The organism is Winogradskyella pacifica, from assembly GCF_003386275.1.
In the GTDB taxonomy this organism is placed as follows: domain Bacteria; phylum Bacteroidota; class Bacteroidia; order Flavobacteriales; family Flavobacteriaceae; genus Winogradskyella; species Winogradskyella pacifica.
This window is the reverse complement of sequence record NZ_QREI01000002.1, coordinates 173,014-403,699: the sequence shown is the minus strand read 5'-3', so window position 1 is coordinate 403,699 and position 230,686 is coordinate 173,014. Positions and strand designations below refer to the sequence as shown.

General features: G+C 32.9%; 196 protein-coding genes, 1 other RNA gene and 3 pseudogenes (2 of these 200 running past the window's edge). 102 read left to right on the top strand and 98 right to left on the bottom strand.

Annotation, left to right across the window (positions count from 1 at the left end; translation table 11 throughout):
- The 3 genes from DFQ09_RS05990 to DFQ09_RS05980 form a co-directional block, all read right to left on the bottom strand.
- On the bottom strand, positions 1–307 hold the 5' portion of the coding sequence (locus tag DFQ09_RS05990; RefSeq protein ID WP_115808742.1) for a hypothetical protein. Its footprint begins 23 nt before the window's first position; only the first 307 of its 330 coding nucleotides appear in the window; it begins with the start codon at positions 305–307; its stop codon lies off the left edge, out of view.
- Between the two features lie 77 nt (positions 308–384).
- Positions 385–3,972 carry a PAS domain S-box protein gene (locus tag DFQ09_RS05985; RefSeq protein WP_115808741.1) on the bottom strand — a complete coding sequence of 1,196 codons (3,588 nt, stop codon included), beginning with the start codon at positions 3,970–3,972 and terminating at the stop codon, positions 385–387.
- Positions 3,973–3,979: 7 nt separating this feature from the next.
- Positions 3,980–4,414 carry a response regulator gene (locus DFQ09_RS05980; protein ID WP_115808740.1) on the bottom strand — a complete coding sequence of 145 codons (435 nt, stop codon included), beginning with the start codon at positions 4,412–4,414 and terminating at the stop codon, positions 3,980–3,982.
- Between the two features lie 242 nt (positions 4,415–4,656).
- Between DFQ09_RS05980 and DFQ09_RS05975 the strand changes: the two genes are divergently transcribed.
- Complete coding sequence (locus tag DFQ09_RS05975; protein ID WP_115808739.1) at positions 4,657–6,018, top strand: acyl-CoA dehydrogenase family protein; 1,362 nt, start codon at positions 4,657–4,659, stop codon at positions 6,016–6,018.
- Positions 6,019–6,128: 110 nt separating this feature from the next.
- Here DFQ09_RS05975 and DFQ09_RS05970 read toward each other — a convergent pair whose 3' ends face one another.
- Positions 6,129–6,482, bottom strand: coding sequence for a 4Fe-4S dicluster domain-containing protein (locus tag DFQ09_RS05970; RefSeq protein WP_020896288.1), 354 nt, complete (start codon positions 6,480–6,482; stop codon positions 6,129–6,131).
- A 155-nt stretch (positions 6,483–6,637) separates the two neighbouring features.
- Between DFQ09_RS05970 and DFQ09_RS05965 the strand changes: the two genes are divergently transcribed.
- The 9 genes from DFQ09_RS05965 to DFQ09_RS05925 all read left to right on the top strand — a co-directional run bounded on the left by DFQ09_RS05965 (position 6,638) and on the right by DFQ09_RS05925 (position 15,264).
- A complete protein-coding gene (locus DFQ09_RS05965) occupies positions 6,638–7,696 on the top strand; it encodes an acyl-CoA reductase (protein WP_115808738.1) in 1,059 nt (352 codons plus the stop codon).
- A gap of 118 nt (positions 7,697–7,814) precedes the next feature.
- Positions 7,815–8,876 (top strand): 3-phosphoserine/phosphohydroxythreonine transaminase, encoded by a 1,062-nt coding sequence (gene serC, locus DFQ09_RS05960; protein ID WP_115808737.1) that lies wholly within the window; start codon positions 7,815–7,817, stop codon positions 8,874–8,876.
- 146 nt (positions 8,877–9,022) lie between these two features.
- Positions 9,023–9,973 carry a D-2-hydroxyacid dehydrogenase gene (locus DFQ09_RS05955; RefSeq protein ID WP_115808736.1) on the top strand — a complete coding sequence of 317 codons (951 nt, stop codon included), beginning with the start codon at positions 9,023–9,025 and terminating at the stop codon, positions 9,971–9,973.
- Positions 9,974–10,076: 103 nt separating this feature from the next.
- Positions 10,077–10,712 carry a DUF937 domain-containing protein gene (locus DFQ09_RS05950; RefSeq protein ID WP_115808735.1) on the top strand — a complete coding sequence of 212 codons (636 nt, stop codon included), beginning with the start codon at positions 10,077–10,079 and terminating at the stop codon, positions 10,710–10,712.
- A gap of 212 nt (positions 10,713–10,924) precedes the next feature.
- The gene (locus DFQ09_RS05945) at positions 10,925–11,362 is read left to right on the top strand and encodes a DUF6146 family protein (protein ID WP_115808734.1); all 438 of its coding nucleotides are present in this window, start codon (positions 10,925–10,927) and stop codon (positions 11,360–11,362) included.
- A 49-nt stretch (positions 11,363–11,411) separates the two neighbouring features.
- Entirely contained in the window at positions 11,412–11,906 is a 495-nt protein-coding gene (locus DFQ09_RS05940) for a DUF6787 family protein (protein ID WP_115808733.1), read from the top strand.
- Positions 11,903–12,244: a hypothetical protein gene (locus DFQ09_RS05935; RefSeq protein ID WP_115808732.1), complete on the top strand. Its 342-nt coding sequence runs from the start codon at positions 11,903–11,905 to the stop codon at positions 12,242–12,244. Before DFQ09_RS05940 ends, DFQ09_RS05935 begins: the two co-directional genes overlap by 4 nt.
- A gap of 38 nt (positions 12,245–12,282) precedes the next feature.
- Positions 12,283–14,682: a TonB-dependent receptor gene (locus DFQ09_RS05930; protein ID WP_115808731.1), complete on the top strand. Its 2,400-nt coding sequence runs from the start codon at positions 12,283–12,285 to the stop codon at positions 14,680–14,682.
- Positions 14,683–14,694: 12 nt separating this feature from the next.
- Positions 14,695–15,264, top strand: coding sequence for a type 1 periplasmic binding fold superfamily protein (locus tag DFQ09_RS05925; protein WP_115808730.1), 570 nt, complete (start codon positions 14,695–14,697; stop codon positions 15,262–15,264).
- 49 nt (positions 15,265–15,313) lie between these two features.
- On the opposite strand, the gene DFQ09_RS05920 is transcribed toward DFQ09_RS05925, so the two are convergent.
- Positions 15,314–15,592 carry a hypothetical protein gene (locus DFQ09_RS05920; protein ID WP_115808729.1) on the bottom strand — a complete coding sequence of 93 codons (279 nt, stop codon included), beginning with the start codon at positions 15,590–15,592 and terminating at the stop codon, positions 15,314–15,316.
- Positions 15,593–15,810: 218 nt separating this feature from the next.
- Between DFQ09_RS05920 and DFQ09_RS05915 the strand changes: the two genes are divergently transcribed.
- From DFQ09_RS05915 to DFQ09_RS05905, 3 genes are all read left to right on the top strand, one after another.
- Complete coding sequence (locus DFQ09_RS05915) at positions 15,811–18,252, top strand: DUF5916 domain-containing protein (protein ID WP_115808728.1); 2,442 nt, start codon at positions 15,811–15,813, stop codon at positions 18,250–18,252.
- Between the two features lie 39 nt (positions 18,253–18,291).
- Positions 18,292–18,966 (top strand): ABC transporter ATP-binding protein, encoded by a 675-nt coding sequence (locus DFQ09_RS05910; RefSeq protein ID WP_115808727.1) that lies wholly within the window; start codon positions 18,292–18,294, stop codon positions 18,964–18,966.
- A 158-nt stretch (positions 18,967–19,124) separates the two neighbouring features.
- Positions 19,125–19,412 carry a hypothetical protein gene (locus DFQ09_RS05905; protein ID WP_115808726.1) on the top strand — a complete coding sequence of 96 codons (288 nt, stop codon included), beginning with the start codon at positions 19,125–19,127 and terminating at the stop codon, positions 19,410–19,412.
- A 4-nt stretch (positions 19,413–19,416) separates the two neighbouring features.
- Here the strand turns inward: DFQ09_RS05905 and DFQ09_RS05900 are convergent, their stop codons facing one another.
- Together DFQ09_RS05900 and DFQ09_RS05895 are read right to left on the bottom strand one after the other, a co-directional pair.
- Positions 19,417–20,646, bottom strand: coding sequence for a DUF3999 family protein (locus tag DFQ09_RS05900; RefSeq protein WP_115808725.1), 1,230 nt, complete (start codon positions 20,644–20,646; stop codon positions 19,417–19,419).
- A complete protein-coding gene (locus DFQ09_RS05895; RefSeq protein WP_115808980.1) occupies positions 20,630–23,026 on the bottom strand; it encodes a DUF2339 domain-containing protein in 2,397 nt (798 codons plus the stop codon). The genes DFQ09_RS05900 and DFQ09_RS05895 overlap by 17 nt, the downstream gene beginning before the upstream one ends.
- Positions 23,027–23,464: 438 nt before the next feature.
- Between DFQ09_RS05895 and fumC the strand changes: the two genes are divergently transcribed.
- The 3 genes from fumC (at position 23,465) to hutI (ending at position 27,670) form a co-directional block, all read left to right on the top strand.
- Positions 23,465–24,862 (top strand): class II fumarate hydratase, encoded by a 1,398-nt coding sequence (gene fumC / locus DFQ09_RS05890; protein WP_115808724.1) that lies wholly within the window; start codon positions 23,465–23,467, stop codon positions 24,860–24,862.
- 80 nt (positions 24,863–24,942) lie between these two features.
- On the top strand, positions 24,943–26,337 hold the full coding sequence (locus DFQ09_RS05885) for a T9SS type A sorting domain-containing protein (protein WP_115808723.1): 1,395 nt from the start codon (positions 24,943–24,945) through the stop codon (positions 26,335–26,337).
- A gap of 97 nt (positions 26,338–26,434) precedes the next feature.
- On the top strand, positions 26,435–27,670 hold the full coding sequence (hutI, locus tag DFQ09_RS05880; RefSeq protein ID WP_115808722.1) for an imidazolonepropionase: 1,236 nt from the start codon (positions 26,435–26,437) through the stop codon (positions 27,668–27,670).
- A gap of 59 nt (positions 27,671–27,729) precedes the next feature.
- Here the strand turns inward: hutI and DFQ09_RS05875 are convergent, their stop codons facing one another.
- Positions 27,730–28,617, bottom strand: coding sequence for a chromosome partitioning protein ParA (locus tag DFQ09_RS05875; RefSeq protein WP_115808721.1), 888 nt, complete (start codon positions 28,615–28,617; stop codon positions 27,730–27,732).
- A gap of 114 nt (positions 28,618–28,731) precedes the next feature.
- Here DFQ09_RS05875 and DFQ09_RS05870 point away from each other — a divergent pair, with 114 nt between their 5' ends.
- A complete protein-coding gene (locus tag DFQ09_RS05870; RefSeq protein ID WP_115808720.1) occupies positions 28,732–29,751 on the top strand; it encodes a formimidoylglutamase in 1,020 nt (339 codons plus the stop codon).
- Between the two features lie 272 nt (positions 29,752–30,023).
- Here the strand turns inward: DFQ09_RS05870 and DFQ09_RS05865 are convergent, their stop codons facing one another.
- From DFQ09_RS05865 to DFQ09_RS05845, 5 genes are all read right to left on the bottom strand, one after another.
- The gene (locus tag DFQ09_RS05865; RefSeq protein WP_115808719.1) at positions 30,024–30,851 is read right to left on the bottom strand and encodes a mechanosensitive ion channel family protein; all 828 of its coding nucleotides are present in this window, start codon (positions 30,849–30,851) and stop codon (positions 30,024–30,026) included.
- Between the two features lie 23 nt (positions 30,852–30,874).
- Positions 30,875–31,057 carry a hypothetical protein gene (locus tag DFQ09_RS05860; protein WP_115808718.1) on the bottom strand — a complete coding sequence of 61 codons (183 nt, stop codon included), beginning with the start codon at positions 31,055–31,057 and terminating at the stop codon, positions 30,875–30,877.
- On the bottom strand, positions 31,041–31,634 hold the full coding sequence (locus tag DFQ09_RS05855) for an RNA polymerase sigma factor (protein ID WP_115808717.1): 594 nt from the start codon (positions 31,632–31,634) through the stop codon (positions 31,041–31,043). The genes DFQ09_RS05860 and DFQ09_RS05855 overlap by 17 nt, the downstream gene beginning before the upstream one ends.
- A gap of 82 nt (positions 31,635–31,716) precedes the next feature.
- A complete protein-coding gene (locus DFQ09_RS05850; RefSeq protein ID WP_115808716.1) occupies positions 31,717–32,121 on the bottom strand; it encodes a DUF2721 domain-containing protein in 405 nt (134 codons plus the stop codon).
- 92 nt (positions 32,122–32,213) lie between these two features.
- On the bottom strand, positions 32,214–32,630 hold the full coding sequence (locus DFQ09_RS05845) for a MotA/TolQ/ExbB proton channel family protein (RefSeq protein ID WP_115808715.1): 417 nt from the start codon (positions 32,628–32,630) through the stop codon (positions 32,214–32,216).
- A 190-nt stretch (positions 32,631–32,820) separates the two neighbouring features.
- Here DFQ09_RS05845 and DFQ09_RS05840 point away from each other — a divergent pair, with 190 nt between their 5' ends.
- The 3 genes from DFQ09_RS05840 (at position 32,821) to DFQ09_RS05830 (ending at position 35,240) form a co-directional block, all read left to right on the top strand.
- Positions 32,821–33,879, top strand: a complete 1,059-nt coding sequence (locus tag DFQ09_RS05840; RefSeq protein WP_115808714.1) for a sensor histidine kinase — start codon at positions 32,821–32,823, stop codon at positions 33,877–33,879.
- Positions 33,872–34,582, top strand: a complete 711-nt coding sequence (locus tag DFQ09_RS05835) for a LytR/AlgR family response regulator transcription factor (RefSeq protein ID WP_115808713.1) — start codon at positions 33,872–33,874, stop codon at positions 34,580–34,582. Before DFQ09_RS05840 ends, DFQ09_RS05835 begins: the two co-directional genes overlap by 8 nt.
- Before the next feature lie 67 nt (positions 34,583–34,649).
- Positions 34,650–35,240 (top strand): hypothetical protein, encoded by a 591-nt coding sequence (locus DFQ09_RS05830; RefSeq protein WP_115808712.1) that lies wholly within the window; start codon positions 34,650–34,652, stop codon positions 35,238–35,240.
- Between the two features lie 1,112 nt (positions 35,241–36,352).
- On the opposite strand, the gene fabV is transcribed toward DFQ09_RS05830, so the two are convergent.
- From fabV to DFQ09_RS05800, 6 genes are all read right to left on the bottom strand, one after another.
- Positions 36,353–37,543, bottom strand: a complete 1,191-nt coding sequence (fabV, locus tag DFQ09_RS05825; protein WP_115808711.1) for an enoyl-ACP reductase FabV — start codon at positions 37,541–37,543, stop codon at positions 36,353–36,355.
- 10 nt (positions 37,544–37,553) lie between these two features.
- Entirely contained in the window at positions 37,554–38,954 is a 1,401-nt protein-coding gene (gene lpdA / locus DFQ09_RS05820) for a dihydrolipoyl dehydrogenase (RefSeq protein ID WP_115808710.1), read from the bottom strand.
- 8 nt (positions 38,955–38,962) lie between these two features.
- On the bottom strand, positions 38,963–39,520 hold the full coding sequence (locus DFQ09_RS05815) for a porin family protein (RefSeq protein ID WP_115808709.1): 558 nt from the start codon (positions 39,518–39,520) through the stop codon (positions 38,963–38,965).
- A gap of 81 nt (positions 39,521–39,601) precedes the next feature.
- Positions 39,602–41,209 (bottom strand): S41 family peptidase, encoded by a 1,608-nt coding sequence (locus DFQ09_RS05810; protein ID WP_115808708.1) that lies wholly within the window; start codon positions 41,207–41,209, stop codon positions 39,602–39,604.
- Between the two features lie 286 nt (positions 41,210–41,495).
- Positions 41,496–42,266, bottom strand: a complete 771-nt coding sequence (locus tag DFQ09_RS05805) for a LuxR C-terminal-related transcriptional regulator (protein WP_115808707.1) — start codon at positions 42,264–42,266, stop codon at positions 41,496–41,498.
- Positions 42,267–42,439: 173 nt separating this feature from the next.
- Positions 42,440–42,898, bottom strand: a complete 459-nt coding sequence (locus tag DFQ09_RS05800) for an Lrp/AsnC family transcriptional regulator (protein WP_115808706.1) — start codon at positions 42,896–42,898, stop codon at positions 42,440–42,442.
- Between the two features lie 256 nt (positions 42,899–43,154).
- Between DFQ09_RS05800 and DFQ09_RS05795 the strand changes: the two genes are divergently transcribed.
- From DFQ09_RS05795 to DFQ09_RS05775, 5 genes are all read left to right on the top strand, one after another.
- Complete coding sequence (locus DFQ09_RS05795; RefSeq protein WP_115808705.1) at positions 43,155–44,354, top strand: aminotransferase class I/II-fold pyridoxal phosphate-dependent enzyme; 1,200 nt, start codon at positions 43,155–43,157, stop codon at positions 44,352–44,354.
- A gap of 148 nt (positions 44,355–44,502) precedes the next feature.
- Complete coding sequence (nhaC, locus tag DFQ09_RS05790) at positions 44,503–45,972, top strand: Na+/H+ antiporter NhaC (protein WP_115808704.1); 1,470 nt, start codon at positions 44,503–44,505, stop codon at positions 45,970–45,972.
- A 301-nt stretch (positions 45,973–46,273) separates the two neighbouring features.
- A complete protein-coding gene (locus DFQ09_RS05785; RefSeq protein ID WP_020897039.1) occupies positions 46,274–46,912 on the top strand; it encodes a peroxiredoxin in 639 nt (212 codons plus the stop codon).
- 91 nt (positions 46,913–47,003) lie between these two features.
- Positions 47,004–47,312 (top strand): thioredoxin family protein, encoded by a 309-nt coding sequence (locus tag DFQ09_RS05780; RefSeq protein WP_020897038.1) that lies wholly within the window; start codon positions 47,004–47,006, stop codon positions 47,310–47,312.
- Between the two features lie 312 nt (positions 47,313–47,624).
- On the top strand, positions 47,625–47,882 hold the full coding sequence (locus DFQ09_RS05775; protein ID WP_020897037.1) for a DUF6952 family protein: 258 nt from the start codon (positions 47,625–47,627) through the stop codon (positions 47,880–47,882).
- A gap of 52 nt (positions 47,883–47,934) precedes the next feature.
- Here DFQ09_RS05775 and DFQ09_RS05770 read toward each other — a convergent pair whose 3' ends face one another.
- A complete protein-coding gene (locus DFQ09_RS05770) occupies positions 47,935–48,993 on the bottom strand; it encodes a flavin monoamine oxidase family protein (protein ID WP_115808703.1) in 1,059 nt (352 codons plus the stop codon).
- 334 nt (positions 48,994–49,327) lie between these two features.
- On the opposite strand from DFQ09_RS05770, the gene DFQ09_RS05765 reads away from it, so the two are divergent.
- The 12 genes from DFQ09_RS05765 (at position 49,328) to DFQ09_RS05705 (ending at position 61,968) form a co-directional block, all read left to right on the top strand.
- Complete coding sequence (locus tag DFQ09_RS05765) at positions 49,328–49,978, top strand: hypothetical protein (RefSeq protein ID WP_115808702.1); 651 nt, start codon at positions 49,328–49,330, stop codon at positions 49,976–49,978.
- A 368-nt stretch (positions 49,979–50,346) separates the two neighbouring features.
- Positions 50,347–50,838 (top strand): hypothetical protein, encoded by a 492-nt coding sequence (locus DFQ09_RS05760; protein ID WP_147298331.1) that lies wholly within the window; start codon positions 50,347–50,349, stop codon positions 50,836–50,838.
- A 196-nt stretch (positions 50,839–51,034) separates the two neighbouring features.
- Positions 51,035–53,032: an argonaute/piwi family protein gene (locus DFQ09_RS05755; protein WP_115808700.1), complete on the top strand. Its 1,998-nt coding sequence runs from the start codon at positions 51,035–51,037 to the stop codon at positions 53,030–53,032.
- A complete protein-coding gene (locus DFQ09_RS05750; protein WP_115808699.1) occupies positions 53,020–54,066 on the top strand; it encodes a PD-(D/E)XK nuclease domain-containing protein in 1,047 nt (348 codons plus the stop codon). Before DFQ09_RS05755 ends, DFQ09_RS05750 begins: the two co-directional genes overlap by 13 nt.
- Before the next feature lie 184 nt (positions 54,067–54,250).
- Complete coding sequence (locus tag DFQ09_RS05745; RefSeq protein ID WP_115808698.1) at positions 54,251–54,751, top strand: hypothetical protein; 501 nt, start codon at positions 54,251–54,253, stop codon at positions 54,749–54,751.
- Positions 54,752–55,009: 258 nt separating this feature from the next.
- Positions 55,010–57,682, top strand: a complete 2,673-nt coding sequence (locus DFQ09_RS05740) for a UvrD-helicase domain-containing protein (RefSeq protein WP_115808697.1) — start codon at positions 55,010–55,012, stop codon at positions 57,680–57,682.
- 121 nt (positions 57,683–57,803) lie between these two features.
- Positions 57,804–58,394, top strand: a complete 591-nt coding sequence (locus DFQ09_RS05735; protein WP_115808696.1) for a hypothetical protein — start codon at positions 57,804–57,806, stop codon at positions 58,392–58,394.
- Positions 58,395–58,450: 56 nt separating this feature from the next.
- On the top strand, positions 58,451–59,233 hold the full coding sequence (locus DFQ09_RS05730; RefSeq protein ID WP_115808695.1) for a hypothetical protein: 783 nt from the start codon (positions 58,451–58,453) through the stop codon (positions 59,231–59,233).
- Between the two features lie 76 nt (positions 59,234–59,309).
- Positions 59,310–60,518, top strand: coding sequence for an aspartyl protease family protein (locus DFQ09_RS05725; protein ID WP_115808694.1), 1,209 nt, complete (start codon positions 59,310–59,312; stop codon positions 60,516–60,518).
- Between the two features lie 214 nt (positions 60,519–60,732).
- Positions 60,733–60,978 (top strand): DUF6364 family protein, encoded by a 246-nt coding sequence (locus DFQ09_RS05715; RefSeq protein ID WP_115808692.1) that lies wholly within the window; start codon positions 60,733–60,735, stop codon positions 60,976–60,978.
- The gene (locus tag DFQ09_RS05710; RefSeq protein WP_115808691.1) at positions 60,975–61,388 is read left to right on the top strand and encodes a type II toxin-antitoxin system VapC family toxin; all 414 of its coding nucleotides are present in this window, start codon (positions 60,975–60,977) and stop codon (positions 61,386–61,388) included. Before DFQ09_RS05715 ends, DFQ09_RS05710 begins: the two co-directional genes overlap by 4 nt.
- A 169-nt stretch (positions 61,389–61,557) precedes the next feature.
- Positions 61,558–61,968 carry a hypothetical protein gene (locus tag DFQ09_RS05705; protein WP_115808690.1) on the top strand — a complete coding sequence of 137 codons (411 nt, stop codon included), beginning with the start codon at positions 61,558–61,560 and terminating at the stop codon, positions 61,966–61,968.
- Between the two features lie 170 nt (positions 61,969–62,138).
- On the opposite strand, the gene DFQ09_RS05700 is transcribed toward DFQ09_RS05705, so the two are convergent.
- The gene (locus DFQ09_RS05700; protein WP_115808689.1) at positions 62,139–62,735 is read right to left on the bottom strand and encodes an NAD(P)H-dependent oxidoreductase; all 597 of its coding nucleotides are present in this window, start codon (positions 62,733–62,735) and stop codon (positions 62,139–62,141) included.
- 93 nt (positions 62,736–62,828) lie between these two features.
- Here DFQ09_RS05700 and DFQ09_RS05695 point away from each other — a divergent pair, with 93 nt between their 5' ends.
- Positions 62,829–63,731 (top strand): LysR family transcriptional regulator, encoded by a 903-nt coding sequence (locus tag DFQ09_RS05695; RefSeq protein ID WP_115808688.1) that lies wholly within the window; start codon positions 62,829–62,831, stop codon positions 63,729–63,731.
- Between the two features lie 56 nt (positions 63,732–63,787).
- Here the strand turns inward: DFQ09_RS05695 and DFQ09_RS19075 are convergent.
- A pseudogene (locus DFQ09_RS19075) lies at positions 63,788–63,939 on the bottom strand (IS110 family transposase); the annotation flags it as partial.
- A gap of 117 nt (positions 63,940–64,056) precedes the next feature.
- Positions 64,057–64,806 (bottom strand): hypothetical protein, encoded by a 750-nt coding sequence (locus tag DFQ09_RS05685; RefSeq protein WP_147298328.1) that lies wholly within the window; start codon positions 64,804–64,806, stop codon positions 64,057–64,059.
- A gap of 343 nt (positions 64,807–65,149) precedes the next feature.
- Here DFQ09_RS05685 and DFQ09_RS05680 point away from each other — a divergent pair, with 343 nt between their 5' ends.
- Positions 65,150–66,385 (top strand): ATP-binding cassette domain-containing protein, encoded by a 1,236-nt coding sequence (locus DFQ09_RS05680; RefSeq protein WP_115808686.1) that lies wholly within the window; start codon positions 65,150–65,152, stop codon positions 66,383–66,385.
- 153 nt (positions 66,386–66,538) lie between these two features.
- On the opposite strand, the gene DFQ09_RS05675 is transcribed toward DFQ09_RS05680, so the two are convergent.
- The gene (locus tag DFQ09_RS05675) at positions 66,539–67,723 is read right to left on the bottom strand and encodes a carboxypeptidase-like regulatory domain-containing protein (RefSeq protein WP_115808685.1); all 1,185 of its coding nucleotides are present in this window, start codon (positions 67,721–67,723) and stop codon (positions 66,539–66,541) included.
- Positions 67,724–68,113: 390 nt separating this feature from the next.
- Here DFQ09_RS05675 and DFQ09_RS05670 point away from each other — a divergent pair, with 390 nt between their 5' ends.
- Together DFQ09_RS05670 and DFQ09_RS05665 are read left to right on the top strand one after the other, a co-directional pair.
- Positions 68,114–69,112 carry a lipoate--protein ligase gene (locus DFQ09_RS05670; protein WP_115808684.1) on the top strand — a complete coding sequence of 333 codons (999 nt, stop codon included), beginning with the start codon at positions 68,114–68,116 and terminating at the stop codon, positions 69,110–69,112.
- Between the two features lie 92 nt (positions 69,113–69,204).
- Positions 69,205–69,987 (top strand): hypothetical protein, encoded by a 783-nt coding sequence (locus tag DFQ09_RS05665; RefSeq protein ID WP_115808683.1) that lies wholly within the window; start codon positions 69,205–69,207, stop codon positions 69,985–69,987.
- Positions 69,988–70,001: 14 nt separating this feature from the next.
- On the opposite strand, the gene trhA is transcribed toward DFQ09_RS05665, so the two are convergent.
- From trhA to DFQ09_RS05645, 4 genes are all read right to left on the bottom strand, one after another.
- The gene (gene trhA, locus DFQ09_RS05660) at positions 70,002–70,628 is read right to left on the bottom strand and encodes a PAQR family membrane homeostasis protein TrhA (protein ID WP_115808682.1); all 627 of its coding nucleotides are present in this window, start codon (positions 70,626–70,628) and stop codon (positions 70,002–70,004) included.
- A gap of 3 nt (positions 70,629–70,631) precedes the next feature.
- Positions 70,632–71,321: a DUF4294 domain-containing protein gene (locus DFQ09_RS05655; RefSeq protein ID WP_115808681.1), complete on the bottom strand. Its 690-nt coding sequence runs from the start codon at positions 71,319–71,321 to the stop codon at positions 70,632–70,634.
- 187 nt (positions 71,322–71,508) lie between these two features.
- Positions 71,509–75,165, bottom strand: coding sequence for an ABC transporter permease/M1 family aminopeptidase (locus DFQ09_RS05650; RefSeq protein WP_115808680.1), 3,657 nt, complete (start codon positions 75,163–75,165; stop codon positions 71,509–71,511).
- 37 nt (positions 75,166–75,202) lie between these two features.
- Positions 75,203–76,093, bottom strand: coding sequence for an ABC transporter ATP-binding protein (locus tag DFQ09_RS05645; protein WP_115808679.1), 891 nt, complete (start codon positions 76,091–76,093; stop codon positions 75,203–75,205).
- 221 nt (positions 76,094–76,314) lie between these two features.
- Between DFQ09_RS05645 and DFQ09_RS05640 the strand changes: the two genes are divergently transcribed.
- Together DFQ09_RS05640 and DFQ09_RS05635 are read left to right on the top strand one after the other, a co-directional pair.
- Positions 76,315–77,403, top strand: coding sequence for a M42 family metallopeptidase (locus DFQ09_RS05640; protein ID WP_020896198.1), 1,089 nt, complete (start codon positions 76,315–76,317; stop codon positions 77,401–77,403).
- Positions 77,404–77,607: 204 nt separating this feature from the next.
- Positions 77,608–78,168 carry an NUDIX hydrolase gene (locus DFQ09_RS05635; RefSeq protein WP_115808678.1) on the top strand — a complete coding sequence of 187 codons (561 nt, stop codon included), beginning with the start codon at positions 77,608–77,610 and terminating at the stop codon, positions 78,166–78,168.
- 231 nt (positions 78,169–78,399) lie between these two features.
- On the opposite strand, the gene DFQ09_RS05630 is transcribed toward DFQ09_RS05635, so the two are convergent.
- Complete coding sequence (locus DFQ09_RS05630; RefSeq protein WP_115808677.1) at positions 78,400–79,377, bottom strand: helix-turn-helix transcriptional regulator; 978 nt, start codon at positions 79,375–79,377, stop codon at positions 78,400–78,402.
- Positions 79,378–79,466: 89 nt separating this feature from the next.
- Here DFQ09_RS05630 and DFQ09_RS05625 point away from each other — a divergent pair, with 89 nt between their 5' ends.
- From DFQ09_RS05625 to DFQ09_RS05605, 5 genes are all read left to right on the top strand, one after another.
- Positions 79,467–80,723, top strand: a complete 1,257-nt coding sequence (locus tag DFQ09_RS05625) for a flippase (protein ID WP_115808676.1) — start codon at positions 79,467–79,469, stop codon at positions 80,721–80,723.
- Positions 80,724–80,736: 13 nt separating this feature from the next.
- Complete coding sequence (locus DFQ09_RS05620; protein WP_115808675.1) at positions 80,737–81,414, top strand: PrsW family intramembrane metalloprotease; 678 nt, start codon at positions 80,737–80,739, stop codon at positions 81,412–81,414.
- Between the two features lie 83 nt (positions 81,415–81,497).
- Positions 81,498–81,977, top strand: a complete 480-nt coding sequence (locus tag DFQ09_RS05615) for an acetyl-CoA carboxylase biotin carboxyl carrier protein subunit (protein ID WP_115808674.1) — start codon at positions 81,498–81,500, stop codon at positions 81,975–81,977.
- A 122-nt stretch (positions 81,978–82,099) separates the two neighbouring features.
- The gene (accC, locus tag DFQ09_RS05610; protein ID WP_115808673.1) at positions 82,100–83,539 is read left to right on the top strand and encodes an acetyl-CoA carboxylase biotin carboxylase subunit; all 1,440 of its coding nucleotides are present in this window, start codon (positions 82,100–82,102) and stop codon (positions 83,537–83,539) included.
- A 107-nt stretch (positions 83,540–83,646) separates the two neighbouring features.
- Positions 83,647–85,188: an acyl-CoA carboxylase subunit beta gene (locus DFQ09_RS05605; RefSeq protein WP_115808672.1), complete on the top strand. Its 1,542-nt coding sequence runs from the start codon at positions 83,647–83,649 to the stop codon at positions 85,186–85,188.
- Positions 85,189–85,347: 159 nt separating this feature from the next.
- Here DFQ09_RS05605 and DFQ09_RS05600 read toward each other — a convergent pair whose 3' ends face one another.
- The 3 genes from DFQ09_RS05600 to DFQ09_RS05590 all read right to left on the bottom strand — a co-directional run bounded on the left by DFQ09_RS05600 (position 85,348) and on the right by DFQ09_RS05590 (position 88,795).
- Positions 85,348–86,436, bottom strand: a complete 1,089-nt coding sequence (locus tag DFQ09_RS05600) for an amidohydrolase family protein (protein WP_115808671.1) — start codon at positions 86,434–86,436, stop codon at positions 85,348–85,350.
- Positions 86,437–86,510: 74 nt separating this feature from the next.
- Entirely contained in the window at positions 86,511–88,283 is a 1,773-nt protein-coding gene (locus tag DFQ09_RS05595; protein WP_115808670.1) for an ABC transporter ATP-binding protein, read from the bottom strand.
- Positions 88,284–88,351: 68 nt separating this feature from the next.
- Positions 88,352–88,795 carry a DinB family protein gene (locus DFQ09_RS05590; protein WP_115808669.1) on the bottom strand — a complete coding sequence of 148 codons (444 nt, stop codon included), beginning with the start codon at positions 88,793–88,795 and terminating at the stop codon, positions 88,352–88,354.
- Between the two features lie 83 nt (positions 88,796–88,878).
- On the opposite strand from DFQ09_RS05590, the gene DFQ09_RS05585 reads away from it, so the two are divergent.
- Positions 88,879–90,081, top strand: coding sequence for a multidrug effflux MFS transporter (locus DFQ09_RS05585; RefSeq protein ID WP_115808668.1), 1,203 nt, complete (start codon positions 88,879–88,881; stop codon positions 90,079–90,081).
- A gap of 57 nt (positions 90,082–90,138) precedes the next feature.
- Here DFQ09_RS05585 and DFQ09_RS05580 read toward each other — a convergent pair whose 3' ends face one another.
- Positions 90,139–93,039 carry a T9SS type A sorting domain-containing protein gene (locus tag DFQ09_RS05580; RefSeq protein WP_115808667.1) on the bottom strand — a complete coding sequence of 967 codons (2,901 nt, stop codon included), beginning with the start codon at positions 93,037–93,039 and terminating at the stop codon, positions 90,139–90,141.
- A gap of 296 nt (positions 93,040–93,335) precedes the next feature.
- Positions 93,336–93,956: an L-threonylcarbamoyladenylate synthase gene (locus DFQ09_RS05575; RefSeq protein WP_115808666.1), complete on the bottom strand. Its 621-nt coding sequence runs from the start codon at positions 93,954–93,956 to the stop codon at positions 93,336–93,338.
- Between the two features lie 50 nt (positions 93,957–94,006).
- On the opposite strand from DFQ09_RS05575, the gene DFQ09_RS05570 reads away from it, so the two are divergent.
- Positions 94,007–94,870: an alpha/beta hydrolase gene (locus DFQ09_RS05570; protein WP_115808665.1), complete on the top strand. Its 864-nt coding sequence runs from the start codon at positions 94,007–94,009 to the stop codon at positions 94,868–94,870.
- Here the strand turns inward: DFQ09_RS05570 and DFQ09_RS05565 are convergent.
- Complete coding sequence (locus DFQ09_RS05565) at positions 94,867–97,206, bottom strand: ATP-dependent helicase (protein ID WP_115808664.1); 2,340 nt, start codon at positions 97,204–97,206, stop codon at positions 94,867–94,869. The two genes, DFQ09_RS05570 and DFQ09_RS05565, sit on opposite strands and share 4 nt — an antisense overlap.
- Positions 97,207–97,339: 133 nt before the next feature.
- On the opposite strand from DFQ09_RS05565, the gene DFQ09_RS05560 reads away from it, so the two are divergent.
- The gene (locus DFQ09_RS05560; protein ID WP_115808663.1) at positions 97,340–98,617 is read left to right on the top strand and encodes an amidohydrolase; all 1,278 of its coding nucleotides are present in this window, start codon (positions 97,340–97,342) and stop codon (positions 98,615–98,617) included.
- On the opposite strand, the gene DFQ09_RS05555 is transcribed toward DFQ09_RS05560, so the two are convergent.
- The 10 genes from DFQ09_RS05555 to DFQ09_RS05510 all read right to left on the bottom strand — a co-directional run bounded on the left by DFQ09_RS05555 (position 98,614) and on the right by DFQ09_RS05510 (position 111,286).
- Complete coding sequence (locus DFQ09_RS05555; protein ID WP_115808662.1) at positions 98,614–100,188, bottom strand: AsmA family protein; 1,575 nt, start codon at positions 100,186–100,188, stop codon at positions 98,614–98,616. The genes DFQ09_RS05560 and DFQ09_RS05555 overlap by 4 nt on opposite strands.
- 139 nt (positions 100,189–100,327) lie before the next feature.
- A complete protein-coding gene (locus DFQ09_RS05550; RefSeq protein WP_115808661.1) occupies positions 100,328–102,079 on the bottom strand; it encodes a hypothetical protein in 1,752 nt (583 codons plus the stop codon).
- A gap of 154 nt (positions 102,080–102,233) precedes the next feature.
- Complete coding sequence (locus DFQ09_RS05545; protein ID WP_245940312.1) at positions 102,234–102,977, bottom strand: LytR/AlgR family response regulator transcription factor; 744 nt, start codon at positions 102,975–102,977, stop codon at positions 102,234–102,236.
- Complete coding sequence (locus DFQ09_RS05540; protein ID WP_115808660.1) at positions 102,974–105,835, bottom strand: sensor histidine kinase; 2,862 nt, start codon at positions 105,833–105,835, stop codon at positions 102,974–102,976. The genes DFQ09_RS05545 and DFQ09_RS05540 overlap by 4 nt, the downstream gene beginning before the upstream one ends.
- 55 nt (positions 105,836–105,890) lie before the next feature.
- A complete protein-coding gene (locus DFQ09_RS05535; RefSeq protein WP_115808659.1) occupies positions 105,891–107,597 on the bottom strand; it encodes a T9SS type A sorting domain-containing protein in 1,707 nt (568 codons plus the stop codon).
- A 244-nt stretch (positions 107,598–107,841) separates the two neighbouring features.
- A complete protein-coding gene (locus tag DFQ09_RS05530; RefSeq protein ID WP_147298327.1) occupies positions 107,842–108,438 on the bottom strand; it encodes a hypothetical protein in 597 nt (198 codons plus the stop codon).
- A gap of 27 nt (positions 108,439–108,465) precedes the next feature.
- Complete coding sequence (locus DFQ09_RS05525) at positions 108,466–109,506, bottom strand: LVIVD repeat-containing protein (RefSeq protein WP_115808657.1); 1,041 nt, start codon at positions 109,504–109,506, stop codon at positions 108,466–108,468.
- Positions 109,507–109,613: 107 nt separating this feature from the next.
- Positions 109,614–110,159: a hypothetical protein gene (locus DFQ09_RS05520; protein ID WP_147298326.1), complete on the bottom strand. Its 546-nt coding sequence runs from the start codon at positions 110,157–110,159 to the stop codon at positions 109,614–109,616.
- A 9-nt stretch (positions 110,160–110,168) separates the two neighbouring features.
- Positions 110,169–110,834, bottom strand: coding sequence for a hypothetical protein (locus DFQ09_RS05515; RefSeq protein WP_115808655.1), 666 nt, complete (start codon positions 110,832–110,834; stop codon positions 110,169–110,171).
- Positions 110,835–110,845: 11 nt separating this feature from the next.
- Complete coding sequence (locus DFQ09_RS05510) at positions 110,846–111,286, bottom strand: hypothetical protein (protein WP_115808654.1); 441 nt, start codon at positions 111,284–111,286, stop codon at positions 110,846–110,848.
- A 336-nt stretch (positions 111,287–111,622) separates the two neighbouring features.
- Here DFQ09_RS05510 and DFQ09_RS05505 point away from each other — a divergent pair, with 336 nt between their 5' ends.
- Entirely contained in the window at positions 111,623–112,144 is a 522-nt protein-coding gene (locus DFQ09_RS05505) for a DUF7935 family protein (protein ID WP_115808653.1), read from the top strand.
- 80 nt (positions 112,145–112,224) lie between these two features.
- Here DFQ09_RS05505 and bshA read toward each other — a convergent pair whose 3' ends face one another.
- The 11 genes from bshA to DFQ09_RS05450 all read right to left on the bottom strand — a co-directional run bounded on the left by bshA (position 112,225) and on the right by DFQ09_RS05450 (position 125,024).
- Positions 112,225–113,364, bottom strand: a complete 1,140-nt coding sequence (gene bshA, locus DFQ09_RS05500; protein ID WP_115808652.1) for an N-acetyl-alpha-D-glucosaminyl L-malate synthase BshA — start codon at positions 113,362–113,364, stop codon at positions 112,225–112,227.
- 180 nt (positions 113,365–113,544) lie between these two features.
- A complete protein-coding gene (locus tag DFQ09_RS05495) occupies positions 113,545–116,502 on the bottom strand; it encodes a glycoside hydrolase family 3 N-terminal domain-containing protein (RefSeq protein WP_115808978.1) in 2,958 nt (985 codons plus the stop codon).
- A 135-nt stretch (positions 116,503–116,637) separates the two neighbouring features.
- Positions 116,638–117,861 (bottom strand): phosphoserine phosphatase SerB, encoded by a 1,224-nt coding sequence (gene serB, locus DFQ09_RS05490; protein WP_115808977.1) that lies wholly within the window; start codon positions 117,859–117,861, stop codon positions 116,638–116,640.
- Between the two features lie 55 nt (positions 117,862–117,916).
- Complete coding sequence (locus tag DFQ09_RS05485) at positions 117,917–118,402, bottom strand: hypothetical protein (RefSeq protein WP_040756670.1); 486 nt, start codon at positions 118,400–118,402, stop codon at positions 117,917–117,919.
- Positions 118,403–118,437: 35 nt separating this feature from the next.
- Positions 118,438–119,799 (bottom strand): PH domain-containing protein, encoded by a 1,362-nt coding sequence (locus DFQ09_RS05480; protein ID WP_181897148.1) that lies wholly within the window; start codon positions 119,797–119,799, stop codon positions 118,438–118,440.
- Positions 119,800–119,929: 130 nt separating this feature from the next.
- Entirely contained in the window at positions 119,930–120,448 is a 519-nt protein-coding gene (locus DFQ09_RS05475) for a PH domain-containing protein (RefSeq protein WP_115808650.1), read from the bottom strand.
- Positions 120,449–120,463: 15 nt separating this feature from the next.
- The gene (locus DFQ09_RS05470; RefSeq protein ID WP_245940311.1) at positions 120,464–120,670 is read right to left on the bottom strand and encodes a hypothetical protein; all 207 of its coding nucleotides are present in this window, start codon (positions 120,668–120,670) and stop codon (positions 120,464–120,466) included.
- A 12-nt stretch (positions 120,671–120,682) separates the two neighbouring features.
- Positions 120,683–121,465 (bottom strand): (Fe-S)-binding protein, encoded by a 783-nt coding sequence (locus DFQ09_RS05465; protein ID WP_115808649.1) that lies wholly within the window; start codon positions 121,463–121,465, stop codon positions 120,683–120,685.
- 114 nt (positions 121,466–121,579) lie between these two features.
- Positions 121,580–122,893 (bottom strand): (Fe-S)-binding protein, encoded by a 1,314-nt coding sequence (locus tag DFQ09_RS05460; protein ID WP_115808648.1) that lies wholly within the window; start codon positions 122,891–122,893, stop codon positions 121,580–121,582.
- Positions 122,894–122,904: 11 nt separating this feature from the next.
- Positions 122,905–123,852 (bottom strand): MlaD family protein, encoded by a 948-nt coding sequence (locus DFQ09_RS05455; RefSeq protein ID WP_115808647.1) that lies wholly within the window; start codon positions 123,850–123,852, stop codon positions 122,905–122,907.
- A gap of 56 nt (positions 123,853–123,908) precedes the next feature.
- Positions 123,909–125,024, bottom strand: coding sequence for an N-acetylmuramoyl-L-alanine amidase (locus DFQ09_RS05450; RefSeq protein WP_115808646.1), 1,116 nt, complete (start codon positions 125,022–125,024; stop codon positions 123,909–123,911).
- A gap of 110 nt (positions 125,025–125,134) precedes the next feature.
- Here DFQ09_RS05450 and DFQ09_RS05445 point away from each other — a divergent pair, with 110 nt between their 5' ends.
- The 5 genes and pseudogenes from DFQ09_RS05445 (at position 125,135) to DFQ09_RS05420 (ending at position 131,686) form a co-directional block, all read left to right on the top strand.
- Positions 125,135–127,897, top strand: coding sequence for a putative LPS assembly protein LptD (locus DFQ09_RS05445; protein ID WP_115808645.1), 2,763 nt, complete (start codon positions 125,135–125,137; stop codon positions 127,895–127,897).
- Positions 127,898–128,082: 185 nt separating this feature from the next.
- Positions 128,083–128,463 (top strand): RidA family protein, encoded by a 381-nt coding sequence (locus DFQ09_RS05440; RefSeq protein ID WP_115808975.1) that lies wholly within the window; start codon positions 128,083–128,085, stop codon positions 128,461–128,463.
- Between the two features lie 156 nt (positions 128,464–128,619).
- Positions 128,620–129,708 (top strand): peptidoglycan bridge formation glycyltransferase FemA/FemB family protein, encoded by a 1,089-nt coding sequence (locus DFQ09_RS05435; protein ID WP_115808644.1) that lies wholly within the window; start codon positions 128,620–128,622, stop codon positions 129,706–129,708.
- A 660-nt stretch (positions 129,709–130,368) separates the two neighbouring features.
- Positions 130,369–130,839: pseudogene (locus DFQ09_RS05425) on the top strand (DUF2400 domain-containing protein); the annotation flags it as partial.
- An 82-nt stretch (positions 130,840–130,921) separates the two neighbouring features.
- Positions 130,922–131,686 carry a TIGR02757 family protein gene (locus DFQ09_RS05420; RefSeq protein WP_115808642.1) on the top strand — a complete coding sequence of 255 codons (765 nt, stop codon included), beginning with the start codon at positions 130,922–130,924 and terminating at the stop codon, positions 131,684–131,686.
- Positions 131,687–131,688: 2 nt separating this feature from the next.
- Here the strand turns inward: DFQ09_RS05420 and DFQ09_RS05415 are convergent, their stop codons facing one another.
- A complete protein-coding gene (locus DFQ09_RS05415; protein WP_115808641.1) occupies positions 131,689–133,464 on the bottom strand; it encodes a recombinase family protein in 1,776 nt (591 codons plus the stop codon).
- A 170-nt stretch (positions 133,465–133,634) separates the two neighbouring features.
- Between DFQ09_RS05415 and DFQ09_RS05410 the strand changes: the two genes are divergently transcribed.
- Positions 133,635–134,501: a hypothetical protein gene (locus DFQ09_RS05410; protein WP_115808640.1), complete on the top strand. Its 867-nt coding sequence runs from the start codon at positions 133,635–133,637 to the stop codon at positions 134,499–134,501.
- 193 nt (positions 134,502–134,694) lie between these two features.
- Here the strand turns inward: DFQ09_RS05410 and DFQ09_RS05405 are convergent, their stop codons facing one another.
- The 5 genes from DFQ09_RS05405 to DFQ09_RS05385 all read right to left on the bottom strand — a co-directional run bounded on the left by DFQ09_RS05405 (position 134,695) and on the right by DFQ09_RS05385 (position 142,075).
- Positions 134,695–135,258 (bottom strand): tyrosine-type recombinase/integrase, encoded by a 564-nt coding sequence (locus DFQ09_RS05405; protein ID WP_115808639.1) that lies wholly within the window; start codon positions 135,256–135,258, stop codon positions 134,695–134,697.
- A 222-nt stretch (positions 135,259–135,480) separates the two neighbouring features.
- Positions 135,481–135,960, bottom strand: a complete 480-nt coding sequence (locus DFQ09_RS05400; RefSeq protein ID WP_115808638.1) for a hypothetical protein — start codon at positions 135,958–135,960, stop codon at positions 135,481–135,483.
- A 3-nt stretch (positions 135,961–135,963) separates the two neighbouring features.
- A complete protein-coding gene (locus DFQ09_RS05395) occupies positions 135,964–138,975 on the bottom strand; it encodes a type I restriction endonuclease subunit R (RefSeq protein WP_115808637.1) in 3,012 nt (1,003 codons plus the stop codon).
- 11 nt (positions 138,976–138,986) lie between these two features.
- On the bottom strand, positions 138,987–140,324 hold the full coding sequence (locus DFQ09_RS05390; RefSeq protein ID WP_115808636.1) for a restriction endonuclease subunit S: 1,338 nt from the start codon (positions 140,322–140,324) through the stop codon (positions 138,987–138,989).
- 2 nt (positions 140,325–140,326) lie between these two features.
- Complete coding sequence (locus DFQ09_RS05385; protein ID WP_115808635.1) at positions 140,327–142,075, bottom strand: type I restriction-modification system subunit M; 1,749 nt, start codon at positions 142,073–142,075, stop codon at positions 140,327–140,329.
- Positions 142,076–142,229: 154 nt separating this feature from the next.
- Between DFQ09_RS05385 and DFQ09_RS05380 the strand changes: the two genes are divergently transcribed.
- From DFQ09_RS05380 to DFQ09_RS05355, 7 genes and pseudogenes are all read left to right on the top strand, one after another.
- Positions 142,230–142,430 carry a hypothetical protein gene (locus DFQ09_RS05380; RefSeq protein WP_115808634.1) on the top strand — a complete coding sequence of 67 codons (201 nt, stop codon included), beginning with the start codon at positions 142,230–142,232 and terminating at the stop codon, positions 142,428–142,430.
- 3 nt (positions 142,431–142,433) lie between these two features.
- Positions 142,434–142,643 (top strand): hypothetical protein, encoded by a 210-nt coding sequence (locus DFQ09_RS18755; RefSeq protein ID WP_147298325.1) that lies wholly within the window; start codon positions 142,434–142,436, stop codon positions 142,641–142,643.
- Positions 142,644–143,014: 371 nt separating this feature from the next.
- On the top strand, positions 143,015–144,415 hold the full coding sequence (locus tag DFQ09_RS05375; RefSeq protein ID WP_115808633.1) for a hypothetical protein: 1,401 nt from the start codon (positions 143,015–143,017) through the stop codon (positions 144,413–144,415).
- Between the two features lie 25 nt (positions 144,416–144,440).
- A pseudogene (locus DFQ09_RS05370) lies at positions 144,441–144,704 on the top strand (DUF2400 family protein); the annotation flags it as partial.
- 190 nt (positions 144,705–144,894) lie between these two features.
- A complete protein-coding gene (locus DFQ09_RS05365; protein WP_115808632.1) occupies positions 144,895–145,935 on the top strand; it encodes a GMP reductase in 1,041 nt (346 codons plus the stop codon).
- Between the two features lie 119 nt (positions 145,936–146,054).
- Positions 146,055–147,542 carry a S10 family peptidase gene (locus DFQ09_RS05360; RefSeq protein WP_115808631.1) on the top strand — a complete coding sequence of 496 codons (1,488 nt, stop codon included), beginning with the start codon at positions 146,055–146,057 and terminating at the stop codon, positions 147,540–147,542.
- Between the two features lie 82 nt (positions 147,543–147,624).
- Entirely contained in the window at positions 147,625–148,806 is a 1,182-nt protein-coding gene (locus DFQ09_RS05355; RefSeq protein ID WP_115808630.1) for a sensor histidine kinase, read from the top strand.
- 68 nt (positions 148,807–148,874) lie between these two features.
- Here the strand turns inward: DFQ09_RS05355 and DFQ09_RS05350 are convergent, their stop codons facing one another.
- Positions 148,875–150,770 (bottom strand): M61 family metallopeptidase, encoded by a 1,896-nt coding sequence (locus DFQ09_RS05350; RefSeq protein WP_115808629.1) that lies wholly within the window; start codon positions 150,768–150,770, stop codon positions 148,875–148,877.
- Between the two features lie 85 nt (positions 150,771–150,855).
- On the opposite strand from DFQ09_RS05350, the gene DFQ09_RS05345 reads away from it, so the two are divergent.
- The 5 genes from DFQ09_RS05345 (at position 150,856) to DFQ09_RS05325 (ending at position 156,209) form a co-directional block, all read left to right on the top strand.
- Complete coding sequence (locus DFQ09_RS05345; protein ID WP_115808628.1) at positions 150,856–151,863, top strand: glycosyltransferase; 1,008 nt, start codon at positions 150,856–150,858, stop codon at positions 151,861–151,863.
- 191 nt (positions 151,864–152,054) lie between these two features.
- Positions 152,055–153,980, top strand: coding sequence for a BatA domain-containing protein (locus DFQ09_RS05340; RefSeq protein ID WP_115808627.1), 1,926 nt, complete (start codon positions 152,055–152,057; stop codon positions 153,978–153,980).
- On the top strand, positions 153,977–155,230 hold the full coding sequence (locus tag DFQ09_RS05335; RefSeq protein ID WP_115808626.1) for a dihydroorotase: 1,254 nt from the start codon (positions 153,977–153,979) through the stop codon (positions 155,228–155,230). Before DFQ09_RS05340 ends, DFQ09_RS05335 begins: the two co-directional genes overlap by 4 nt.
- Positions 155,230–155,559 carry a hypothetical protein gene (locus DFQ09_RS05330; protein WP_115808625.1) on the top strand — a complete coding sequence of 110 codons (330 nt, stop codon included), beginning with the start codon at positions 155,230–155,232 and terminating at the stop codon, positions 155,557–155,559. The genes DFQ09_RS05335 and DFQ09_RS05330 overlap by 1 nt, the downstream gene beginning before the upstream one ends.
- Before the next feature lie 5 nt (positions 155,560–155,564).
- A complete protein-coding gene (locus DFQ09_RS05325) occupies positions 155,565–156,209 on the top strand; it encodes an alpha/beta hydrolase (RefSeq protein WP_115808624.1) in 645 nt (214 codons plus the stop codon).
- On the opposite strand, the gene DFQ09_RS05320 is transcribed toward DFQ09_RS05325, so the two are convergent.
- Entirely contained in the window at positions 156,206–156,712 is a 507-nt protein-coding gene (locus tag DFQ09_RS05320; RefSeq protein ID WP_245940310.1) for a DUF4315 family protein, read from the bottom strand. The genes DFQ09_RS05325 and DFQ09_RS05320 overlap by 4 nt on opposite strands.
- A gap of 2 nt (positions 156,713–156,714) precedes the next feature.
- A complete protein-coding gene (locus DFQ09_RS05315) occupies positions 156,715–157,476 on the bottom strand; it encodes an MBL fold metallo-hydrolase (RefSeq protein WP_115808623.1) in 762 nt (253 codons plus the stop codon).
- Positions 157,477–157,682: 206 nt separating this feature from the next.
- On the opposite strand from DFQ09_RS05315, the gene DFQ09_RS05310 reads away from it, so the two are divergent.
- Positions 157,683–159,137, top strand: a complete 1,455-nt coding sequence (locus tag DFQ09_RS05310; protein WP_115808622.1) for a TonB-dependent receptor — start codon at positions 157,683–157,685, stop codon at positions 159,135–159,137.
- An 85-nt stretch (positions 159,138–159,222) separates the two neighbouring features.
- On the opposite strand, the gene bcp is transcribed toward DFQ09_RS05310, so the two are convergent.
- Positions 159,223–159,678, bottom strand: a complete 456-nt coding sequence (bcp, locus tag DFQ09_RS05305) for a thioredoxin-dependent thiol peroxidase (protein WP_115808972.1) — start codon at positions 159,676–159,678, stop codon at positions 159,223–159,225.
- 46 nt (positions 159,679–159,724) lie between these two features.
- Here bcp and DFQ09_RS05300 point away from each other — a divergent pair, with 46 nt between their 5' ends.
- Both DFQ09_RS05300 and DFQ09_RS05295 read left to right on the top strand, forming a co-directional pair.
- Positions 159,725–160,384, top strand: a complete 660-nt coding sequence (locus tag DFQ09_RS05300; protein WP_115808621.1) for an endonuclease III domain-containing protein — start codon at positions 159,725–159,727, stop codon at positions 160,382–160,384.
- A 127-nt stretch (positions 160,385–160,511) separates the two neighbouring features.
- Entirely contained in the window at positions 160,512–161,063 is a 552-nt protein-coding gene (locus tag DFQ09_RS05295; protein ID WP_115808620.1) for a hypothetical protein, read from the top strand.
- Between the two features lie 22 nt (positions 161,064–161,085).
- Here the strand turns inward: DFQ09_RS05295 and DFQ09_RS18860 are convergent, their stop codons facing one another.
- Positions 161,086–161,229 (bottom strand): hypothetical protein, encoded by a 144-nt coding sequence (locus DFQ09_RS18860; protein WP_179347876.1) that lies wholly within the window; start codon positions 161,227–161,229, stop codon positions 161,086–161,088.
- 57 nt (positions 161,230–161,286) lie between these two features.
- Entirely contained in the window at positions 161,287–161,871 is a 585-nt protein-coding gene (locus DFQ09_RS05290; RefSeq protein WP_020897844.1) for an RNA polymerase sigma factor, read from the bottom strand.
- Between the two features lie 316 nt (positions 161,872–162,187).
- Here DFQ09_RS05290 and uvrA point away from each other — a divergent pair, with 316 nt between their 5' ends.
- The 3 genes from uvrA (at position 162,188) to DFQ09_RS05275 (ending at position 166,676) form a co-directional block, all read left to right on the top strand.
- Positions 162,188–164,977, top strand: coding sequence for an excinuclease ABC subunit UvrA (uvrA, locus tag DFQ09_RS05285; protein WP_115808619.1), 2,790 nt, complete (start codon positions 162,188–162,190; stop codon positions 164,975–164,977).
- A gap of 1 nt (position 164,978) precedes the next feature.
- Positions 164,979–165,638, top strand: coding sequence for a hypothetical protein (locus tag DFQ09_RS05280; protein WP_115808618.1), 660 nt, complete (start codon positions 164,979–164,981; stop codon positions 165,636–165,638).
- Between the two features lie 234 nt (positions 165,639–165,872).
- The gene (locus DFQ09_RS05275; RefSeq protein WP_115808617.1) at positions 165,873–166,676 is read left to right on the top strand and encodes a hypothetical protein; all 804 of its coding nucleotides are present in this window, start codon (positions 165,873–165,875) and stop codon (positions 166,674–166,676) included.
- Positions 166,677–166,915: 239 nt separating this feature from the next.
- On the opposite strand, the gene DFQ09_RS05270 is transcribed toward DFQ09_RS05275, so the two are convergent.
- Positions 166,916–167,986 (bottom strand): DUF3667 domain-containing protein, encoded by a 1,071-nt coding sequence (locus DFQ09_RS05270; RefSeq protein ID WP_115808616.1) that lies wholly within the window; start codon positions 167,984–167,986, stop codon positions 166,916–166,918.
- A 190-nt stretch (positions 167,987–168,176) separates the two neighbouring features.
- Here DFQ09_RS05270 and DFQ09_RS05265 point away from each other — a divergent pair, with 190 nt between their 5' ends.
- On the top strand, positions 168,177–169,415 hold the full coding sequence (locus DFQ09_RS05265; RefSeq protein WP_115808615.1) for a hypothetical protein: 1,239 nt from the start codon (positions 168,177–168,179) through the stop codon (positions 169,413–169,415).
- An 82-nt stretch (positions 169,416–169,497) separates the two neighbouring features.
- Here DFQ09_RS05265 and DFQ09_RS05260 read toward each other — a convergent pair whose 3' ends face one another.
- From DFQ09_RS05260 to DFQ09_RS05240, 5 genes are all read right to left on the bottom strand, one after another.
- Entirely contained in the window at positions 169,498–170,955 is a 1,458-nt protein-coding gene (locus tag DFQ09_RS05260; protein WP_115808614.1) for an oligosaccharide flippase family protein, read from the bottom strand.
- Between the two features lie 125 nt (positions 170,956–171,080).
- Positions 171,081–172,367 (bottom strand): glycosyltransferase, encoded by a 1,287-nt coding sequence (locus DFQ09_RS05255; protein WP_115808613.1) that lies wholly within the window; start codon positions 172,365–172,367, stop codon positions 171,081–171,083.
- A gap of 33 nt (positions 172,368–172,400) precedes the next feature.
- Positions 172,401–172,718, bottom strand: a complete 318-nt coding sequence (locus DFQ09_RS05250) for a hypothetical protein (protein ID WP_147298324.1) — start codon at positions 172,716–172,718, stop codon at positions 172,401–172,403.
- A 17-nt stretch (positions 172,719–172,735) separates the two neighbouring features.
- Entirely contained in the window at positions 172,736–175,201 is a 2,466-nt protein-coding gene (locus DFQ09_RS05245; protein WP_115808611.1) for a YfhO family protein, read from the bottom strand.
- A gap of 82 nt (positions 175,202–175,283) precedes the next feature.
- Positions 175,284–175,559 (bottom strand): DUF4834 family protein, encoded by a 276-nt coding sequence (locus DFQ09_RS05240; RefSeq protein ID WP_115808610.1) that lies wholly within the window; start codon positions 175,557–175,559, stop codon positions 175,284–175,286.
- Positions 175,560–175,710: 151 nt separating this feature from the next.
- Here DFQ09_RS05240 and DFQ09_RS05235 point away from each other — a divergent pair, with 151 nt between their 5' ends.
- Both DFQ09_RS05235 and DFQ09_RS05230 read left to right on the top strand, forming a co-directional pair.
- The gene (locus tag DFQ09_RS05235) at positions 175,711–176,667 is read left to right on the top strand and encodes a transporter (protein WP_115808609.1); all 957 of its coding nucleotides are present in this window, start codon (positions 175,711–175,713) and stop codon (positions 176,665–176,667) included.
- Between the two features lie 20 nt (positions 176,668–176,687).
- A complete protein-coding gene (locus tag DFQ09_RS05230; protein WP_115808608.1) occupies positions 176,688–177,806 on the top strand; it encodes a GNAT family N-acetyltransferase in 1,119 nt (372 codons plus the stop codon).
- Positions 177,807–177,899: 93 nt separating this feature from the next.
- On the opposite strand, the gene DFQ09_RS05225 is transcribed toward DFQ09_RS05230, so the two are convergent.
- The 3 genes from DFQ09_RS05225 to DFQ09_RS05215 all read right to left on the bottom strand — a co-directional run bounded on the left by DFQ09_RS05225 (position 177,900) and on the right by DFQ09_RS05215 (position 182,579).
- Entirely contained in the window at positions 177,900–179,159 is a 1,260-nt protein-coding gene (locus DFQ09_RS05225) for an aminotransferase class I/II-fold pyridoxal phosphate-dependent enzyme (RefSeq protein WP_115808607.1), read from the bottom strand.
- Positions 179,160–179,404: 245 nt separating this feature from the next.
- On the bottom strand, positions 179,405–180,442 hold the full coding sequence (locus tag DFQ09_RS05220; protein ID WP_115808606.1) for a PLP-dependent cysteine synthase family protein: 1,038 nt from the start codon (positions 180,440–180,442) through the stop codon (positions 179,405–179,407).
- Between the two features lie 73 nt (positions 180,443–180,515).
- Entirely contained in the window at positions 180,516–182,579 is a 2,064-nt protein-coding gene (locus DFQ09_RS05215) for a S9 family peptidase (RefSeq protein WP_115808605.1), read from the bottom strand.
- A gap of 74 nt (positions 182,580–182,653) precedes the next feature.
- Between DFQ09_RS05215 and DFQ09_RS05210 the strand changes: the two genes are divergently transcribed.
- Entirely contained in the window at positions 182,654–182,977 is a 324-nt protein-coding gene (locus tag DFQ09_RS05210) for a YbaB/EbfC family nucleoid-associated protein (protein WP_115808604.1), read from the top strand.
- Here DFQ09_RS05210 and DFQ09_RS05205 read toward each other — a convergent pair.
- Entirely contained in the window at positions 182,970–183,986 is a 1,017-nt protein-coding gene (locus tag DFQ09_RS05205; protein WP_115808603.1) for a threonine aldolase family protein, read from the bottom strand. The genes DFQ09_RS05210 and DFQ09_RS05205 overlap by 8 nt on opposite strands.
- Positions 183,987–184,196: 210 nt before the next feature.
- Here DFQ09_RS05205 and prfB point away from each other — a divergent pair.
- The 4 genes from prfB (at position 184,197) to DFQ09_RS05185 (ending at position 188,881) form a co-directional block, all read left to right on the top strand.
- Positions 184,197–185,307, top strand: a protein-coding gene (gene prfB, locus DFQ09_RS05200) for a peptide chain release factor 2 (protein ID WP_115808602.1) whose coding sequence is annotated in 2 segments (ribosomal slippage) — positions 184,197–184,259 and positions 184,261–185,307 — 1,110 coding nt in all. Because the reading frame shifts where the segments join, the coding sequence is not laid out codon by codon here.
- A gap of 32 nt (positions 185,308–185,339) precedes the next feature.
- The gene (gene arsC / locus DFQ09_RS05195; protein ID WP_115808601.1) at positions 185,340–185,681 is read left to right on the top strand and encodes an arsenate reductase (glutaredoxin); all 342 of its coding nucleotides are present in this window, start codon (positions 185,340–185,342) and stop codon (positions 185,679–185,681) included.
- 97 nt (positions 185,682–185,778) lie between these two features.
- A complete protein-coding gene (locus DFQ09_RS05190; RefSeq protein WP_115808600.1) occupies positions 185,779–186,228 on the top strand; it encodes a hypothetical protein in 450 nt (149 codons plus the stop codon).
- Positions 186,229–186,349: 121 nt separating this feature from the next.
- Positions 186,350–188,881 carry a TonB-dependent receptor domain-containing protein gene (locus DFQ09_RS05185; RefSeq protein ID WP_115808599.1) on the top strand — a complete coding sequence of 844 codons (2,532 nt, stop codon included), beginning with the start codon at positions 186,350–186,352 and terminating at the stop codon, positions 188,879–188,881.
- 74 nt (positions 188,882–188,955) lie between these two features.
- Here DFQ09_RS05185 and DFQ09_RS05180 read toward each other — a convergent pair whose 3' ends face one another.
- From DFQ09_RS05180 to DFQ09_RS05170, 3 genes are all read right to left on the bottom strand, one after another.
- Positions 188,956–191,544, bottom strand: coding sequence for a zinc-dependent metalloprotease (locus tag DFQ09_RS05180; protein WP_115808598.1), 2,589 nt, complete (start codon positions 191,542–191,544; stop codon positions 188,956–188,958).
- Between the two features lie 117 nt (positions 191,545–191,661).
- Positions 191,662–193,029: a serine hydrolase gene (locus DFQ09_RS05175; RefSeq protein ID WP_115808597.1), complete on the bottom strand. Its 1,368-nt coding sequence runs from the start codon at positions 193,027–193,029 to the stop codon at positions 191,662–191,664.
- Positions 193,030–193,083: 54 nt separating this feature from the next.
- Complete coding sequence (locus DFQ09_RS05170) at positions 193,084–193,752, bottom strand: HAD family hydrolase (RefSeq protein ID WP_115808596.1); 669 nt, start codon at positions 193,750–193,752, stop codon at positions 193,084–193,086.
- Between the two features lie 127 nt (positions 193,753–193,879).
- Here DFQ09_RS05170 and DFQ09_RS18855 point away from each other — a divergent pair, with 127 nt between their 5' ends.
- Entirely contained in the window at positions 193,880–194,035 is a 156-nt protein-coding gene (locus DFQ09_RS18855; protein ID WP_020897871.1) for a hypothetical protein, read from the top strand.
- A 78-nt stretch (positions 194,036–194,113) separates the two neighbouring features.
- Here the strand turns inward: DFQ09_RS18855 and acs are convergent, their stop codons facing one another.
- From acs to DFQ09_RS05155, 3 genes are all read right to left on the bottom strand, one after another.
- Positions 194,114–196,021, bottom strand: coding sequence for an acetate--CoA ligase (gene acs / locus DFQ09_RS05165; RefSeq protein WP_115808595.1), 1,908 nt, complete (start codon positions 196,019–196,021; stop codon positions 194,114–194,116).
- Positions 196,022–196,055: 34 nt separating this feature from the next.
- Entirely contained in the window at positions 196,056–196,412 is a 357-nt protein-coding gene (locus DFQ09_RS05160) for a DUF779 domain-containing protein (protein ID WP_115808594.1), read from the bottom strand.
- Between the two features lie 412 nt (positions 196,413–196,824).
- Positions 196,825–198,324 (bottom strand): aldehyde dehydrogenase family protein, encoded by a 1,500-nt coding sequence (locus DFQ09_RS05155; protein WP_115808593.1) that lies wholly within the window; start codon positions 198,322–198,324, stop codon positions 196,825–196,827.
- Between the two features lie 172 nt (positions 198,325–198,496).
- Here DFQ09_RS05155 and DFQ09_RS05150 point away from each other — a divergent pair, with 172 nt between their 5' ends.
- Positions 198,497–199,411, top strand: coding sequence for an AraC family transcriptional regulator (locus DFQ09_RS05150; protein WP_115808592.1), 915 nt, complete (start codon positions 198,497–198,499; stop codon positions 199,409–199,411).
- Here the strand turns inward: DFQ09_RS05150 and DFQ09_RS05145 are convergent, their stop codons facing one another.
- On the bottom strand, positions 199,412–200,788 hold the full coding sequence (locus tag DFQ09_RS05145; RefSeq protein WP_115808591.1) for an alanine/glycine:cation symporter family protein: 1,377 nt from the start codon (positions 200,786–200,788) through the stop codon (positions 199,412–199,414).
- Between the two features lie 176 nt (positions 200,789–200,964).
- Here DFQ09_RS05145 and DFQ09_RS05140 point away from each other — a divergent pair, with 176 nt between their 5' ends.
- From DFQ09_RS05140 to DFQ09_RS05105, 8 genes are all read left to right on the top strand, one after another.
- Positions 200,965–201,804 carry a helix-turn-helix domain-containing protein gene (locus DFQ09_RS05140; protein ID WP_115808590.1) on the top strand — a complete coding sequence of 280 codons (840 nt, stop codon included), beginning with the start codon at positions 200,965–200,967 and terminating at the stop codon, positions 201,802–201,804.
- A 210-nt stretch (positions 201,805–202,014) separates the two neighbouring features.
- Complete coding sequence (locus DFQ09_RS05135; protein ID WP_115808589.1) at positions 202,015–203,517, top strand: aldehyde dehydrogenase family protein; 1,503 nt, start codon at positions 202,015–202,017, stop codon at positions 203,515–203,517.
- A gap of 101 nt (positions 203,518–203,618) precedes the next feature.
- Complete coding sequence (locus DFQ09_RS05130; RefSeq protein WP_115808588.1) at positions 203,619–204,137, top strand: YqhA family protein; 519 nt, start codon at positions 203,619–203,621, stop codon at positions 204,135–204,137.
- Positions 204,134–204,634, top strand: coding sequence for a GreA/GreB family elongation factor (locus DFQ09_RS05125; protein WP_115808587.1), 501 nt, complete (start codon positions 204,134–204,136; stop codon positions 204,632–204,634). The genes DFQ09_RS05130 and DFQ09_RS05125 overlap by 4 nt, the downstream gene beginning before the upstream one ends.
- A 229-nt stretch (positions 204,635–204,863) precedes the next feature.
- Positions 204,864–205,400 (top strand): hypothetical protein, encoded by a 537-nt coding sequence (locus DFQ09_RS05120; RefSeq protein ID WP_115808586.1) that lies wholly within the window; start codon positions 204,864–204,866, stop codon positions 205,398–205,400.
- A gap of 109 nt (positions 205,401–205,509) precedes the next feature.
- Complete coding sequence (locus DFQ09_RS05115) at positions 205,510–206,607, top strand: heparan-alpha-glucosaminide N-acetyltransferase domain-containing protein (RefSeq protein WP_115808585.1); 1,098 nt, start codon at positions 205,510–205,512, stop codon at positions 206,605–206,607.
- Between the two features lie 35 nt (positions 206,608–206,642).
- The gene (locus tag DFQ09_RS05110; protein ID WP_115808584.1) at positions 206,643–207,095 is read left to right on the top strand and encodes a hypothetical protein; all 453 of its coding nucleotides are present in this window, start codon (positions 206,643–206,645) and stop codon (positions 207,093–207,095) included.
- Between the two features lie 143 nt (positions 207,096–207,238).
- A complete protein-coding gene (locus DFQ09_RS05105) occupies positions 207,239–207,712 on the top strand; it encodes a nuclear transport factor 2 family protein (protein WP_115808583.1) in 474 nt (157 codons plus the stop codon).
- A 35-nt stretch (positions 207,713–207,747) separates the two neighbouring features.
- On the opposite strand, the gene DFQ09_RS05100 is transcribed toward DFQ09_RS05105, so the two are convergent.
- The 8 genes from DFQ09_RS05100 to DFQ09_RS05065 form a co-directional block, all read right to left on the bottom strand.
- Positions 207,748–208,788, bottom strand: coding sequence for a hypothetical protein (locus DFQ09_RS05100; protein ID WP_115808582.1), 1,041 nt, complete (start codon positions 208,786–208,788; stop codon positions 207,748–207,750).
- 323 nt (positions 208,789–209,111) lie between these two features.
- Complete coding sequence (locus DFQ09_RS05095; protein WP_115808581.1) at positions 209,112–209,660, bottom strand: 1-acyl-sn-glycerol-3-phosphate acyltransferase; 549 nt, start codon at positions 209,658–209,660, stop codon at positions 209,112–209,114.
- Positions 209,661–209,768: 108 nt separating this feature from the next.
- Positions 209,769–210,851, bottom strand: a complete 1,083-nt coding sequence (locus tag DFQ09_RS05090) for an iron-containing alcohol dehydrogenase family protein (RefSeq protein ID WP_245940309.1) — start codon at positions 210,849–210,851, stop codon at positions 209,769–209,771.
- 41 nt (positions 210,852–210,892) lie between these two features.
- Positions 210,893–211,516 (bottom strand): CatA-like O-acetyltransferase, encoded by a 624-nt coding sequence (locus DFQ09_RS05085; protein WP_115808580.1) that lies wholly within the window; start codon positions 211,514–211,516, stop codon positions 210,893–210,895.
- A 4-nt stretch (positions 211,517–211,520) separates the two neighbouring features.
- Positions 211,521–212,225, bottom strand: a complete 705-nt coding sequence (locus tag DFQ09_RS05080; protein ID WP_115808579.1) for an HAD family hydrolase — start codon at positions 212,223–212,225, stop codon at positions 211,521–211,523.
- A complete protein-coding gene (kdsB, locus tag DFQ09_RS05075; protein WP_115808578.1) occupies positions 212,216–212,944 on the bottom strand; it encodes a 3-deoxy-manno-octulosonate cytidylyltransferase in 729 nt (242 codons plus the stop codon). Before kdsB ends, DFQ09_RS05080 begins: the two co-directional genes overlap by 10 nt.
- Before the next feature lie 46 nt (positions 212,945–212,990).
- The gene (locus tag DFQ09_RS05070) at positions 212,991–213,566 is read right to left on the bottom strand and encodes a DUF4126 domain-containing protein (RefSeq protein ID WP_115808577.1); all 576 of its coding nucleotides are present in this window, start codon (positions 213,564–213,566) and stop codon (positions 212,991–212,993) included.
- 72 nt (positions 213,567–213,638) lie between these two features.
- Positions 213,639–215,072 carry an ATP-dependent DNA helicase gene (locus tag DFQ09_RS05065; RefSeq protein ID WP_115808576.1) on the bottom strand — a complete coding sequence of 478 codons (1,434 nt, stop codon included), beginning with the start codon at positions 215,070–215,072 and terminating at the stop codon, positions 213,639–213,641.
- 155 nt (positions 215,073–215,227) lie between these two features.
- Between DFQ09_RS05065 and DFQ09_RS05055 the strand changes: the two genes are divergently transcribed.
- The 3 genes from DFQ09_RS05055 to rsmD are packed head-to-tail and all read left to right on the top strand — an operon-like array spanning position 215,228 to position 217,309.
- On the top strand, positions 215,228–215,953 hold the full coding sequence (locus DFQ09_RS05055; RefSeq protein ID WP_115808574.1) for a hypothetical protein: 726 nt from the start codon (positions 215,228–215,230) through the stop codon (positions 215,951–215,953).
- A gap of 1 nt (position 215,954) precedes the next feature.
- The gene (locus DFQ09_RS05050) at positions 215,955–216,761 is read left to right on the top strand and encodes a DUF3822 family protein (RefSeq protein WP_115808573.1); all 807 of its coding nucleotides are present in this window, start codon (positions 215,955–215,957) and stop codon (positions 216,759–216,761) included.
- Positions 216,761–217,309 carry a 16S rRNA (guanine(966)-N(2))-methyltransferase RsmD gene (gene rsmD / locus DFQ09_RS05045; protein WP_115808572.1) on the top strand — a complete coding sequence of 183 codons (549 nt, stop codon included), beginning with the start codon at positions 216,761–216,763 and terminating at the stop codon, positions 217,307–217,309. Before DFQ09_RS05050 ends, rsmD begins: the two co-directional genes overlap by 1 nt.
- Positions 217,310–217,366: 57 nt before the next feature.
- Here rsmD and rnpB read toward each other — a convergent pair.
- Positions 217,367–217,703, bottom strand: an RNA gene (gene rnpB / locus DFQ09_RS05040) — RNase P RNA component class A.
- Between the two features lie 134 nt (positions 217,704–217,837).
- Between rnpB and dnaX the strand changes: the two genes are divergently transcribed.
- The 3 genes from dnaX (at position 217,838) to miaE (ending at position 220,920) form a co-directional block, all read left to right on the top strand.
- Entirely contained in the window at positions 217,838–219,562 is a 1,725-nt protein-coding gene (gene dnaX / locus DFQ09_RS05035) for a DNA polymerase III subunit gamma/tau (protein ID WP_115808571.1), read from the top strand.
- 189 nt (positions 219,563–219,751) lie between these two features.
- A complete protein-coding gene (locus DFQ09_RS05030; protein ID WP_115808570.1) occupies positions 219,752–220,336 on the top strand; it encodes a hypothetical protein in 585 nt (194 codons plus the stop codon).
- 2 nt (positions 220,337–220,338) lie between these two features.
- Positions 220,339–220,920, top strand: coding sequence for a tRNA-(ms[2]io[6]A)-hydroxylase (gene miaE, locus DFQ09_RS05025; RefSeq protein WP_115808569.1), 582 nt, complete (start codon positions 220,339–220,341; stop codon positions 220,918–220,920).
- Positions 220,921–220,994: 74 nt separating this feature from the next.
- Here the strand turns inward: miaE and DFQ09_RS05020 are convergent, their stop codons facing one another.
- The 4 genes from DFQ09_RS05020 to DFQ09_RS05005 form a co-directional block, all read right to left on the bottom strand.
- Positions 220,995–221,525, bottom strand: a complete 531-nt coding sequence (locus tag DFQ09_RS05020) for a porin family protein (RefSeq protein ID WP_115808568.1) — start codon at positions 221,523–221,525, stop codon at positions 220,995–220,997.
- A gap of 104 nt (positions 221,526–221,629) precedes the next feature.
- Positions 221,630–222,535, bottom strand: coding sequence for a Ppx/GppA phosphatase family protein (locus tag DFQ09_RS05015; protein ID WP_115808567.1), 906 nt, complete (start codon positions 222,533–222,535; stop codon positions 221,630–221,632).
- A gap of 2 nt (positions 222,536–222,537) precedes the next feature.
- Positions 222,538–224,592, bottom strand: a complete 2,055-nt coding sequence (gene ppk1, locus DFQ09_RS05010) for a polyphosphate kinase 1 (protein WP_115808566.1) — start codon at positions 224,590–224,592, stop codon at positions 222,538–222,540.
- A complete protein-coding gene (locus DFQ09_RS05005) occupies positions 224,589–225,077 on the bottom strand; it encodes a SixA phosphatase family protein (RefSeq protein WP_115808565.1) in 489 nt (162 codons plus the stop codon). The genes ppk1 and DFQ09_RS05005 overlap by 4 nt, the downstream gene beginning before the upstream one ends.
- 326 nt (positions 225,078–225,403) lie before the next feature.
- On the opposite strand from DFQ09_RS05005, the gene DFQ09_RS18750 reads away from it, so the two are divergent.
- Positions 225,404–225,664, top strand: a complete 261-nt coding sequence (locus DFQ09_RS18750; RefSeq protein WP_147298323.1) for a hypothetical protein — start codon at positions 225,404–225,406, stop codon at positions 225,662–225,664.
- A 25-nt stretch (positions 225,665–225,689) separates the two neighbouring features.
- A protein-coding gene (locus tag DFQ09_RS05000) for a DUF6923 family protein (RefSeq protein ID WP_115808564.1) crosses the window boundary here: on the top strand, positions 225,690–230,686 show its 5' portion. Its footprint extends 460 nt past the window's final position; the window shows 4,997 of its 5,457 coding nt (coding positions 1–4,997); its start codon is at positions 225,690–225,692; the stop codon falls past the right edge of the window.

Below are 230,686 nucleotides of genomic sequence, written 5' to 3'. Positions count from 1 at the left end.
TAGACACTTTATAAGTCGCAGAATACACTAATCCTTCTTGACGCTTTTTTAAATCTGAAAACGCTTTTTCGTACCACTTTGGATCTGTAGCCTTCTTTTTAAAAGCATCATGATCAGCAACATCAAACGCCTCTCCATCTAGAAAAGATTCTATCTTATAAACACTAAGACCAAAGTGCTCTGCTCTTTTAAGAACGGTTGCAAAATCTGATTCAGAAAAATAATGAATTGAAGCATCTTCAAAGCCATCATTTACATTTTCTAAATCGATAAATATATTTTTCTCTAAAAATTCAGTTTGTTTCATAGGATTTAATCATTTTATAACTCGGCTTAAATAGTAACACCAAGTAAAGTGCGAAGTTAATTTTTCCTTTTTAAAATTTAGTCTTCCGGAAGATAAATATCAAAAATAGCTCCATTATTAAATTCACTTCTAGCAGCAATATGGCCGTCATGGTTTTCTATAATCCGTTTTACAATAGCCAACCCAATACCTGTACCAGAATAATCTTCTTTACTATGCAGACGTTGAAATACTTCAAATATTTTTTCGTGGTATTGTTGATCAAAACCAATACCGTTATCAGAAAAACGAATATGGCAGTATGTACGATCATTATTTAAAGCCGGAATACCGGTTTTCTTTCCTTTCAATATTTCGCAACTAATTTTGATGAGAATTCCCGTTCCTTCTTTTGAAAATTTAATAGAATTACTAACTAAATTTAAGATCACTTGCTGAAATTGCACAGGAATAATACGAACATCACATATGTTTTCTAACTCAAAAACCACGTTTTTTTCTTCCAACTCCTCACTTAAGGTCTCTTTAGTGTCTTCAATAATATCTTGAAGATTATAAATTTCGAATGTACTTTCTTGAGCATTGGTTCTAGAATACGCAATTAAATCTTGAATTAAATTTTGCATTCGATACGCAGACGTCTGCATTCTTGAAAAATAGTTCTTAGCACTATCCGATAACCTCTCTAATTCCTTTTCCTTAATTCGCGAAGCAAAAGTTTGTATTTTTCGTAATGGTTCTTGCAAATCGTGACTAGATATATACACAAACGATTGCAACTCTTTGTTCATTTTTTCTAGATCCAAATTTTTCTTTTCCAACTCATTGGTTCTATTTCTAACCATGTTTTCAAGCTTAGCTGTAAATACTTTTTGCTCTTGAATATCAGTACTACTACCAACCCACATTTTAATAACACCATCTGCATCTTTTTGTGGAATGGCACGGCTTAACTGCCAACGGTAATCACCATTATGTTTACGAAATCGATGTTCTAACAAGAAATCTTTACCAGACGCAATAGCTTCTGTCCAAACTTTAATATTTTCTTCTTTATCATCTGGATGCACTATTTGTAGCCAACCATCTCTTAAAATATCGTCTAATGTTAGCCCAGAAAAATCATAAACCGATTGGTTAAAATAATTAAGATTACCCTCAGGATCTGAGGTCCAAATAAATTGCGGCATAGAATCAGCTAATAGTCTAAATTTTTCTTCTCGATCCAATAATTGCTGATGAAAATTCCGCTCTTCTGTAATATCTCTTACGGTGCCCAGCATACGTTCTGGCTGATTATGCTCGTCGTAAAACACTTTCCCTTTTACATCTTTCCAATGCAAGGTTTGATCTTCCCATATAATTCTTATCTGATAATGTAAGACACCAGTTTTATATGCTTTTTCAAAGGCATCAACTCTAAGGTGAACATCTTCAGGATGTATCTGAGAAATCAATTTTTCTTGTGTTAAATCATTATTGCTAGAAAAGCCTAAAATATTATAGCAACGCTCTGAGGCCAACATGTATTCGGTTTTTAGATCTAAATCCCATATACCAAGTTCGCTTGCTTCTATAATAAGCTTTAACTTCTCTTCATTCTCCTCTATAATATGTTTTGCCTCTACTGTTGCTGTAACTTCCGAAGCGACAACCATAATACCTGTAATAGTATTGTTTTCCTTTAATGGATGATAAACAAAATTGAAGTAGCGAACCTCCGTTTTGCCTTTACGGTTTAAATAAACTGGGAATTCGTAACCATAAAAGGCATTTCCTGTTTTATAAATATCTTCAACTACTGGAGCTATAATTTCTTTAACTTCGGGTAAGCTTTCAAAAAGTGGTTTTCCAACAAATTGCTTTTCTGTTCTATCTACAATGTTCAAATAATTTTTATTTGCCATTTCAATAATGTTCTCTGCACCTCTAAAAATAACGATACCAAGTGGTGCTTGCATTACAGAATCTCTAAAACGCTTTTCACTCTCTTCAACTTTCTGTTTAGCTTCATGCAGTTCGGTAACTTCGGCTGCGGTATTCATTACTGCATATACATTACCCTCAACATCTAACAATGGAGTAAAGCTATAATTATAGTAAAAGGGTTTTAATTCTTCATTTTGTATAATTTCAACCTTTTGATTTCTCGCATGAAAAGCAATTCCCGTACGTAAGACATTGCGTATTTGACTAAATATTTGTTGGTTGTCAAATTCTGGTAATATCTCTGTGTATAATTTACCGATAACATCATGTCCTTTTCCCCAAGCATCCATAATGGATTGATTAGCAAGTGAAATCCGCATCTCTTCACCAACAAAAACGCCTATTGGAAAAGGTGCACTTTCTACTAAAGCGCGTATACTCTGTTCACTTTTTTCTACCTTTTTTCTTGCTTCTACTTGGGGTGTGATATCGTTTCCGATGGTCATAATACCATTGATTTTCCCTTGAGTATCATATAGCGCTTCATAAGAAAAATCAACATACATCGTTTCTAAAGTTCCATTTCTTAAAAGCTCAATAGCACGTTCTGGTGTAGAAAAACTAATACCTGTCTTTAAGACACCGTCCATTAATTCTTTAATTCCTTGCGTTTTGAGTTCTGGCATGGCTTCAAAAATGGGATAATTAAGCATCTCATCTTCTGTTCTTCCCCATAATTCCAAAGCATACTTATTGGCAATTTCCACTTTGTAATCGGCGCCCTTTAAAATTGCAATAGCTATAGGAGCCTGAAGAATCATTAATCTTAGACTACGTTCACTTTCTTCTATTTTCTTCCTTGCCAACACACGGTTGGTGACATCCTCTACAGTTCCTGTTAATCGATAAGCAATTTTTTCTTCATTAAACCAAGCTTTACCTTTGGCATGTACTATGGTTTCTTTTTTGGTGAGTTCGTTTATAATGGTGTATTCGGCATCGTAGTGTCCACCTGATGCGTAATTCAAAACATCCAAAATGGCATTAGACACACGATCTTTATCCTTTTTTGAAATAACATTTAAAGCCTCCGAAAGTTCTATTTGTTCTTTTTGAGCCAAACCAAACCACTCTTTTAATCTCGTATTACAAGAAAATTTATTTGTGAGAGGATTATAATCGTACGTGGCTAGTTGTGCTGCTTCAATTACAAATTCGAGTTCATCTTTACTTTGTTCTAGTTTATATTCAGTATTATTTTTATGCGTAGCTTCAACAATAGTCACCAAAACCCCTCCTACTTCACCCGACTCTAACCTAATTGGACTGAACGTAAAATCGAAATGATAATTTTCATTATAATCCTTTCGTATTAATGGTAATTTAAAATTAGGAAAACTAACTGCTTCACCCGCCATAGCAGCATCATACTTAGAACCCATAACATCCCAAACTTCAGAAAACGCTTCTTTGAAACTAATTCCTAAAGCATTACCACCATTAGATAGACTCAAAACAGAACGAAACCCATCGTTATAGATTTGTGTATTATTATTTCCCCAAGTAATACACATACCTAAAGGATTATCTAACATTACACTTACCATTGTTTTTAATGATTGCGGCCAAACTTTTGCGTCACCAAGCGGCGTATTGCTCCAATCTTTAGCTCTAATGAGTTGCCCCGTTTCGCCACCGCCTCTCAAAAAAATATGTTTTTCTCCTTTTATACTCATGTAACAGTTATGGTTGAATAATAAATTTATCCTTAGAACGCAATTGCAAATTAGCGTCTGTAAATAGTGAGATAGCCTTTTCAACCACCTTTTTTATATTTGCGAATTCGCCAGGTTTTTGAATATAATGATGCGCTCCCATATCGTAAAGTTGGTTAACGACAGTTCTATCTAAAGATGTAGAATAAATTATAATAGGAATATTTTTCAATTCATTAATCGCCTTTATTTCAACCATACATTCCATTCCTGATTTTTTAGGCATATTAAGATCTAAAAAAATCAAATTAGGATGATTGATAGGTTCTGCTAATAAAAAATTCATTAATTCAACACCATCATTTAATACCGAAAGTGTTAATTCACCAATCTCATCAATAGCTTCTCTAAAAAAGTCGCAATCATCAATATCATCATCCGCAAGTAAAAGGTGAAGGTTCATATTTTTATATTTATATAATTAGAGACGTATACAGTAAGCTAAATTATGTAATTTAAACTTTATTGTAATCCCAAAAAGACTTCTTTTTTTTCAAACAGTTTATATACTCATGTTTTTATTAAGAAATAAATCTACCTAATGTATTAAAATAATATGTAATAGAGCAACTCCATTTAAGATGTGTTGGTTATTTTGGATTAACTTTAGAAACCAACTGTTGGCTATAAATAAAACGTACAAAAATGGAATTCTTCAAAAAAATAAAGCAAATCACCCATTTAATGAAACAAGTAGATTTCAAAGAATTAGGTGAGATTTCAGAAAAAATAGATTTACCTAAAATTATGAAATCGGTTGGTGAGTTAGATGATAATCAACTTAAAGGATTAATGAAAATGTTGACTGAAAAAGCAAAAAAAGGTCAGCACAAATTACCTCCTATTGATGGCGATTTTTATGACTATGATTTAAAATTGAATCAAGAACAACGTACGATACAAATGAAAGTCCGCAGTTTTATGGAAACCGAGGTAGAACCTATAGCAAATCATTATTGGAATAAAGCCGAATTCCCAATGGACATCATTCCCAAAATGGCAAAATTAAATATTTGTGGTGTGGCTTACGAAGGTTATGGCTGTCCTAACCTACCTTTTATTATGGAAGGCATTATAGCCGAAGAATTAGCACGCGTCGATGTATCAATATCCACGTTCTTTGGTGTACATAGCGGATTAGCCATGGGCGCTATCTATCTCTGTGGAAGCGAGGAACAGAAACAAGAATGGCTGCCAAAAATGCAGAAAATGGAAGCCATTGGAGCGTTTGGATTAACAGAACCCAATGTAGGAAGCGGTGTTGCCGGAGGAATGGAAACAACCTGTAAAAAAGTTGGGGACGAATGGGTTTTAAACGGTCAGAAAAAATGGATTGGAAATGCCACGTTTGCAGATGTTATTATCATATGGGCAAGAGATATCGATGATAATCAGGCCAAAGGGTTTTTATTACGTAAAGGAAATCCAGGTTATAAGACTGAAAAGATTGAAAACAAAATGGCTTTACGAACCGTTCAAAATGCATTGATTACGATTACCGATTGTAAAATACCAGAAAGTGATCGCTTGCAAAAAGCAAATTCATTTAAAGACACTGCCAAAGTGTTAAGAATGACTAGAGCTGGCGTGGCGTGGCAAGCTTTAGGCTGCGCCCGAGGTGCTTATGAGAGTTCATTAAAATACACTAAGAAACGCGAACAATTTGGAAAGCCCATTGCAAAATTTCAGCTCATTCAAAATCATTTAGTAGAAATGCTTGCCAACCTTACCGCTATGAAAGCCATGGTTTATCGGCTTTCAGAATTACAAGATCAAGGCTTGCTTACAGACGAACACGCATCACTCGCTAAAGTTTTCTGTTCTATGCGAACAAGAGATGTTGTAAGCAGAGCACGCGAAGTTATGGGAGGTAATGGTATACTTTTAGAGTACGATGTGGCACGTTTTGTTGCCGATGCTGAAGCTATTTATTCTTATGAAGGCACTAAGGAAATCAATACATTAATAGTAGGACGCGCAATTACGGGGTATAGCGCTTTCGTTTAGCATAGTAGGTTACACTAAAAATTGAACATAAAAAAATCCCAAGTCAAGGACTCGGGACTCAATTAAATCTCTATTTCAATTATTTATATTGAATTAATTTCAGCCTCGACTTAACCATCAGGATGCATAAATTTCTGTTTCCCTAATAAAACCTCTTCAGTTTCCACATGATCCTCATCTGGCACACAACAATCCACAGGGCAAACCGCTGCACATTGTGGCTCTTCATGAAAACCAACACATTCCGTACACTTATCTGGTGAGATATAATATACTTCATCACTTATTGGTTCTTGTGTTTCCTCTGCATCGACTTCCTTTCCATTTGGAAGTACTACTTTTCCTTCTAAACTTGTACCATCAGCATAACGCCAATCATCGGCACCTTCGTAAATAGCTGTATTTGGACATTCTGGCTCACAAGCTCCACAATTAATACATTCGTCTGTGATTATTATTGCCATAGTAATTTCTATTTTTTTATTTAACTTTTAAATGAGTCACTCTAAATCTGATAAATTTAATTTATTATCAAAATCAAACCTTTTCTTGCTCATTTGCTTTGCTTAAATTTGCAATTGCAAAAATAAAGCCAAAACATCGCATAACCAAACCCATTATGGATTTAGAACAAAGAATTAACGCATTTGTAAAATTGGGCGCCTTTTTAAATCAATTTCAACAAAATGAAAGCATAAGAAATGAAAATATAGAAGCTAATGCATTATTTTATGACGGCTTTAAACACCAATTAAAATTAGCAGAAGAACATAATGGTTGGTTTACAAAAGAAAATATCGTTTTCACTTTAAAAAACTGGTCTAACGCACTGACTAGAAATAACATTAACCAATGGACAAGAAAGTACAACTTTAACACTTCAAAGCCACAAACTGTCGCCATTATTATGGCAGGAAATATTCCGTTAGTTGGGTTTCATGATTTCTTAAGCGTGTTAATATCGGGCCATAATGTATTAGTAAAACAATCCTCTAATGATAAGCATCTACTTCCTTTTTTAGCCAAATATTTAGAGGTTGTGGAGCCTGATTTTAAAGGCAAAATCAAATTCACGGAAGAAAAACTAGAAAATTTTGATGCTGTTATTGCAACAGGAAGCGATAATACAGCACGTTATTTTGAATATTATTTCAAAAATAAACCTTCTATAATTAGAAAAAACAGAAATTCGGTTGCGATTTTAACAGGAAACGAAACCAAAGAAGAGTTAGAAGCTTTAGCCGATGATATTTTTAGATATTATGGTTTAGGTTGTAGAAATGTATCCAAATTTTTCATACCAAAAGAGTATAATTTTGATGCGTTTTTCAATGCGGTTTATAAATGGCATTCTATTATCGACGGGTCGAAGTACGCTAACAACTACGATTATAACAAAGCCGTTTATTTAATGAGTGAGTTTGAGATGCTAGAAAACGGTTTCCTAATGATAAAGGAAGATGAAAGTTACTCCTCACCGATAGCAACGTTATTTTACGAAAAATATAATAGCATCGCAGAATTACAACAACAATTAGACACAGATTCAGATAAAATACAGTGCATCGTTGCTAATGGGTTTACAGATAATGAAATTGCATTTGGAGAAACTCAAAACCCACAACTTTGGGATTATGCAGATAATGTAGATACTGTTGATTTCTTGCTAAAAATATAGCCTAAAAATTATCATTTTCATAACATCTTTTAGGCAATAAATTAGCACCTTTGTATCTGTTTAAAAATAATAGATTCAAGATAAATTTGTTAAAATCTTGAATTAAATTCAGAATAAAATGAAAAAACACAATTTTAGTGCAGGTCCATGTGTACTACCAAAATCGGTAATGGAGCAAGCAGCAGCAGCAGTTTTAAACTTTGACGATGGGCTTTCGCTTTTAGAGATTTCGCACCGTAGTAAACCTTTTGTTGATGTTATGGAAAATGCACGATCCTTAGCTTTAGAGTTGTTAGGACTTGAGGGCAAGGGTTATAAAGCGTTATTTCTTCAAGGTGGTGCTAGCACACAATTCTTAATGGTTGCTTTAAACTTATTAGAAAAAAGAGCTGGCTATTTAAATACAGGTACATGGGCAGATAAAGCGATTAAAGAAGCTAAAATCTATGATGACATTTACGAAATAGGATCCTCTAAAAGCGCTAACTACAACTACATACCAAAAGGTTACGATATTCCAGAAGATTACGATTATTTTCACTGTACATCAAACAATACCATTTTTGGAACACAGATGAAGAGTTTTCCAAACTCTCCTATTCCGATGGTATGTGATATGAGTAGTGATATTTTTTCACGTCAGTTAGATTTTTCAAAATTTGATTTAATCTATGCTGGTGCTCAAAAAAATATGGGCCCTGCAGGAACAACTTTAGTCGTTATAAAAGAAGATATTTTAGGTAAGGTATCGCGTAAGATTCCTTCAATGATGAATTACAAAGAACATATTAGCAAAGGAAGCATGTTTAATACACCTCCTGTATTTGCCGTTTATGTATCTATGTTAACCTTAGAGTGGCTGAAGAATTTAGGTGGTATTAAAGCTATTGAAGAGGAAAATGAAAAGAAAGCGAGATTAATCTATTCTGAAATTGATTTAAACCCTCTTTTTAAAGGTTATTCTGTAAAAGAAGATCGCTCTTTAATGAATGCAACGTTCACTTTAGAAAATGAAAACCTAAAGGAAACTTTTGAATCTATGGTAAAAGAAGCTGGTATAAACGGCATCAACGGACATAGAAGTGTTGGAGGTTACAGAGCATCTATGTATAACGCGCTGTCTTTAGATAGTGTAAAAGCACTAGTTGAAGTGATGAGTGAATTAGAAAGTAAGGCTTAAATTTCAGTATTCAGTAAGCAGTATTCAGTGCTCACTCAAATGCAATAAAAAGAGAGTTTTTTAGCAAGAAAAAATAAAATTTAATATTAACTATAAAATTACCCGAATCAATTCTCTTTCCTTAGGAAAGAGTTAGGGATAGGAAAATGAAAGTATTAGCAAACGACGGAGTTTCTCAAAGTGGAATTAATGCATTAGAAGCAGCTGGTTACGAAGTCATCACAACAACAGTTGCACAAGAACAATTAGAAAACTACATAAACAAAAACGATATTTCTGTTTTATTAGTTAGAAGCGCAACAACAGTACGTAAAGATTTAATAGACAACTGCCCTAGCCTAAAAATTATAGGTCGTGGTGGAGTTGGTATGGATAATATCGATGTAGACTATGCACGCAGCAAAGGCTTAAGTGTTATTAATACACCTGCAGCATCTTCTCATTCGGTAGCAGAATTAGTTTTTGGGCATTTTTACGGCTTAGCGCGTTATTTACATAACTCTAACCGTGATATGCCATTAGAGGGAGATTCTAAATTTAAAAATTTAAAAAAGGCTTATGCTAAAGGAACTGAGCTTAAAGGTAAAACTTTAGGTGTTTTAGGATTTGGACGTATTGGCCAAGCGACAGCTAAAGTGGCTATTGGAGCAGGAATGAAAGTTGTTGCCTTTGATCCATTTTTAGAAAAAGCGAATTTAGAATTAGAGTTCTTCGATGGTCAAAAATTGAATTTTGAAATTGAAACCATTTCAAAAGAAGATGTTTTAAAACAAGCAGACTTTTTAACACTTCACGTACCCGCACAAAAAGACTATGTGATTGATGAAGCTGAATTCAAGCAAATGAAGGATGGTGTTATTATCGCTAACGCTGCACGTGGTGGAGTTGTTAACGAGATTGCTCTTGTTAAAGCGATAGAAAGTGGTAAAGTATCTAGGGCTGCATTAGATGTGTTTGAAAAAGAACCACAACCAGAAATTCAGTTATTAATGAATCCGGCATTATCATTAACTCCTCATACAGGAGCTGCAACTAATGAAGCACAAGATAGAATTGGTACAGAATTAGCAGAACAGATTATTACAATTCTTGGTTAATAAAAAAAATGTGACCAAATCAAATAAAAAGAGTCCTACTATTGTGGGACTTTTTTTTGTACCTTGAAGTGATATTTTTTTAACCCTTAATTATATATAACAAATGGCAGGAATTTTAGATTTATTAAACAGTGATATTGGAAAAACTATTATTAGTGGTGTTTCTGGTTCAACAGGAACGGATCAAGATAAAACAAGTAGCGTATTAACAATGGCATTACCTGTACTTATGAAAGCTATGGAGCGTAACGCTTCTACTCCAGAAGGTGCAGCAGGACTTATGGGCGCATTAAGTAGCAAACATGACGGAAGCATTTTAGATAACCTTGGTGGTTTATTTGATGGTGGTGTTGATGATACTGTGAAAAATGACGGAGCTAATATTCTTAGTCATGTATTAGGTAGCAAACAACAAGGTGTAGAACAAGTCATTGGTCAGAAAGCAGGCTTAGATGCTGGTTCTGTGGCTAATATTCTAAAAGTAGCAGCTCCGATTTTAATGGGTGTTTTAGGAAAACAAGCGAGTCAGAATAATGCTAGTTCTCAATCAGATATCAGTGGCCTTTTAGGAGGTTTACTTGGTGGAAATAGCTCACAAAACGAACAAAGTTTCTTAGAAAAAATATTAGATGCAGATGGTGACGGAAGCGTTATTGATGATGTCGCAGGTATGGTTTTAGGAGGCAATAAAAATTCAGGTGGAATTGGCGGTCTTTTGGGCGGCATGTTCGGTAAATAAAATTCTTTACATATAATTTTAAAGCAGTTCGTTATTACGAGCTGCTTTTTTGTTTCTATAATCTAAACTTTTAAAATAGAAGGTTTGACGCATTCAAAAGGTCAGTTTACTTAGTTTGGGTTGTCACAATTATAAATCTACTGTTACTTTGTGGTGTTAAATCGAAGTAAAACTTTATAAACACTCACATTATTTTAATATCTTTAATACTTATGAAAAAAATTATCCCATTCATTGTAGTCCTAATTTTAATTGCGAGCTGTAAATCTTACAATTACAGCCCTACAATTGATAACGACAACGAAAATAGCTTAGTGAAGAGTGACACTGTTTCTATTAGCAGTGACGAAAACGATTATGAAATCCTTATTATAGAGCCAGGCTTTAACTCATGGTTATTAAGTACAGCAAGACCAGAGGGGCATTATTCTCAACAATTTTTAGAATCTAGAAATGCACTTTTAGTACAAGGTTGGAATCAACGAAACCTTCAACCTCATATCTATGACCCTAACCTTTACGAGGTTCGTATAGATTACGATACACGTACAGACTATGGTTACGAAGTAAATTATAAACTCTATAATTACTTTATATACTTTCAATTAAAATACAAACAACAACTTTCATCGTTTACACCTAGAATTTAGGATAGAAAATCCTCATAATTTACTAGTTTTGCATCACGACATTGGTGCTATGGAAAAATTTAAAAAACATTGGGAAATTCAACACAATTGGCAGTTGTTATTTCCCTTTTTTGGTTTAGTTATTTTAGGATATTCTGCGTTTAAAATTTCGAATGGATTTTTAGATAATTACGGATTAACGTTAACGATCGTTGGGGCTCTTTTTGTTTTCTTTTTTTTATTAAAACTGACCTTATTCATATTTAAGAAACTTGAGAAGAAATGGGTTCTCGATTATAGATGGGAAATGATCCGCGTATTTATGGTATTCGCCTTTACAGGAACATCATCTTTAGTTATTGGAAGGCCTATTATTAAATTAATGGGAATTACTAAAGAAAACTTAAATCCTATACTCTACTGGTTTTTATTCATTATCATTGGGCTCATTTTCTATCAGATACTTTTAGTAACCTTTGGATGGCTTTTTGGGCAATTCAAGTTTTTCTGGGAATTTGAAAAGAAAATGTTAAGGAGATTTGGATTAAAACGCTTTTTAGATTGAAAATAAACACAGTACTAACATCACTATTTAAAACATTAGCAATTATGCTAGTGCTTTCGGTGTTGTTACCTTCTGCTGTAAAATTAACACACGCTTTTAATCACCATACACATGAAGTTTGTGATTCTGACAATGAGCTTAAAACTCACTTTCATGAGTCTGATTTAGATTGTGACTTTTATAAATTTAAGCTCACCAACAATTTATTTCTTGTATTTAATAACTATGAGATAATACCTCAAATAATTGCAACTAAGCAGTTATCTTCATATTATATTTCTTTAAATAATTATCAGCAATTAACAAGGTTTGTTAGAGGTCCGCCTCAATTGGGTTAGAATTTTAAATTTTCTAATACTCTCATAAATCTATTTGAATGAAATCCATAATTATGGGTGTGCTCATCGCTATTTCTAGCTTTAGCTACAGCCAAAACTGCAATTATATTTTTTTAGGCGAAGTCAAAGATTTTCATGATGGAACAGCTATAGAATCTGCTACTATTCACATTAAAGAAAGTGATACGTATTTAATTTCAGATTTAGATGGTAAGTTCAAAATTGAAAACCTGTGTTCTGGCACCTTAACTTTAACTATTTCTCATATTGGATGCGAAACAAAAACCGTTTCATATTCTATTGAAAATGATGTTTTTAAAATTATTTCTTTAGAACATCATTTAGAGGAACTTAATGAAGTTGTGGTGAATTCTCACTTAAAAACAGAAGGTACCAGTATAGAACAAACCCTAAACAAAGCCGATTTAGAAAAATACACCGATAAATCTTTAGGTGATGCTCTAAATTCGGTAAGTGGTGTGTCGTCGTTAAATACAGGGAATACAATTGTTAAACCTATGATACATGGTTTGCATAGTAGTCGGTTATTAATTATTAATAATAACGTGCGTATGTTTGACCAAGAGTGGGGAGACGAGCATGCACCAAATATTGATATTAATGCTAGTAACAAAGTTGAAGTGATTAAAGGCGCCAATACTTTAAAATATGGTAGTGATGCCATTGGTGGCTTAATCCTTATACAACCTAAACGCTATGTTGCACGAGATAGTTTATTTGGTAGCACTATGTTATCGCTAAATTCAAATGGACGTGGTGGAAATGTAAATTCAGAACTGATTAAAACCTATAAATCTGGATTTTACGGTAGAATTCAAACAAGCTACAAACAATTCGGAGATTTTGAAGGTCCCGATTATAAGTTAACCAATAGCGGCTTAAAAAACATCAATGCTTCCGCCAGAATTGGCTACAGAAGTTTTGAAAAAGGTTTCGATGCTTATTATAGCGTTGTAAGTAATGAGTTGGGTATTTTACAAGCATCACACATTGGTAATGTTAATGATTTAGTGACAGCAATTAATAGTAGAACACCACGTGTTATTGAAGATTTCTCATACGATATAGATTATCCTAAACAAAATATCTTACATAATTTAGCGAAGATAGAAGCCTATAAAAGGTTTAAGAATTTCGGAAAATTATCAGTACAGTATGATATGCAAATTAACAGGCGGAAAGAATACGATTTAAGACGTGGTGATTTAGCAAACACACCTGTTATTGACCTTAGGTTGTTTACAAATTCTTTACAGACCAATTTGAATATTGATGCTATTGATAATCTTAAACTAGATACAGGCGTATTAGTACGCTACCAACAAAATGATGCTATTTCGGGCACTGGAGTCAGTCCTTTAATTCCTGATTTTGAAAAGTATGACGCTAGTATTTATGCTATTGGGAATTTTGATTTAAATGATTCTTCTGAATTAAGTGCTGGCGCACGTTATGATTTTACAAGAATCAATGCTGAGAAACTATACAACCTCACGGATTGGGAAGAGACCTATAATTACGATGAATTATTTCCACAGTTTGAAACCAATACTGTTGAGAATTCAAAAATATTAACACGTCCAGAATTTACATTCCATAACATTTCTGCTAATGTGGGCTATTCAAAGCAATTCAATAATAACATATCTTTATTTGTTAATTATGGTTTGGCAACGCGAGTACCTAACCCATCAGAATTGTTTAGCGACGGTTTACATCATAGTGCTGCGAGAATAGAAACTGGTTTGTTAACCCTCAATAAAGAAATCGCAAATAAGTTTGTAGCATCTTTAGAGAGAAATAATCAGAATTTTGGATTTTCAATCAGTCCGTATTTCAAGCATATTAACGATTATATACAACTCATTCCTGTTGGTATCACCACAACCATCAGAGGAGCGTTTCCTGTTTGGGAATATAATCAGATCAATGCACAAATTTTCGGTGTTGATATTGATGTCAATAAAAAAATAACCGATAAATTTAATTATAAAGGCAGTATAAGTCTTTTAAAAGGTGAAAACCTTACCGAAGACATACCACTTATACATATGCCTTCAACAAATTTTACTAATAGTATATCCTATTATAATGACGAGTTAAATCAATTATCAATTAATTTAACTCACAAAACTGTATTACAACAAAACGAATTTCCAGATTATAACTTTTATACATTTAACCCAATACTACAAGAAGATGTTTATGTAGACATTAGCTCTACTCCACCTGCGTATTCATTATTTAGTTTTAATAGTTCCGTTAGTTTTAAAGCGTTTAAAACCGGATCGTTAAAATTAGAACTTAATGTCGAAAATCTATTAAATACCAAGTATAATGAGTATTTGAATAGACAACGGTATTTTGCTGATGAATTGGGCAGAAACATTAACTTGAAAATAAAAATTAATTATTAATAAAATCAAATTATGAAAAATATCAAATCAATAAAAACAATAAAATTCTTAGCCTTACTTTTTGTTTCTAGTATAGCATTTGTAGGCTGTTCTAGTGATGACGATCATGGAGACGATCACGATCATGAAGAGGAACTTATAACGACAGTACGATATACACTTACCAACGGAACAGATGTTGTGACTTTAGAGTTTCAAGATTTAGACGGTGAAGGTGGTGCAGAAGGAACTTTTGATGTATCTGGTCCATTAACAGCAAACACAACGTATTCTGGTATTATTCAATTATTAAATGAAACCGAAAGTCCTGCTGATAATATTACTTTAGAAGTTGAAGACGAAGGTGATGACCATGAGTTCTTCTACACTCCAACAATTTCAGATATCACTGTTAGTAAAGATGATTTAGACGAAGATGGCAATCCTGTAGGAATTCTAACAACACTAGTTACTGGTGGTGCTGGAACTGGGTCTCTTACAATAGAGTTAATTCACGAACCTACAAAACCAAACGATGGAACCTCTATAAATGCTGGTGGTAGCACAGATGTAGAAGTTACATTTTCTATAGAAGTTCAATAATCTAAAATTGTAATACAGTTAAAAAAAAGCACTCTTTTGAGTGCTTTTTTTATGCTTTAGTTTCAACCTTATCCTTATTGAAAACATAAGTATAAAACCACATCAATGTAAATGTTGGTATCACATCAAAGCCAGGTAATGCTTCTTCTACAAAAGTGATAACTCCTGCGACTTTACCTGCTTTACCTGCGTATAGTTTGGTCATTAACCAACCCGAAATTGGCGCCCAAACGATATCCGAAAATTCACCGATTCCGGGAATTATAAACGAGACCATACCTAAAGCGTCTAAAAGCAGACCAATTCCTAATTTTTTGTATTTATTCATATAGTGTATTAATTACTAATGTGTATAGAGCAATAATTATTCCAAATAAAAAAGACTGCCACCTTCATATTAAAACTTAGTAATGGTTAGTAATGTCTCTTATTTTAACGTTTAATTAAGAACGTTGCTCAGCGTGAGAACTTAATTTTGCAAAAGATCGATGCAACAACCGCTAAATAATTGCGTCTATACCCTATTCTAAACGACCAAAACCATTTATGAACGCTCGTTCTTTAATTCTTTTGCTTACCGTATTAGGTATTGCTACTTCTAGTATTGCTCAAAATAAAAAAACATTAAATATTCAGCGTTCTACATTAGAACCTAAAATAGATGGCATTTTAGATGATGCAATTTGGAAAAATGCAGAAATGGCCACAGGTTTTCTTTCAAATAGACCCGAAATTGGAAAAGAAGCTCCGCACAACGAACGTACAGAAGTAAAAATGACGTACGATGATAAAGCTATTTATGTTGCAGCTTATCTTTATGACGATCCTTCTAAAATAATGAAACAACTCACCAATAGAGATAATTTTGGTCAGACAGATTACTTTATATTAGTACTAAATCCCAATAACGACGCCCAAAACGACACCGCTTTTTATGTTTTTAGTTCTGGACAGCAAGCTGATGCTATTCAAAGTCCAACTATTGGCGAGGATTTTGGTTGGAATGCCGTTTGGGACAGTGCAGTGAAAATTGTGGACGACGGTTGGATTGTAGAAATGAAAATCCCATACCGAACGTTACGTTTCGCAGACCAAGACGAACCGACTTGGGGAGTGCAATTTCATAGAGAATTTAGGCGCTCTAGATCGCGGTATACTTGGAATCCAATTGATCCAACCCAAGGCTATTCCGGATTATACCATGCCGAAGTTAAAGGTCTTAAAGACGTAAAACCTCCCGTTAGGTTAAACCTCTACCCTTTTACAACAGGAATTATAAATAACTATGATGGAGACACAGACACGGATTTAAAATTCGGAATGGATGTAAAATACGGACTCACAGATAATTTTACCTTAGATGCGACATTGGTTCCTGATTTTAGTCAAGCCGGATTTGATAATGTTGTTTTAAACCTTGGCCCTTTTGAACAAACCTTCTCTGAACAACGTCAATTTTTTACGGAAGGTGTCGATTTATTTTCTAAAGGAGATTTGTTTTTTTCTAGACGAATTGGAAATAGACCAAGTGGACAGCTTAGTCTTGATGAAAATGAAAACGTCACTTCACCTAATGAAGTTAAGGTATTAAACGCCGTAAAAGTTTCTGGTAGAACTAAAAATGGCTTAGGTATTGGTTTCTTTAATGCGATTACAGAAAAAACAACGGCTACCATTAAAAACTCAGTAACAGATGAAAAACGTAATGCCGTTGTAGAACCATTTGCTAATTACAATATCTTAGTCGTAGACCAACAATTTAATGGTAATTCGTCCGTAAGTTTAATTAACACCAATGTACTGAGAGAAGGCCATTTTAGAGATGCTAATGCTACTGCGTTAGTTGCAAACATCATTAATAAACGGAATACCTATAGTGTGGCAACAGATTTACGAATGAGCAATGTAAATTATCAAAACACCAATAGTGAAACCGGTTTTAGTAGTTATTTAAAGTTAGCTAAAATTCATGGTAATTTACGCTATAGCTTAGAACACAGTTTTGCCGACACTAAATTCGATATTAATGATTTAGGCTTATTATTGCGAAATAATTACAACAATTTTAGCTCTGATATCTCGTATCAAACTTTTGAGCCAAGCGGGAATTTAAATAACTATAGTGTTAGTACCTACTTTAATTACAATAGATTAGCAAAGCCTAATGTGTACGCTCAATTTAATTTGGGAGCTTCATATCAAGCCACCACAACCAACTTAGATGGTTTTGGTTTTAACTTAAGCGCTGAGCCTGGCAAACAAAACGATTACTTTGAATCTCGAGATGGCAGACCTTTTATTTATGAAAATTATACAAGTGCGGGAGGTTGGATTTCTTCAAATTACAACCGAATTTTTGCTTTCGATTTTAGAGTGAATGCCGGATCAATGTTTGAAGATGGTAGAGATTTATTTAATTATGATATTGAAGTTGAACCACGTGTAAGACTCAATGACAAACTTCTATTTATATATCAATTTTACTATGATTTTACGAATGGCGGACGCGGTTTTGCAACTGAGGAAGATAATCAGCCTATTTTCGGTGAACGCAATAGACAAATTATAACTAATAGTGTGTCTGTTAACTACGCATTTAACCCTTATAAATCTATAGCATTAAGTTTTAGACATTATTGGGATACCGTAAAGTATGACAACGACTTATTTACGTTATTAGATTCTGGTCGATTAACAACAGCTTCGGGTTATGCCTTAGACAACATTAGTAGTGATCCCAATATTAATTTTAGCACTTGGAATATCGATTTAAGCTACTCTTGGCAATTTGCTCCAGGAAGTTTTTTAACTGCATTATACCGTAATCAACTCTTTAATTTAGACACGCTCGCTGAGTATAACTATTCTGAAAGTGTTGATACCTTATTTGAGCAACCTATGCAGCACACACTTTCTGTTAGATTGCAATATTTTATTGACTTTAATGGTATGAAATCTCTTTTCAATCCTAATAAATCTGATTCTTAGTATTGTAAAATTAGGCATTAAGTAGTACTTTCACATCGTATGAGTAAAACTGTTATTTCCGCAAAGCAAATTAAGAAAGCCTATAAAGATCTCGAGGTCTTAAAAGGTGTAGACTTAACTATTTTAGAAGGTGAAATCATTTCTATTGTTGGCGCTTCTGGTGCTGGTAAAACGACGCTGCTTCAAATTTTAGGCACTTTAGATAAACCCGATTATAAGTCAGATACTGAACTGATTATAAACGAGCAATCTATTAAAACTTTAAATGATAAAGATTTAGCAAAATTCAGAAATAAGAACATTGGTTTTATATTTCAATTTCATCAGTTATTACCAGAATTTTCTGCTTTAGAGAATGTATGTATTCCTGCGTTTATTAATAAAACACCAAAAGCTGATGCCGAAAAGCGCGCTATCGAATTGTTAGATTATTTAGGTTTAAAGGATCGCATTCATCACAAACCTAATAGCATGTCTGGAGGAGAGCAACAACGTGTGGCTGTAGCTAGAGCTTTAATCAACAGTCCGAATATCATTTTTGCAGATGAACCTTCAGGGAATTTAGATAGCGAATCTGCAGATCAGCTTCATAATTTATTCTTTAAATTGAGGGATGAGTTTAATCAAACCTTCGTCATCGTAACACACAACCATGAATTAGCTGAAATGGCAGACCGTAAGTTGACGATGGTTGATGGGAAGATTTTAGGGTAATTATTGCTGAGTGTATTTTCATAAATGAAATAAGGAGAATCGAACTATGTTAATCAATCAAGATAAATCGATAGCAAGGTATCTTGCTTTAGTTTTTATTCCAATATTTATAGTGATTCTCTTAACCCTTTTGGTTCGTAATAATTCATTGAGTTTTCTTGAAAAAAAAATACAAAAGCATTCATAACTCGTCCTATTCCGGAAAAATCACAAATTTATTTTTAAATATAGATAACGGAAGAACCAGAACTATTTTAATAGACAACAAATGGAATAAAGAAATTCCGTTTTTTATCCATGAACAATTAAAAGTTGGTGATTCACTCTATAAAATTACTGAATCTGATTTTGAATATTATATGATAAATTCTAATCGTGATACAATTAAAAGAGACGTAAATAAGTTTTATAGGACTAAATACTTCAATAAACTCAAAGAACGCTAAAAGACTAGCTCTTCTTCAACATCTTCAATGTAAAGCCACCAAGAATCAAAATAACGATTCCGATAATAGCCCAAAGCCAATAACTATTTTCAAATAGTGGTTTTACCTTTTCTTGTTTTTGCTTTATGATAACTTGCTCTGCTCCTATTTTTAAAGTTTTTAATGCTTTAGGTATTTTAGTTTCAAACTTAGCAATGTCGTAATTTGGTGTTCTCGCTGCGGGATTGCCATAAACCAACATATAATTTGCTAGTTCTGTAAATCGTCCTACTAATTGATGCTCGTAACCTTTTACAGAAATATCTTTTATGGTTAGCGGCTGATTGTCACCATTGTAAATTGTTATTTTTAAATCCTTCGCAATCGTATTTGAAGTTTTAAAACGATTAGCTTCAAGCGAGTTTAATGTCGCATTTTTAATCGTTGTATAACTGTATTTCCACCCTTTTTCAGTTTTTATACTATCGCTTTTATATTCAATCTTTAAAGGTCTGTAATAATCAAACGTATTACCAACGTCAATATGTAATTGACTTATGGATACCGATTGTTCTAAGTCTAAATTAATTATGGTCGCTTTTTGTTTCTTATCATCTGTGATTGCCATAGTCTTAATAGCATGATTCACAAAACTTCCTTCAGTGATTTCGTATTTAAAAAGTTGCGCTGATTGTAATTCTGGCTGGTCTTTTTGTTTTACTAAAAGTCTAAAAAAACGGTATTTAGCATCCGGAAAATCTAGCTTGGTAAATTTAAAATCGGTCGTTTCATTTTTTATGGACATAATTCTATAATCTTCAAGAATTGTAAACCACTCTTGTTGATTCTGACTGCCTTGCAATTCGATTCTCCAATCAAAATTTTGCTCCTTAAAATTTAGATGAATCTGATTAATAATGTCTTCAGAATTTAACTGAAATGTAAAATAATAGCCATTGGCTCCTTTTGTTTTATTGATGATATCAAATGAAATGGTTTTACTCACTATTTTCTCAGAAAGCACTTGTAACAAATACGGAGCTTCAATGGTATCCGTTTTTGTTATTCCATAAATCCTAAGGTCTGACAAATCCGATTTCACTTTTCCGAATACAGCGTCTGGCAAAGCAACTTTATGCCACTCGTCATTGACTTCATTTAGTGCTCTTTTATAATTATAAGTTTCAATTTGCGCACCACAAAATAAAGTACAACCGATAAGAAAACCTATAAATAATCTAGTTGTTAACGTCATCTGAAATTTGATTTTTGTATTTGTTGTATAAAAACGAAATGATTAAAAGTAACACCCCAAGCGACACAAACACTATCGTTTTTGAAATGGTATTGAGGTGCACAATATCGTAAAAGAATAGTTTTACTAAGGTAATTGCAAAGAAAGCCATGCCTCCAATTCGCAAATAGACTTTGTTTTTCCAAATTCCAAAAGCAATTAATAAGAACGAATACACTCCCCAAAGTATGCTCAACCCAAGTTTATACGATTGCGTCGATTCCGATAGATCCATCCAATGAATAAGTTCGCTACTCAACACCCAAACAATGGAAACATGAAGTATAATATCGTAGCCTATTTTATAACCTTTGGCAATGCCATCACGCTTAATAAATTTATAACAGGTATATAATGCTAGTGCTAAAAAGACAAAACACACATAACGAATCCATAAATGAAAGCTGCTTTGCGCAAAATATTCTGAAGGGTTTAAATAACTTTCTCTTAATTCACTTAGAATAAGTAAGCCTTGTGTTAAGAACACAAAAATGCTAACAACTGTTAACCCTAAAGCGATTTTTTCGAATAATTTGTGTTTTATTATCTTGAAATTAATCAGAGATAATAATGCCGTAAACACTAAAGAATAGTTGAGAATCCAAATAATTTTAAAGTCGAATAAATCATAATTACTAAAAGTTTCATCGTAATTATCTTCTGTCGGAATTACCAATTGAGAATTATAAAATATCTGATCCCAATACATTTCAATTTCTAATCTAAAGGCATAATAAGCACTAAATAATAAAATTGCAGGAATGAAGTAAGTGAGTAAACGGTTCCAAATAGAATTAGGCTTTAAAGCAGAGGCATAATCTTCTTTCCTAGAGAGCCAAACAATAACGCCAAATGCAGCAACAAACAACATTGAAGTTAAAAAGTAGATATTAAAAATAGTAGTTACTTTATTTTCTACATCAATAGTGTAATATAAATTATAACCATTAGACCAGTCTTCTAGAAGGCTAATAAAGGCTAACACCATCAATGGGTACGATAGTTTCTCATACACGGTAATCCCTTTTGTTCGTCCTAACCAAAATAACAAAGCAGCCTCACTTACCCATAAAAGCGTCACCCAATTCCCATTTAATTGTACAGGAATTGTAATGGTGATAAAGACTAAAACCATTGCCGAAGCTAAGTAAAACAGGTTTTTATCCCCTAATTTCATCTTATAAAAAAGGACACTAACGATAAAATGAATCACAGCATTACCGAGAGTAAATAGTCCTAAAAGTTGCGAACCTGTTTCATGATCACTTAAAATAACATAGCCAAATCCAAAAAACAAAAACGAATTAAGTAGTAACAAGACAACATCACTTCCTTTAAAGACTTCACGCTTAAGCATTTTATAGGCTAAAAATGTGATGTAAAAAATAATAAAGAATAAACTTAGAAAAGTTAAAGCTAGACCAAACAGCTCATCTTCATAATATTCAACAAAGAACCACGATCCAAAAATGAGCCAAGTAAATATAAAGGCTGAATAGTATAATGATTTCCAATGTTTCTTAAAGGAAAGTACTAATATCCCAATATTAATTATCACCATGTAGCTGAACAGTACTTCTACTTGCCCAGAGCCAGTACTCAATAAAAACGGAACCGCATAAGCACCAACTAAACCAATATGAGCAATGACTTGTTTATTATAACTTATGGCAGCAACGACCGTAAATGTTGTAAAAATCACCATGAGCGCAAACGCGAAAACCTGAGGTATCAGATCATAAAAGCTGTAGGCGAAAAAGGTGATAAAATATAGGATTACAATCGACCCACTGACCAAAACAGCACTGTAGGATTCATATTTTTCTTTTAGTTTAATACCAAAGCCTAATAAACCAATAGCTGTTAAATAACCGAGGATAATTCGTGTTAATGGACTTATTAATTCGTTTTCGATGGAGTATTTTGCACCAATTGCCACACCAATGACAGTAATGATAATTCCAATTTTATTTAAAAGATTTTCACCAATAAACTTTTCAATACTCGATTTCGATTTTGGCTTTTTATCAGCTATAATTTTTTCTTCAGTTACAACACGTTCAGCTTCATATTCAGTTTCTAAAATAGGCTGCGTTTCATGATCAACAGATTCGCTAGCTTCAGTGATAAGTTCTACGACCTCTTTTAAATCTTTTACTGGTGATTCATCTGGCTGAATTTCCTCAATTTTTGAAACGGTTTTATCTTCAACAGAACCCGATTTTAAGTGATACAGTTCCTCTTTTAAACTATTAATTTCAGAAGAAAATTCGGCTTGCTTTTTAAAAAGCAGCTCTAACTTCTCAATGAGTTTATCAATAAGCTCTTGATTTGTTGCCATATACAATTGATTTGGTTGTCTTTTCATAAAGTAAAGACACGGCTAAAATAGTTTTAAATAACTGAACGGTCAACTTTGCGAATTGAAGTTCTATTTATTATCACATTTTATTGCGATTATGTACCATTTGTTTTTCATCTATAAGCTATTCCTATTAAAGAAGTTTAAACGCATCTAGACCAAAGTCAACAGTCATTTATCCTTCTTAGATAACACTAATTAATTTGAATATAATTCACATATATAACGTGTAATTTATGTCTTTAATAATGGTTTAGGATATCATAAATCCTTTACAATAGAATTAATAAAACAATTATCAATTATATATAAAACTTATTAACTATTTGACTTAAAAGCTGTTTAAATAAAACCAAACATTATATCTAATTAAACTTACAAAAACTTTAATTTTGTAAAGCAATAAATACAATACACATGAATTACCGAATTGAAAAAGACACAATGGGTGAGGTTAAAGTACCTGCCGACAAACTTTGGGGAGCACAAACAGAACGCTCTCGTAATAACTTTAAAATTGGTGCTTCTGCATCTATGCCATTAGAAATTGTATACGGTTTTGCTTATTTGAAAAAAGCTGCTGCTTACACCAACTGTGAGCTAGACGTTTTATCTAAGGAAAAACGCGATTTAATTGCACAAGTTTGCGATGAAATATTAGAAGGCAAGCACAATGATCAATTTCCATTAGTTATTTGGCAAACAGGTTCTGGTACGCAAAGTAATATGAACGTTAATGAGGTTGTGGCTAATAGAGCTCATCAAATCGCTGGTGGTGTTATAGGTGAAGGAGAAAAAACAATTCAACCTAACGATGATGTTAATAAATCGCAATCCTCTAACGATACGTTTCCAACAGGAATGCATATTGCAGCTTATAAAAAAGTGGTTGAAACGACAATTCCTGGAGTTATTCAATTAAGAAATACACTTCATAAAAAATCATTAGAGTTTAAAACCGTAGTAAAAATTGGTCGTACACACCTAATGGATGCGACTCCATTGACTTTAGGTCAGGAATTTTCTGGATATGTATCGCAATTAGATCATGGATTAAAGGCCTTAGAACATACCTTACCTCATTTAAGCGAATTGGCTTTGGGAGGAACAGCTGTAGGAACAGGACTGAATACTCCTGAAGGTTACGATGTTTTAGTTGCAAAATATATTGCAGAATTTACAGACTTACCTTTTATAACTGCAGAGAATAAATTTGAAGCTTTAGCAGCACATGACGCTATTGTAGAAACCCATGGTGCTTTAAAATTATTAGCCGTTTCATTAAATAAAATAGCTAATGACATTAGAATGATGGCCTCTGGTCCTCGTTCTGGGATTGGTGAAATCATAATTCCTGCAAATGAGCCTGGAAGTTCAATAATGCCAGGAAAAGTAAATCCTACACAATGTGAAGCATTAACTATGGTTTGTGCACAAGTTATGGGGAACGATGTTGCGATTTCTGTAGGTGGAACTCAAGGCCATTACGAGCTTAATGTTTTTAAACCGATGATGGCTGCAAACATTTTACAGTCTGCGCAATTAATTGGAGATGCTTGTGTTAGTTTTGAAGAACATTGTGCAAGTGGTATTGAACCAAATCACCAAGTGATTAAGCAGTTATTAAACAACTCATTAATGCTAGTAACAGCACTAAACACAAAAATTGGGTATTATAAAGCTGCTGAGATTGCAAATACAGCACATAAAAATGGAACCACGTTAAAAGAAGAAGCTGTGAATTTAGGTTATGTTTCTGCTGAAGATTATGACGAATGGGTAAAACCAGAAAACATGGTCGGCACCTTAAAGTAACGACAAAAGACTAAAAAAATCGACGAAATACATATTTTGTCGATTTTTTAGTATATTAGCATTTCTAAACTATAACTATTATGAAACAAAAATTACTTTTTGGCTTTGCTATGCTCAGCTATTTCGCTATGGCGCAAACCACTTTCCTACCTAAGGAAACGATTAATGCAAGTACCGGAGACGCCCCTTATACCATGACATCTGGTTTAATTGACGGAGATGCATTCCCTGATATTATTATTGGTACATATCTAGGAAATACTATCGAATGGTATAAAAATAATGGTGATAATACATTTGCAATTCAGCCTTTAATAACCACCACATTAGAAGGTATTGGTTTTATTAAACTTGCGGATTTAAATGGAGATACTTTTTTAGACGTTATCGCATCTGGATATTCAAATGATAGTGTTGCATGGTACCCTAATGATGGTAGTGGAAATTTTTTAACTGAAAATATAATTTCGAGCGCAGTTGCAGGAGCTTCAGGATTCTCTGTTGGTGATATAAATAATGATACCTTTTTAGACATCGCTGTAACGGCTTACGATAATAATGAAGTTCTTTGGTTTTCAAATGATGGTACAGGTACATTTACTTTAGACGCCAACAAAATTGATGACACTTTAGTAACCCCAGGTGCTATAGATATGAAAGATATTGATGGTGATGGTGATTTAGATGTTTTAGTAGGTACTGCTTTCTACGGAAGTGATGTTATTGAAATTTTCAGAAATAATTTAGCAATCGATGGCACAGTTTCATTTACTAAAGATGCCACAACTGTTGCAACAGGAAAAACGGGTATATTTCATGTGAGCTTTGAAGATATCGATGGTGATGCTGATTTAGATATTTTAGCTACTGAAGTGTCTTATGGCGGTGGACCAACAGGAAACTTATATTGGTATGAAGATAATGGTTCTGGTTATACTGAAACCATTTTTACGACAACACTAACGAATCCTGCAATGGCTCTATTTAAAGATCTAGATAATGATGGCTTAAATGATATCGTATTAGGTAATGGGGCTTCTGGCGTTGGGAATGACCTCGTATGGTTTAAAAATAATAGCTCAGGAAACTTTGATGCTGAAGACATCATCGATGACACTCAAAGTCAGGCTTTCGTACTCGCCATTGAAGATTACGATAACGATGGTGATTTAGATATCGCAACCTCTGCTTATAATCAAGATGCCTTAAATTATTTTGAAAATCAGAAAATTGTGCTAAGTGTGTCAGATGTTCAATTTCAAAATTTAACGATCTACCCTAACCCTACCAAAGATTACTTAACTTTTGAAGGTTTTAATACTAACATCAATGTTACAGTTTATGATGTATTAGGAAAACAAGTACGCGTTAAAAATGTAACTAATGGAGAAACACTTAATGTTTCGGAATTAGCAGCTGGTATTTATACTATAAAAATTAATAATGCAGTGACTTCAAAATTCATAAAAGAATAAAGAAATACTTTTTTAAATATTAAAAACGCTAGTAAATTGTTACTAGCGTTTTTTTTTGTTCAAAAAAATAGCAATCTTTACAAAAATACCAACTCATATGTCTCTACTCATTACCAACATTAAACAACTCATTCAAGTTCATGATTATAACACTACTATTATTAGAGGTAGTGACATGAAAAAATTACCAATTATAGAAAATGCTTACCTCTATATTGAGAATGACACTATAATTGAATTTGGTGACATGAGTGATTGCGAAGGGTTTGATGCAGAAACAATTATTGATGCCACTGGTAAATTAGTTTTACCATCGTGGTGTGACTCTCATACACATATAGTTTATGCAGGAGATAGAACTTCAGAATTTGTAGACCGAATAAATGGATTGTCTTATGCTGAAATAGCCAAAAAAGGTGGTGGTATTCTAAATTCCGCAAAAACGCTACAAAATACTTCAGAAGATGAATTATTTGAACAATCCCTAAAACGATTGAACGAACTGATTGCTATGGGAACAGGAGCTGTTGAAATAAAGACAGGTTATGGACTCACAGTTGAAGCTGAGTTAAAAATGCTTCGTGTTATAAAACGTTTAAAGCAAGAAAGTCTAGCAATTATCATCCCTACATTATTGGCAGCTCATGCTATCCCTGAAGAATTCAAAACAAAAAAGGAAGACTATATAACCTATATTACAGAAGAATTAATTCCTAAAGCGGCAGAATTAAACATCACTAATTACGTTGATGTATTCTGTGAAGAAGGCTATTTTAGTATAAAAGATACAGAAGCGATATTAGAAGCTGGTAAAAAATTCAACTTACGACCTAAAATTCATGTGAACCAATTTACTATTTTAGGTGGTATTGCACTTGGCGTAAAATACAATGCTTTATCTGTAGACCATATTGAAGAATTAAGTGATAAAGATATTAAAGCTCTAAAAGGAAGTGACACTATGCCTGTTGCGCTACCTGGCTGTTCTTATTTTATTAGCATTCCTTATACACCTGCCAGACGACTAATAGATGCCGGTTTACCACTAGCCATTGCTACCGATTACAATCCTGGTACTGCACCAAGTGGTAATATGAATTTTGTAGTGAGTACAGCTTGTGTAAAATTAAAATTAACACCAGAAGAAGCTATAAATGCAGCGACGGTAAATGGTGCTTATGCTATGGGAATAAGTAATATGTATGGCAGCATAACACGCGGTAAAAAAGCCAATCTTATTATCACCAAACCGATGAATCATTATAGTGAAATTCCATATGCATTTGCCCACAATCCTGTTGAGCAAGTCATAATTAACGGTCAAGTATTATAACAAAAAAAAATCCAGAAGCGAACTTCTGGATTTTTTTTATGAATCAACCAACTATCTTTTTACTTCAATTCAAATTCTGAAGTAGAAATTAAGGCTTTATCGTTAAATACATTTATAGTATAGCGTCCTTCTTCAAATTTAGAATCTTCTAATTCATTAATATATTCACAGATATTCAAGTTTCTATTTTCGTAGTTAAATCTACTAATTAAACTGTAATTTAATGTCTGCCCTTCAAATTCTATCTGATCGTTAGAACCTAATACATTATTTTTAGGATCAATAACTTGAACGTATAGTTCTTTATCTCCTCCTTCGGTTAGCATATTTTTAGCGACAGTAAAACAAACTTTAATTTTATCACTTCGTCTGGCACGTTCTGTTGGTATTTGTTTACCATTATTTCTCTCAATAACCCCCATACCAACTAACCCAACAGTTTGTAATGCAGCGGCATCTTTAACCACCGTTGTAAGTTCTGTGTTCTGAACTAACAATGAGTCGGTAAACATGGTACGCTCCGCCAACTGAACTTGAGTACTATCTAAAGATGATGCTAAGTATTGATTTTCACCTTTTAAACGATCGTTTTCAGTTAATAAAACGTCCATTTCTTCTTGTAAAGCCATGTACTTCTTTTTGTAGTTCCATAAACTACCAACGCTATTTTGAGATACCTTTAAAGAATCCATTAAACCTTGAATACGTTCTCTTGCAGCAATTAAATCTTGATTCTTAACTTCACTTTCAGCAATGGCTTCATCATAATCTTTGGCCATGTTATTGAGATCATTCATCACTTGTTTCTTCTCATTAACTAGCATCTTTTCATTCTCTTGCTTTTCGCTGTAAAGTTTAGAGGTGTAGAAAGCAGTTACTAAGAATAATACTAATAATATCCCTAAGCCTACTTTTAATCCTGTACTCGATTTTTGTGAACCTTCCATAAATTGTTTAGTTTTAAGTATTGTTAATTCTAGTTTTTTTTAAAATGTTAATTTGAAGTCAAAGTAATTAAATAAAAATGTACTTTTAATCTATTATTTAAATTATTTATCCAAATGGAGCATCTTATTTTATTTACAGAAAAAGACAAACAACAGCTTTTAAAGAAACGAAAAGGTGAAACAAAATTTGGAGAACATATTCAGTTAATTCCTAACCTCACTAAGATATACGATAACATTGTTAATTTAGATGTTGACTATGTTATTTTTGGAATAACAGAAGCTATTGGAATTATAGCAAATTACGGTAAACCAAGCCCTTATCATGCTTGGGACACGACTCTAAAAGTTTTGTTAAATATACAGAGTAATGATTTCACTAATGCCAAACGCGTTTTAATACTTGGTCATTTAGATTATACTGAAGAACAAAAATTGGTATATGACTTAGATGTATCGAAAAAAAAGCAGCTTTCTAAAGTTAGAAATCTTGTGGAAACCATAGATAAAGATGTTGCATATGTTGTATCCTCTATTATTAAAGCTGGTAAAACTCCCATTATTATAGGAGGAGGCCACAATAATGCCTATGGTAATATTAAAGGTTGTGCTTTAGCGAACAACGGAAAAATAAATGTTGTGAATTTTGATGCCCATTCTGATTTTAGAGCTGAAGAAGGCAGACATAGTGGTAACGGATTTAGTTATGCCTTTGCGGAAGGGTTTTTAAAAAACTATTTTATTTTTGGCTTACACGAAAACTACACTTCTGATACCTTATTAAAAACGATGAGAAAAGTAAAATTTATAGAATACAATACGTATGAGGCTCTAGAGGTAAGAAATGAACTCGATTTTATTTCTGAAATGGACACTGCTTTAGACCATGTATCGAACACGACCTTTGGAATTGAAATTGATTGCGATGCTATTGAAAATATACCGAGTAGCGCTATGACGCCAAGTGGTTTTAGTATACAACAAGCAAGACAATTTGTAAATCATTTAGGTAAACATAAAAACGCAGCGTATCTACATATTTGTGAAGCTGCACCAACGAACAATGAAGATACCAAAATTGGTAAGTTGATTACTTATTTAATTTCTGATTTTATTCGTGCTAATCGACACTAATACAAACACTCTTTCGTTTTATAATTTTGAAAAAACAGCTGTATTACATCTAACTTCTATTATCTGAAAATAGTTTTCTCTACATATTTCATATATGATACAGATCTTGATTATTAATTAACTCCCCCTTAATTTTACATTAAAAAATTTGTAAATTAGTTATTCATTAAATAGAAAACCCTATTTAAATTAATAAATAGGGCTTTAAAATCTCAAGCACATGCAGGATCCTATTTTATGTAAACATAAAATCTATAACCCTAACCTTATAGTTAATCCTGCATTTGTACTTGATTTTCTACTATATCTTTAATAGGAACAATCAGTTTTCCTTCTGAATTTTTTAATATAACAGCGATACTTTTTACAGCCTCTATTTCATAAACCTTATCATTGAATATTATTTTCTGACCAACTTCAAAAGTCTTACGTGCATAAAATGTATTCAATAATTTAGCGACAACTTCTCTCGCACCCAAACCAAAAGCTATGGAAAAGGCCAATAAGAAGCCTGCGATTATCATATTAATATTATTGGTAATTATTTCTGTATTAATACCAGCTTGATTTAATGCTGTAATAGATATAAATGTCAGTAATAAGAAAAACACCACTTGGCTAATCATTTTACCACCAGATAAATCCATTGATTCGAATAATTTTTTCAAACTATTCTTAACGAAATTGGCAAAAATTAAACCAATAATAAATATAATTAACGCCGCAAACAATTGTGGTATATAAGATAACAACGCACTAATTTGATTAGAAATAATATCTAATCCCATAATGTCTGATGCCGTTATTAATAAGATAATATACATCATCCATTTTACAGAACCAGAAACAATTTTAACAGTATCAAAATTGAGTTTTTTACCTTCTATAATCTCAATCTCGTTTAATTTATCATCTAATTTATTTGCCTTTGCTAATTTTAAAACTTTCTTAATAAGCTTAATAATAAGCTTGGTTACAATCCAACCGATAATTAATACAATTAATGCCCCAACTATATTAGGAAATATTTTAGTAATCTCTAACCACATTGTAGTTAACGATTGCATAGCAATATCCTTAAATTCTGTTACTTTTTCCATACTAATACTGTTACTACTATTTTTTACTTATTATCTTTTTTCCGTCTACTTGTTACACTGTCTATAATATGACCAATATTATACGAAAACAATTCTGCCAATTCCAAAAAGAGTTTTGCTATGGCAATATCATGCATAACTTTCTCTTTCAGTTCCAGCGGAACTTCCTGTAAAGGCTTATCTAATTGCTTAAATGGATTCTCCATCTTTCGTATAATTTGTGTACTTATGTACAAGTTTATCTTTCGCTCTTTTTAATCGCATTTTAACCGCGCTTTCTCCTATATCTAAAACGTCGGCCAATTCTTTAATTGATAAATTATCTTGATACTTTAATAATAACATCATCTTATCATCTGGTGAGATGAGTTCCATAACGTGCTTCAACTGCTCTACTCTCATGCTTTCAAACTCAAGCGTAGAATCTATATCTTCACCTATATTCTCAATGTCAAGATACTCTGTGCTAATAGACTTTTTCTCAAACTTTTTAGCTGTATTTCGAGTAACATAATTAACACAATGATTATACGTGAAAGCATACAACCATGTTGAAAATTTAGACTTCCCTTTAAAACTTCCTAATTTTACATAAACCCTTAGAAAAACATCTTGAGTTAAATCCTTGGCTTCATCAACTCCATTTGCAAATCCGTAACATTTATTATAAACCATGTTCGCAAATCTATCGTACAGCACCTCGAACAACAAAGTGTCGTTGGTTTTCACGATAGCTTCTACGAGCGCTTCATCGGTTAGACTATGAATAGCGTCTTTGGTCAAGGGATTTTTTAGTCGGTATTAAATTGGTTATTAATATTAAGACACACAATATTTAAAGAGGTCACAAAAAAAATTTAAAAAATTACTTTTTAAAATGATTTTCAATATCACCTAAATGATGCTGTAAAGATTTTGCTGATATTTGAATTTCCCATATTAAAAACAATAAGGATAAAATAAGAAGTACTAATCCTAAACCAAATGCCCAAACTGCTACAATAGGATAATTTATATAAATTAAAAACATCGTTAAAACGCAAAACAATAAACTAGTAATACCTGCTATCTGCATATATCTAGTCAACTTTATTCTTAATTTTAAATTCTTAATTTGCCTGAGAACGGAAGCGTCTTGATGCTTTAAATACTTATCACTAAGATTTCGAATGATAGCAGCATAAGCTAAAAATCGGTTGGTATACGCTAACATAATTAACGATATTGCCGAGAACAAAAGTGCTGGTGTTGTGAGCGTTAGTTCTTCCATAATCTGTTTTTACAAAATTACAGAAATAAAACACGAGAAAATAAAAAAGCGAACCTTATAAAGTTCGCTTGTAATATTATCATTTATGTTTATTATGCGTTCTTTTCTGCATTTAGACACCATCGTAATATTAATATTCCTACACGTGCTAAAACAAATGTAAACAAGCCAAAAGTTGCTGTTAATAAGGATATTTTTAATCCGCCAGCAAAAATTGAAGGCTCAGGACTTCCCATGGCCTCAACAGAATCGAAAGCGGTAATTAATCCAATAACAGATCCTAAAAAACCTAACACTAAACCTAATAAGCTAGAATCTATAGTTAGTTTCAGCATTTTCTCAGCTATCACTTTATTCTTTTTAAGGTTGATAAAACCTTTTATTAAAAGAAAAACAGAAAGCAATAAACAGATTAAAATAAGTGACATAAATAATGGCCCTCCTTCATTAAACCGGTCTGCCAATGGATTAGGTAGTACTAATAATTTCAAAACTAAGTGTTCGTTCATAATTGATGATTTTAATTAAACATGGTTCAAACTTAAATCTTAAATGCTGTAATAATTTTAAAATGCGACGAATCACCAGTTTAATGCCCTTTTAAACTAAATGCTAAATCCGTTGCTAATTCCGTCATTCGTCTACAAAGGTATTATTCAGCTGAAAAATATGGTATTATTGTAATGCTAATTATAGTACATGCTAAAAAAAGAATTCATATTTAAAAAAATTGGTCAAGGATTGCTCCATGTTATATTTTGGTGTGCTGTACTCCTATTCTTCACGTACTTTTTTGGTATTGGCAGCAATAACTTTGATGATACCTTAGTGTATTCACTCTTTTTGATGCCCATAACGATTTCACTAACCTATGTTTGTATTTATGCGTTAATACCAAATTACCTCATTACAAAGCGCTATTTCCATTTTATACTTTATAGTATATACACGCTTATTATTTCGGCCTATTTAGTAATGGTGTCTATCTTTTTTAGTTTGATTTATCTTTCAAACTTTGAATATTCCCATATGAATCCCATTACAGGAAACATCCTTTTTGTAATGACAAGCATCTATCTCGTTACCTTTATTGTAAGCGCATTTAAGCTAATGAAACTAAATAATATCGCTTCTAAAAAAACCAAGACTTTAGAAACCAAAATCCTAGAAACACAACTAAAACTAAAAGAGCAAGAACTGAAGTATTTAAAAATGCAGATACATCCGCACTTTTTATTCAACACGCTAAACACCATGTATGGATTTGCTTTGAAGAAAGCAGATGAAACCCCCGAAATGATTCTAAAACTATCTAATCTTTTAGACTATTTGCTATACCAAGTTGATAAACCTTTTGTGCCTTTAACGGATGAGATTAACCATATTAAAGATTATATAAGTTTAGAACAACTGCGTTTTAATGATACTCTAGAAATTAATTTAAGTGATGATAGTTGCTCTGAAAATATGGAAATTGCCCCAATGTTATTTTTACCATTTGTAGAGAATAGCTTTAAGCATGGCAAGATTAAAAATGGTAAACTGACTATTGACATTGCTTTTAAATGTAAAAACAATAGTATCCATTTTAGTATTAAAAATTCGCATTCTAAAACAGATGCAATTCAATCTGGTATTGGATTAGACAACATAAAGAAGCGACTAGAACTACTCTATAAAAATCAGTATGATATAAATATTATAGAGAATAACCATTTTTTCGAAGTACAACTAAAACTATCATTAATCAATGCCTAAAACCATCTCTTGTATTATCGTTGACGATGAATCTATAGCGAGAGACATCATTGCTTCTCATTTATCTAAGATTGATACTATTGAGGTTGCTGCACAATGCAAAAATGCCATCGAAGCTTTTAACTTTATGAGTAATAATACAGTGGACTTAGTCTTTTTAGATATTAACATGCCAGAGATATCAGGAATCGCTTTTGCAAAGTCCATAAACAAAGACATTAAGATTATTTTTACCACAGCCTATAGAGATTATGCTGTGGAAGGTTTTGATCTACAAGCTGTCGATTACCTGCTAAAACCTATTGCTTTTCCACGTTTACTACAATCTGTAAACCGGTATTTTGAAGTCTTTTCGAGTTCTAAAGAAACAACTACGAACACGTTAGATAACAATGATTTTATATTTGTACGCTCGGACCGAAGAATGCAAAAAATAAACTTTGACGATCTTCTCTATATTGAAAGTTATAGCGATTATATTAAAATTTATCTTTCAGACAGTGTTATAGTCACCAGAGAAACGATTACCGCCATTGAAGCGAAATTACCAAAAACACGTTTTTTAAGGATTCACAGGTCTTATATTGTGGCGTTAGAACACATACAGTCATTTACAAATGACCATGTTACTGTTAATCGGAAAGCGCTTTCCATTAGTCGAAGTTATAAGAAAGAAGTTTTAAAACATCTAGAAAATTTTTAACTTTAAGAAATAAACGCCCAAATCGCAACGTTACAAAGCAACTGCCTTTGTATTGAAACCTCATTAAATGAATGATTACCTACATAATACTATTCCTAATTTAAAACCATTTAATTATGAGGTTCATCACGATTCTCATTTTATAAATAAACAATGGGTTTTAATAAATGGCATTTCTAAAAAGAAATCAATTTATACATTTAAAGCAGATAATATTCTGGAAATTTCCAGGAAAGATCATGTGATAAAAACATCATGGAACATTAGTATTCACAATATCTTTTCTATTGAAACCGAAGATGGAATGATTACTGTCAAAGCGTTTTTTAAAGATGATGACATCTTGGTGCTAAACAACCAGAGCAAAGAAGAATTTGCTATGTACATTAACGCGACCAACTATGATGATGATATAAATTCAGTCGAAGATATCCAAGCCTTCTTAAAAGATAAATATCAAAAGAAAGTTAGCACCATAATTTATGATCACGAATTCTACTACATCGAGAAATCAGAAGAATTTGGACCTTTTAAAGTTGAAGTCTTAGCCGAAAAAGTAAAAACTGGCGATATCAGCGCCTATTGTTTTGTACGAGATATTAATGAACATGATTATAGTAACCGCATGCGCATTTCTGACTTGATACAGGAACTTTGAAGATTAGTGATCAGTCGCAGTCTCAGTTTTTAGTAAAAAGTGTGAAGTGTGAAGTGTGAAGTGTGAAGTAAAATATATAGTATTAAATTCAACTTACTTTAAAGTTTAAAAAAGATTTATAAATTTCATCATTTAGTATAATTTCTCCGTGAATCTTCGTGTCTTCTTTGTGAAACTCTGTGTTATAATATTTCGCGCAAAGCCACTAAGCCGCAAAGAAATAACTCCTCGAAAACCTGTAAGAATCTTTAATAAAGCTATAGATTAGTGTTAAATAGTGACTAAAAAAGTGGAAGCTTAGTATAATTTCTCCGTGAATCTTCGTGCCTCCTTTGTGGAACTCCGAGTCATAATATTTCGCGCAAAGACGCTAAGAAACAACTCCTCAAAAATCTGTAAGGATCTTTAATAAAACTATAGATTAGTATTAAATAGTTATAGAAAAAATAGAAGCTTAGTATAATCTCTCCGTGAATCTTCGTGTCTTCTTTGTGAAACTCTGTGTTATAATATTTCGCGTAAAGCCACTAAGACGCAAAGAAATAACTCCTCGAAAACCTATAAGAATCTTTAATGAAGTTATAGATTAGTGTTAAATAGTGACTGAAAAAGTGGAAGCTTAGTATAATTTCTCCGTGAATCTTCGTGCCTTCTTTGTGAAACTCTGTGTTATTATATTTCGCGCAAAGTCGCAAAGAAATAAACTCTCAAAAATTTGTAAGAATCTTTAATAAAGCTATAGATTAGTGTCAACTAGTTATTGAAAAGTTGAAACTTAGTATAATCTCTCCGTGAATCTTCGTGTCTTCTTTGTGAAACTCTGTGTTATTATATTTCGCGCAAAGTCGCAAAGAAATAAACCCTCAAAAATTTGTAAGAATCTTTAATAAAGCTATAGATTAGTGTCAACTAGTTATTGAAAAGTTGAAACTTAGTATAATCTCTCCGTGAATCTTCGTGTCTTCTTTGTGAAACTCTGTGTTATAATATTTCGCGTAAAGCCACTAAGCCGTTAAACTATTATTACAAATAGATTAGTGATAATTAGCATCAAAAAAAGCGAAAATCCTTATCAGAAATTCGCTTTTAAAATTATTTAAAGTGAAAGTGTACTACTCTTGTAACCCAGGAATAGCAACCATTTCATTAACATCCTTATCATAATCAACACCTTCAACATTGAAACCAAAAAGATTAAAGAAATCTGTTCTATAACCTTCTAAATCTCCAATTTCAGGTAAAGTCTCTGTGGTGGCTTCTTTCCAAAGCTCTAATACTTTTGCTTGAATATCATCACGCATTTCCCAATCGTCAACACGAATTCTTCCTTGCGCATCTAATTGTAAATCTTCAGCATATAAACGCTCATTAAATAAACGTTCAATTTGCTCTATACAACCTTCATGAATCCCCTCTTCTTTCATCACTTTATACAACAATGAAATGTATAACGGAATTACCGGAATTGCAGAACTCGCCTGTGTTACTAAAGCCTTATTTACAGAAACATAGCCTTTTCCGTTGATATCTTTTAAAGAATCCGTAATTTCAAAAGCAGTCGCTTCTAAATGATCTTTTGCACGACCAATGGTTCCTTTTCTATAAACCGCTTCTGTTAATGAAGGGCCAATATAAGAATACGCAACAGTTTTAAAATCCTCAGATAATACATCAGCAGATTTTAAGAGGTCAATCCACATTTGCCAATCTTCACCTCCCATTACGGCAATCGTATTTTCAATATCATCACCTGAACAAGGCTCTATTGAAATTTCTTTTACGACTCCTGTATGAAAATCTACGGTGTTATTTGTAAATGTTTCACCAATCGGTTTCAAAACAGATTTAAAACGCTCTCCTGTATCTGGATGCGTTCTTACTGGTGAAGCCAAACTGTAAATAACCATATCAATCTTCCCTAAGTCGTCTTGAATTAATTTTAAAGTTTGTGCTTTAATTTCATTTGAAAATGCATCTCCATTGATACTCTTAGCATACAAACCATCTTTATGCGCTTGCGTTTCAAAAGCGGCACTGTTGTACCAACCTGGTGACGCCGGACGCCCTTCTGTAGGTGGCTTTTCAAAAAACACACCAATTGTTGAGGCGTTAGAGCCGTAAGCACTAGTAATTCTAGATGCTAAGCCAAAGCCTGTTGATGCTCCAATAACTAAGACCTTTTTTGGGCCATTAGTTGTTGGGTTTGATTTAATATAATCTATCTGACTTAATACATTTTGCTCACAGCCAACTGGGTGTGATGTTAAACATATAAACCCTCTAGTTCTTGGTTCTATTATCATATTTTATAGTCTAAACGTGTAATGCTCTATCTTCTGTTGCTGCTAAAGCGGCTTCTTTTACGGCTTCTGCAAATGTTGGGTGTGCATGAGACATGCGTGAAATATCTTCAGCAGACGCTCTAAATTCCATAGCAACTACGGCTTCTGCAATTAAATCGGCACAACGTGCACCAATCATATGAACTCCTAAAACCTCATCTGTGGTTTTATCTGCTAAGATTTTTACAAAGCCATCAAGATCTCCACTTGCTCTAGCACGACCTAATGCTCTAAATGGAAACTGACCAACTTTATACTCAACATTAGCTTCTTTTAATTCTTCTTCTGTTTTACCAACAGCAGCCACTTCTGGCCATGTGTAAACAACTCCTGGAATTAAGTTATAATCAATATGTGGTTTTTGTCCTGCAATAGTTTCAGCAACAAAAGTGCCTTCTTCTTCCGCCTTGTGCGCTAACATCGCTCCTTTTATAACATCTCCAATCGCGTAGATATTAGATGCAGACGTTTGTAAATGTTCGTTTACTTCAACCTGTCCTCTATCATTTAATTTTACACCTGCAGCTTCAGCATTTAAGCCAGCCGTATATGGCTTACGACCTACAGAAACTAAACAATAATCTCCTTTAAATTCTACAACTTCGCCTTTCTTATTTTCTGCTTTAACGATCACTTCATCTCCATGGCGCTCAACAGACTGTACTTTATGAGACAACATCATTTTACATTTGGCTTTCTTAAAGACTTTATTCAATTCTTTAGACAAACCGGCATCCATCGTTGGTAAGATTCTGTCCATATATTCGATGACAGTAACCTCAGCACCTAAACGACGATACACTTGTCCTAACTCTAAACCAATAACTCCACCACCAATGATAATGAGGTGTTTTGGAATCTCTTTCAATTTTAAAGCTTCGGTAGATGTAATAATACGTTCTTTATCTAAAGTAATAAACGGTAATGTTGAAGGCTTAGAACCTGTAGCAATAATAATTTTCTTTGCTTCAATCTCTTGTGCATCTTTACCTTCTATTGTAATATGAGTGGCATCTTTAAAAGACCCAAGGCCTTCAAAAACATCGATATTATTTTTCTTCATTAAGAAATCAATACCACCTGTAGTTTGGTCTACAACAGCTTGTTTACGACCAATCATCTTTTCTAGATTCACTTTGATGTCTCCAGGGATTTCAATACCGTGATCTTCAAAATGTTTAGTGGCTTCTTCGTAATGATGCGAAGAACTTAATAAGGCTTTACTTGGAATACAACCTACGTTTAAGCACGTACCACCAAGCGTTGAATATTTTTCAATAATAGCTGTTTTCATGCCTAATTGTGCGCAACGGATTGCCGCTACATAACCTCCAGGTCCAGAACCAATTATTGCTACATCGTATGATTTCATATCTTTTATTAATTTAATTTAAATTGTAATGCTAATTGTAATGCTCTATTTTTAGTATTAAAGTCTTCATCAGAAATCACATTAGATAGTCCTATATAATACCTAAATGAAACTCCGACTATTTCTGATAAGTTTATTCCAAATCCCAAATTTAATCCAAAATCCTGACTATTAAAAGCAGTATCTAAATCTCCGTTTTGTAGAAATAAACCATCTGCTGATAATAATATTCCGGCTTGTGGTCCTACATCAAAACTAAAGTTTTCAGACAAGTGGATGCGCGCAATAATAGGTAAAACCACATAACTCAATCTTATTTTTGCACCATCTTCATAATCATCCTTAAATCCATAAACAGAAAACAATAATTCCGGTTGAATAGACAACCAAGAAGAAACCTGTACTTCTGTAAAAAATCCTACCTGAAAATTTGTTGCACTCGAAACATCGTCAGTACCATCTCCCGAAATTGTTGATGAAAGACCACCAATCTTTAATCCCATTGGGTTCTCCTGAGCATTGAGACCTAGACTAACCAAAAATATTAAACCGACTAATAATCGCATGCAATTAAACAAATAAGCTACAAAAGTACAATTTTGATTACTTATTTACGAATTTTAAAACCCATTATTGACATCAACAATTTATGGCTTTTGCGCTATATCTTCTAAAATCCATTCTAACTCCGGATCAACAGATTGTAAGCGATCCTTATAACTTGGTAATAACTCTACATCTGGTTTTACACCATAACCATCTGGTGCCGTTTTATTAGGGGCATCAATATGCGCAAGTCCTATTCGTGCACGTACTTTGGTATTAGGCATTTCGTACACTTTATAGAATCCGGCTACGGTTCCATTATACGCACCACCGGTTTCTTCGCCTACAAAAGTAGCACGATTAGTGCCTTGCAATTTTGTAGATAATATGGATGATGCCGAGAACGAGTTACCATTAATTAAGACATAAATTTTGCCTTTAAAATTTAAAGGTTTTGGCTCTTGCTCTTTAGCGGATTTAAATTTGTAATATAAGGTATCCCCTTTTTTCTGTGTTTTAAAAAGGTCTATGGTAAAAAGAACGGGAGACATAAGACCTGCAAAAGCTTTAACGGTGTTTGGAGTGGTGTTACTCATTACACTCTTTAAAAGCGGAAAGCGAGTATTAACTTCACTTCGGTTAATCATGGTATAATTTTCATCCGTGAGATATGAATACAAATCGGTAATTTCACTTAAGCGTCCACCAAAGTTGTTTCGTAAATCAATAACTAGCACTTCCGTTTGAAGCGAATCTAAGGTTTTAAAACTCTCTTCGTAAAAGTCTTTATAGTTGCCATTAGAGAATCCTCTTATTTTTAATAAAGCGACGGAACTGTCTTTACCTACAAAGTTCAAGTTTCGGGTATATTCATTTCGCGAAGCGATATAACCATGGCTACGATTATATTTTCTTTGGGCTTTATACTTTAGTTTATTCGCCTTTCGCTCTGCTTTGGTGAGTTTTACTTTTTTAACCTCAACAACTTTAAGGGAATCTTTTTTTATAGAATCATTTTTTATACTGGTGGTGTCAACTTTTAAAATGCGTTTATACTGTTTTACAAAAGTGGAATCTGAATGCTTTAAGGTTAAACTGATACTATCAAAACGACCTTTATCATTAGCATAATAACTCATAAAACGTGTGCCAGCGACTCTATTATGAAACGTGGTATTATAACCATCTGATGCTATTGTTTTAGTGTAGTTTTTGATTAAATCCTGAGGGGTTTCATCTTCAACTTTTAAAACTTCTGCATTAATTAAAACAGTATCAGCTCCTCTCGCATGGACTATAAAAAGTTTATCATCTAAATATTCAAAATCTAAATTATTAAGTTCAAACTTGGTTTTATTTAAGGCTTTTCTTTCTTTTCTATTCAACCGTTCACTTGGAGGTGACAAGGACATGTGTCCTTGACCAATATATTTGGTAACCGCAGCGAGTTGCTTATAAAACGTACGACTATCCATAGGCTCATCTATGGCATTCTTTAAGCTATCGAACTTAAAATCGAGCACGGTTTTAGATGTAAACTGATACAAATGCGGATGATGACGTTGCAATTGGTCATATACCTTGTCTATATCCTCATGAAGATCTTCAACAGGATGTAATTTAGTGACTTGCAGGTTGTGTTTTTCAACGCTGGCACAGGACGCCAATAGTAATGTAATACACAGTGTGAATAGTAGTGTTTTCCTCATGTTTTGTTAATGCGATTTAAAATATGATTGCTGATTAAATTATAGCTTATATCTATAAAGACGTAAAAATATTAAGAAAGGTTGCTTCTAATATAATTTAAAACTAGAAATACGCCAATCGCTTTACAATAGCGAATCTAAAGGTTGAAGAAAAAAAATAGTCCAAACTCTCGATTAATGACAATAATCTTAAGAATGGACCTATTTTACCCTAATTTTTAATAGTACTTCAAAGTTGCACTTTAGTATCTCATTTCGCAATACTCAATTTGAGTATTTATGCTTTTTATAACCAATGTTGATTCATTTTCAACATACCAATCAATTCTCCTGTCGATGAAATATTAAGCTTCTTCAAAATATTTCTACGGTGTGTATCTACTGTATGAGAACTAATATTTAACTTCTTTGAAATTTGTTTACTAGATTGATTTAACACAAGTAATCGAATCACATCGCGCTCTCGGTTACTTATACTGTCATTTAATAATTTTTGAGAGAAGTTATTAAAAAACAAGGTTTCATATTCGTTATGTGAATTTAATAATTTTGCAGACGCCGTAATTTCCATTTTAACATTAGCATCTAAAACCGTGTAATGTGCTAAACCAATAATCGGTTTTCCGTCAGAATCAAATACTAAAGGAGTGGTGTTCTGAATAATATTAACATAAACATCATCACTATTTTTAAGTCTAAAATTCCAAGTGTAATTGGCGTCTTTTCGTTTGTCTTCTGGAATTTCAGAAAGTGTAAACTCCATTAAACTATTGAGAGCGCTTAACCAAGCATCAATATCCTCGGGATGAATTCGGCTCCAAAAATAGCGCATACCCAACGCTTTTAGCTCACCCGCATCGAGACCTAAGCAGGCTGTAAAGTTTTTACTTATGTATTCAAAGGTTAAATCTTGAGTATTGGTAACACAAAAAAAAGTAGAACTATACGGTAAATAATCGTCGAGCTCTATAATCTTTGCGATATGCTCTTTTAGAAATGGCTTATCGTAGGATTTGAATATAAACTTATACAAATCCTTAATTTCAGTATATCTCATAGTGTAAAATTAGAAAATTTATCGAATCACAATAGCCTAGCCTTTAATAAAATAGACCTCAAACACTATAACTAACAGATTATGAGTACGTTTAGAATTGAAACTCAATTAACAAAACAAAATACAAAACACTTATAATCAATACATTCTAATTATAACAAAGCACTATAATCTTAAAGCGTAATCGCAGTGGTATGCTTTACTTCGTTAATCATAAACATACTGTGCGTACTACCAATATGATCGATTTTAGTAAGTTTCTCGACCATAAATTCTCTAAAGGCTTTCATATCTTTCACCAAAACTTTAAGCAAATAATCATAATCTCCGCTCAAATGGTAACACTCTAAAACTTCATTGAGTTTCTTTACTTCACGTTCAAACTTAACGACATAGTCTTGTGAGTGTTGCACTAATTTCACATGACAAAAGGCTACAAAATCCTTTTCAACTTTACTTTTATCCACCAAAGCCACGTACTGTTTTATAATGCCGCTCTTTTCGAGTTTTCTTATACGCTCATAAACCGCAGTCACCGATAAATTTAATTGGTGCGATAAGGCTTTATTGGTTTGCTTACTATCGGTTTGAAGTAATTGAAGTAATTTTCTGTCAGTGGCATCAAAAATCATACGTGTTGTTTTTTCGGAAATAATTACACAAAATTCAAATTTAATTATAATAAAACTACTAAAATTAATAATTACAGATTATTCATCTATATATCGTCCCTACTATTGATTAATCATCTAATAATAACGAAGTTTGAATTAACTAATTCATAAATCAAACAACTATGACACGAGCATATTCGAAATCTTATCGCCTTAAAGGAGATGGTAAATAGCGAACTGCATGTGACCATTAAAAAACAATAAAACTAAACACATGACTTTTAAACCGGCAAACAATATACAAGACCTACAATACTTCGGGGAATTCGGTGGTGTTAACCCATCCATTTCAGATTCATCAACCTATACCTTTTTATCGGCAAAAACCATGTTCGATACCTTTGAAGGGAATGCAGATGGTTGTTATTTATACTCACGCCATTCCACTCCATCTAACTTATACTTGGGTGAAGCTTTAGCGGCCATGGAAGGCACCGAAACCGCAACCGTTACAGCTTCGGGTATGGGAGCCATTACTCCTGTTTTACTGCAACTTTGCGATGCTGGCGACCATGCGGTTAGCAGCAGAACCATTTATGGAGGCACCTATGCCTTTTTAAAGAACTTTACACCACGTTTAGGCATTACCACAACCTTTGTAGACATCACGAAGTTAGACCTCGTTGAAGCCGCAATTACACCAAAAACTAAAGTGTTGTATTGCGAGTCGGTTAGTAATCCACTATTAGAAGTAGCAGATATTAAAGGTTTGGCTGCCATCGCTAAAAAACACAATCTAAAACTGATTGTAGATAATACCTTTTCACCTTTATCAATCTCTCCAATTAACTTGGGTGCCGATATTGTAGTGCATAGTTTAACCAAATTCATCAATGGATCTTCAGACACAGTTGGTGGAGTTGTTTGTGGCACACAAGAATTAATTAACGATTTGCGAAACGTTAACAGCGGAGCGGCTATGTTATTAGGCTCTACAATGGATAGTCTGCGTTCGGCTTCGGTATTAAAAAACCTAAGAACCTTGCATATTAGAATGATGCAACACAGCCATAATGCTACGTATTTAGCAGAACGCTTTGAAAAAGACGGTTTAAAAACAGTATATCCAGGTTTAGCCTCTCACCCATCGCATGAGTTATTCAAATCTATGATGAATGAAAAATACGGTTTTGGAGGCATGATGACTATTGATGTGGGGTCTTTAGATAACGCCAATGCGTTGATGGAATTAATGCAAGAACGCAACTTAGGCTATTTAGCAGTGAGCTTAGGATTCTACAAAACTTTATTCAGTGCTCCAGGTAGCTCTACCTCTTCTGAAATCCCTGAAGATGAACAAGAAGCTATGGGACTAAGCGATGGTTTAATTCGCTTCTCTATCGGATTAGATGCCGATATTGAACGCACCTACGACATGATGAAAGCCTGCATGAAAGAATTACATATTCTTTAGCTTAAAAATGACACCTATTTATTTAAAGGTTAGATTCTTATATAACAGTAAGCGTCTAACCTTTTTTTTGCATCCTATTCTATCATTAGTATTCCATTTGCAAATGGCTTAACAAAATCGTAACATTACGACACTAAACTGAACGAAAATGCAAGAAAACGACAACCTAAGTGAGATTAAAACAGAAGAACAAGTAATTATTGACAATAAAGAACTTAGTTTTTTTGAAGCACTTATACCTGTTGTAATTCTAATGGCCATGTTAGCCTATAACATCTTTTTCGTTGAAGACCAAGAATGGCTTGGCGCGTATACCAATCAAATTATTTTAGTATTAGGTGGCGCGGTGGCTGCCGTTGTTGGCTTTTTTAATAAAGTGAGCCTCAGTGTTATGCTAAAAGAGGTTTGGGAAAACCTGAGAAGTGTGTTTGTGCCGATCATGATTTTATTCTTAGTCGGAGCCTTAGCGGGTACATGGCTCGTTAGTGGTGTCATCCCTGCTATGGTCTATTATGGTTTACAAGTTTTAAGTCCAGAAATATTCTTACCTGCCTCCGTTATTATTGCCGCTGTTATCTCTATTGCAACAGGGAGTTCTTGGACCACCTCTGCAACGGTTGGTATTGCTTTAGTTGGTATCGGAACCGCATTAGGTATTAATCCGGGGATGATTGCCGGAGCCGTGATATCCGGAGCGTATTTTGGAGATAAAATGTCGCCCTTAAGTGATACCACCAACTTAGCGCCTGCTATGGCTGGCACGGATTTGTTTACGCACATTAAATACATGGCCATTACAACCGTACCTACAATTATTATCACCTTAATAGTTTTCGGAATTATTAGTTTCAATATAGACACAACCGGAAGTGCGGATATCAGTAACCTCCTCGCGTCTATAGATCAAACCTTTAATATCTCACCATGGTTATTTTTAGTGCCTGTTGGTGTAGTGACCTTAATCTTACTAAAGACAAAACCTTTAATAGCATTAGCGTCCGGAATTGTCTTAGCAATCATCTTTGCATTCGTGTTTCAAGGTACTATTTTAGAAGGGCTATCTGAATCTAAATTTACGGCTATTACTAATTCAATTCTTACCGATACAGCTATCATTACAGATAATCCTAAATTAAACGATTTGTTCTCATCTGGTGGAATGAATGGCATGCTTTGGACCATCTACTTAATTATATGTGCCATGATTTTTGGTGGTATCATGGATGGCATCGGAGCACTTGCCCGAATCACAAAAGCCTTACTAACCATCGCTACGTCTATATTCGGATTATTTGCTAGTACCGTTTTAAGTTGTTTAGGCTTAAACCTTATTGCATCAGACCAGTATTTAGCGATTGTTATTCCAGGAAAAATGTTTAAGCAAGCCTATGAGGATAAAGGCTTAGCACCAGAAAACTTAAGTCGTACACTCGAAGATTCTGGTACCGTAACCTCTGTTCTAATTCCTTGGAATACCTGTGGTGCTTACCAAAGTGGTGTTTTAGGTGTCGGTGTAGGCGAATATATTGGCTATGCTATTTTTAACTGGTTAAGTCCATTTACAACCTTATTATTTGCAGCCTTAAATCTCAAAATTAAGATGCTAAAAGCTAAATAGTTTTTATTTATTCAAAATAAAATTAAGTATAGCCAAAATCTATTGCTTTATAAAAAATTAAAATTTGCTTAACGTATTAATTCACTAATGAAAAGTATCTTTGTCCAGAATTGATTTAAGCTTTTTTCAATTGGCTACAACATGTTCTTTTTCACTCACTCTTTGTCTTTTTATTACTTCGTAGCGATACTATGCAGTTCAAAAAAGACTTCAATTGAGTAAAAAATAATCCTGTTTCGCTTCAACAAAAAAAACTTAAATGAATTCATAAAATTAATAATCAATTTAAAACTATAAAAACATGGCATTAGTAGGAAGAAAATTTCCAGATTTAGACGTAAACGCAATGAATGATATGGGCGACACTTTTAAGGTGAACGTTCTAGAAGAAGCACGTAATAACAATAAAAAAGTAGTATTATTCTGGTACCCAAAAGATTTCACTTTTGTTTGTCCAACAGAATTACACGCATTTCAAGCCGCTTTAGGTGAATTCGAAAAAAGAAACACCCTTGTAATTGGTGCGTCTTGTGACACAGCTGAAGTACACTTTGCTTGGTTAAGCACATCTAAAGATAATGGTGGAATTGAAGGAGTAACTTACCCAATATTAGCAGATTCTAACCGTAACCTAGCGTCAGCATTAGGGATCTTAGATATTTTCAACGAACAATTTGATGAAGAAACTGGTTTAGTAACTGTTGAAGGTGATAACGTAACATACAGAGCTACGTACATCATTGACGAAGAGGGAACAATCCAACATGAAAGCGTTAACAACATGCCATTAGGTAGAAACGTTAACGAATACTTGAGAATTATCGATGCCTTAACGCACGTACAAGAAAAAGGTGAAGTTTGTCCTGCAAACTGGGAAGAAGGTAAAGAAGCAATGCAAGCCAACGCAAAAGGGACTGCTGCTTATTTAGCATCTCATTAAAAACTTACTGTCATTGCGAGCAAAGCTTCGCAATCTCAATTAAACCTGACAGGTTTTAGAAACCTGTCAGGTTTATTAAAAAATCAAAATTATGATACAAGAATTAGAACAAGATAATCTTCAAGAGATTATCAATAGTAACGATACAGTAATCGTACAATATTCAGCGACGTGGTGTGGAAATTGTAGAATAATGAAACCTAAGTTTAAGAAATTAGCAACAGAGCACGAAGGAGCAACCTTTGTGATCGCTGATGCTGAAAAATTTCCTGAAAGTAGAAAATTAGCAACGGTAGATAATTTACCAACCTTTGCAACATTCAAAAACGGTGAATTTAAAAGTCAAGTGCAAACGAATAAGTTCGATGTTTTAAAAGAGCTAGTTGACGACGCTGTGTAACACACAATTTTTAGGTTGAGCACAATCAAACCAAGGTTGTCTGGTTGAGCGCAGTCGAAACCTCTATAACAGATTGAACAAAGTCGAAAGATGTATGTCAGGTTGAGCGCAGTCGAAACCTCTATATCAGGTTAAACACAGTCGAAACCTATTTGTCCGGTTGAGCATTAGCAAGATCAAAATACATGTTGAGCGAAGATAGCTTACATCGTAAGTCGAAACCTCTATCTAGAACAGATTGAACACAGTCCAAACATGTATGTCAGGTTGAGCGCAGTCGAAACCTCTTAATAACACAAAACACCATCAGCAATGAAACTACCCGTAATAAAACACCTAACGCAATTCATTGAAGACAATGACGAAGATTACATCATTGAAACTATTGAAACACTTGAAGCGTTAACCGAAGTACCGTCTTTAAAAGATGAAGAGCTCGACGTTATTGGAGAATTAATCTCTAATATGTATGGTGCCATTGAAGTCAATAAAATGATTAAAGATGGAGCCACTAAAAAAGATGCCGTTAATAATTTTATGAAACGTGTCTTAGGGTCTATTGATAAATAGTAAGCGTAAAGAACATCATAAAATCTCAAGTACAAGCTTGAGATTTTTTAGTTTATAGAAACTGACGTTTTAATTGAAGCGCTATTTGATGCCCTCTATAAATAGCTCCTTCCATATAACCTCCATAACTTGGGGACGTTTCAGAACCTGCAACTATAAATTTACCATTCAAATACATGTTTTGAAAAATAGGATGCCCATTGTTGGCATGCGGATTTAAATACGTATCAGTTGCTGTAGTCGTTAGTGGCGCTTGACTCCAAACCTTCTCTTCGTAAGACAAATAGTTTTCGCCGTCGTCGCCAAAAAACTTTAAAAGCTGATGTTTAACTAACACTTCCCGCTGAGCTTTTGTTTCTGCAGCTAAGTTACCATTCAAAAATCCCATTAAAGCAAACCTTTTATGAGCGACATCAGAATGATCATAAATTTCTGTAAACGGACCAACATGACTAAAACCTGTGCCAGATAAGCCTTTCTTTTTCCAGAAGGGAGTGTTATAAACCACTGCAAATTTTATAGAATCTTTCATCCAAGTATGGCAGTGGTTAGCCACGTGTACAAGATCTTCATCTAATGCTACAGGAAAATGAATAGAATTCACTAAAAGCTGAGGCGGCATTGTAGACACCACACTATCCGCTATAAATGTAGAATGTTCCGTAATAACTTCAATGGCGTTACCCTGCTCCTTAATGGTTTTTACGGTAGCATTCAGTAGGAGTTCGTCTTCAGAAAAATGAGCCGCTAATTGCTCTAATAGCGCTAGTGTACCTCCTGCAATTCTATAACTAATATCCTGATTCGCAGGAAGCTTAAAACGTTGTACTGTACTAGCAGTTGTGGCTTCAAACAAAGCCTCTCCAGCCATAGCTTGTTCAAATAAAGTCAGCTTTAACTCCTGGCACAACGCCATTAACTCTTTATTATACTTCCAAAGCCAAGTAGCACCTAATTCTACAGGGGTGTCATGGGTCTTTTTTGTAAAAATCCGTCCACCAATGCGATCATTAGCTTCTAATATTTTAATAGTAAAACCTGCTTTTTTAAGGAGATACCCTAAATATAATCCAGAAAGCCCTGCTCCTATTATAACGATGCTTTTATTCATTAGATCAAAGATATATAAGTTAATCGCAATCCACCACTAATTTTTATGGATGAACCGACAGCAAGCTTAAATGCCATAAAAAAAGACGTACTGTAATTAAACACCTAAGGCTATTCATAGAAGACACTAACAAAGACTATAGCATTGAAACTATTAAAAGCAAACTGCATAAACAAAGTGGTTTTGCTTTTTATAGGGTTTTGGTTTTTATTAATTGGCCATTACGGATTACCGTAAGTTAATTAGAATAGAAGGTTTTAACTTGGCTGTTGTTTGAATATATCTATAGATCTGCATAACATTCTAAATAATCAATAATTTAAAAATAACCATTATGAAAAAAACATTACTAATTGTTCTCGTAACAATTTTATCATTTTCTTGCTCAACACCTCTAGATAAAAAATATAGTGAAGAGACTTTTGAAACAGATATTAAAGAAATTAAGGAAAGCAAAAAATTATCTGATGAGGACGCTTTAATTATGGCTGGTTGGATAATGCGTTCTAAATTTAAAGGAGAAAATTTAGAAGATAAAACCTACAATGAAATAATCAAAGAAGCAAAAGATTATAGAAAGGAACAAGAATTATTGGCTGAAAAAGCAAAACTAGAGGAAGAAGAAAAAAGACAAAGACTTGGTTCGGCGCTTACGGTTGCAATGTATGACAAAGGCTATAGGGAACAGGATTACCAAGAATATCTGACTTATAGTTTCGCTTTTGAAAATAAAACAGAAAAAGATATACGAGCTTTTAAGGGCTCTATTTCAATACAAGATTTATTTGAAACAGAAATTAAATCTATAAATCTGACAATTGATGACCAAATAAAAGCAGGAGAGACTTTTAAAGGAACTTATACAACAGGCTATAATCAATTTATCGATGATGACACTAGGTTAAAAAGTAAAGATATGGAAGATTTAAAAGTTGTTTGGACACCTGAAAAAATAATATTTTCGGATGGAACAACATTAAAATAAAAAAACTATGAGTAAGGTTAGCTGTAAGAAATTGCTTGTTTAATTCTACCTCTAAAAACTAAAACCACTTGGCGAAAGCTTGGTGGTTTTTGTGTTTTATAAGGTTTTAGTTAGCTATTACGGTTTACCGTAAGTTATTTTTAATAGAAGGTTTTAACTTGGCTTTTGACGAAGAGCATCTGTACGTAACTTTACGTATAGATTTTATAAGAAATAGAATTAACTTTGGGACACATGACTTTGAATATTTAAAACATTTGCTATTACCTGCATAATTTGTGGGATTTGAGTGATAAAAGTTATTATATAACTAGTTGGCAAAAATTAAGACACCTATTTTTAACAAAAAAAAACAAACAAAGTTCAATATGAAAAAATTATTTTTATTAATTACGATTTTAACCCTTTCTCTAAATTGTTCAGACGATGACAATAATAATTCCAACGAAAATGACAGTTCAGTAAACATTGGTGAAGGAAGTTATGTAATCAATAACAATGAAACTTCAACCAATTATGCTTATTGGTATGGAGGAAGTGCAGGTGAAGCTACTTTTACCCTGACAAATGTTTTACTGAACTCACATTCAGAAGTTTGGAATAACACTAATGATACAGTGTTTTTTGATTTACGACCACAACCGAATGAGACAATAAATACTGGAACATATGAATTTTCATCGAGCGGACAATCCCCTTTGTATATACAAGATGGTGGTCACAATTATGATGAATTTATTGGAGGCACAATAACAATTGCCCAGAATGGAGCAAATTATACTGTAAGTTATAATATTAATTTACAGTCTGGAGACAATATTATTGGAAATTATAACGGAGCAATAAATATCGTCGAATAAGGAAATGGCAACTAAAATAACTTTTGCCAACAATGGCTATAAGTAATTGCTTATTATCGCCTACTTCTGAAAATCCTCGCGGAATTTCAGCTTGTGGTTTACTTGCAAAAGTCTGTACTAACACACGCAACTGTCCATAACCGAGACCGTTACCTGCAAGTTGGACAAAACATTAACAATTAGAACTAAAAAATAAATGAGTGGACTTTTTTTAAACTTTTATCAAGTAGAAATTAACTTTAAAGAAATCTCTACAAAAGCACTCAATTACTCCGACTATCAAAGTAAAGAAGATTTTATAAATTTAAGAGATTCAAATAGAAACTGTACTTTTTATAGAGAAAATGACAAAATACTTGTATGGAGTGCAGAAGAATTGATTAGTGAATTCGAACAATTGCCTGATTATAAAATCAATTTAGACGACAATCCAAAAGTACTCTCACGTATTATTGAAAATGGCATAGTTGATTTATTGAAGGAAACAGGTTCCTATCGTATTTTTAAAAACAAATACTCAAACACTTGGGAAATAATATCTTCAAAAGATGTACTTAAAAACTCAATTAAAGGATTAGAGATTAATCGTGTCGTGCATTTTTCACCATACTTTTGTTACAAGGAGGAAAAGTTGTTATTAGGCTTTACCTTATCTAGTTCACTAAAAAACAGATTTACTTGGACTAAACAAGAATTTGAAAAAAATGGAATTGACACAACAGGTTTAAAAGGAAAAGAAGATATTATTTTTGCAAATAGACAGTCAATCAAACGGTTTTTAGAATCAACAGGTACTACAGAAAATTATGAATCTGCAAAAATTAGAGAGAATCAAAATTCAACTTCTTTTCAAATAATTAATAAATTTTACAACTGGCTAGAGAAAAGTAAGAGCAAAATAGTACTTCCTTTTGAATTGAATATCTTGTCTATATCTAAACGATATCTTCCTTTTGAAAATGATATTATCAAATCAGAAATTATACATAAACCTCAAAGATATTTTTATAGTAATCGAAAAAACACCCAAGGATTAAGGCTTTACGACCAAATGGTCAAAACTTATATGCCTTATTCTTTAGAACAATATCAAAATAAGAAAATTAAACTAGGAATAATTTGCCCGTCAGAATACCAGGGTGAAACAGAAGTTTTTGCAAAAAAAATAGAATCAAAACTGAAAGAAGTCTTTCACTTCAACAATTTAAGCTCTTATTTCCTAAAAACTGCTGACTCAGATTTAAAGTCATATGAACACGCAATTTATGATAAAGAGTTACTTGAATGTGATTTGGTTTATGTAATCGTAAACCAACTACAAGAAAAGCTACCAAATAATCTTTCACCTTATTACAAATGTAAAGCGAAGTTAATAGGTAATGGAATACCAACGCAAGATGTACAAATAGAAACCATTAGACAAAATCTAGTTGCATTTACAATGACAAATATTGCTTTAAACTCTTATGCGAAACTTGGAGGAACAGCTTGGACTATAGAAAAAGAAGACAAATTAAAAGATGAATTAGTAATTGGAATTGGCTCAACGATTTCTAAAGATGGACAATTTGTTTTAGGTATTGCTCAAATTTTCCATAATGATGGTAGATATATGACAGGTAACTGTTCTCCTTTATCCTCTTTTGATAATTATGCAGAAAACTTAGAGAATCATTTATATGAAACTTTAAAACCGCTAGTAGAAGAAATGAAAAATTCAGGAACATTTAGATTAATTTTCCATTTGTTCAAATCAGCAAGTGAGAGGTATGAAATTAAAGCAATTAATAATCTTAAAGAACGTCTTTCTGATTATAATTTTGAATTTGCTTTAGTACACTTAGCATATGGTCATAATTTTCGACTTTACAATAATGACGGAAGAAACGATATTATGGCTGGTTCTTACATTCAACTTAGTAAGCATTCAGCAATTTTACATTTCGTCAAAAATAGCGACCTTCCTTTAAAAATAGATATTGATAAACGGTCTACTTTTACCAGTATGTTTTACATTGCTAAACAAGTATATTGGTTCTCACATTTATCGCATAGAAGTTATATGCCATCAAAGAGAACAGTTACAATAATGTATCCATCATTAATGGCTAAAATGACGGAAGAACTAAAAAAAGTTGACAATTGGGATTATGATAGATTAAAATTTGTAGAAGATAAATTATGGTTTATTTAAGAGAAATAATTAAGAATAACAAAACACAGATTTCTCAATATAATAATATTGAAACTGTCGCTTATTTATATGCTTCATCTACAATTCAATCTATTCAAATAGAAAACATCAATTTTGAGCTATCTCCTGAAGAGACTATAGCACTAGATGGATATTTAAACAAAACTGATTCTTTTGAAAAAATAATTTCTATAATTTCTAAACCCCCAATAAAAGGTATTGATGCTACTTCAAACATATTTAAATTTGCCGGACTATATTTAGGAGCAAAAGAACAATTAAAAGATAAACTCATTGAAAGATTCAAAAGAGGAGACATAAAAGAGCAGTTTTTTCTTAGCAAAATTGAACCTTCTCTAAAAAGCTCATTAATTGAAAGTCAAAATATTGATTTAACAAACCCATTTTCTGTTTTAGTAAATAAATTATTTGACATCAATGATGTATCCGAAAAAAACATAAATAAAGCATTAACGGAAATTATTAATAATGACCTTGATATACACACTTTACTTTTACTTGAAGATATCGAAAATCAACTTCTAGAAGTTAAGTTTATCTCTAAGAATCCAGAACAAGTTTTACGTGATATATTTTATAACTTTCCTAACGCTGTACAAAAAATAATAAAAAACAGAAGGAAAGGACATCCCGATTTTGAAATAAATGATGAATATGATTTACAAGATATTTTATATGTAATTATCAAGTCTATTTTTCCTAAAATGAGAGATGAAGAAGTAACTCCAAAACAAGGGATTAAGTCATCAAGAATAGATTTTATATTAAAAGAAGAGAAAATACTTATTGAGGTTAAAATGATGAAAAAAAACGATTCAAATGAAAAAGACTTTATTGAACAATTAAAAATAGATATTGAATCATATCATACATCAGAATGGCTTGATAAGCTTTATTGTTTCGTCTATGACCCGTTTAAAAAAACGAAAGATGTATCGAATTTTAAAGACCTAAATGGAGACCGTACAAAAGGTGACCATAATTACAATGTCGAAGTTATAGTTGTAAATTAAAAAAACCAGCAGGTAACACCGCATAAAATTCATTACTAGTCCTAGCCTACTTACAACACGAGCGTAGCGAACGGGCGTTAGCAAAACCCTAGCAAATTTTCTATTCAGTCTGTATTTGCCAAATTAGTTGCTAGACTTAAAACAAAATCATTACAATTCATTATTAGAACACTAAAAAACACATATGATTACATTTTTAGAGTTAAAAAATAAAATTTTATCAGATAATGATAATCTCAAATATCTTGAAGATTTTATTTTGCCAACAACAGATATTGATATGCTTGTTTTATTAATAATTGTCAATAAGGATGGATTAGATTTAAAACATGTAGATATTTCAAAATTCTTAGAGTCAAATTCAAGTGAATTAATGATAGAGCCGTTAGATGAATTTGCTCCTTCCGGAAATCAATTTTTAAACATTTCTCTCAACCATATTCTCAAAGAAGGTTATAGTTATACATTTAAAGACGTTTTTGACGTCTTTGGACCGAATTCTTTAGTAAACGGTCAACTATTTATCCTTGAATTACAAATGGAAATTGAAAAATCCTTAAATGTATATATCGAATATGCAAGTGATGATATAAAAACACTTGGTCAACTTCTGGACCATTTAAACAATAATCAAGAAGAAATTAAAACAATTAAAAAGCGCCCTTTTTGGAAATTTTGGGCATAATTAGACCTTGTATTATTATAAACATTATAAAAATATGTAAATTCTTATTATTTGATAGCTTTAAATTTAATGAGTTTTAAACTTAAACTGTATATAATGCTTTGGTTGTTTAATCCTACTTACTAAAACCTACATAAAATAGCTATTCAAATATTATTCACTAAATTAGTCACTTAATCATCTAGAAACCAAAAGGCAAGATATCTTTCCCTTGAATAAAGACATACGTAATCAATCTGAAAAACATAACATAAAAATATGACTTGGATCTTGATTACCCTGTTTATAGTAATAGCCAGTTTTATAATTATATATCTAAAAATAATAGACAACAAAAAATACCAAAAACCAACGTATCTCTCCAACTTACAAGAAATCACGTTGTTTTTTGATACTACAGAAGGGTTTGACGATTATGTGACCTGGGTACAACGAGAAGACTTAAAAACCAAGTTTTCTGCTATTGGTAAATACTTTAAAGGTAAATCGCGCTTTTACAAAAAAGAGGAACGTGTAAAACGATTTAATGCTATTTATCAAAGATTTGATAATTATATAAGCAACTACAATACAAACTACGTTCAAAGTCAGAAAGAAAATCTTAGCCTATATTTTGATGATATCGAAGGTAAACAATTAGACGACCAACAACGCACAGCAGTAATAACAGACGAATATTCTAACCTCATTATTGCAGGAGCAGGTTCAGGGAAAACACTAACTATCATTGGTAAAGTTAAATATCTCATAGAGCAAAAAGAGGTGAAGCCAGAACACATTTTGCTCTTATCTTTTACTAAAAAAACGGTTGCTGAATTAAATGCGCGATTAACAAACTTGGGACTCCATGCAAAAGTATCAACATTCCATAAACTTGGGTACGACATTATAAAAAAGCACCAAGCGACAGTGCCTGCTACAACCAATGAAAACACATTATCTAATACTATAAAAGCGTATCTAAAGAACGATATATTTAACGACGCAGAGGCATTAGAGGCATACATTATCTATGTATCGTGCTACATGAATATTCCAGAAGAACATGAAAGCTATGAGTCACTTGGCGAGAAATTAGACACTGAAAAAGGGATTGATTTTCGAACATTAAAATCGAAATGCGAGCCTGAAACCCTAAATAAAGTGGCCATGGCATCTTTGGACACCATACAAGGAGAAAAGGTAAAAAGTGTTGAAGAGCTTACTATCGCCAACTTTTTGTATTTAAATGGTATTGAATACGAATATGAAAAACCGTATCCTTTTGGAGAAATCATGTATCAACCAGACTTTTATCTATCGGACTATGATATTTATTTAGAACATTTTGGTGTTGACAAAAATAATAGAGCAACATGGCTAACACCATTTAATGAGCAGAAATATGTCGCAGAAATGGAGTTAAAAAGGGAAACACATGTCACATATGAAACCAAACTTTTAGAGACCTATTCTTATTATAACCGAAACCGTGGTTTACTTAACAAACTAGAGGAACTATTGAAAAACGAAGATGTCGTTTTTAAGCCACGAGATACACAAAGTATCTACTCAAAAGTCAGCGAAAAGGATAAGAAGTTTGGAAAAGAGATAACAAACCTATTGGGTACATTCATTAACCTTTGTAAATCAAAACAATTAGATTACAATGCCATCATCTCCTTATTTTCAGATAAGCGTAGAACTCCGAACGATTTTATGCGCGAAAGACAACAAACCTTCTTAAAATTTGCGATGCCTATTCTAAAAAAATATGACCAGACGCTAAAAGAAAATTGTGAAATTGATTTTAATGATATGATAAATCATGCCACTGATCTTGTAAAAACCCACAAACCTAATTACAAATATCAGTATATTATCATTGACGAATATCAAGATATTTCATACGCTCGCTTTAGTCTAATTAAAGAAATTAGAGATTTATCTGGTGCAAGGCTAATTTGCGTTGGCGATGATTGGCAATCCATTTATCGTTTCGCTGGTAGCGACATTTCATTGTTTAGTAATTTTGGAAAATGGGTTGGAAAACATGAGCAGTTATTCATTGAACAAACCTACCGCAATTCACAATCTCTCATTGACATCACATCAAAGTACATTCAAAAAAACACCAAACAAATATCTAAAAATCCTAAATCTAAAAAAGCACCTATTGAGAACCCCATTAAGTTCGTTTATTATTCGCATGATAATGCTGACGACGTTTTACTTGGTGAAATTCAAGCACTCTTAGACAAAAACGGAAATAAACCTATTTTGGTTTTAGGGCGTCATAAATTTGACATAAATGAATTTATAAAGCTCACACCAAATAGTAAGATAAAGTATTACGAGCGTAGTGATAAACTAGAAATAAAAGGCTTTGAGGATATCGACATTAAATATATAACAGTACACAAATCAAAGGGATTAGAAGCCGATAATGTTATTGTACTCAACCTAAAAAATCACTTACTTGGTTTTCCTAACAAGATGACAGATGATGCAATGTTATCTTTATTACTCGGCGATGATGAAGCTTATCGCTTTGCAGAAGAAAGACGATTATTTTACGTGGCACTAACAAGAACTAAAAACGAAGTGGTATTACTTATTCCGACAGATGTTTCATTATTTGCTGAAGAATTAATAACCGACAACGATTTTTTGTTGACTTCTAATAACGAAAAAATAAGTAAAACGAATTGTCCGTATTGCCAAACAGGACAATTAGTAATTAGACAAAATTCATATAAGAAAAATCAATTTCTAGGCTGCTCACATTACCCAAGTTGTGATCAAACATTTAACAACATAGACATTTTGGAAAACACGTTTCTATGTTCAAGTTGCAAAAGTGGTTTCATGGTAAAAAGAAGTGGACGATTTGGAAAATTTCTAGGTTGCACAAATTATCCTAATTGTAAGAACACGATACAATTACAATGATAAAAGCCAAACACGCAATATTATAATTTATCATAAGTCCTAGCCTAATTTCAAATAGCCATTCAAATATTATTTACTAAATTAGAGCCTCAAACACGCAACGCATCCAAAACCAACCCAAATGAAAAAAATAATCAGCATCATAATTCTAGCAGTCCTACTCGTTTCTTTTAAAGATCAAGCCCTAAAAGGCTACATCACCTTGTTTGAAGATGGAAGCAGCGCCAAATATTACAAATACGGTGACAGCCATTATTTCGAATCTTTTGACAACGACAAAGAAACAATTGGAGACAAGGAATACTATGTCAGATATCGAAAATACGGTTGGGGAACTGTAGATACCACCTACTATAGAAAAGGCTCGGAAAACTACTACCATATCAATAAAAAGACCTTAGAAGAATCTATTGTTCTTCCTGTAAACCCTAAAGTAGGTGATCAATGGACAGAAAATGATGAGAGCTGGAGTTATGAAATCATTGCCGACCAACAAAAATTTAAAACACCAGCAAAAAAATATAAAAACTGTATTAAAGTGCGCTGCAAACAACTAACCAATAAGGATAAAAGAAAAAATAAAGAATATCTCCTTTATTACTCACCCGAATATGGATTTGTAGGAAATGTAGACGGCAAAGGCAAAATTTTAAGCTATCTAAGTGAAGTAAAACTGAACGCCAAAGAAGGAGAGGTTATTGGTGAGCATTAAGGGCAGTATACGTTTAGAATAACCACAGCATCGGCTTCATATCAAAAATTTAAAACATGCACAAAATATTACACATAGCGCTACTACTTATCTTAACCACCAGCATTGGCTTCACACAATCTGAAAACATCAAAATAAAGTCCGAACACCTTAAAGAAGCCAACTACCTAAAAATGGATGACTTCTATCTCACCCATTATTTATATATCGATTTATTCTTGAGAGAGAATTTATGTCCAACGGCAAGCCCAGAAGAGGTCTCAACAATACTAAAAGCCATAAAAACATATGTTTCTGTAGAGACGCCTTTAGAAATTGAGATTAAAAAACCTGGCGACAGAAACTATTTAATCAAAATGGCCATCTTAAAAAAAGAGGATGGTACCGAACTATTAATTGCCTTTACCAATTGGAGTACAAAAGAGCGGAAATTTGAAAAGGAGATCAAAATGGAAAATGACTCCTACACCAGATGGTATTTTCTCAATGATAACAAAATGACCTATCGAAAAGATATGTCTGGGGAAAGTGATTATTCCGCTTTGAGCAAGTCCGATCTAGCAAATGCCTATCTCTTTGACGAACGCACCGAAAATGATACTAAAATTAAAAGCACAATTGACGAAGCGCTAAAAGAAACCGATCTCATAGATAATATTACCTCCCAATTAATACTATTAAAATATCATATCTTTAAAAGAAATACCAAAAGTATTAAGAAGCAAATAGACTATTTAGACACCTTAATTGAAACCAATAAAGCAGATAGTAATCTCAAAGGCCTAGAAATGGCTTTTAAGGCTACTAAATTTCAAATAGAAGTAATGAACAGAAATTAGACATAGTTGACTTATACCCTTTTTAATTTACGGGATTTAAGTTGTATAATACTTTGTGTAACACGTTACCACACATATGACAAAAAACAACTTTATTCTATTTTTTATAGCAATCAATTTCTTAAGCTGTTCTTCTCTAAAGAGGTTAAAAACAGTAACCCAAGGAAAAGTTGAACAAGAAAATTATACTGAAGAAATTCCATTTAAATTTGTTAAAAATCAAATCATAATCGAAGTAGAAATTAATAATAAAAATTATAGTTTCATATTCGATACAGGAAATGAATTAACAACTATTGACCCTAATATTATAAATGAAATTAGCTATAAATCAAACAACGTTAAGGGCAGAATATCTGATGCTAATAAAACTATAACTTCAAATGAATACCTATCAATTTCCAATATTAAAATAGGAAAAATTGATTTTAAAAATATCGGTGCATATTCTTCCGATTTTACGCATTATTATCAGTTTTTAGGACCAGATACATATTATGGAATAATTGGAAATAATTTAATGAGGAAAGCAAAATGGCAAATTGATTATAAAAATAAAGTTATTCGTATATCAGATAAGATTGATAATTTTAACATTGGTGGTAATTCAAAAATTTTTAAAACAAATTCTGGCAAATATGGAAATGCGAAAATCAAAATAAAACTAAATGGAATTGAAGATTCATACACATTTGACACGGGTTTCAGTGGAAATATAAGTGCTAACTTATCTCTTTTTAATAAACTAAATTCAAAAAAAAACATACCATATGTTACTACAACGGGACTAACTAGTGTAAATGCGAATGGAATAACTAAAAGCACTAAATACAACTCATTGCTTTCAATACAATTACTTAACGACATTAAACTTTCTAATCAAATTGTTACATTTAAAGAGAATGCATCAAATTTAATTGGTAATACTTTTTTTGAGAAATTTACAATTACTTTAGATTGGGCAAATGAGATTTTTTATTTAGACCAAAATTCTGATTTTAATGAAGATATATTAACTGAACACCAAATATTCTTTCATCCAAATTATGAGCAAAATACAATTATTATATATTCCTATGAGGACAATTACTTGTTAGACAAACCTATTGAGCTTGGCACACAAATAATTGCAATTAATGGTATTAATGTTTCAAATTTCAACACCCAAGAATTATATGATTATTGGACAAACAATCGTTTTACGAAAAATGTGGAAATTGAAATTGAGGAAAAAGGTCTCAAAAGGAAAATAACATTAACAGAAAAACAGTTGCTTCCGAAATAAATACGTGTGGTAACCCGTATATAAAAAATTGCTGGTTTTAGGCTTAAACAAAGGTCGTTGCACGTTTGCTACGTCTGATTTTCCTTCGGAAAATCCTCGCACACAAACACGCAACATTTCATATACGTAACACGTTGGCCACAAGCAAAAAAACATCCAGAACTCATTAAACTTACGTGATAATTTATTAAATTTGTACGTAAACAAAAATGTTATGGATAAAAAACTCACATTAAGTTTAGACAAAACAATTATCGAAAGTGCAAAAAACTATGCTAAATCGAATAATATTAGCTTGTCAAAGCTTATCGAATCATATTTAAAGACTCTGACAAATCGCAAAAAAAATTCTGCCGAAATAACACCTCTTGTTGAAAGTTTAAGTGGTGTGATTTCACTTGACAAAGATTTTGATGTCAAAGATGCCTACGCTGATTATTTAATTGAAAAATACAAATGAGTAGATTATTAATTGACACAAATATTGTTATTGACCTTCTTTCAAAAAGAGAAAAATTCTATGACGAGGCTGCTGATTTGTTTTCTCGTGCGGATAAAAAAGAATTAACTTTAGCTATTTCATCATTAACATTTGCGAACACAAACTATATCTTAACAAAATTAAAATCAGGAAAAGAAGCGAGAGAAATATTAAGGAAATTTAAAGTGCTTGTAGAAGTATTAAGCTTAGATGATAAAATAACTGAATTAGCTTTAAGTGACGATAAGTTCCCTGACTTTGAGGACGGACTTCAGTATTACTCAGCTATAGAAAATCAAATTGAAATAATAATTACGAGAAATAAAAAAGACTTTAAAAACTCAAAAATTCCTGTTTTAACCGCGAAAGAATTTTTAGCTCGAAAATAATGCCAGTGGCTAACACCGTATATAATTTATTGCTGCTTCTCGCCTATTTACAATTATACTTACGGAGTTTAATTTCCGTTATTATTTAGTTGCTTAAACTACGTAACACCCGAGCGCAGCGAACAGACGAAGTAAACCATTTACAAAACCGTTGGCAAACATATCAGAAATGACGAAAATCAGATATACAAAAGAAAGATTAAGAAGTAATTCAAGAATGGGAATATTCTTTGTAGCAATCGGAATTATTCTCGTTTTGCTATCTTTCATTACTTCAGAATGGAAAGAAATTTCACTCGCATCTATTGGAATTGGACAAATAGGAGCTGGAATTTTTATGTTTTTAATTTATTACTTTGAAAACAGAAAACAATATCTGACTCTGAAAAACGGAGAATTAATAAAAAACACTCTATTTCCAAAAAAACTAAAACTAGCTGAAATAAAATCTATAAAGGAATTTGCTGGAGATTTAAAACTAATTACACAAAACACAGAATTTATAATTGACACTCAAATTGTTGAACCGAATTCTCTTGAGGAATTGAAAAATGAATTGAAAAATTATAATCTGAAATAAAGATACGATTTGCCACACCGTGTATAATTAATTACTTTGGCAAGTGCTTATTTGGAAAATTCCTTCGAAATTTTATCGGGTTCGTATATGTTTGCTAAATTAGCTGCAAAACCATGTAACAAACCATACACAAAACCGTTGCACTGCATTTCCAAAACGAAACTAGACAATTACAAATTAATCATTAAATCATTTAAAAAAGCACTGTAATTATCCAACTCAAAAGGCACATCTGCATTTTTTTCCATATCGTGAAAATGATGTGTAGCTAATACTTCCATTCCTGTAAAAGCATTCATTTTGTGAAAACCAAACATTACACCATCATCCACACTTTTTTGATTAAAAAATTCATTTTCTAAAGTAAATGCAGTTGTAGGTGCATTCCAACTTGTAGTAAGTATATATTTTTTTCCGTGCATTAAACCACCTGTTCCGTAATTGATGTTTGGATTTTTTCTGCTTCTTCCATCACTTGCATAAATTCCATTTTGATGTCCTTCCGTAAAAACTTCATCTATATATTTTTTGAATCCAAACGGGATTTGAAACCACCAAATTGGCGTATGATAAATCACTATATCTGCCCACTTAAATTTTTCAACTTCTTCTTTTACATCATAATGGTCGCCTACTTGAGTAAACTTCACTTCAAATTCTTCAAGCGTATTAAAATATGAAATAGTATTATTGAAAAGAGTTTCGTTAAATCTTCCGCCAGAATGTGCAAAGGGATGACTTCCATTAATTATAAATATATTTTTCATTGATCTCTTATTTTATTTGAGGCAAAATTAAAGCAATACTTATTATTGTAAAAATAATACAAATCATACCTTTGTATAAATATTTTAATAGCTATGGTGAATTTAGAATGGTATAGAACATTTAAAGAAATATATGAAAATGGAACTTTAACTAAAGCTTCTATTGCTTTATATGCTTCTCAACCCGGAGTTAGTGTGCACTTAAATGCTTTAGAAGCTTATGTTGGTAAAAAGCTATTTGAGCGAACTTCCAGAAAAATGATTCCAACAGAAGACGGAAAATTTTTATATGAATATATTATTGAGTCTTTAAAAAAACTTGAAATAGCAGAACAGCATTTTAAAAAAACCACGCAAGAAAAAAATCCATCTCTAAACATTGGAATGTGCTCAGAAATGTTTCAACTAATTATTGAACCCGAAATCCCAAAACTAGACTTCGACCTAGTAGCTAGATTTGGAGCACATACTGATTTAATAAGAGATCTAAACAACGGCATTTTAGATTTAGTAATAACACCTAAAAAACAGAATGAAAAAAAATCATTAGTTGAGTATATTCCGTTTTCAAAAGAAAGAATCGTTTTAATTGCAGGAAATAAAACGAATGTAACTAAAATACAAAAACACCTAAAATCGAACGACTTACACAAGTTAGAAAACGAACTACTTCAAAATATTTGGTATAGTTCATCAAACGAAATGGAACATTTTAGACGTTTTTGGTTTGAGAATTTTAATAAGAAACCTGCGTTTAAACCCAACTATATTTTACCAAACATTACTTCTATTATAAGATGTTTAAACAATGGAAACGGACTTGCATTAGTTCCAGATTTTTTATGTCAAGAACAAATTATAAGAAACGAAATAAGTTTAGTTTGGGAAGGAAAAGTAAAAACGGAAAACACCTTATATTTTGCATCAAGAACAGATTTGAAATACAAAAAAGAATTAGATACAATTAAGAATATATTTACATCAAAAATGAAATAAACGCAGTACAACAAAGTACTGAGGCAAAAAACAAGTAAAAACTCATTAATTTTTACTAAAGTTCGTTTATAATTTCCATCATATAGTAACCCCGATTTAGCTATAGCAAAGGCCTGTTTTAGTAGTTTATTACACACGGCAATTAATGCTGATTTTTTGCGCTTTCCTTTATAGCTACGATTCCCACGTAAAGATCTTGGCATGCTTTAAAAAGTCCACTAGGATCATTTAGTATTGGTAAATACTATAAACGAAAATTAACAACGAACTAATTAATTTACAAACCAGATTGGTAAATGAATACACAGTAGCAACCTCCAATTCCCTATATACATTTCAAAACGGTAATCCCCACACTGTCTTTAGCATTTAAGACATATAAAGCTCCTGCCACTTCTTGATAAAAGCGCACACCAAGCACACAAAGCGCTGTACCAAGTCCATTTGGTAAAGTATCAGGTTCCAACGTCACCGTAGAACCCGCATAAGAGCGATCTAAAACCAAAGCAGGTGCCAAATGTAGGTCGTAATTTAAACGGTCAAAATCAAAATCCAACACACCATACGTTAGTGCAATATGGGTAGCACCATCCGCAAAGCCTACCTGCGCAATATCAAAATCAGTAAGTGTTAACGCAAAATCACTGCTAGAAACTTCTAACTCAAACGGTAAAACCTGCCGTACAGCACACGCTGGTGTATAGCTAAACTGTTCCAACAATTGCAAACCATGCACCTGCCCTATCCCATTTGCAACACAGCGTTCCCCACGTTTATGCGTTGTATCTAAAGCCTTTAGACGTGTAAACAAGCCCATCAAACGACTATGAAAATGTGTGAATTTGTGCCCCTTATAAAACGGATACAATGCAGATCTAAACGCTTTATTCACCGCAGAGCAATGGCCAAACTCATTCGCATTTTCGCGCACACGCTGCATACTAGCCTTGCTCTTTATTGCTTTTTTAGTAAACCCACCACCCGCTTTTCGTGCAATCGGCTTACCATTCAAATAATAAAAATTAATACCATTTAACGTCCCTACTAAAGGGATAATTCCGGTCTGTTGTGCCATAACACCATATTTTAAGTTAAACACTTACAATACAGCAATATACAAAATATTATAATACAGGTTATAGCGTGGTTATAGCGTGCTTATAAAATGCTTAAAACAAGCTTATAGCGTAAATGATGACATGGAGTTAGCAATTAAGTTAATAACCAGAATAGTAATACGGGCGTATGACCTTAAGTCGTGTATAATTAAATGTTTCGTTGTGGCCAACTAACGAAAAGTCTAGCGGATGTTCTATTACGTTTTTATTTGCTAAATTGGGTGTCAATACACATAGCAAAATCATACAAAAAAACGTAAGAATCAATACCACACACAATACGTTCCAATTCAAGCCCACATGACACCATCACATCAGCATTACGCCATCGAAGACACAGCGCGTTCACCACAAGCACATTGGTTATCGCATTTACTGAATGGCGTCTATAAATTACCAGGATTAGAAGGCAAAAGAGCAGTATTATTTTCAAATTTCGTTTTAGAAGAATATATCCAAGAAGAAGAAAAACACGATAATTTTGAGCTTACATCAGGACGAAACAGAAGCCTGAGAACATTATCTACGGGTGAGCAAAAAAAAGCATTAATGTCTTATCTATTGCAACAAAACCCAGATTTCATCGTCTTAAATAATCCTTATGAAACCTTAGACAAAGCGTCTGTCTCTCTATTAAAACAACAATTAATTGCCTTGTCTAAAGACATGCCTATTGTGTTTATTTTCAACAGGCAAGAGGATCTCTTACCCGTAATCACCCACGCCATTACCTTTGAAAAAGACAAGCTTAAAGCAGTGGTGCCCATTGCTGACTACAGGTTTAAAAAGCGAGTGTTTGTTTTTGAGAAAGATATTCCACCGGCGATAACAACGTATTGCAATATTCCAGAAGTACTTGTGGAACTTAAGAATGTAAATGTGAATTATGAGGATCGTTGTATTCTAAAAGATATCAACTGGACCATCAAAAAAAAGGAATTCTGGCATTTAATAGGCCCTAATGGGTCTGGTAAAACGACCTTATTATCCATGATTTATGGGAACAATAGCAAAGGCTATGGTCAAGACCTATACCTCTTTGGCAAGAAAAAAGGCTCTGGAGAAAGTGTTTGGGATATCAAACAAAAGATAGGTTATATCAGTCCTGCGATGTTAGAGTTATTTAATCGAAGCCATACTGTAGAACACATGATTCTTTCAGGTTTTTTTGATAGTGTGGGCTTATACCAAACACCATCGACCTTACAAATACATACGGCTGCGCAATGGATGAACGTCTTAAACTTAAGTGACCAAAAAAACACGGCTTTTCTTAGATTAGCACCAGCAACCCAACGCCTAATTTTAATAGCAAGGGCGATGATTAAGCATCCGCCTTTGTTGATCTTAGATGAACCCTTAATTAATGTCAATGATGAAGGTAGAGCGCTAATTTCTGCGTTAATAAATAAAATCGCCAACGAAAGTGAGATCAGTATTTTGTTTGTTTCACATCGTGATGAGGCTGATATCCACCCTGATGTTATTTACGAGCTTATACCCTCTCCTAATGGCTCTGTTGGTCTGAAAAAATGATATCCGATGATGAGAATATAAAACCAAAACTTTATCTGAGCAATCAAGATAGGTGTAATGATTTTAATATAAGGAACCTTGAAAACGCAGGACTCACATTTCTAAAAGCTAAAATCTAATCCCCCATAACCACAGCGATTACTATTCTCAAATTTACTTATTCACCAACTCAAACTGCGTGTCAATAGGAATTCCAAAATTAGACTCTAATTCTTTAACACTCTTTTTAAAGTAATCTGTCGCTGGTGGTAAATTAACAGTGTCCCAAAACTGTGCGCTATAGTTCACATCAATTTCTTCCATCTTTGTACGATACACGTAGGTGTTTCCCACATCTATTTTCTTTTTATCCGTTTCTATGCCCAAAACGATGACTTCATTTCGTTTAGATAATTTAATCTGTTCGTTTGTTGTTTTTAAAATTCTTTGGTGTTCTTCAGTTAAATCTATAAAACGTTTTGTGTAATGATTATGATAGCTTAAATAGAGCTTCCCTTCATCATTTTTCTTATAGATATAGACCACATTAGAGGCTTTGTTTCGTGTTTTATACACCTTATAACTGTCGATTCCAATATAGAGCACTGGATCTAAATAGTTTTTTCTTTTTTGAACCTGATTCACACCTTGAATAATAACAATATCTTCTCCATCGTAAGACGTATCACCAATCTTAGTCCATTTGTAATCCTTAATAGAAATGCCGCGACGTAGAGGATCTATTTTAGCCATAAAATTCACAGGGTAAATTCTCCCAATATTAGCATCTTTATACGTTCTGTAATCTTCAGATCTGCGCCCTTCTAAAATATCAATTCTACGGATATCGATACCACCTCTTGGACCGACATCTTTTATTTTAAGATAGTGCTCTACAAAAAATTTAGCCTTATCATCTTCTACAGCAAAAAACCGATTTAAGATCTTTAATTCGTGTACAGAACTCACCGTATTCTTTTTTAAGTTTTTAAAAGCGAACTTTACATATTGTTGCGGGTTCATAATGTTAACTTCATCAAGCGATACGATATCTTCTTTTAAGATGATGACTTTTTCCTTTAACTCTAGAAATTCTTTAACGACTATTTTAGAGGTTAAATAGCCAATGCTAGACACCTCCAAAGTATCTAATTCATTCTTCTTTGATAATTCTAAATAAAAATGACCATCCTCATTAGTTGAAGTTCCAATATATTTTGAAGTGATGCTAACAGCAGCATAAGGAATGCTTAACTCTGCTTCGTCTAACACAATACCTTCAACTTTGAGCGTTTTGTTTTGTGATTGAACTGAAAAGCTTAATAAAATAAAAATAATAAATAATCGAAATGAATGCATATATAGAATTTTATGTTTTTGAAAATATCACAATTTAACATAAATAGTTCACCTTATCGAATGATAGCTCAATGAATTACCTAATCAAAGCGGGTTGAATTGAATATATGCTCATGTGCTATGCTTCAAACCTTATGCAGTGTTCAGGTCTACTTGGATTTTATGCAATAAATTCTGTCCGTCAACCAAACATCTAAAACTTATATAAAAATAATAGCCCTTTATATTATTTTTTGTGTTGTTGGAAGTTCATTAAAATGTAACCAAAACAAATTAAAAATCAATTAATTTTATCGCGGATATTTCTTTACACCTTGAAACAAGTAAATCCTTCCCAAATCAGCCATTTCAAATGAGTATCTTTGTGAAGTACCAAACCCATTACACCTTATGATTTTTATCGATAACGAAGGCCATACCAATCCTAAATTAAACTTAGCTTTAGAAGAGTACGCCTTAAGACATTTTGATGCATCTACCGATTATTTGTTGTTCTACATCAACGAACCTTCTATTATTATCGGACGAAATCAGAATACTTTAGAGGAAATTAACCAAGAGTATATAGATGCAAAAAATATTCATGTGGTGAGACGCGTTTCTGGTGGTGGCGCAGTCTATCACGACTTAGGAAATTTAAACTTTAGTTTTATCACTAACCACGATGGCAAAAGCATAAGCAACTTTAAAAAATTTACAGCACCGGTAATTAAAGTCTTAAATGACATGGGTGTTTCTGCAGAACTAAAAGGCCGAAATGATATTTTAGTAAATGAGAAGAAAATTTCTGGTACGGCGCAATTCTCCACAGGGAAACGTATGATAAGTCATGGTACTTTATTGTTTGATACCGATATGAGTGAGGTGGCTAAAGCGCTTCAGGTAAAAATGAGCAAAATACAGTCTAAAGGCCATAAATCGGTTAGGAGTCGTGTGGCAAATATCAGTGAGTTTTTAAAGACACCGATTTCTATGGCTAACTTTAAAGAGCAATTACTCATTGGTCTATACGAAGCCAGTGAACCTTTTGAAACCTATAAACTAACGGAAGACGAATGGAAAGCTGTACACCAATTAAAAGCTGAAAAATATGATTTATGGGATTGGAATTTTGGACGCTCACCTAAATTTAATATCCAACGTAATAAACGTTTTCCGATAGGCGAAATTGACCTTCGCATTTTTGTTGAGAAAGGACATATTTCGGAGGTTAAAGTTTTCGGTGATTTCTTTGGAAGACAACCGGTTTCAGATCTAGAAAATATACTTATTGGTGTGCCATATGATAAACGTGAGATTCGTAAAACACTTGAAAATGTTTCAATTGAAGATTACTTTGGCACGTTAGAAACGTCAGATTTTATTGATCTTGTATATGGCAGTGATTAATATTATTTACCGTTTACAATTCCGGACTGTAGTAGACTCTTGAAAAAATTATTATTTTAAAAAAGTTACTTTTAAAGCCTTAAACCTCAAAAATGATTGAACATAATTACACGACTAAAGACTTAAAATTCTATTCGCAAAAATCAATAGGACTAGCTAGTTTTATTGGTGGCCCATTGGCAGCCGGCTATTTAATTAAAGAAAATTACAAAGCTTTAAATCAGGCTGAAAAAGGAAAAACAGCTTTTATAATTTCCATAATAGCAACGCTAATCATTTTTGGGTCTTTATATGTTGTTCCTGAATCTATTATGGATAAAATTCCAAATATGGTAATTCCTGCTATATACACAGGAATTATTTATTTGATAGTCGAAAAAATTCATGGTAAACTTCTGAACAACCACGACGAAAATAATTATCCGTTTTATTCTGGCTGGAGAGCTGCAGGTATTGGTGTCATCTCATTAATAATTTTAATAGCTATCGTTTTTGCTTCTATATTTTTAATTCCAGATGAAATATATGATACCTATGATGCCGAAATGGAGCAGTTCTCAAAAAATGAAGGGGCGTCACTCATATTCTACGATCATTTAAATACGGAAGATGATGAAACGCTTTTGAATGAGATTGATAGCATAGCCATCCCTAAATGGAAAGAAAACATAGAGATTATTAATAGAACTAATAGTATTGAAGACTTACCATCCGAACTTGTAGAACAAAATAAAAAATTACTGAGATACTCTAAACTAAGATTAGAAGCGTTTAAGTTATTCAAAAACTTAATTATTCATGAAACAGATAATTACAATGTTGAATTAAACAGAGTTCATAACGAAATAGATGTCGTCATTGAATCCTTAAATTAAGAATTCATTAGTATCTATATCACATAAAGATAAATCATAAAGAAGTGGCAAATGGCACCGCCTAGAACAAATAAATGCCAAATAACATGGTTATAAAGCATTCGCTGTAGGGCGTAAAAAACAATTCCAACGGTATAAAATGTACCACCAGCAAATAACCAAAGGATACCATTTGGCCCAAGTGCTTCTGAAACATTTGAGAAATCAAATACAATCAACCAGCCCATTACCAGGTATAAAAGCGTCGAAAAAATCTCGAAGCGTCCGGTGAAAAACAGTTTTAAAATCACACCAAAAGCTGCAATTCCCCAAACCGTCCAAAATAATGGCCAGCCCAAACTGTTGGTTAGAAGTATCAATAAAACCGGTGTATACGTCCCAGCAATTAAAAGATAAATACTAACGTGATCTACAATTCTAAAATAATGTTTCCGCTTCTCCCCTTCTACCGCATGGTAAAATGTTGATGCTAAAAAAAGAATGATAATAGAAAGTCCGTAAACAATAACACTAAATAAACTCCAAGGCTTTAGGTTGTCTGCATCAATAATTAATAAAACTAAAGCTACGATTCCTAAAAGGGCACCAAAGCCATGCGTCCAAGAATTGAGTTGTTCTTCTAATTTTGTTTGAATACGCATTATTTAACTTTTATAATTAGTAGCTCCTTGTGATGTAGACCATTTATTGACACTCTTATAAAAATCAATTTCGAAAGCTGCTTCTTGTCGTTTTAGCTGTTCATTTTGAAAAGCGCGCTGTAAAATGTCTTCAATTAAATAGTCTTCTTCTTCATCTATAGGACTAAATTCTTTCTTCAATGAAATATCAAACAAACTCGCTGTGCTATTAAACCAAAAGGCACGCCAGCCACTTCGTAATTCTTTAATGAGATCGAAGGTGGTTTTTCCGGTTTGTCGGTGAATGAGTTTTACTAAAATCTGACCTTCTGTTTTTGTAAGTTTCTTAAGTTCCGCAGAAAACTCTTCTTCTATATAATTTTGAATAATCTTAGCATAGCGCTTTTTATCGCGCTTACGCTCCAATCCATCTAATCGCTCTTGTAAGGCTTCTAAACGTTCTGCCGCTAATTTGGCATACGGATATACTTTTAATGTTTTTCGTCTTAAAATGATATAACGAATACGTGCGTTTCTGTCTTTGAACTTTAAATTTGGGAGTACTAAAACTTCTTTTAACTCAACGGAAGTAACAGGAATAGAATCTCCTTCAATATACATATAGTGGACTTCAGTAGAATCTTGTTTTACAGGATCTTCTTGAGCGCTTATAATCATTGAAAAAAACAATGCTATGTAGGTGATGTATTTCATGTAGTATTCTAATACTAAAATCGTTCCAATATGAAATTCTTAGCAATTTCAAAATTAATAATATTTAAAGTCTATAACCTTAAATTCATATTAATATTATGAAACTTGTTGAAAAAACCACCAAATAAAAAAGACCTATCAAATAAATTTTATCTGAAAGGTCTATAATATTAAATAATGACGCTATTTATAGTTTCTGACGGTTGTCTCCAGAAACTCTATCAATAAGTTTATTGTAAGGATCCACACCAACTTCGGTCGGTTTTTCATCTACAATAATCGAAATCATATTATCTATAGCTGTTATTTTATGTTTCTTTAAATAGAGTTCTTTTTCTTTCATCTTACCATCAACGTCATTCTCTGTAAAAATCCCAATATCTATATAATCTTGAAGTGGTAATGATACTATTGGTTTTTCTTTTCCTTCCGGTATATATGAAATGGAATCTCTTCCGACTTCAGAAAATAATTGTTTTCCTTTTTCGTCATTTCTGTATTTACTTACTTCAAATTCTATGTCCACTTTATACTTACCGTTATCCAATTCGGTAGATGTCGCAGATGTAACTCTATTATCATACACCGTAATCGTTTCAAACATATCTTTAATCACATATTGTAAACTATCTGGAGTCACCGCTTTAATATGATTTACCATATCAATAGACGTGGTATAAGGTGGCTCTTGAAATTTCACCTTTTCAACATAGGTTTTTAAAGCTCCATTTAATACATCTTCACCAATATAATCGCTAAGCGCATAAAATACTAAAGAGCCTTTTTGGTAGCGAATATAGCCTTGACCATCATTGTACATTAATGGTTTTTCGCGTTTACGTTCAAAAGTTCGACTAATTAAATAATCGTCTAAAGATTTTCTCAAAAACTTGCGCATTTGTGATTTCCCTAGTTCTTTTTCTAAAACTTTTAATGCCACATATTCCGACAAACTTTCAGACAACATGGTAGCACCTAAAACATCAGCTCCAATCACTTGGTGTGCCCACCATTGGTGTGCTACTTCGTGTACAGTAATCGCATAGGTATAGTTTAAACCGGCATCTTCAGCATCTTCACTCTCTTCGACGTCTGCAATAAAACCTGCATCTCCAGAGAACGGAATTGTATTAGGAAAAGACTGTGCAAATCCACCACTAGGAAACTCTATAATACGTAATTGCCTGTGTTGGTATGGACTAAAATTTTCGCTGTTGTATGCCAATGATGCCTTCATACCATCCATCATACTTTCTAAGTTATATTCATGCCCTTTATGATAGTAAATTTCGAGACTAACGTCTTTCCATTTGTCTTTTTTTACTTCATACTTTGCGGAATTAAACGCGTAAAAATTCAAGATTTTACTATCCATTTTATAATGAAAATAGCGTCTTCCATCTTTTACCCATTCCTTCTGTAGATACCCTGGTGCAATGGCAATTTGATCTTCGCTTGTGCTTACGGTAGCTTCAAAATCGATCCAATCACTATCCTTAGAAATATAAGTATTCCCCAAAGCAGTAGAGTCTGATGGCTGTGGTTTTAATTTGTTTGGTGGTAAATCGTATTTTTCACGGGTTTTATCATCTGTAAGCTCACCTCCATTATATCCTAAATTAGGAAACAATTCCATGTTATTAATAAACGTTCCATTCTTAATAACAGGAGAATTAGACACTAACAATGTGTTTGGTTTGTTTTTAACTGTAAACTTTAAACTCATGGTATCCCCTGGCATCATTGGTTGTTTTAACCTATAAATATCAAAGTTGTAAAGTGTGTCTTCTGATACCAACGTATTTTCGCGACTAAATTTAAATGTACTTGGATAATCATTATGATTTAAGAAAATACTATCAATTGCAGTATCTGTTTTATTGATCATTGTATATTCTCCTGATGATTCAAAATTACGATCGTCAATAAATAAGTCCACATTTACGTTTACAGCGATAATACGTGGTTGCGCATAGTCTTCGTATTTTTTATACATTTTCTCCCAATTCACTCTCAGTTCTTCCGCTTCTTTAGAAGAATAGCGATCGTTATTAATGTTAGTTGCATGGAAAATAGTATAACCCATTGTAAAGAAACCTACCAAAAGTGTTACAAATGCAATTGCCATTGGAGTTCTAAAACGGTCTTTCGCAATACTTAAACGTTCTTTAAATGAATGTGGTAAACCACGTACCCAAAATAACGCCGCAATAAGCATTAGAATTGAGCCTCCAAGTACCCAATATATTTTATAAGTTAAATATCTAGATAATGAATCTCCATAACCGTTCATATCATTATATCCAAATCCGGGGCCTTCATTATACTTAAATATCGCTTGTTCTACGCCTGCTAAAGTTAAAAGCGGAATACCAATTGAAATTACCAAAAGAACAAACAGACCTAAATATGGATTTCTAATTACCGTTTGAACCATCAATGCCAAGAAAGCCCAAATCACATAATTAATCAGTTTTAAACCGAACAATTCTTTAATATACAAACCTATTTCAATATCAAAATACCCTTTATACAATTGAAACAAAATACCTGCAACCATAACCACAGTAAGCAATAACACTTGCATTTTAACTATGGCGATAAACTTAGATAAGAATAACGACCAGTTTGGAATTGGTGTAACATCCTCTAGCCCATTTATATTGGCTATTTTACTTCTATTGACTAACATACCTGCATATAAAAACGTACAAATATTAATAGCAAACACAAACGCACTACCACCACGCAGCATTAACCATGTTCTAGGATATGATGCAGTTCCGGTTGGACTTCCAAAATCAGATAAAGCAATTAACACAACAATTAATCCGACTAAAACAATACTAATAAACGGCCAACTTTTAACGATGTACTTAAATTCTACATTCGATATTTTCCAAGTTGCTTTTAAATTCTGAACAAATGAATAATCATTTACAACCTTAGGAAGATTGATTTTTGTGATACCACCAAAATTACGTTTTGTAGAACGTTCCCCTTTTGCTTTTTTAAAGAGCGAAATAGTCATTGCATTTTGACTAAACGTAAAGAACTTAAACACCAACCCAAACACTAAACTAGCTACTCCTAACCATATTAAACGGTTATAAAGAATTACTTCCTTAATAGGAATATGCAACTCGTTTTGCTCGTAACCCGTCCAGTAACGTGTGTAATAATCTGAAGCCGAAGATCCAAAAGGATCTAATAAGGCTGCTAAATAACGACTATCAGGATCCGATAATAAATTATCAGTTACTCCCTGAATAAACAGTAATAAAATAACGGTTATAAAACCCGCGGCAATATTCCTTGAAAAGGTGACTACTGCAAAAACAATAGCTCCAAACAATAAAATATTAGGCAGAATAAAAAGCCAATACGAATCGAAATACGATTTAAAATCAAATGCAATAATCAGATCAGAATTGGTGCCTGGCAACCTAAAGCCTATAAACATTCCTATTCCAATGGTAAAAACTATAAGCGTTACAATAGTAATGGCACTAAAAAATTTAGCAAATAAATAATTCGCTTTTGTAAACGGATAAGAGTATAAAATGGAATGCATTTCACTTTTAAAATCCCTATTGATCGAAGCTCCAATAATGGAAGGAAATAGAAAGAAAATTAAAATAGTAACTCCATTAAATAAGTTGTTTATTCCGATTGGGGAATTTACAATTCGAGCCGAGCTTGTCGTTGCTGTGATACTATCAAATATTCCTGCTGTTGTTGCGGCCATAAAGACCGATAACATGAAGAAAATAGCCATGTAAATATAAGTCGCTGGTCGTTTTAACCAGTACTTTAATTCATAAGTAAATATTGTTGAAAACATAGATGTACTTTTTTAAAAATTCAAGATTAATACCAAATTAAACTGCGCTTACTGGCTCGTCTTGTTTTAGTGCAATAAAGTATACATCGTCTAGCTGTGGCTCAACGGATTTAAAATCATCACTTGGTTGTAAGTCACTAAACACACGAATGTTTAATGAGTTATCTTCATTATAATTAGAAGACAATATGTTGTATTGTGCTTCGTGTGCTTCTAAATCATCTCTATCTATAATCTTAGTCCAAATACGGCCTTGTAATTCTTGTCTGGCTTGCGATGGTGTCGCTTGCTTTAAAATACGACCACCATTTAAAATCGCCATATCGTTACAAAGTTCCTTTACATCTTCAACAATATGTGTTGAAAATATGACGGTACAATTGGTTCCAACTTCTCGCAAAACATTTAGAAAACGATGACGTTCTGCCGGATCTAACCCTGCAGTTGGCTCATCTACGATGATTAGTTTTGGATTGTTTAATAACAACTGTGCAATTCCAAAACGTTGTTTCATTCCACCAGAATAACCCGCAACATGTTTTTTACGCATGTCATACAAATTGGTAATATCTAAAACTTCTTTTACAATAGCCTGTCTGTCGGTCTTTGAACTGATGCCTTTTAAAGTTGCAAAATAATCTAACAAGGCTTCCGCCGACATTTTTGGATAAACACCAAACGACTGTGGTAAATAACCCAACACTTTTCGTAAAGCCATTTTATCTTCTAAAACGTTGATATCACCAAACATTATAGATCCAGAATCCGGACTTTGTAATGTGGCAATAGTTCGCATTAAAGAGGACTTACCTGCTCCGTTTGGTCCTAAAAGACCGAACATTCCTGTTCCGATTTCAAGGTTAAGATTATCAATGGCTTTTACTCCATTTTTGTATGTTTTGGTAAGGTTGGTTATAACAAGTTTCATGTGTTTAGGTTTATTTTTTTTAAAATGGTCAGATGCAACATGCTATTAATAATTTGATTGCTTATCAAATTATTAGAATGAATGTTTCATCGTATTAAATTTAAGTTTAAGATTATTGATCTATAAGTGTAAAAATAGATGAATTTGTTACAAAAATTTTTCAAAAGGTATTAAAAGCTTAGGAAATCCTTTTATTTTTACAGAAATTCAAAACATATAATATGGCTTCTAAAAGCATACTTAATAAAAAATCACTCGATTTCCTCGAAAAATATTTAAATAACGCGTCACCTACTGGTTATGAATGGGAAGGCCAGAAAATCTGGATGGATTACCTAAAACCTTATGTTGATGAATTTATCACAGATACTTATGGTTCTGCTGTTGCCGTTATTAATCCGGACGCTAAGTTTAAAGTGGTTATTGAAGGACATGCCGATGAAATTTCTTGGTATGTGAACTACATTTCTGATAACGGTTTAATCTACGTGATTAGAAATGGTGGAAGTGATCATCAAATCGCTCCAAGTAAAATTGTAAACATCCATACTAAAAATGGTATCGTAAAAGGTGTTTTTGGTTGGCCAGCAATTCATACGCGAAATAAAGCCAAAGAACAAGCTCCAAAACCAGATAATATTACCATCGATGTCGGAGCAAAGGACAAAGAAGAAGTTGAAAAAATGGGCGTTCATGTCGGTTGTGTGATTACGTACCCTGATGAATTTCATATTCTAAATAAAGACAAATTTGTTTGCAGAGCTTTAGATAATAGAATGGGTGGTTTTATGATTGCTGAAGTAGCACGTTTATTGAAAGAAAACAAGAAAACGTTACCATTCGGACTTTATATTACGAACTCTGTACAAGAAGAAATAGGCTTACGTGGTGCTGAAATGATTGCGCAAACCATTAAGCCAAATGTGGCTATTGTTACCGATGTAACGCACGATACCACCACTCCAATGATTGAGCAAAAAACGCAAGGTTATGCTGAAATCGGAAAAGGACCAGTTATCGCATACGCACCTGCTGTTCAACAAAAATTACGTGATTTAATTACAGATACTGCTGAAGCCAACAAAATACCGTTTCAACGTGCTGCACTTTCTAGAGCAACAGGAACAGATACTGATGCTTTTGCTTATAGCAACGGAGGTGTCGCTTCCGCTTTGATTTCATTGCCTTTGCGTTATATGCACACCACAGTAGAAATGGTACATAGAGATGATGTTGAAAATGTGATTAAATTAATTTATGAAACGTTACTTAAAATAGAAGACGGAGAAACGTTTAGTTATTTTAAATAGACCTTTTAGGCTTTTTAGAAATAGTTATAGAGCTATTCAGCAGCTCAAAACAAACAACATTTCAGGAAGTTTACACCCCTCAAGTCCCCTCAAGGGGACAGCCTCACTGTTGCGCTTAAAAAGATCTGAAAGATTTTTTTAAGAATTGTCCCCTTGAGGGGACTTTAGGGGTGTTTTTAAAAACTAAAACGCCACTTCCAAACTATGGATGAATTTCTAGATATTGTTGACAAAAATGGTCAACCAACAGGAAATACAGCTTTAAAATCTGAAGCACATGCTAAAGGATTGTACCACAACACCATTCATTTATGGCTATACACCTCTAAAGGTGAAATTCTTTTACAACAACGCTCTCACAAAAAAATCATTTTTCCCTTACTTTGGGATGTTTCTGTTGCAGGACATATTGATGCTGGTGAAACTTTTATTGAAGCGGCCTTACGTGAAACTGAAGAAGAAATCGGTTTAAAATTGGATCCAAAACATCTTGATAAAATCGGAACGTTTCTTCATGAAACACGGTACGCTGATGGTAAGATTCAAGATAATGAATTTCATCAGGTTTATATTGCTGAATTAACAGTGCCGATAAATGCCTTAGTAAAACAAGAGTCGGAAGTTGAAGCTCTAAAATTAGTGACGCTAAAAGACTTTAAGGACTTATTAAAACAGAGTGAAACCAACATGCATTTTGTAGCTAGCAATTATGACTATTATCTTAAAGTACATGAGGCCATACAAACCAAGTTACTGAAGTTGTAGTCACTTATACTTCCAAATAAAAAACCCCAACCTATTCGGTTGAGGCTTTTTTCAGCTAGTTACGACTGAAACCTATTAATCAATATTTAAATAGCGATCCCTACATCGTATTTAGCAGCTTCAAATCGTAAATATGTAATAAACTTAGAATTTAATTTTCATATAGAAAACCTCCCTTACTATTTGCTTTGTCAAAAGTAAACCTGAAATGGTCAAAATGTGTCTGTTTTGTTATTTATAATAATTAACCATTAAATCCAAATGATGCTTTACATAAGCTTTAACATGTAATGGACTCACCACCTTAACCCAAAGATTATACTTTAAGATTTCCATTAAGAACTCATAATTAGGCTCCACATACACTTTAATTTCGCCCCAAATATTAGAGTTTTTATAGTCTAAATTATGCGTATCTAGTTCTTTAGGACGTGTTACAATTTGTTGAGAATGATGTAATGGATTATTTTCTAAATATTTAAAATGATGATTGGCGACTTCTATATGGATCCATTCGGCATTTATATCTGATTTTAAAATGCCGATAACATTTTTAAAATAATGATTTGAATTAAAAGTCACAGGTTCTTTCACCCGCTGTTTGCTTACAGAAAGACTCTTTATTCTATTATCTAAACTAAACGCATAAAACCCATACTGTTCGTTAAACGCCATTAAATACCACGCTTTATTAATTTCCTTAATGTGCAGCGCCTGAAAAAAGCCACTTATGGTCTTAAAGCTATCATCATACCAACCATGATAGGTTATTTCAATTAATAAATGTTGCTCTATAGCATGGATTAAAGGTACCAAATCCACTTGCAAGCTCAACGAACTACGTGCTGTAGTTACATACGTTTTCCATGCATGCGCATGGTGATGCAAGAGATAGAGTTCTGTTTTTTCGTAAATTTCTTTTAAGGCATCACTAATATCATAACCTTCTACATAATAACCGTAATTACGCTTGTGTAAAATGATAGTTTGGTAATAGGATTTAATTTTATCTAAATCTCGTTTAATCGTTTTTTGACTGTGAAGGTTCAGTTTATCGTAAAGCGGATCGTCCATATTATTGGTACGCAACTGATCTAAAGACCGTTGTAAATCTTCCAACGGCACAAACCCGTTTTTTTCAATCCCATAAACTATTGGGTTCGAAATAATGCGTAATATATAATAGCGACGAAGAAACTCTGGAGTCATCTAATGGATTGAAAAACGAATGTAATAATAAACTTTGAAATGACTAAAAGGAATTGGTTTTTATATCTTTGAACACCTAATTATACTACATGACATCGGTTTTTAGTAAGAAAGATTTTATTGCGACCAAATGGTTTACTTTAGAAAAACTGATACAACTAATCACGGGTGTCTTAATTGTTCCTCAAATTTTTAGCCTGTTAGGGACTGTAGATATCGGAAAACTCAAATTTGTGGAATCCGTTTTAGGAATGTTGACTCCTTTGTTTTTTTTAGGCTTATCTGGTATTTGCATCAGAGAAATTGTATTTCATCCCAAACGAAGTCAACAAATATTAGCGACTGCGTTTTACCTTCGCCTTATAAGTTGGATTGTTATTTTAATAGGAATTCTAATTTATTTTAATCTCTCCGAAAATAGCCCTTTAAAGGGATTGTATTACATCATAACCATTAGTTATCTGTTTAAACTAACCGATGTTTTTGAATACTATTTACTAGCCAAAAAACAGACAAAAATTATATTCCTGAGTAAAATAACAAGTTTAATTATTATTGTGTCTTTACAATATTATGGCGTTAAACAACAATTAGATGTCTATTATTTTGCCAAGCTTATTGTCCTTGATTTTTTAATTCAAGGCTTAATTTACACACTCATTTTAAAGTATAAAAAACAGTTTTCTTTTCAACAGTGGACCTTTTCATGGCCTTTAGGAAAATCATTATTAAAAATGTCGTTTCCATTAATAATTTCCAACAGTTTAATTATGTTTTATATCACAATAGATGAGCTGTTTTTAAAATATTTTCTAGGAGATCATGCCAATGGTATCTTTGCTACGGTTCAATTTTTAGTGATCGCTTTAAGTTGGAATATTGGATTTTCTATCATCAACGCACTCTACCCTTCTCTAGCAGAATCCTTTCAAAATAACAGGCCACTTTATATCAAAAAAATGAGACGACTGCTAAAAATCATGTGTGCTTTAGCCATAATTATTGGCGTGCTATACACACTTTTTGGAAATGCGATACTAAGCTCTTATTTTACAGAAAGCTATGCTGAAGCCAAAATCCCTTTATTAATTTTCTGCTGGGCTCCCCTTTTTGTGTTTATTGGAATGATTTATGAAAAACACCTTATCAATACAAACGACTTACAAAAAAATGTATACCGATTCATTTTAGGTTGTATTGTAAACGTCATTCTATGCTATCTACTGATCCCTATTTGGCACGTTACTGGTGCGGCTATAGCTGTTTTAACCAGTCACTTTATAACTAACATCGTCTATATATTTTTAGATACAAAAAGCCGAAAGCAGCTCTTATTGCTTTTTTAATTATTTTTGATTTATGAATCTACTCCTACTAGCCATCGCACCAATATGTTCCATCCTTCTATATATCTACGTTCAAGATAAACACGAAAAAGAACCTAGAGGTCTATTAATTAAGAGTTTTCTTTTTGGCGCTATTGTAAGTATCCTTATCGTTTTTATCTTATATTTTTTCACAGGACGATTAATTCCTATCACTGATGAATTCAGCATATGGCAACAATTTATTCAAGCTTTTATAGTCGTGGCGTTAGCCGAAGAATTCAGCAAATATGTCATTGTAAAATATTATGCACAACCCAAAGAAGCATTCAACGAACCTTATGATGGTATCATCTATGCCGTGATGGTTTCCATGGGTTTTGCCTGTACTGAAAACATTATGTATGTGATTGATGGTGGGTATCAAACCGCAATTTTAAGAGCATTTACAGCTGTCCCTGCTCATGCTACGTTTGGTGTGCTTATGGGCTTCTACATGGGAAAAGCTAAGTTTTCAAACCATAGAGTTTTGCTTAATCTTACTGGATTATTATTAGCCACTCTATTTCATGGTGCCTATGATTTCTTCTTATTCATCAATTTTATTCCAGGAATTTCCATTGGTGCATTTATTTCGTTAGCTATTGGTATCGTACTTGCTAAGAAAGCGATTAAGGCACATCAAGATAATTCAAACTTCAAATCTTTATAGAATTCATAAAATAAAAGTTAATAATTTCATATTTTGCAATGGATTTAATGATTACATACTAATCATGTAATAAACGCAAAAATATGTATAAAATAAAAGTTAATACGAGCCATACTTTTGAAGTTACAAAAGAAAACATGGACACTTTGGATGTCGTAGAAACATCTAATAATCACTACCATATTCTTCAAAATAATACTCCAATTAAGGCTGAAATTCTAAGTACTGATTTCAACCAAAAATTATATTCAATTAAAGTCAATAACAATACTTACGATGTTGATATTTATAATGCTTTAGACCAACAAATTGAAGCCTTAGGTTTTGAAATTGGCGCCTCAAAACAAGTCAATGATATCAAAGCTCCAATGCCTGGGTTGATTTTAGAAATCAATGTAAAAGAAGGTCAAGAGGTTAAAGAAAATGATCCGTTGTTAATTTTAGAAGCCATGAAAATGGAAAATGTGATTAATTCACCTCGTGAAGGAATTATAAAATCTGTTGAGGTAAAACAAGGTCAGACTGTCGATAAGAACATGCTCTTAATTGAGTTTGAAAACTAAAATATAATCATTTCCTAACCTGCAAGGTTTTGGTGGCTGAGCGCAGTCGAAGTCAAAAACCATGTAAGTATTAAATATAATGAGATTCCCATTTTCATGGGAACGAAAAATTAAAATTTTTCATGAAAAAATTACTAGTCGCAAACAGAGGAGAAATCGCCATAAGAGTGATGCAAACCGCAAAGAAAATGGGCATTAAAACGGTTGCCGTATTTTCTGAAGCTGATAGGAATTCTCCACATGTCAAATACGCAGATCAAGCCGTTTGTATCGGACCTGCACCTTCAAACGAATCCTATTTACGAGGTGATAAAATTATAGAAGTTTCAAAAGAATTAAATGTTGACGCTATTCATCCAGGTTATGGATTCCTTAGTGAAAATGCCGATTTTGCTGAGTTATGCGAAGCCAATGACATTATTTTTATCGGACCACGTTCTAAAGCCATCCGCGTTATGGGTAGTAAATTAGCAGCAAAAGAAACTGTTAAAGCTTATGATATTCCGATGGTTCCTGGTACTGATGAAGCCATTACGGATATTCCTGAAGCCAAGACAATAGCCAAAGACATCGGTTTCCCGATCCTTATAAAAGCATCTGCAGGAGGTGGTGGAAAAGGCATGCGAATTGTTGAAAACGAAACGGAATTTGAATCGCAAATGGATAGAGCCATCAGCGAAGCTAAAAATGCGTTTGGTGACGGTTCTGTATTTATTGAAAAATATGTAGCATCACCAAGACATATCGAAATTCAGGTGATGGCAGATATGCATGGTAATGTTATTCATTTATTTGAACGCGAATGTTCTGTACAACGTCGCCATCAAAAAGTAGTTGAAGAAGCACCTTCTGCAGTTTTAACGCCAGAATTAAGAGCAAAAATGGGGCAAGCCGCTATTAACGTGGCACGTTCTTGTGATTATATCGGAGCCGGAACGGTTGAGTTTTTATTAGACGAAAACCTAAATTTCTATTTCTTAGAAATGAATACTAGACTTCAAGTTGAGCATCCTGTATCCGAATGGATTGCTGGAGTCGACTTAGTAGAGCTACAAATTAAAGTGGCTAGAGGAGAACATCTTAATCTAAAGCAAGAGGATTTAAAAATCAACGGTCACGCTTTAGAACTAAGAGTTTATGCCGAAGATCCGATGAATGATTTTTTACCTAGCGTTGGAAATTTAGAAGTTTACTTACTACCTGAGGGTGAAAATATAAGAGTCGATAATGGTTTTGAACAAGGTATGGACATCCCTATTTATTACGACCCTATGCTTTCAAAACTAATTACTTATGGCAAAACACGTGAAGAAGCTATTGAACTCATGATAGAAGCCATTGACAACTATCATATAGAAGGAGTGCAAACCACCTTGTCTTTCGGTCGTTTTGTTTGTGAACACGATGCTTTTAGAAGTGGAAATTTTGATACGCATTTTGTAAAAAAGTACTACTCACCTAGCCTTTTACAAGATCAGGAAACATTAGAAGCAGAAATTGCTGCAAAAATTGCCTTAAAGCATTTTTTAAAAGAACAAAAAGTTTTAAAAGTACCAAGTTAGTTTTCAGTCGCGGTCTCAGTTTACAGAAATCCGAACAACAACTAAACAACTAAACATATAATACACACAGCTTTGAGCCATTGCGCCTTTGCGAGAAACCATAAAGCATGAATAACAACATAAAAACCCTAAACGAAAAACTAGCCCTTGCCAAACTTGGCGGTGGACAAGCACGAATAGACAAACAGCATCAAAAGAAAAAATTAACAGCAAGAGAGCGTGTACTTTACTTACTAGACGAAGGTTCGTTTGAAGAAATTGGAGCTTTAGTCACGCATAGAACGAAAGACTTTGGGATGGCTGATCAGCAATTCTACGGAGATGGTGTTGTTACAGGTTACGGCACAGTTAACGGAAAATTGATTTACATCTTTGCGCAAGATTTTACTGTTTTTGGTGGGTCGCTTTCTGAAACACATGCCGAAAAAATCTGTAAAATTATGGATATGGCTGTTAACGTTGGAGCCCCAATTATTGGATTAAATGATTCTGGAGGAGCACGTATTCAAGAAGGTGTGCGTTCTTTAGGGGGTTATGCTGATATCTTTTACAGAAATGTTCAGGCATCTGGCGTCATTCCTCAAATTTCTGCAATTATGGGTCCTTGTGCTGGTGGAGCTGTGTATTCGCCTGCAATGACCGATTTCACAATGATGGTTGAGGACACTAGTTATATGTTTGTAACAGGTCCTAATGTTGTAAAAACAGTGACTAACGAAGAAGTTACAAGTGAAGAATTAGGCGGTGCAAGTGTACATTCGTCAAAATCTGGAGTGGCTCACATTACATCGACAAATGATGTGGAATGCTTAGAGGATATCAAAAAACTCTTGAGCTATTTACCACAAAGCAATAAAGAAAAAGCTGACGATATTCCTTTTGAACTTAAGGATGAAGTTAGAGATTCTTTAAATACAATAGTGCCCGATAACCCGAATAAACCTTACGATATGCATCAGGTTATAAAAGGTATTATAGATGAAGATTCTTTTTACGAAGTTCATAAAGATTATGCCGAAAATATTATTGTTGGTTTTGCCCGTTTAGGCGGAAAAAGTATAGGTATCGTAGCTAATCAACCGATGTTTTTAGCTGGAGTTTTAGATGTGAATAGCTCTAAAAAAGCAGCGCGTTTTGTACGTTTTTGTGATTGTTTTAATATTCCGTTATTAGTACTAGAAGATGTTCCAGGGTTTTTACCAGGAACGGATCAAGAATGGAATGGGATCATTGTTAACGGTGCAAAATTACTCTATGCGTTTAGTGAAGCCACAGTGCCAAGAATTACAGTTATTACGAGAAAAGCCTATGGTGGAGCGTACGATGTAATGAATTCTAAACATATTGGAGCCGACATGAATTTTGCTTGGCCCAATGCGGAAATCGCCGTTATGGGAGCCAAAGGTGCCGCGGAGATTATTTTTAAGCGTGAAATTTCTAAAGCAGACGATAAAGAAGCGAAATGGAAAGAGAAAGAAGCAGAATATGCCAAGTTGTTTGCAAACCCTTATAGTGCCGCTGAACGTGGTTTTGTAGATGATGTTATTCTACCTGAAAATACACGACGCAAATTAATAAAAGCGTTCAGTATGCTAGAAAATAAAGACGTTGTAAGACCTAACCGTAAGCATGGGAATATTCCTTTGTAGAACTAGATGTTGAAGTTGAATTCGAAATTGAAATTGAAACTGAAACTGAAATTCAAGTTATAGTTTCTAATAAAACTAAAGACCTTTCAAATTGTAAAAATCTGAAAGGTCTTTTTTATTTAAACACGAAACCATACTAATTCAACTCTAAAATTTCATCTATTCTGGGAACTTACTTTTGTCAATTCCTGGAACAATTCTCAAGGCATTTTTATAATACACTTTTTTTAGAACGTCATCCGATAAATCTAAACCATACATTGGCCAAAACGCATGGTATTTCTTATGATAAGGAAAATATTCATCATCAGATTCTAACACTCTAAAATAGGTTGGGAATTCTTCAGGCTTCCAACTATCTTTTCCAAATAAAATTCGGTTTTGGTATTTTTCAAAAAATGCTTTAGCAAACCTTGGTTGGCGACCTAGCTCAGCGATTATAGCTCCAATACCAACATTCATGTTTGGCATTTCGTCTAACAATTCCCCTAAATGTCCTAAATCATTAGCAAACCAACCCATATGCGCATTAATAAAGGTGGTGTTCTTATGTTTCTTAAACATATTATGTTGTTCTTGTATAATCTGTTCCCAAGGCACAGGATCAGTCGCACTTCTTTTACGTCTTGGATTTATTTTTAACTCTAACCAACGCTCATTATTTCCATCAAAATCGGCCCAAAACAATTTAGGATCGGCTGAATGTATTAAAACAGGAATACCCAATTCTCCACATTTTTCCCAAATGGCATCTAATCGAGAATCATCGACAGCCAATCGTTTACCGTCAGAATCGTTATTACGTAAGCCTAAACTTTTATAAACTTTAAGTCCAACAGCTCCTGCTTTTACATCGGCTTCTAATTGTTTTACCGTTTTTTCTATCCAACCTTTTGCTCCTGCACCTTCAAAATCGATATTACAAAATAACACAAAGCGACCTGGATAATTACGTTTTGCATTTTCTAAGGCCTTTACTAAATCGTCTCCCGTTCTTCCACTTAAATTAACCATCACTTGTAAATTCAGTGAGTCCATTGCGGTAATTACAGGTTTTAAATCTTGAGTCGCCATTTTATATTGGTGACCATGCACATCTATAAATGGAAATTTTGCACGATTTATAATTTTTCCAGGAACTACGAGTGATGATTCTGGATTGTAATCTTCAAAGGTTAAATCTTGGGCATTACTAGAATTAGAAAGTAACAAGGCCAACAAAAAGAATGATAGAATTTTAAATTTCATAAGGTTGAATAATTAAATGTGCTTAAATTTATAAAAAAGGATAGTTGATTGAAGCCCTTTAATGGTGTTTAACATTATATTTTCGCCTGAAATGTGTATAAATCATAATAACGCCCTTCCGCTTTTAATAACTCGTCGTGTGTGCCGCGTTCTGCAATTCGTCCGTTTTCTATAACTAAAATCTGATCTGCTTTTTTAATGGTACTTAAACGGTGTGCAATCACAATCGTCGTTCTGTTATTGGTTAATTCTGATAAACTTTTTTGAATTAAACCTTCACTTTCTGTATCTAAGTTAGACGTTGCTTCATCTAAAATTATGATTTTAGGATCTGCTAAAATAGCTCTTGCAATGGCGATTCTTTGACGTTGCCCACCAGACAGTTTTACACCACGCTCGCCAATCAACGTTTCTAAACCATCGTCAAAACGATCCGTAAATTCATTGACATAAGCAGCTTTAACGGCATTCTGTAACTGTGCTTCCGTTGCATTAGGTCTTGGAAACATAATGTTTTCTCTTATAGTGCCTTCAAACAAAAATTCATCTTGTAACACAACTCCTAAATTCTGTCTAAAACTACTTAATTTCACTTTAGATAAATCTTGACCATCAATGGTAATGATTCCTGAATCAGGATTTAAAAATGTAGCTGATAACCCAGCGATAGTAGATTTTCCAGATCCTGAACTTCCTACCAATGCAATAACAGATCCGGATGGTGCTTCGAAATTAATATTGTGTAACACCGGTTTTCCTTCTTCGTAAGCAAACGTCACATTATCGAATTTTATGTCACCTTTCAATGTTTCTAATGCGATGGTTCTTTCTTCTTGTTCATCTTCCGTAGCTAAATTCATTAATTCTTCAGTACGATCTAAACCTGCTAAAGCTTCGGTTAATTGGCTACCAATGTTGCTCATTTGCACAATTGGAGCGACCATAAATGCCAATAAAAACGTGAATTGTAAAAAGTCACCAGGTGTAATTTCTCCTTGAATCATGTAATGGCCACCGATTCCCATAATTCCTGTCGTTGCTAAACCAATTAAAAAAGTTGAAGAACTTGTCATTATAGCCGTTGCGGTCAAACTTTTTTTAACATTTTGAAAAATGTTCTCTACTCCTTTTTCGAAAACTATATTCTCTTGTTCTTCAGCATTAAATGCTTTTATCACTCTAACACCAGCTAATGTTTCGTTTAAACGACCTGTAACTTCTGCATTAATTTTCCCTCTAGCTCTAAAAATCGGACGAATATACTTGAAGGCTTTTAAGGCAATAATTCCGAAAATAGATAATGGAATAAAAGTAAAAAGTGTCATCCAAACATTCATCCTTAATAAAATAACCAAAGTTAAAATAGCTGTAAACGAACCTCCTACTAACTGTACTAAACCTGTACCTATAAGATTCCTCACACCTTCAACATCCGTCATTATTCGAGATACTAATGCTCCTGATTTTGTATTATCAAAAAAACTAATAGGTAGAGATAACACTTTTCTTTGTACTTGAGCTCTGAGTTCACTAATTAAATATTGAGCTTGAACACTTAACACTTTAGTTAATAAGAAAGATGTTATGGCTTGCACTAGAATAGCAGTAATAACAATTGATATTAAGATATAGAGCTGATTGTAATCTTTATTTGGAACCACCTCATCTAATAGCAGTTTGCTTTCTAATGGCAAAACAAAACCTGCCAAACTACGAATTATAATGAGAACTAAACCTAAGAGCACTAATTTTCGTCTTGGCCAAATAATGGTCTTAAAAGCCGATTTCATTGTTACTTTTGGCTTATCTGTTTTAGATCGTTTAGGTGAATCTTTATAGTGTTGCATCCTTATTTTAAAATTTGCACAAAGATACGTTTACAAATCTCCTAAAGTAACAATCCACAAACCGAAATTTAATCTAATAGACGTCTGTGAAAATTAATCTGACCTAAGTGGTAGGCTAAATGTGTGCTTAAATGCACTAAAAAATATTCGGTAGTCATCGGTTCTTTAAAAACTTGCAGTTGATATTCCTTTTGTAAATCTTCAGGCGTTACAATTTTTAAAGTGCGCTCTACGGCAACTAAAGTATCTTCAATTTGTTTAATTAGTTCGGATTTGGGAACATCTTTTAATGAAAATTCTAAATCGCGTTGTCTTACATATCCTGTATTACCCAAAACGGATCCAATAAAATGATTTATATTTCCGATAAGATGAAGACATAAACTTCCGGCAGAATTAGTAACTGAACCTTCTATTTTCCAAATATGAGAATCGGTCTTATACAGTTCAATTTCTTCTATTAATTTATTAAGATCTCTTTTGAATAACGCTATTAATGTATTAGTGAGCATACTATGTAATTATTGAATATGGATATCTGATTTTAGAATAATATCTATCCAAAAGTAGCTAATATATATCTTACTTTTGCGCCATGGAAAACAAAAAAAGGTCGCAATTAGAATTTGTGGTATTAATGGCAGCATTGATGTCTATTGTTGCTTTATCTATTGATGCACTTTTACCTGCATTACCTGAAATTGGAGAGTATTTAAGCAGTGTGAATGAAACTGAAAACCAAAAGCTTATTACAGCCATATTTTTGGGACTTGGATTCGGACAACTTGTTTTTGGTCCATTGTCAGATAGTTTTGGACGAAAACCAATGGTTTATTTTGGTTTTGGTGTGTTTATAATTGCTTCTATTATTTGTATTACCACAAGGAATTTTGAAGTTATGCTTTTGGGAAGAGTTCTACAAGGTGTAGGGTTATCATCACCCAGAACCATGAGTATTGCTATTGTAAGAGATTCTTATGAAGGCGATCACATGGCGAAAATTCTATCTGTGGTGACCATGACTTTTATTTTAGTTCCAGTTATTGCTCCATTATTAGGTCAGTTTTTATTGGGACATTTTGGATGGCAGTCTATATTCATTGTGAACCTCGTATTTGGATCTTTGGTTATTCTATGGTTTTGGAGACGCCAGCCCGAAACACTTCACAAAGAATATCAGAAAACATTTCGATTAGCCATATTTAAATCTGGTGCCATTACGTTCTTTAGAATAAAATCTGCGGTTATCTACACCTTACTTTCAGGATTGGCCACAGGGTCTTTTATGGTCTATTTAAGCACATCGCAACAAATTTTTCAGGTGCAGTATGATTTGGGAGACATGTTCCCTTATATTTTTGCCAGTTTAGCGGTGACCATTGGTCTGGCAACATTTTTAAATAGTGCCATTGTTATGCGTTTTGGTATGTGGAATTTGGTGAATATTGCCTTACTGGTATTTGTGATTAACTCTTTAACTTATGTCATCATATTCTGGTCTGGTGTAAATCCACCAATAGAAATTCTCATTATATTTTTAATGCTTCAATTTGCGAGTGTAGCGTTCTTATTTGGAAATTATAGAGCTTTAGCTATGCAACCTATGGGACACATTGCTGGTGTAGGATCTGCGCTTAATGGTTTTATATCTACCATAATGGCTGTACCAATTGCTAATTATATTGGTAGTTTTGTAAAAACGTCTGTCTTACCGCTTTTTATCGGTTTTTTTGTAACCGGAATTATTGGTTTGGTTTTATTCTATAGTGTAAAGAAACCAATAAGAGTGAAAGCTTAATATTTAAATTATCGCTTTCACTCTTTAGTTACATTTAATACATGGGGTATACCCTGCTTATTTCAATATTACTTTTTGTGTTTTATTCTGTGTTATATTGTTCAATTCTACAATATAAACACCTGTACTTAATCCACTCACATCAATGGCTTGAGATGTACTAGATGTCATTAAATTTTCCGAAAGAATTACACGTCCTTGTAAATCGTAAATCGTAGCCTTAGTTGCACCTGCTAACTGACCTGCAACAACAATTGTTTTATCGGCCTCATTAGTATAAATATTTAATTGGTTTAAAGTATTATCTACTGTAGATAATGTGCTATTCGAAATATGTAAGTAAAAACGACCTGTACCACTTAAGTTAGTGCTAGGAGTTAAGGTATAATCCCCAGAGTTTAACAATGTAGATGTATTAGCTACAGTATCTTCTAAATAGACTAGTGTTGTACTCGATAAGTTAGACGTGTTTACACTAAATGTAATCGCTTCTCCTTGGTTAGCGTTAACTCCTAATGGAATAGAAACAGACGTTAAATCTGTATTATCGATAGCCTGTAAGGCCATTGCTCTCCCCGTGTTTTCTTCAACTAAATGCGAATATATAGGATAGTTTTCTGAATCGTCACCATATACTGCAGCATCATATCCAGGATCTAAACCTAAGCTAGCGTTTGTATTAAAGAAAATACTTGTAGAGTAGGTTTGAGAACCAGTTAAGTTTAACTTAAAAAATTCATTTTCATTAGACGTTCTACCCGCAATATAGTCATCATCTCCACTTAATGTACGCATAGCAGGTGTAAACTCAATAGCTCCTCCAATAGCGTTTGAGGCTACAAAAAAGCCTTGACCTGGTGCTATATTAAAGTTTTCTCCAGTAAACTCTGTGATTGTTGCTTTATTAATAATAGTAAAATTACTAGTTGTTGGCGCATCTCCTGTATAGGTTCCGCTATTGTAGGCATAAATAGCTACTGCCGAAGCATCTAATAAGGCAGAATTGGCAGTATTTAAAAATAAATCCGCATCTATATAACTTGGATATGGGTTACCAATAAGGTTCCATTGATTGCCTAAAGCCGAATTAACTATTGTGAAATTCACAGTGCCATTATCAGGAGCCCCTGAGAACGTTATAAGGTCTCCACTATTTGTAGCGACTCTATAACCCTTTCCTTTAAGTAAGACATCTTCAGTTCCTCCTATAAGGAAGTTTTCATATGCTGAATCTGTAACATTGTCATATGGTGCAAAAGCGTATTGTGTAACATTACTTGCTATTTCAGTAGCATTATCTCCATATGCAATAAAGGTATCAAATGTTAAACCTGTTGGCATTAATGGAAGCGAAATTAAATCGTTTCCTCCTGTGCCTGTAGCTCCGCTACCTATTGAATTTACAAACCTGTCGTAGTTAACAGTTCCAGAAATTGTGCCATCTGTAATTAAACTTGAATAACTATTAGATTCAGATGTTAAATTTACAGCCTCGGTAACCGTTAAAGTAACTCCAGAATCAATAGTTAAGCTTGCTCCTGCTTCTACCAATACTGATTTAACCTCTGCATCCGCAGTAAGAACTGCATTCGTTCCTGATTTTATTATCAATCGATAACAAGTATCTGTAGCTGGAGCACCTGAAACGACTGAACCTTTAAAGTAATCCGTACCATCCCAAACAATATCAGAAATGAAACTTAATGTAAAATAATCTCCGTCAGCAAAAGAAACACCTGTTGCGGTTGCTGTATCTCCTGAAACTGTTAAATTATAAGCTGTTGATGTAGTAAAAGTATTATCGTTACCTACAACTAACTGTAAACCTTGACAGCCTTCTGTAGCTGCACTAATAGTTGTAGTGTCAAATTCTACTGTTACTGTACCTAAATCACCAACTTTACTAACACGCCACTTTGACGTTAACTCTTGTGAATTGTTTGCTGTGTTTGTTTCAAAATCATATACTGGGTCTTTAGTTTCTTCTCCCCAAAATAAATACTCGCTATCATTTAAATTTGAAGCGCCACTCATACTAACAATTCCTGTACCTCTAGAAGCTGAATGATTAGAACCATCTGATGCTTGACCAATACCTGCTACACTATGGTCAAAGTTGCCATTACCAGTATTATCTTGTATATAAAAATCTTTAGAAGCATCTAAAGCTGTACCATATTTTGCAGATAAGTAATTTTCAACGATTGTTGTTTCAGCTAAATTAAGTGATCTTTTGTATAAAATAACTTCTGCTATGTCTCCTTTAAAACTTGTAGTAGATTGTCTACCAATACCGAAATCACTAAAACTATTTAGAGTTCCATCATATGATATTGTTTGAGAAGCTTCTGCATTAATATATTGAGTTATAGACGTACCTTTGAAATCTTGTGTAAGAACATAAGGAGTATCAATATTTAATTTTATTCCATTTCCGTTAATGAAGCTTTTTTTTGCCCCATCAGATTGTACACCTCTTCCCCACAAATAGCCATTAGTAGCCCACATTCCAATAGTTTTGTCGTTCGCATCTGTTGAAAATGCAGTTCCAGATGGACCTGCTTGAATAATTCCTCTAGTCTTATCATCTAAAGAAGGTGACTGCAGCACAACGAATAAACTTACTTCATCGCTATGCCCAACACCAGTTGCAAAAATTCCATCATCAGTACCATCAAAATTTAAAGCTGAATAACCATTTATAGCGTTCGTTTTTAATTTAGGTCTAAGACCTGAATCAGTCTGTAAGGCGTTGTTAGTGTTGCCAGAAGCATCATTCCATTGTTGTATCGCAGAATCATTAGCACCTAAAGTTGTACCTGCATCTATATAGGAGCTATTTTCGGCCTTTAGCCAGATTTCGTTATCCGTTGTGACTCCTCCTGGCCCTGCTTGAGAGAAACTGTAAGTTGATACTAATAAAGAAAGGGCTGTGTATATTTTTGCTTTCGTATTCAAAATTATAAGTTAATTAATTAATATAAAACGGCAATAATACGACAACCACCATTAAGCACAAAATAAATCCGACAAAATGTTTTTAAATGTAAGAAAAATAACATATACAGAAATCACAACGCACACAAACAACTCATTATCAAAACAATGAAAGACTTAAGCTCCGTCTGTTTAATGGGTTTAAAATGTAGTTATTGACGAAATAAAAAGAATATTAGCATAAAAAACAAAAATAATTGGACCGTCTCCACGTGTACTCATTCTATAAAGAATCCATAAAACAGCGGCCATACGGCTTAAAAAATCTCCAAGCTCCCCTTACCTTCTCTAACCACTATTGGCTCATCATCGGATAAATCGATAATAGTAGATGCCTCGTTATCTCCGTAACCACCATCAATAACCAAATCGACTAAATTATCCCATTTTTCAAGAATTAATTCCGGATCTGTAGTGTACTCTAAAACATCATCATCGTCTCTTATAGATGTAGAAACGATTGGATTACCTAAAGCTGCAACTATTGCTAAGGCTATAGAATTATCTGGAACTCTGATTCCGACTGTTTTTCGTTTTTTAAATGGATTTGGTAAGTTTTTAGATCCTGGTAAAATAAAAGTATAAGGTCCAGGCAAGGCACGTTTCAGAATTTTAAACGTTGTGGTATCAATCTGCTTTACATAGTCGCTTAAATTACTTAAATCTTCACAAACGAATGAAAAATTAGACTTTTCTAGTTTTACCCCTTTTATTTTAGCAATGCGCTCTAAAGCTTTTATATTAGTAATGTCGCAACCTAAACCATAGACGGTATCGGTAGGATAAATGATTAATCCACCATTTTTTAATACTTTAACTACTTTTTGAATCTCTTTCGGATTCGGATTTTCTGGGTATATTTTAATAAACTCCGCCATAATATGTATCTTTCAAATACGTTATACAAAGTAACTATATTTTTTTCAATATGAACCATTTAAAACTTGTATTCATCATTTTATGCTCAATTTCATTAGTGACGTCTTGCGCTTCTGAACGTTCTGATGATGATGGAATAGAACCTTTAAACACGTCAGAATCTTACGAAGAACTCAATATTTCTTATGGCAATGATGACGAGCAGGTTTTTGATCTGTATTTACCAGCAAACCGAACAGCTGACACTAAAACAATTATTTTGGTTCATGGAGGAGGTTGGACTTCGGGAGATAAAACAGACATGACTGATTTTAAGAATTTTATTAAAGATCAAATGCCAAGCTACGCTGTTGTAAACATTAATTACCGATTAGCAGATGAAAATAATTCTCCTTATCCAATGCAGATTAATGATATTACAAGCGTTATTAATTATCTAAAAAATAACGAAGCACATTATACCATTTCAAATAACTTAGGTTTGGTAGGAGTTAGCGCTGGTGCCCATTTATCCTTATTATGGAGTTATGGGTTTGATACTGAAAACCAAGTTAGAATGGTTTGTAGTATTGTTGGCCCCACAAACTTTACAGATCCAGCTTACTTAAACAACACCAATGCAGTGCTGCAAGAGCTATTAGATACTTTTGGAATTGATACGGCAACAGATTTTTTAGAAGAAGTTAGCCCGTATCATAAAGCCACGGCAACATCTCCTCCAACTATTTTATTTTATGGCGGAGAAGATCCTTTAATTCCAATAACTCAAGGTACGACCATGCGAGACAAGCTAGAATCACTTAACGTTACACACCAATTCACACTATATCCTAATGAAGGACACGGATGGACAGGACTAAACTTGTTAGACACAACTCTAGAACTGAAAATATTTATTGAAACGTACCTTTAGTCTTGCTTTGTTCTCAATATTTCAAGCTTTGCAAAACGCAAGAGTAGTTTTTTAGTATCTCCATTCAAAAATTTAATTTCAGCTTTTGCATCAGCTCCGGTACCCTCAATTGTCATCACTTCACCTCTACCAAATCGATCGTGATTAACAGTGTTACCTACTTCTAATTTAGTATTAAATGAGCCTGACACCTCTTCCGTATCTGCTAGTGGCTTCATCTTTTTTGGTGTACTAATTTGAAATTTCTCAGGTTTCTTCTTAGACTCTTTTCTCAAAATTTTTGCTGTTTTTGGTTTCGCGAATCGAATGCGATTAGGTTCAATATCTCCAAATATAGATTGATCTAACATCGGATTACGTTGTTCTCTTAATGGTGTTACTATATCTACAAACTCCTCGTCAATTTCTTCAATAAATCGACTTGGTTCTGCGTCTATTAATTTCCCCCATCGGTAACGCGATAAGGTGTATGTTAAATAAGCTTGCTTTTCTGCTCTGGTTAAGGCTACGTAAAATAAACGTCGCTCCTCTTCTAATTCACTACGCGTATTCATACTCATACCGCTTGGAAATAAATCTTCTTCCAAACCAACGATGAATACATGACCGAATTCTAATCCTTTTGCTAAGTGAATAGTCATTAAAGCGACATGATCTGGATCTCCTTTATCTCCATCTAAATCTGTTGCTAAGGCAATATCTTCTAAGAATTCGGCTAAAGAATCGCCTGCATCTGCCAATTCTAATTGACCTTCAACGAAATCTTTAATACCGTTTAATAATTCTTGAACGTTGTCCATTTTTACCACACCTTCAGGTGTCGCATCCTTGTTAAGTTCTCTTATTAATCCACTCGTTTTAGTAACGTGCTCTGCTAAATCAAAAGCATTTGCTGTCTGATTCATCACTTGGTAACTTTCAATAAGCGTCACAAAATCTCTCAACTTATTTTTAGTTCCGCCATTGATATTGATATCAATACTATCTAAATTTTTTAAGACTTCAAAAATAGTTTTACCATAACCATTGGCTGCTACAATTAAGCGATCTACTGTAGTTTGGCCAATTCCTCTTGCTGGATAATTAATAACACGTTTTAGAGCTTCTTCATCTGAAGGATTTAAAATTAAACGCAAATACGCCGTTAAATCTTTAATCTCCTTTCGTTGGTAAAATGATAGACCTCCATAAATACGATAAGGAATATCTCGTTTACGCAACGCATCTTCAATAGCTCTAGATTGTGCATTAGTACGATATAAAACGGCAAAATCACTGTTGTGAAGTTGCTCATTCATCTTGGTTTCCCAAATAGTACTAGCCACATATCGGCCTTCATCACCATCCGTTAAAGCACGATGTACTTTTACCTTTTCACCCTCGTCGTTAGCGGTCCAAACTATCTTATCTAATTTAGTTTTGTTATGTTCTATTACAGAATTTGCAGCACCAACAATACATTTTGTAGAACGGTAATTTTGTTCTAATCGGTACATATTTACACCGTCGTAATCTTTTTGGAAATTTAAAATATTACTAATATTTGCACCACGGAAGGCATAGATACTCTGAGCATCATCACCTACCACACAGATGTTTTGAAAACGATCTGCTAACGCTCTCACAATTAAATATTGTGAATGGTTGGTATCTTGATACTCATCTACCAATATATATCTAAATCTGTTTTGATATTGTGCTAGTACTGCAGGAAAACGTGTTAAAAGTTCATTTGTTCTTAACAATAGATCATCAAAATCCATCGCTCCTGCCTTAAAACAACGCTCTACATATTCTTTATATATCTCACCCATTCTTGGACGTCTAGCCATAGCATCGGCTTCCATCAGTTCTGGGTTTTTATAATAGGCTTTTACAGTAACAAGACTGTTTTTATAAGATGAAATTCGGCTGTAAACCTGCTTCGTTTTATAAATATCTTTATCGAGTCCCATTTCTTTTATAATAGAACCCATTAATTTTTGAGAATCTTGTGTATCGTAAATGGTAAAATTACTTGGGAAACCTAAATGATGCCCCTCAAAACGTAAGATCTTAGCGAAGACTGAGTGAAATGTACCCATCCAAAGATTCTTAGCTTCACCATCACCGACGATATCCGCAATTCTGCCTTTCATTTCTTTGGCCGCCTTATTTGTAAAGGTCAATGCCAAAATATTAAAGGCATCCACTCCCTTGCTCATTAAGTAAGCGATACGAAATGTGAGCACACGCGTTTTTCCAGAACCTGCACCAGCAATGATAATCATTGGTCCATCAATCTGTATAGTAGGCGCTAATTGAGCCTCATTAAGTTGACTAAGATACTTTTCCAAGTTAAAATTTTTTGAAGGAGTAAAATTACGGATAGTCCTATAGTTTTCCGCATGTAAATGCTATAAATTATAAACAAACTATTAAAAATTGTAGTTTGTTAAAATTCAATATCTTAGTAGAAATATTTTTTATATGAAAAATTTATCTGTACTTCTACTTATCTTTTTAGCGTTGTTTTCTAATGCTCAAAATTCCATGGAAAGCGATATCAGTGCTATTGAAGACAAAATGATAGCCTGGAGACATCATTTTCACCAGAATCCCGAATTATCAAATAGAGAGTTTAAAACGGCTGAAAAAATAGCAGAACATTTAAAATCTTTAGGATTAGACGTTGAAACTGGTATTGCTAAAACTGGTGTTGTTGCGCTTTTAAAAGGTGATCACCCCGGAAAAGTTATTGCTTTACGAGCAGACATCGACGCGTTACCTGTTACAGAACGAAACAATCTACCTTTTAAATCTGAAGTAAAAACTACATTTTTAAATACCGAAACCGGAGTGATGCATGCTTGCGGACACGATACTCATATTTCCATTTTAATGGCTACAGCAGAAGTGTTATCTAAACATAAAGACAAAATAAAAGGAACTATAAAATTCATCTTTCAACCCGCAGAAGAAGGGCCGCCTCCAGGTGAAGAGGGCGGCGCAAAATTAATGATTAAAGAAGGGGCTTTAGAAAACCCTAAAGTAGATGCCATATTCGGACTTCATATTGACTCTGGAACTCCTGTTGGCTCTATAACTTACAAAACGGGTGGCATTATGGCTGCTGTAGAGCGATTTGTCATTGATGTAAAGGGGAAACAAACGCATGGCTCTCAACCTTGGTCTGGTGTTGATCCTATATTGATTTCGGCAAAAATAATTGATGGTTTGCAAACCATTATTAGTAGAGAGTCGGATCTTACTAACGAGGCTGCGGTAATTACTGTTGGTAAAATTACGTCTGGTACACGATTTAATATTATTCCGGAATCGGCAGAAATGATTGGAACTGTTAGAACTTTAGATCCGAAAATGCGTGTTCACATTGAAAAGCGAATGACGGAAATGGTAGAAACAATTGCTAAAGCTTATGGTGGTGAGGCTTCTATTACATTTCAAAATTTCACGTCTATTACATATAATGATCCTGATTTAACGGCACAGGTATTACCTTCTTTACAAAAAGCAGCAGGAGACTCTAATGTTTCAATTATAAAAGCAACAACTGGTGGTGAAGATTTTTCATATTTTCAAGAAGTTGTGCCTGGTGTTTACTTTTTCTTAGGAGGAATGACACCTAGCGCTACAGAATCCTTTCCGCATCATACTCCAGATTTTAAAATTGACGACAGTAGTATGTTACTCGGAGTTAGAGCATTTACGCAGCTTACATTAGATTATTTAAACCACAATGATTAATCCGTCTTTTGTTCACCACCTCTTGCCATTGCAGAAAGTAAGCCCGCTTTAATATTTAACCATATAAAGTTAAATACCGATTTGTTGGTCTGGCGTTCTACATTTTCTGATTGCCCGTAACGGTAGTTATTTTTATCATCTTCACTATCTTTTGAAACGAATAGATTGACGATGCTAGATAAGAATTTATTTTTTTCCTTTCCGTCTTTTTTCAAAATTGAAACTTCAAAATCATCATATTTCATTTTGATATCAATACGAGAGATTCTTGGATTACCACTAATGGTGAAGTAGGTTTGTTTTAATTCACCATTTAAATCTACATGAAGGTTCGGTTGTGTAAACTGATCCATTTGTTTGGCATTAAAAAATCCTAAATCGGCTTTAAATGTAAATTGATCCGTAGTGTCGGCAACTTTAAAATTCCAATTTACTTTTAAAGGTGAATCATTCATAAAAGTGCTTTGTATCTCAATCGCTGTATCATCGTTTCCAAAGGTGTTCCCTAATTTCGCAAATGTGGCATTTAGGTTTGTAAAATCCAAACGCCCTGCGTGTTCGTCTGCATTCACTTTTTCTAGGTATGAAAGACTTCCATTGGTAATTTCAATCATATCTAAGCCTAAATCAAAAGTCAAATCTCTAAGTGAGGTTCCATAGAGTGCTTTGTACGTTAAATCGTCTGCAACTAATTTATCTCTGTATATTTCTGCTACAGGTGCAATTAAATCTACCTTTTTTGAAGTAAAGTAAAAGGCATCGTTCGTATTAAAGCCAAAATCCATATCCGAAATATTAATTTCTTTCACATTCAGGTTGAAATGATCGCGCTCCGTTTTTAAAACTGTAGAATACTCCGCTTTAGAATATTTCGTTTTTAGTTGGAAATTTTTAAATGTCGCTTTATCATTAGTAACATTCACGGCATCTACCATGAGATCATCATACGTATTCGTTGCCCATTTTACATTTTCGGCATTTAACTCAAAATCAGTATAGGTGATTTTCTTATTTGCTTTTGAAACTTTCGGGTTGATTTGAAAGTCTAATACTTCGAAATTAAGATTAGGAATACTTAAAATTATAGAGTCACTTTCATAATTCGTTATTAAAACATCAGCCTTATTAATCGCGATTTTTTCGGCATGAATAACTTGATTAATTTTATCTAGAAAACTGCTTTTATAATCCTCATTCTTCACGACTGAATTATGCTTATATTTTGCAACAAGCTCATAGATTATAAGAGATTCAACAGTCATTTTATCATTAAAAAGCAAATCCCAATAGCCAACATCATTGATTACTATAGATTTAAGTTTTGCGTCTAAAATGGTTTTGTTGGTTGTTTCTCCTGAGACAAGGATTCTTGGCGATTCCACCTCAACATTACCTGTCCATATATTAGCATTAATAGATGTGTATTCGATTTTAGTGGATTCGGATACATTATGAAGCTCCTCTCCTATTTTTTGTTCAATAAAACTATTTGCTAAAAATGATAGTAGTATAGTAACGATTGCAATAATAGCTATTACAATGATGGCTTTTTTATAGTTTGGTTTTGTCATTTTATCTTATCCTGAAATATTGTGGATGAATTTACCAATTTGCTTTTAAAACTATTAACCGATACCCATTTTATGTTAACTTAAAAAGAGCCATTTCAAAATTTGAAATGGCTCTTTAGGTATTATTCTTCTTTTTCTATTAACTATCTCTTAGAACATGAATAGTGATTGCTAAGTTTTTTACGACACCACTCGTATCCGTATAGGTCCCAGTTATAGTCATATCGACATAACCTCCTATTGGTCCAAAATTTGATATAGTAAATTGCAGCGTATCTGGTGCATTATAATCCATATCTAACATAGACGATTGTACCCAAAAGTCTGGAGTTGTATAGGTACCTGATGTGGTTGTATCACCACCTACTCCAATTGAACCATCTTCAGATTGACTAGACACTACAAACATACCGTTTACTGGTCCTTCTTGATACGCATAGAGATCCAATAAAAGATATTCTGCAGGATCACTATCTACTTGCACAGAAATAAACTCCGTAACCGCACTACAAGCCATGATACTACCAACATTAGGTGTACTTAAATTAAAAGGCAAAACGGTTGTTGATTGAAATGCATCGTAATCTACTCCTTCTAATGAAAACGTATTTATGGAAGCACATTTAATAATATTCATTGCAAAAGCTCCATTAGTAACTTCAGCCAATGCTTCTTGATTTCCGTAATTTAAATTCACATAACCATCCGTAACATTAGCATTACTACAGTTTACTAAGTTACCTGATATTATTTCGGTTACAGTACCTGAAAGCACAATGTCGCCATAATTAGTATCCGTTGAAAATGGGCCTATAATTGTTGAAAACACGACTGCTCCACACTGATCATATGCCGTTAGCGTTATGGTTTCGTTTGCAGGAATTAATCCACAAATTTCACCATTTGCATTAGAGAAACCTTGTCTAGGATAAACCTCACCAGCTCTTCCTAATGTTACTTTTACATTAGAAATTGGTGTGTTTGTATCATCTACAACATTTAAACAGAATGATACCGTTGGAAATTGCGCATCACAATTCCACCAAGAAAAATGAGAAACGTCTCCAATGTATACACCACCAATTAAATCGGCTTCACCATCTTCTACCCAATAACCATTAACCTCATCAAAATGCCATAATGGAATTGTTGAAGGTGCGATTCCACTTTGCGCAGGATCTAATGGCATGTGTATTTCTGCGACATGACCATCGGCAATATTTAATTTTTGTCCAGACTCTCCTTTTAATTCCACATTTAGCATACCATACGTTTCTAGTAATTGTTCATCATCATTACTATTTATGGCTTGTAAATTTCCTGGCATTACATCGTATACATTAGCATGTGCAGGATCTAGATGATACATATACACATCAACATTACCAGAGTAAGCGTTTCCATCTTCATCTTTAAAAGCACCATCAAATTTTACTTTAGCACCATTAGTTAAGGACACTTCACTATTTGTTCCTGAAGACACAGAACCTGTTAAATTTTTAGCAACAAGCATAATTTGCACGTTGCTTATACCTTCTGTAGGTACTACCGTTTTTAAGCCTGTAATAAAACCTGCTTTTTCTGCGATTACGTAGGCCTGTCTTTCTTTGACTTGTGCATCGCTAATCATAAAAATACCATTAGCATCAGTTGATGCTACTTTGTTTCCAATTGTAATACTTACATTACTTAAAGGCATAGACGATTCATCTACTATTTTGCCCATAAAATCTCTTTGAATATTTATACCTTGGTCTATAGCACCTATTTCATTATTGCCATTACCTGAAGGAATGTCTATACCTTCCTCTTTTTCACAGGATGTAAATAGAACGCTAAACACTAGAACTAATGCTAGTGAAATTTTTGAAATTGCTTGTCTTGTTTTCATATTGTTTTATTTAAAAAGTGTTTTTAACGTATTATCACCCTTATATAAAAACAAGCTTATGTTTGTTACCCAATTTTTTAAATTTTATTATTGAAACTTCTTAATCAACGCATTGAGATTGCATTCCGTTTCAGTAATATTTTGAAGTACAGCTTTAATTAAATAGCTCTAGAAACGCTTTTTTATTAGCTCTAGAAATCGGAACACGTTCTTTATTTTCTAAAACGAGATAGCCTTCGTTTTCAAAATGCCTCACTTTATTGAGGTTAACAATGTGCGACTTATGACTTTTAAAAAAATCAGAAGATACCATTTTAGCAAACTTACCTAAGTTATAAGAACTTAGTAATGTGGTACTATCTTCTAGGTGGATTTTGGTGTAACCTTCGTAACCTTCAATATGTAGAACCTCATCTTGTGGAATAAAAGATAAACCTTTGGCAGTTGGCACAATCAGTTTATTATTATCGGTTACCATAGTTGAGATCAATTGCAAAAGCTTTGTGTTTTGCTCTACAGAATTCTGAGATTCAATCGCTTCTAAAGCTTTATGAACTGCACTTTTTAAATCGGAATCATCTATTGGTTTTAATATATAATCGATAGCATTCTGCTTAAATGCTTTTATGGCATATTCGCTAAAAGCCGTTACAAATATCACCTGAAAATTGATCAACTCTAAAGCTTCTAAAAGCTCAAAACCATTAATTCTAGGCATTTGTATGTCTAGAAAAACGAGCTGTGGTTGCAGTTCTTTTATCGCACTAATAGCTAATTCTGGTTTTTGATAAGTGCCAATGATCTGAATATTAGGAAACAGTTTTTTGATTTTTTTCTGTAAGCCTTTTATATTGGTAATTTCATCATCAACTATTACTGCTGTTATCTGATCTATCATAGTTTTTGAATTATAAAAGTTGACTTATTTCCTTTTTCGAAATGATCTGGAAATACTTCTTCTTCGGCATAAGAGATATTCCATTTTTTAGAATTGTTTAAAAAATGAAGTCTATCTTTTAGCACATTAGACGACTTAATCTTTCCATTTTGACTTTTATTGGTATTTACAAATCCCACTCCATCGTCTATAATTTCTACTATTAAGGTCTGATTTTGTCCTTTTTTAAAATTAACAATAACTTCCCCATTATCTTCCTTATTAAATATGCCGTGGTTTATGGCATTCTCAATAATGGGTTGCAATATCATGGTTGGTACTTTTGTGCTTTCCGTATATAAATCGTCATCCACATTAATCTTAAAGTTTAATTTTTCTTTAAAACGAAGTTTCTCAATTTCTAGGTAACTCTGTAGTAAATCAATTTCGGCTGCTAATGATATTTCATTTTCTTTTGAAAGCTCAAAAAATTGCCGAATCAATTTCGAGAATTTAACCAAATACATTTCGGATGCTTCAAAATCATTTTCATTGATATAATATTGAATCGCTGCTAAGGAATTAAACACAAAATGCGGATTCATCTGTGACCGCAACGCTTTTAATTGCAACTCAATAAGACGTTTATCTTCAAAAATCTTTTGATTCTTTTTAAACTGTGATCGTTTCACAAAGAATATAGATATTAATGCCACTAGACAAATACCTAATAATACAACAACGGTTTTGAACCAAAACGTTTGCCACCATAAAGCCTTTATTTTAAAACTTATTTTTTTTGAAATTGATTTATTATATACTTGAAAAACATAATCTCCAGGTTGAAGGTTGTTATAATTCACCGAGTTAATTGGTGTGTTTATCCAATTGGTTTGCAGCGGTTCTAACTTATATAAATAGTCACCGTTTTTTAATTGATCTTCAGAATAATCAATACTTTCAAACTTAAAGTTCACCGCATTGTTAGTTGCATAATTAAAAGAAACATTGTTTTCGGATATTGGTTGTTTGTTATAGGTTGCTTCGGTAATAAAGAGATCTATTAATAAGTCTTTTCTAGTTTGATTAATGGGTACAATTGCTAATCCATTATTTGTTCCAACAATTAAATCTTCATTAATAACATTGACTGTGTTCACGTTGTTATTTGGCAACCCATCATTACTATTGTACGTTCTAACTAACTTATATGTATTGTTGATTTTGGTATAATACAATACGCCAGAATTGGTTGCTAGCCAAATAGCATTTTCTTGTATAAAAGCATGTTGAACAATTAAAAACTCAGAATTCTCTAAAGGCTTTATCGTATTTAAATCTGAAATATAACTACCAAAACCATCCGTATTAATTAAAATTTTGGTTTCTGAGATGGCTTTAATACTTAATACGGGTTTATTAAAAACGACTTCCTTGAAATCTATTTTTTTTATGGCATCGTTTTCTAATTCTTTTAAACCATTATTCGTTGCTATGATTAATCGAGAATTAAAAACTAAGAAATCATTAGATCCTTTTAAGATGATATCTTTCTCTATATTGAATGTTTTAGCATCTAGTTTAAAAATTCCAAAAGAATAAATACCATATAATTTGGACTTAAAAAAGGCGAGTTTCTTTACAAATGAGTTTATATGACGTGATAATTTTGCGTTTTTATTAAAGTTGATGTCCTCTCTTTTTCCTTCTCCTTCGGAAATAATACCAGAATTTTTTAAGAAATACGAACGCTTAAGGCTATCAATATAAACTCCACCAAAATTATAATCATCAGAAGCTATATAAGGGTCAAAAGTTTTATCTATAGGGTTGTATTTGAAGAACCCTTTATTATAAACACTTGCAAATAAGTCATTATTTATAAGATTTAAGTTTTGAACTTTCTCATTATTAAACCGGTAAACTATATTTTTATTTATGTAAGGTAATTTATAAACTCCGTTAGTAAACGTCGCCAACCAAATGGTATTCTGTTGGTCTATAAACCCAAAATGCGCATTTAACTCTGGTGGAAAGAAAAAAGGATTTACAATATGAAAGTCGGTATTAAATGTACCTACAAAACGGTCTCCGGAAATTTGAATCGAATTTCCCACTAGATTAATCCTAGGATATTTTAAGGTTTCAATACCAACTTCATCTATAAATTTAAAACTTTCTAAAGCAAGTGTCTTTAAATTTAAAATACTATATGATTTTTCTGAAACCCAAAAATATAAGCTATCACTTATCTGGCCTCGAGTGCTATTATTATTGATGATACCTTTAGTAGGCCTCTTAGCTAAAACATTGAAATTCTTATCGTAAGCCTTCAGGCTTTCGTCATTAAACGTTATACCTAAATAAGCTACTTTATCATTAAAAACAGTGGTATAATCCTCTCGTGTTTTGTTTTCTGTTTGAACTTCAAAACTTCTCCAAACCTTATCTTTTAACGCATAAATCTTTTTTGGTCCTGCAGGATATACATCATTATTTAACTGTATAGAATAAATAGGGTTTATCGTTTCTTCTTCTTTTTCATTAGGAAAAGATAACACACTGTCGTTCTCAATATATCCTAAATGCGTTGATTTAGACAGGTACCAAATTTTACCATCTGGCGTGGGGAAAGCGTCCCATACATCGTTGTTTGGTAAACCCTGTTTTGTGGTAAAGGTTTTAAACGTTTTACCATTATAGCGCACCATGCCTTTATCGGTTAAAAACCACATAAAGCCTTTAGCATCTTGCATAATAGTATAGACGTGATTACTAGGTAAACCGTCTTTTGTAGCGTAATTGGTATATTGTTGTGCAAAAGAAAAACTCCATATCAGAAGTAAATAGATTGTGATATGGAGTTTGTTATGTTTCAATAAAATTAGTTGTCTTTATTTCTTAGTTGAATGAAGGCTAAATATAAGTGTAAATTTAATCTTTGATTATTTTTTTAGTTGAAATCCCTTTTTCTGTTTTTACTTGTAAAAAGTATAAACCATTAGAGAAGCTAGATACATTTAAAGTATTCTCTCCTGATTGAAGTTGTCCATTTTTAATCACCTGTCCACTTACTGTTATTAAACTATAACTAGCTTCATTAGTTATTGAGACCGTTAATTCATGCTTTACAGGATTAGGGAAGACATTAAAATCGATCTGCGTAAACTCTGAAGTACTTAATGCTGCGCATTCTGTTTGGTTATTTACAAATGTTGATGCATTATCTTTGTTTGTCCAGTTTGTTGCAGAGTACACGGCATCATCTACTTCTATACTTGTTAGGTAAGGGTTGTTAGAAGAATTAAAGAATTGACCGTTTAAATTACTATTGTTCCCGTTTCTCATATTTAAACTAGTCAGAGAATTATTTTGACAATAAAGTCTAAATAAAACTATATTTTGAGTTAAATCTAAGCTCGTTAACTCAGTACTATTACAGTGAAAATATTCTAACGCTATATTCTGTGACACATCTATAGTTGTTATTGGGTTATTAGTTATATAAAAATGGTCAAGATCTATATTTTGAGTCACATCTATAGTGCTTATCTCATTAGAACTTATATCTAAATATTCTAAAAGGATGTTTTGAGACACATCTAAATTCGCCAATTGATTATTATTTAAATATAATTTTTTTAATAAAATATTTTGAGTTAAATCAACACTAGTTAACTGGTTATTAACACTACGTAAATTTTCCAAAGCATCAAAATCTTCAATTCCTGTTAGATCTAAAATAGCTTGCGACGTAACATCCAAGTTAATTACGGAATCTATAGAAGCTGTAGTCACATAATCATCTCCTGCTACTCCATTACCCATACTGTTAGAATCTCCAACAGATACAATAGTACCAGCAGCATCATGCGTTTCTAAGTAATTCTCAAAATTATCATCTGGAACGTAGGTTAACCCGACATGAGCACAATCCTCACTATAAACAGCTGTAGCATCAACGTTTAGCCAATTAGCAGTACTCCAATCTTCATCATCTACTTCAATACACGTTAAGTATGGATTGTTTAGCACATTAAAATTTGAAATAGCTACATTGTTTACATTCTTCATGATTAAACTGTATAATTGATTATTATAAGCTAATAATGTATATAAAGCTATATTTTGTGAAAAATCGAGACCTATTATTTGATTATTGTAGCAAGATACATATGACAAAGGATAATTCTGAGAAAAATCTAAAGTAACTATCTCATTATCATTACATTCTAAAGTTTCCAAATAATAATTAAAACTCACATTTAAACCGGTTAATTGATTATGATAGCATCTTAATACTAATAAAGCGGAATTTTGTGTCACATTTAAGTCTGTTAATTGATTATACCCACAATTAAGCGATTGTAACGCTGTAAAGCTTTCAATACCTGTTAAATCTGAAATCCCTTGATTGCTAACATCCAAATAACCTATTGTATTGATTTTTGCCGTAGTTACATAGTCGTCATTAGCAATTCCATTTCCCAAACTCGTTGGGTCACCAACGGCAACGACATTACCACTAGTATTGTGTGTTTCGAGATAATTTTCAAAATTATCGTCTGGTACATAAGTATTTTGCGAATATGCTGATATGGCTAGACTAAAAAAAGCCAATAATAGTATTTTTGTTTTCATAGGTGTATATTTTATAATTTATTACAATCAGATGTTATTACTATTAATGACTAGTGAGTACTTAATAGTAATAACATGCTAGATTCATAACTCTATTCTTTTTTTAATGTTATTATATAATTGTATTGCTTCTGAAAACTGGAATCCCAGACAGAACAGCTCTACTCTTATAATATCTTTATCTTAAAGCTTCATGTTACTTTAAAAATGTATTACCTACATGAATATTGATATATTTCAATTTCTAATCAGCATTAAAACCTAAAGCTATATGCGGAATGGCTGTATCATACTCTGCCGATCCACCACCTTCAAAACTTGAGCTTAAAAACTTTACATTAACACCTGTTATAGGGAATGTAAAGGCGGAATTATCCATTTTATTAATGATAGTCCCATTAGCTTGATTTATATCCGTGTATCCTGGGGTTATTGTCCTCCAGACACTAATGAAATCGCCTGCCTCAACATTTAAAACTTGAGAAATCGTATGATATTCCAATTCTGTTTGAGAAAAAGACAAAACATCTTCATAAATAAAACCATTATTATTATTTGTTATTTTAATAGTATAAGTACCAGTGTAATTTGTTGGGTTTTGGTACCCAATACTACATATTACTCCGTCTTCGAGTATTCGCATAGCATAATGGTGAACCTCTAATGGTTTTGCCGCCGTTAGGTTTGTATAACCATTTGCTGTAGAAAACGTATGTGTCATTTCTGTAGACACATAACTCTCATCACAACCATTAAGTGTTGTGTTTTGATCATCATCACTATTACAACTAAACATTGTAATTGTTAATAGGATTAAAAACGTTTTTATAATTATTTTCATAATAATTATTTATTTAGGTTAAATTAGTTATTGTCCGAGTGCTATAAAATTTCCGAAACCAGTTCCTAAGGAAGATTCTAATACAAAATCATTTCCACTGATATCATAAATATGAAGTCCATCTGCATCTGTTACATAAGCGTAATTCCCATTTAATGCTACACCACTTGATCTTGATAATATTTTCATATCTTGTAAGGAGAGGGTTGCCAAATCATACATTCTAACACTATCAGAACTATTTTGCAACGGTGCATTTGCACTTGCTTTCATGGTTACATAAGCATTACCATTGTGAATTGCGAAAGCTGTAGGATAACCCTCTATATTAACTTCGTTAACTAACGTAAGTGTTGCAGCATCGAATTGTTTTATTTTCTTATCTATTGTATTGGCAACGAAAAGATAAGTTCCATCGGTTTCAACCCAAGAATGATACTGACCAAAAGGGGCATCACCATAAGAAGCCGTATCAATATCTGTTGTATTTGTTGTTCCTGTTGCTGTAGGAGTTCCAGGTGTTGTAACATCGTAAGAATGTAAACCGTTAGCTTGATCTATAACAAATAATTCATTTTGAACCTTTGTAAGACTCATAGCATCTCCACCAGAATTTAATTGACTAGTAAAGTTAAAACTAGCGATATCTACAACATGTAAACCTCTATAAACATCTGTTAAATAAGCCACATTATTAACCGTGTACATATCACTTAATAAACTAAAAGCAAGTGTATTACTTTTTTGAATCTCTGCCTGAATAATTGGTGCCGCTACATTACTAATATCTACGATACTTAAATAAGGTTCGGTCGCATCATACTGAGCAACATATGCCACATCTGGAGATACACTTACAAAGTAAGACGTATTTACCGCAATACTATTTACTAAAGTTGGTGCGGTTGGTACCGTAATATCAATAATTTTTAAATCTGTACCATCTGTGATATAGGCATACTCCGCATTTATTGTGCTTCCAGAACCGCTTGAAGAGCTATTATCACTACAACTAAAAGCCAATAACACGACTAATGTTGACACTATTGTTTTTATATATGTTTTCATGTGTTTATTTTTTTCGAAGGTCACATGCTGTTCGTTATTAATCAGATCTTTGTTAGTAATGATTTTAACATGCGCGTTTCATAATTTTTATTATTTATTTGAATCACTTATTCTCTTAACACTCTACCCTCTCCTACTATTGATCCTTGAACAGAGTTATCTGTCGCTAGTAAAAAATCACCTTGAAAAGTAAATTCTATATAGTCTCCTACATTTACTGGGTGTACGGTAATTGTGCACACAATAGGATTACTTGGCATGACCGTCCAGCTAGACAAAAATGTATGACCCGGAGTTAATTCTGTGAAATAAAAATTAGCTGTTAGACCATCCGATACTCCCCAATTAAAATTAGTCGTATTAGTAAATGACGTAAAATCTTGAAACGTAAAATCGGCATCAACTATAACAGTCGAACCATCTGCCGTTGCCGCACCTGCTCTAAAATAAAATTTCTCAAACGTAGAATTGGGATTTGGCTCATACCGTCCTCTAGCGTAAGCATCGAAAATACGGTCAGGACCATTATTTATTGAATATTTAAAATACTCACTCGTATTTAAGGTTGGTGTAATTGTATCGTCGTCACTACTACAGCTAAAACTCAAGAGTGCTAATGCCATTAACAGCATTGATTTAAAAAATGACTTCATAGTATTGTTTTAATCTAATATTATTCCTAAAGTGCCTTCGTAATGCCCTGTAATAGAGGTGCCATCTGAAGCTAAAAACGTATAGTCTACATCGATTGTGCTATTTGATGGCACATTGCTATCAATGTTTATTGCATTTATGATCACCGTCGGTCCTATAGTTCCTACAGTATACCAAACTCCACTTGTTTCTGGAAGGTGACCATAATCGATTCCATTTTCTGTTCCGAAAGAAGAGGAAACCACTCCATCATAAGCGATTAAAGAATCTGCTGAGTAATTAGGTACACCAGTACTTAAACTAGAGCCGACATACGTATTACCTGTCGAAATTAAACCCGAACCTAAACTTGGATTATCATCTACCGATACTTTTATTAAAGCCAATTTTGAAGTGGTACTAACCGAATAGGCATACGCATATCCGAGACCTACATCTCCAAAAGAATCTGTGATTCTTCCATCAGTAAACATAAAGTTGTAATGATCAGGATTACCATCTGCATTGCTGTCTAATTGATCTATAGTGACGTATGCATTTACAGTTTCGTGAAACGTTGAATTTATTGTAAATCCATCTGTTGCTGCTGCTGACGTCGCATCATCGTTATTATCACAATTAAAAAAAGCAAGAGCAACAACTAGTATTAATAAGGTGTTTATTCCTAATTTCATAATCTACTTTTTTAAGGAGTTACATAATCAATTACAACACATAATTCTACTTCCTCTCCTGAAGCTAGTACAATATCTAATCGAATCTCATCACCTACAGCACTTCCTGCTCTTTGGCAAGTCACAACACCAGAATAGTTTATATCATTAATTTTAATTTCAGGATCTGAATCTACAGCACCATTAGTAACCGCTTTTGTGACAACGAACGTGCCTCCCATATTGCTAATTTGATTCACTTCATACGCTCCAATACCTGGTCCATCATTATTTGGAAAATAATCCGTAACCAAATCTGATGCTGGTATTAAAGTTAGTATTCCTTGTAATTCTGCTGTAAGTCCTTCATAACTACAAACACTTATGTTTGGTGCATTACCATCATCATTATCACAGTTAAATAAAGTAAGTGTAATTGCTAGTAATAAAATTGTTTTTAAAATTGATTTCATAATTATTATATTTTAGTTTTTTATAATTCAGTTAACTCGTTGAAAACTGACGTTCGAGGTTATATCAAGTAGCTACTAAAATTGTTACCCTCTAATTCTTTCTTTTTTTGAATTATTTTAAAAAAGATTATGTCGTGTAAGCAATCAAAAACGATTAGATATTTTTCACGACATAAAAGTCAATAGCTTATGCAAAATAAGCCGTACACTATAAACTGCACGTTACCATATACCCTAAAAGCGACTTCATTCAATGAAAGACAGCCTTCATTCAATTAGCGGTTTTGTTTGTGCAATAGACTTAAAGGTTTTAAGTTTGTATTCTAAATTTATACTATGGATATTGATAAAATTATCGAGTTACTTTTCAGCATTGCTCCTGCTGCTATCGTTGGTGCAGTGGCTTACTATTTTTTTAAGCAACATGTAGAAAATGAAAATAGTAGAAGACGCTTTTTATTGCAGAAAGATTTGCAAAAAGAAAGCTTTCCATTACGCTTACAAGCTTACGAACGTATATCGCTTTTCTTAGAGCGCGTGGCACCTTCAAAACTTTTAACGAGAGTTCACCCTACGTCTTCTAATAAAACAGATTATGAAAGCTTACTTATTGCAACTATAGAACAAGAATTAGAACATAACTTATCGCAACAGATTTATGTAAGCGACCAATGTTGGTCTATTACATTAGCTGCAAAAAATGCAACTATTCAATTGATTAGAAAAGCTGCCATGCAAGAATCAACAGATACAGCTGACAAACTTAGAGAGGTTGTTTTAACCGAACTTATGGATAAACCAGCACCAAGTAATGCGGCTTTAGCATATATAAAACAAGAGGTTAGTGAAATGTGGTAAAACAAAAGGTGCTAAGCATAAACTAAAAAAGTCTTCCCAATAGGAAGACTTTTTTAGTTTTATAAGTAAATCAATGACGTTTAGTTCATCACTAAAAATTCTTTCAAGGTGTCTTCATATATTTTCTCGTACATCGGTACAATATTGTGCAAGTCAAATTTCTGAGATTGTACTTTTGCGTTGGCTTTAAACTGATTTAAGGTATCGATATCTGACAATATTTTTATAGCATTTTTAGACATATCTTTAATCGCATTAACCTCACTCAAATAGCCTGAAAAACCATCTTCATTAACCTCTGGCAATCCACCTGTATTTGTAGATATTACAGGTACGCTACTTGCCATTGCCTCAAGTGCAACTAAACCAAAACTTTCGGTTTGCGATGGTAACAAAAATAAATCACTGAAACACAAAATACGATCGATTTCATTACTGTTTCCTACGAAAATAACACGATCACTTATCCCTAATTCTTCAACTAATTGCTCTGCTGCTTCTTTTTCTGGACCTTCCCCAACCATCATTAACTTTGCTGGTAATTCCTTTTGAATATTATAAAAAATCTTAATCACATCTGGGATTCGCTTGACTTCCCTAAAGTTACTAATGTGGGTTATAATGCGTTCATCATCATCTGCCATCATGGCGCGCTGACAATCCGTAAAACTATGCGTATGCTTTTCTAAATCTATAAAATTAGGCACCACATGAATCTCTCGTTTTATATCAAACAAGCGCATGGTATCTTTCTTCAAACTTTCTGAAACGGATGTTACTGCGTTAGATTTATTGATACTAAAGGTTACAGCGGGTTTATAAAATGGATGACTACCAACTAATGTAATATCAGTACCGTGCAACGTAGTTACGATAGGCACAAAAATACCTTCATCTTTTAACATTTGTTGCGCCATATAGGCCGCATACGCATGAGGAATGGCATAATGTACGTGTAATAATTCAATACCATGCAACTTTACCATATCGACTAACTTGCTCGACAAAGCAAGCTCATATGGCTGATAAAGAAAAAGAGGATATTCTGGAACGTGAACCTCGTGAAAATGAACATTATTACTCAACAATTCTAAACGTACAGGTTGGCTATAAGTTATAAAGTGAATCTCGTGACCACGTTTTGAAAGCTCTAAGCCTAATTCTGTAGCTACAACGCCACTTCCTCCAAATGTTGGGTAACAAACTATTCCAATTTTCATGTAAACCTTTTAATTTTTAAAGTTAATAGATTTTCTATTATTGGCTATTAACTTTAAGTACATATTAACTTGTATCTCGGCGATGCTAATTCAAAACAACAACCTAAATACGATATCTAAAATAGTCTAGCATTTGCAGAAGTCCTTACAACGCCAATCGTATTTAACTTCGAAAAAATACTAATCGATTATAGCTTCGTAGATTAAACGCTGAATATCTGTTCTAATATTTTCTCTTAATAATAGATTTTTACCAGCTTCTGGATACGTTCTATTGGCTAAAAACACATAAACTATTTCTTCTTCAGGATCAGCCCAAGCATACGTCCCTGTAAAACCTGAATGCCCAAAACTAGTCATAGATAAACAACCACAAGTTGGACCTTCTTCACCTAGTTGAGGTTTATCAAATCCGATACCTCGCCTATTACTACTGCCACAATAATAACAATAATTAAACTTATCTACCGTTTCACTTTTAAGATAACGTTTACCTCCATAGAAGCCTTTTTGTAAATACATCTGCATTATTTTGGCAACGTCATTGGCATTACTAAAAATACCTGCATGTCCACCGATACCATCTTGCATCGCAGCCCCCATATCATGCACATAACCGTGTACCTTTTTAAATCGATAGTAATCGTCGATTTCTGTTGGTACTATATTTTTTAAGCTGAATTTGGTTCGTGGGTTATACGTTGTATAATTGGCACCTAAAGATTTATAAAAACGATCTTCCGTAATTTCACTTAATGGTTTATCGTAAAAATCTTCGAGATAACCTTTAAGAATATAATACGGTAAATCGCTATAACGGTATCTTAAGCTAGATAATAAATCACTATCACGTATCACTTTTTGAATAGAATCTTTGTAATCATCTCGCATAAAAAGTGTATTGGTAACTTCTACGGTGAAGCCTTTTGTACGTGTTTTTCTATAATATTTTGGATCTGGCTTTTTAGTTACCGAATCTAAAGTTGCATAGTAAAATGGAATCCATGGCTTAAGTTGCGCATAGTGAGATAACATTTTTTTAAGTGTTACATTTTTCTTATTCGTGTTTTTGTACTCAGGAATTAAATCTCCCAATCTATCATCTAAGGATACTGAACCTTGCTCCTCTAACTCCATTAAAACCGGTAATGTCGCTAATATTTTTGTCAATGATGCGACATCATAAAGATCATCAAACTTTACCACCTCTTTCTTCTCATAGGTATGATATCCAAAATTCTTATTGTAAATCACTTTTCCTTTTCGGGCGACTATAAGTTGAATTCCTGGTGTCATTTTACCATCAATAGCACGGTGAGCAACTGAATCTATTCGGCTTAGTAATTTAGAATCCATGCCTACACGCTCTGGTAAACCGTAACTTAAGCTCAATAAAGAATTATAAACTTCACCTGTTCCAACAGGGAAAAATGGTCCTGTACTTACAGGTAATTTACCTTTTGCTTCTACTGCACCAAAAAGAAGTTGGGCTGATTTCTCTTGAGCTATTTTACTATTCTGATAACTCATTACAATCCCATCAATATTTTCTACAGTTAGCAAATCATTCAACGCATATGGCCTAGCAAACACGTCTAGAACAACAGTATTGGTTCTTGCAATTTCATATAACCATGCCAATTCCTTTTGTGAAAATTCAAAACTCTTCCAAGGGTTGGCATTCGATCTATGAAAACCTACAACTACGGTATTATAATTTTGAAGTTTAGAAATGACTTCATCTAATTTGTCTGCTTTAATCTCGTGGACTTTGGTATATTTTTTTAACTCGTCTAAAAATACAGAACCATCGTCATCTCCTAATGCTACATAGGCAATTTTCTTTGTTTCTAAATCACGCAGTGGCAATAATTCATTTGTATTCTTAACCACTGTAATGGCATTTTCCATGAGTTCTTCATAGAGCAGATCATCTTTTAACCTATTCAGATCTTCGACTAAATCGTAAATTCCAATTGGAGAGTAATTATGTAAACCTACTTTATATTTGGCCATCAATATTTTCTTAACCGAATGCGCTAATCGTTCTTCAGTTATAGTACCATTAGTAAATGCTTCAACAAATTTAGCAATACCTTTTTCCGGATCTTCAGACATTAGCATCACGTCATTTCCGGCTAAAAAGGCCATCAAATCAATCTCTCCGCCTTGTATTAAACTTTTTACGTTTGAACCATCCACATCATTTTCAACATAATCAGCTGCCCCTTTCATTGTTAAGGCATCTGTAAAGATCAACCCATTAAATCCTAAACTATCTTTTAGAATATCTGTAACGATATGTTTTGACAGTGACGATGGAAAATCTCTTCGTGATTCTAAACTTGGCACATTTAAATGCGCTACCATAACACTAGACAAACCTTCTTTTATAAGCTTTCTATAAGGATATAACTCAATAGAATCAATACGTTTTGCACTAAAATTAATAGTTGGCAATTTTAAATGTGAATCGTCTTCTGTATCTCCATGTCCCGGAAAATGTTTAGCATTTGCTAATGTCCCAGCACTTTGCATACCTTTCATAAATGCCAGGCCTTTTTCGGTAACATTATCTCTATCCTCACCAAAAGATCGGTTACCTATAATAGGGTTTTTAGGATTGGTATTAATATCTACAGCAGGCGCAAAATTAAAATGCACACCTAAGCGTTTACAGTGTTCACCAATTTGTCGTCCGGCTTGTTCTACCAACTTATTATCTGTAATTGCGCCAAGGGTCATATTCCATGGAAACGCGTATGTAGAATCTAAACGCATGCTCAAACCCCATTCTGCATCCATTCCTATTAACAATGGAATTTTAGAACCAGCTTGTAATTCGTTATTTAATTTGGCTTGACGAACAGGTCCTCCGTTAGAATAAATTAGACCACCAATATGCTGACCGGTAATTAGCTTAGCAATCTTATTTTCATGTGCTTTTCCTTTATCAGAAAACACCTGAACCATAAATAGTTGTCCTATTTTTTCCTCAACAGACATTGAATTGTATAAACTATCTACCCATTTCTGTTGTTGAATAGGATCCTTAGATAGTAAAGGATTTTTAGAAAGGTCTTGCCCAAAATTAAATTGAAAACAAGTACATATAAAAATAAGGGCAAAGTAACGCATTAGCAATCTTTTATCGTTTATAGGTTGAACACATAAATCATAACGAATATTGTGCCAAATTAGCATATTTAAGAGGAAGTAAAAAGACTTTAAGATACTTTTATAACCTGTATAAGAGACATAGCATCATTAAGTTTATGACAACAAATCAATATGTCTATCATGATAACCTAACAAATACAGCACACCATCTAATCCTATACTAGAGATAGAACTCTGTGCATTGTCTTTTACTGTCGGTTTTGCATGAAACGCAATTCCTAAACCAGCGAGATTTAACATTTGCAAATCATTAGCGCCATCACCGACAGCAATGGTTTGACTGATATCAATTCCCATTTCATCAGCTAACTGTTGAAGATATTCCGCTTTTTTATTACCATCAACGATATCACCAAGATAACCGCCTGTTAAAACACCATCTTTTATTTCTAATTGATTAGCAAATACATAATCGATATCTAATTTTTTCTGAAGATAATGCCCGAAATATGTAAAACCACCAGAAAGAATAGCCGTTTTAAATCCGTAATAATGTAAGGTATCTATTAAACGTTTTGCGCCTTTAGTAATTGGTAAGCGTTCTGCAACTTCTTGTAAAACAGATTCGCTTAAGCCTTCTAAAAGCTTCATACGTTGCTTAAAACTTTCATTAAAATCTATTTCGCCTTGCATGGCAGATTCTGTAATAGCTTTCACCTGGGCTCCTACTCCTGCTAACTCTGCAAGTTCATCAATAACTTCAGTTTGGATTAACGTTGAATCCATATCAAAACAAACCAAACGTCTGTTACGTCTAAAAATATTATCTTCCTGAAACGCAATATCAGCATCTAACTCTCTTGAAATCTCCATGAATTTCCGCGTAAAATCAGACTTATCTCCTATTTTTCCTCTAATAGATAATTGAATAGAGGCTCTTGGATATTCTTCTTTCTTAACCAGTGATAATCGTCCTGTTAATCGCTTAATAGAATCGATGTTTAAGTTCTTTTCTGAAATTATCTTCGTGACTTCAGATATTTGTTCTGCAGCCAATTTTTCTCCCAAAATAGTAATGATGTAGCGATCTTTACCTTGTTGGTTTACCCAGTTCTCATAATCTTCAAGCGAAATGGGTGTGAATTTGGCTTTAATTCCAAGTTCATACGCCTTAAACAATAAATCCTTAAGAACTGCTGACGATTTTTTACCTTTTTTAATTTCAAACATAATCCCCAACGATAGCGTATCATGAATATTAGCTTGTCCTATGTCTAAAATTTTAGCATCATATTCTGCTAAAACACTAGTTAAGCTTGACGTTAAACCCGGTCTATCTTGTCCTGAAATATTTAATAAGAAAATGTCTGTAGCCACTTTAAGGTTGGTTGTTGGTTGTGAAATTCTATAGTTTACTCGAAATAAAAAAGTGTTATTTAATAAAACGATTATGCCAGCTTTCACTTGCAGGAACTTCCCAATTTTCATTGAATTCCGCTATGTTGGTTACCAGATTATTAAAAACGATAGTATTTTTAGACACTGCTTTTTGCTGCGCCATTTTTTTGAAATCAATTAATGATTTGTACGCAATAAATTCACCTTGCTTATAGGACACATTCATTTTATCCATTAAATCAACATCATATTGTTGCTCTAATTGTTGAATAAAAGTAACAGATGAATCTATAGAGCAACCTGTTGCACTATTTAAACTTTGATCCATTGCAATCACTATAAAGCGTTTGTAAACCAGTTTATAACCAGCTTTTAAATCTTTTCCGTGAGCCGTCCAAGCCTCTATAAACGTATCTAATTGTGTTTTAAGTTGTTCTAACTCTTCATCTGAAAATGAACGATTGGATTGGTAAATCCAAACTCTAGATTCTTCTGGTAAGGTATTAAAATCGACTAGCATAAAATAATCATTTTTCTGATTGTAAAAATACGGTTTTACATCCAATCTCTATCTTGAGATTCTACCTTATATAACAAGAAATTATAAATAGTTAGGGCTTCTTGTTTTGATATATATGGAATCGTTACGGATTTTGAAGCGGTTGAAATAACAAGTGAAGCAATATCCCGAGGTTTTTGAAAAATAGTCTGTTTTAACTTTACTCCTTGAATTTTATGAATCTCTAAAATATTAGTTGTCGTATCAATCACTCCACTACCAATAGTTACAAAGTTTTCTGAAATTTTATAATAGGCTTTTTTATAAGCAAAATAGATGTATAATGCTGCAAGAGGAAGAAAGACTGTATTAATCCACAACATCTGTATTCCGAATATAGCCAATGACAAACCATTAATAACACTACCAAAAACTAGCATTTCTAAAGCAGATATCCGCATATAATACGGTTTTGGTTTGGCAAGTTCTCCTTGATTTTCATTATAATTGGTGATGAGTTTATTTACTAAATAATTAAGCTGCTCCTTTTCTAAGGCAACAATATTGAAGTTTTTCTGCTGCTTTACATTAACCATCGCCTGCTTTACAGATAAGGTATGTAACCCGAAATATTGTTTAATACGATTAGTTGTGATTACCAGGTTTTGAATGCGGCTCGGTGTTAAACTCAAAGACACTTTATTAAAAAGTCCCTTGTTGATTTCTACTGTTTTTTGATGTTCTACAACTTCGAGATTAAAATTAATAATAAATGTTTTAACAATTGAAAACAAGAATGAAATCAACACGACCACTACGACAATTATTACATTAGTGATTATTAACCTGAGAATAGTGGCTTCATCTAATTCTACTATACCTTCAACATGTTTCTCTAATTCTAATTCTTTTAGAAAATCTTTAAATTCACTGTACAGACCGAAAGAAAAAGTAAATATCAACAAAAAACTCTTAAAATGATTTTGAGATAGGCCTTCTAAAAACAATCGTTTTGGTGTTACCTTAAAAAACACCTCTGGTTCTTCAAGAGCGTCTTTTGGTTCTGGTTCCCCACTTGTACTAGTGGCCCTATTGAATAGTTTTTTCTTTAATAATAAAGCTGTTGGCTTATCTAAAGCGCTAATTTCAATTTCAGATTTTTTATCTCCTGCAGTTTCAATTTTTACGGAAACCACATTTATAATTTGTTGCAGGAAATTTTGTTTAATATAGACGTTCTGAATCTTTGATTTTGGAATGATCGTGTTATCCTTATTAATGATTCCTGTAGCTAAATGAAAATCGTCATTATGGATATGGAATTTAAAATTGAGATATTTTAAAATTGCGATGATAAGAATAATAATTAATACGGCAATTAATGCCAATACAACCATTGTAGGAGTAATATTTCCCATTGATTTATTCCTAAATATTGAAACACCAAAGGCAATAAATAGCACGAAAAACTTTTTAATAAATGTCACTAAATTGAAGGCAAAAATCACGATAATGCCTTTAGTCGATTGCCTTATAGGTTGCGAAAAATCAGTTATTTCCATTAACCTTGGCGCTAATAAAATCGTTGATACCTTTTGCTTCTAAGTGCTGAAGTCCTTTAATACTTAGATCACTTCCGGCTTCTCCTGCCGTAAATATTTTGAGTGTAGACAATCCTAAGTGTCTTGCCAACCAACTTCTAGATTCTTCAACATGCTGAATTCTAGAAATAGGCACGGTGATTATAGAATGAATAATTAAACCTTTGGCATAAATAACATCGTAACCTCGAACGGCATATTTACGCTTTTTAAATGCTAAAATAGAAATGATAAAATTTGCAATGCAAATCACTATAACTCCAATAAACACCAACCAAAAATTATCTTGAAAACCGTCTTCTTTAATCAAGTATTTCAAACCAAACACAGCACCTAAAATAAGACTATAAAAAGCGAGTCTATTAAGTGTGATAATTTTTAAATATGATTTTGAAATGGGCTTTAAGACAACGTCTTCAATATTAGGTAAGTCTTCTGTTTGTATTTGAGGATTTGTGAAGTTCATTGTATAAACATATTATTAACCTTTATTTTTAGTGATTTTATACCTAAATGCATAACTCATAACCAATCCAAAAAAGAAAGCATTAAATAGAAACTTTGGCAAAGAAAATGGTTCGTCGGTAAAATAGTCATAACCCGCCATTAATGAAGCATAAAATAAACCAATGGCAGCACCTGAAATAATCCGCTTTTTTATCGGTAATTTTTCAATATTATTTCCCACAACCTTATCCTATTATGCATTAGCAATGAGCTCTGCAATATCCATGACTTTGATGTCACCTTCTTTTTCTTTAAACTTTACACCATCAGTCATCATAGTGTTACAATATGGACAACCAGTAGCAATTATTTCGGGTTGGGTTTCTATAGCATCTTCTGTTCTTAAGACATTAATTTCCTTATTTCCGGGCTCTGCATCTTTAAACATTTGTGCTCCACCAGCGCCACAACATAAAGCTGTTCCTTTATGGCGTTTCATTTCTACCAAAGTAGCATTGGTTTTTTTAAGGACATCTCTTGGTGCATCGTAAACACCATTTCCTCTTCCTAAATAACAAGGATCGTGAAACGTAATTCGTTTGCCTTTATACGTATTTCCTTCTACAGTTAAACGCCCGGCACTCATCAGTTCTTGTATGTATTGTGTATGATGGATAACGTCATAGCTTCCACCTAAACCAGGGTACTCATTTTTAATGCAATTAAAAGAATGTGGATCGCATGTCACTATTCGTTTTATCTCATAAGCGTTAAGCACTTCAATATTCATAACAGCTTGCATCTGAAATAAAAATTCATTGCCTGCGCGTTTTGCAACATCCCCTGTATTACTTTCTTCGGTACCTAAAACGGCAAAATTGACATTTGCTTTATTTAAAATCTTTACAAAGGCTTTTGTTATTTTCTTTGCTCTATCATCATAACTACCAGCAGAGCCTACCCAAAATAAAATTTCTGGTTGCTTACCTTCTGCCATCATTTCTGCCATAGTTGGCACTTTTAGTTGCTCGCTCATACTTTAACGTTTAATCGTTTAATTGTGTAATTGTTAACGCGTTTACCTATTAGATTAATCTGAAATATTAATCACATTTAAACCTTTTAACTTTTTAACCTTTAAACATTCTTACTATTCGTCTTTCCAATTTAAACGATCCATTTGGTTGTAAGGCCAAGGTGCTCCGTTATTTTCAATATTGGTCATCATATTATTCAGCTCCATTGGTGCAGCACTTTGCTCCATTACTAAATAACGACGCATATCCATGATGATGGATAGAGGATTTATACTCACCGGACAAGCTTCTACACAAGCGTTACATGTGGTACATGCCCAAAGTTCTTCGTTTGTAATATAGTCGCCTAATAATTGCTTACCATCGTCTACAAATTTTCCTTTATTAGCTTCAATATTTTTTCCAACTTCTTCTAATCGATCTCGCGTATCCATCATAATTTTACGCGGAGATAATTTTTTACCAGTAAGATTTGCAGGACACTCACTTGTACAACGTCCACATTCTGTACACGTGTACGCATTGAGTAACTGAATCTGATTTAAATCCATAACCTCACTCGCTCCAAATTTTGCTGGTACGTCGTCTTCAGAAGTTTCTGCAGGTGCTGCATAAGGATCTGCATCCGGATCCATCATTAATTTTACTTCGGCCGTAACTGCATCAAGATTATTGAATTTCCCTTTTGGCTCTACTCTTCCTAAATATACATTAGGAAATGCTAAAAGAATATGTAAATGTTTTGAGAAGTATAAGTAATTCAAGAAAATTAAAATACCCACAATGTGTAACCACCAAGCGGTTTTTTCAACAATATAAAGTGTTCCAACTGATAAACCGTCAAACCAAGGTGCTATAAATTGTGAGATAACATTACCAGAACCGGCAGTCTGAAAAACGGTATCAGTCGCATTCATTACCAAGAATAAACACATTAAAACAACTTCAAAATAAAGGATAATATTTCCATCACTCTTTGGCCAACCTTTCATTTCTGAACTTAAGAAACGCTTAATTTTAATTACATTTCTTCGTAGCCAAAACACGATTACTGAAACCAGAACTAAAACAGATAATATCTCGAATGAACCAATTAGAAATCCATATAACCATTCTGGTAAAACTTGTTGACCAATACGATGCGTTCCAAAAAGACCATCGATTATAATTTCTAGAACTTCAATATTTATAATGATAAACCCAACATAAACAATAGCATGAAGAAACCCTGAGACAGGTCGTTTCACCATTTTACTCTGACCTAAAGCAATATAGGCTACATTTTTCCAACGTTGAGACTTATTATCACTAGCATCAACTTCTTGACCTAATTTTATATTTCGAATTATTTTTTTGATATTTCTAACAAAATAACCAATACCTAATATTAGGATAACTGCAAAAATGATATTCGGTAAATATTCCATGATTGATGGGTCTAATTATTATTTAACTCCTCTTGCGTCGGTTCCTCGTACGGAATCTCTCTTTTAGATAAAATACGTCTGTATCTTGCTGGATGAAGCTTAATATCTAAGAGTAATAATTGCAATTCTTTTGATGCATTTTCTAAGTTATCATATAGTGCATCGTCCTTTAAAAGTTTTCCTATTGAACCTTCACCTGCTTCTAGACCTGTAGCTAATTTATTAAGTTTTAAAACCATTTCATCAAGATTCTTAACGGTATTAGAAAGTTTAGCATCGTTTAGATCTTTAATTAAAATGGCGAGTTCTGCACTCGTTTTATCAAAATTATCTAAAACGGAAGCAATTTTCTCATCGTTATCACTGATAAGTGAATTTGCTTTAAAAGCGACATTTTTAAAAGATTTTAGTGTAGCGTTTAGTTCAGCAATTGTTTGTTTTAAACCATCATCGGACTCATCAACCACTAAGGCATTTAAATTGGTAAGTAAGGTATCTGAAGAACGAAGCGTTGTCCCTAAATCTTCACTAATACCTGAGAAATTCTTTTCTAAGGACGAAATCATTCCTGGTTTCACTTCCGATTTAATAAAGTCACCCGATTCAGCTGTGACTCCATCATTTGCTTCAACAATGGATAAAGCATTTCCGCCCATTAAACCATCTTGGTATAAGCGAACAATACTGTTTTTAGAAAATTTCAATTCTGGTGTTACAGAGAATGAAATTCGTGTTTTCCCGGAATCGAAATCGTATTTAATCTCTTCTATTTTTCCTACTTTATTACCTTTTATAGTTACTGGCGAGGACATGCTTAAGGCATTATAATCGAATTCCGTATAATAAGTGTTTGAGCTATCAAAAAGGTCTTCTCCTTTAAGATATGTAAATAGGTATATGCAAAAAGCGATACCAGCTAACACTAATATTGCTGTTTTTACTTCTCTTGAAACTTTCAATGGGCGTTTTCTTTAGTTTGCTAACAAAATTAGGAATAAATATATTAATAATGTTTCTAATTAGAATCAGATTTTAACGCATCTGCGACATCAATTTTTTTATCGTCTTTATAAGCTACAATAAAAGCACCTGAATAACCCGCTAATTTAGCTTCGTTTTGAAGTTGTTTCACTTTATTGTAATCGGAAGTTTTTCCACTGAAGTATTTATAAATCTGACCTGTTTTTTCACGTGAAATATCAGCGAGTCCCTTAAAATTATAAGATTTGGCTTCCAATTCTCTAGAACTCGCAGCAATCTGAACTTTGAATATCACGTCTTTAATAATTTTAGGCGTTTCTTCTACTTCTTTCATCGTTTCTGCTTCAACATGTAAAATATGGCTTCCAACGTTTTGATCGAGTTCTTTTTTATAATCAATTATCGCTGCTTTTATAGCACTCGCCATTTTTGATTGTCCGGCTTTAGTATTAAGGTAATTACCTTCACTATTATTGGTTAAAAATCCAACCTCCACCAAAACACTTGGCATATAGGTATTTCTAATAACTAGTAAACTCGCTTGTTTTAACCCTCTACTTTTTCGCTTGGCTTTATTTACAAAACTATCTTCAATTTTACGTGCTAAAACGATACTTTGCTCTACATAGACTTCTTGCTCTATACCAATAGCTATGGTAGATTCTGGAGAACTAGGATCAAATCCCGCATAATTTTCTTCATGGTTTTCCTCTAAAAAGATCACTTCATTTTCACGTTTGGCTACATCAAAATTACGTCCTGTATTTTTCTCACCTAAAACAAATGTTTCCGTTCCACTAGCTTGTGAGCTGTGTGCATTACAATGAATGGACACAAATAAGTCTGCATCTGCCCTGTTTGCAATATTGGCACGTTCGTGTAAAGCAATAAAAACATCAGTTTTACGTGTGTATATAACTTTGATATCAGGATTTTTCTCAAGCTCCTTACCGACTTCGAGTGTGATTTTAAGCGCAATATTTTTTTCGCTATGTCCATTACCAACATTACCAGAATCTCCGCCTCCATGCCCTGCATCTAATACTACCACAAACTTTTCTTCTTGGGCATGTAAAGTTGTATAAGATGTTAAAGTACTTATAAATAAAAGGATCGAAAATACTATTGTAGGTTTTAGTGTCGTTTGCATATTTGATTTAACGGTTTATAATCTCAGTTTATTACGTCGTGTCAATTAGTGAAACAGTATTTTTTTATTTCTAATTTTAATAAATTAATCACAAAAAAATAGCTGTACTTTTGGCGTTTCAAAAACCGAGCCATACTTTTACAAAAATACATTTAAAAGCATTGCATACAAAAAGCTTATACATACTTTTTTTCTTGAGTTTTACAGTGTTTATCAACACTTTTAGCTTCGCTCAAGAATTACCAAAAAAGACCGGAACTATTCCGATAGAGCAACGCAAGGATTCTGCCACTGTTGTAATTGACTCCATTATTAAACCTCCTGTAAACATAAAGGAGGTTGATTCTACAAAAAAAGATTCTGTAAAACAAAAAGGATTACTAGAAGGTACTGTAAAATACAAAGCTTCGGATTATGTATCCTTAAGTCAGAAAAAGAAAAAAATCTATTTATATAACGAAGCTGAAGTACTCTACCAAGACATGGAAATTAAAGCTGGAGTTATTGTCATTGACTATAGCAAAAACCTAGTCTATGCAGGTCGTTTAAAGGATTCTACAGGCTACTCTCAGCGTCCTGTTTTTAAACAAGGAGACAATGTTATTGAGCCCGATTCTATTGTCTTTAATACCGAAACTAAAAAAGCGTTAGTTTTTAATTCTAGAACTGAGCAACAAGGTTTTAAGGTGTATTCCCCATTAACTAAAAAAGAAAACGATTCGGTTTATTTTATGCAAAACGGTCGCTTTACTACGGCTGAAAATGAAGAAGATCCAGAATACCAATTTGTAACGACCAAAATGAAAATGGTTCCTAATAAGAAGGTTATTGTAGGACCAACTTATATGGAAATATATGGTATTCCAACACCAATTGCGTTGCCTTTTGCGTTTTTCCCAATGACAAAGAAACAAACCTCTGGTCTTATTTTCCCAACTTTCGGAGAAGATAGTAACAAGGGGTATAATTTACAAAATGGTGGCTACTATTTTGCCATTAGTGACTACTTAGATTTAGCACTTCTTGGTGATTATTACACAAATGGTAGTTATGGTTTTCGCGTAGAAAACAACTATGCCTTACGCTATAAATATAGAGGTAATGTGAGTTTTAGATATGAAAACTTATTAAATGAAGAGCGTGGGTTTCCAGACTTTACTCAAAGTACAGTATACAACCTTAGATGGTCGCATAGCCAAGATAGTAAGGCGAATCCCAATTCTCGTTTTTCAGCCTCTGTTAACTTAGGAAGTAGTTCTTATTACCAAGAATCTATTAACCAATTAAATCAGGCTAATTTTTTAAATAACACTTTAGCATCATCGGTGTCGTATTCCAAAACATTTGCGGGCGAACCGCAAGTCAATTTAAGTTTAACGGCAACTCATAATCAGAACACAAATACTGGCGATATTAATTTAACCTTACCAACGATGCAAGCTTCTATGGGTAGAATTTATCCGTTCGCACCAAAAACAGGAACGAAAAAAGGAGCTATTCATAATATTAACTTCCAGATGACGTCTAGAGGGGAATATAACATTCAAACAAATGACTCTTTATTTGGTAAAAGTGAAATGTTTGATGATGCTATAACCGGAATGAAACATAGCATACCAATAACCACTAACTTTAAGGTCTTTGATTATTTTAGTGTGAGTGCCAATGCTAATTTTGAAGAAACTTGGACATTAAAAACAATTAAACGTTTTTACGATTCCGCAAATGAAGATATTGTAACCATAAATCAAAATGGTTTTGATCGTTTCTTAACTTATAATGTTGGAGCAAGTGTTGGTACAACTATATATGGTATGTATGATTTAGAAAACGAAGATAAAACTGCAAAAGTAAAAGCGATAAGACACGTTATAAGACCGGCGTTAAGTTACTCAATTAATCCTGCATTTGATCAATATTATGAAACCTACGACGTTGTTGATGCCGATGGTACTACTTCTGACCAGGTAGAATATACACGTTTTGAAAACTCGTTGTTCGGTAGTCCTGGTAATCGCTATTCTAGTAGTGTTGGTATGTCTATAGGTAACAACATAGAGGCAAAGATTCGTTCTAAGGATTCTACAAAAACCGAACCTGAAAAAATATTTTTATTAAACAACCTGAATTTTTCTACTGCTTATGATATCGCTGCAGATTCTTTAAATTGGAGTCCTGTGCGCGTGAGTGGTGGTACTCAAATTTTGAATAAAAAGATGAGTATAAACTTTGGTATGACATTAAATCCTTATGCGTTAGACAGCAATAATAACGTTGTAAATACTTTTAATGTAGACAACGGAGGAAGTCTTTTTAGGTTAACATCTGCCAACGTTAATATGAGTTACACCTTGTCTAACGATAGTTTCTCTGGTGGTGAATCTGAAGAAAAACGAGCATCAGCCCAAGAATCTGCACGATCTGGAGGACGGACAGACGACTTATTTGGCAGGTCTGAGGATTTTGCTGATAAACGACTCTCCGATCAAGATACAGATAAAGAAGAGCAGGAAAACAACGAATTCTACAACTACAAAATGCCTTGGAGTTTAAGACTAGCATATTCGGCAAACTATACTAACACAAGACGCGAAGATGCGATATCCTCGCATTCGTTAATGTTCTCTGGAGACGTAGATATATCTCCTAAATGGAGTCTTGGCGCATCTTCTGGGTACGATTTCCTTAATCAAGGATTTACCTATACACAATTACGTTTTGAACGCGACTTATTAAGTTGGCGTATGAATTTTTCGTGGATACCATTTAGCGACCGAAGTTCTTGGAATTTCTTTATTGGTATAAAATCTAACTTACTTAAAGATTTAAAATACGATAAACGGAAACAACCAGACCAACAAGTTGGTAATTAAAACGGGCTGTATACTTTAAGTTTTATCTTATAAATAGAACTAATAACACTTATAATTTTTTCTCATCTTAGTAAGTTTGGCATGTCTCAAAGACTGGTTTATTCAACTTGTTGAAATGAAATTGTATTACTAAATTTGTTACAATACTAACCATTAATAAAAAGCCCATTTCGTTGGGAATTGTTATGAAAAAAATAATAAACACCACAAAAGCACCAGCACCAATAGGTCCATACAATCAAGCCGTTTTATCAGGAAACACATTATACACTTCAGGACAAATAGCGTTGCATCCTGAAACGATGGAATTAGTTATAGATGATATTAAAACCGAAACCAAACAAGTAATGGAAAACATGAAAGCGGTTTTAGAAGCTGCTGACATGACATTTGAAAACGTTATTAAGTCTTCTATATTTATTAGTGACATGAATAACTTTAAGCAAATCAACGAAGTTTACGGTAAATATTTTAACGAAGCTACTGCGCCAGCTAGAGAAACCGTTGAAGTCGCTAACTTACCTAAGTTTGTAAATGTTGAAATTAGTATGATAGCTGTAAAGTAATACTGTAGTTTTAGAACTAGTAAAGAGCTTATTTTTGTTCCTATAAATTAACTCTACTCTACACTAATAAAATATTTAAATTATTAAAAACTAAATGTTTAACGATAATAATTCATTAACTTTAATCAAATAATTAGATATTAAATTTTTATCAAAATGATTGAAATCATAACTGATAAGAAAGAATGGAGTGCACAGCTCGCTATGGTTGAGCATGCAGACTTTTACCATACCTATGATTATCACCATCTTTCTAAAAATGATGAAGAGTCACCTGTACTTATTAAATATACAGATGGACTAACAGCATTGGTTTTACCTCTTCTTGTGCGACATATTGAAAATTCCATATATAAAGACGCCACGTCCGTTTATGGGTATGTGGGTATTTTAAAAATACATATTGAAGCAAAATTCAACAAAGCAGATTTTCATAAAGAGCTAAACGACTACTTTTTTAAAAATAATATTATAGCCGTATTTTCAAGACTCCATCCTTATTTAGAAGAGTCTGAATCAATTCTTGATGGTTTAGGTAAAATTACACCTCTTGGCAAAGTGGTTAATATTGACTTAACAGAACCTATTGACCTCCAAAGAGCAAAATATAATAGAAGGCTAAAAACGTATTTAAACAAATCGCGCAGGTCTTGCTCTGTATTTGAAGGTAATATTGAAGAACATCTAGAAACCTTCATGCAGCTGTACGCAAACACTATGGAACGTATTGATGCAGATGAAAGTTACTTCTTTGATACCGATTACTATTACAAACTTTTAACGAGTAAAGACATTAATTCTAAATTAATGCTTTGTAGACATAACAAAACACAAAAAATTATTGCAGGTGCCATATTTTTAAAAACAGGTCGTATTGTACAATATCATTTATCGGGAGTTAATGAAGATTATTTGGAACTTCAACCCATCAAATTAATTATTGATGAAATGCGCATTCAAGCAACCAATAAAGGTTACAAGTATTTTAATTTAGGTGGAGGAAAAGGAAGTAAAGAAGATTCCCTTTTTAATTTTAAAAAACGATTTTCAAAAAACTTTAAAGAATTTAAAATATGGCAGCATATTGTAGATAAAAGGGCTTATAAAACTCTAAGTGAAAATCACTTAGGAACTCAGGTCGAAAGCGATGAAATTCATCGTGGTTATTTTCCTGCATACCGATCACCATTACAAATTATTTCTTCGTTTTTATTTGTAATTGAAGGCATCTGTCTTCAAATTTAAAAGAGGGTTTATGTTTTTACTATTCATATTTAATTTCCCCTTCTTCATTTAAAATAGGTTTAAACCACTTTATATAATAAAACACATGCTTTCTTATTGTATACATTAAATAGATACCTAAAGAGAGAACTGAAGTGTATATCAGTAAAAATATTAAAACAAACGTATAATCCTCATTTATAAAAACCGAACCCAATTCATTAAACGAACGAAAGATGGCAACCACAAACCATAGTATCCCTGACAGAAAGAAGCGACCATCAAACTTCCAAATATTAATGGTAATATAAATTGAAAGTAAAAGAGAAATCAAAGTCACAATATTAAACTGCACTAACAAATCAAAGATTGCGATTAATTCAAAAAGCAAATAGAATCCCCAAATTATAGACAGCAGTAAATGACTCTTTTTAAATTTTTCCCATAGTATAATAAGACGGTCTAGTTACTAAAAAACGTCTTATGTTTTCGTCATCCATTCTTTCTATGTAGTCGTTATAGATTACAGTTTTTGAAGCGAATTCTTCAATAATACTATAACAAATTTAACTTTTATCGTCATTTTAATTCTATAAAGAAGCTTTATTTTTACACTTAAATCCTATCATAAAATTGAAACTTAAAACATCAGAACTTAAAGATTTCTTAGACGAAAAAGTGATGCTTTACAACCATCCTAAGTTTATTGAGAGTGACCCAATTCAAATTCCACATCAATTCTCAAAAAAAGAAGATATTGAAATTGCTGCCTTTTTATCAGCAACCATTGCTTGGGGTAACAGAAAGAGCATCATTAAAAACGCAAATATGATGATGGAGTTACTAGACCACTCCCCTTTTGAGTTCATTACACAACATGAAGAAACCGATTTAGAACGTTTAGAGCCTTTTGTGCATCGTACTTTTAATGGTAATGATTTTATGCAGTTTATAAAAAGCTTGAAATACATTTACCAAACACACCATGGTTTAGAAGCTGTGTTTTCATCTCATGCTGATAAAGGTTCACTCCAAAATAGTATTCATCACTTCAAAAAAGTATTCTTCGAAATTCCACATTTAGAGCGCACACAAAAACATGTTAGTGATCCTCTTAAAAATTCTGCAGCAAAAAGAATTAATATGTTATTAGTTCATAAAAGGTAGAAAGTGAATTTCTGTTATTTTAAAAACCATTACTTTTACTAAAGTTCTAATTTAAACAAATAACTAATTGAATTCAGACGAATTAAAAGATTTTTTAGACTCCAAGGTAAATGAATATAATAAATTAGATTTTATAGATACAGACCCTATTAGCATTCCGCACATGTATTCTTTAAAAGAAGACATTGAAATATCTGGTTTTCTCTCAGCGACAATTTCTTGGGGAAATAGAAAAAGTATTATTAAAAATGCTAATAAAATGATGTCATTGGTTGGAGATTCTCCTTATGACTTCGTTTTAGGTCACAAGGAACACCATTTAGATAAATTGGAGGGTTTTGTGCATCGAACGTTTAACTCAACTGATTTTGGATACTTTATTAAGGCTCTTAAACATATTTATAATAATCATGAAGGCTTAGAAAACATATTTAAAACTTACGCTTCTGAAGACTCCTTACAGCCAGCCATACATGAATTGAAAAGAATATTCTTTGAAATACCTCATCCTTCTAGAACTACCAAGCACCTATCAGACCCATTTAAAAACTCTGCTTGTAAAAGAATTAATATGTGGCTAAGGTGGCTTGTTAGAAATGATAATGCTGGAGTAGATTTTGGAATTTGGAAAGATATTTCACCATCAAAGCTTTCTTGTCCGTTAGATGTGCATTCTGGAAATGTAGCTCGCAAATTAGGTCTTCTAAAACGGAAACAAAACGATAGTAAAGCATTAGCAGAATTAGATACTTCCTTGCGTAAATTAGATATAAAAGACCCAGTTAAGTATGATTTTGCTTTATTTGGATTAGGAGTATTTGAAAGTTTCTAAAATTAATCAAACAATACCAAATTATCTTTTTCAATCTGAATATTGAACAATTTATGACCTACAGAAATAAAAGTATCTGTTTCCGTGTCAGCATACTTTTCTAACATATCTGAGCCCGTTTGTGATTGTGATAACATCTCTCGTAATTCTGATGATACTTCAACAATTGTTTCTTGTTGTTTTTGAATTCCAATACAATCAAAATTTAATGCACTTCTATTGGTTCTAAACATGGTAGTCGTTTTAGTTCCTACATAATTGATATATATGTTATGATAACGTTTATCATCTATATCTACATATTGCAATTTTATACTTTCAACAAGTTTTCTAACACTTCTTCGTAAAGTTTCAAACGAGTAATCGCTTGCAATTCCTTCTATAGTCTCTTTAACTTCTATTCTACGTTTTTTTTGAATTAAGGTATCTAATCTGTTAGTATGTAACTGAATATTGTTAAGAGTACTTGATATATTTCTATTTACTTTGTTTAATAAATCGACAAATTCCTCTGGATTTTCTAATTTTCCACTATCTAGTAACAATAATGTATTAGCTTTTTTTCTTTTAAGTTCTGATAGCTTAATATTAGCTCTATTAATTTTATCTTTTGTTTCCTCAATAAGGTTATTGTCTTGGGGTTGCTCCATGAGCATTTCTTTAAGAGCTGAGTTCTCAAATAAATGCTTAATAATAAATGTTTCCAGTTTAGGGATAGATAACCCTCTTGATTTTTTACAAATAGATATATCACGCTGTTTGGTTGAACATTTATATGCACTTTCTTTACTATTCAGTCTTTTTTTTCCAATTAAAATATTTCCACAATGACTGCAGAAAATAATATCTTCCAATAAATAATGGTATGTGGCTCTTTTCCCTACGCTTCGGTTAGAAATAAGAATCTTATTTACTTTCTCCCAAATTTCTGGTTCAATGATTACTGGAGTTTCTACTTTTACTTCTCCATGATACTTATAACCTTTATAAATTGTGTTTTTAATTATACCATTTATACTTGAGCCAGACCACTTAGTATCCTCTTTCTTTCTTTCTACTTGGTGAATATTCTTTTTCTGTTTAAAGATTCCATTTTTTGCTCCGTAGGTTGTTTTAATACTTCTTTTATTTAATTCTTTAGCGATTTTATAAGCGCCCAGACTATCTTGTAAATACATATTAAAAATTTCCTTTACAATCTTTTCTTGAGTCTTGTTTATAGCATATTTACCAGTTTCTGGATGTCTTTTATATCCATAAGCTACTATACCATGAGTCTTTCCTCTTTCTGCGTTCGTTTTATGAGCTGGTCGTACTCGTAAAGAAGTAGTCATTGCGTAATACTCATTGAATACCGAAAAAATAGTACTCATCATTTTGGTCATGGGGTCATTAAGGTTGATTTTTTGATTATTGACTATAAAATCTATCTTATTATCTAGAACTAATGTGGCGAACATTAACCAAATATTTGTACTTCGTTCAATTCTATCTTGATTATAAACCCAAATTGCATTTATCTTTTCTTTTTTAATATCAAAAATCATTTGAGCAAACTCGGGTCTATCTAAAAATTCCACTCTACTAAAATTAGAATCTAATACATCAAAAGTATCCAGACCTTTAGTGCCAGAAATATTTTCGTCTACATATTCTATAGAATCAAAACCATTCTTATTAGCATACGCTAGACCACCATTTATTTGATGTTCAATACTTGTGTCGTTTTTGTTACTTCCCGATTTTCGGGCATATATGGCTAATACTCTTTTACTCATGCTTTAAATATAAGATTAATCTGTATATATTAAATAAAGTCCTAAAATTTTAGTCTATAAAGAAAGATTTTCTTTATAATTTCATATTTATCAGTATATCAAATCTTGTATTTCAATAATAGTCATGTACAAATTTTTATATTTGGAACTAACCAACTAATATTTCAAATATGAAAAAAATCATTGTTTCATTAATCGTAATCATTATTGCTGTTTCAGCAATAATATATTGTTACGACACTTATCTTCTTGATAAAAACCAAAGTGCTATGAATAGATATAGTCATTGTTTAGATTGTGTCCCAATTACTTCTTGTAAAAGCTTAGATTATTGGCAAGAGGAATTTATTGGAAAAAATCGTAATGCAGAAGATGTAAAGAGAACATTTCATAAATTTAAAATTATAGAAGATGGTAATGATTTAATCGTAATTAATGGAGTTATAAATGGTAATTATTCTGGTAATTGTCCTAATGATGATGAAATATCACATGCCTACTTCAGTATAGGTAAACGATACATTGTTTGGGGTGATATAATTGTAAAAGATATTGAAATTTATGATAATGAAGATATTGAAAAATATGTTTCGATTGCCAAAGAAAATAATGTGGAAAATTCTCAACCAGAAACTAGTGGAAATCAAACAGAAGATTCAAAAATCGAAAATAAATACTGTTCTCTAACAATGTTACAAACGTTTGATTATTTAAATAATAATAGCCCATTCAATTTAGGTTCGTCGGGTAGTGTAAATTTTACAAAACGATTCGATTATGAACGAAATTCATGGGTTGAAGGAGAAATAAATATCTCTGGTGGCCTAGGCTCTAACTCTAGGCTAAGTGGTAAGTATACAATAACTAGTGGAAATATATTAAAAATTTCTGGATTAAGTGCCACTGGAGGTAGTTTTGATGCTTCAAGAAACGGTGATTCTTTCGGTAGTTTTAAAATAAACTGTAGTGGGGATTTAGAAGGCTACTTACGTGACTATAATGGTAATACCAAAAATGTAAAATTCTTAAAAAATTAGTAAAAGAACTTTCAATAAAAAAAATGTACTAATATGTAAAGTATTTAATAAAGTGTTCTCTAGAATAAAACTTCAATAATATCAACTGATTATTGAAGTTTTAGCTAGAAATTAATTCCTAAAATTATTTGAAAGTCGTTAAACTTGTATCGATATTAAATGGTGAACTAGAATTGAATAATGATAATTTAGATTACAAACTCATATAAATATCATCTAACTCTTCTTGTCTTATACCCAAGTAACGTTTTGTAATTGCTGGTGACGAATGATTAAACAAATCTGATAAGTATAATAGTGCTTTTTCAGTTTCGTTATTATTCGAATAGACTTGACGACCAAAAGTTTTTCTTAGTGAATGCGTTGAAACTGATAATTTCTTAGTTCCAAAAAGTTCTTTGATTTTACGATTTACATATTGAGTACTATAAACTGTATTTTGATTTGAAGTGAAAATAAAACCTTCATGTTCTTCAACTCTAGTTTTTAATAAGGCAAAAGCATTTTTAATATTATCGTTAATTCTGATAATACGCTTCTTATTTGTTTTTTTCTCTAGTAAAGTAATTGAATCAGATTCTAAATCCGAATATTTTAAGGAAAGTAAATCAGAAATGCGTAAACCAGAATTAATACCCAGAACAACTAAAAATCCTAATTTATAGTTTTTGTCATTTTTGATTAATTTGATTGCTTTATTTAAAGTTGAATCAAAATTCAAATAATCGCTTGTAGTAACAGAACCTTTAACACTCATATCTTTATTATTTCTAATACAAATATAATAAAAATAAATTTCACTTTTGTTTATTTAGAGCCAAAAGTGAAACTATTTTATGGTTAACTTAACAGAAAAACACTTAACACATTGATTACTAAGATTTTGCACAATTAAAAAAGTTTCACTTCTAATAATAGTGAAACTTTTTATATGTGTTATTCGATTTATAATTAAGTATAAATTAATTTTTACAATTTGTTATAAATTATTTTTTAAATATTCTTCAAAGTCTATTGGGATAATTTGCTCAAGATTTAAATTGTATTTTTCATTATAATATGATAACCATTTTTTATTTAATCGAACGCACGATTGAACATGTTTTTCTGGATTCAAATTCATATGTAATGCTTTTATCTTTTCAGACTCTTCATACAAATCAAAGCTATGATAATTCTTATCCTCTAAATGAGTAATGAATTTAGATTCAATTTTAGATTGTTTAACTATAAATTGAAATTCTGCCCCAATTTCAGCTACATTATCTTGAATTAAGTCAACTTCAAACCCAGCCTCATTAATTTGATATATTGAAAAATTTTCAGCACCAATTTGACTCGAAGCAATTACTATTAAATGTTCTTTATTATTACATACAAAAATCTCTTTTTCCTTGGATATTAAACCTTCTTTTAAAATCCTATCCTTGTTTTTAATATCACTAATATGATAATACATATATTATTTATTTAATCGTTCATAAACCTTCTTCAACATATAATCCTTTACCAATCCACCAAAATCTTTATCATCCATCATCTTGGTGAATATATCTTGGTTTTGTTCCATTCTACCAATTAACTTATCCATAAAGGCATCTTCAAAACCAAATTTAAAGTTGGATAGTGAATTATTCTTTGCTTGTTCTGATAATCTACCGTCTGCTACTAATTCTGCTTCTATTTGGTCGAAAAATAATTTATCGGCATCATTAAACTCTGTACCAAATCGATTATTCAAAACGTTTATAATTTCAGATAACGCTTCTTGTTCTTCCTTACTCATACGGATTCCAGCACCATCCATACCTTCTAAACCATATTCACCTTTGTCTTCTAAAGCTAAGTTTTGTTCTGCTACACGTTGTAATCTGTAATATTCTAAAGAAACTTCATCACCAAGTTGAAATCTATCTTGTTGGCTTTTTCTTGGTAATTTCTTTAATAAGAATCTAGAGTACGTAAATAGCTTTTCTAACTCTACATCACTAAATGGCATAATCTGCGTTAGAAACGAATATAATCTGGTAAAAGTTTGTAAAGCATGTTTAAAATTATCTTGTGTAATTTCTGTTCCAATTACATCGTCTTTACTATTCTCTTCTGGTAATTGTTTAAGGCGTTCTACTGCTGGGTCTATAAAGGCATTAAGTTTACCTTGTTCCTTTACATTTAAAGCTCGTGCCGATTTAAAAAATATATTACAAAAATTATCAATTTCAGATTCCCAGATAATTTGTCCTTTTTCAATTTCGGCTTTTAAATCATACAACTGGTTTGGGTCTGTGGTTTCTTGAATCGTTGTTAACTCGTAATATGGTTGAAACGAATTTAGAACGTCTTCCGTATCGTTTGTAAAATCTAAAATAAAAGTATCTTCTTTTCCAGCGTGCATACGGTTTAACCTCGATAACGTTTGTACGCATTTTACACCAGATAATTTTTTATCTACATACATGGTATGCAATAACGGCTGGTCAAATCCAGTTTGGTATTTATCGGCTACTAGTAATAATTGGTATTCATCCGAACCAAATTTTTTAGGTAATTCCTTTTCCTTAAATCCGTTTAATTCTACTTCGGTTACACCTTCTGGATAAGCATCATAAATCACTTTTCCCGAAAATGCTACTACCGTTTTAATATCGGTATAACCTTTATCTTTTATGTATTTATCAAATTCTTCTTTGTAACGTACGGCATGTAATCTAGAACCAGTTACTAGCATTGCTTTTGCTTTACCACCAATTTTTTTAGATACCACTTGCCTAAAATGCTCAATGATAACTTCTGTTTTTTGTGCTAAATTATGTGGATGTAGAGACATAAAACGACCTATAGCTCTGGATGCTTGTTTCTTATTAACCTTTGGGTCGTCTTCAATTTCTTTAGATAGCTTGAAGTATGTTTTGTAAGTAGTATAGTTCTTTAGTACATCTAGAATAAAACCTTCTTCAATAGCTTGTTTCATACTGTATAGATGAAACGGTTTTGGAATTCCTTCTTTGTTAGGTGTACCAAATACTTCTATCGTTTTTGTTTTCGGTGTTGCTGTAAATGCAAAAAAACTGAGGTTTTCTTGTTTTCCTCTGGCTTCCATAGATTTTCTAATCTGGTCTTCGGCATCTTCATCTAATCCAGAAGACATATCTTCTAAAATAGCATCTTCTAATGATTTAGCAGACAACACTTCTTTTAGCTTTTTTGTTCCTTCACCACCTTGACTAGAATGTGCTTCATCTATTATAACGGCATACTTTTTAGCTTGTAGTTCTCCAATCTTTTCTATGATAAATGGAAACTTTTGTAACGTGGTAATAATGATATTTGAACCAGCTGTAATAGCATCGGCTAACTGTTGCGAATTCTTATCTATTTTTTGAACTACACCTTGCTTGTGTTCAAACTGGTAAATAGTATTTTGTAATTGACTGTCTAAAACTTTACGGTCTGTAATCACAATTACAGAATCGAAAACACGCTCATTGTGCTTGTTGTGTAAACTGGATAGTCTGTAAGATAACCACGCAATAGAATTAGATTTACCAGAACCAGCAGAATGCTGAACTAGATAATTTTGTCCAGCTCCTTTAGCTTTAGCGTCTTTGGTTAATTTACGAACCACTTCCATCTGGTGAAACCTAGGAAATATCATGGTTTCCTTTTTCTTTTTCACACCATTAAGCTCATAAACTTCTACGTTTAAATGTAGAAACTTACCAATGATATCCATAAAACTATCTTTAGCTAAAACGTATTCCCATAAATATGCGGTACGATACCCATCTTTATTTATAGGGTTACCAGCTCCGTTATTTGCTCCTAGGTTAAACGGTAAGTATCTTGTATGTTTACCAGCTAATTTAGTGGTCATTTCGCATTCATCTGCATCTAGAGCAAAGTGGACTAATGAACGTTTTTTAAATTGAAATATAGGTTCGCTGGCTTCTCTATCGAATTTATATTGCTTTTTCGCATTGCTAACATCTTGACCCGAAAACTGATTTTTAAGCTCTATGGTTGAAATAGGTAAACCATTTAAACTAATTACCATATCTAAAGAGTTTTTACCTTTACGCTGGTAGTATAACTGTCTGGTAACGGCTAAATGATTCTTACTATATAAAACCTCAGCTTCTGGATTTAAAGTGCTTTCTGGTCTAAAAAACGCCATATTGAACTTTACGCCATAATCTGTAAAACCATTTCGTAATACATGTAAAGTACCATGAACATCTAATTCTTTTAGTAAACGTTGAATAACTTTAGTTTCAACGGCATCTTTATGAATATTAGATAATTTATCCCATTTTTTTGGTTGCGAATTTTTAAGAAACTCGATAACGTATTTAGGAAAAATTCCTAAGTCTGCATCAAAATCTATGGAATGCCCTTTTACATAACCACCATCTTCTAACAATGAGATTTCTATTGCAGTTTCAAACGTTAATTCTGTATGTATACCTTTTGCCATAAGTTTACTTTTTATTGTGCTAATACTTCTTCTCTAACATCTACCTTACCAGTAACAACTTCACTAATTAATGCGGTTTTGTATTCTTTTAGTAGTTCTATTTCTTGTTCAAATTTAGCTTGAAGTAAATCTGATTTTTCATTTTGATGTTCAATAAATTTAACTATACTATTTTGTTCTTCTAAGGAAGGGATTGGAATTTTATATCTTTCTACATTATTCACATTTAAATTCCCTACACCACCTCCAGTAACAGTACCATAATTATTTAAAAACTTGCAGTAATCAGTACTAAAAAAATACATGATAAATTTATTATTAACTATAGACTCATCAACTCTAATATGAGTCAAACTAACATAAACAGAAAAATCAAAATCGCAATCTACAATGCAAGCATCTCCGATTCCAGCGCCAACTCTAGTTACTAATAAATCTCCATTTAATGGTTTTCTAAGTTTAGTTAATTTTTCATGTAATTCAACAGGTATATATTTATACTTGTCCAGTCTCATTTTATTGTTTTTAACATTTTGAGCTGATAAAAATGGTACTCCAATAGATTCATCAACATATTCTGGTGTTGATGCTACTCCACAAGTTAATATAGGTGCTAACCATTTAAATTTTAGCAATCTCCAATGATTAGGTATTTTATCAAGTCCATCTTCCTTTACATCTTTCATTGGTACATTTGGGTCTAGACCTTTGGTTACTGCTTGGTTAATCATGGCAGTACGTTCTTCTTGTAATAGACTTATTAACTGCTCTTTTTTAGCTATTAAGGTGTCTAATTGTTTTGTTTTGTGGTTGAGGTAATTGGCTATTTGGGTTTGTTCTTCTTTAATTGGACAATAAAGTCTAATCCCTTTCAAAATATCTTGACTAATATTAGGTTGACCACCACCAATAGCAAGATTAATTATATGTTCTTTATTTCCTTTAAACCAATATTGTAAATATTCTATATCAATAATGTCTGATTCATTAAAAACACAACATGCTTGATTTGTAGTAGTTTCAAATTGAAGTAAAGCGGTTTTGCCAATTGTTGCACCATACATAGCAATTACTAATGAGCCTTTAGGAAATAATTTCAAAGATGAGTTATCTTCAATTGCCTTTGGTGTAACTTTCTTTGCGCAAGAATATAAAACCCCATCATTTAAATCTCCCGTGTTTAACCAATTGATAGTACCATTCTCATAGTATATTGGATTTCCCGATTGAGGTGTTGTTCCACTTCCAATTTTTTTAAATGCATGGCTTATTTTCCATGATTCCCAATAATCTGGGACATTTCCTAACCACTCGACCCCAGAATTTTTGTATGTTTCGTACTGTTTCATAGTTATGCCAAAACGGTTTTAATTAAACCATCGGTTTCTTCCTCTAAAGCTAAAATATCTTTTTTAATATCTGCTAAAGACCTTAATGGTTTGTATTGATAGAAGTATTTGGTGAAGTTAATTTCGTAACCAACATTCGTTTTCTTTTCGTCTATCCAAGCATCTGGAACGTGTGGTAATACTTCACGTTTCATATAATTTTCAATATCTTCTTTTAATGGAATGTTTTCGGTGTCTCGTAATTTAGCATCTGGTTTAGGGTTGCCTTTATTGTCTTTAACTACTTTACCGTTTTTCATTAAAGGACGTTCTACAGTTACTTTAGAGTAACCAAAATCTTTATTATCAAATATTTTACAATGTTCGTTTTCTTCAAAATCACCATATAATTTGGTAATATCTTGTAAATGCTGGTCGGATAATTCGTTACGTTTACTACCTAAAGATTTACTCATTTTTTTGAAGTAATCTACAGCATTTATTAGTTGAACTTTGCCTTTGCGTTCCTTAGCTTTATTGTTGCTAATTATCCAGATATAAGTATTTATGCCAGTATTGTAAAACAATTGATTAGGCAAGGCTATAACAGCTTCTAGTAAGTCATTTTCAATTATCCATTGGCGTATACTACTTTCATTTTTCTTACTGCTTGGTGAACCAGAAAATAATGGTGAACCATTAAACACAATGGCTAAACGAGAACCACCTTGGTCTTTTGGTTTCATTTTAGACATTAAACTCATTAGGAATAAAAACGAACCATCACTTACAGATGGTAAACCAGCACCAAAACGACCACCATGACCAAGTGATTGGTGTTCTTCGGTAACTTCCTTTTGAACTTTTCCCCATTTTACACCAAAGGGTGGATTGGTAATTAGGTAATCGAATTTATGATTTATAAACTGGTCACCTTTTAACTTTATATCGTCTTTACTTTTTAAACTGTTTCCTTTAGCAATGTTATCTGGTTTTTGACCTTTGATTAGCATATCGGATTTACAGATAGCATACGATTCTGGATTTAGTTCTTGTCCGAAAACTTCTAATCTCGCATCTGGATTTAGCTCGTTAAGGTATTCCTCTGCTACCGATAACATTCCTCCAGTACCAGCACAACAATCGAAAATAGTTTTCACGATTCCTTTTTGTGTTAGAATCTCTCTATCGTTCATAAACAATAGATTCACCATTAAACGGATTACTTCACGAGGTGTAAAGTGCTCCCCAGCAGTTTCATTGGATATTTCGGCAAACTTTCTAATCAGTTCTTCAAACATATAACCCATTTCCATACTAGAAATTTGCTCTGGATGTAGGTCTATTTCTTGGAAACGCTTCAACACCATGAACAGTAAATTAGCTTCGTCTAACTTTGTAATTTGGTTATCGAATTCAAACTGTTCAATAATTTCTCTGGCTTCTTCTGAAAAACCATTGATATAGTTTCGTAAATTGGAAGCTATGTTATTTGGGTCTGCAATTAGCTTATCAAAATCGAATAAGCTAGAATTATGAAAATTATATCCAGCAACCTTATTTAAAATAGGGTCTAGATTCTGGATGTTCATGCTTTTTACTTGCTCATGCTTCTTTAGAACCTCAGCTTTGGTAGCCTTTAGTACGCAGTCTAAACGTCTTAATACTGTAAAAGGTAATACTACTTTGCCATAGTCACTTTGCTTATAATCACCACGTAATAAGTCGGCTATAGACCATATAAAATTCGCAGATTCTTTAACATTTGTCATATATAATTGTTCGGTATTTTTTTAAAATTGAAATATACTAAAACTCTTGATTTAAAACAGATAGAACAAATAGTCTTTCTAGAAAAAGTGTGCTTTTTTATCAAAAAAAAATGTCGTTTGCATGTATTGCTGATATTTATTAATAAATGCAATTATGAAACAAAAAACACATTTAAAGTATGCTGATATAATAAGCATTACTGGTATTAGTGAACGAACCTTTCGCTATAGAATGGTTGAATTAAAAGAAAAATATAAAGATTCCCCAGAATTATTGTTTAAAAAAGGACATAGTTGGAGGATTCATGTTTCACTAATAAATGAATTCAATAATAAACACACTAACAAAAATTAAACTATGGAATCTACAATAAAAAACATCGAATTACTATACACACCACTAACAAAACAACTTTTAATAAATTTTGTGAAATTTCAGTATGAAGAAAATGCTGATATTAGTGACGATTCATTGAAAACTGAACTGATTTGGTTACATAATAACAACCAATTAGACCAGCTATTTATAGGGGAGTACCTCCAGTCTGAATCTAGGCTAAACCTCTAAATACGCATGCCTTCTTACATAAAAGGTCACGGTTCTTAGATAGTACCCATATTATGTCTTTCATATACTTTTTGGGTATCATTTCTCCCCTAAACGCTAACATGCAATTATATATAATACTCCTATATCGCTTTATTTAAGCGGTTTTTAAAGAAAACAATTGATATGACAAACAAACTGGACATTCAAGACCAAATAACTCTTAAAAAGCATGCAATTAGCTTAGAGAATGATTCTAATAAACTTGCTACACTCCAGAATGATTTAAAGATTTTGGAGTTGAGGTTGCAGATTGAAACTTTTAAAGAACGAATTGAAAATTTGAGAAGGAAAAGCTAATAATTAAAATGTAATAGTATATTTAGTTCCCAATGAAAACGAAAACTACAAAATATACTAAATACAGAACGCTTTATCTACCTAAAGAAATAGTAGATTGTTTACTGCTTCATGTATATTCGGGTCTATGTGATTTCGATTTTAATATTGAAATAGGTTTGAATATTTTAAATGATATACATACCAAAGATTCAATTTTTAATAAGGATGAAGACTATAACATTAAACATATACCATTATATTCCAGTTTATTAAGAGTTAAATATGGAGATACTTATGTCCAACATAAAAATTTCATGGTACAGTATAATATTATTTGGAATGATTCATCATATAAAAATAAAGCAACACATTTTTATTTATTTGATATTAATCAATACCAATCTAATAACAATAGAATAATACAATTAAAGAATTTATCATTAGATAATATATTTACTACCTATAGTCTCAGTAGTAATATTAAAATATCACTGTTAAACACTATAAACAAAGGAAATATCGATGTTCCAAAAAATAGGATTTTAACTAGTTGGTATAAAATTAAAATACCTATAACTAAATCTAATAAAAAGTTTCTTACAGCAGATTATGTAAAAGATTCAACGTTTATAAATAATACTGTTAGTCATGTTAAGAAAATGGGAAGCCATTTTCGAAAACATTTTAAAATAGACTATGAAGGTGCTTTACTGTTTGTAAACCAACAGTATGTGGATGAACTTCAAACAGCCACGAACATTGAAGAAGAGCGTACTGCGAACTATAGATATGCTTCTAGATTATCTTCCATATTTTTAATTAATGATGGCAAGAACAACAAATCACTACGATTTAATAGAAATAGTACCAATAAAAGAATTGATACTAATCTTACAAATATGGCTACGGATGTAAGACCTTTTATAATTGGATATAAGGACATGAGTTATTTAGACCTTAAGAATAGCCAACCAGTTCTCTTTAATATTCTTTTAAAAAGGTATCACCATAATTCTGATTCTAAATTAAAAACTGAAATAGAAGCATATTATGAGCTTACAATTAATGGCAAGTGGTATGAATGGTTACAAAGTATATATGGTCTTGAACGAGCAGAATGTAAAAAAATATGGATGAAAATAGCATATTCCAAAAACAAAAGTTATAAGTCTGAAAAGAAAGTTTTTAAACAATATTATCCAGAAATATATTCAATTATTGAATCTTACAAAAAAGATAATCATGCTGATTTCGCTATACTATTACAGAAGACAGAAAGTGGAATTTTTATCGATGAAATTTGCAAAGAACTGGTTAATATAGATATTATACCATATACATTACATGATGGCTTGTTAGTTCCAAAAGAAAACGAACAAGCGACATTAGAAGTAATGCAGACCGTTTTGAAAAAACATTTAGGTGCTGTTCCTCAGATAAGCATTGAATGAAAAACTCTACCTTATATGAATTGATAACATGTTTTTAAGGTGGATGGTAAGAAACGACAATGCGGGAGTAGATTTCGGGATTTGGCAATCATTATCTCCATCGCAATTAAGCTGTCCTTTAGATGTTCATTCTGGTAATGTGGCTCGGAAATTAGGCTTATTGAAACGAAAACAAAATGATGGTAAAGCCTTAGCCGAACTAGATAAAGCATTACGAAAATTAGATGCTAACGACCCTGTAAAATATGATTTTGCATTATTTGGACTCGGAGTTTTTGAAGGTTTTTAGAGTTTTGTTCAAAATATTACACAAAAGCTAATTGTTGTTTTATGAGTACATACAGTATTAGTATACAGTTAGTTTCACTAATTCTTCTGCTATAAACAATTGTTAATAAAACATTGTAAGACAAACATAATTACAAACTTCCTTTTTCAAAGAACTTGTATTTTTGGGTATCACCAAATACTCCCCAAAGATGCATATAGAACACGATATAAAATTAGGCTTTAAAGATGTCATGATTCGTCCAAAACGCTCTACGCTAAAAAGTAGATCTGAAGTCTCGTTAGAACGTAATTTCACTTTTTTGAATAGCACATCTACATGGACCGGTATTCCTATAATGGCTGCCAATATGGATACTGTTGGTACTTTTGAAATGGCTTTAGCTTTAAAAGAGCAAAAATTATTTACGGCAATACATAAGCATTATTCTTCAGAACAATGGGATACATTTTTGAATACAGCACCAAAAGACATTGTAAATTATATTGCCATTAGTACCGGAATAGGAACTCAGGATGCTGAAAATCTAAAAACCGTTTTTAAAAGTCACCCAGAATTAAAATTTATATGCATTGATGTTGCTAATGGTTACTCAGAACATTTTGTAAACTTTTTACAACAAACACGACAACTATATCCAGACAAAGTAATTATCGCAGGTAATGTCGTTACAGGAGAAATGGTAGAACAATTATTGCTCTCTGGTGCAGATATTGTAAAAGTCGGTATTGGTCCAGGTAGTGTATGTACAACGCGCGTTAAGACCGGAGTTGGTTATCCGCAATTATCTGCCATAATAGAATGTGCAGATGCGGCTCATGGCTTAGGAGGACAAATTATTAGCGATGGTGGCTGCGCAACTCCTGGTGATGTTGCTAAAGCTTTTGGTGCAGGAGCTGATTTTGTAATGCTTGGTGGTATGTTTGCTGGTCATACAGAAAGTGGTGGTGAACTTATAACGCGAAACGGCAAACAGTTTAAACAATTTTACGGCATGAGTTCTGCGACTGCTATGGATAAATATGTTGGCGGAGTTGCAGAGTATAGAGCTAGCGAAGGCAAAACAGTAGAAGTCCTATACAAAGGTGATGTTAAAGACACTTTACAAGATATTTTAGGCGGTATACGCAGCACGTGTACTTATGTTGGAGCGCGACGTTTAAAAGAGTTAACAAAACGCACAACCTTTATAAGAGTTGCTGAGCAAGAAAATCAGGTTTATAACAGTTAAAGTCTTTGAGCTATAATTAACATTTGTTAATATTAACTTAAGAATAGGTCCGCTTGAAAGGTTCTAAATTCAGTTTTCATTTTAGTATCTTTAAGCTTATTAAAATAAATCCAATCCATATGAAAAATCGTCTCATTATTCTTTTGTGTATTAGTTTTACTTTTTGCTTTTCTCAAAATTTAAAAATTCCTACAGATACAACCTACACAACCAACCATTCTGTTACGATTAAAGGCAAACAAATCAATTATAAAGCTGAAACAGGATTTCAACCTGTTTGGGATGATGAGGGTCAAATGATTGCCTCTCTTTATTATACCTATTACAAAAGAACTAACGACGCTAAAGACAAGAATAGACCAATTGTGTATTCGTTTAACGGTGGGCCAGGTTCTGCTTCACTCTGGATGCATATTGCGTATACGGGACCAAAAGTTCTTAATATTGACGCTGAAGGCTACCCGGTACAACCTTACGGTGTAAAAGATAATCCTAATTCTATTTTAGACGTTGCCGATATTGTATTCATAAACCCTGTAAATACGGGATACTCTAGAAAAGTAGCTGATAAAGAAGGTAAAATGCCGGACGATAAATTATTTTTCGGAGTAAATGCTGATATTAAATATTTGGCGAGTTGGATGAATACCTTTACCACAAGGCATAACAAATGGCAATCACCTAAATACATTATCGGGGAAAGTTATGGAGGTACGCGTGTAATGGGATTATCGCTAGAATTACAGAATAATCAATGGATGTATTTAAATGGCGTAATTATGGTGTCTCCTGCAGATTATAAGGTTTTAAGAGTTGGCGGACCATTAGCGTCTAGCTTAAATTTACCGTATTACACCGCTGCTGCTTGGTATCATAAAATGCTAAATCCTACACTACAAAATAAAGATTTACTTGAAATACTACCTGAGGTTGAACATTTTGCGATTAATGATCTGATGCCTGCACTCGCAAAAGGTAGTTCAATTTCTAATGATGAAAAGCAAACCATTGCAAAACAGATGAGTTATTATTCTGGATTGTCGGAAAAAGTAATTACACAACAAAATTTAGATGTTCCAAATCGTTTTTTCTGGAAAGAATTACTTCGAGATAAAACCGGAGAGACGATAGGACGATTAGATTCTAGATATATCGGAATAGACAGAGTAGAAACTGGTACAAGTCCGGATTATAGTGCAGAACTCACCTCATGGTTACATTCTTTTACTCCGGCTATTAATTATTATATTCAGAATGAATTAGGCTTTAAAACAGACGTTAAATACAATGTGTTTGGTAATACAGGCCGATGGGATAACTCTAATGATAACACTAGAGAGAATTTACGCCAAGCAATGGCACAAAATCCTTATTTAAAAGTGTTGACACAATCTGGATATTATGATGGTGCAACCACTTATTTTTCTGCTAAGTATTCGCAATGGCAAGTTGATCCTAGCGGAAAGATGAAGGATCGTTTCTCTTTTAAAGGCTATAGAAGTGGACACATGATGTATTTGAGAAATGACGATTTAATTAAAGCGAATGACGATTTACGTGAGTTTATTGAAAATTCGCTTGCTAAAGGAAAATCCGCAAAATATTAATCTTTATATACATTAATATCAGTTAACAAGTCCATATACCCAAAGCCTACGTAATTATATTAGATCACTTAATTTTTTTAGAATGAAAGTCCCAAAATTCCCTACAAATGAAGAAGAACGTCTAATCGCTGTAAAGTCGTACAGCATTATAGACACACTACCAGAAAGCGATTATGATAACCTAACAGAACTCGCCGCAACCATCTGTGATGTTCCTATTGCTCTAATAACTATACTTGATAAACAGCGCAATTTTTTTAAATCCCATTACGGAATTTCTTTTAACGAATCTCCTAGAGAACTTTCATTTTGCGGGCATGCCATTTTAGAAGATGACATCTTTATTGTAAATGATGCTAGAGAAGATATGCGTTTTGTGGACAACCCATTGCTTGAAGAACAAAATGTTGTGTTTTATGCTGGTGTTCCGTTATTAGATCCGTCAGGATTTAAACTAGGCACAATATGTATTTTTGACCATATTCCTAGAGAACTAAGTGAGTCCCAAATAAAAGCTCTTAAAACCTTAGGAAAACAAGTTGTTAATCTTTTAGAATTAAGGAAAAAGAACACCAATCTAAATCTAATAAAAGGAGAGTTAGAAGAACGCAACACACAACTTAAATCTTTTGCTAGTCTTGTTTCACACGATTTAAAATCTCCTTTGTCAAATATTATAGCCTTAACCGATTTATTAAAAGAAGAAAATAAAAATAACCTCTCTGACGATTCACTTCAATATCTAGATTATATTGAAGATTCTACAACAGTTCTTAAAAATTACATTGATGGTATTTTAATGTATTACAGCGCAGACGAACTTCTTACATCAATAAAAGAAGATATTAAACTAAGTGAAATAGCTGACGATATTAAGCATATTCTTATTTCCGATAATGAGCAACTGTTATTTAATGATGCTCTAATCAAAAACATCAATAAAGCCGCATTATCTCAAATTCTAATAAATTTGGTTGACAATGCCCTTAAGTATAATAACAAAAAAGACCGTACAGTAGAAATTAAATATGAGTCACTGCTTACACATCATAAATTTAGTGTTATTGATAACGGCATCGGTATTCCTTTGAATCAACAAGAGCAAATTTTTGAAATCTTTAAAACTATAAAAAACGACTTTACTAAATCTAATACAGGTATTGGTTTAAGTACTGTAAAAAATTTAGTTAAAAAACTTAATGGGCAGATTTCTGTAGTTTCAGAAATAGGAAAAGGAAGTGCCTTTAATTTTACCATAGAATAATAATTTTGCAAAAAAAAAGCTGATAAACATATCGTCTATCAGCTTTATACCTTTTTATTAAAATATATCTATCCTTTTAACCAAGCTGTTCTCAACACTTTTTGTGCTTCTGTGGCGTTTTCATCTTCTATAATAGATTCACCTGCTGCATAAGCTTTAGTTAATGTTGTCTTTATCACTACTGGTTTTCCATCACGCTCTAAGTCCATCGTAATCTCCTCTCCTTCTTCCCATTCAAACATACCTTTAATGACATCATTTGCATTTATTAATGTTAATTCTCGGCCGTTTACTTTCTTTATAATATCACCAGCTACAATACCTTGTGATTTCCAAAACGAATTATTTAAAGCCATAGGAGAAAAGAAAATCACTCCTTTTTCTTGGTCACCATCAAAAATAATATTCTGTCCACCTGCGAAAATATAATTGGTTTCCACTTGTGTTTCTCCAATAGTTAAACCAACTAATCCTAAATAATCATTATAGTTAATTGGCACATCACCTTGAACGTGTGTTTTTAAGAATTCACCAACACTTGGGTACGTCATTGCTGTAATTTCAGCAATAAGATTATCGTCTACGAAAGGCTTATCCTTTCCGTACTTTGCTGATAATTCTTTCATTAATGATAACATACTTCTGTTACCATCACTTTCATGTCGCATCAAAATATCAATACACATTCCTATTAACGCGCCTTTCATATACACATTATAATATTGTGATGCATAAGGTTCGTCTAGAACATTTTCACTCATAATAGTAAAACTCATGGCATCATCTAAATGTTGTGTAGACGTTTCGATTTTAGACATCATGGTATTGTAAAAAGTGTTTTCATCTGTTAACCCTTCATACACTTGAAAATGTTGTGCAAAATATTCCGTTACACCTTCGTACATCCATAAATGCTTAGAAAATGTAGGCTGATTGTAATCAAAATAATGTACATCTTCAGAATGCACAGATAGCGGTGTTACGATATGAAAAAACTCATGAGCAACAACATCTATAATTGAAGCTTTAAGTCCTTCTAAAGAGCTGTTTTCACTAAAAACGGCAACCGTAGATGTATGGTGTTCTAAAGCACCAAAGCCTTTTGGAGATGTTTCATCTCCTTTAGATAAGTACACATAAATATCATAACGTGGCGTACTATTTACATCACCTAAATAGCTTTTTTGAGCTTCCATCATTTTATAAACCGTCTCTTTTAAACTTGCCGCAGTGTGTTTACCTGTAGGAGAATAAAGACTTAAGACAATTTTAATATCTCCAACCATAAATTCTTCAACATCTAGATTACCATACATCATTGGGTTATCCGTAATATCAAAATAACGTTGACCAAAATAGCTCGTTGTCATAGATTTACCATCCTCACTTACTTTAGAACCTTTATCTTCTAATGCCGAAGTCTTAATAAAATCTACTGGTGCGGTAACATCTACTGCATATTGGGCATTCTTCAACGCGTCGAAATAACCAATAAATCCATGAAGGTTTAAAACATAGTTATCCGCTTCGATATTTGTTCCTGCTGGTGAAAACGGCTGTTCTCCACCTATTCCACCATTGGTTTCAATATCAAATGTATCATTAACATAATATTGAAGTTTATCTAATTTAGTGGCTTCAGCAATGGTCCAAGTATTGTCATCTACCTTAATTGTGGCAAGTTCATTTCCATCATAATCGATGGCTTTAAAATCGTCTACATACTTTCCAAAATCACTAACAGAATAGGTTCCTTGCACAACTCTAGGCAATCTATATGTAACGGTTTCAGTGGTAAAACGACCAGGATTAATAGTTACTGGTACGCGATCATTATTTACAGCAGTTAAATCTAATGCTGTTTCTATAGGATGGCTTACGGCTAAATCATCTACTGATGTTTTTGCAGATCCACAACCGACTAAAACGATACTTAAGCCAAGAATGGCAAAATAATTCTTCATGTTAAAAATTTTATTTTTTTTAATAGACGCACAAATCTACAATGTGTTACTATTAAAAACCTAAAGGTTTTGTTAAATTCGCAGTATGTCACAACCCTTAGTTAGTATCGTCGTTCCATTTAAAAACACAGAAGTATTTATTGTTGAATGCATTAGGTCAATTTTAAATCAAACACATACAAATTGGGAAGTTATTTTTATTGATGATCACTCTGATGATAATTCATACAACATCGTTGATAGTTATGCACAAACAGATTTTAGAATAAAACTTTATAAAAATAACGGCAGTGGAATTATAGATGCTTTACAAACAGCCTATAAACAAAGTAGCGGAACTTACATCACCCGAATGGATAGTGACGATATGATGACTCCAATCCGGCTTGAAACCATGGTTAGCAATCTTGAAAAGCACGGTAGAAAACATTTAGCTGTTGGACAAGTAAAATATTTTAGAGCAGATGGATTAAGTGATGGCTTTGCACGTTATGAGCAATGGTTAAATTCTTTAACTGTTGAAGGTGAAAACTATTCAGAAATCTATAAAGAATGCGTTATTCCCTCTCCGTGTTGGATGTTGCATCGCGATGATTTTGACGCTTGTGACGGGTTTAATTCTAATATCTATCCTGAAGACTATGAATTAGCATTCCGATTTTATAAAGCTGGTTACACGTGTATTCCTTGCGATAAAGTGCTGCTTCATTGGCGAGATTACAGTACAAGAACCTCTAGAACCCACGAACATTATGCCGAAAATTCTTTTCTAGATCTTAAAGTCCATTATTTTTTAGAGTTGAATTATGATAAGACGAGACCATTAGTAATTTGGGGTGCAGGACACAAAGGAAAAACTTTAGCCAAAATTCTTTTAAAAGAAAACATTCCGTTTTATTGGATTTGCGATAACCCAAAGAAAATAGGAAAACACATATACGACCAAGAACTTTATAATTTTGATTATCTCGCAGAACTTAAACAACCACAAAGTATTGTAACTGTAGCTAATTCTGAAGCTCAAAAAGAGATTAAAAGCTATTTTGAAACCAAAAACACGGAACCGATGATTGATTATTTCTTTTTCTGTTAAAATTCTCAAAAGCGGAACGAGGTAATCACTAAGCATTCTATATATTTGAAGAGTAAAAAAAGTGGCTTAACAACTAAATGTCACATTGCGCGCAGTCGAAATGCATTGAACTAAATTTTCATTAGGTTTTCGACTGCGCTCAAACTGACAGAATAGTACCATTGTAAATTAGCAAACACAACTAACAACGCATGCAGTTTAAAAACCCAGAATTACTTTACGCACTATTTTTGCTGGTAGTTCCTATTCTTATACATTTATTTCAACTGCGACGATTTCAGAAAGTTGAATTTACCAATGTTAAGTTTTTAAAATCTGTAAAACTTCAAACGCGTAAAAGTTCTCAGCTAAAAAAATGGATTACACTATTAACGCGTATGCTGCTTTTGGCTTGTGTCATTATTGCATTTGCACAACCGTTTATTCCGAATACTGAAGATTTTAACGACACTCAAGAAACAGTTATTTATTTAGATAATTCCTTTAGCATGCAAGCTAATGGAAGTAATGGCACCTTGCTAAATGAAACGATTCAAGATATCATCAACACCTTACCAGAAGATGAATCTATCAGTTTATTTACTAACGATGCGACGTATAGAAACACCACGGTAAAAGCATTAAAAAATGATTTAATACAATTATCACATTCACCAACGCAGCTCAACTATGATGCTATTTATTTAAAAGGGAAACAATTGTTTTCTAACCAATCTGCTGCAACACGAAATTTAGTTTTAGTTTCCGATTTTCAACAAACTGAAACCCCTCTGAATTTTGAAATTGATAGTACCATTCAACTCAAATTGGTGCAACCAAAATCTACGTTAACTACAAATATTAGTATCGATAGTATTTATGTTTCCAATTCTACTGCGGAAACATTAGATTTAAATGTAAAATTATCTAGCGCTACAGCAGCAATTGATAATGTTTCAGTGTCCTTATTTAATGATGATGTTTTGCTAACTAAAAGCGCTGTAGATATTGAAAACGACGCTGAAACAACATTTACCATAGCCAACAATAAACTAATAAACGGAAAATTGGTGATTGATGATGCAGGCTTGCAATATGATAATTCGTTTTATTTTAATATCAACTCCAAACCTAAGATTAAGGTGTTAGCGATTAATGAAAATGCTGATGATTCTTTCTTAAATCGGATTTACACGGATGATGAGTTTGACTATAAAAGCTTCAAAATAAATACGCTTAATTTTAATTTAATTCCAGAGCAGAATCTCATCGTTTTAAATGAACTGAACGCGATTTCAAATGCCTTAAAAACAGCTTTAATAGCGTTTAAAAATGACGGAGGCAAACTAGTAATTATTCCTTCAAACAACATAGACTTAGAAACTTATAATCAAATATTTAGCGACTTAAACATTAATGCTTTTGGTAATCAGAATCCAAATAAAAAACAAATTACGAGCATTAACTATGACCATCCACTTTTAGCGAATGCTTTCTATTCTAAAGTCACTAACTTTCAATATCCTAAAGTCGAAAAGTCGTATAGTTTTTCTTCAAATTCAAATGCCGTTTTATCTTATGAAGATGGCTCTCCATTTTTAGTAGGAAACACAAATGCATATGCGTTTTCTTCAGCATTAAACTCAGAAAACTCAAATTTTAAAAATTCGCAATTAATAATTCCTGTGTTATATAATATGGGATTACAGAGTTTAAAACTGTCAAAATTATATTATACCATTGGGCAACCCAATACGATTGCCATTCAGACGGCTATTGGTCAAGATGATATTTTAACGTTAGATTTAGATGAGACTTCAGTTATTCCGCTTCAAAAAACATATAGTAAATCTGTCGTTTTAGAAACCGAAGATTTTCCGAATACGGCGGGCATTCTGAATGTAAAGAACAAGGAGACTATTCTTCAAAATTTAAGCTTCAATTACAATAGAGTTGAAAGCAACTTAAGTTACTACGATTTAAGTACTTTAAATAATGCTACAGTAGATCATAGCTTAGAAACGACCATTAATACTATAAAAAGTAGCACAAATATTAATGCGCTATGGAAATGGTTTGTTATTTTTGCACTAGCATTTTTAATAGTAGAAATGTTACTTCTAAAATATCTTAAATGAACGCACTCATAAAATCTGCAACCATCGTTGATTCTAAAAGTGATTTTCACAATGAAACGGTTGATATTTTAATTGAAAAAGGTCGTATTTCCAAGATCGCTAAACACATTACCAATCCTAAAAATTATAAAGAAATAATATTAGACAACTTGCATGTATCGCAAGGTTGGTTTGATAGTAGTGTATCTTTTGGAGAACCTGGTTATGAAGAACGCGAAACCATATCTAATGGATTAAAAACAGCCGCGAATTCTGGTTTTACAGCTGTGGCTTTAAACGCTAATTCTTTTCCTGTAATTGATAGTTATGCGGATATCACATTTGTAAAGTCTAAAGCTCAAAATAATGCGGTAAGCCTCTACCCTATTGGTGCCTTAACACAATTAAGCAAAGGTGAGGATTTAGCTGAGTTATTTGATATGACGAATGCCGGAGCCGTTGCTTTTTATGATTATCAAAACCCAATTTCTAATCCTAATCTTATGAAAATCGCATTGCAATACGCAAGTAATTTTGATGGTTTGGTATGCTCATTCCCACAAGAATCTCGAATTTCGGGACTCGGAGTCGTCAATGAACATATTAATAGCACCAAATTAGGTTTAAAAGGAAATCCTGCATTAGCAGAAGAATTACAAGTAGCAAGAGATTTATTTTTATTAGAATACACCGAGGGCAAACTTCATATACCTACCATTTCAACTGCTAAATCTGTTGAATTGATTAGAGCCGCAAAAGCTAAAAAGCTAGACGTAACTTGTAGTGTTGCTATTCATAATTTAATTTTTACCGATGACGTTTTAGAAGAGTTTGATACCAACTTTAAAGTGCTTCCTCCATTAAGAACTCAGCCCGATTGTGAGGCTTTAATTGAAGGCTTAAAAGATGGCACTATTGATATGGTGACTACAGATCATAACCCTATTGACATTGAGCATAAAAAAATTGAATTCGATTATGCGAAATACGGAACTATCGGATTAGAATCGGCTTTTGGTGCGCTGCAAACACTATTTACCACTAAGAAAACTATAAGCCTTTTAACACAAGGAAAATCTAGATTTAGAATTTCAGACACCACGATTAATGAAGGTGAAATTGCTGATTTAACGTTGTTTAATCCTGATTCTACTTACAAGTTTGGTATTAATAATATTACATCGCGTTCTAAGAATAGTGCTTTTTTAGGAACACCGCTTAAAGGTGAAACTTATGGTATTATCGCTAACGATAAAATTGTTTTAAAATAATGGATCAAAATACAATAGACGAAGGTAAAACTTTAGGTTTAGTTGCTTACTTAACCTTATTTGGCACTTTAATTGCGTTTTTTATGAATAAAGACAAGCGTAATCCGTTTACAGCATTTCACATTAAACAGGGTTTAGGATTAGGTTTAATGTACATCGTTATTGCTTTTGTTATTAGCAGTTTAGATAGTATGATGATTAGCATGTCCTTTTGGATTTTTTTTTCAGTATTATATCTCTATGGCATTTACGGAGCCATAACAGGTAAACTTAATAAGATACCATTACTTGGTGATTTCTTTCAAAAAGCATTTAATACTATTGGATAACAATTATGTCGAAACTACATTATATTACAAGACCTTCTACTTTAAAAGAAAACGCACTACTTTTAATTATGTGCCATGGTTATGGCAGTGATGAAAATGATTTATTTTCTTTTGCTTCAGAATTGCCGGAAGAATTAATGATTATTTCATTGAGAGCACCTTATGCTATGCAACCTTATGGCAATGCGTGGTATGCCATAAATTTTGATGCCGATAAAGGTAAATGGAGTGATAATGAGCAAGCGAAACAATCTGTAAATCTGATTGCTGAATTTATTGATTATGCTTGTGGGACTTATAACGTAGATTCAAAAAATGTAACCCTTTTAGGGTTTAGCCAAGGGACTATTTTAAGTTATGCTGTGGCATTAACGTATCCTGAAAAAGTGAAGAACATCGTGGCTTTGAGTGGTTATATTAATGAAGATATTTTACCAGATACAATAGACGAAAGTACGGTTTCTCATTTAAACTTCTTTTGTTCTCATGGCTCTGTAGACCAAGTTATTCCTGTAGATTGGGCTCAAAAAGCACCTGTGTTTTTAAAAGGTTTGAATATTAATCATGTATATTCAGAATATCCTGTTGGACATGGAGTTGCACCTCAGAATTTCTTCGATTTAAAAGCCTGGTTAGTTAAGTATATCTAATTCAATTTAGGATATAAGAAATACTCAACCAATTTATATTTAAGGTCATTATTTTCATCTATGGAATAAGTTAGAAAAATTTCGCCCCATAATGCACCATCTGTAAAATTGGCTACAATCCATTTATGATTCATTACTCTAACTTTATTAATCAATAATTTAGAATCTGTAGTAGACACATAAGGCACCATTGGGTGATCTTCGCCCTCATAGTCATTCATGTTATAAAGTCCTTCTACAATAGCAGGAATTAGTTGCTCAGTATCATAACCTAAAGCTTCAAAATAATTATAGGCATCCTCATTTCTATCGATGCTAAAATAACTCAACTCAAAGTTTTGCTCTTCTAAAGTCTTTATAGCCGCTTCTTTTTCAGAAACTTTAGCCTTAACTTTTACGATATCTGCTTCGTATTTTTCAATAATATTTTTTGAATTCACATATTGGAAAACAAGTAACAATAGTGAGAAAATGAATAAATACATTAAAATTTTATTCTTCATATCTAAATAGTAATTTTTAAATTATCGTAAGCTAAAAAAACGTTTTCTGGCAATGCTTTTTGCACATCATCATGAAACCCTAATAAATGACTTATATGTGTTAAGTACGTACGCTTAGGTTTTACTTTGGCAATAAAATCTAAAGCTTCTTCTAAATTAAAATGTGAAATATGTGGCTTTATACGTAAAGCATTCACCACTAAAACATCTAAATTTTGAAGCTTTTCTATTTCAGAATCAGCAATCGTTTTCATATCTGTTAAGTATGCAAAATTATGAAATCGATAACCAAAAACCTGAAGTTTATAATGCAAACCATCAATAGGAATAACATTAAGGTTACCGGCTAAAAATGGTTCGTTCTTAACTTCGATTTTAGTGACACTCGGCACACCAGGATACTTATTCTCTGTGGTAAAAATATAATCAAAACGTTTCTCTAAAGCATTAAAAACACGCTGATGGGCATACAAATCGATATCTCCTTGTCTAAAAAAGAACGGCCTAATATCATCTAATCCCATGGTATGATCGGCATGTTCATGTGTAAAAATGACCCCATCAATTTTAGAAACTTCAGCTCTAAGCATTTGCTGTCTAAAATCTGGACCACAATCTACCACAAACGTAAAATCATCCCATTCTACTAATATTGAAACACGTAGGCGTTTATCTTTAGGGTTGTCACTTAAACACACAGGATGATCGCTTCCTATAATTGGAATTCCTTGTGATGTACCTGTTCCTAAAAATGTAACTTTCAATATGCTTTAGTTTAATAAAATTACTTCGAATTGAAAACCCCTTAAAAAATCAGTCGTATTTCCTTTATATATCATCATAAAGTGAAAAAATGACCTATTCAAATGTTATATTTTCAATTTGGAGATCCGACGACAAAAATAAACTTATTTTTTTGTTTGCAATAGTAAAACAGTACCTTTGCCAAAACGATGCATACCCAATATCTATGAAGGACATAACGTACACTGGTGACTCAGATTTCGAAAATATTCCGTCTCTAAAAGACAAAGCTTTACGTATTAATCTTAATGCTGACATTTACGGAACGTTTTCTGAAATTGGAGCAGGACAAGAGACTGTACGTCATTTTTTTAGAGCAGGAGGTGCATCTGGTACTATTGCGAAAGCAATGTCTGCTTACGACAAGGATTTTAGTGATGCTATTTACGGAATTGAAGATGATAAGCGTTATGTAACTGAAGCGCGACTTCGAAAGATGTTAAATCACGAAGTGAATTTAATGGAAGAGCGAATTACGAGAGAGAAACACCCTAATAAAATATTTTTCTCTTATGCTAACACTGTTACAACTATTGATTTTGCAAAACAATTTAAAGGTCATGGTTGGGTTGGCATAAAATATCAAGTAGGCCCAAACCAAGAGTATAACGATATCATTATTCACGTTCGTTTTAAGGAAAATGATGCACGTTTACAGCAAGAAACACTTGGTAAATTAGGAACTAACCTAATATATGGTGCATTTTATAAATACAATCAGCCTCGTAAATTATTACGTTATTTATACGATCATTTAGACAAAGATCAATTAGAAATTGATACGATTAATTTCTCTGGTCCTGTTTTTGAAAATGTGGATAACCGTTTAATGAGTCTTCAGCTTGTTAAAAATGGTATGACAGATGCCGTAATGTTTGCTCCAGATGGAAATAACGTTTTACCGGCACGTGTACTTTATAAAAAGAACATTTTAACCTTAAGAGGTAGTTTTAGACCTGTAACCAAAGTTAATATGGACATGTTTGAGAAATCTTACGAAATGTTCATTAAAGAGAATAAGGTCGAAAAAGAAAAAACACAAGTTATTTTTGAAATTACCTTATCTAACTTAAGGGCAGAAGGTAAAATTGATGAGCAAGATTTTATGGATCGTGCAAAACTCTTATGTTCTTTAGGACAAACGGTATTGATTTCTAATTTCCAAGAATATTATAAATTAGTAGAATACTTCTCTCAATATTCTAGAGCTAGAATGGGATTAGCCATGGGAGTAAATAACCTCGTTGACATTTTTGATGAAAAATATTATCGTCATTTAAGTGGAGGAATTCTAGAAGCCTTTGGAAAATTATTTTACAAGGATTTACGTGTGTATTTATACCCTATGGTAAACAATGATGGTAGCTTAACGACTAGCGAAAATCTAAAAGTACATCCTCGTATGAAAGAGCTTTATAAGTTCTTTAAATATAACGGTAAGGTCGTTGACATCACAGATTATGACATATCTAACCTATCTGTGTTCTCAAGAACAGTTCTTAAAATGATTGTGGACAATGAAAAAGGATGGGAAAAAATGTTACCAGAAGGAGTTTCGAAATTAATTAAAGAAAAGAGTTTATTTGGCTGTGAATCTGAAGAGGTTATGCATAAAAATTAATATCAAATTACATAATAAAAAAAGCGACCATTCATCTACTAAGCGTAGTATAATGGTCGCTTTTTTTTTGTTTAAGAATTATGTCTTATTCTCCTAATATTTGCTCTGCATGCGCTTTTGTTTTCACCTTTGCAATGACATCTTCTATAACTCCGTTTTCATCTATAACAAATGTCGTGCGATGAATGCCATCATATTCTTTACCCATAAATTTCTTTGGTCCCCAAACTCCGAAAGCTTCAATTACAGCTTTATCTTCATCTGCTAATAATGGATATTGAAACTCGTATTTGTTCTTAAAATTAGATTGTCTTTTAGTACTATCCGCACTTACTCCTAAAATTTCATAACCTTTAGTTTTAAATCGCTCATAGTTATCATTAAGGTTACAAGCTTCTGCGGTACAACCCGGTGTACTTGCTTTAGGATAAAAGAATACAACTAATTTTTTACCTTTATAATCTGATAATGAGATCGTATTACCAAGTTCGTCTTTTGCTGAAAAATCTGGTGCCTTATCTCCTACTTTTAAATGTGTCATAATTACGTAAATTTGTATTAAATCTCTGATTAGGTAAAAATACAAAATGACTAAACAAGAAAAAGTAAATTTCATTATAAATACATTGTATAAATTATATCCTGAAATTCCCGTTCCATTAGACCATAAGGATCCATATACATTGTTGATTGCCGTTCTAATGTCTGCGCAAAGCACAGATGTACGCGTCAATAAAATAACACCTCTATTATTTGAACGTGCAGACAATCCTTATGATATGATTAAGTTGAGTGTTGAAGAGATTAGAGAGATTATAAAACCTGTTGGCTTATCACCCATGAAAAGCAAAGGGATTCATGGATTGTCACATATCTTAATTGACAAACATAATGGTGAAGTTCCAAAAACGTACGAAGCATTAGAAGAATTACCAGCTGTTGGACACAAAACGGCTGCTGTGGTTTTATCACAAGCTTTTGGAATTCCTGCGTTTCCTGTAGATACACATATTCATCGTTTAATGTATCGCTGGAATTTAACCAATGGTAAAAACGTAGTACAAACCGAAAAAGATGCTAAACGTATATTTCCAGAAGAGCTATGGAACGACCTACACCTTCAAATAATATGGTATGGTAGACAATATTCACCTGCTCGTGGTTGGGACTTAGAAAAAGATATTATTACGAAGACTATTGGTAGAAAATCCGTTTTGGATGACTATTATAAAAAGAAGAAGAAATAGTGTTCCGTATTCAGTGTTCAGTGTTCAGTGTTCAGTGTTCAGTGTTTCGATTGTAGCTAGAACCTTCATAGAAATTAAATAGGTGCATTGGTACAATTCTTGATGCCTTATCAGAAACCATTAATCAATGAAAAAACTAATCATTCTCCTTTTAGCTTTTGTTGTGACTTCTTGTATCCCGGTGAAAGTTGCACCTAAATTTAAGAATCAAGATTATAAGATAATGCAGGCTAAGAAGTTTCAAAAGAAAATGCCTAGAGAAACAGCTTTCATTTTCAAAGATTCAAAAGATGCCGAGGAATTCTACAATTACATCAATAAAAAATACAGATTAAATGATATTGATGTTGGTTACAATGTGCCTTTTCAACTGAATGGTGAAACCCTTTATTTATCTTATCATGAAGCCGAACGTACAGATAAAAACGTAAATCTTCCTCTAGTTTTAATTGATGCAAAACGCGAAAGCAACGGAAATTCAAGACTATTTGAAGACAACTACACAAGTAGAACTGGTCATTGGTATATTATTCTAACAGTTTATGACAATGACATAAAAAACTGTTTAAAGGAGAAACACCCATTAAAAGAAAAAACTATTCAATATCTTAAAGATTTAAAACAAGAATATCTAAATACTCAGAACTACGAAGAATTGCTTTTAACAAAAAAATCCTGACTTTTTACATCAGGGTTTTTTATTAATTGAGAAGCGCTTCAAACTTCATTTTATTATAATCTATAACACTTAAAGCTTTTGAGTAATTCAAAAGGAAACGTATCGTTTCATCTTTTGGTATTAGGTTATTATGTTTTGGGGAAGCATGAGAGTAAATTTTTGCCATTTTAACAATTTAAGAGTTTATATATAGCAAAAACGCACTTCTATGTGCTTTATTGTATCAATTGGTTAAAATGATATTGTTTTGGTCAATTACTTTACGCATATTAATTAAGGCGTAACGCATTCTTCCTAAAGCCGTATTAATACTTACACCTGTACGCTCAGAGATTTCTTTAAAACTCATGTCTTGATACATACGCATTAAAAGCACTTGCTTTTGGTCTTCTGGCAATTCTTCAATAATACGTCTTACATCAGATTCCACTTGGTCTTTTATAAGTACTTTTTCAGCATTTAACGTAGAATCGCTTAATACAGAAAAAATACTAAACTCACCTGTATTATCGAATTTTGGCATACGACTATTTTTTCTAAAGTGATCGATAACCAAATTATGTGCAATACGCATAACCCAAGGTAAAAATTTTCCCTCCTCGTTATATTTACCGCGTTTTAAATTCTTAATAACCTTAATAAAGGTATCCTGAAAAACATCTTCAGTAATATCTCTATCGTAGACTTTAGAATAAATGAAACTGTAAATTTTTTGCTTATGCCTTTCTATTAAAATTGAAAGTGCATACTCATTGCCATTAATATAGTTGCTGACCAACTCTGCGTCTTGGATAAGTTCTTTTTCCATAATAATTACTTTAGTACTTAGCAGTTGCTTACTAAGTTTGGGGTTACTAGCTGTTTTCTAAAAGTAATATTATGCTATACGCAGGTGTTTTTAAATTGTGAATACGTTTCAAATATAACAACAATCATTCCAATTAAGCAAAGAAAAGGACTAAACTTTAACATTTTGTCGGATAAAGCACTCCTTTTGCGGATGAAAACTAAATCATATGATGCACTCTTAAGCCCAACTCTCTTGACCTAACGAAATGTAGCAGTTATCTTAATCTTTATTTTGTATTATAGTATCTTTGCAAACTTAGAGATCAAAATAACCTATGAATACTACTAATTTAGACGTTAGCCCAAAGGAAAATATCATAATTAAAGGAGCAAGCCTTCACAATCTTAAGAATATTGATGTTGTTATTCCACGTAATAAATTGGTTGTTATTACAGGTTTATCAGGTTCTGGGAAGTCGAGTTTAGCCTTTGATACACTTTATGCAGAAGGTCAAAGACGTTACGTAGAAAGCTTAAGTAGTTATGCGCGTCAGTTTTTAGGACGACTCAATAAACCTAAAGTAGATTATATTAAAGGTATTGCGCCTGCGATTGCGATAGAGCAAAAAGTAAACTCTACAAATCCACGTTCAACTGTTGGTACAACGACAGAAATTTACGATTACCTAAAATTATTATTTGCGCGTATAGGAAAAACCTACTCTCCTATTTCGGGTGAAGAAGTCAAAAAACATACCGTTTCGGATGTCATTAATTATATTTCAAAATCTGAAGAAGGCAGCAAATTATTACTTTTAGCTCCTATTATATTAGAAGAAGGCCGAACGTTAGAAAACAAACTTCAAACCTTACAACAGCAAGGTTATGCCCGTATAAAAGTAAAAGACGATGTTGTTAGAATTGATGATGCCTTAAAACAAAACATTTCTTCAGTTGATGGTTTATTTTTAGTTGTGGATAGAATTGTCTTTAAAAATGAAGAAGATTTTCTAAACCGATTAGCAGATGCTGTCGGGACTGCTTTTTATGAAGGAGTTGGTACATGTTTAATTGAATCCCTTTCTGATAAAAAACAAACCGTATTTAATAATAAGTTCGAAATTGACGGAATGTCGTTTTTGGAACCTAACGCACATTTATTCAGTTTTAATAATCCTTATGGAGCTTGTCCAAAATGCGAAGGTTATGGTGATGTTATTGGTATTGATGACGATCTCGTCATTCCAAATACTGAGCTATCAGTTTTCGAAAATGCCATTTTCCCTTGGAGAGGTGAAAGTATGAGCTGGTACAGAGATCAGTTGGTTAATAATTCGCACGAATTTGATTTCCCTATTCACAAACCTTATTTTCAATTAAGTGACGCCAATAAAGCCCTCATTTGGAAAGGTAATAAGTACTTTGAAGGTTTAGATACGTTCTTTGCTGAACTAGAATCGAAAGCTTATAAAATTCAGAATCGTGTGATGCTATCGCGCTACCGTGGTAAAACAAAATGTAATGTTTGTAAAGGAAAACGCTTACGTATTGATGCCAGTTATGTAAAAATAGATAAAGCAACAATCACCGATTTAGTTGATCTACCTATAGATGAATTAATTGTGTTTTTTGAAAAATTAAAGTTGAACGAGAGTGATGCTAAAATCGCAAAACGTTTGCTTACCGAAATTAATACACGATTAGAGTTTTTATCTAATGTAGGCTTAAATTATTTAACCTTAAATCGAAAATCTAACACACTTTCTGGTGGAGAAAGTCAGCGTATAAACTTAGCGACATCATTAGGGAGTAGCCTAGTTGGTTCCATGTATATTTTAGATGAACCAAGTATTGGCTTACATCCAAAAGACACGGAACGCTTAATTGATGTTTTAAAATCTCTACGCGATTTAGGAAATACAGTTATCGTCGTAGAACATGATGAAGATATTATGAAAGCGGCGGATTCCATTATTGATATCGGACCAGAAGCCGGAACTCTAGGAGGTGAAGTGGTTGCTGTTGGTAATTTTGAAGAGATTCTATCTGCAGATACACTCACCGCGAAATACTTAAATGGAGACTTGGAAATTGAAGTCCCGAAAAAACGAAGAACTTCAAAATACAATATCGAAATTGTTGGTGCTCGCGAAAACAACTTAAAAAATGTAACGGTTAATTTTCCATTAGAAATGCTAACGGTTATTACAGGTGTTTCTGGTAGTGGAAAAAGTACATTAATTAAAAAGATATTATTTCCTGCCATTCAAAAAAAGCTTACCGGATTTAGTGATAAAATCGGTCAGGTATCAGAAATAAAAGGCAATCATAGTAATATTCAACATGTAGAATTTGTAGATCAGAACCCTATTGGTCGTTCGTCCCGTTCTAATCCTGTGACTTATATTAAAGCTTATGATGATATTAGAGCTTTATTTGCCTCTCAAAAATTAAGTAATATCCGTAATTATGCGGCCAAACACTTTAGTTTTAATGTCGATGGTGGCCGTTGTGAAACCTGTAAAGGTGAAGGTGAAGTTACCATTGAAATGCAGTTTATGGCAGATGTGCATTTAACTTGTGAAACCTGTGGAGGTAAACGCTTTAAAAAAGAAGTATTAGAAGTTAAGTTTGAAGGTAAATCTATTGATGATATTCTAAACCTTACGATTGATGATGCTATAGACTTCTTTAAAACTTATAAACAAACTAAAATTCAAGGAAAGTTACAACCGCTGCAAGATGTTGGTTTGGGCTATGTTACTTTAGGACAGTCCTCTTCTACCCTTTCTGGTGGTGAAGCGCAACGAATTAAGCTCGCTACATTTTTAGGAAAAGGAAGTAAAAGTGATAATGCGCTTTTTATATTCGATGAACCTACAACCGGACTTCATTTTCACGATATAAAGAAGTTATTAAAATCGTTTCAAGCATTAATTGCTAAAGGCCATTCTATTATAGTCATTGAACATAATATTGATTTAATAAAATGTGCCGATTACATCATTGATTTGGGACCTGAAGGAGGAAAACACGGAGGGCAACTCGTTGCTTCGGGTACACCTGAAGACATCGTAAAAAACAAGAATTCGGTTACAGGGAAATACCTTCAAGAAAAATTATAAGATGGATTTACCTGAAGGTTTTCATAAGGAAGTTATTGAAGCTAGAGAAAATGTGCTTAGTAATACTACAGAATCTAAAGTTTCAACCTCTCCTTTAAAGCCTGGCGGAGCCAATTTTAAAACGAATGTTTTAATTCAAGCATCTCCTTCTAAATTAACATATAAACCTTCAATTGGTGCCGCACTCTTCAGTTTTATATTTTTAGCTGTTGGTTTAGGGGTTTTATTTTATGCCTTATTTCCCTTATTTCAATCCCATATAGAATCCGTTTCTATCCCTTGGTTTTTAATCCTTTTTGGTCTCATTTTTTCTGGCGCAGGAGGTTTCATGTTTTATCTGTTTTACAAACCGAGAGTTTTCGACAAGCAACAAGGTCTTTATTATACCACTTACGCATTCAAAGGTCATCAGTCTAAAAGAAAACTATCTAAAGATTATTTATCATTACAATCAATAATTGCCATTCAAATTATAGGAGAGCATGTAAAAAGTGACGATGGTTCTTATAAAAGTTTTGAACTAAATTTGGTTTTAGAGGATGCGTCTCGAAGAAATGTCGTGGACCATGGTAACTTAAAAGCTATCATTAACGATGCTGAGATGTTGAGCGAATTTCTAAATATTCCTATTTGGCATGCGAGTTCTATGAATAGTTTCTAGCTCACTTTTCTTCACTAAGCATTACAATTATCTATTACCATATTAAAAACTACTTAAATTATATAGCTAGTGTATTTCCTACTTATTATGATGTGAATGCGAGATTATATATTCTTAATTTTCTTGCGATAAGATTTTAGTAACTGTTCTTATATTTTCTTCAGTTATAAATAGTTTTTTTTAGAAAGAATAGAGAATGAATGCTTCAACTAAATAATTATATTTGCCCACTATATGATAGAGTTTCTATTCTTAATTAAGTTAATCGTAGCCATAGCATTTGTTATAGGCTTATCGGTTATTGCTGAGAATGTAAGCCCAAAAGTTGCAGGAATTTTATCAGGCTATCCTTCTGGTTCTGCTATAACGTTATTCTTTTTTGGATTAGAAGTTAACCCTGAATTTGCAGCAGAAAGTGCCGTTTATAATATGATTGGATTGAGTGCCACCTTATCCTTTGTTTATATTTATTACATAGCATCAAGGCACTTTAAAAAATATAATATTCTATTGTCTTCTTTGTGTGCCATAATTGGCTACTTTGTTATTGTTTCATTGTTACAACGTATTGAAATTAATAAATACATCGCCATATTAATTCCGATTGCATTTTCATTTCTATACATCTATCTTTTCAAAAGTATTAAGAATATTAATATCCAGACTAAGGTAAAACTCAACTATAGAATTCTATTTGTGAGAGCCTTTTTTGCAGCCTTAATTATTTTGGTAATTACGAGTGTCCCAAAATTTGTAGGATCTACTTGGGCTGGACTTTTTTCTGCTTTCCCTACCACGCTTTTTCCTTTAATGTTAATCATTCATTTTACCTATTCAAAAGAACATGTACATACAGTGATTAAAAATGTGCCATTTGGTATGTTTTCGTTAATCATTTATTCATTAACAATATCAATCGTCTACCCCTTATTTGGAATATATATAGGTACCCTTATATCATTTGGGGTAGCAACAATCTATCTCGTTGTTTACAAAAAAACATTAAACATTATGGACAAAAGTAAACGCACCTATTAATTCATACGCTTAGTTCCTGTGTCTATGTTTTGTTAAGTTCTGCAGAACGACTTGTTGTTTTCATAACTCACTTTACTGGTCATAAAGGCTGTAGTTTAAGAAAAACAAAAAAATTATAAAAGGAAGCATTTTAATGTTAAAACAACAAGCAGCAACCTACTGTAATATTGATAATTACGCCCTTAAATATTGTGTCAATTATACAGTTTTATTTTTTGGCACACTGGGTCTTTTAATGATTAGTAGTACAAAAACGAAATAATTCCTAAGATCGTAAGCGAAAACGGTAATACAAGCGACATAAATAAAAAGCCAATTACACCCGTTTTAACGAAACTTAAAAGCCAATGCTGTCTATAAAATCTTGCTATTGCAACTACTAAGTAAAAGAAGGTTGAAAATGCAATAAGCCAATCTATCCAATCTGGTATGTCTATTAACCATCTATTTATTGAAAACATGATACTAAATAAGGTGAACAAGAAGGAAAAATAATAAAAACTAAACACCAAATGATGTGAATATCTACCTTTATTAAAAAAGAATAGTTTCAATAAAAGTGCAAAAAGTGGCAATAAGAAAAACATAGCTAATGGAATGCTATCTATAAAGGTTTGGTAAATTTGTCCAAGTCCCATGGTTTTATAAAACTTAAGTATTTGACTATAAAACTTTCGTTTTATAGAACCTGCATTATCAGACATTCCCATATGTTTATATAGCGTTTCATCCGATGCTCCTGTAGCAATTATGGAGTCCATTTCCCTTTCATTAAAAGTAAATGATGTTCCAAAATTCTTTTTAGGCACTTTAATTCTTGAGAGGGAATCTATAACTTTTAAATCATCGTCATCTAATCCTATGGTGAAGCTATTATCTCTGAGGGGTTTTAAATAATTATTTATAGCAATAGAATCTTGAGGAATACTATCTTGGGTTAAAACTTTTTCAGATCGACTCGCCAAGACTTCTTCCATGCCTTTATCTATATCTTCTCTGAATTCTCTAGAATAAAAACTAGATAAAAAGAAAAACACCACTGAGATAAACAAATACATCTGGGCAGGATGCAGATACATTAAACGTTTTCCGTTTATAAATTCCTTGGCCAAATAACCAGGCTTAAATAGTAAAGGAAAAAAACTTTTAAAAAAGCGTGCATCAAAGGAAAAGTAATTACTAATGGTATTATAAAACAAAACACCTATCGTAAGTTCGTCATTTGATTTTTGACCACAATGTGGGCAAAATTGAAAATCCGCATCAAAAGGTTGCTCACAATTTTTACAGTCTACTTGGTTGGTACTCATAATTGATGGTTAGTCTAGTTTAAAAGTAGTAAAATATATGACACCCTCAATAGTTTGAAGGTTGTTGAATTTTACCGAGATTATATCACACTGTTTTTAAACCGACATAAAAACCTCAGAAACAGAAATATGTATTTTTGGCACGCTGTTTGTTTTATACTAAACGAGTTTAATTTAAAACCCAATTATTATGAAACGAATTATATATTTATTTGCAGCCTTAGTCGCTATAAGCACAACTGCATTCGCAACCAGCACAACAACATCAGAAGCAGAGGCTTCAATTAATAACAATGTGAGAGGTTATGGTAATTCTTTCATATTTGATGAAGCCGGAATTGAGTTTTCCGTTTTTGCAGATGGTCAGTTTGATTTCTATTTACCAAATTATGGACCCGATGTAAGTGTAGGAATTAATACTCCTGGGTTTAGCTTGAGTTTTAACTCTGGATACGATTATAATCCTTATATACAATATGATAGTTTTGGTGCTATTATTCAAATAGAAAACACACCTATCTATTATGATTATTACGGACGTGTTAACCAAATCGGTAACATCTTTATTAACTACAACACTTTTGGAAGAATCAGTAACGTTGGTGGACTAAATGTGTACTACAGAAACAATGTATTTTATAGATACGATGGCTTTATTAACATATATAACAGATCTTACGTTTATAGACCTTGGCACCAATTTTATGCGGTACCACATATTAATTACAGTATCGTACATGTAAATCCATACAGACAGCATTACACCCCTGTAAGACATATTTATTATAGACCTTATACGAACAATGTAAGACATTATAATATTGGAAGACGCGATAATGGTTATGCGGTAAGAAGAACTACTACAACAACTAGAACAAGTATCAGTTATGCTCAAACTCCAAGAAACAGTAGAGAGCGTAGTATTAGAACACAAGCACAACGTAATAATACGACAATTGCAAGCACAAGAGCTACACGTTTAAGAGATAACAATTCAACTGTTACTAGAACTACAACGACGCGTAATACAACTGCAACACCTGCACGTTCTGCGACGAGAGTTTCAACAACTACAAGAACAGCAACCCCTCGTAATAGTGCAACAACGAGAACGAATACTAGGGTCTCAACTCCAAGTAGAACACTTACCCAGCGTTCCACTAGAGTTACACCTACGAGAAATACAAATGTGACTAGAAGCAGTTCTTCTGTGTCTAAAACTATAGAACGAGGAAATAGTTCATCAGTTAGAAAACCAAGTGTTACTAATTCTCGTATATCTACTAAAGCAACATCACAAAGCTCAAGAAAAAGTAATGTGACGCAAAATAGAACAACGAAATCGGCTGTAAAAGCAAGATCAAACACAAGTAGTAGAACGAGCAACCAAAGTTCTACAAGATCTAACTCAAGTCGATCTGGAGGATAAAAAGTTTTTTTGGTTGGTTAGAAGTTCCCGTATATAGTATGCCTCAAAGCGCTTTACGGGAATTTCTTTTATAATAAAACATCTAAAGTTTTAGGTGCTTTTTTATTTGTAGTGAGATATCATCTGAGACGTTCATTTTATAAATCAACATAAAATAAATGAGGCTTATTAATCCAGATTTTAAAATGATATTAATAATTGGATGAAATGGAAAATCCCAAAAGTAAAATGCAAACGACAATACAATCAATGCCAAAATAATCTTAACTGAACCAGATGTAAATGGCAGCATATTAAATTTTCGTTTTACAAATACAATTTTGATTGTATTATAAATGAATACCGCTAAAAATGTTGCAAAAGCAGATCCTTCAATGCCATATACAGGAATAAAAACCGCATTCAACACAATAGCCATAATAGCAAGTAATACTCCAAAAAATAACACCATTCTGTAATAATCACTGTTAAATAATATAGCATTATTATTCCCCAAACTGTTGTCATATAGCTTAGCCAGACTTACAATTAAAACCACAAAAAGTCCACCTGTAAATTTCTCTGGAAGAATTTCATATAGCTGATTAATGTTTAAAATAATGAGCAGAAAAATAAAACCACTAACTACTAAAAGCGTTATTGAGCTTCTCTTATATAAATCTTCTAAAGCAACCTTGTCCTTTTCATTAAGATACTTTGCTGTTAACGGTAACATAATTTGATGCATGGCACGTTGTGGAACGGCAATCACAGTAGCAATAAAAATAGCCACACTATAATAAGCCACCTGCTCAATATCTGGTAAGATTAAACCAATCATAAATTTATCAATATCTAGAATAAGCATCGCCACCGAACCTGCGATAATCATTAGTGCTGAATATTTTAATATTGAAAATTGATTTTCTAATTTTTGAAACTTTAACTTCGGAAATCTTACTGAATAGGCATACAGTTTCATAAGCACCATACGTAAGACATAAACGGCAACGAGTGCGTTAATAAATTGCGCAACCGATAACCAATCTAAATATACCGCAAAAAGTAAAAACATAATGCAAACGCGATGAAATATCTCTTTCATTAAGTTTCCAAAAACGGTTTGCATTTGCACTTTTGTCCAAGCAAAAAAGATTTCGAAATAAGCCATTGCCACAGCCAAAATAAAAATATGCCAGATATAACTTTCTACAATTTGGTTTTCGTTTGAAAGCCAATCAACAATTAAATCATAAGCAAAGTAGCCTATAACAACCGTTGGAATTATAAACAATAAGGGCAAAAATAACATCAGCGTTAAAAAGCTATTGATACTATTTTTAGTTTTGAATGTCGAATAAAATTTCACAATGGCATTATGAACACCAAAGGCCATAAAAGGCATCATAATATTAGCCGCTGAAAGTAGAAAGGCAACTAAACCATAATATTGATCCGTTAAAAAATTAGTGTAAAGAAAAAGTGTATTAATAGCTCCAATACCAAAGCCCAAATAGGTTGTAATAGTATTTTTAAATGATTGACTTAAAACGATTCCCATAGTGAAGCAAAATACGATTAATTAAGTTTAAAATTTTAATATGCCACTAGAAAACACCCCCTCAAACCCACTCAAGGGGACATTCCTATCAATAAACTTTTGAGTATTGTTCCTTTGAGTAAACTTTAGACTCGATTTAACAAACCTGCTAATTTTTCAGTCAAGGCTTTGCGACTGTACGGTTGTAAACCAATAGCATTTACTTTTAATGTATTACTTTGAAAAGCTTCGAAATAGTTTAAAAGTTGTGACTTTAATTCGGCTTTCTGCTTATAGTTAAAATACGTTCCTGTATTTGTAGATTTTATGATTTGTTCTACATCAGCATCTTCTGGACCAATGGCTAATATGGGTGTTTCTGAGATTAAATATTCAAAAACTTTTGCTGCAATAATGGCTTTGGTATCTTCAGAATCAATTTCAATTAATAACAGTAATTGTGATTTCATTTGAAATTGTAATGCTTCATCATGACTCACATACCCCACAACTTCTAAATGATTCTTTAAACCATTATTATGAATCGACTCAATAACATCATCACTGACCACACCTATTAATTGTAATTTAAATGCTTCAGAAAAAGCTTCATTTTCTTTAATTAATTCCGAAAGTGTTTCCCATAAAACCACAGGATTGCGTTCTGATAATAACGATCCAATGTGTGATAAGGTAAAGTGCTCATCTTTCCCTTCTACTCTTACTGAATGTGAATCATAACCATTCGTAATAACCGAAATCGGTTGATTCGTTTTAGTTTGAAATTCGTTTTTGGTATGGTTACTAGTCACTATAATTTCATCAGCTGCATTTAGAACGTTTTGCTCTAAGTCGATGTGCTTTGCTTTTGAGGAGTTCGTTAATTTTAAATCTTTATGATAGCCAATGGTAGTCCAAGGATCTCTAAAATCCGCGAACCATTTTATACCTAATCTTGCTTTTAACTGTAAACCAATTAAATGTAAACTATGTGGTGGACCAGTTGTAATTATAGTTTCAATGTGATGTTTTTGGATATAATCTGACAAGAACGAAACTGAAGGTTTTATCCAGTTTTTTCGCGCATCAGGGATAAAAAAATTACCTCTTACATAAAGCATTGTTTTTTCTATCAACGATTGCTTTTTGGCTTTAGGAATCACACCAGAACTAATTTTCTTCGACTTTCCTTTAGAAAATAAACTCGCCAAACCATAAGGTTCGCTGATCGGTTGCCTTATAATAGTAATAGTATCTGAAATTTCATTCACCAAACTTTCATCCATAATAGGATAGTTTGGGTTTTCAGGACAATACACAATGGGTTCTATATCAAACTCAGGTAAATACTTCACAAATTTTAACCAACGCTGCACGCCTGGCCCTCCTGCTGGTGGCCAATAATAGGTTATTATGAGTACTTTGTTTTTCATCCTGAATTCCTACGAAGATAGGAATCTAATTAATTAGTCTACTATAATTGAAATGAGTGAATCATTTTTAAATATCAAAAATGTATTATCTAAGAACAACGTATCTCCTTTTTTATCAACTCTGATATGAGCGTGATTTAGATTTAAGAAAGACTCTATTTCATTTTTATCATATAATCTTTTTGATGCTATTTCTCCTATTACATGAGTATCTGACTTTAAAAACACAAAATTTATTTTCTCAAAAGCTAACTCCACTTTTAATGAATTTGTTTTACCAAATTGATAAATTATGAGAACAATTGAGAACACAAATAAAATCCAAAAACTTCTTTTATAAGTTAATTTCATAACATGAAAGATTAATATCAATTATTCTTCCTACGCTTTATCTCATAAAACAATCCACCTAAAAGAAGTAATCCTAATAAAACAGAACTCGCTAAAGCCACTTGACTTCCTGTTTCAACAACTTGTGGTTCAAACTTAAATTCTATGGTGTGATTGCCTTCTGGTAATTCTAATGCTCTTAGAACATAATTTACTCTTAAATGTGGTACTAATTTACCATCTATGTAAGCGTTCCAACCTTGAGCGTAATAGACTTCAGAGAACACAGCTAGACCTATATTGCTATTATTAGATTCGTATTTTAAATGATTTGGCTTGAATTCTTTTAATTCAATTGAAGCTATAGAATCTACTTGATAGCTCGTTTTTAAATTATATTCAGCCTGAACCGTTTGCTCTAAAACAGCTGTCGTCTTCGTATTTAAACTATCTAAAGCTACAATTTCTTTATTAGCATCTGCAACGACATTCAGTTGTGAAACAAACCAAGCATTACCATTAGCTTCAGTATTGGTATAAGGAAAAATTTGACCTTGATCTTCTGCAATGATGTATTTTGTGTTAAGCATGTTCAGAACATTCATGTTGTTTTTATACACGTGAAACTCTAACAACTCATTAACACGTCCTAATTTAGCCGCATGATAACCAAACAATGAATTATGAAAATAGGCAGACCTTGCAGGTTTACGCTGTCCTTCACTAGACATGTCTAAAACTCTAAAATGACTCTTATCATTTAAGATTTCTAAATCAGCACTAGTTGGCTGGTAAGGTTTATCTACTTTTAAGGCAGATACAAAATTATCATTATTAACGTATTCTCTATCTACCGTAACTAAATCAAAAAGAATTAACACAGCGAATACCACCACGACTAAATTTTCGGACAATTTCTTTTTTAAGAACATAAAAATGGTTCCTGCTGAAAGCAATACTAAAACCAAAGCTCTCAACGTATCTGCAGTCATTAATGCTTTACGGTCTTCAATTACAGCATCAATAAAAGGTTGTCCATACGCGCCAATATATTGATCATCTCTAAAGCTTTCAAAATCAAATAGAAAAGATTTAAATACTAAAAAGATTAAAGCTAAACCTGCTGTGATTGCAACTGAATATTTTAAGGCTTTTAGTTTTTCTTCATCCTTCTGAAAATCATTAAACAAACGCGATAATGCGAAAATCCCTAAAACCGGAATACACAATTCTAAAATCACTTGGATAGAACTTACGGCTCTAAACTTATCATATAATGGAACAAAATCAATAAAGAAATTAGTTATAGGATTACTATCTGGTTGAGGGTTTTCCACAAAAAACCAATTTTTCCCTAATGATAATATCCACGATAATAATGTGCCACCTAAAAGCCACCATTTCAATCTCCCTTTTACTAAAAATAAACCCAAAACAAAAAGGAAAATAATTACAGCACCTACATAAGCGGGTGCTTCAACGATGGTTTGATCTCCCCAATACATTGGCGCATTTCTTGCGCCATCTAAGGCATCAATTGGAGAAGCTCCTAAATCAATATAAGCGTCATAAGTATTAGAGTCCTTACCTACATCTTCAGAGTTTCCTCCACCCATAAATTTTGGAATAAAGAGATTGAAAGATTCTAGAATACCATAGCTGTATTCTGTAATATATTCCCTGCTTAATCCTGACGTTACCTCTTTAGGAGATCCATCAACATTTATGGTTAAATCGCTTTTACCTCGTGTACTTTCTTTAACATACTCTTGGGTCGCCATAATATTTGTAGCGTTTAATCCAACAGCTAAAATGGCAGCTACAGAAAGTAATCCTACAGACTTAAAGAAATGTGGCAATTGTTGTTTTTTGTAAGCATCTACGAGATAAGCCAATCCTAAAACTAAAACCAATAATAGGAGATAATAAGTCATCTGAAAATGATTCGTTACGATCTCTAAACCTAAAGCAATAGTTGTTAAGAAAAACCCGAGTATGTATTTCTTCTGAAACGTGAGAACAATTCCGGCTAACACCAAAGGCATATAAGCAATGGCATGTGCTTTAGAGTTATGACCAACACCAAGTATAATAATGAGGTATGTTGAAAACCCGAAAGCTAAAGCTCCTAAGGCGGCAAGTTTAAAATCTACTTTTAGTGAGAGTAGTAATATGTAAAAGCCTATAAAATATAAGAACAGATAATCTGCTGGTCTTGGTAAGAATCGTAAGGTTAAGTCGAGTTTTTTAATATAATTGTGCGGATATTTTGCTCCTAATTGATAGGTTGGCATACCACCAAACGCACTATTGGTCCAATAGGTTTCTTCTCCTGTGGTTTTGGCAAACTCTTTTTGTTGTTCTGCCATACCAATATAGTGCATAATATCACTTTGATTGATTTTTTTGCCTTGTAAAACAGGACTGAAATAGGCTAAAGATAATGCGACAAATCCTACTAAAATTAAGACATGCGGTATTAAACGTTTTATAGAAAATGACATGTGAATGCTTTAAGTTGAATGATTCTGAAAAGTAGTTATTTTTTTTGAAACATTGTGTAGGATTCCTTTTTACAAAAGAATTCTATTCATCAATTTCCTCGTAATCAATATATTCGCCCACTTTCTGGTTAGAAGAACTATTATTGTTAGGCATTTTATCGATTATCGTTTCACCTTCCTTTTGCTTTTGTTCCTGTCTTTGTTGATTTGGGTTTTGGAATCCACCAAATTGGCCACCAAACTTTTCCTCAGCTTTCTTGGCCACAAACTTCAACAATAACGGAGCAAAAAGACGTGCTAATATCTTAAAGCCAAAGTAAACAAGTAAAATAATTAATATAGTTCTCAGTAATCCCATGGACTAAGCTTGTTGTATGATAAACATGTTATAATATTCAAAAATACAATTATACTCATTTATAATCCGATATTATTCCTTAAAAAAACTATAAAATATCTATATTTGACTTCAATCTACAATAGACCTATAGGTTTTAAATCCATATATAATGCGAATACTCAAATCCATATTAGTTTTAATTCTTGCCTTTAGTTTTAATTCTACCTACGCCCAATATACTGAAGTAATTAACTCTAACCGACCTGGAGTATCTAAAAGTGCCTTTTCTGTAGGAACAGGAGTTGTACAGTTTGAAACTGGCGCCTATACCGTAAAAGAAGAGCATGCGCTTGCCAATTATGAAGTTTCAGGGTTTGGTCTTGATTTTGCACTGAGATATGGCTTATTATTTGAAGAGCTAGAATTATCGCTTGATGGCATTTATCAAAATGATAATATCACTTATAATAATGCTACAATTCCTCTTCCAGACAAACGCTCTAATTTTAAAAATTTCACTCTTGGAGCAAAATATCTGGTATATGATCCTTATAAAAATGCAGGAGAAGAAAAGCCAAATTTATACAGCTTTCACGCTAACAATAAATTCAGCTGGAAATCCTTAATACCTGCCGTTTCTATTTTTGCAGGCGCAAATTTTGACGCTAAAGACAATCCTTATACTGCCCCAGACATTGAAGGCTTTAGTCCAAAGGTAATGATTGCAACACAGAACAATTTTAATGGTGGTTGGGTTTTTGTAATGAATTTAATTAAAGATAGAATTGGAACAGACCAGTCTGATTTTCAATATATTTTTACACTAACACATTCATTCACACCACAATGGGTTGTCTTTGGAGAAGCGCAAGGCATTGATAGTGATTTCTATGCTGATAATATTTTTAGATTTGGAGGTGCTTACCTTTGGACTAAAAACTTTCAGTTAGATGCTAATCTTGCCTTTAACACTAAAGATACACCAACTGTTCTAAATATCGCTTTCGGAGCGTCGTACCGTTTAGATTTCCATCAAGATAAAAAGATAGATAACGGTAACGGCAGTGATGGTAATTTCAAGAAAAAGAAGAAAAAGGAAAAGAAAATAGATGATTTCGATTCTTAATTTATAGCGTTCCTAACTACATGATAACAATTAAAGAAGCCACATCAAAAAAGGACTTAAAAGCATTTGTTCGGTTCCCTTTTAAAATTTATAAAGATTCTAAATATTGGGTACCACCAATTATAAAACAAGAGTTAGAAACCTTTAATAAAGACAAAAACCCAATCTTTAAAGATGCTGAAGCCCGATTTTTCTTGGCTTATAAATCTGGTGAGGTTGTAGGTAGAATTGCAGCGATTATCAATTGGCTAGAAGTCGACAAGCAAGGCATAAAGAAAATGCGTTTTGGTTGGTTTGACTTTATTGACGATTTAGATGTTAGTAAAGCGTTATTAAATACCGTTGAAGATATAGGAAGAGAACAGCAATTAAGTTATGCTGAAGGTCCTGTAGGCTTTTCTAATTTAGATAAAGTCGGTGTAATGACCGAAGGTTTTGACCAATTGGGAACAATGATTACGTGGTATAATCATCCTTATTATATTAACCATTATAAAGAACATGGATACCTTATTGAAAAAGAATATTCAGAAAACAAGTTTCCTTTTGAAAACGTAAAGCCAGAGTTCTTTAAAAAAGCACAAGAACTCATTAAACGTCGTTATAAATTAAGAGCGCTTCAGCTTACAAAAACAGAAGAAGTAATGCCTTATGCAGATCGTATGTTCGATTTGTTTAATGAGAGTTATTCGTCTTTATCCTCTTTTGTTGAAATTACAGATATTCAAAAAGAATATTTTAAAAAGAAATTTATCAGCTTTATTAACCCGGAGTACATCAAATTTGTAGTGGATGAACATGATAAATTAGTTGGTTTTGCTGTTGTTATGCCACGGTTTGCACAAGCGTTACAAAAAGCAAATGGTAGATTATTTCCCTTTGGATTTACACATATCCTAAAAGCTAAAAAACACAGTAAAGACGTTATTTTTTACTTAATAGGTATTCATCCCGACTATCAAAACAAAGGTGTTCATGCCGTTATTTTTAACGAATATTACGAAACCTTTAAGCAAAAAGGGATAGAGACATGTTATAGAACTCCAGAACTTGAAGATAATATTGCCATTAAACAAATATGGAAACATTTTGACCCTAAAGTATATGCACGACGCAAAACATTGCGAAAGGACTTATAGCTATTAGTTGTTGGTTGTTGGTTGTTGGTTAAACAAAAAAAACGATCATCACTTAAATGTGATGATCGTTTTTTTGCTTATTAAGTGAATTAACTATTCACCCATAGCAGCAATTAAAGCTGCTGACATTCTTTTATAAGTACCGTTTACTAAACGTTCTCTAATAGCATCAAAAGCATCTAATGTTTCTTTTACATCTACTAATGTATGTGTAGCCGTCGGAATCATTCTTAATAAAATTAATCCTTTAGGAATTACAGGATAAACTACTATAGAACAGAATATTCCGTAGTTTTCTCGTAAGTCTCTTACTAAAGCCATTGCTTCAGGAATACTTCCTTTTAGATACACAGGAGTTACACAACTTTGTGTTGTTCCGATATCAAAACCACGCTCTTTTAAACCTGATTGTAAGGCATCAACTATTGTCCAAAGATTCGCTTTAAGCTCTGGCATTGTACGCAACATGTCTAAACGTTTTAATGCACCAACAACAAGCTGCATTTGTAACGACTTAGCGAACATTTGAGAACGTAGGTTATATTTTAAATAATCTATAATTTCTTTATCAGCTGCAATAAACGCACCTGTACTTGCCATAGATTTTGCAAAAGTTGCAAAATAAACATCGATGTCATCTTGAACTCCTTGCTCCTCACCTGCTCCAGCACCTGTAGCGCCTAAAGTACCAAATCCGTGAGCATCATCTACAAAAAATCTAAAGTTAAATTTCTTCTTAAGCTCAACAATCTCTTTTAAACGGCCTTGTTCTCCTCGCATTCCGAAGACACCTTCAGAAATAACTAAAATCCCTCCCCCTGTTTGCTCTGCCATTTTTGTAGCACGCTCTAAATTTTTCTCTAAGCTTACGATATCGTTGTGCTTATAAGTAAAACGTTTACCCATGTGTAAACGCACACCATCAATAATACAAGCGTGTGCATCAACATCGTAAACAATAATATCATCTTTAGCTACCAGAGCGTCAATGGTAGATACCATTCCTTGATAACCAAAATTTAATAAGTATGCAGCCTCTTTATTAACAAAAGCAGCTAATTCGTTTTGTAACTGCTCATGTAAATCTGTGTGACCAGACATCATACGTGCTCCCATAGGGTATGCAGAACCGTACTTAACACCAGCTTCCCCATCTACTTTTCGAACTTCTGGATGATTGGCTAAACCTAAGTAATCATTGATACTCCAAGTAATAACATCCTTCCCTTGAAACTTCATTCTATTAGAGATTTCACCTTCAAGCTTTGGAAACACAAAATAACCTTCAGCCTGAGCTGCCCATTTTCCAAGTGGTCCTTTATCTTTATAAATCTTTGCAAATAAATCCTTCATGCACGCATACTTTGATATTAAAAATTGGTTCTATGCTTAGAAAGCATAAAACCAACGATTAATAATTGTTAATTTATCTAGTTAGTGTCTGCAAAATTAGGTAATAATATTATGAATGCATAATTTATTTAGTGAAGTATTCACAAGTTATAAACCGCTTTATTCAACATATTTCACTTAATTATTCTGCAAAAAAAAGCCTATTACAAATTTGGCAATAGGCATATGTTTTTTTTAATTATAATCTATTTTATGTACTCTATAGTTGCTTGTACAACACTTTTAGCATCAAAAAAGCCTTGATCTTCCATCCACTTGTCATTATAGACTTTACTCATATAACGCGATCCATGATCTGGAAAAATCACTACAACTTTATCCGTTGACTTAAATTCACCTTCTTCTTGTAATTGTTTAATCGCTTGCATTGCTGCACCACTTGTATAACCTACAAAAAGACCTTCAGTATTTGAAATTTCTCTTGCCGTATGTGCACTTTCTTCATCTGTAACCTTGATAAACTTATCAATTAGATCAAAGTCCGTAGCCGTAGGAATCAAATTCTTACCTAAACCTTCAATTCTGTAAGGATAAATTTCTTTATCATCAAACTCACGTGTTTCGTGGTAGCTCTTTAAAACAGAACCGTAAGCATCAACACCAATAACTTTTACATTTGGGTTTTGCTCTTTTAAATACTTTGAGATTCCAGAAATTGTTCCTCCTGTACCACTACAAGCAATTAGGTGTGTAATTTCACCACTTGTCTGATCCCAAATTTCTGGACCGGTAGATTTGTAATGTGCATCAATATTTAATTGGTTAAAATATTGATTGATATAAATAGAACCTTTATTCTCTTCGTGTAAACGTTTTGCAACTTCGTAGTAAGAACGAGGGTCATCTGCTTTTACATGTGCGGGACACACATAAACTTTTGCGCCCATAGACTTTAACATGTCTATTTTGTCTGCAGATGATTTAGAGCTTACAGCCAAAATACATTCGTACCCTTTAATAATACTAACCATAGCAATACTAAAACCGGTGTTACCAGAAGTCGTTTCTATAATTGTATCACCAGGAGTCAAAATACCTCGACGCTCAGCTTCTTCTATAATATGTAATGCAATTCTGTCTTTTGAAGAATGACCTGGATTAAACGCTTCTACTTTGGCATAAAACTCACCATCGAAGTCAGCAGTCATTCTATTTAATTTGATTAAGGGCGTGTTACCTATTAGTTGTAACACATTATCAAATACATTTTTGTTTTGCTTCATAAATAAAATTTTTCAGTAACTAATCAAATTATTAGACACCTAAAACCTCGCAAAAGTAACATTTTTTTTTGATTTAACTGGATATTCCTTCTAAATCAAGTAAAAATGCAAACTCTTCCGCGTCTTCTTTTAAGCTTTCAAATCGTCCGGATGCACCACCATGACCCGCATCCATATTCGTTTTTAAATACAATTTATTTGCGTCTATTTTTAAGTCTCTAAGTTTGGCTACCCATTTCGCTGGCTCCCAATACTGCACTTGCGAATCGTGAAGCCCTGTTGTAATCAACATGTTGGGATACGCCTTCGCTTCTACGTTATCATAAGGAGAATACGATTTTATATAATCATAATAGAGTTTATCATTTGGATTTCCCCATTCATCATATTCACCAGTGGTTAACGGAATAGAATCATCTAACATCGTCGTAATAACATCTACAAAAGGTACCGCTGCAATAATACCGTTGTATAATTCTGGTGCGGTGTTAATTATAGCACCCATTAACAAACCTCCTGCACTGCCTCCCATAGCATATAAATGTTGAGACGACGTGTAACGCTCTTTTATTAAATGCACCGAACAGGCTATAAAATCTGAAAATGTATTTTTCTTGTTTAATAACTTTCCATTTTCATACCAATCACGGCCTAAATATTCTCCTCCTCTAATATGTGTAATAACATAAATAAATCCACGATCTAATAAGCTTAATCTAATCGTCGAAAAATAAGGATCCATTGTAGAACCATAACTTCCATAAGCGTATTGTAATAATGGATTCGTTCCATCTTTTTTAATGCCTTTACGATATACAACAGACATTGGGATTTTAGTACCATCTTCAGCAGTTGCCCAGATACGTTCTGAAATATAATTGTCTTTGTCAAAATTCTTATCTAAAACCTCTTGCTCCTTTAATACCGTTTTAGTTTTAGTACGCATATTAAACTCAATAACCGAAGACGGAGTTGTCATGGCATTATAACCATAACGTAATATTTCAGTATCAAAATCTACATTGGTACCTGTATATGCTGTATAAGTTTCATTATCAAAAGGTAAATAGTAATCTTCACTTCCGTCCCAACGTTTTATTCGTATTTCGTTTAAGCCGTTTTTACGCTCAGAAATCACTAAATAATCTTTAAAAATATCAATGCCTTCTAATAAAACATCATCTCTATGCGCTATGACTTCTGTCCAATTTTCAACTTTAGTATCAGTTTCTAAAGTCTTCATTAATTTAAAATTGGTCGCTTTGTCCTTATTCGTCAGCATATAAAAGTGATTATCATAATGCGAAATGCTATATTCTAAACCTCTTATTCTTGGTTGAAAAACTTGAAACTTACCTTCAGGGTTATCCGCATCTAGAATATGATATTCATTCGTTAGCGTGCTATAACACGCAATAATAATATACTTTCTAGATTTTGATTTGTAAACCGCCGCTCCAAAAGTATCATCTCCTTCTTCAAAAACAAGTTCATCATCAGAATTGTCTCCTAAGCGATGTTTATAAACTTGAAATGCTCGTAAAGTAACCTCATCCTTTTTGGTATAAAATAAAGTGGCATTATCATTTGCCCAGCTTGAAGAACCTGTCGTATTTAATACACGATCTAAAGCCACCTCGTGTGTTTTTAAATTCTTTACATGAATCGTGTAATTACGTCGTCCTGTGTTATCAATTCCGTAGGACACTAATTTATTATCTGGACTAATACTTATACCAGCTAATTTGAAATAAGGTTCACCTTCAGCCATGACGTTACAATCAAATAACAACTCTTCAGGATTATCTAAACTGTCTTTTTTACGTGTGTAAATTGGGTAATCTTTTCCTTTTTCGAATTTGGTGATATACCAATAGCCATTGTATTTATAAGGTACAGACGAATCATCTTCTTTTATTCTAGCTTTCATTTCATCAAATAAATCTGATTGAAAATCCTTTGTATGAGCCATTTCAGAATCGCAATACGCATTTTCAGCATTGAGATAATCGATCACTTCTGGATGCTCTCGGTCCTTCATCCAAAAATAATTATCAACACGAACATCTCCATGTTTTTCTAATTGATGTGGAATTTTCTTGGCAATAGGAGGATTGATATCCGAATTTTTTATCATTTGTTATGAAAATTTAGTCTAAAAAGAGGCGCAATTTAGTAATTTTGTATCTGAATAAATTAAAAGATAAGATTATGTTTGGAGATATGATGGGAATGATGGGCAAATTAAAAGATGCTCAAAAGAAAGTTGAAGCAACAAAAGAGCGCTTACATACCGTTTTAATTGACGAAGCGAGTACTGACAATAAATTGAAAGTAACGATTACAGCCAATAGAACAATTAAATCTATTGATATTGCTGATGAATTACTTCAAGATAAAGACATGTTAGAAGATTATTTAATCCTCACACTAAACAAAGCGATTGAAAAAGCAACCAACGTTCACGAAACAGAAGTAGCTGCTGTCGCAAAAGAAGGCATGCCAAATATTCCTGGAATGGATATGTTTAAATAGATTTTAGCTCACTTAAAAGTTTGTCATGCATTTGGTCTGTATAATCCAAATGTGTGACCATTCTAAGTTTATTACTTCCCATTCCTATAATATGAATATTCTTTTCTTTTAAGTTATTCAGGAATTGTGCCTCATCCACACCATCATTTAATTCGAAAATGACAATATTGGTTTCAATAGGTTCTACTTTTCTAATTATGGATAATTTAGATAACTCCGCTCCTATTTCTTTTGCTCTTTTATGATCGTCTGCAAGTCGTTCAATATTATTATCTAAAGCATACAAACCTGCAGCAGCCAAATAACCAACTTGTCGCATATTACCTCCAAAAAGCTTTCTTAAACTCAAGGATTTTTTCATAATCTCGGCATCACCTATCAACACAGAACCTATTGGGCAACCTAAACCTTTACTTAAACAAACTGAAACCGTATCGAAAAGCTGACCATATTGCATCGTCGTTTCGTATTTAGCAACCATAGCATTCCATAAGCGTGCTCCATCTAAATGAAACCCTAGATTATTAGTTTTACAGACGTTTTTAATGTTTTCAAGCTCTTGAAAATCCCAACACGCTCCTCCACCTTTATTTGTGGTATTTTCTACCTCAACTAAACTGGTTTGACTGTAATAATACTCTGAAGGATTAATAGCTTCCTTTACTTGTTCTGCCGTAAACATACCACGATGACCATCAATGAGTTTACAAGACGCACCGCTATGAAAAGCCACTCCTCCAACTTCATAATTATAAATATGAGCGTATTTATCACAAATAACTTGTTCTCCAGGATTGGTATGTAACTTTATAGCGATTTGATTCGCCATGCTTCCTGATGGAAAAAATAATGCTTTTTGTTTGCCAAATAGTGTTGCTAACCGTTCTTCTAATTCATTAACTGTAGGATCTTCTCTAAAAACATCATCTCCAACTTGGGCAGACATCATAGCATCTAACATGCCTTTTGATGGTTTTGTAACGGTATCACTTCTTAAGTCTATTATCATATATATTTTCCCGAGAAAGCGGAAATCTTCTATTAAATTTTGAATTATATTCTTGACACTAATCTATATTAATTCTTTCTTTTCAATTGAGAACAATTAAAACTAACGTCTTTTTTCTAAATCATAAAACTACGGAATTTCCAAAAAATCGATTCAAAATTATGGCACTTTATTAACGCGCCTTATATTTGTATAAAATTATCTTACACTATGATTACATCAGATCAAATAAAAGATCTTAATTCCCGTCTAGACGTACTTAGACAATATCTTTGACTTAGATGCTAAGCTCATAGAAATCGCCAACGAAGAAGAGCAAACTTTTGACCCCAATTTTTGGAATGACTCCAAAGCTGCCGAATTGGTTATGAAATCCATTCGTGAGAAAAAGAGTTGGGTTAATGACTATAATGATGCCAAATCACTTTTTGAAGATTTAGAAGTTATTTACGAATTCTACAAGGAGGATGAAGCTCCGATGGAAAATGTTGAAGCGCGTTATGAATCTGCAACTGATGCCATTGAAAAGTTAGAATTTAAAAACATGCTTTCTGAAGAAGGTGACAGTTTAAGTGCTGTATTGCAAATTACAGCTGGTGCCGGCGGAACAGAATCTTGTGATTGGGCAAACATGTTAATGCGGATGTATCTTATGTATGCCGAAAAAAGCGGCTATAAAGTGAGAGAGCTTAACATGCAAGAAGGAGATGTTGCTGGGATAAAAACCGTAACTTTAGAAATTGAAGGCGATTTTGCTTTCGGTTGGCTTAAAGGCGAGAACGGAGTCCATCGTTTGGTGCGTATTTCACCTTTTGATAGTAACGCTAAACGACACACGAGTTTTGCTTCAGTGTATGTTTACCCATTGGTTGATGATACTATTGAAATAGATATTAATCCATCTGACATTGAAATCACAACAGCCAGATCTAGTGGAGCTGGTGGACAAAATGTAAACAAAGTTGAAACAAAAGTTCAGCTTTTACATAAGCCTTCTGGAATTCAAATTCAATGTTCAGAAACACGTTCTCAGCACGATAACCGAAATAGAGCAATGCAAATGTTGAAGTCACAATTATACGAAATTGAGCTACAAAAACAGATGGCACAGCGTGATGATATTGAGGCAGGAAAAATGAAAATTGAATGGGGAAGTCAAATCAGAAATTACGTGATGCATCCTTATAAGCTAGTCAAAGACGTACGTTCTGCTCACGAAACAGGAAATGTTGATGCTGTTATGGATGGTGCTATTGAACCGTTTTTAAAAGCCTATTTAATGATGATGGGACAAAAAGAAGATTCGGCATTAAAATTGTAATATTATAGTTACTAAAATAAAATCAGCATAAAATGATTGAAATATACCACAACCCACGATGTTCCAAATCGAGACAAGGCCTTTCTATATTAGAAGAATCCGGTAAAGCATTTGAAATCATAAAATATCTGGAAGAAGACTTAACATCTGTTGAACTACAAGACGTGATTATAAAATTAGGCATAAAACCTATAGATTTAATCCGAAAAAACGAAGCAATTTGGAAATCAGAATTCAAAGGAAAATCCCTTTCTGATAATGAAATTATTGCCGCTATGGTTAATCATCCAAAACTCATAGAACGCCCGATTGTAATTAATGGAGATAAGGCTGTAATTGGCAGGCCACCAGAAGCAATCAAAGACATTATATAACATTACAAACATGAAACATGCATGTTCAAATTTTTATCAACTAAGAAAATGATTTAAAGCGAACAGCATGTGACCATAAAACAATAAACTCAAACACATGAGAAAGACAATTTTATTAATTTTTACCATTCTCTTAGGCTTAAATATTAATGCTCAAAGACAAGGGAATAATAGGAGTAACATCCCTCAAACGAATAGAGAACCTTCGGAGCAAGAAATTGCAAAGTACGAGCGAGAAGCAGAAGAACGTAAAGAAGAATATATTGCTAATTTTCTAACAACTCTAGAGGCAGATGATTTTCAAAAGCAAATCATTAAGCTATCTATAAATAGTTTTTTTGAGGAAAAAATAGCCATATTTAAAACAAGATTTGAGCATTCTCTTGATCGTAAGGCAGCAATACAAAATTTAGAAGACACTCACTTTTCAGAATTAGAAGAACTCATTTCAGAAGATGACATGGCCAAAATAAAGGAAATGATATCAGGAAAATTTGATGAAAAAGAAGTTACCAAAAAGAAGCGAAAAAGAAAAAAAAGGAACTAAAACTAATGTTATGTTAAAATCGCTTTCCATTTTATTGTCTTTAACACAAGATTAACCAATTTCAACTAAACTAAAGGTATTTTTGCGAGTCTATTAGACTAATAACCTTTAAACATTTGTGATGAAATTACGCCTTATTACCGCTTTCTTGTTAATTTTTTGTTTTAGTTTTTCTTTTGCTCAAAAAGACTTAAAAATTGAAGGAACCATTATTGAAGAAGACACTAATATTCCACTAGAATATGCTACAGTTGTCGTTAAAACTAAAACAGATAACAAAATTATAACTGGTGGTATTACAGATACTAAAGGTAGATTTAATATTGAAGTTCCTATAGGGACTTATATCATATCTGTAGAATACATTTCTTACAAAACAAAAAACTTCCCAGAACGAAATTTTGACAAAGACACCAATTTAGGGACCATTAGTTTGGCTTTAGATGTCGCTTCTTTAAATGAAGTTATGGTTGTTGCAGAACGTACTACTGTTGAAATAAAATTAGACAAAAAAGTTTATAACATTGGTAAAGATTTAACTACCGCCGGAGGAACCGTAAGTGATGCTCTTAATAATGTACCATCTGTTGCTGTAGATGTAGAAGGAGCAATTAGCCTTAGAGGTAATGAAAATGTTCGAATCTTAATTAATGGAAAACCTTCTGCTATGGCAGGTTTTGGTGATAGCAATATATTAAGTCAATTACCAGCAGAAGCCATTGAGCGTGTAGAAGTGATTACGTCACCATCTGCTAGATATGATGCCGAAGGTACAGCAGGAATTCTTAATATTATTCTTAGACAAAAAGAAACATTAGGCTTCAATGGGTCTGTTAATTTAACCGCTGGTAATCCTGATAATTTAGGCGTTTCTGCAACTTTAAATTACCGTAAAGAAAAATACAATTTATTTTCAAATTTTGGATGGCGCTATTCTGATGCTCCACGTACAACATTCACTGATGTTGATTACTTTGACACCTTAGACGAAAACGGACTAACTGACGAACCTGAATTTAGAAGAATCCGTGAGGACCAAAATGTTGACCGCTTAAGTAGAAACTACAATGTTAACTTAGGTATGGAGTACTTTCTTAATGAGTCTTCATCTATAACAGGTAGTTTATTTTATAACTTTGGAAATGATTCTGACGTTTCACAAAATAATAGTGAGCGTTTTAACAATAATATCATTGTTGAAGAAACACTAAGAAGAGAAAGAGAAACTGAAAAAGATAACAGGTATCAAGTTGCACTTAACTATGTGAAACGTTTTGGAGAGGATAGTGACCATAAGTTAACTGCTGATTTTCAATATGAAAAAGATAAAGAAGATGGGCTTACTTACTTGAATGAAGATTACGTCTTCACAGATCCGTCTAATTCTGATGTATTTCAAATTGAACAAGAATATACATATGAAGATCAAAAAGAATATCTAGTTCAAGCAGATTACGTATTACCAATAGGAGAAGATTCTCGTTTTGAAGCTGGTTATCGTGGAAACTTTAAAAATAGCAACACGGATTACCAACTTGATCAAGAAGATACAGATACAGGAATTCTCGAAATTAACGAAGCTATTTCAAATGTCTTCGATTATACTGAAAACGTAAATGCACTCTATACGCAGTACGGTTCAAAACTTGGACGATTCTCTTACCTATTTGGTTTACGATTAGAAAACACACAATTAAAAGGAAAAATTGATTCACGCCTTACAGAAGAAGAATTAAATGAAGAATTCGGTTTTCCTATCGATACTGATTTTAACAATAATTATTTAGGCCTATTCCCTACGGTTAACTTTATTTATAACCTGAATACATCTGATAATGGGAATGAAGAAAGTATTACACTTGGATATAATAGAAGAATTAACCGTCCTCGTGGTTGGTATATTAATCCTTTTCCTTCACGTTCTAGTAGAACTAATATATTTCAAGGAAACCCTAATTTAGATCCTGCATACTCTAGTACTTTTGATTTAGGGTATTTAAAACGTTGGGAAAAATTTACACTTACCTCTTCTATTTACTACCAACACGAAACAGATTCTTTTGAGCGTGTGCAAGAAAACACAGGTCAAACCACTACAGATGGTATTGACATTATTAGAACAATACCTATTAACTTAGCGACTAACAAACGAACTGGTGCTGAACTTGGTTTAATGTACAACCCTGAAAAATGGCTACGCTTAAACTCTAGTTTTAACTTCTTCCAATTTGAAACTGAAGGAGATTTTAACGGTGTAGATTATGGTGCAAAAAACACAAGTTGGTTCGCTCGTTTTAGTTCTAAAGTCACGTTACCATTAGCTATAGATTGGCAAACTAGTGCATTCTACAGAGGAGCAAGACAAGATGCACAATCGGATACCGAAGGTATTTTCTCTTTAGACTTAGCATTCAGTAAAGAAATATTAAACAAAAAAGCAACGGTATCTGTAAATGTTAGAGATTTACTTAACTCTAGAAAATACGAATCTGTAACTACTACAGATTTCTACAGTCGTTATAGCGAATTTCAATGGAGACAACGTCAAGTTAATGTTTCTTTCATCTACCGATTTAACCAAAGGTTAAACAATAAAGACCGTTCTGGAGAACGCGGAAATGGTGGCGGAGACGACATGGAATTCGAAGGTTAAGAATTAAATTACAACTAAAAAAAAGCACAAATTGCAATGCAATTTGTGCTTTTTTCTATTCTAGACTCTTCTATTTATTTTACCTCTTTAAGTGCATTATCTATTAGTGTGCGCAAGTGTTCCTTATGAGCTTTGCTAGACACATTACCTGTAACGGCAGCCATAGATCTAATTTGCTTTAAATTGTATAACGCCATTGATTTTGCATTATTAGAATAACGACTACTTTGTTTTCCTGTTAACATATCTATAAGGGTATTGGTATATGAAATTTGTAAATTTTGTCTAAATGAATTCACATTACCATTAATATCCGCTTTAAAAACAGCCGAATTTAAATCCGTCATAAATGTAGACAAGCTATATTCGTTACCATACAACTCACTATCTGTGATTCTCTGTAAGGTATTATAATGTAAAACATGACTCAATACATTCTGTTGATATGTTAATACTTGTTGATGAATTTTAGGATCTTCGGTACCTCTCATAAAACCAAAACCACGTCGTTGCATCGCTAAATCATTATATAACTCACTTGGTGCACTAAAAGCTGTAGGCGCAAAAGCATATTTAGTTAAAGCATTCATTGCACGTTTTTGATCTTCTAAACTAACAGGAGTAAACGGTTGCGATCCTCCTTCTTGTCCGATCATTGCTCTATCGACATAAACGCCACCAATAAATCTTGAAATGACATTTACAGCAGTTGCACGTTGCCCACTTAATAAGTAATAAGCACGTCTTAATTCTTGATATGATTCTCCAGTTTTAGCGAATTTAGTTTTAACACCACTCATCATGCTATCAACTAACTTAATTCTATCAATAGAATACCCAATTTGGTCGTTAGACAAATCCCCAATCATTACTCTCGGATCAATTGCTTTTCCTGGTGCACGCATATCATCTGCATCATTACCAAATATTAATTCTGGTTCCGTACTTCTATTAAGCAACGCTACTTTTTCACCTTCAGATTTAAAAGGCGTGTATCCAAACTGAATTGCCCAAACATCATAAGGCCCAACAGATGTATCGTAATATTGACCTTGCTTGGCTCTGTCGTTAGTAATATTAATACCTGCATAATCCATAACAGAGCCAGTTAAACACTTCCCTTCTATAAATTCTTTATCTGCTAATTCCTCAAGTGAAAATAATTGACTTGCTTTCATGTTATGATTAAGTCCAAGTGTATGCCCCACCTCATGCATAATTAAAGCTAGCATCGATTCTTTTTTCATACGAGCCATTTCTAAATCTGAGCCACCTGTAGTTTCAATTAATGCTTGCCCAAATAAGCTGTTTTCGTGCATTACATGACCAAAAGAACATAACACTTTATTCTTTTTTAAATACTCTGATGCATCAAATTCAGTATCTGCTTTTGCTAAATCAAATAACTGATCATAGAACACTCTATTTGTAAAATGTACATATTCTAACATTATGTCTGCACCAATTATTTCACCTGATCTAGGATTTACAAAACTTGGTCCATAACCTCCAAAAGGTGGATTTGGAGAAGACGTCCAACGTAATACATTATAGTTAATGTCACCAGCATCCCAATCAGCATCATCTGGCTGCATTTTAACCATCATGGCATTTTTAAATCCTGCTTTTTCAAACGCTTTATTCCATTCTAAAACTCCTTGTGTAATTGTTTCTCTCCATTCTACTGGTGTCGAATTTTCCATCCACCATGTAATTGGTTTTACAGGTTCTGAGATTGCCGCTTCAGTATCTTTTTTAATTAAATTCCAACGGTGCACTAAATCTTTATATGGCGTAGAATTAGTCGCTGTTTGGTCTTCAACTTGAGTTGTAAAATAACCAACTCTTGGATCATCAAAAAGAGGTTCATAACTATTATCTGGCATTGCTATTAAACTATGAAACACCTTAATACTTACGTTTCTACCATCAGTTATAGCTTGAGATCCGCCATTTAACACAGAAGGACTTGAGTATACATATTCAACCTCAAGATTTGTATTATCTTCATAATTCTTTATTGAATTAATCTTTGTTTTTGTCTTATCTAGATTACCAAGACTAAAAGCCATTGGACTAGAGCCTGGAAAACGCGGTGGTTTTACCTGAGTAAACGTTTCTTTTAAAAATAAATCATCGGCTTTTATAAGGTATAAGCCTTCTTCTTTGTCATGTGCCTCAATTTTTACAGTTGCCATGATACCTTCACTAGTATTAGCATCTTTAGATTTAGAAATAGCACTTTCGGGATCGAAATAAAAGGATGTGTTTTGAGATACAAACTCTATTTTATCATAGTATTTCTTTACCTTAAAAACTTTGGAACCTCCATAGGCTCCTCTAAATCTACCAGCATCTGTAACTCCGTTTGAAACTTGGTTAAAATGAATATAATCTTTATCTAAATGCGCTTCACTGACCACCATCTGTAAACTACCTGTAATGGTATCTCGATACATTGTAAAAAGCCCTTCAATCTTTTTGCTTGACTTGGTAAGATCTTTTATTGATTTCTCCTTTTTTGGTTTTGGCGCAGGCGTTTCCGTTTTACTCTTTTTGTCTTTCTTTTTCCGTTGAGCTTCTAAATTTTGTGGTGCTATAAACACACACGCAAGTAACGCTAAAGACAATAGTCTAAAGGCATTTCGTTTTTTGATATTCATAATGATGAGTTATTTGTTAATATATATTTAGAATTCAGACAAGATAGAAAATAAATTAGAAATAATTTTCAATACAATTACTAAAAATCAAGGTTTCGAAATGCTAAGGAAACACTACTACTCAACTTTATTCCCAGGCAAATTCTGTCCACCTTGATGCAAAGTCAAAGCATTGATCTCACCTGCATCATTAGTGCTGAATGTAATATTTGCTTCAACAACTTTTAAAAAGAATTGATGTTCTGCCGATGGAAAAATTTTAAATTGTGGTTGATTAGTGGCTTGTAAAAAAAGTTGATTTTCTACTCTTGTAATCGTAATTGAAAATTCAGGGGCTAATTGATATACTCCTATATAATTTTCTAAAACCTCTGCAGAAACTTCTATTTCATCTGGAAACTCAGATTTCTTTGGTAATTCTAAAGTTAATGGTGCGTCCAATAATTTCATTCCTACAGCATCAACAGTCGACACAGAATTAGTTAAAACCACAACTCCTTTACTGAAATCGTTTAAAAACCCTGTAAAAGCTCTGTAACCGCCAGTACCTCCATTATGCCAAGTGATGGTGTTATTATTCGCAAAGTGCCATCCTAATGCAATATTAAAGCTTTCACTTTCGTCAGAAAAAGCAATCTCATGGCTTAACTTCATAGCTTTACTTAATGACGTGTTATTGGTAGACGTATTCGCTCTTATAAATTTAACCATATCGCTAGTTGTAGATCGTATGGCACCTGCACCAGCTAATACATTTAAATTCCAATTATTTACAACTTCTAATTGCTCATTGTGTCCTAAGGCTAATTTAGCTTTCATAGCATCCGATAAAACAATACCCGTATTTTTCATTCCAAGTGGAACGGTAATTCTCGTTTTAACTAACTCTTCATAAGTTTTACCTGTATGCAATTCTAAAATATGACCTAATAATCCCATTCCTAAATTTGAGTATTCATACTGAACACCTATATCTCTCAACAATTCATAAGACGATAAAAATTGATAAAGTAGTTCTGTTGAATAATCTGCAAACGGATTAGAATAATCTGCCGGTTCAAAATTATCTGGCATTCTTGGCAAACCAGAGGTATGTGTTGCTAAATCTTTAATTGTAATTTGTTTGCCTTTTCGCTGAGGCACAATAACCGTTTTAGGTAAGTATTTTGAAATAGGATCACTAAGATTGATGTTTCCTTTTAGTATTTCATCAGCTAAAATAATAGTTGTAAAAACTTTAGAAATTGACCCGATTTCATAAACCGTATTTTGATCGACTGGCTTTCCGTTTTTAACTTCAGTATTTCCATAATTAAAATAGGTGACATTTTCTCCTTCGATGTAAGCTAATGCAACACTTGGATTAAAACCTTCATCTACACGTGCTTTAATATGATCTTGAATTTCAGTAGTTAGTTCTGCGTTCTGAGAAAATGTAAATTGAACAAAAGCTAGAATTATAAATAATGCTGATTTGAATTTCATATTAATAATGGGATTTATTAGTATAAGACTACAAAAAAGTAGAATAGTTACAGATTATATGGACGGATTAAAAAACGATTTCTGATTAGAAAACGATAATTCATCAAAACTAGAAACAATCACATTAGCTAATGTATAATCTTGACCTGATGAATGTTCACTTTTAAAGCCTGCACAAAAAATACCTGCGGAATGTGCTGCTTTTATACCATTGGTAGAGTCTTCAATCACCATACATTCCTTTTTATCGAATCCTGTATGTTCTGCAGCTTTAATAAAGATTTCTGGATGTGGTTTTGATTTTTCTAAATCCGCACCACTGAATTTACCGACGAAGAATTGATTCAAATCAAAACGATCGAAAATGCGGTTTATGTTTGGCATAGATGCAGAAGATGCAACTACAAGTTTTAAGCCGTTTATATGGTAATCTTTTATACGTTCTAAAACACCTTCAATTAAGGTGAGATCAGAATCGTTTTCAAACAAAAATTTAAAATGCTTTCGTTTAATACTAACCAAATGCTCTGGTGTATCATTTAAGTTAAAATGATCAACTAATCGTTTACAAATATTGATTGTAGATTGCCCTGTGAATGATTCATAAAGTAAATCATCAACTTCTATGTTAACATCATTGAACATTTGATAGTAGGCTTTTCGATGTAAGGGTTCCGTGTCAACAATGACACCATCCATATCAAATAATACTGCTTTTAGCATAACATTTTTTAATTTGAAGCGAAGATAAAAAAGTAAATGGTATTCTTAAATCCCAGAACCAAACAATACTATTATGTTTATATTAAATTATGCTTAGTTTTACACCCTGAAAACAATTTTAAACACAATGGCAAAACAAGGCAAAGAGAAAAACACAAATAACAAAGCCAAGCATACGAAACTTATTAATCAGAAAAAGAATAAGAAAAAGTCTCAAGTTGAAGAGCGCAAAGCACGTTTAAAGGCTATTGTTCAAAAATCAAAAGATTCTAAATCTGAATAGATAACCCTACGGTTTCAAAAACAAAAAAATCCAAAACTTAAATAAAGTTTTGGATTTTAAATTTAATCTTAATACATTTTATTTCACATTATTAATAATATCCTGAACGACTTCGGGATTCAACAATGTACTTGTATCGCCTAATTGATCCGTTTCATTAGCCGCAATCTTTCTTAGAATACGTCGCATAATTTTACCTGATCGTGTTTTTGGCAATGCTTCTGTAAATTGAATTTTATCTAGCTTAGCAATAGGACCAATTCGATCTGTAATAAGCTGATTGATTTCCATTCTTAAATTTCCATGATCTCTACTTTCTCCTACATCCTTCAAGGTGACATAACCATATAATGCATTTCCTTTTACATCATGTGGAAAACCTACAATGGCAGATTCTGACACCGCTGGATGCTCATTAATGGCATCTTCAATTGGAGCTGTTCCTAAATTATGCCCAGATACTATAATCACATCATCTACTCGACCTGTAATTCTATAATAACCAACCTCATCTCTTAAGGCACCATCTCCTGTAAAATACATATTATCATAAGCAGAGAAATACGTGTCCTTGTAGCGTTGATGATTTCCCCAAATTGTTCTTGCCATTGCTGGCCAAGGGAATTTTATACATAAACGTCCTTCTACTTGATTACCTTTTAATTCTTGACCGTTTTCGTCCATTAAAGCAGGCTGAATTCCTATAAATGGCAAGGTTGCATAGGTTGGTTTGGTTGGCGTAGAAAATGGAATTGGTGTGATCATTATACCTCCTGTTTCCGTTTGCCACCAAGTATCTACAATCGGACTTTTCTTTTTCCCGACGTTTTCATCATACCAGTGCCATGCCTCTTCGTTTATAGGTTCTCCAACAGATCCTAACACTTTTAATGATGATAAATCATATTTTTCTATAAATTCCGTACCCTGTTTTGCTAGTGCTCTAATCGCCGTTGGTGCAGTATAAAACTGTGTTATTTTGTGTTTCTCGACAATATTCCAAAAACGTCCGTAGTCTGGATAACTTGGGACACCCTCGAACATTACAGATGTTGCTCCGTTTGCCAAAGGTCCATAAACAATATAACTATGACCAGTGATCCAACCGATGTCTGCAGTACACCAATAAATATCTTCCTCGCGATATTGGAAAACATTTTTAAACGTATAAGCCGTATAAACCATATAACCGCCGACAGTATGAACCATTCCTTTAGGCTTTCCTGTAGAACCAGAAGTGTATAGAATAAACAGTGGATCTTCAGCATCCATAACTTCAGCAACACAATCTGATGATACTTCTTCTAAAAGCGGTGCTAACCAAAAATCGCGACCGTCTTTCATGTTAATATCAGACTGAATGTGCTTAGCTACTAAAACAGATTCAATACCTGGTGTTTCATTTAACGCTTCATCAACGATACTTTTTAAATCTATAGTTTTTGAACCGCGATAAGAACCATCTGAGGTAATCATCATTTTAGCGTTACAATCATTAATTCGAGACGATATTGCTGTCGCTGAAAAGCCAGCAAAAATAACTGAATGAATCGCACCTATTCTTGCACAGGCCAAAATTGAGATGGCTAATTCTGGAATCATAGGCAAGTACACACAAACCACATCTCCTTTTTTAATGCCTTTACTTTTTAAAACATTAGCGAATTTACAAACCCTTTCGTGCAACTGTTTGTATGTAATATGTTCTGCTTCATCATCTGGACTATTAGGTTCAAATAAAATAGCTGTTTTATCACCTCTGGTATGTAAGTGCCTATCGATACAGTTTTCTGTAATATTAAGTTTGGCGTCTTCAAACCATTTGAATTCAGCTTTCTTAAAGTCATAACTTAAAACATTAGACCATCGTTTTTTCCACGTAAAATGTTCTTCAGCTATTTCTTCCCAAAATTGCTCAGGATTACGTACTGATTTTCTATATACTTGAAAATATTCTTCAAATTGTTTAATGTGATAATTACTCATGTTTTAGTCTTATTTTTTGAGTTTAAAAAGGTAGTTATTTTGGATTAAAAAAAGAAGCTTCTTCTTCAGTTAATAATCGTGAATGAATTAAAAACCGAAGACCTAAAGGTATTTCTAATGAAAAACTTGCGCCTCTACCTTCAGTAACATCAACGGTTAAGTGGGTGTGCTTCCAATATTCATACTGATCTTGGTTCATATAAAAATCAACACCTTCAACATTACCTAAAAGAATATCGCTTTCATCTAGATACATATCTCCTTTTTCAAAAATCATTGGAGCAGAGCCATCACAACAACCTCCACTTTGATGGAAAATTAAATCACCATGCTTGGTTTTAAGTTGTTTAACTACTTCTGCTGCTTTATCTGTTATTTCTACGCGTTTCATATGTTTATTATTATTAAAAGATGATAGACCGCTTCGCTTCTAGAACAAAGAGCAAAGACGTGATCCTAACTAACTGATAAAAAAATGGTCTCATTTTAAAAACTCTTGTAAACCAAATATTACTATAAAGACGCTATAATTAAATAATTATTAATAGGATGCTTAAGTTTTTAGTCTAAAAGAAGAAAGACCGCTTCGCTTCTAGAACAAAGAACAAAGACGTGATTGTAACTAACTGATAAAAAAGTGGTCTTATTTTAAAAACTCTTGATAATATTATAATAACGGTTCTAGAATTTAATTATATTTTATCAGATGTTTCTGTTTTAATTTAAAAAAAGAAGCTGCCTGAAAAAAGTGATCTATAATCTTATTTCTTAGACAGCTTCGAGTTGCTATTAATTATTTATTTCTAAAAGAAACCTAATTTGTTCTTATCGTAAGAGATTAACATGTTTTTTGTTTGCCTGTAATGACTCATCATCATAAGGTGATTTTCTCTACCAAATCCAGATTTTTTATACCCACCAAATGGTGCATGTGCCGGATACGCATGATAACAATTTACCCAAACACGACCTGCTTTAATCGCTCTTGGTATTTGATATAATTGATGTGCATCTCTTGTCCAGACTCCCGCTCCGAGACCATACATAGTATCATTAGCTATCTCTAAGGCCTCTGCTTCATCTTTAAATTTAGTGACACAAACCACAGGTCCAAAAATCTCTTCTTGAAAAACACGCATTTTATTATGCCCTTCTAATATGGTAGGCTTAATATAATAGCCATTAGCCAAATTACCTTCTAATTTATTAGCTTCGCCTCCGGTTAATACTTTAGCTCCTTCTTCTTTTCCGATTTTAAAATACGATTGAATTTTTTCATATTGATCATTAGACGCTTGTGCCCCAACCTGAGTATTTACATCATAAGGATTGTCTTGAACAATAGCATTCGTTCTTGCTACGACACGCTCCATAAAAGCATCATAAATATCTTCTTGCACTAAAATCCGTGAAGGACATGTACACACTTCACCTTTATTAAACGCAAATAAAACAGCACCTTCAATGGCTTTGTCTAAAAAGGCATCATCCTCATCCATTACACTATTAAAGAATATGTTTGGCGATTTTCCACCTAATTCCATAGTCACTGGATTTAGGTTTTTAGACGCATATTGCATAATTAATTGCCCTGTAGTCGTTTCTCCTGTAAACGCCACTTTATCAATTTTAGAACTCGATGCTAAAGGTTTCCCTGCTTCTGGACCAAAACCATGAATAATATTTAATACACCAGGAGGAAAAACATCTGCAATTTTCTCCATTAATAATGTTGCTGATGACGGAGTTTGTTCTGCAGGTTTTAATACCACACAATTACCGGTTGCTAATGCAGGAGGTAACTTCCAAGACAACATTAATAACGGAAAGTTCCATGGAATAATTTGACCAATAACGCCCAATGGTTCTTTAATATTCATGGATAAGGTATTTTGATCTAACTCTGTAGCACTACCTTCTTCTGCTCTGATACATGCAGCAAAATAACGCCAATGATCTACAGCTAAAGGAATATCTGCATTCAACGTTTCTCGAATAGGCTTTCCATTATCACAGGTTTCAACAACGGCAAATTCTTCTAAATTCGCTTCTATAATATCTGCTACCTCATTTAAAAGTTTAGCGCGTTCAGCTGCAGGCGTATTTCCCCAAGCTTCTTTTGCCGCATTAGCAGCGTCAACTGCATTTTCTACATCTTCTTTTTGTGATCTTGGATATTTTGCAATGACACTTCCATCTATAGGAGATGTGTTTTCAAAATATTCACCACCAACTGGCGGCACAAACTTTCCGTTTATAAAATTGGAATACTTGTCTTTAAATTCTGGTTTTGAATAGCTCATACCTTAATACGTTTTATTGTTAATTACTTATTTATTTAGCATAAAAATTATCTATACTTTAATTTTGATAAAGTTATTTTATCAAATCCCAATTATCTTGAACATATTTATTATATTTTTGAACATATCTATTATTAACAATTTTTAAGACTATTTTTTTGTAATATTGAACATGAGAGGTTTATTAGATACACATAAAAGCCATAGAAAATTGAGCACATTAGTAGAAAATAGAACTACTTATAATGCTGAATATGCTGAATTGAACATTTATGAAACTCACGTTATCGCAGAACAAGTATCTCTGAAATTTGATTTTCCGATTATAGCAAGTATGCTTACAGGTAAAAAGGTAATGCACCTAGAAGGTTTTGATGCTTTTGATTTTTTTCCTGGGGAATCCGTTGTAATGCCAACCAATAAGGAAATGGTCATAGATTTCCCAATTGCTACAAAACATAAACCTACGCAATGTTTAGCTTTAGGTATTGATGCGTTTAAAATTGAAGAAGTCGTCGGGAAATTTAATCATCATGTTGCCATAGAAAATGAAAACAATAATTGGGACTTAGATGCGACCAGTTCTCATTTAATCAATAATGTAGATGTCAATCATTTAATTGAACGCTTAACCTATACGTTTACCAACAGCAACACGTCTAAAGACGTATTGTTAGATTTAATGATTCAGGAATTAATTGTAAGATTGCTTCAAACTAAAGCCAAATCTTTAATCACTAATGACAGTCATATATTTACAGATACCAGAATAGGAACCGTTATTAAATTCATAAAAGACAATCTAACCAATAAAGATATTTCCGTAGATCAATTAGCAGAGAAAGCTTATATGAGCACATCTCACTTTCATAAGCAGTTTAAAAACACCTTAGGCATTTCACCTATTGATTATATAAATTCGGAAAAGATTAAGTTTTCTAAAAAGCTTATTAAATCAACACCAAACTTACGAATGTCAGAAATTGCCTTTCAATCTGGATTCAATAATACGAGTTACTTCAACAGGCAGTTTAAGAAAACAGAAATGATGACGCCTCAGCAATTTAAAGCTTCTGTAAGTAAATAATTAGTCTTCTTTCATTCGTTTTATATACGCTTTAAGCTCAACTAAAACTTTTGGTGCTAAGATTAGCGTTGCCAACATCGTCGGAATTGCCATTAAAGCAAAGATGCCATCAATAAGATTAATCATCATACTTAAACTTGTAGTTGCACCAATGAGAATACTCAAAATATAGAAGTAATTATAGTAATGCTTTTTGTCTGCCCCAAAGAGAAATGACATACATTTTGTACCATAATACGAATAAGAGAACAGCGAGCTCATACTAAAAACAGCGATACAAACTAATAACAAGTATTTACCATAATTAGGCATAACATCTGCAAAGGCCGAAGCCGTTAGACTCACGCCATTATCGGAAGTGGTTTCCCAAACACCAGTAACTAAAATAGCTAAAGCTGTAAGTGTACAAACAATTAAGGTATCTATTGCAGGGCCGAGCATAGCGACCAAACCTTCTCGAATTGGCTCGTCCGTTTTTGCTGCTCCATGAGCCATTGGTGCTGTACCAATTCCGGCTTCGTTTGAAAACGCACCACGTTTAATTCCATGTAGAATTAATGCACCCAAAACTCCACCTAAAAAGGTATCGTCATTAGGATAATAATTAGCCGCAAAAGCATCTGTAAATATCAATTTTAGATAGTACACTAAAACATCACTATGTGCTACAAGAATTATAATAACCAACACAAAATATAGAGCTACCATCGTTGGTACTAAGCGCGATGCTACATTTCCAATACGTTTTATGCCGCCTAGAATAACTAAAGCCGTAATACTGATTAAAACGAAACCAATAATAAGATTCGATTTTAAACCGACTTCTACTCCATTTGGGATTAATAAAATATCATTTAAAGCTTGCGTAAGCTGGTTGACATTAAAAACAGGTAAGGCTCCAATTAGTCCACAAAGACTAAAAAAGACAGCTAAAGGCTTCCAAGATTTCCCTAAGCCTTCCATAATAAAATACATTGGACCACCTTGAATTTCGCCTGCACTATCTTTACCTCTATACATAATCGCTAAGCTAGAGGTGAAGAATTTTGTAGACATCCCAACTACGGCACTAATCCACATCCAAAACACGGCTCCAGGTCCACCAATAGAAATTGCTACGGCAACACCTGCAATGTTCCCCATGCCAACGGTTGCCGACAATGCGGTAGACAACGCCTGAAAATGAGAAATTTCTCCAGGATCATTTGGGTCGTCATATTTTCCGCGAAGCACATTTAAGGCATGTCCTAAATACCGAAATGGTAAAAAGTGAGAGCGTATTAATAAATATAAACCTCCACCAATTAATAAAATAAGCAAAGGCAAACCCCAAGCTAATGATGAAAAGTCACTGAGTAGTTGATTTAAAAATTCCATAGATTATAAATGTAGTAAACGGTTTGAATTTATGGTATAATGTTTACAATTAATTTATAAATGAGACTTTATGCTATGGGTTTTAAGTTTAAAAAAAATTAACTTCGCTTATCAAGCTATATAGTTCATTCAAACAAAACTATACCTCAACGTTACCTACAAGCTAAAAAAAATAGATGCCAATAGAAAATATACCTGAAATTTTCATTAAAAACCAAAAAGTAAATCAAGACATATTTGTCTATGATTTTAAAATGATTAGTGACGTTGTTAAAAGCAAGGTCAATTTAGGTATGAATATGTTTAGTTTTTTACAGGTTGGAAAAAAGCAAGTGCACTTTGCAGGAAAATCGGTTGCTGTAAATAAAGATCAATCATTGTTGCTCAAAAAAGGAAATTGGCTTTGGACAGAGTTATTAGATACAGAGGCCATTTATTACTGTAAGCTTTTCTTTTTTTCTGAAAAGAAACTCACAGATTTTTTAAGTAAGTACACGAGTAATGTAAAACCTTACAAGGAGGATGTACCATATTTTGTAATTGAAAATGATGATTATATTGCATCTTTTATAAGCTCTTTATCTTCTAGCACATTTTCAAATCATAGTTATAGCAATGCGCTATTATCTTTGAAATTTGAAGAAATAATGCTCTATATGCTTAATAAGTATGGTCATGAATTCGAATATTATTTACACTCTTTAATTTCTAAAGAGATTTCACCATTCAAAAACACAGTTGAAAGCAATGTAGATTCCAATTTAAAAGTGGAAGAAATTGCCTTTCTCTGTAATATGAGTCTATCGACTTTTAAACGTCATTTTACAAACGAATATAAGGAACCACCTGGAAAATGGTTTCAAGACAAACGTCTTCAAAAAGCTAAAGAATTGTTGCAAGGAGGTGAATTAAAAGCTTCAGATATTTATTTAGATATTGGTTATAACAACCTGTCTAACTTTAGTGTAGCCTTTAAAAACAAGTTCGGAGTTAGTCCATCAGATATTTCTAGCTAAAAACCAATTCACATAAACCATTGCCTTCTAGTTGTTTAGATATTGCATCTCGTATTTATTCTTTACAAATATTCATATTGACCTTTTTTCATAAGTTATTGAACCATATCAATAAATAGAAAGGTAACAACCCAACATACATTTGCACCATAATTACACAACGCTTGTTTTGGCAAGCATAAATTAAAATCAAATTTAAAAATTATAATTATGGCAAATGTAACAAAACCTGTATTCAAAGAAAGATACGGGAACTTTATTGGAGGTAAATTCGTAGCACCTATTAAAGGTCAGTATTTCGATAACGTATCTCCAGTAGATGGAAAAGTATTTACGCAAGCTGCACGTTCAACTCAAGAAGACATCGATCTTGCTCTTGACGCTGCACACGAAGCGTTCCCTTCTTGGAGTACATCTTCAGCAACAGAACGTAGTAATGCGTTATTGAAGATTGCACAAGTAATGGAAGATAACTTCGAGTACTTAGCAACTTTAGAGACTATCGATAACGGGAAACCTATTCGTGAATCTCGTGCAGCAGATATTCCTTACTGTATTGATCATTTCCGTTATTTCGCAGGTGTCATTCGTGCAGATGAAGGAAGTATTTCAGAACACGACAAAAATACGGTTAGTATTGTATTACACGAACCTATTGGTGTTGTTGGTGAAATCATCCCTTGGAATTTCCCAATGTTAATGCTAGCTTGGAAAATTGCTCCAGCCTTAGCAGCCGGTTGTACAGCGGTTGTTAAACCAGCAGAACAAACCCCTACTAGTGTTATTGCATTAATGGAACTTATCGGTGACATTTTACCTGCAGGTGTATTAAACATTGTAACTGGTTTTGGTGCAGAAGCTGGTGCAGCATTAGCTACTTCTAAACGTATTGCAAAACTTTCATTTACTGGTTCTACGGAAACAGGACGTAAAGTTTTACATAATGCAGCAGAAAACATTATTCCAGTAACTATGGAATTAGGTGGAAAATCACCAAACGTATTTTTCCCATCAGTAGCAGATCATAATGATGATTTCTATAGCAAAGCTATTGAAGGTGCATTAATGTTCGCATTGAATCAAGGTGAAATTTGTACAGCTCCATCTCGTATTTTAGTACACGAAGATATTGCTGACGATTTCATCGAAAAAATGAAAGTGCGTTTAAAAGCAATCAAAACAGGGAATCCATTAGATCCAGAAACAATGATTGGATCTCAAGTTTCTAAACCTCAATATAACAAGATTCTTGACTATATTAAAATAGGAAAAGAAGAAGGAGCCGAAGTTGTAGCTGGTGGAGACGCTGGAAACTACGAAGGAGAACTTTCTGAAGGATATTACATCCAACCTACCGTTTTAAAAGGAAATAACAAGATGCGAATTTTCCAAGAAGAAATTTTTGGTCCAGTTGTAGCTTTAACAACATTCAGTTCTACTGAAGAAGCAATCGCAATCGCAAACGATACACCTTATGGTTTAGGAGCAGGTGTTTGGTCTCGTGATGCTCACGAATTATTCCAAGTTCCTCGTGCTATACAAGCTGGTAGAGTTTGGGTAAACCAATACCATACGTATCCTGCTCATGCTCCTTTTGGAGGAGTTAAAGAATCAGGATTCGGTCGTGAAAACCACAAAATGGCTTTAGATCATTACCGTGTTGTAAAAAACATGTTGATCTCTTACGACAAGAAACCTATGGGATTCTTTTAATTAAAACTTTATAAAATAAGTTTATAATAAGACCCTGGATATTCCAGGGTTTTATTGTTTTAATCAAAGTCTTAATAAAAGATTTTAATCACTTTTTAATTATGAAAAAAACATTCTATCTTTTCCGTTATATCAGCTTGACTGCAATAATAGGTTCACTTCTTGGCTCACTGTTACTCTTTATCGTTGGTGCTTTAAAAACCATTAATGCTTTTAGAGTTGTTCTTTTCGATTATATTCCAAAAGACAAAGCACATTTACATACAGCAGATATTGCAACAACATATCTGATTAAATCATTGGACACATTTTTAATAGCTTTGGTGCTTTTTATTTTTGCACACGGAGTTTACACTTTGTTTATTTTAAACAAAAAATATCATGATGGAAATGGTGTTTTAAAATGGATTAGAACACCAAATATTGGTCATTTAAAAAATGTGCTAGCCGAAGTTATTGTTATTATTCTTTTTGTGAAATTTCTTGAAGTTGTATTTGTAAATATTGACAATCTTAAATGGGAAATTTTAATACTTCCAGCATCTATTGTGCTATTAGCATTGGGTTTAAAGTTTTTAAGTCTTAATAAAGAAGGTAGCAATAACCCAAATAAGTCATGAGTAGAGGATTTGTAAAAGAAGATGACCAAGAGGAAATTCCTATGGTACCACCAAGAGCCGACTTACCAGAAGGTGTAACTAATTATGTTACGCAAGTTGGTATGGATGAACTTTTAGCTGAAAAAGAAAATCTCATTAATGAAAGAGATGGCATAGACACTACAAATGAAAAAGAAAAACGTATCACCACGAATTATATAAACGCTAAATTACAGTTGTTGACCAACCGAATTGCGACTTCAAAAACAATAAACCTAAGCAAACAACCTGTGGGCGAAATACGATTTGGAGCATTGGTAACTTTAAAAACCGGAAATAAAACAACAGTCCAACGCTATCAAATTGTAGGCGTAGATGAAGCTGATATTTCTAAAGGAAAAATTGCATTCATTTCTCCAATAGCAAGAATACTGACAGAAAAGAAAGTCGGAGACATTGCCATATTAAAACTAGCGAAGGAAGATAGAATTTTTAAAATTATAGAAATCACCTATTGAAAATAACACTTAAATGCTAAACTCAAAGTTTAGTTATTTTCTGCTATCTGTGATTTCATACTAAAAACGGTAGTAAACGGTTTGAATTTATGGTATAATGTTTACAATTAATTTACAAATGGGAATCTAAGTTATTGATTTTTAAGCAGGAGAATATTAACTTCGCTTAGCACTTGATAACAGTCATAAAGAGTGACGGCAATTATTAAAGTTGTAAAACATTTGAGAAATGAAGAACATATTTACATATACACTACTTTTAATTTTGACTTTCAGTTGTAATCAAAATGACTTTTCTGATACCGAAATGTTTTTCTTAACGGATGAAGCATCATATAGAGTTAATGACAACTTTGAAATAACGGCTATAGTATCTCCTAAAAGTGGAGAAAAGAAAATCAGAATTAAGAAAAATCTTGATAATTTAAAAATTTCATTTCATGCATCAAGTACCGAACAAGAATTCTCTCAAGAATTAAAAAAACATTTCATTGAGGGACCAAGTTTGACGACAGACGAAAGCCAATATATCGATGAGTTTACCATCTCAAAAACTCAACCATTTAAAAAGACTTTTAAGGGCCTAATTTCAGAATCAAAAGAAAGCATCATTTTAGAAATACCTGAATTGAATATAATAGATAGTGTCGCTAAATCAGAACTTCTTGTAAACCCTAAACTAACTATAAAGGGAAATTTTCAAACTATTTTTAGCGTAAAAGAAGAATACTTTACACCAAAGGACATCAACATATTAATAGAATAAAACTCTAGTACCGCACATTGAATAAAATGATAAGCACAAACTCAAAAAACCGTCATATTATTTTATTCCAACTCTAAAATAGTACATTTGCACACCAACCAATTTCAACTTGAGCGCAAACCGTTTATATTTTATAGATGCTGTTAGAGCATTTGCTATCTTAATGATGCTACAGGGGCACTTTATAGATACACTGCTAGAACCTTCATATAGAAACCATAGTTATACCGCTTTTAAAGTTTGGGAATATTTAAGAGGTATTACTGCACCAACCTTTTTTACGATTTCGGGCCTCATTTTTTCATATTTATTAATAAGAGCGAAGCAAAACGGAACGATTAAGAAGCGTATGCAAAAGGGCCTAATGCGAGGATTTATGCTTATTGGTATTGGTTATTTGTTGCGTGCCCCAATTTTTGAATGGCTAACGGGTAAATTTTCGAGTTATTTTTTAGTTATAGATGTACTGCAATGCATCGGACTCTCACTTATACTTATTGTATTTATCTACAGGCTCGCATTAAAAAAAACATTGCTATTTTCAATCGTTATGTTACTTCTCGGTTTGGCTATTTTTATAACCGAACCCCTATATCGCTATTTGGAATTACCTGAAATCCCTGTAGTGTTTTCAAACTATTTTTCTAAGGCAAATGGTTCTATTTTTACTATAATCCCATGGTTTGGTTATGTGGCATTTGGTGCTTTTATAGCCACGTTATTTTATCGTTATGTCGAACGACCTAAATTCAAAATAGCCATTGTATCTAGCTTTTTTGTCTTCGGAATTGCGTTCATTTTTGGATCATCTGAATTATTAATGAAACTCTATTACGTCTTAGACTTTTCAATTTTAAAAGAGGTTGCTTATTATAATTATTTGTTCACCAGACTAGGTAATGTGCTAATTCTCTTTTCCTTATTCTATTTGGCAGAGAATTATATAAAACAACCGTTAATTCTAAAAATTGGACAGAAAACGCTATCCATTTACGTTATTCATTTTATAATCATTTATGGTAGTTTTACTGGCCTTGGACTACACCAGCTAATTGGTAGAACTTTAGAGCCTTGGCAAGCTGTAATTGGAGCTATACTATTCCTTTCTGTTGTTTGCTTTATCTCGTTTTATTATGCAAAAACGAATGAATTTGTTTATTATAATTTGCAAAAGATTATTGACAAGATTAAGAAATACACACGCTAAATTCACTATTTTTAGTACGTCTAAACACCGTTATTATGAATTCATTCCGCATACTAATTTTACTTAGTGCCTTAAGCCTATTCTCTTGTAATCGCATTGCAAACAAAACTAAAGAAGGTTTAAATAAAGGCGGTGAAATCGTTGGTGAATCTGCCACAGAATTCTTTGATGGTGTTTCGGAAGGCGTTGACAAAACCTTAGAATGCAAAATTATATTATCAGATAGCTTGTTAAAAAAAGGATTAAAAACAGGAGTCTACACTATTGATACTCAAAATCATAGTAACAACAACAAACTCACCTTATATTTCATTTTTAAAACAGCGCTTAATGCCGAAGTAATCGCCAAGGCTTATAATAAATCTGGATTAGAAATCGGTAGAGCAAAAACCACAATACAAGGACAAAAAGGCGATGCTGGTTATTTTGAGTTTTTATTTGACCAACAGACAGACATCGGTTATAGAAATATAATTACTATCGACTAAAAAAAGACCATCTCGTTAAAGATGGCCTTTCCTTTTCATAGCAATTAAATCCCATTCGAATAAAAGAACATGAGTTAATAGCACTCTACTTACGTACTTTTGTACGGAATGGTTTTATAAATCTTTAAATTAATTTGAATATTATGGAAAACATCATAGAAAAATTTTATACAGCCTTGAATAATTCCGACGGTACAACCATGGCATCTTGTTATCATGATGATGTGGTTTTTGAAGATCCTGCATTTGGAATTTTAAAAGGAGAACGCGCCAAAGCCATGTGGCTGATGCTTTGTGCTTCTCAAAACGGAAATGGATTTAAAGTTGAATTCTCTAATATAACGGCTAACAACAAAACGGGTTCTGCACATTGGGAAGCGCACTACACGTTTAGCAAAACAGGACGACAAGTACATAATAGTATTGATGCGTCTTTTGAATTTAAAGAGGGCTTAATTATAAAGCACACTGATGAATTTGACATACATAAATGGGCAAAACAAGCAATGGGAGTAAAAGGTATTTTCTTTGGAGGTATGCAGTTCTTTAAAAATAAGCTTCAAAGCCAGACTAATTCTATGCTAGATAAATTTATGAAAGCAAAAAAAGCCGTATAAAATACGGCTTAGTTTAAACTTATAAAAAGGCTCTTTTAATCTTCTAAATATACTGCAGATGCAGAAGCAAGTCCACTATTAAAAGAAGGCGCTATATTTCCACCAGCTGAAAAGTTAGAAAAACCTAATACACGACCGCCACCGTTCCCGGCTTCTGCGATATAAATAACGTCATTATCAGAGTCATAAGCGACATCAACAGGATTCCCCATCAACGTTGAAGATCCAGACACTCTTACTTGATTTCCTGAAACCGCCATGACATCACCATTTGCTACAGCATTAAATTTATTAGTAAAACCTGAAATGATATGAAACCCTCCATCGTCTTCAACGTTTGTAGCATCTCCAATATCTGTCATAATTAAAGTATCCGAAGAACCATCGTAAGTTATACCATGTGTTCTAACAATACCTTCAATAGTAATTCTTTTAGTTGCACTAACTGTAGCGTCAGTAGTATTGGCCAAGAAATCATTAAATACTGCTAAATCACTAGTGGCATCCACTACTGCGTATAAATCGTTACCAATAAATGTAATTCCCCAAAGTTTGAAATCTGTGGTAATCACATTTCGTAATGAGAAACTGCTGCCAGAATAAGTATACACAAATAACCTTCCATCGGGAGTGGTATCATCACCATCTACATCAGCATTATCTGCTACGACAAAAAGATTTCCATTTACAGCCATTTCTCTTGGACTAGACATGTCGTTTGTTCCTAAAAAATCTGCGTTTAATACACTTCCGCTAACCAAATCATCAATATTGGCAAAACCTTCTATACTATTGTTAGATCTTGATACTTGATAAACTGATTCAGAATCATCGTCATAAAATATTCCATCAGCTGCAGTAGAGGATGTTATTAAAGTTTTTGTTTCAATATTTTGTTCAGATTCAAAATCATAAACAGAAATATTTCCATTTGAATTATTGGAAGCATATAATGTAACAGAGTCGTAATTATCGCCCCCATCATTGTTGTCGTCGTCATCATCACTACACGATGTAAATGTTACACCAAGTGTTAATAATAAAACGAAAATTGAATTGAAATTCTTGTTAATCATAATTGTGTTTTTTTGAGTTAATACTTTGTACTTATGTACTTATATATACGAAAAAATCAAGTTTTGGTTTTTTTAAATTTAAAACCAAGAAACACAACACACACAAAAACCTAATTATCAATAAATTAAGTTGATAGTTTTTTGCTAACTTTAACAAATAGAAATGTAAGAAATATCTTAAAAATGATACTAATGAAAAAAGCCATCTAATTAAATCAGACAGCTTTTTGGGGCAATGTTTCTTTTTAGGGACTTGGAGTTTACTTTATGTTTCATTGCAATATGAATACTTCAATTCTCGTGCCAGAATATATATCGGAATTCTAGCTGTATTCTTTTACCTTTCCTTCAACACCCTTAAAATAGGATTTCATGTATTTAAAATCAGCTTCTAAATTATCAGTTGGATAGAATGGTTCTGACACTTTATTCTGTTTATTTTTAAAATCGAAAGTGTACATTATAATTGGCACGTTAGCTCGTTTAGCGATATAGTAAAATCCTGTTTTCCAGTTCTCAACTTTTTTCCTAGTCCCTTCTGGTGATAATGCCAATCTAAACTCGTCTTCTCCTTCAAATAATTTAGCTATCGTTTCTACTTTATTTTGGCCCGAAGTTCTATCTAAAGCTTTTCCGCCTACTGCTCTAAAATAATAGCCAAATGGCCATACAAAGAGCTCCTTTTTTCCTACAAAATTAGTTTTTACCTGGGTGACACTTCGTAACAAAAGTGACAAATAAAAATCGACCCAACTCGTATGCGGAGCTGCAATGATTACAGCTTTCTTAACGGTATCTTTAGAAAAGTTGGTATTTCCAACCACTTTCCAACCCATGACTTTAAAATATATGAATTTAGCTAACCAACGCATCTAGCACTATTATTTATTAATTTTTAATAACTTATTAAAAGTGTTCTGCCGATACCATTGACTTCTAAAAAAATAAATTTATCGAATATACTTAAAGCCCTATCAGAATTACATTTTTTTGTAAAGCTCTAGAAGCTTTTCTCTGGTGATAATGGTTTTCCAGTTTTTACCAATAGCATTTTCCCATAGTGGTTCTAAACTTAGCGCGACATCAATCATAATATCAAACTGAGCTTGTTCTAAATCTGCACAAACCCCTACTGGTATTTCAATATTATGCTTGGCTTTCATCTGTTTAAAGATAGCTACTCCTTCAGGATAAAACGCTTCTAAATGATCAAAAACGATACAGTTTCCAATACCATGTTTTACGCCTAAGAGATATCCTAAACCATAACTCATAGCATGTGCAACACCAACTTGCGAGTAAGCAATACTCATACCGCCATGCCAAGACGCCATCATTAATTTGTCTTGTGCTTCTTCGACACTTAGGGAATCTCCTAAAAATATTTCTTTACAAAGTTCGTAGGCCTTTTCACCATAACTTTCACTAAAAGCATTGAGATACGTTCCTGTAAGCGACTCTACACAATGTACAAAGCAATCCATACCTGTATAAAACCACTGATCTTTTGGAACATCTTTAGTTAATTCTGGATCTAAAATCACTTGATCAAAAGGAGTAAAATCACTATTGATACCCAGTTTACGCACTGGGCCAGTTAAAATTGTGGTTCTAGACACTTCTGCACCTGTACCAGAAATTGTTGGAATACCAACATGATAAATCGCAGCATGTTTAATTAAGTCCCAACCTTGGTAATCTTTTGATTCTCCTTTATTGGTTAGCATTAATGATACTGCTTTGGCAATATCTAAAACGGTACCTCCACCAATACCAATAATACCAGAAGGCAATTCGCTATATTCTAATATGATATCTTCAACTAACTGATCGATTTGACCTGTGCTTGGCTCTTCTTTGGTCGGTACATATATAATCTTATCCTTATAAGACAATGTAATGCGAGACGTTAACCAATGATTGCCTTTAAAGACATCATCAACATAAAATATAAATGGTGCATTGCGTCCTTTGCGCTTTAGAGAGAGGATCTCATCGAGTTGATTAAAACTTCCTCGTCCAAAAACAACTCTGGACACCATTGGATAATTTTTGAATATCATTTACTTTCTATCTTTAACAAAAATAACAACTTAGTTTATATTTAATAACTATTTAAATGAAATTGTAATTTTTCATTAAATAGCCCAATATGATAGCCATCTACCAAGGCATGATTTACACTGATAGCGACTTGCATTTCTTTTTTTGACCCTACACTTTCCATTTTGCTAAATGCTAATTTTGGTATAGATTCTTTATCTCCTTTAAACGGTTCTTTATGACCTGTAAAATTCACCCATGGCAAAGACGAACAATGCACACAATCTATTGAGTTTACAGGTGGAAATAAATCATTAGAATCGAATATTCTTTCTTTTTCTTTTAAAAAATTATTCTGAAATTTAAGAATATCTTTATCATACTTTACAAATGAAAAACCAAAGGTTTTATTAGGCCTTAAAATAGTTGGTGATGCATGAATGGTATCAAAAACTACAACTTCATTCGCTTCATTTATTCTGTATTTTAAATTCTCAACGTCATTTATAGCCTGCATTGTAGCATGTAAATAGGTTACAAAAAATGAAGGTTCGTTATGACGTGAATACGCATAAGCATTGGTTACATCAACTTTAAATGTGACTCCAAAATAAGGATCTTCAAATGTATTAAAGAACTCAAAATGCGCCTGTCTATTCCATGTATGCTTATCTATTACTTTCAATTTCTTAATTAAAATGTTTTAAAATTTCGGTTAAACTATGCTCTGTTTTATATTCTGCACCATTAGATTCTTGTTTAGAAACTTGTTCATGTTGCCACGTTGTATGAAACGGTACATGAATAGCTTTTGAGCCAATTTTCACTAAAGGCAAAATGTCTGATTTTAATGAGTTCCCTATCATTAAAAACGATTCTGGTTCAATATCTAATCGTTTTAATAATTGCGTATAATTAGTATCATACTTTTCACTTAGCACTTCTATGTGATGAAAATATTTTAACAATCCCGATTTTTCTAGTTTTCGTTCTTGGTCTAATAAATCACCTTTTGTGGCAACAATTAACTTATAATCTTTAGACAATATTTTTAAAACCTCTTCTACTCCATCTAACAGCTCAATTGGCTTATTAATCATGTCCTTACCGATGACCAATATTTTAGATATAATTGCATTAGATACTGTTCCATTAGATAGTTCAACGGCCAATTCAATCATAGATAAAATAAACCCTTTTACACCATAACCGTATGTAGGAAGGTTTTTAATCTCCATTCTAAATAGCTCTTGGTCTATCTTATTAGGTGTTTCATAATGCGATAATAATTGACCTACTTCTTCTTCCGCTTCTCTAAAATAGGTTTCGTTGACCCAAAGCGTATCGTCGGCATCAAAGCCTATTACTTTTATGTTACTATAATCTACTTCCACAAACGCTTCGCTTTTTCTAAATCTTCTGGTGTATCAATTTCTACACCTTGAATTTTGGTTTCTACCATTTTTATACGTTTGCCATATTCTAAATATCTGATGCATTCAATTTTCTCTGAAGCTTCAAGAAATTGCATTGGCAGCACCGTAAAATCTAATAAGGCCTGTTTTCTAAAGGCATAAATCCCTTTGTGCTTAAAATAACGCGCTCCAACATTGGCATCTCTAGGATACGGAATTGGACTTCGAGAAAAATACAAGGCAAAATTCTGCTGATCTACGATGACCTTTACAGTGTTTGGATTATTAATTTCTTCTAAATCTTCAATTTCTACCATTAAAGAAGCTAAATCAATTTCCTTCTCCTTATCATCTTTAAAAACCTCAATCACTTTTGCTAGACTTTCACCCTCTGTAAAAGGTTCATCTCCTTGTACATTTATGACAATATCACAATCGACATCAGCAACAGCTTCAGCAATTCTATCGCTTCCAGACTCATGTTCATTAATACTCATAATGGCTTTACCACCATTACTAACGATTTCGTTAAAAATAATATCGCTATCGGTCACCACATACACTTCACTAAACAACTTAGTCGCAACAGTGGCTTCATAAGTTCTTAGAATTACAGATTTACCCGCTAAATTTTGCATCAATTTACCTGGAAATCGGGATGCACTATAGCGTGCAGGAATCATGGATATAATTTTCATCTATGTGATTTGTATAATGAACGAATTCAATTTCAAAAATAAGGTTTTAAGATGATTTTGGTCTATTTGGTCGTATCTTTTTATAGAGTTTATAAATCAAATAAAATATAAATAGGACTAAGATTATTGCTAAAATCGGTAAGAATATAGAGACAATAGACATTACAACTGATGTACCTGTTTCAATTGTTGAAACAATTGGGTTTCCAAAGCCTGCAGTAGAGACAGTAGACCCTAAACGTGTTGCACTTGCTGAGCTTTTAACAGCAGCTGCAGTTCCTCCACCTGCCATAATTGCTAAAGCCCAAGTGATTACAGGACTTAAATCTGCCACGGTCGAAACCATAACAGCTGTACCAGCTACAGTTGCTAACGGAATAGCGATGCTATCTAATAAATTATCGACCACAGGAATGTAATAGGCCACAATTTCAACCAAAGTTGCTATACCTAGAGTAATTACAGCAGTTACACTACCAATCCATTGCCAAGACTCATTAAGTTCCCAGACATTAAAATAGGCAGCTAAACTTAACGCAAACAACGGTAAAAAAACTCTAAAACCAACAGAAGCTGAAAGTCCGATGCCTAAGAAAATGCTTAAAATTGTTTCTGTCATGATTTTTAGATTAGCTAGATTTTTAGATTTTTAGATTTTTAGATTTTTAGATTTTTAGATTTTTAATCTAAAAAATCATTCTTTCTCTACAAACATTTCGTCTTTAAATCCAATTAAATAAAGTTTTTCTTTGGCTCTCGTAATGGCAGTATATAACCACCGAATGTAATCTCTATCCATACCATTTGGCAAATAGGGTTGTTCTACAAAAATAGTATTCCATTGACCACCTTGTGATTTGTGACAAGTTATAGCATACGAAAACTTGACTTGTAAAGCGTTAAAAAACTTATTGTTCTTTACTCCTAAAAAGCGTTTATATTTTGTTTCACCTTCATAATCCTTAGATACTTCTTGGTATAATCGGTTAGATTCTTCGTAACTTAATGAGGCACTTTCTACATCTATGGTATCTAATAGTAGTACCGTTTCAAAAGGAGTCATATTGGGGTAATCTACCATTCTTAACTTTACTTCTGCAAATCTAAAACCGTATAATTCTTTGATGCTAAAAATCTCTAAGACTTCAATAATATCACCATTGGCAATAAAACCAGCTTCACTTGTGGGTTTCAACCAAAAATAGTTATTCTTAACTACCATTAGGTAATCTCCTGCAGACAGCTCAGTCTCATTAAATAAAATACGTTGTCTAATTTGTTGGTTATAGGCATTTGCACGCTTGTTGCTTCTTACAATGATTGCCGTTTCCTCGTAACCATCGGCACTATACGCATCGTTAATAGCGTCCATAATTTCATAACCATCTATTAAACGTACACTATCTGTAAAACCATTGAGGTCAAATTTAAAACTCTCGTAAAAATTAGATTCTAAAACCGCTCTGAGCTCGGTTGCATTACTTAGAATCCCAGAGCCCTGTTCTTGTCTTACAACTTCATCTAGCTCAATTCCGACAACATCTTTACTGTAGTTTAAACTGAGTTTATTTTCATCTAGCGCCGGACTTAAATCAGACTTTACTGGAGGTAACTGTGCTTTATCTCCTATTAATAACAGTTTACATTCGTGACCAGAATATACATATTGCATAAGATCATCGAGCAAAGAACTGCTATCAAATGATTTTGTATCCGAAGGAGTATCCGGAATCATAGAAGCTTCATCTACAATAAAAATAGTATTGCGATGCTTATTTGGCTGCATTACAAAATTGACACCTCCTCCTTTATCTTTTTTGGGGAAATAGATTTTTTTATGAATCGTAAAGGCTTCTTTTTTTGAATAATTTGAAATAACCTTAGCTGCTCTACCTGTCGGAGCTAACAAAACAGCACTTTTTTTTGCTTGCCACAAATTTGAAACAATGGTACCAATTATACTTGTTTTACCTGTACCTGCGTACCCTTTTAATAAGTAAATTGAATTTTTATTAGTATCAAAAATAAACTGAGACAATTGCATTAACACCATGTCTTGCTTAGAAGTTGGCGTAAATGGAAATTTAGATTTTAGTAGCGAATAGAATGCAGATGCATTAGAAATCATAGAGAAAATAAATATATAGCAAGATAGTATTATTCTCTCTTTTTAAAGCGCATATTTCAATTAGTTCGTTATTTTTAATCTTTTTTAATTTGATAGTTTTAACGAACAAAAAAAAATTGTAGATTTGCGATAGACCTAAATAAATAAAAACTAATATGAAAGTAATTATAGCAATTGTAGTTATTATAGCATTAACCATTGGAATTGTATGGTTAATAGACAAATTTGTACCAAAAAAAATAAAACCAGTAATCAATATATTACTATGGGTCTTAATTATTTTCTTAGGCTATATAACTTACATGTCTGTTTATAGAGAAATAGAATTTAACGAATTAAAACAAAAGCGATTTGCTGTAGTTATTGATCGTTTAATTGATATTAGAGATGCACAATTAGCATATAAAGATGTTAACGGAACTTACACAGATAGCTTTGATAAATTAATCGGTTTCGTTGAAACTGGAAAAGTGCCAATTACACAAAGACGTGACACTTTAGTCTTAGATGAAGAAAAGACAAAAGCATTTGGTGGTGTAGAAACTATGAAAACACTAACTTTAATTGATACCTTAAGTTTTTACTCTGTTAAAGACTCGTTATTTAAAGGTAGCGATCGTTACAAAAAGATGATGGATGTTGGTATTGGTAAAGAAGGAGCTAAATTCACACTTAAAGCAGGTAAACTAGATGAATTTTCTGTGTTTGAAGCAAGTGTAGAAAAATCTGTTATCTTAAATGACCAAGAGCCTTACTTAATTCAAAAAGAAAATCAGGTAATGTCTGTAGATGGTGTTAACGGACCAACCTTAAAAGTAGGATCTATGACCGAGGTATTCACCAAAGGAAACTGGCCAAAGAGCTACACAAATAAAGAATAGTTTGAAAATAAACGATATTAAAGAACTGTCCATTCAAATTAATTTGAATGGGCTTTCTTTTTGTATTCTAAATAGAACTCTAAATACTATTGAGTTTCTCAAAACCATTCCGTTTGAGCAGAAAACAACTCCTGTAGAAGTTCTCAATCATTTAAAAGCAGAATTGAGTAGCAACACTGCTTTTTCAGAAGATTTTAATGCTGTTTTAGTCATTCATCAAAATGAGTTAGCGACATTAGTTCCTGAAGAATTATATAATGTTGAACATAAGGCCGACTATTTAAAATTCAACTCAAAAATATTGAGAAACGATTTTATTACAGAAGATGACATCTCTATTAATAAAACTGTAAATGTTTATGTTCCTTATGTAAATATCAATAATTATATCTTTGATACGTTTGGTGAATTTGTTTACAAGCACTCATCAAGTATCCTAATAGATTCGCACTTACAAAATATTGAAACCAAAGATGAACCAATAGTTTATCTTAACATCAATAAAAGCACTGTTGAAGTCTTAGTCATTGAGAAAAACAAGCTGCAACTCTTTAATGTTTTTGAATACCACAGTAAAGAAGATTTTATCTACTATATTTTATTTGTGTTTGAACAATTAAAACTAGATGTAGAAACGACAACTATTGAATTAAGCGGCAAAGTAGAAAAGAATGATGACTTATACACTGTACTTTTCACTTACGTAAGACATGTTAATTTTGTTGAAAAAAAATACAAGTTTTCAATTTCTAATGATATCGACAGACGCTATTTACACAAACATTTTTTAATCTTAAATTCCTTTTAATGCGCATTATTTCCGGATTGTTTAAAGGCAGACGTATTACAGCTCCTAAAAAATTACCTGTTAGACCCACAACTGACATGGCAAAGGAAGCGCTATTTAATATTTTAAATAATCAGTATTATTTTGATGATATTTCGGTCTTGGATCTGTTTTCTGGAACAGGAAACATAAGCTATGAATTTGCATCAAGAGGTACTGAGCACATTACAGCTGTTGATGAAAATTTCGGTTGTATTAAATTTATAAACGAAACCGCTGAAGCTTTTGAAATGACGATCAGCACTGTTAAAAGTGATGTTTTTAAATTTCTCGAAAAATCAAAACAAAAGCACAGTATTATTTTTGCCGATCCGCCTTATGATTTTGATGTCGAAGCCTTTTCAAAAATCCCAGAACTAATATTTAAAAATGAATTATTAGAAGACGAAGGTGTATTAGTTGTAGAGCATTCTAAACACACTGATTTGAGTCAGCTAGAACATTACTCGCACTCCAAAGGCTATGGAGGTAATATGTTTAGTTTTTTTGATTATTCAGCTAAAAGCTAATTCCCATTAAAAAACGCTATAAAAACAAAGCTTCATGTTAAAAACATGAAGCTTGTTTATTTAAGTAAATCTATAAGCCGAATTCTGTACATTTTCTTATTCGGAAATGAATTCCCAATAAAGAAAAAGCCCTTATCATTTATCTACGCTTACTGTTACCAGCAAACTTTAGCTGCCTACCCTCTAACAATCGCGCGTGTACGCTCAAACGTTAGTATACATGACATTGCACCACATAGAGTTTACCTGGTTTCACTACAGCATTACCTGTACATACTTTCTGTTGCACTTTTCCTCACCTTACGATGGATGGCTGTTAACCACTATGATTGCACTATGGTGTTCGGACTTTCCTACCCTAAATAAATTTAGAATCGATAAGGCGATCTACTTGGCGCAAAAGTACACAAATTGTTAATAACTCATGTTAAATTTCAGTCCTTATAAACTGCTTTTAAATGGTTATTCTTAAATTTGTAATGCTCAAAATTTGGTCTTAAGAAATGCCAAATTAAATTTAGCACTAAGATGGAACATTTTGTAGTATCGGCTCGTAAATACAGACCACAAACCTTTAAGGATGTTGTGGGTCAGCAGGCTATTACAAACACATTACTCAATGCCATTGAAAACAATCACTTAGCCCAAGCCTTATTATTTACAGGTCCTCGTGGAGTTGGTAAAACAACATGTGCTCGTATTTTAGCTAAAATGATCAATAGTGATGGCAATACAAGTGAAGATGAAGATTTTGCTTTTAATATTTTTGAATTAGATGCCGCTTCTAACAACTCAGTAGATGATATTAGAAGTTTAACAGATCAAGTTCGTATTCCTCCGCAAGTTGGAAAATACAAAGTATATATTATTGATGAGGTACACATGTTATCTCAAGCTGCCTTTAATGCCTTTTTGAAGACTTTAGAAGAGCCACCAAAACATTGTATTTTTATTTTAGCAACGACAGAAAAACATAAAATCATTCCGACCATCTTATCGCGTTGTCAGATTTTCGATTTTAAACGTATTACCGTTACCGACGCTAAGAATTATCTAAAATATATAGCAAAAGAACAAGGTATTGATGCCGAAGATGATGCGCTTCATATTATTGCTCAAAAAGCAGATGGTGCCATGCGTGATGCCTTATCGATTTTTGATCGTGTTGTAAGTTTTTCAGGTAAAAACTTAACAAGACAAGCCGTTACTGAGAATTTAAATGTTCTCGATTACGAAACCTATTTTACAAGTACCGATTTTATCTTACAAAATAAAATTCCAGATTTACTGATACAATTCAATACCATCCTTTCTAAAGGATTTGACGGTCATCATTATATCGCTGGTTTAGCGTCTCACTTTAGAGATTTAATGGTTTGTAAAAATCCTGCAACTATTCCGTTGTTAGAAGTTGGTGAAGATACCAGTCTAAAATATATGGAACAGTCGCAGAAAACGACACATACTTTTCTAATGGAAGGAATTCGGTTAGCGAATGACTGTGATTTAAAATATAAGACTAGTAAAAATCAACGTTTACTCGTTGAGTTAACACTTATGCAACTTGCCTCTATCACTTTTGATGGAGAAAAAAAAAATCTTAAGCACTTCATAATTCCTCCTTCGTATTTTAAAGCGAGAGGTATTACCCCTATTCCTGTTACGAAACCCAAAACGGATGTGAAACCATCTGAAAATTCTGTTGCTACAAAACCAATCGTAGCAAAGAAAGAACCGGTTTCTGTAGTGGCAGAACCTGTAGCTATTCCTAAAATATCTATAAATCAGCCTAAAAAGTCAACTTCAGGGTTATCTTTAAAAAGTATTAGAGAAAAGAAGGAGCATCAATTACGCCAAATGGAAGTGGTTATTGATGAAGAAAACCTTCCTAAAGAACCTGTAACACAAGAAGCTTTAAGTGAGGCATGGAAACTTTACACCGATCAGATGGACAAGAAAGGTGAAAAAATTATGGCGTCTATTTTACAAATGGATCACCCTAAACTAGAAGGCACTACACTTTATTTAACTTATTCTAATAACACAAATAAGATTGAATTAGAACGTGCTGAGTTTCCTTTAATGGCTTTTTTGAAGAAAAAACTTCTTAATTATGATCTTAAATTAGATATCACAGTTAATGAGGAGGTTGCTAAGAAATATGCCTTTACACCAATAGAGAAATACGAAAAGCTTAAAGATAAGAATCCGAACATTGAAGTGTTACGACAGATGTTTGGGTTAGATATATAACTTAATATTAGTGATTTATTCACTTTAACCTAATTGATTATTATTTTTGATATTAGGAATCATTAAAAAATAATAAGATGAATAAAAAAAAACCTACCTTTAATTGTTATTATCGCTAGTGCTATTTTAATGGTTTTAACCATCAGAGAAAGAAATAAAAAATAAGCTATTTTTTAAAAATTTAATGAGATGAAACATTTACTCACATTTTTAATCATTACTATAATTGGTTTCACAAGCTGTGAAGGCAGAAAAACGCAAAGCCAGGCTCTATCTGAAAGCATTGCAGAATTCAAAAAAACAGTGAGTTTTGAAACCAATGTTTATATCCCTGAAACCTATTTAGAACAAGAAATTGACACCTTAATGAGTAATGGTTTTCGTGTAAAGATAAAGACCTATTCTGACATGTCTAATGCCGTTCGTTTTTCTAAGATAAAAGACACTATTAATTATCAAACTCACTATAGAAATTTCAAGTTTGATGTTAGTGTTACTAAAGACAACAAACTAATTTACAATGAGAGCTTTGACAAGAAAAAAGTAAATAAAGACTTTAATTACAATGCCAATTTAGTTGCCGGCTCTGATTTATATAATTTTGATACTTTGGCAGTTTTAAAATCTATACAAGTTAACGACGACCCTACCTATATAAATATGGTCTTAATAGATATTATGCATGCTATTCCTGAATCTGATAAATACGCTTTGCATACCTTGTTTATAAATGAAAACGGAAAATCGAATATTGTTCAAGTTGAAGTAAAATAATTATGTTAGGACTAAAATTACCAACCGATCCAAGATGGGTTAATATCGTTGAAAAGAATATTGAAGATATTTTAGTAGATCATGCCTATTGCGAGCAAAAGGCTGCAAGTACAGCGATTTCATTAATTGTCGGTTTCCCTGAATATACAGAGTTAGTACAAGAAATGGTAGAACTCGTCAACGAAGAAATGAGCCATTTTAAAATGGTACACGATTTATTATTAGAAAACGGCTGGACACTTGGAAGAGATCGTAAAGATGATTATGTGATTTCTTTAATTACGTTTTTTCCAAAAGGCGGAAGCAGAACGACGCAATTAGTCCACAGATTATTATATGCAGCGCTAATAGAAGCACGAAGCTGTGAGCGTTTTAGATTATTATCTGAAGAATTAGAAGATAAAAAACTAGCCAAGTTTTACAAAAAGCTTATGATTAGCGAAGCTGGTCATTACACAATGTTTTTAAATTTTGCTAGAAAGTATGGAGACCGTAAAGACGTTGACCAAAAATGGGAAGAACTTCTCAATTTTGAAGCTGATATTATGCGTAACTTAGGGAGCAAAGAAACTATTCACGGTTAATCCATTTTATTTTTAAGATAACAAAAAAGCCTTAACATGTGTTAAGGCTTTTTCAGTATTATAAGTTCAGTATTTTACATTTTGATTCCAAAACCAAATTGGATCACGTGATTTTTAGCTTCAACATCTGTTAAATCTTCATCTAAGATATTGGTTATGCCGTAATAATATCTTGCATCTAGGAATAGCTCGTCTGTAATCATATATTCAACACCAGCAACTCCAGAAAACACAAACGTAGAAAAGCTATCTTCATATTCCCACGTCTTTAAAGCGATTTGAGGACCAACACCTAACAAAAGATTATCTGATATTGAAAACCTAAGAAGTATAGGTAATTTAAGATAATCAGCTCTAAGGTTTCTTTCTTTCGCACCTTCAGCAGACCATTGTAATTCTGTTAATAATGACAAATTATCTGACAAACTAAAATCGGCAAAACCAGCAAAGGCAAAACCATTTCTGTGTTCGTTTTCAAAATCAGCGTCAGGTTCAAAGTCTAAATTAGAGACATTTAACGCTCCTCTAACACCATATAAAATATCTTGAGACATTCCTACAGATGTAAAAGCAACAAACAATAAAGCAACTACGTATTTTTTCATAATTTTCAATTTGAGATTACGAAGATAAATTAAATAATAATTTCAGATCAATTAATAGGTCTATATAGAGAAAAATCGGACAAATGGATGAATATCCCTTAAAACTAGACTATAACACTCGATACCGTTTCATAATACATGCTCTTTATGATACCATCTGAAAGTCCTATTTTTGGCACATATATATCTTTTGCTCCACTCCATTTCATAGCAGACAGGTATATTCGGGTTGCCGGAATTATAACATCTGCTCTATCTTGATTTAGATTTAACTTCGTTATACGTTCCTCGTATGAATAGTTCTGAAGCATTTTATAATAACTTGTTAAATAGAAATAGGTTAATGGCTTACCGACATCTTTTCCCGATATTTTAAAAATCTTGTTGATGTTACCACCAGACCCTATCAATTCTATTTTATCGTATTGTTTAGTATTTTCTTTTATCCAATGTTCTACTTCTTGCCAGGTTTCACTCTTTACAATATCGTTTAGTAATCTTACAGTTCCGATTTTAAACGATTTAGACATTTTTTTATCACCATTGTGAATGATTGAAAACTCTGTACTACCACCACCAACATCGACATAAAGATAGGTTCTATTAGGGTTTATAAAAGATTGTAAGTCGGTTGCTGCAATTATAGCAGCCTCTTCTTCCCCATCAATAGTTTCTATACTGATACCGCACGTTTCGAGTATTTTTTCAGATAAAGGAGCACTGTTTTTAGCTTCTCTCATCGCCGATGTTGCACATGCTTTGTAACGCGTCACTCCATGAGACTTTATAATAAGACTAAAAGCTTTCATGGTATCTATCATTCGTTCTTGGTTATATTCTGAAATTTCACCTTTAAGAAATACATCTGCACCTAATCTAATAGGCACACGAACTAATGAGTTTTTTTTAAAAATTGTGGGTTCATCATCTTGTTCTATGATATTAGAAATTAATAACCTTACGGCATTCGATCCAATATCAATAGCTGCAAACTTCTGTATCTTCAACATAATTATCCTTCTAAATTATTTAAATAATACTTATACGTATCAAATTGTGCTCTTACCTTAGGATTGTCATTTCTTCGATAGGTATTATCTTGATTTTCGTTGATAATCCTTGCTTTTACATTATCATTCCAACAAATATCAAACAAGTGTTTTAACTCTACTTTTATATCTTCATCATAGATTGGGCAACTGACTTCCACCCTATTATCAATATTTCTAGTCATCCAATCTGCTGAAGAAATGTAAATTTTAGGATCGTTTTGGTTCGAAAAAATATACAGACGTGTGTGTTCTAAGAATTTATCAACGATACTAATAATTTCAATATTTTCACTCATACCTTTAACTCCTGGTACCAGACAGCAAATCCCTCTTACAATCATTTGTATTTTTACTCCTGCTCTACTCGCTTCATATAACTTATCTATCATTTTATAGCTACTTATGCTATTCATCTTAAGTTTAATATAAGCAGGCTTGCCATTTTTGGCACTTTCTATTTCTTTATCAATTAAACCAAATAATTTAGACTTCGTATAATGTGGTGACGTAATGAGATGCTTATATCTATTGATTTTATAATTAACTTCAAAAAAGTCGAACACTTTATTGACCTCCTTTAATATTTTTGGGCTTGCAGTCATTAAGGTAAAATCCGTGTAAATTTTAGCCGTAGATTCATTAAAGTTACCTGTACTTATAAAACCATATCTTACTAATTTATAGTCTTCTTCGCGTTCAATAACACACATTTTACAATGTACTTTTAAGCCCGTAACACCAAAGAACATCTTAATACCTTCATCTTGCATTTGTTCAGCATAAGTAATATTTGCTGCTTCATCAAAACGAGCTCTAAGCTCTATTGACACGGTAACCTTTTTACCATTTTTTGCCGCATTAATTAAAGAACTAGCAACATGAGATATTTGAGCTAATCTATAAATCGTAATTTTTATGGTTTTTACTTTTGGATCTAAAGCTGCTTCTCTTAAAAACTTAACGATATAAGAAAAGGTATGATAAGGCGTATAAACCAAATAATCCTTTTTAGCAATAGTTTTAAAAATACTCTCTTCTAGACTTAATCCTTTTACAGGTAGTGGTTTAATCTTTGCGTAAAGCAAATCCGTTCTCCCCAAGCTCGGAAAGCTCATATAATCTCTACGATTATGATATCTACCACCAGGAATAAGACTCTCTTTTTCATCGATAGACATTAATTTGAGAAGCAGATTTAGCGTTTTCTGTTCGATATTCATGTCGTACACAAAACGTACAGGAGCACCACTTTGTCTATCTTTAACACTTTCTGAAAGCTTATCAATAAAACTTTTACTCAAATCGCTATCAAAATCTAGTTCACCATCCCTAGTAATCTTAATCATATGAGCACTGATACTGTCATATTTAAAGATGTTAAAAATATCATCTAAACAATACCTTAAAATATCATCGACCATAATAATATAGTTACTACCGTTTTTACTTGGTAGCACTACAAAACGATCCATTGCTGTAGAAATCTCAATCAATGCCACTTGATCTTTGTTTTCTTTGCTAGACATTTTCACCGTTAAATAAGCTGAAATATCCATAAGTTCAGGCAGAGCAACATCCTCGTTAAGCATTATGACTACTAATGCTGGACTTATTTCTTGATAAAAGTAATTTTTGATAAACTCGTGATGATCGTCATCAATTTCTGTTTCATTTATGACATAAATATTTTCATTTTGAAGCTCTATATCAATCTCATCTAAAATCTCTAAACTATAACTTTGTTGCTTAATAACAATTTTAGTTATTTCTTCTAAAAGATCACCTGCCTTAATACCGCCTAATTCTGATTTACCACCTTTTCCTGCTTCGTAAATACGCTTAACTGTAGCATATCTAACTTTAAAAAACTCATCTAAATTATTAGAGAAAATACCTAAAAATCGTAACCGCTCAATGAGTGGCACATCTTTGTCTGCAGCTTCTTGCAAAACACGCTCATTAAACTTTAACCAACTTAACTCTCTATTTATATAAATGTTTTTATCTTTTGTCATTCTCTTAAATCCTTTGGAATTATAATATACTCTGTAGTTCCTTGTTTCAGGTCTTTCCAATCTTCAATATCAAAATTAATTTTAACTAAACCACTTGTAGGAAGATTATCTATAAATGTATCCCCAAATATATTAGAAATTGACGTGAAAGCATGATTGTGACCGAAAATCATAACCTCTTTTAAGTCATTCGATAAGTTTTTTATGAAATTAATTACATTTACCCCATCAAAATCATACAAATCTTCATTTACAATTATATGATTTTCAGGTATTTTTAAAGATTTCATGAAGACTTTACACGTACTTAATGCTCTGTTTGCTGGACTTGAAAATATAATATTGGGAACACAATCTTTGATATAGAGCTCCTTAGCTACCAACTTAGAATCCTCAATACCTCTTTGTTTTAAAGGCCTATCGTAATCTATAACATCGTATTCCCATGATGATTTACCATGTCTAACTAGTGTAATCGTTTTCATACTTTATCGATTAAGTGTAATTATTTTCGACAAAACGTTGCATATGTCCGTTTTGACGAGTATATTGCCGCTTTAACTTTATTATTTGCCTATGAATTTAGTTATAGGTTAATTTGCTATGTAAAATTAATGTAAAACACCCCAAATTAAAAACTATATTAATAAATCCATGCTTTGGTATTTAACCACCAAAATCCCTTCCCTCTAAATATTTTGATTGCCCAATTGAACATAATAATATATGTTTGATTAATAATTGATGTATTACATTATCAAAAAAAAAGACATCGCTAAGCGACCATAAAATTTGTTAATCAATTATAAATATGAAAATAATTTTACCTATAATGTTTATTGCGTCAGGATTTTCATCATCGAGTAAACTAGACTTCAGTCTGTCTGCGGTTAGTACTACTACTGACCATGATGTAGCGACAATCTGTTTTAATTCGACTCTAGTTGCTACAACGGAAAATCTCAGTTACTTAAATAAAAGAATTAACATTGACCAAAACTACGCACCACTCTATTTTCAAAACAACATTACAACCTATATAACTCACAATCATATTTTAAAGCAATCATAACCTGATTAACTTAAAAAAGCTTAAGATGAAACATTTATACTATCCCAAATCTAAAACACCACGTAAACCTCTAATGAGTTTGGTGTTTATCATGACTCTAGTTATGGTCAATTTTTATTCTTTTGGTCAAACACTAAAGACAACTAATAATAAAGGACTGAAAACCCAGCAGGTTCCTTCAGAAATTTTTAGTTCCCAAAATGAGCCCTTTCTTCTTCATAAGTCTTCAAATTATACAGATTTACAAAAAGCAAGCATAGGGCAAGCCAATGTTGCTTTTAATTGTGATGATGGTTTTGGATATATTCTAACAAATGTTTCAAGTCCTAACGGTAACGTTACGGGCTTATACTCATTTGATTTATCTACAAATACATTAGCCTTAATTAAGGATCCTATAATTGCTGAAACTAACACGTCTCAATTTATTAATGCCATTGGATACAATATAGTTGATAATTACTTATATGGTATACTAAGTGGTAGTAGTAAAGTTGTTAAAATTGATCGTAACGGTGATATAGAATTATTAGACATCACAGGTTTCTCTGGTAGTAATTATGCCTCTGGAGATATTGACGAGAACGGAATTTTATACTTGTACGGAAGCAGCAAGTTTGTAGCTATTAATTTAAACCCAGCTAGTTCAGATTACTTAGTAGCTAACACTGTTTTACAACATTCTAACTCTGTTAATGATATGGCGTTTAGCCCTGTTAACAACAAGTTGTATATGTTAACAAGCTCAGGTTCAAGATCATTATATGAATTTGATCCCGTAACTAATACCATTACAAATTTAGGTAATGTCTCAGGGCTACAATCTGAATCTTCTAATTCATTTGGAACTGCTTACATGGATGCCCTAGGGAATATGTATGTTGCAAATAATTCATCAGGTAATACGTATAAAATTGCAACACCTCACTTAGGTGGAACAACTGCAACTTTCTATAGTAATTTACCAGGCGTTAGTCCGGGTGATGGTGCACGTTGTCCTTCACAACCAACTAAACCAGTTGCTATTGCAGACGATATTTGTGTGACTTCTGATATTAGTAATATTACACTTAATGTCGCTGAAAATGACTCTGAAGGTACATACGCAATTGATCAAAATTCTGTACAACTCATTGACCCTAACACTTCGTTACCGGCAAATAGTGTCACAATTTCTGGTCAGGGTACTTTTACATTAGGATCGAATGGAGACGTTACATTTGAAGCTTTAGCTAGCTTTACAGGTGTCTCTATTGAATATACAATTTTAGATGTCATAGGTTTTACGTCTACACCAGGGGTTATAACTATTAATTTAAACGATACTGCAGCACCAACAGGAGCAACGACACAAGAATTTTGTGAAGATGAAAATGCTACGGTAGCAGACTTAGATGCTACTGGAAATAACATCATTTGGTATGCTGATGCAAATAGCACTACCCCATTAAATTCAGATGCAACGTTAAGCGATGGAGATATCTATTATGCATCTCAAACAAGTTCGGAAGGCTGTGAAAGTACCGAGAGATTAGCTGTTACAGTTAATTACAGTACTGAAATCGCTTTGGTTTCTCAACAAGAAACAAGCTGTACCGTTGTTAATGGAACCTTATACACTATTGAAGCTACATTTACTGGTACAGCACCATTTACAGCTTCTGGAGATGGACAACCAGGTACTTTTACAGATAACAATGACGGCACAACTACTTGGGTATCTAGTCCTATTGAAAGTATAATTGAAACTTACAATGTTACTATTCAAGACAATTGTGGTTCACTTACTTTAACTGGAGCGTCTCCAGCTGAATGCTTAAATACTCCTTTTGATTGTGACGATGGTTTTGCTTATATTATTGTTAACGAAAGAAACGGTGAAGGTGATTTTGTTTCCGGATTATACTCTTATGATTTAGCAACACATGCACAAACCTTAATAAAGGCACCGTTAATAACAGATGCTTCTACATCTCAATTTGTTAATGGAATTGGTTACAATGTATTAGACAATAATATTTATGGAATACAACAAAACACTAACAACATCGTAAAAATTGATGCCTCAGCTAATGTAGAATTTCTACCTATTGTAGGACCATTTACTGTTGGAGATTACAGTTCTGGTGATATCAATGCAAATGGCATTTTATTTCTACATGGTGAGAGTAAATTCGTTGCTATTGATTTAAATCCATCTAGTCCAAACTATTTAACATCAACTACGTTATTAAATTATCCTGTTTCTGTTAATGACATCGTAGTTAGCCCTGCAGACGGTAACATATATATGGTAACAAGTACAAGTAATAGAAAGTTATTACGCTTTAATGTTACTAGTAATACTATAGATGATCTTGGTTTAGTAACGGGTTTAAGTTCAGAAACAACCAACGCTTTTGGAACAGCTTATATGGATGCACTTGGAAACATGTACATTGCCAACAATGCTTCAGGAAATATTTATAGAATAGCTTTACCTCATACTGGGAATTTAGTAGCCACGAATCATGGTGATTTAATTGATATTGAACCTGGAGACGGAGCGCGTTGTCCTTCTCAGTTAATTGCTCCTGTTGCAGTTAGTGATTCTATCTGTGTTACTTCTGATGAAATAGCAGCAGAAATAGAAATTAATGTTTTAGACAATGATTCTGCAGGAACTTATAATTTGGATATAACGGGCGTACAATTTATTGATCCTATAACATCATTACCAACTAGTACAGTTACAATTACTGGTCAAGGAACATTTACCGTAAGTGTTGATGGTGTCGTATCATTTGAAGCAGTATCAGGTTTTTCCGGAACTTCTGTAGATTATATTATTACAGATATTATAGGAACGCCATCTATGCCAGCATCTATAACTGTTAGTTTAAATACAACTGATGCTCCTACAGGAGATGCAAGTCAAGAATTTTGCGAATCTAGTAACCCAACAGTTGCCGACTTAAATGTGACAGGTGAAACAATTCAATGGTATGCAACTGAAACGGAAACATCCCCGATCGATGCTACTGAAGCTTTAATAGATGGAAACACCTATTATGCTACTCAAACTTCTGCCGAAGGTTGTGAAAGCTTAGAACGTTTGGCGGTAATAGTAAGCATTAACGCTGATGTTACTTTAGAAACTACAGAAGTAACATTATGTTCAGATGATAATACGACATATACAATCGTTGCTACATTTACAGGTTCTGCTCCTTTTACTGCTATCGGTATTGGACAACCTGGTACTTGGGTCGCAAATGTTAATGATACTTTTACTTGGACATCAGATGCAATTCCTGCTGACCAACCTTATAATGTAGATATTCAAGATGAAAATTCTTGTAATACCATTACATTATCAGGTGAAGCTGCTATTTGTTGTGAGTTTATTGTAAGCTGCCCTACTTTCGAAGAGACTACTGTAGCTTGCTACGGAGAGCTACCTACTGAAACTACTTATTCTATTGAGGAATTTGAAGCATTAGGTAACGCAGATGGGATTATCGGTGATGACGCTTGTGGTATAATAGAAATTACAGCTCAAAATAGCGCTAACCAAAATACTTGTAACCAAACCATTACACGTACTTATACTGTTACTTCTTATGAAGATACCAACGGTAATGGAGTACGCGATAACAATGAAACTACAGTTTTAAATAGTACAGAGTGTACACAGATTATTACACTAAACGACACTATCGATCCAACATTTACGGTTCCTGAAGATATTACAGTTGAATGTGATTATGATTCTACAGACCTATATATTACAGGTTTTGTGAGTGATGAAGCGGATAACTGTTCTACTGATTTAAAAGCTAGCTTTACGGATAGTATTGAAGATGGATCTTGCCCAGGATCATATGTTATTTTAAGAACCTGGTCTTTAAGCGACAGTTGCGATAATACTACAACCAAATTACAAACTATCACTGTTCAAGATACTACGGCCCCAACATTTACTGGTCCTGCAGATATCACTATTGAATGTGATGTAGATATTACTGATGTTTCAATTACAGGTGATGTCACTGACATTATAGATAATTGTGCTGTTGATCTTGAGGCTACTTATACAGATAGTATTGAAGAAGGTACTTGTCCTGGGGCGTCAGTTATTACAAGAACATGGACTTTAGCTGATGACTGTGATAATACAACCATACATATACAAACCATTACTGTTCAAGATACAACTGCACCAACATTTAGTGTGCCTGCTGATATCACTACTGAATGTGATGTAGACGTTACAGACCTATCTATAACAGGTGATGTTACGGACGAAACTGATAATTGTGCTACTAACCTTGAAGCTGTTTTTACTGATAGTATCGCTGATGGCTCTTGCCCAAGCTCATCTATTATTACGAGAACATGGTCTTTAACCGATGAATGTGATAATACCACAACATTTGTTCAAACGATTACAGTTCAAGATACCACTGCACCAACTTTTAATGAAACTCTACCAGTAGATATAGATGCAGAATGTGACGCTGTACCTACAGCTGAAACATTAACTGCAACTGATAACTGTGGAACTGCAGAAGTTACTTTCTCTGAGGAAATAACTAATGGTTCTTGTATGGGATATTACATTATTGAACGTACATGGACTACTACAGATGATTGTGGTAATGACGCAGTACATACGCAATTTATCAACGTACAAGATACTACAGCACCAACTGTTGTTACGGCTTTTGATGAGACCTTAACTGTCTTGTGTGATAATATTCCTGAGGTGCCAAGTTTAGTGTTTGAAGATTCGTGTTCTAATGATATTGATGTTAGCTTCAACGAAGAATCAACACAAATCAATAACTCAGAAAACTATGATATTATAAGAACATGGACAGTTACTGATGATTGTGGAAACGAAGCTTTATTTACACAAACAGTTACAGTAGAATTAACCAATACAATGCAAGCCACAGATGCTAATCGTTGTATTCTAGATTCTGAATTTAATTTATTCGACCTGTTATCTGGTGACTTTAATGAAAATGGAACATGGAG

What these genes read in the sequence shown, in the direction of transcription:
- DFQ09_RS05450 (WP_115808646.1), bottom strand. Translation starts at nt 125,024, where the DNA reads ATGCAAACGACACTAAAACCTACAATAGTATTTTCGATCCTTTTATTT.
- DFQ09_RS05475 (WP_115808650.1), bottom strand. Translation starts at nt 120,448, where the DNA reads ATGAACTTCACAAATCCTCAAATACAAACAGAAGACTTACCTAATATT.
- DFQ09_RS05385 (WP_115808635.1), bottom strand. Translation starts at nt 142,075, where the DNA reads ATGACAAATGTTAAAGAATCTGCGAATTTTATATGGTCTATAGCCGAC.
- DFQ09_RS05730 (WP_115808695.1), top strand. Translation starts at nt 58,451, where the DNA reads ATGCACAAAATATTACACATAGCGCTACTACTTATCTTAACCACCAGC.
- DFQ09_RS05355 (WP_115808630.1), top strand. Translation starts at nt 147,625, where the DNA reads ATGAAAGTCCCAAAATTCCCTACAAATGAAGAAGAACGTCTAATCGCT.
- DFQ09_RS05295 (WP_115808620.1), top strand. Translation starts at nt 160,512, where the DNA reads ATGAAAAAACTAATCATTCTCCTTTTAGCTTTTGTTGTGACTTCTTGT.
- DFQ09_RS05780 (WP_020897038.1), top strand. Translation starts at nt 47,004, where the DNA reads ATGATACAAGAATTAGAACAAGATAATCTTCAAGAGATTATCAATAGT.
- DFQ09_RS05095 (WP_115808581.1), bottom strand. Translation starts at nt 209,660, where the DNA reads ATGCGTTGGTTAGCTAAATTCATATATTTTAAAGTCATGGGTTGGAAA.
- DFQ09_RS05110 (WP_115808584.1), top strand. Translation starts at nt 206,643, where the DNA reads ATGAATTCATTCCGCATACTAATTTTACTTAGTGCCTTAAGCCTATTC.
- DFQ09_RS05265 (WP_115808615.1), top strand. Translation starts at nt 168,177, where the DNA reads ATGAAACGAATTATATATTTATTTGCAGCCTTAGTCGCTATAAGCACA.
- DFQ09_RS05240 (WP_115808610.1), bottom strand. Translation starts at nt 175,559, where the DNA reads ATGGGATTACTGAGAACTATATTAATTATTTTACTTGTTTACTTTGGC.
- DFQ09_RS05915 (WP_115808728.1), top strand. Translation starts at nt 15,811, where the DNA reads ATGAACGCTCGTTCTTTAATTCTTTTGCTTACCGTATTAGGTATTGCT.
- DFQ09_RS05160 (WP_115808594.1), bottom strand. Translation starts at nt 196,412, where the DNA reads ATGAAACGCGTAGAAATAACAGATAAAGCAGCAGAAGTAGTTAAACAA.
- DFQ09_RS05670 (WP_115808684.1), top strand. Translation starts at nt 68,114, where the DNA reads ATGATTTTTATCGATAACGAAGGCCATACCAATCCTAAATTAAACTTA.
- DFQ09_RS05505 (WP_115808653.1), top strand. Translation starts at nt 111,623, where the DNA reads ATGGATATTGATAAAATTATCGAGTTACTTTTCAGCATTGCTCCTGCT.
- DFQ09_RS05310 (WP_115808622.1), top strand. Translation starts at nt 157,683, where the DNA reads ATGAAGGACATAACGTACACTGGTGACTCAGATTTCGAAAATATTCCG.
- DFQ09_RS05330 (WP_115808625.1), top strand. Translation starts at nt 155,230, where the DNA reads ATGGATCAAAATACAATAGACGAAGGTAAAACTTTAGGTTTAGTTGCT.
- DFQ09_RS05745 (WP_115808698.1), top strand. Translation starts at nt 54,251, where the DNA reads ATGATTACATTTTTAGAGTTAAAAAATAAAATTTTATCAGATAATGAT.
- kdsB (WP_115808578.1), bottom strand. Translation starts at nt 212,944, where the DNA reads ATGAAAATTATATCCATGATTCCTGCACGCTATAGTGCATCCCGATTT.
- DFQ09_RS05485 (WP_040756670.1), bottom strand. Translation starts at nt 118,402, where the DNA reads ATGCTAGTCGATTTTAATACCTTACCAGAAGAATCTAGAGTTTGGATT.
- DFQ09_RS05545 (WP_245940312.1), bottom strand. Translation starts at nt 102,977, where the DNA reads ATGATAGATCAGATAACAGCAGTAATAGTTGATGATGAAATTACCAAT.
- DFQ09_RS05645 (WP_115808679.1), bottom strand. Translation starts at nt 76,093, where the DNA reads ATGAAACTTGTTATAACCAACCTTACCAAAACATACAAAAATGGAGTA.
- DFQ09_RS05850 (WP_115808716.1), bottom strand. Translation starts at nt 32,121, where the DNA reads ATGGAAGAACTAACGCTCACAACACCAGCACTTTTGTTCTCGGCAATA.
- DFQ09_RS05055 (WP_115808574.1), top strand. Translation starts at nt 215,228, where the DNA reads ATGAAAGTAATTATAGCAATTGTAGTTATTATAGCATTAACCATTGGA.
- miaE (WP_115808569.1), top strand. Translation starts at nt 220,339, where the DNA reads ATGTTAGGACTAAAATTACCAACCGATCCAAGATGGGTTAATATCGTT.
- DFQ09_RS05395 (WP_115808637.1), bottom strand. Translation starts at nt 138,975, where the DNA reads ATGGCAAAAGGTATACATACAGAATTAACGTTTGAAACTGCAATAGAA.
- DFQ09_RS05390 (WP_115808636.1), bottom strand. Translation starts at nt 140,324, where the DNA reads ATGAAACAGTACGAAACATACAAAAATTCTGGGGTCGAGTGGTTAGGA.
- DFQ09_RS05170 (WP_115808596.1), bottom strand. Translation starts at nt 193,752, where the DNA reads ATGCTAAAAGCAGTATTATTTGATATGGATGGTGTCATTGTTGACACG.
- DFQ09_RS05410 (WP_115808640.1), top strand. Translation starts at nt 133,635, where the DNA reads ATGAAAAAAATCATTGTTTCATTAATCGTAATCATTATTGCTGTTTCA.
- bshA (WP_115808652.1), bottom strand. Translation starts at nt 113,364, where the DNA reads ATGAAAATTGGAATAGTTTGTTACCCAACATTTGGAGGAAGTGGCGTT.
- DFQ09_RS05135 (WP_115808589.1), top strand. Translation starts at nt 202,015, where the DNA reads ATGGCAAATGTAACAAAACCTGTATTCAAAGAAAGATACGGGAACTTT.
- DFQ09_RS05740 (WP_115808697.1), top strand. Translation starts at nt 55,010, where the DNA reads ATGACTTGGATCTTGATTACCCTGTTTATAGTAATAGCCAGTTTTATA.
- DFQ09_RS05765 (WP_115808702.1), top strand. Translation starts at nt 49,328, where the DNA reads ATGAAAAAAACATTACTAATTGTTCTCGTAACAATTTTATCATTTTCT.
- DFQ09_RS05700 (WP_115808689.1), bottom strand. Translation starts at nt 62,735, where the DNA reads ATGAAAAATATATTTATAATTAATGGAAGTCATCCCTTTGCACATTCT.
- arsC (WP_115808601.1), top strand. Translation starts at nt 185,340, where the DNA reads ATGATTGAAATATACCACAACCCACGATGTTCCAAATCGAGACAAGGC.
- DFQ09_RS05460 (WP_115808648.1), bottom strand. Translation starts at nt 122,893, where the DNA reads ATGGAATATTTACCGAATATCATTTTTGCAGTTATCCTAATATTAGGT.
- DFQ09_RS05985 (WP_115808741.1), bottom strand. Translation starts at nt 3,972, where the DNA reads ATGAGTATAAAAGGAGAAAAACATATTTTTTTGAGAGGCGGTGGCGAA.
- DFQ09_RS05290 (WP_020897844.1), bottom strand. Translation starts at nt 161,871, where the DNA reads ATGGAAAAAGAACTTATCCAAGACGCAGAGTTGGTCAGCAACTATATT.
- DFQ09_RS05215 (WP_115808605.1), bottom strand. Translation starts at nt 182,579, where the DNA reads ATGATAAAAAATTCGGATATCAATCCTCCTATTGCCAAGAAAATTCCA.
- DFQ09_RS05870 (WP_115808720.1), top strand. Translation starts at nt 28,732, where the DNA reads ATGGAGCATCTTATTTTATTTACAGAAAAAGACAAACAACAGCTTTTA.
- DFQ09_RS05785 (WP_020897039.1), top strand. Translation starts at nt 46,274, where the DNA reads ATGGCATTAGTAGGAAGAAAATTTCCAGATTTAGACGTAAACGCAATG.
- DFQ09_RS05695 (WP_115808688.1), top strand. Translation starts at nt 62,829, where the DNA reads ATGGTGAATTTAGAATGGTATAGAACATTTAAAGAAATATATGAAAAT.
- DFQ09_RS05090 (WP_245940309.1), bottom strand. Translation starts at nt 210,851, where the DNA reads ATGATATTCAAAAATTATCCAATGGTGTCCAGAGTTGTTTTTGGACGA.
- DFQ09_RS05735 (WP_115808696.1), top strand. Translation starts at nt 57,804, where the DNA reads ATGAAAAAAATAATCAGCATCATAATTCTAGCAGTCCTACTCGTTTCT.
- DFQ09_RS05360 (WP_115808631.1), top strand. Translation starts at nt 146,055, where the DNA reads ATGAAAAATCGTCTCATTATTCTTTTGTGTATTAGTTTTACTTTTTGC.
- DFQ09_RS05725 (WP_115808694.1), top strand. Translation starts at nt 59,310, where the DNA reads ATGACAAAAAACAACTTTATTCTATTTTTTATAGCAATCAATTTCTTA.
- DFQ09_RS05625 (WP_115808676.1), top strand. Translation starts at nt 79,467, where the DNA reads ATGACATCGGTTTTTAGTAAGAAAGATTTTATTGCGACCAAATGGTTT.
- bcp (WP_115808972.1), bottom strand. Translation starts at nt 159,678, where the DNA reads ATGACACATTTAAAAGTAGGAGATAAGGCACCAGATTTTTCAGCAAAA.
- DFQ09_RS05365 (WP_115808632.1), top strand. Translation starts at nt 144,895, where the DNA reads ATGCATATAGAACACGATATAAAATTAGGCTTTAAAGATGTCATGATT.
- fabV (WP_115808711.1), bottom strand. Translation starts at nt 37,543, where the DNA reads ATGATAATAGAACCAAGAACTAGAGGGTTTATATGTTTAACATCACAC.
- DFQ09_RS05705 (WP_115808690.1), top strand. Translation starts at nt 61,558, where the DNA reads ATGACGAAAATCAGATATACAAAAGAAAGATTAAGAAGTAATTCAAGA.
- DFQ09_RS05300 (WP_115808621.1), top strand. Translation starts at nt 159,725, where the DNA reads ATGACTAAACAAGAAAAAGTAAATTTCATTATAAATACATTGTATAAA.
- DFQ09_RS05650 (WP_115808680.1), bottom strand. Translation starts at nt 75,165, where the DNA reads ATGTTTTCAACAATATTTACTTATGAATTAAAGTACTGGTTAAAACGA.
- DFQ09_RS05190 (WP_115808600.1), top strand. Translation starts at nt 185,779, where the DNA reads ATGAGAAAGACAATTTTATTAATTTTTACCATTCTCTTAGGCTTAAAT.
- DFQ09_RS05400 (WP_115808638.1), bottom strand. Translation starts at nt 135,960, where the DNA reads ATGTATTATCATATTAGTGATATTAAAAACAAGGATAGGATTTTAAAA.
- DFQ09_RS05895 (WP_115808980.1), bottom strand. Translation starts at nt 23,026, where the DNA reads ATGGCAACAAATCAAGAGCTTATTGATAAACTCATTGAGAAGTTAGAG.
- DFQ09_RS05755 (WP_115808700.1), top strand. Translation starts at nt 51,035, where the DNA reads ATGAGTGGACTTTTTTTAAACTTTTATCAAGTAGAAATTAACTTTAAA.
- DFQ09_RS05480 (WP_181897148.1), bottom strand. Translation starts at nt 119,799, where the DNA reads ATGGGAAATATTACTCCTACAATGGTTGTATTGGCATTAATTGCCGTA.
- DFQ09_RS05220 (WP_115808606.1), bottom strand. Translation starts at nt 180,442, where the DNA reads ATGAAGCAAAACAAAAATGTATTTGATAATGTGTTACAACTAATAGGT.
- lpdA (WP_115808710.1), bottom strand. Translation starts at nt 38,954, where the DNA reads ATGAAATCATACGATGTAGCAATAATTGGTTCTGGACCTGGAGGTTAT.
- DFQ09_RS05255 (WP_115808613.1), bottom strand. Translation starts at nt 172,367, where the DNA reads ATGAAAAACAAAGTACTCATAATAACCTATTATTGGCCACCAGCAGGA.
- DFQ09_RS05335 (WP_115808626.1), top strand. Translation starts at nt 153,977, where the DNA reads ATGAACGCACTCATAAAATCTGCAACCATCGTTGATTCTAAAAGTGAT.
- DFQ09_RS05920 (WP_115808729.1), bottom strand. Translation starts at nt 15,592, where the DNA reads ATGAATAAATACAAAAAATTAGGAATTGGTCTGCTTTTAGACGCTTTA.
- DFQ09_RS05575 (WP_115808666.1), bottom strand. Translation starts at nt 93,956, where the DNA reads ATGGCGGAGTTTATTAAAATATACCCAGAAAATCCGAATCCGAAAGAG.
- DFQ09_RS05375 (WP_115808633.1), top strand. Translation starts at nt 143,015, where the DNA reads ATGAAAACGAAAACTACAAAATATACTAAATACAGAACGCTTTATCTA.
- DFQ09_RS05320 (WP_245940310.1), bottom strand. Translation starts at nt 156,712, where the DNA reads ATGAAGAATAAAATTTTAATGTATTTATTCATTTTCTCACTATTGTTA.
- DFQ09_RS05550 (WP_115808661.1), bottom strand. Translation starts at nt 102,079, where the DNA reads ATGAAAACAAGACAAGCAATTTCAAAAATTTCACTAGCATTAGTTCTA.
- DFQ09_RS05015 (WP_115808567.1), bottom strand. Translation starts at nt 222,535, where the DNA reads ATGTTGAAGATACAGAAGTTTGCAGCTATTGATATTGGATCGAATGCC.
- dnaX (WP_115808571.1), top strand. Translation starts at nt 217,838, where the DNA reads ATGGAACATTTTGTAGTATCGGCTCGTAAATACAGACCACAAACCTTT.
- DFQ09_RS05175 (WP_115808597.1), bottom strand. Translation starts at nt 193,029, where the DNA reads ATGAAATTCAAATCAGCATTATTTATAATTCTAGCTTTTGTTCAATTT.
- DFQ09_RS05875 (WP_115808721.1), bottom strand. Translation starts at nt 28,617, where the DNA reads ATGGAAGGTTCACAAAAATCGAGTACAGGATTAAAAGTAGGCTTAGGG.
- DFQ09_RS05100 (WP_115808582.1), bottom strand. Translation starts at nt 208,788, where the DNA reads ATGATTAACAAGAATTTCAATTCAATTTTCGTTTTATTATTAACACTT.
- DFQ09_RS05605 (WP_115808672.1), top strand. Translation starts at nt 83,647, where the DNA reads ATGAATAACAACATAAAAACCCTAAACGAAAAACTAGCCCTTGCCAAA.
- DFQ09_RS05185 (WP_115808599.1), top strand. Translation starts at nt 186,350, where the DNA reads ATGAAATTACGCCTTATTACCGCTTTCTTGTTAATTTTTTGTTTTAGT.
- DFQ09_RS05795 (WP_115808705.1), top strand. Translation starts at nt 43,155, where the DNA reads ATGACTTTTAAACCGGCAAACAATATACAAGACCTACAATACTTCGGG.
- DFQ09_RS05970 (WP_020896288.1), bottom strand. Translation starts at nt 6,482, where the DNA reads ATGGCAATAATAATCACAGACGAATGTATTAATTGTGGAGCTTGTGAG.
- DFQ09_RS05630 (WP_115808677.1), bottom strand. Translation starts at nt 79,377, where the DNA reads ATGACTCCAGAGTTTCTTCGTCGCTATTATATATTACGCATTATTTCG.
- DFQ09_RS05275 (WP_115808617.1), top strand. Translation starts at nt 165,873, where the DNA reads ATGATAGAGTTTCTATTCTTAATTAAGTTAATCGTAGCCATAGCATTT.
- DFQ09_RS05030 (WP_115808570.1), top strand. Translation starts at nt 219,752, where the DNA reads ATGAAACATTTACTCACATTTTTAATCATTACTATAATTGGTTTCACA.
- DFQ09_RS05345 (WP_115808628.1), top strand. Translation starts at nt 150,856, where the DNA reads ATGTCACAACCCTTAGTTAGTATCGTCGTTCCATTTAAAAACACAGAA.
- DFQ09_RS05005 (WP_115808565.1), bottom strand. Translation starts at nt 225,077, where the DNA reads ATGAAAACGATTACACTAGTTAGACATGGTAAATCATCATGGGAATAC.
- DFQ09_RS05180 (WP_115808598.1), bottom strand. Translation starts at nt 191,544, where the DNA reads ATGAATATCAAAAAACGAAATGCCTTTAGACTATTGTCTTTAGCGTTA.
- DFQ09_RS05685 (WP_147298328.1), bottom strand. Translation starts at nt 64,806, where the DNA reads ATGGCACAACAGACCGGAATTATCCCTTTAGTAGGGACGTTAAATGGT.
- DFQ09_RS05590 (WP_115808669.1), bottom strand. Translation starts at nt 88,795, where the DNA reads ATGCTCACTAATACATTAATAGCGTTATTCAAAAGAGATCTTAATAAA.
- DFQ09_RS05830 (WP_115808712.1), top strand. Translation starts at nt 34,650, where the DNA reads ATGAATGATTACCTACATAATACTATTCCTAATTTAAAACCATTTAAT.
- DFQ09_RS05770 (WP_115808703.1), bottom strand. Translation starts at nt 48,993, where the DNA reads ATGAATAAAAGCATCGTTATAATAGGAGCAGGGCTTTCTGGATTATAT.
- DFQ09_RS05555 (WP_115808662.1), bottom strand. Translation starts at nt 100,188, where the DNA reads ATGACAAAACCAAACTATAAAAAAGCCATCATTGTAATAGCTATTATT.
- DFQ09_RS05965 (WP_115808738.1), top strand. Translation starts at nt 6,638, where the DNA reads ATGGATTTAGAACAAAGAATTAACGCATTTGTAAAATTGGGCGCCTTT.
- uvrA (WP_115808619.1), top strand. Translation starts at nt 162,188, where the DNA reads ATGAATACTACTAATTTAGACGTTAGCCCAAAGGAAAATATCATAATT.
- DFQ09_RS05145 (WP_115808591.1), bottom strand. Translation starts at nt 200,788, where the DNA reads ATGGAATTTTTAAATCAACTACTCAGTGACTTTTCATCATTAGCTTGG.
- serC (WP_115808737.1), top strand. Translation starts at nt 7,815, where the DNA reads ATGAAAAAACACAATTTTAGTGCAGGTCCATGTGTACTACCAAAATCG.
- DFQ09_RS05975 (WP_115808739.1), top strand. Translation starts at nt 4,657, where the DNA reads ATGGAATTCTTCAAAAAAATAAAGCAAATCACCCATTTAATGAAACAA.
- DFQ09_RS05415 (WP_115808641.1), bottom strand. Translation starts at nt 133,464, where the DNA reads ATGAGTAAAAGAGTATTAGCCATATATGCCCGAAAATCGGGAAGTAAC.
- DFQ09_RS05675 (WP_115808685.1), bottom strand. Translation starts at nt 67,723, where the DNA reads ATGCATTCATTTCGATTATTTATTATTTTTATTTTATTAAGCTTTTCA.
- DFQ09_RS05600 (WP_115808671.1), bottom strand. Translation starts at nt 86,436, where the DNA reads ATGAAATTTAAAATTCTATCATTCTTTTTGTTGGCCTTGTTACTTTCT.
- acs (WP_115808595.1), bottom strand. Translation starts at nt 196,021, where the DNA reads ATGAGTAATTATCACATTAAACAATTTGAAGAATATTTTCAAGTATAT.
- DFQ09_RS05245 (WP_115808611.1), bottom strand. Translation starts at nt 175,201, where the DNA reads ATGTCATTTTCTATAAAACGTTTAATACCGCATGTCTTAATTTTAGTA.
- DFQ09_RS05635 (WP_115808678.1), top strand. Translation starts at nt 77,608, where the DNA reads ATGGATGAATTTCTAGATATTGTTGACAAAAATGGTCAACCAACAGGA.
- DFQ09_RS05640 (WP_020896198.1), top strand. Translation starts at nt 76,315, where the DNA reads ATGGCTTCTAAAAGCATACTTAATAAAAAATCACTCGATTTCCTCGAA.
- DFQ09_RS05155 (WP_115808593.1), bottom strand. Translation starts at nt 198,324, where the DNA reads ATGAGCTATTCAAAACCAGAATTTAAAGACAAGTATTCCAATTTTATA.
- DFQ09_RS05205 (WP_115808603.1), bottom strand. Translation starts at nt 183,986, where the DNA reads ATGATAATAGACTTAAGAAGTGATACCGTTACAAAACCATCAAAAGGC.
- DFQ09_RS05940 (WP_115808733.1), top strand. Translation starts at nt 11,412, where the DNA reads ATGGAAAAATTTAAAAAACATTGGGAAATTCAACACAATTGGCAGTTG.
- DFQ09_RS05440 (WP_115808975.1), top strand. Translation starts at nt 128,083, where the DNA reads ATGAAAAAAATAATAAACACCACAAAAGCACCAGCACCAATAGGTCCA.
- DFQ09_RS05815 (WP_115808709.1), bottom strand. Translation starts at nt 39,520, where the DNA reads ATGCGATTATTAGTCGGTTTAATATTTTTGGTTAGTCTAGGTCTCAAT.
- DFQ09_RS05405 (WP_115808639.1), bottom strand. Translation starts at nt 135,258, where the DNA reads ATGAGTGTTAAAGGTTCTGTTACTACAAGCGATTATTTGAATTTTGAT.
- DFQ09_RS05130 (WP_115808588.1), top strand. Translation starts at nt 203,619, where the DNA reads ATGAAAAAAACATTCTATCTTTTCCGTTATATCAGCTTGACTGCAATA.
- DFQ09_RS05925 (WP_115808730.1), top strand. Translation starts at nt 14,695, where the DNA reads ATGAAAAATATCAAATCAATAAAAACAATAAAATTCTTAGCCTTACTT.
- DFQ09_RS05235 (WP_115808609.1), top strand. Translation starts at nt 175,711, where the DNA reads ATGCGAATACTCAAATCCATATTAGTTTTAATTCTTGCCTTTAGTTTT.
- fumC (WP_115808724.1), top strand. Translation starts at nt 23,465, where the DNA reads ATGAATTACCGAATTGAAAAAGACACAATGGGTGAGGTTAAAGTACCT.
- DFQ09_RS05495 (WP_115808978.1), bottom strand. Translation starts at nt 116,502, where the DNA reads ATGCGTTACTTTGCCCTTATTTTTATATGTACTTGTTTTCAATTTAAT.
- DFQ09_RS05860 (WP_115808718.1), bottom strand. Translation starts at nt 31,057, where the DNA reads ATGGAGAATCCATTTAAGCAATTAGATAAGCCTTTACAGGAAGTTCCG.
- DFQ09_RS05250 (WP_147298324.1), bottom strand. Translation starts at nt 172,718, where the DNA reads ATGAAATTAACTTATAAAAGAAGTTTTTGGATTTTATTTGTGTTCTCA.
- DFQ09_RS05945 (WP_115808734.1), top strand. Translation starts at nt 10,925, where the DNA reads ATGAAAAAAATTATCCCATTCATTGTAGTCCTAATTTTAATTGCGAGC.
- DFQ09_RS18755 (WP_147298325.1), top strand. Translation starts at nt 142,434, where the DNA reads ATGGAATCTACAATAAAAAACATCGAATTACTATACACACCACTAACA.
- trhA (WP_115808682.1), bottom strand. Translation starts at nt 70,628, where the DNA reads ATGCGTATTCAAACAAAATTAGAAGAACAACTCAATTCTTGGACGCAT.
- DFQ09_RS18750 (WP_147298323.1), top strand. Translation starts at nt 225,404, where the DNA reads ATGAAAATAATTTTACCTATAATGTTTATTGCGTCAGGATTTTCATCA.
- DFQ09_RS05105 (WP_115808583.1), top strand. Translation starts at nt 207,239, where the DNA reads ATGGAAAACATCATAGAAAAATTTTATACAGCCTTGAATAATTCCGAC.
- DFQ09_RS05910 (WP_115808727.1), top strand. Translation starts at nt 18,292, where the DNA reads ATGAGTAAAACTGTTATTTCCGCAAAGCAAATTAAGAAAGCCTATAAA.
- DFQ09_RS05325 (WP_115808624.1), top strand. Translation starts at nt 155,565, where the DNA reads ATGTCGAAACTACATTATATTACAAGACCTTCTACTTTAAAAGAAAAC.
- DFQ09_RS05380 (WP_115808634.1), top strand. Translation starts at nt 142,230, where the DNA reads ATGAAACAAAAAACACATTTAAAGTATGCTGATATAATAAGCATTACT.
- DFQ09_RS05465 (WP_115808649.1), bottom strand. Translation starts at nt 121,465, where the DNA reads ATGAGCGAGCAACTAAAAGTGCCAACTATGGCAGAAATGATGGCAGAA.
- DFQ09_RS18855 (WP_020897871.1), top strand. Translation starts at nt 193,880, where the DNA reads ATGGCAAAACAAGGCAAAGAGAAAAACACAAATAACAAAGCCAAGCAT.
- DFQ09_RS05665 (WP_115808683.1), top strand. Translation starts at nt 69,205, where the DNA reads ATGATTGAACATAATTACACGACTAAAGACTTAAAATTCTATTCGCAA.
- DFQ09_RS05270 (WP_115808616.1), bottom strand. Translation starts at nt 167,986, where the DNA reads ATGAGTACCAACCAAGTAGACTGTAAAAATTGTGAGCAACCTTTTGAT.
- DFQ09_RS05150 (WP_115808592.1), top strand. Translation starts at nt 198,497, where the DNA reads ATGAGAGGTTTATTAGATACACATAAAAGCCATAGAAAATTGAGCACA.
- DFQ09_RS05530 (WP_147298327.1), bottom strand. Translation starts at nt 108,438, where the DNA reads ATGAAAATAATTATAAAAACGTTTTTAATCCTATTAACAATTACAATG.
- DFQ09_RS05120 (WP_115808586.1), top strand. Translation starts at nt 204,864, where the DNA reads ATGAAGAACATATTTACATATACACTACTTTTAATTTTGACTTTCAGT.
- DFQ09_RS05520 (WP_147298326.1), bottom strand. Translation starts at nt 110,159, where the DNA reads ATGAAGTCATTTTTTAAATCAATGCTGTTAATGGCATTAGCACTCTTG.
- DFQ09_RS05535 (WP_115808659.1), bottom strand. Translation starts at nt 107,597, where the DNA reads ATGAAAACAAAAATACTATTATTGGCTTTTTTTAGTCTAGCCATATCA.
- DFQ09_RS05710 (WP_115808691.1), top strand. Translation starts at nt 60,975, where the DNA reads ATGAGTAGATTATTAATTGACACAAATATTGTTATTGACCTTCTTTCA.
- DFQ09_RS05280 (WP_115808618.1), top strand. Translation starts at nt 164,979, where the DNA reads ATGGATTTACCTGAAGGTTTTCATAAGGAAGTTATTGAAGCTAGAGAA.
- DFQ09_RS05525 (WP_115808657.1), bottom strand. Translation starts at nt 109,506, where the DNA reads ATGAAAACATATATAAAAACAATAGTGTCAACATTAGTCGTGTTATTG.
- DFQ09_RS05210 (WP_115808604.1), top strand. Translation starts at nt 182,654, where the DNA reads ATGTTTGGAGATATGATGGGAATGATGGGCAAATTAAAAGATGCTCAA.
- DFQ09_RS05980 (WP_115808740.1), bottom strand. Translation starts at nt 4,414, where the DNA reads ATGAACCTTCACCTTTTACTTGCGGATGATGATATTGATGATTGCGAC.
- DFQ09_RS05340 (WP_115808627.1), top strand. Translation starts at nt 152,055, where the DNA reads ATGCAGTTTAAAAACCCAGAATTACTTTACGCACTATTTTTGCTGGTA.
- DFQ09_RS05260 (WP_115808614.1), bottom strand. Translation starts at nt 170,955, where the DNA reads ATGGGAATCGTTTTAAGTCAATCATTTAAAAATACTATTACAACCTAT.
- DFQ09_RS05435 (WP_115808644.1), top strand. Translation starts at nt 128,620, where the DNA reads ATGATTGAAATCATAACTGATAAGAAAGAATGGAGTGCACAGCTCGCT.
- DFQ09_RS05615 (WP_115808674.1), top strand. Translation starts at nt 81,498, where the DNA reads ATGTATAAAATAAAAGTTAATACGAGCCATACTTTTGAAGTTACAAAA.
- DFQ09_RS05570 (WP_115808665.1), top strand. Translation starts at nt 94,007, where the DNA reads ATGAACCATTTAAAACTTGTATTCATCATTTTATGCTCAATTTCATTA.
- DFQ09_RS05560 (WP_115808663.1), top strand. Translation starts at nt 97,340, where the DNA reads ATGAAAAATTTATCTGTACTTCTACTTATCTTTTTAGCGTTGTTTTCT.
- DFQ09_RS05840 (WP_115808714.1), top strand. Translation starts at nt 32,821, where the DNA reads ATGCTAAAAAAAGAATTCATATTTAAAAAAATTGGTCAAGGATTGCTC.
- DFQ09_RS05350 (WP_115808629.1), bottom strand. Translation starts at nt 150,770, where the DNA reads ATGAAGAATTATTTTGCCATTCTTGGCTTAAGTATCGTTTTAGTCGGT.
- nhaC (WP_115808704.1), top strand. Translation starts at nt 44,503, where the DNA reads ATGCAAGAAAACGACAACCTAAGTGAGATTAAAACAGAAGAACAAGTA.
- DFQ09_RS05655 (WP_115808681.1), bottom strand. Translation starts at nt 71,321, where the DNA reads ATGAAATACATCACCTACATAGCATTGTTTTTTTCAATGATTATAAGC.
- DFQ09_RS05020 (WP_115808568.1), bottom strand. Translation starts at nt 221,525, where the DNA reads ATGAAAAAATACGTAGTTGCTTTATTGTTTGTTGCTTTTACATCTGTA.
- rsmD (WP_115808572.1), top strand. Translation starts at nt 216,761, where the DNA reads ATGCGCATTATTTCCGGATTGTTTAAAGGCAGACGTATTACAGCTCCT.
- DFQ09_RS05620 (WP_115808675.1), top strand. Translation starts at nt 80,737, where the DNA reads ATGAATCTACTCCTACTAGCCATCGCACCAATATGTTCCATCCTTCTA.
- DFQ09_RS05750 (WP_115808699.1), top strand. Translation starts at nt 53,020, where the DNA reads ATGGTTTATTTAAGAGAAATAATTAAGAATAACAAAACACAGATTTCT.
- DFQ09_RS05585 (WP_115808668.1), top strand. Translation starts at nt 88,879, where the DNA reads ATGGAAAACAAAAAAAGGTCGCAATTAGAATTTGTGGTATTAATGGCA.
- DFQ09_RS05510 (WP_115808654.1), bottom strand. Translation starts at nt 111,286, where the DNA reads ATGAAATCAATTTTAAAAACAATTTTATTACTAGCAATTACACTTACT.
- DFQ09_RS05595 (WP_115808670.1), bottom strand. Translation starts at nt 88,283, where the DNA reads ATGCAACACTATAAAGATTCACCTAAACGATCTAAAACAGATAAGCCA.
- DFQ09_RS05955 (WP_115808736.1), top strand. Translation starts at nt 9,023, where the DNA reads ATGAAAGTATTAGCAAACGACGGAGTTTCTCAAAGTGGAATTAATGCA.
- accC (WP_115808673.1), top strand. Translation starts at nt 82,100, where the DNA reads ATGAAAAAATTACTAGTCGCAAACAGAGGAGAAATCGCCATAAGAGTG.
- DFQ09_RS05140 (WP_115808590.1), top strand. Translation starts at nt 200,965, where the DNA reads ATGCCAATAGAAAATATACCTGAAATTTTCATTAAAAACCAAAAAGTA.
- DFQ09_RS05835 (WP_115808713.1), top strand. Translation starts at nt 33,872, where the DNA reads ATGCCTAAAACCATCTCTTGTATTATCGTTGACGATGAATCTATAGCG.
- DFQ09_RS05805 (WP_115808707.1), bottom strand. Translation starts at nt 42,266, where the DNA reads ATGAGATATACTGAAATTAAGGATTTGTATAAGTTTATATTCAAATCC.
- DFQ09_RS05885 (WP_115808723.1), top strand. Translation starts at nt 24,943, where the DNA reads ATGAAACAAAAATTACTTTTTGGCTTTGCTATGCTCAGCTATTTCGCT.
- hutI (WP_115808722.1), top strand. Translation starts at nt 26,435, where the DNA reads ATGTCTCTACTCATTACCAACATTAAACAACTCATTCAAGTTCATGAT.
- DFQ09_RS05715 (WP_115808692.1), top strand. Translation starts at nt 60,733, where the DNA reads ATGGATAAAAAACTCACATTAAGTTTAGACAAAACAATTATCGAAAGT.
- DFQ09_RS05760 (WP_147298331.1), top strand. Translation starts at nt 50,347, where the DNA reads ATGAAAAAATTATTTTTATTAATTACGATTTTAACCCTTTCTCTAAAT.
- DFQ09_RS05930 (WP_115808731.1), top strand. Translation starts at nt 12,283, where the DNA reads ATGAAATCCATAATTATGGGTGTGCTCATCGCTATTTCTAGCTTTAGC.
- DFQ09_RS05950 (WP_115808735.1), top strand. Translation starts at nt 10,077, where the DNA reads ATGGCAGGAATTTTAGATTTATTAAACAGTGATATTGGAAAAACTATT.
- DFQ09_RS05065 (WP_115808576.1), bottom strand. Translation starts at nt 215,072, where the DNA reads ATGATTTCTAATGCATCTGCATTCTATTCGCTACTAAAATCTAAATTT.
- DFQ09_RS05125 (WP_115808587.1), top strand. Translation starts at nt 204,134, where the DNA reads ATGAGTAGAGGATTTGTAAAAGAAGATGACCAAGAGGAAATTCCTATG.
- DFQ09_RS05775 (WP_020897037.1), top strand. Translation starts at nt 47,625, where the DNA reads ATGAAACTACCCGTAATAAAACACCTAACGCAATTCATTGAAGACAAT.
- DFQ09_RS05515 (WP_115808655.1), bottom strand. Translation starts at nt 110,834, where the DNA reads ATGAAATTAGGAATAAACACCTTATTAATACTAGTTGTTGCTCTTGCT.
- DFQ09_RS05845 (WP_115808715.1), bottom strand. Translation starts at nt 32,630, where the DNA reads ATGAACGAACACTTAGTTTTGAAATTATTAGTACTACCTAATCCATTG.
- DFQ09_RS05865 (WP_115808719.1), bottom strand. Translation starts at nt 30,851, where the DNA reads ATGGAAAAAGTAACAGAATTTAAGGATATTGCTATGCAATCGTTAACT.
- DFQ09_RS05800 (WP_115808706.1), bottom strand. Translation starts at nt 42,898, where the DNA reads ATGATTTTTGATGCCACTGACAGAAAATTACTTCAATTACTTCAAACC.
- DFQ09_RS05680 (WP_115808686.1), top strand. Translation starts at nt 65,150, where the DNA reads ATGACACCATCACATCAGCATTACGCCATCGAAGACACAGCGCGTTCA.
- DFQ09_RS05900 (WP_115808725.1), bottom strand. Translation starts at nt 20,646, where the DNA reads ATGACGTTAACAACTAGATTATTTATAGGTTTTCTTATCGGTTGTACT.
- DFQ09_RS05230 (WP_115808608.1), top strand. Translation starts at nt 176,688, where the DNA reads ATGATAACAATTAAAGAAGCCACATCAAAAAAGGACTTAAAAGCATTT.
- DFQ09_RS05810 (WP_115808708.1), bottom strand. Translation starts at nt 41,209, where the DNA reads ATGAGGAAAACACTACTATTCACACTGTGTATTACATTACTATTGGCG.
- DFQ09_RS05225 (WP_115808607.1), bottom strand. Translation starts at nt 179,159, where the DNA reads ATGAAGGATTTATTTGCAAAGATTTATAAAGATAAAGGACCACTTGGA.
- ppk1 (WP_115808566.1), bottom strand. Translation starts at nt 224,592, where the DNA reads ATGACAAAAGATAAAAACATTTATATAAATAGAGAGTTAAGTTGGTTA.
- DFQ09_RS18860 (WP_179347876.1), bottom strand. Translation starts at nt 161,229, where the DNA reads ATGGCAAAAATTTACTCTCATGCTTCCCCAAAACATAATAACCTAATA.